Here is a 230,686-nt window from a genome sequence, read left to right as displayed (position 1 = left end):
GCTGCCGCGCCGGAAGGCGACGCATCGGCTGAAGCCAAGGCCTGAATCAGGCCCTAGACACCAGCATCACGCGGTTCCGGCACGGCTCCGGTGCCGCGTGATCCTTTCACGGGCGCTTCAACGGCGCCAGTTTTGCGTTCGGCGGGTTCCGCCCGTTCGGCGCATTCAAGAACAAGAGGCAGATATGAGCATCTCCGCTGCTATGGTGAAGGAACTGCGCGAAAAGAGCGGCGCAGGCATGATGGATTGCAAGAAGGCGCTGGCCGAGACCAATGGCGACATGGAAGCCGCCATCGACTGGCTGCGCGCCAAGGGTATCTCCAAGGCCGACAAGAAGGCCGGCCGTACCGCTGCCGAAGGTCTGATCGGCATTGCCGGTGACGGCAATGAGGCGGTCGTCGTCGAGGTCAATTCCGAAACCGACTTCGTTGCCCGCAACGATGCCTTTCAGGATCTCGTGCGCCAGATCGCGCAGACCGCCCTGTCCACCGATGGATCCGTCGATGCCGTTGCCGGCACCACCGTATCCTCGACCGGCAAATCCGTGCAGGACACCGTCAAGGATGCCGTCGGACACATCGGCGAGAACCTGACGTTCCGCCGCTCGAGCAAGCTGTCGGTCGATGCCGGTGTTGTTGCCAGCTATGTGCACAATGCGGTCAGCGACAATCTCGGTAAGCTCGGCGTCCTGGTGGCGCTGAAGTCGGGTGGCGACAAAGAGGCCCTGAAGACCATTGGCCGTCAGGTGGCCATGCATGTCGCTGCGACCAATCCGCTGGCGCTGACCTCCGATGATGTCGATTCCACCGTTGCCGAGCGCGAGCGCGCCGTCTTCGTCGAACAGGCCCGCGAGAGCGGCAAGCCGGAAAACATCATCGAAAAGATGGTCGAAGGCCGGATGCGCAAGTTCTACGAGGAAGTCGTCCTTCTCTCGCAGGCCTTTGTCATCAATCCCGACCAGACGGTCGGCGAGGCCATCAAGGCGGCCGAGGCCGAAGTCGGCGCGCCGGTCGAAATCACTGGTTTCGTGCGTCTCCAGCTCGGCGAGGGCGTCGAGAAGGAAGAGAGCGATTTCGCGGCCGAAGTGGCGGCAGCCGCCAAGGGCTGAGTGCTGTCATTACGACCGGATTTTTCAAGGGGCATCGCGTGACAACGCGGTGCCCTTCGTGTATCCGGGCTCAAACAATACGGAAAATTTGGCAATGAGCGAAGCAACTCCCCTCTACAAGCGCGTTTTGTTGAAAGCGTCGGGGGAGGCATTGATGGGCGAGCAAGGCTTCGGCATCGATGTCACTGTCGCCGACCGCATCGCATCCGACATTGCCGAAGCCCGCGCCCTGGGGGTCGAGGTCGGCGTCGTTGTCGGCGGCGGCAACATCTTTCGCGGCGTCGCCGTGGCCTCGAGGGGCGGTGACCGCGTCTCCGGCGACCACATGGGCATGCTCGGCACCGTCATCAACGCCCTGGCGCTGGCCACATCGCTGCGCAAGATCGGGCTGGACTGCGAGGTCCTCTCCGCAATCTCCATGCCGGAGATCTGCCAGAGCTTCTCCCAGCGCCTTGCCCTGCATCATCTCGGACGCGGCAAGGTGGTGATCTTTGCCGGCGGCACAGGCAATCCGTTTTTCACCACCGATTCGGCAGCCGCGCTGCGCGCCGCCGAGATCGGCGCCGAAGCAATCCTGAAGGGCACGCAGGTCGATGGCATCTATTCCGCCGATCCGAAGAAGGACCCGCACGCAACACGCTATGAGACCCTGACGCATGACGAGGTGCTGCAAAAGGGGCTTGCGGTGATGGATGTCGCCGCCGTAGCCTTGGCGCGCGAAAACTCCATCCCGATCATCGTGTTCTCGATCCATGAGCAGGGCGCTTTCGCCAGGATCGTGACCGGCGGCGGCCGCGCGACGATCGTCAACGACAGGTAACGGCCGGGCGGTCAGCCACGATCCGCTTTGGCAGCATTCGCAAGGCTCGCGTGTCGCCGTGCGAAGCGGGCACGAAAACCGGCAGGAAGCCGGCACGAAAGAAGGAAAGAAACGATGACTGACGCGGTTGATTTCAAGGAGCTGCAGCGCCGTATGGATGGCGCCATCACCGCCTTCAAGGGGGATCTTGCCTCGTTGCGCACCGGACGTGCGTCGGCCAACATCCTCGACGCGGTGCTGGTCGAGGCCTATGGGTCCAAGGTGCCGATCAACCAGGTCGCCAATGTCTCGGTGCCCGAGCCGCGCATGATTGCCGTCAGCGTCTGGGACAAGCAGACGGTCGGCGCTGTCGATCGCGGCATTCGCGAGGCCAATCTCGGCCTCAACCCGATCATCGACGGTCAGAATCTGCGCATTCCGCTGCCTGAACTCAACGAGGAACGCCGGCGCGAACTGGTCAAGGTGGCGCACACCTATGCCGAGAACGCCAAGGTCGCCGTGCGTCACGTGCGCCGGGACGGCATGGAAGGCTTGAAAAAGGCCGAAAAGGATGGCGACATCAGCCAGGATGACAGCCGCCGCGATTCCGAACGCGTGCAGAAGCTGACCGATGGGGTGATTTCCGAGATCGACCGCTTGCTCGCCGACAAGGAAAAGGAAATCATGCACGTCTGATCCGCTGATTCCTTGGATCGCCGGTGTGCAAGTGGGAGGCGCAAACGCATGCAGGGTCTCGACCCCTCGAAGTTGCCCCGTCATGTCGCGGTCATCATGGATGGCAACGGCCGATGGGCCAAGGCGCGCGGCCTGCCGCGCACGGCCGGCCACAAGGTCGGGGTCGATCGGGTCCGCGAACTTGTCCGCTCCGCCAGCGAGCTGAAGATCGACTATCTGACGCTGTTTGCGTTTTCCTCCGAGAACTGGAGCCGCCCGCAGGAAGAGATTTCCGACCTGATGGGCCTTCTCAAGCTGTTCATCCGCAAGGATCTCGACGAGCTGGCACGCTCCAATGTGCGCATCCGCGTCATCGGCAGCCGCGATTCCCTGCAGGACGATATTTGCGCCCTGTTGCGCGAGGCAGAGGACCGCACCGCCGCCAACAGCGGCGCCACGCTGATCATCGCTTTCAACTATGGCGGCCGCGACGAGATCGTCCGCGCCATGCGCAAACTGGCCTGCGCCGTGCGCGATAAAGCGCTGCAGCCCGATCAGATCGACGAGACGCGCCTGGCCGAACTGCTCGACACCGCAGCCATTCCCGATCCGGATCTGGTGATCCGCACAAGCGGCGAACAGCGGCTGTCCAACTTTCTACTCTGGCAGGCGGCCTATGCCGAACTGGTCTTCGTTGACAGCCTGTGGCCGGATTTCGACAGGGCCGCCTTTCATCAGGCCTTGAATGAATATGCCAGCCGCGAGCGCCGATTCGGAGCCGTTGCGGCGCCCGGCCTGGCCGTCGGCTCATGATCAGATCCGAACTTGGCCTGCGCGTGATCTCGGCGATCGTGCTGGCAGTGCCCGTCCTCGCGCTCACCTGGGCAGGCGATCTCTGGTTTCGCGCCCTGGCGGCCCTGCTGGCGCTGCTCATCTACTATGAATTCGCGGCCATCGCAGCCCTGCGCCATCGCCAGCTGGTCGGCTGGGCGCTTGGCTGGGGCGCCACGGCCCTGGCGGCGGCCCTGCTTGCATGGGGCGCATTTTTCCAGGCCTTCGGCGCCGTCGCGCTCGCCGCCGCAATTGCTCTCGGGATCGCGCTCGTCAAGCGGCAGGCCCCCTGGACAGCCACGGCCATCTTCTATGCCGGCCTGTTCGCGCTCGCCCTGGCCGCCCTGCGCGGCAGCGGCGCCGCCGGCCTCATCGTGCTTGTGTTCATCCTCGCAATCGTCTGGGCCACCGACATTCTCGCCTATTTCTGCGGCCGGGCGCTCGGCGGGCCGAAGCTGGCGCCGGCGATCTCGCCGGGCAAGACCTGGTCCGGCGCGCTGTGCGGGGCCCTGGCCGGGGTGATCGCCGGCAGTGCCATCGCCCTGGCTCTGGGAATAAGCTTCACCGTGACGCTGCCGCTGGTGGCGCTGATCCTGTCGATCGCCTCGCAGATCGGCGATCTGTTCGAAAGCTGGGTCAAGCGTCGTTTCGGCGCCAAGGATTCCAGCCGCCTGATTCCCGGTCATGGCGGCGTCATGGACCGCGTCGACGGCCTTGTCTTTGCCGTTTTCGCCGCGTTTATTCTGACCATGCTGATGCCGTCGGCGGAACAGGGGGCCGGCGGCGGCGAGTTTGCCGCAAGGTTGCTCGGGCAGTAGAACGACCGGCGCTTCGGTGCCGCACCATGATTCAAAGGCCGCTTTGAGCGCGGCGGGACGGGACCACAATGGAATACCTGGCTTCATTCTGGGGGCTGCTGACCGGCTATCTTCTGCCGTTTCTCATCGTCCTGACGCTTGTCGTCTTTGTGCATGAAATGGGCCACTATCTGGTCGGACGCTGGTCGGGCATCCGCGTTCTCACCTTCTCGGTCGGTTTCGGTCCCGAACTGCTCGGCTTCAACGATCGCCACGGCACCCGCTGGAAGCTCTCGGCCATTCCCCTTGGCGGCTATGTCAAGTTTTTCGGCGACGAGAATGCCGCCAGCGTGCCGGACCACGCGGCGGTGAATTCCATGTCGGACGCCGAGCGCGCCGGCGCCTTTCCCGCCGCAGCGCTGTGGCGCCGCGCCGCCACGGTCGCCGCCGGTCCGATTGCCAACTTCATTCTCGCCATTGCCATTTTCGCGGTGTTTTTCGCGGTCAACGGCCGGATGATCGCCGACCCCGTCGTCGCCGACGTTACCGCGGGCAGCGCCGCCGAGACCGCCGGCGTGCAGCCGGGAGACCGCATCGTGGCGCTCGACGGCACGGCAGTCCGCACCTTCGAGGATGTGCGCCGTTATGTTTCGCCGCGTCCCGAAGTCCCGATCCTGATGACGGTCGACCGCGACGGCGAGACGTTCGATCTGGCGCTCACCCCGGCCCGCACCGCCATCACCGATGGCTTCGGCAACACGATGGAGGTCGGCCAGATCGGCGTCGTGACCGACCAGGCCGCGGGCAGCTTCCGCGTCGAGCATTATTCCCCGGTGGCGGCGGTCGGGCAGGGGGCTCTCGAGAGCTGGTTCATCGTCGAGCGCACATTCTCCTACATCGGCAACATCATCGTCGGACGTGAAAAGGCCGACCAGCTTGGCGGACCGATTCGCGTCGCGCAGGTTTCGGGGCAGATGGCGACCCTCGGATGGGCGGCGCTGATCCAGCTCGCGGCCGTGCTGAGTGTGTCGATCGGGCTTCTCAACCTCATGCCGGTGCCCATGCTCGATGGTGGACATCTCGTCTTTTATGGCATAGAGGCGGTGCTGGGACGACCACTTGGAGAGGCCGCCACGGAGTGGGCCTACCGGTTCGGACTGATGGCCGTTCTGTCGCTGATGCTGTTCGCGACATGGAACGACGTGACAATGCTGATTGGGTGAGCTTCGGGGCGTGCTTGACTGATTATTAACGATAAACTGACCGATCCGTGGCCAAACAGCCACGCCGGCGAGCGAAGTAAACGGAAATTAACCACCACACTTGTTTGTGGGACAAAAGCGGGTACAACGGCTCTTGAGGGGACTCAAGCCACGTGAAGCTGCTTGGGGACATCGGGTAAAAAGGTAAGTGGATTAATGAAGGCCGGTTCAAATCTCTTGAACGCTGTGTCGGCGTTTGCATTGTCAGCAGGACTGGTGACGGCAGGCGCAGGGGCGGCAACGCTTTCGGCGGTTGCCGTGGCCCAGGCTGCGGTTGTCAACTCCATTCAGGTGCGCGGCAACGAGCGTGTTGAAGCGTCCACCGTGCGCAACAACATCACGATCAAGCCCGGACAATCCTTCAACAACAATGACATCGACGAATCGGTCAAGCGCTTGTTTGCCACCGGTCTGTTCTCCGATGTCCGCATCAGTGTTGCCGGCGGCGCGCTTCTGGTCACCGTCTCGGAAAACCAGATCGTCAACCAGGTCGTCTTCAACGGCAATCGCAAGCTCAAGGATGCCCAGCTTCGCTCGGTCGTCCAGATCCAGCCGCTCGGCGCCTACAATGACGAGATCCTGCAGGCCGACATTGCGGCGATCGAGGACGCTTACGATGCCATCGGGCGCAGCGATGCGACCGTGTCGACGCGTCTGGTCCCCGTCGATGGCGGCCGCATCAACATCGCCTTCGAGATCAATGAAGGCGATCGCACCAAGATTTCCTCGATCAATTTCGTCGGCAACCAGGCCTATGGCGATGGCCGTCTGGCCGACGTGATCAGCACCAAGCGGTCCAACTTCCTGTCCTTCCTGTCGCGCAAGGACGTCTATGACGACGACAAGCTGCGCGCCGACGAGGAATTGCTGCGCCGCTTCTACTACAATCACGGCTATGCCGATTTCCGCGTCATCTCCTCCTTTGCCGAGCTCGACGAACTCAGCAACGAATATGTGGTCACCATCACCGTTGAGGAAGGCGAGCGCTACACCTTCGGCGAGATCAATGTCGAGAGCACGGTTGCCGGTCTCGACGGCGCGCAGTTGCAGCGTCTCGTCAAGACGCGCAGTGGCAATGTCTACAGCGCCGAAGATGTCGAGGACACCATCCTTGCCATTTCCGACCGCGTGGCCGGGCAGGGCTATCCCTTCGCGCAGGTCACCCCGCGCGGTGATCGCGATTTCGCCTCGCGCACCATCTCGGTGACCTATCTCGTCGACGAGGGCACGCGCGCCTATATCGAGCGCATCGAGATCATGGGCAACACGCGCACGCGTGACTATGTCATCCGCCGCGAATTCGACCTGTCGGAAGGCGATGCCTTCAACCAGGTGCTCGTGCGCCGCGCCAAGAAGCGTCTGGAAGCACTCGGTTTCTTTGAATCGGTCGACATCTCCACCCGTCCGGGGTCCGAGCCCGATCGCGTTGTCCTGATCGTCAATGTCAAGGACCAGGCGACCGGCGAATTCGGCATCGGTGGCGGCTATTCCAACACTGACGGCTTTTCCGCCACGCTCGACATTTCCGAGAAGAACTTTCTCGGTCGCGGCCAGTTCATCCGCGGTTCGATCGGCAAGGGCGAAGACACCCAGACCTACTCGTTCTCGTTCACCGAGCCCTACTTCCTTGGCTATCGCCTGGCGGCCGGCTTCGATGTCTACAAGAATGAAGACTCCAGCTACGATGGGTTTGACACGGTCAGCCAGGGCATCAACCTGCGGATCTCCGCACCATTGACGGACGATCTGCGCGCCTCGCTGTCCTACAAGTTCAACAGCACCGACTACTCCGACGTCGATGTCTCTTCGATCGAATCCAATCCCTATGCGAACGAAGTCAACATGGGCGGCCGCAACACCTCGGCGCTGGCCTATTCGCTGGTCTACAACACGCTTGACGACCAGCAGCTGCCACGCGAAGGCATGGTGGCCCGGTTCTCGCAGGAATTTGCCGGCCTCGGTGGAGACGCGGATTACCTGCAGACCACGGCCAAGGCGACCTATTTCCACATGCTCAGCGACCAGTCCGACATCATCGGTTCGGTGTCGGTCGGTGCCGGCCATGTCATGGCCACCTCGGGCGATCTGAGCGTCTTCGACCATTTCTTCCTTGGTCAGGACGTCATTCGCGGCTTCGACTCGCGTGGCTTTGGTCCGCGCCTGCAGAACGCTGACATGAGCTACGCCGATACCGCCGGCGGCACCACCTACTTCAACGGTAGCCTGGAAGCCTCGGCGCCCTTGCCGCTGCTGTCGCGTGATCTCGGCCTGCGCTTCAACGTCTTCGCGGATGCCGGCACGCTGTTCGGCAATGACATTGCCAGTGCGTCGCTCAACTGTGCTACGGGCGCTGCAGCCTCCTGCACCACCCAGACCGTGGTTGGCGATGACATGGAATGGCGTGCTTCCGTCGGTCTCGGCATCACCTGGGCATCGCCCTTCGGCCCGCTGCGCGTCTATTACGCCGAGCCGGTTGTCAAGGAAGCCTACGACGAGACGAAGAAGTTCGGCTTCGGCGCCTCGACGCGCTTTTAAATCCAGAGCGCGCGCCGTTCCGGCCTGATCCGGGCAGGGGCGCGCGTTCTGTCTCAATTCGAATTGGTCCGGCAATGACCACCGATCCCGCTTTTTCTGATTCAGACGGTTTGACCGTTGCTGATGTCGCGACCCTGTGCGGCGCGGCACTATCAGACCCGGCAATGGCGTCGACGCGCCTTGTGCGCATCGCGCCTCTGTCGCGCGCCGGCGCCGGCGAGATCACCTTCATCAAGGCGCGCCGCGCCCGCAACCAGCTTAAGCAGTCATCCGCATCCGCCGTGTTGTGCTCGGCGGAGCTTGCCGAATTCGTACCGCAAGGCGTCGCGGCCCTGATCGTCGACAATCCCGAGCAGGCTTTCGCCCAGGTCGCGGCCCGCTTGCACCCGGAGGCCATGCGCCCGCAGCCGATCGAGGCCGGTGCCGGCATTTCCCCGGGCGCCAGCATCGCCGCCAGCGTACGCCTCGAGGCCGATGTGACCGTCGAAACCGGCGCGGTGGTCGGTGACGGCGTGGAGATCGGCAAAGGCACGCTGGTGTCCGCCAATGCCGTGATCGGGGCCGGCAGCAAGATCGGACGCAACTGCGTCATCGGACCGAACGTCACCCTCGTGCATGCTTTGCTCGGAAACGGCGTCATCGTGCATGCCGGCGCGCGCATCGGCCAGGACGGCTTCGGCTACACCGCCGGGCCGGCCGGGCTCTTGAAGATCCCGCAGATCGGCCGTGTCATCCTGCAGGACAATGTCGAGATCGGCGCCAACACCTGCATCGATCGCGGCGCCATGGACGACACGGTGATCGGCGAGGGGACGAAGATCGATAATCTCTGCCAGATCGCCCACAATGTGCGTATCGGCCGCCATTGCGCTTTCGCCGGCATGGTCGGCATTGCCGGCAGCGTCACCATCGGCAGCGGGGTGATGATCGGCGGCGGAACCGGCATCAACGGTCATGTCTCGATCGGCGACGGGGTGGTGCTGGCCGGGTTCTCCGGTGTGCACGGCGACATACCGGCGGGAGCGCAATGGGGCGGAATTCCGGCGCGCCCGTTGCGCGGCGCGATTCGCGATGGTCTTGACGCGATCAACCGGGCGAAACACCTTGAGAGCGGCAGGGCCACAGAAAAGGGACGGCGGGGACCATGAGCGAATCGACGCAGACCACACTCGAGACCATGGAAATCATGGCGATCATGCAGCATTTGCCGCATCGCTATCCCTTCCTGCTGGTCGATCGAATTACCGACATCAATGGCGATGACAGCGCCGTCGGCATCAAGAATGTGACCATCAACGAGCCGCATTTTCCTGGCCATTTCCCCAATCGGCCGATCATGCCGGGTGTGCTGATCATTGAGGGAATGGCGCAGACCGCCGGCGCCATCTGCGCCCGGCAACTGGGCGAGGGCTCCGCCAGCGTGTTCTTCATGACGATCGACAATGCACGCTTCCGCAAACCCGTGGTTCCCGGCAACCGGCTTGAATATCACGTCCAGAAAACCAAGCGGCGCGGTGCCATCTGGAAATTCCACTGCGATGCGATCGTCGACGGCAACAAGGTTGCCGAGGCGGACATCGGCGCCATGATCGCCGAGCCGGAGACAAACGAGCAATGAGCATATCGACGAGCGCGCAGATCCATTCGACAGCGGTTGTTGAGGACGGCGCCACCATTGGCGATGAGGTCCGCATCGGCCCCTTCTGCCTGATCGGCGCGCAGGCAACGATCGGCGCCGGCAGTGAATTGATGAGCCACGTCGTCGTTTCCGGCCGGACGACCCTCGGTGCGCGCACCCGCGTCTTCCCGCAGGCCGTCCTTGGCGGCGAGCCGCAGAATGTGCGCTACGCCGGCGAAGACACGCAACTGGTGATCGGCGATGACTGCGTCATCCGCGAGGGCGTCACGATGCACCGCGGCATGCCTGATCATGGCGGCCTGACCAGCGTCGGCAGCAACGGGCTCTTTCTCGCCTACAGCCATGTCGCGCATGACTGCCGCGTCGGCGACAATGTCATCATGTCGAACAATGTCATGTTGGGCGGCCATGTCGTTGTCGGCGATCACGTCATCATCGGCGGCGGCGCCGGTATCCATCAGTTCGTCCGCGTCGGGCATCATGCCTTCATCGGCGGGGTGGTCGGCGTCACCAATGACGTCATTCCGTTCGGCATGTGCACCGGCTGGCCGGCGGCGCTGAGCGGAATGAACATTGTCGGCATGAAACGCGCCGGCTTGAGCAAGGCGCAGTTGCACGAGGTGCGGGCCGCCTACAAGGCGATCTTCGAGGCCGGTGCGCCGATCCGCGAAAACGTCGAGAAATTGAAAGCCGCCGGCATCAACAATACGATCGTTCGTCACATTGTCGACTTCATCGATGCCGATCGGGAACGCGCTCTGACCTCGCCCCAGCGTCACCAGCGGACCTGAGCAGATGGCGGCGAAGACACGTTTCGCCATCATCGCCGGCGGCGGTCGCCTGCCCGAACATGTCGCCCAGTCGGTTCGGCAGGCCGGCGAAGAACCGTTCATCCTCGCCTTGCAGGATGAAGCCGACCAGGACTGGACCGGCTTTGCGCATCACTATGCGCCGCTCGCCGATTTTCGCCGCATCGCCCGCCTGTTGCGCGCCAACAACGTGGCCCGTGTGGTGCTGTCCGGCAGCATTCAGCGGCGGCCTGAATGGTACCAGGCGCGTCCGACTCTGCGCTCGCTGAAATGGCTGCCCGTCGCCTTCCGCTCCATCATCCGGGGGGGCGACGACATGGCCCTGCGCATGGCGATTAGCCTCCTCGAGAATGAGGGATTTTCGGTCGTCGGCGCGCATGATATCGCGCCGGATCTGCTCGCCGATCTCGGTCCGCTCGGCACGTGCAAGCCCGCCGCCGCCGATTGGCGGGACATCGAACAGGGGCGCCGCGCCGCGCTGCATCTCGGCGCGCTCGACGTCGGGCAGGGGGCGGTGGCGGTCTCCGGCCGGGTCATCGCGCTTGAAGGGCTGGAAGGCACGGATGAAATGCTTGATCGCGTCGCCGGGCTGCGCGCCAAGGGCCGATTGCCGCGCCGCGCCGGCGGTGTCCTTGTCAAGACGTGCAAACCGGCCCAGGAGCGCCGCGCCGATCTGCCATCGATCGGTCCGCGCACGGTGGAGAGGGCCGAGCGGGCCGGGCTCTCGGGCATTGCCGTGGAAGCCGGCTGCTCGCTGGTGCTCGATCGCGATCAGCTCATCGAAGCGGCCGATGCCGCCGGCCTCTTCGTCTTCGGCCTTGCCCCCGGCGCACCGGCGGAAGATGCGCCGACGGAGGTGTCAGAATGACGGCGCCGCGCATTGCGATCATCGCCGGAGAAGCATCCGGTGATACGCTCGCCGCCGGGCTGGTCAACGCCCTGAACGCGCGGCTCGACACCCCGGCTGAACTGGTTGGCGTCGGAGGACCGCAACTGGTCGATGCCGGGCTGAGTTCCCTGTTCGACTACACCGAATTGTCGCTGATGGGCTTTTCCGAGGTGATTGCCAAATTGCCGCGTCTTCTGGCCCGCATCCGCCAGACGGCGCAGGCCATCATTGCCGCGCGGCCCGACTGCCTGATCATTGTCGACAGTCCGGACTTCACCCATCGCGTCGCCCGCCGCGTCAAGGCGCAATGCCCCGATCTGCCGGTCATCAACTATGTCTGTCCGACTGTCTGGGCGTGGAAGCCCGAGCGTGCCGCCAGGATGCGCTCCTATATCGACCACGTCCTGTCGGTGTTGCCCTTCGAGCCGGAGGTCGTTGCACGCCTTGGCGGCCCGCCGCTGACCTATGTCGGCCATCGCCTGACCAGCGTGCCCGGATTGACCGCGGCGCACGAAGCGCAACAGAAGCGCCGCGCAGCCTTGCAGGAGGGGACCGGCCCCCGCGGCATGCCGGCCTCCGGCGACAAGGAGGCCGCGCCCCTGACCTGCCTTTTGCTGCCGGGCTCGCGCCGCGGCGAAATCACCCGGCTTGCCGCCGACATCGGGCAGTCCGCCGCCATTCTTGCCGAGCGCCAGTCATCGGTGCGCTTTCTTCTTCCCGTGGCGACCGGCCGCGAGGAACTGTTGCGCACGGCCATGGCCGGCTGGACGGTCCCGGTCGAACTGGTCGAGGGAGAGGCGGCGAAATGGCAGGCCTTCGGCGAGGCTGATGTCGCAATCGCGGCTTCCGGCACCGTGCTTCTGGAACTTGCTCTGGCCGGCGTGCCGGCGGTCTCGCTGTACCGGGTCGATTCCCTGTCGCAGCATTTCACGCATCTCATCAAGACCTGGTCGGCCGCCTTGCCCAACCTGATTGCCGACCGGGTCGTCATCCATGAATTTTTCCAGCAGATGATCCGGCCCGAACGCATTGCCCGCATGGCGGAACAGCTCGCCCGCGACGGCCTGACACGCCGCGCCGCGCTCGCAGATCTCGATCTGGTTCACCGGCGCATGCAGGTGCCACGACAGCCAGAGGACAGGGCCGCCGACATCGTTCTGGAGCTGCTGCGCCGCGGTAGCGCCGCATAGCGAGGGTCCCCTTGAAGGGTGGCATTGGCGCCTGCCGGCTGTCTTCCCGAGCTTAGCGGCCAGGCGTATCCTTGAGGCCTTTCTTGAACCGCTCCGCCGCCCGCATGGCCTCTTTCATGAGCGTGTCGAAATCATCTGGCGGGTCGCCGCTCTCCAGCATCCCCTTGAAAGTCGCATAGGCATCAGTCCTGCTGTCATAGGCCCGCAAGGTCTTCTCGTCGTTCACCCATGCAAGCACAATGACCTTTGCGTCGCTGTTGAACCTGTAGAACAGCCGATACTGTTCGAAGAATTTTGCCCGGAACCAGTGCTTCCGGTGATCGCCGAGGGACGCGCCCTGCCGGAATGCTGCGGCGCCCGGATCAGCCGGTATCGTCCCGGTTAGCAGCTTGTAGATTGCCGCCAGCCGTTTCGTGCAGTTTTTCCTGTGCCAGTCTCGGGGGGCGCGCAGCTTGCGCTCTTCGACCTCCTTGATCAGCGCTTCGAGCTGCTCGAGAATAATCGGGTGCGCATAGATCGACCATCCATTGACGACGAGCGGCGCTTCCGCGGCCCCGCCAGTCATTCGTTCTCGGGCGACAGCGGCTCATCGAGATTGACGTCAACATCTGAGACCATTGCCTCAAGTCGGTCATGCAGGGCGCCGTCAAACGCCCGGAGGCGTTCCGGATGCGCCATTATATCCGCTTCGACGAAATCGAGGAATGCGCCGAGCGCGGGATCTTCCTCTTCGGCTCGAACGGCCTCGATATAGACCCGGCCGCTCGCCTCTGTGCAGTAGCGAATCTTATCGCCCTTGCCCAGTTGCAGCTGCTTGCGCACGCCGCTCGGCACGGTCGTCTGATAGCGATCGGTGAGTTTTGAGACATTATCAGCGAGCGGAGCCATGGCGAGTCCCGAAAAGATTGGGCGTATGCAACACCGGCAAAGGTAATGCATCTGCATTGTCATTGCAAACCGAGCGAGACGATCCGCTGCCGGGGCACAGGGGGCCAACCTTCCGACGCAAAAGGCCGAAACCCCGCATAGCTGACCACCACAACTTGCGGAGACCCAACGAAAAAGGCGCCCGAAGGCGCCTTGATTGCTCATGTCAGTCATCGCGCCAGAGAGCGGCGATCATCGCCGGTCAGCGCCAATCAGCGCCGGTCAGCGCCGGTCAGCGCTTGTCCATCGGCACATAGTCGCGCTGCGGCGAGCCGGTATAAAGCTGCCGCGGCCGGCCGATCTTCTGGTTCGGGTCCTCGATCATCTCGCTCCACTGGGCGATCCAGCCGACAGTCCGAGCCAGCGCGAACAGCACCGTGAACATTGTCGTCGGGAACCCAAGCGCCTTCAGCGTGATCCCCGAGTAGAAATCGATGTTCGGATACAGCTTCTTCTCGATGAAATAGTCGTCGGTCAGCGCGATACGCTCAAGCTCCATCGCCACGTCGAGCAGCGGATCATCCTTGATCCCCAGTTCGCCGAGCACCTCATGCGTGGTCTTCTGCATGATCTTGGCGCGCGGATCGTAGTTCTTGTAGACGCGATGCCCGAAGCCCATCAGGCGGAACGGATCATCCTTGTCCTTGGCACGGGCGACGAATTCCGGAATGCGCTCGACCGAGCCGATTTCCGACAGCATGTTCAGCGCCGCTTCGTTGGCGCCGCCATGCGCCGGCCCCCAGAGGCAGGCGATACCGGCGGCAATGCAGGCAAACGGATTGGCCCCCGACGAGCCGGCGAGACGCACCGTCGACGTCGATGCATTCTGCTCGTGGTCGGCATGCAGGATGAAGATCCGATCCATGGCACGCGACAGCACCGGGTTGGGCTCATACTCCTCGCACGGCACGGCAAAGCACATATGCAGGAAGTTCGAAGCGTAATCGAGATCGTTCTTCGGATACACGAAGGGCTGGCCGATATGGTACTTGTAGGCCATCGCCGCCAGGGTCGGCATCTTCGCCACCATGCGCATCGACGCCACCATCCGCTGATGCGGATCGGTGATGTCGGTTGAATCGTGGTAAAAGGCCGACAGGGCGCCAACGCAGCCGCACATCACGGCCATCGGATGCGCGTCGCGGCGGAAGCCGGTGAAGAACCGCGACATCTGCTCGTGCACCATCGTGTGGCGGGTCACACGGTAATCGAAATCCTGCTTCTGCGTCGCCGTCGGCAGTTCGCCGTAAAGCAACAGGTAGCAAACCTCGAGAAAATCGCCCTGTTCGGCCAGTTGATCGATGGGATAGCCGCGATGCAACAGGACGCCTTCGTCGCCATCGATGAAGGTGATCTTCGATTCGCATGACGCTGTCGAGGTAAAGCCCGGATCATAGGTGAACGTGCCGGTCTTCTTGTACAAAGCGCCGATATCGACAACATCCGGGCCGAGCGTGCCGCTGCGGACTGAAAGATCGACGTCCTGCGCCCCCATTGTGAGTTTCGCGGTACTATCGGCCATGGCTTCTCCCTCCGGCTTGTCCGCACCGGCAGGAACTGCGCGGCGCGTCGGGTCAATTTCGTACCGGTTAGCTATATGATTTCCTTGCCTGTGCCAAGTTACGCCACGGGCAAATTGTGCAATGCGTCATTCTCAGCGCAGAGCAAGGCACCGCACGCGGCATGCGCACCGTCCCGCGGACGCATATCCGGCTCGGCCGCACCGGGCTTTCAGGGAACCGGCATCCGGCATTCATTCCGGCGCGACCGCGCCAGGGCGGATTGTACTCGGTTGAAATGCTGCGCTATGCTCCATTTGCGGTAGCAATGACGGCTGACGACAGTCAGCGATGCGCCTTGCGTATCGCGGCAGGGCTGCGGGTGAACGGGGAGGGTGGGGATGCGCACAGATCGCCTTGCCGCCCTGCGCGAAAGCTGCAATCGGGCGATCGAGCGGGAACGCCGCCACGGCCTGTCCTTCCTGTTGGCGCCCGTCGCCCTCGGCCTTGGCGCAACAACCTATGCGCTGTTGCCGCGTGAGCCGCTTGTCTGGCCGCTGCTGCTGGCCTTCGCCGCGTCGGGGATGGGCGCCGCAGCCTTGCACCGGCGCGGGCAGGCGGCTGCGGTCCTATTGATGCTGATGGCACTGGCGCTGGCCGGGATCCTTGCGGGTCGCCTCGAGGCGCAGCGCCTGCCGCCGCTTCTTGACGGGCGTGTCGTCACCACCCTCACCGGGCGCATTCTGTCGCGCGATATCGATGCAAAGGGCAGGGTGCGTTACCTGATCGCCGTCGCCACCACCCGCGAGCCGACCTTGAAGCGGCCGCCGCGCCGGGTTCGCGTGCTGGCGCGCGAGGGGCCGCCACCTCTGCCGATCGGCTCAAACATTGCCGGGCGCGCCATGCTCTCGCCGCCCTCCGGGCCGGCCTATCCCGGCAGCTATGATTTCGCCCACGCGGCTTTCAGCCGCCAGATCGCCGCCTATGGCTTCTTTTTTGGGCCGCCGCGTGCCCTCGCGGACGCGCCCGGTGACAATGCCAGCCTGTCGATGATCTTGCGCGCAAAGCTCAGCCTCGACCGCATCCGCGACAAGATTTCGGCGCGGGTCCGCCAGGTGGCGCCGGGCGATGGCGGCGCCCTGATCGCTGCCCTGTCCGTATCGGACCGGCGCGGGATTTCCGAGCGCACGGTGGATCAGCTCCGCGCCACCGGACTTGCGCATATTCTGGCCATTTCCGGCCTGCATATGGCACTCGCTGCCGGCACGGTTTTTGCCGCATTCCGCAAGCTGTTCAGTTTCTGGCCCCGCCTGGTGGAGACACGGCCGGTCAAGAAATATGCGGCTGCCGCGGCGATGCTGGTTGCCACCGGCTATCTGCTGATCTCCGGCGCCGGCATTGCCACCCAGCGCGCCTGGATCATGATGATCGTGATGTTCGGCGCCATCCTGTTCGACCGGCCCGCTTTGACCATGCGCAATGTCGCCATCGCCGCGGCCCTGATCCTCCTGATCTCGCCCTCGGCGGTGGTATCACCCGGCTTCCAGATGTCCTTTGCCGCCACCGGGGCGCTGATCGCCGCCTATGATATCTGGGTCCGCCGTCCCGGCTCCATGCGGTCGCCATCCCCGCGGGCAAGCGGGCTGGCCAGCCAGGCTGCGCACGGCCGCCTGCTGGCTGCCGCTGGCCGCGCCCTGAACGCTGTTGCGCGGCTCCTCGGCGGCCTCGCCATGACATCGCTGGTTGCCGGCCTGGCCACCGGCGCTTTCGCGGCCTGGCATTTTCACCGCATTGCCGTATTCGGCCTTTTGGCCAATGTCGCGGCGATGCCGATTGTCACCTTATGGGTGATGCCGGCCGGCCTGCTCTCGCTGCTCGCCATGCCTTTCGGACTTGATCACTGGCCGCTGCGTCTGACCGCACAGGGCCTTTCCCTGGTCATCGCCATCGCTGCCACCCTTGCCGAATGGGGCGGCGACCGCTCCACCGGGCGATTGCCGCTGCTCGCCATGGCGCTGCTCGTTGCCGGACTGATCGCGCTGATCGTGCTGCGCACGCGTTTGCGCGCCGGCGGCGTGGGTCTCATCCTGATTGGCGTCATTCTGATGTTGCCGCCCTTTCGCCCGCCGCGGCCCGATCTTCTTGTCAGCGAAGACGCGCGCCTCGTTGCAATGCTGAGCGAGAACGGCATCGCCGCCAACGCCGATCGCCCGAACAGCTTTCTGTTCGAGCAATGGACCGCCGCTTATCCGCATGCCGCATTGGTGCCACCGCAGATGCAAGCCGCGCCAGCGCCGCCGACAGGGCCACCAACTGTGCTCCCGCCCGAGCCGATAACTGCGTTCGGGGCGGGCACCATGTTTGCGCAGGAACTGGCAAGGCAGGCCGCGGCGCAACAGGCATTGGCCGAAAGCCAGTTGCTGCATCTGATCGCCGCCAGCCGCAAGGCACCGTCGCAATTCCTGTGCAGCACGCGCGCCATGTGCGCGGCGCGGTTTCGCGAGCGCACGATTGTCGTTATCGCCCGTCCGGACACGATCGGCCTCGCCTGCGATCATGCTGATCTCGTCATCCTTGCCGCCGCCATCCGGATGCAGCACTGCCGTTCCGGCGCCGAGCTAATCACCGGACGCATGCTGCGGCGCAGCGGGGCACTGGCCATCTCTTTGCCGCTCGATGCCGCTGCGCAGCCGGTTGCCGGCGCCGGAATGAAGGCCCAAGCGCCGGCGCGGTCGAGCAAGGACAGCGGCGCACCGCAAACCGGTCCGCCATCGCCGATAACCGTGCGTTCCGCGGTGAAAGGGATCATTCGGCCCTGGACCGTGCAGCGCTATTACGACTGGCGGCGCGATGCATTCCTGTTTCCGGACGCTGCCGCCGCGCGTGCCCGTATCGACGCGGCCGACCGCAGCCGGACCTGGCAACTGCGGCCCGATACCTCGTCAGACATCGTAAGCCGCTCTGATCGGCCATGAGTCGCCACAAGCTGCGCCAAACCGTCGTGATCGCCGCGGAGGACAGCTGCCTAGTGGTAGCGGCGAATGAGGCCGACCAGCTTGCCCTGCACCTTGACGCGGTCCGGGCCGAATATCCGGGTTTCATATTCCGGATTGGCCGCTTCCAGGGCGATCGATGCGCCCTTGCGCCGAAACCGTTTCAGCGTCGCTTCCTCGTCATCGACCAGCGCCACGATGATGTCGCCGGGATTGGCGGTCGAACCATTGCGGATGATCACCGTGTCACCGTCGAAGATCCCGGCATCGACCATGGAATCGCCCTTGACCTCGAGCGCGTAATGATCGCCCGCACCGAGCATTTCCATCGGCACGGCAATGTCGTGTGTGTTGTTCTGGATCGCCGAAATCGGCACGCCGGCCGCGATCCGGCCCATCATCGGCACATGCGCGGCCTGATGATCATTGTCGGCGGCCGGCGGGTCGCGGCGCACCGGTTCCACTGCCTTGCCCCGGCTGCCCTCGATGACGCTCGGCGAAAAGCCACGCCTCGGCTGCAGGGCCGACTGATAGCTGTCGGGCAGCTTGATCACTTCCAGCGCCCGCGCCCGGTTGGGCAGGCGGCGAATGAAACCGCGTTCCTCAAGTGCCGTGATCAAGCGGTGAATCCCCGATTTGGACGCCAGATCCAGCGCATCCTTCATCTCGTCGAAGGAGGGGGGAATACCGGACTCCTTCATCCGCTCATTGATGAAGAGCAACAATTCCTGCTGTTTGCGGGTCAACATCGGGCCGCCATCCTCGCGCTTGCCGTATGAAACAAAACCGGAACAACTTTTACATGTTCCTTATGTGTTCTGCAAGTCCCGAAAGTGGCGTCGTGTGCGCAGCGGCCTGCGGCTAGCCGAGTAGCAGGACGTCGACCTGCGCCCCGGCGGGCGCCTCAGGGGCATGCGGGGGCCGGATGATCAGGCAGTCGGCCTCGGCGAAAACGCGCATCAGCGACGAATCCTGCTCGGCGAGCGGAACCGCGGTGAGCGTTCCGTCGGCTGCCGTCTCAAGCCGTCCACGCATGTAATCCTGACGCTCAGAATTGGCCTTCAAACCTTTGGAAAGACGCGCTTTTCGAATGCGGTTGGGCGAATTGCGTCCGGCCAGGATAGCCACCAGAGGCTCGAGAAAAAGATAGCCGCAGACCATGCTCGATGCCGGGTTGCCCGGCAGGCCGAGAATGCGCAATCCGTCAAGCCGCCCGGACATCAGCGGCTTGCCCGGCCGCATCGCAATCTTCCAGAAATCCAGCGCCATGCCGCGCGCCAGCATCGCCTTTTGCACCAGATCATGATCGCCGACAGAGGCGCCGCCGATCGTCACCAGCACGTCGGCGTCGTGGCCCAGCGCCGAATCAATTGCCGAATCGAGCGCCGCCATGCTGTCTCCGGCGATACCGAGATCGAGCACCTCGCCGCCCGCCGCCTGCACCAGCGCCGCAATACCAAAACTGTTCGAGGCAATGATCTGTCCGGGCTGCAGCGGCTCTCCGGGCAGGCGCAACTCGTCACCGGTCGCCAGGATCGCCACTTTCGGCCGGGCCCGCACTGATAAATGCGGGTGGTTCATGGCCGCCGCTAGCATGATCGCCGCCGGGTCAAGCAACCGCCCGGCCGGCAGTCCGGCATGGCCGTCGCGAAAATCGATCCCGGCAGGCCGCACATTCTGGCCACGCCTTGCGGCCGTTTCGATGCGCACCCGCTTGTCGCCGTCGGCGCTGTCGATCGCCGCGCACTCTTCCTGGATGACCACGCTGTCAGCGCCGTCGGGAAGCGGGGCACCGGTAAAGATGCGCACCGCCTCGCCGGCCTTGACCGTCCCCTCGAACCCATGCCCGGCGGCGGCAACGCCTGTCACAGCCAGGGTGGCGCCGGGCGCCTCGGCATCAGCGGACCGCACCGCATAGCCATCCATCGCCGAGGCTGAAAACGGCGGCTGCGTCCTCAGCGCCGGCAGGTCTTCGGCCAGCACACGCCCGGCCGCAGCGTTGAGCGGCACGCGCTCGCTGCGCGCAAGCGGCGCGGCATCGCCTGTCACGCGCCTGAGGGCTTCGGCTACCGGGATCAGCGCCATGCTGTCATCCTTCCTGTGCGGGGGGCGCATCGAGCGTGAAATCACCCGACTGACCGCCCGATTTCGCAATCACCTGCATACCGCCGATCTGCATGCGCCGATCCACCGCCTTGGCCATGTCGTAGATCGTCAGGCATGCCACGGACACCGCCGTCAGGGCTTCCATCTCGACGCCGGTGCGTCCGGTCAGCCGTGCCGTCGCCGTCACGGTGAGGCCGGGCAGGGCCGGATCAGGCACGATATCGACGGCGATCTTGCTCAGCGCCAGAGGGTGGCAGAGCGGGATGAGCTGCGCCGTCTGCTTTGCCGCCATGATGCCGGCCAGCCGCGCCGTGCCGAGAACATCGCCCTTCTTCATGTCGCCGGCGCGGATCAGCTCGAGGGTTTCGCGCGCCATCCGCACATGCCCGACCGCCGTGGCAACCCGCAGCGTTTCCGCCTTGCCGCCGACATCGACCATCTCCGCCGAGCCGTCCTCGGCCAGGTGGGTGAGGTGGTCTGCCGGGCGCCCGGCATCGCTCTCTGCGCCGCCGGGCATCGCTACAGAACCGCCGAGGGCAGGGCGTCCTGGCCGAGCAGCGCCCGCGTCGCCGCGGCCACATCCGCCTGCCGCATCAGGCTCTCGCCGACCAGATAGGTGGAAATGCCGCTGGCTTTCAGCCGCGCGCAATCGGCGGGTGTAGAAATTCCGCTCTCGCCGACCAGCAGATGCCCCTCAGGCACCAGCGGCGCCAGACGCTCGCTGGTTTCCAGCGACGTTTCGAAAGTCCGCAAATCGCGATTGTTGATGCCGATCAGCCGGCTTTCCAGCTTCAGGGCCCGCTCAAGCTCTGCCTCGTCATGCACTTCGACCAGAACATCGAGACCGAGCGTCATGGCCGTCTGCTCGAGGCTGCGCGCATCGCGGTCGGACACCGCCGCCATGATGATCAGGATGGCGTCGGCGCCCCATGCACGCGCCTCGTGTACCTGGTAGGGATCGAACATGAAATCCTTGCGCAGCACGGGCAGGGACACCGCATCGCGCGCCGCGCCGAGATATTCCGGCGCCCCCTGGAAGGAGGGCTTGTCGGTCAGCACCGACAGGCACGCCGCGCCGCCCTCCTCATAGGCACGCGCCAGCGCCGGCGGATTGAAATCCGGCCGGATAAGGCCCTTCGAGGGGCTTGCCTTCTTGATCTCCGCGATCAGTCCGGGCTCACCCGCCGATCGTTTGGCCGCCAGCGCCGCGAGAAAACCGCGCGGCGGTTCAGTCTCGGCACTCAGCGCGGTCAGCTCGCTGAGCGGCCGGGCCGACTTGGCGGCGGCGATCTCGTCGCGCTTGTAGGCTTCGATCCGCTCGAGAATATCGCTCATTGCTTAGTCCTCCTTGGCCGGCGCATGCGCTTGCGAGCAGGCCACCAGCCGCTCCAGCCTGTCCAGCGCCGCACCGCTGTCGAGTGCCTTTGCAGCCAGTTCGACGCCATCCTGCAGCGTTTCGGCGCGTCCGGCCACCATCAGCGCTCCGGCGGCATTCAATACGGCGATGTCGCGATAGGCCCCGCGCGTTCCTTCCAGCACGGCCCGCAGCGCCTTGGCGTTATGCGCGCCGTTGCCCCCCTTGAGCTGCGCCAGATCGACCCTTTGCAGCCCGGCCGCTTCCGGGGTGATGTCGAAGGAGCGCACCTGTCCGTCCTCGAGAGCGCAGACCCGGGTCGCACCGGTGGTGGTCATCTCGTCGAGACCGTCCCCGTGCACCACCCACACCCGCTCCGAGCCGAGATCCCGCATCACATGCGCCAGCGGCTCGAGCCATTGCGGCGCAAAGACCCCGAGCAGTTGCCGGGTCACGCCGGCGGGATTGGACAGCGGGCCGAGCAGGTTGAAGATCGTGCGCGTTCCCAGTTCCACGCGCGAGGGTCCCACGAAACGCATCGCCGAATGGTGCGCCGGCGCGAACATGAAACCGAGCCCGGCCTCACGGATACAGGCGGCGATTCCGGCCGGCTTCAATTCGATATTGATCCCGAGCGCCGCCAGTGAATCCGCCGCGCCGGACTTCGAGGACAGGGCGCGGTTGCCGTGCTTTGCCACCGGCACGCCGCACCCGGCGACGATGAACGCCGCGCAGGTGGATACATTGTAGGTGCCGGATCCATCGCCGCCGGTGCCGACAATGTCGATGGCGTCGTCCGGCGCCTCCACCGGGATCATCTTCTCGCGCATCACCCGCACCGCGCCGGCAATTTCGCTTTCGGCCTCGCCGCGCACCCTCAGCGCCATCAGAAACCCGCCGATCTGCGAAGGCGTCGCCTCGCCGGACATCATGGCGGCGAAAGCGCCACGCGCCTCCTCGGCACTCAGCGCCGCGCCATCGGCAACCTTGGCGATGAAACTTTTCATGTCGGCCATTCCAACTCCTGTCTGCGCTCGCGCCAGAGGCCTGTCTCGCGGCGGTGCCGGGCCAATATTCCGATCAGTAGGAAATGGCGCGTTCGGCGAGCGTGCGGTTGACCTCGACTCCGTAGCGCGTGCGCAGATCGGCAACCAGCTGATCGAGAATATCATCGGCAATGCGGCTTGAGAAATTGCTGCGCTCGGCTTCGCTCAGCGCCTCGGCGCTGGCATCCGATGCATCATTGACCGCCGTCACCTGGAAGATGATGCGGTTTGCACCCGAGGCATCGCTCGCCACGCCCGCATGCCCGGCCGGACCGCCAAATGCCGCCTGCACCGCGGCTTCGCCGAATACCGGCCCCTGGCCGTCACGCTGCAGCGCATATTTCTGCTCGACCGCCAGGCCCAGCTCGCCGGCAATCTCCTCGAGGCTGTCGCCCTCCTTCAGCCGCTCAGCCAGCTCCGTTGCCCGGGCGCCGAGCGCTTCAGCCATCTGTTCGGACTTCCAGTCGGCAATTACCGTCTCGCGCACCTCGTCCAAAGGCCGCTGCCGCTCCTCGGTGACCGCCTCGACCTGGTACCAGACGAAACCGTCCGAGCCGATCGCCAGTGGCGGCAATTCCACGCCGACCTCGGCCTCGAACGCGCCCTGCAGCAGATCGCGCGACACCGGCAGGTCACTGCGCACGGTGCCGTCGGGATCCCGTCCGGTCCGGTCGATGGCCTCCACCGTCACCAGATCGAGCCGCTGGGATGTCGCCGCCTCGCCGAGCGACGAGCCGCCCGCCAGGGCATCCTCGATCGAATCATGCACGTTGAGCACCTGGTCATAGGCTTCCGCCAGGGCCATCTGCCGGCGCAGTTCCGCCTCCATCTCTTCGAACGACTTGACGCTCGCCGGGTTGATCGCGGCAACCCGCAGGATCACCGGACCGAAGGGGCCATCGACCACGCCGGTTGTCCCGCCCGCTGCCGATACGGCGAAGGCAGCCTCGCCAATCGCATCGGATGGCGCATCTTCCTGGCTGAAGCTGCCAATGCGAAGATCGGAAGGCGAGCGGCCCTGTTCCTCGGCGCTCGTATCGAAACTGGCGCCCGATGCGAGACGTTCCGCAGCACTCTCGGCCGCTTCCCGGTCGCTGAACACCAGCTGATCGACGGTGCGCGTCTCGGCGGTCGTGTAGCGGTCCTTGTTGGCCTCGTAATCGGCGCGCACGGCGTCTTCGGCGATCGCCTCCGGATCGGTGATGTCTTCCGGCTCAAGCTTGAGATAGGTGATCTTGCGATACTCGGGCGCCACATAACGGCTTTTCTGCGCGTCGTAGAATGCAGAAATCTCCGCGTTGGTGGGCTCTGCCACCGGATCGAGGGCGTCCGGGGTGAGAAGGATATAGGCCACATCGCGGCTTTCCGCCTGGTACTGGGCGAGGGCCGTCAACAGCGCGTCCGGCGCGTCAAGTCCATCGGCGACCGCCTCGACGATCTGCGAACGCACCGCCACCTTGCTGCGGCTGGCTATGTAATCGGCCTCGCTCATGCCGACCGAGCTGAGAATGCGGGCAAAATTGTTGCGGTCGAAGCGGCCGTTGAAATCGTGGAAGGTCGGATCGTCGGCCACAAGGCGGGCCAGCCGCTCATCCGACAGTCCGAGATTCATCTTGCGCGCCTCTTCGTCAAGCGCCGCGCCGGCGATCACCGCGCCGAAGGTGCGCTCGGGCACCCCGAAGGCGCGCGCCTGCTCGCTGGTGAGCTGCGTGTTCAGCTGCCGCCCGAGCGTCGCCATCTGCCGGTTATACGCCAGCCGGTATTCGTTCGGCGTCACGATCGTCTCACCGACGGACACCACCGCACTGCCGGTGCCGGAGAACATGGAGCCGCTGATTCCCCAGGCGCCGAAGGCGGCGACCAGCAAAACGAGGAGGAGTTTGGCAACCCAGCCGCGGGCGCCCTTTCGAAGTGTGTTCAGCATGTAAGCTCCGGCCTGTGGCACCGCGATGGGAGACGCGGGCATTTGCAACTGAGACCCTTTAGACGATCGCCTGCGCTTTTTGAAGGCCCCGCCGGTCGCCAACGCACCTGATCGGGTGAGCGGCCATCGCTGACAGCCGGGGACGGAGGAGGGCGCGGCCGGTCTTCGTCGTTGGCAAGCGGCGAGCGCTTTGCTATTGCCCACCCCAGCGCCCGGGAAGAACCGCCGGAAAAAGCAGAGGACAGCTGAATGACGCCGAATATTCGACCGCTCGTCGCGGGCAACTGGAAGATGAACGGGCTGCGCGACAGTCTCGCCGAAATCAAGGCGATCTGCGAGGGTGTCGAAGAGCCGCATTTCGAGCGCATCGATACGCTGATCTGCCCGCCGGCCACCCTGGTCTACGTTGCCACCGCACTGGCGGAAAACTGCGCTCTGCATATCGGCGGCCAGGACTGCCATTCTCAGGAGAGCGGCGCTTTCACCGGCGATGTCTCGGCGGCAATGCTCGCCGATTGCCTGGCCAGCTACTGCATCGTCGGCCATTCCGAGCGCCGGACGCTGCATGGTGAAGACGACCTGACGGTCCGCGCCAAGGCCGAGGCGGCCATTGCCGCCGGGCTGACAGCCATCATCTGCATCGGAGAAACCGAAGACGAGCGCCGCGCCGGCAAGACGCTCGACGTGCTGCGATCGCAACTCAGCGGCTCGGTGCCGGAAACGGCGACGGCGGCCAATACGGTCATTGCCTATGAACCGGTGTGGGCCATCGGCACCGGCCTGACGCCGACAACCGAGGACATCGCCGCCGCGCATGCCTTCATGCGCCAGGCCCTGACGATGCGCCTTGCCGATGAGGCGCAAGCCATGCGGCTTCTGTATGGCGGCTCTGTCAAGCCGGGCAATGCCGGCGAGCTGATGGCGATCGAGAACGTCGATGGCGCCCTTGTTGGCGGCGCCAGCTTGAAAGCCGAGGATTTTCTCGCCATCTGTGAGGCTTACCGCGCTCTGCTCGGCTGAAAAGCCGAATGTGCTGATGGTGCAGCTTCAAGCCGCAGCTCGCATGCTCTTGCAGGACGCGTGGCACTTGGAAAACCGCTGCGCCTCGTGTAAAGAGCGGCAAAATTCGCTGAAGGAACGCCCCGTGTCGGGCGCTCCCTGATCAGGAAGACCCCATGCAAACCGTTTTGATCGTCATCCACCTCATGATCGTGCTCGCCCTCGTCGGCGTTGTGCTCATCCAGCGCTCGGAGGGTGGAGGCCTCGGCATCGGCGGCGGCTCCGGCTTCATGTCGGCGCGCGGCGCGGCCAATGCACTCACGCGCACCACAGCCATTCTGGCGGCCGCCTTCTTCGCCACCTCGCTGGCGCTCGGCATTCTCGCCCGTTACGGTCCGTCCTCGACCGACATTCTCGATCGCATTCCGACCGAAACGCAGGGCACCGGCGGCGGTATTCTCGATCAGCTCGGCGGCGGCAGTGACCCGGATGCGGCCCCGGCGAATAACGCGGCCGTGCCGTCCGGAAACGTTCCCAATGCGGAAGTGCCGACAGATGTGCCAACGGATGCACCGGCTAATACCGGCGAATCGCCGCCCGCCGCCACCCTGGCACCGGCTGACAGCCAGAATGATCCCGCCGGCGTTCCGACCGGTCAGTAGGGCGGCACGGTCCCAAGGACCATCTGAAGATATCATTCGCCCCGCGTGGCTACGGGTTTCGCGGGGCTTTTCATTGCTTGAAGCGCTGACGGGGTCTGTTTCATCGCGCAGCGCTATCCACCATAAATTTGCCATCTCTCGCTTTTGGGGGTGGCGGAATCACTCAGCTCGGACTATCGGTTTTCTCCCATGGCGCGATACGTATTCATCACAGGCGGCGTGGTCTCCTCGCTCGGCAAAGGCATAGCATCCGCAGCGCTCGGCGCGCTGCTGCAGGCGCGCGGCTATCGCGTCCGGCTGCGCAAGCTCGATCCCTATCTGAACGTTGATCCGGGCACGATGAGCCCGACCCAGCACGGCGAAGTGTTCGTCACCGATGACGGCGCGGAAACCGACCTTGATCTGGGCCATTACGAACGCTTCACCGGCCGCTCCGCCAGCCAGTCGGACAACATCACCACCGGCCGCATCTACAAGAACATCATCGACAAGGAACGTCGCGGCGACTATCTCGGCGCCACGGTGCAGGTGATCCCGCATGTCACCAACGAGATCAAGAACTTCGTTCTCGATGGCAATGAGGATTTCGATTTCGTCCTGTGCGAGATCGGCGGCACTGTCGGTGACATCGAGGCGATGCCCTTCGTTGAGGCGATCCGCCAGCTCGGCAACGATCTGCCGCGCGGCAATGCTGTCTATGTGCATCTGACATTGATGCCGTTCATCGCCGCTGCCGGCGAACTCAAGACCAAGCCGACCCAGCATTCGGTGAAGGAATTGCAGGCGCTCGGCATTGCGCCGGACATTCTTCTGGTGCGCGCTGACCGCGAGATTCCCGCCGAAGAGCGCCGCAAGCTGTCACTGTTCTGCAATGTGCGGCCGACCGCCGTCATTCAGGCGCTTGATGTCAGCTCGATCTACGACGTGCCCAGCGCCTATCATCGCGAGGGGCTCGATACAGAGGTTCTCGCCGCCTTCGGCATCGATCCGGCGCCGCATCCGCGCATGAGCGCCTGGGAGGAAGTCTCGGGACGCATCCACAATCCCGAGGGCGAGGTGACCATCGCCATTGTCGGCAAGTATACCGGCCTCAAGGATGCCTATAAATCGCTGATCGAAGCCTTGCACCATGGCGGCATCGCCAATCGCGTCAAGGTGCGCCTGGAATGGATCGAATCCGAGGTTTTCGAAGCCAAGGATCCGGCCCCCTGGCTGGAAAAGGTCAATGGCATCCTGGTGCCGGGCGGTTTTGGCGAACGCGGCGCCGAGGGCAAGATCCATGCCGCGCAATTCGCCCGCGAACGCAAGGTGCCGTATCTCGGCATCTGTTTCGGCATGCAGATGGCGGTCATCGAAGCGGCCCGCAATCTTGTCGGCATCAAACAGGCTTCATCGAGCGAATTCGGGGCCACCAGCGAACCGGTTGTCGGCATCATGACCGAGTGGCTGAAGGGCAACCAGCTCGAAAAGCGGGCCGCCAACGGCGATCTTGGCGGCACCATGCGGCTTGGCGCCTATCCGGCGCGCCTGGCCGATGACAGCCTGATCGCAAAGGTCTACGGCAACACCGATATCTCCGAGCGTCACCGGCACCGCTTCGAGGTCAATATCGACTATCGCGAGCGGCTCGAGGCGGCGGGCATGAAGTTCGCCGGCATGTCGCCCGACGGCCTGCTGCCCGAGACGGTCGAATATCCCGACCATCCCTGGTTCATCGGTGTCCAGTACCATCCGGAGCTGAAATCGCGCCCGCTCGACCCGCATCCGCTGTTTGCCGGCTTCATCGGCGCTGCGCTGGAACAGTCGCGCCTCGTCTGATCGTCGACATGCAGAATTGACCAGATGGTCAAATGCCATCGCCCGTGGCGCGATGTCAGTGTCGGTCGCGGCAGTCGGTTCAGCGCATCAGGAGGATCGGCACGAGGCAGGAGCGGATCATCTCGGTCGTCGTCGAGCCGATGATCAGGCTGCGGATGCGCGAATGGCCGTAGGCGCCCATCACCACGAGATCCGTCGATTCCGCGCCGACATGCTCGCCAAGCACCTTTTCCGGCTGCCCGGCCAGCACCGCTGTCGCCACCGAATGCCCGCCGGCGCCGAGAGTTTCAGCCGCGCGCGCCATGCCCCTGCGGATTTCGTCGGTCTCGTGGCCGACGAACACCAGCCGGATATCAAGCCCGGCAAACAGCGGCGAGCGTGCCACATGGTCCACCGCCTTGGCGCTCGACGAGCCGCCATCCCAGGCAATCAGCACCTTGGCAATCGGCTTGAAGGCACGCGAGGCGACAAGCACCGGCTTGTGGCTGGCACGCACGATGCGTTCGAGGTTGGAGCCCAGATGCAGCGACGCAAAATCCGCTCCTTCGCCGCGTTTGCCGATCACCAGAAGGTCGGCCTCCGGCTCGCGCCGCGCCAGGATATCGATGAGGTCGCCGTGAAACAGGCGCGTCTCCACCGCCTCCACGCCGGCTGCCGTCACCACGGCGCGCGCATCCTCGAGAATGGCCCGGCCGCGCTCCTGCAACAGCTTGCCGCGCTCGGCGTCGAGCGCTGTCAGTTTCTCGAGAAGGGTGGTGCGGGCACCAAGGGCGATGGCGCCCGACAGATCGTCGCTGCCGCTGGCCTCGCGGCGGCCGAGCACGTGCAGGATCTCGACGCTCGCCTCAAGCCGGCCGGCGGCCCACGCACTCAGTCCGCATACGCTCTTCGAGTAGCTCGAGCCATCGACGAGCGAGATGATCTTTGTCTTGGTCATGCGAATTCCCCTAATGCGACAGCAACTGGTCCATGGCGCCCGGCTTGTCATGCAGTGCAAGCCGGTCGACGATGGTTTCCGATGCGGCGTTGAGACCGACAATATCGACCTCCGCCCCCTCGCGGCGGAATTTCAGCACCGCCATGTCCAGCGCCTGAACACTGGAGATGTCCCAGATATGCGCTCGGCTCACGTCGATTGTCACGCGCTCCAGCACCTCGCGGAAATCGAAGGCGCGCATGAAGTCTTCCGACGAGGCGAAGAACAGCTGACCCTCGACAAAATAGGTGCGCGACCGCCCGTCTTCCGACAGCTCCGTGCGCACGGAGAAGATCTGCGCGATCTTCCAGGCAAAGAAGATGCCGGACAGCAGCACGCCGACCAGAACCCCGATCGCCAGATTGTGCGTGAACACCACGAACACCACCGTCGCCAGCATGACCACCGAGGAACTGCGCGGATGCGATCGCAGATTGAGGATCGATGACCAGGAGAAGGTGCCGATCGACACCATGATCATGATGGCCACCAGCGCCGCCATCGGAATGCGCGACACCCAGTCGCCGAGCACGACGACGAAAAACAGCAGCATCACCCCGGCCACGAAGGTCGACAGCCGGCCACGCCCGCCCGATTTCACATTGATGATCGACTGGCCGATCATCGCGCAGCCGGCCATGCCGCCGATGAACCCCGTCACCGTGTTGGCCACGCCCTGGCCGATGCATTCCTGGTTGCGGTTGGAGTCGGTGTCGGTGAGATCATCGACGATGGTCTGCGTCATCAGCGATTCCAGCAGCCCGACGGCCGCCACGCCGACCGAATAGGGCAGGATGATCATCAGCGTCTCGAAGGTCAGCGGGATGTCGGGCAGAAGGAACACCGGCAGCGTGTCGGGCAGATCGCCCATGTCGCCGACCGTGCGGATGTCGAGACCAAGCGCCAGGCTGAGCGCCGTCAGCACGACGATGGTCACCAGCGGTGAGGGGATCGCCTTGGTCACGTAGGGAAACAGGTAGATGATCGCCAGGCCGCCCGCCACCATCACATAGGTCAGTGGCGGCACATCGATCAGTTCCGGCAATTGCGCCATGAAGATCAGGATCGCCAGCGCATTGACGAAACCGGTCATCACCGAGCGCGACACGAAACGCATCACATAGCCGAGCTTGAGGAAGCCGGCGACGATCTGGATCAGCCCGGCTAGCACGGTGGCCGCCAGGAGATATTCTAGGCCATGGTCGCGCACCAGCGTCACCATCAGCACCGCCGTTGCCGCGGTCGCCGCCGAAATCATCCCCGGCCGGCCGCCGACAATCGCGGTGATCACGGCGATCGAGAAGGAGGCGTACAGGCCGACCTTCGGATCGACACCGGCGATGATCGAAAAGGCGATGGCTTCGGGAATCAGGGCCAGGGCGACGACCAGGCCGGAAAGAATGTCCGGCCGGATATTGTGAAACCATTGGTGCTTGTAGGTGCTGAGGGAAATCATGGGCTCTCGGAAGCCGCGGCGGAGATCGGTCCGGTGCGGCCCTTCTGGCGGTTGCAGCCGGAGCATCGGCGGTGCCGGCCTCCGGTTGAGGAAAATGAAATGAATGCAGCCGCCACGCGCGGCGCGCCCGGCCCGCATAGACCGCCCGGCCGCAAATGCCAAGCCTGAGCGGCAAGAAAGGCGCAAACAAGACCGGGAGGCCGCTACGGGAGGACAGCGCAAAACGGCGCGTCGGCGCCTACAAAGACGGCGTATAAATGACTGGAACTAGCGCTGCCGTGCGGCGTAGCGGATCAGTTGCACCATGCGCTCATTGCGCACTTTGGCTGAATCCTCGCCCATCACCACGCCGACGACGCGCCGGCCATTGCTGCGTGCCGAGGTCGCAAGGTTGAAGCCCGAGGCGCGCGTATAGCCGGTCTTGATGCCATCAACGCCGGACATCATGTCGAGCACCTTGTTGTGGCCGCGGATCGTCTTGCCGTTGTGCTCGAAGCTGCGCAGGGAAAAATACGGGTAATAGTGCGGATAGCGGCTCTTCAAGGCCAGCGCCAGGCGCGCCATGTCGGACGCCGTGGTGGTCTGCTCGGAATCAGGAAGACCGGAGGCATTCTTGAACCGGGTGCGTGACATTCCCAGCGCCCGGGCCTGACGGGTCATCAGCGCCGCAAAGTGCTCTTCCGAACCCCCGCCAAGATACTCGGCGACCGCGGTCGCCACATCATTGGCCGATTTGACGACGAGGGCGCGGATCGCCGTATCGACGCTGATCGTCGAACCGGCTTTCAGATATAGTTTCGATGCCGGTTGCCGCGCCGCATTCTCCGAGACGGGGATCTGCGAATCGCGGCGCAGGCGACCCGAATCGATGGCCTGAAACAGCAGATAGAGCGTCATCATCTTGGTCAGGGAGGCCGGATAGCGCGTTTCATTGGCGCGCACCGAATACAGGGTCTTGCTGGTGCGCTCGTCAATGACGATCGCCGCAAACCGTTCGGGAACCGGCGCTGAATAGGGCACGCTGTCGAGTGCACCGGTGCTCGAACAGGCGCCGACGGCAAAGCTGAGAACGACGACCCACAACGCCAACGCGGTGCGCGTCACACTTCGTCCCGCACTGTGAATCATGCCGCATTTCCCTGTTGATTTACTGGTGCATGGCATAGCTCCGGTCCCGTGCGAACGCAAGGGTGCCGGCCCATCGTGTTGGCTGCCGGCACGGCATGCGCCGTCCAGGTTGCCTAGCGGCAAACGGACCTGCTAAGGGAGCGCACCCTGAGGAGACCTTGATGGACACGCCTACCGCCTCCCGCCAGCGCACCGCGCGCCGACTTGACCATCTCGTCCTGCCGGTCGCCGATCTTGCCACCACCCGGAAGCGCCATACCGCGCTTGGCTTTCAGGTGGCGCCGGATGCGCGCCATCCCTTCGGCACTGAAAACGCCTGCATCTTTTTCGGCGATGGCTCCTATCTCGAGCCACTCGCCATTGCCAGCCGCGAGGAGTGCGAGGCGGCCGCCATCGCCGGCAATGTCTTTGTCGCCCGGGACCAGGCCTTCCGCTTTCGCCAGGGCGCAGAAGGACTGTCAGCGCTCGTCGTTTCCAGCAGCGACGCCGGCGCCGACCACGCGCGCTTTGCCGCAAACGGCCAGTCGGGCGGCGAGATCCTGACCTTCACCCGGCCGCTCGAGCGGGCCGATGGCAGCACCAGCCATCCGCGCTTCGAGCTGGCGTTTGCGGCCGATCTGCGCGCTCCGGATTTTTTCGGCGTCGCCGTCGAGCGCCACGCCATGCCGCCGGCTGCTGACAATTCGTTCGCCAGACACGCCAACGGCGTCACCGGCATTTCCGAACTGGTGCTGTCGGAACCCAACCCCACCGATTTCCAGTATTTTCTCCAGGAGTTGGCCGACAATCGTGAAGTCGATGCCCATTCCTTCGGCATCGAAATCGCGCTGCAGGCGGCTGTCATCAACGTCATGACCCCGGAGGGCCTTGAGAACTGGTTCGGCACGCGGCGCTGCGCCCACGGACGTGGCCTGCGCGGCCGGGCCGTGGTGTTTCGCGTTGCCGATCTCAACGCCACCCGCAGCGCTTTGGCAAATGAGGATATTCCGGTCCGCGAGCATGCCGGCCGCCTGATCGTCGATGCCGCGGAAGGGCAGGGGGTCCTCTACGCCTTCGAGGAAAGCCGATGACCGCACAACAATTCGACAGGCCCAATGCCACGGTTGCCGCCGGTGGCGTCCGCTTCGCCAATGATGGCCGCCTGTGCCTGATCGCCGGCCCCTGCCAGATGCAAAGCCGCGTCCACGCCTTCGAAGTGGCTGGCCGGCTCAAGGAGATCTGCGCGGACCTCGACATCGGCCTGGTCTACAAATCCTCCTTTGACAAGGCCAACCGCACTTCGCTGCAAGCCACCCGCGGCCTTGGTCTCGCGCAAAGCCTTGAGATCTTTTCAGACCTGAAGGCTGAATTCGGCCTGCCGGTCCTGACCGATGTGCATACCGAGGCGCAATGCGCCGAGGTCGCGCCAGTGGTCGATATTCTGCAGATCCCGGCTTTCCTGTGCCGCCAGACCGATCTGCTGGTTGCCGCGGCGCGCACCGGGCGGGTGATCAATGTCAAGAAGGGCCAGTTCCTGGCGCCGTGGGACATGCAGAACGTGCTCGCCAAGATCCTCGGCAGCGGCAATGCCGATGTCCTTCTCACCGAACGCGGCGCCTCGTTCGGCTACAACACGCTGGTTTCCGATTTTCGCAGTCTGCCGATCATGGCGGCCATGGGTGCGCCGGTCATTTTTGATGCCACGCATTCGGTGCAGCAACCGGGCGGCCAGGGCGGCTCCAGCGGGGGGCAGCGGCAATTTGTCGAAACCCTGGCGCGCGCCGCTGTCGCCGTCGGCGTCGCCGGTGTGTTCATCGAGACGCATGAGGATCCCGACAACGCGCCATCCGACGGCCCGAACATGGTGCCGCTCGACCAGATGCCGCGGTTGCTCGAAACCCTGCTCGCCTTCGACGCAATTGCCAAACAGCGCTGACCGCAAGAGCCAGGCCGCAACACCAATGAAAAACGGCCGCCGGATCGCTCCGGCGGCCGTCTCATTGGTCAAAGTCTGAGCGGGATCAGAATTCCTCCCAGCCCTCGCTGGCTGCTGACATCGTCGGGCCGGTCCCGGTCGCCACGGCATTATCTGCCGCCGAGGCCGAATTGGCCGGACGCGGCGGGGTGACCGTGCGTCCGCTGTCAGCCGAGCCGCTGTCCGCCGTCTCGCGCGTCGAGAAAGCCGAGGCCACCTTCTGGCTCAGTTCTCGTGCCGGCGAACTTGCCGGCCGGCTGCTGCGCGATGCCGCTTCCGGTCGTGCCGCGGACTTGGCCGCACCCTGATCGGCGGCCCGGTCGGCCTTGTGAACCGGAGCCGGGCGCGCTGCAGCTCCGCTATCGCGCCGGGCCTGGTCCGGCTGAGCGGCTGCCGCCGTACCCATCCCGCCCCTGATCTGGAAGCGGTTGACGAGACCCTCGAGCTTGACCGTCTCCGAGCTCAGCGACTGGGTCGCCGCATTGGTCTCCTCGACCATCGCCGCGTTCTGCTGGGTGACGCGGTCCATCTGGTTGACCGAAGCGTTGATCTCGCCGAGTGCGTTCGACTGTTCGTGGCTGGCCGTGACGATCGACTGGATATGCTCGTTGATCTTGCCAACCTGCGCTTCGATCTCGCTCAGCGCTGTCCCGGTCTTGTTGACCAGCGCCACACCGCCGCTCACCTGGCTGGTCGACGTCTCGATCAGCGCCTTGATCTCCTTGGCTGCCGTCGCTGAACGTTGTGCCAGTTCGCGCACTTCCTGAGCCACGACCGCAAAGCCCTTGCCGGCTTCGCCGGCGCGCGCCGCTTCAACACCGGCGTTCAGGGCCAACAGGTTGGTCTGGAAGGCGATGTCGTCGATCACCGAAATGATCTGCGAGATCTGCTGCGAGGAGGCCTCGATCTTCTCCATGGCGGTGATCGCGTCACGCATCACCTGGCCCGACTGCTCGGCGCCGGACTTGGCCGTGCCGACCTCGGCCGATGCCTCTTCGGCCCGCGCGCTTGCCGACTTGACCGTCGAGGTGATCTCGTCGAGCGCCGCTGCGGTCTCCTCGAGCGCGGCCGCCTGCTGCTCGGTGCGGCGCGACAGGTCGTCGGTCGCCATGCCGATCTCGGAGGCCGTCTGGCGCACCTCGTTCGTTGCCGTGGAAATCCCCTTCAGGGTGACGGCCAGTCCTTCGATGGAGGCATTGAACTCGGCGCGCAACTTTTCGTATTCCGCCGCAAACGGTTCCTCGATGGTGCAGGTCAGGTCGCCCGATGACAGGCGCTCCAGGCCCTCGGTCAGTTGCTCGATGACCCGGCTGCGCTCTGCCTCGGCGCGTGCCTTGGCCTGCGCCGCTTCCGATTGCTGGGCATTCTTTTCTTCTTCCTCGGCGCGCCGCCGGCTTTCCTCGCGGGCCAGTGCCTCGTTGCGGAAATACGCCACGGACTTGGCCATATCGCCGATTTCGTCGGTACGATCCGCGTATGGCACTTCCTGGCTGTAATCGTCCTTGGCGAGAATGCCCATATAGTCGCGCATGCCGGTCAGCGGCACGATCGCCCGCTTGCGGAACACCCACAGCCCGCCAGCAAACAGCACCACGCTGAACAAGGCAGCAGCCATGCTGATCAGCGACCAGACAAATCCGCTGGTGCGGGCCGACTGCTCGGCGCCTTCCAGATAGGTCGAGGCATTGGCCACCAGTTGGTTGACGGCCGCGTCATGCGTATGAAAGGCCGTGTACAGCCGGCTGATCGCCGCGCTGGTCGCTGCGTTGTCGCCGGCTGCAATGGCCGGCAGAAACTGGTTGAGCATCACCGACCAGTACTGGTCGCCATATTCGAGAACGTCGCCCTGAAGTTCGGCCAGCAGCGCCGAATCGAGGTTCGAGGCCGCCCAGTAGGCTTTGCGCTCCTGATATTCGGCATCAAGTTCACCGATGCGCGCGACATTTTTCGTCCGCGCCGCCGGCGTGACCATGCTCTCATTGGCGAGAAGGTAGGATTCGACTACATAAAGCGGCGGCGGCAGGATGTCGGCGATCAGGTCTTTGCCGTTGACGATCTGCTGATAGGCCGGTCCGTTGACCTTCAACGCCTCGTAAGTGAATTTCATCACGCCGAATGCGACGGCGAGGCCGACCATGACGACGGCTCCGAAATAGATCAGGCTGCGATTGATGCTGGTTTTCATAACGTCTGTCCCCACTATCCGGACCTCTCGTCCGGTCGACATGGCGGCGGATCCTGTCAAGGATGAATGCCGCCGGAAGTTGTGCTGGTCCGATCCCGGTCCGGCCGGTGCGGAGAGCCCTGACGTCATGCCACTGGCAAGCATTGCGCTTACTTGATGCCCCCATCGAAAATTTTGATGCTGTGTCGTTAATTTCAGATTAAAACAGACTTGCAATCCGCCGACTAAGTCGAAAACAATACTTATTCGTCTGCAGTAATATTCTCGCTGTCCAGTTGCTTGCCGATGCGCGCCCAGTCTCGTGCACCGCGTGGATGGTGTATCGGTCCGATGCGCACCGTGATCATTCTGCCGCGGAACCGCGGCCGGTATCCTGCCTCAGGCTCAGATTGATTTTTCAGGCCGGTAGGGTATGACCCGGGAACCATTTCAGATCCGATCACCTGGCCGGTGCAAATAGTTCGGCCACAGCCGGTTTTACAGGAGCCCCGCATGACCGCAATCATTGACATTCACGGCCGCGAAATTCTCGACAGCCGCGGCAATCCGACTGTCGAGGTGGACGTTCATCTGGAAGATGGCGCATTCGGCCGTGCCGCCGTGCCGTCCGGTGCTTCGACAGGCGCCCACGAGGCGGTGGAGCTGCGCGACGGCGGCGACCGCTATCTCGGCAAGGGGGTGACAAAGGCCGTGGACGCTGTCAACGGCGCGATACGCGACGCGCTCAGCGGTCACGATGCCGAAGCCCAGGTGGCGCTCGATGCGGCGCTGATCGGTCTCGACGGCACACCCAACAAGGCCAGTCTCGGCGCCAATGCCATCCTCGGTGTTTCCCTGGCCGTAGCGCGCGCCGCCGCGCAGTCGACCGGCCTGCCGCTGTTTCGCTATGTCGGCGGCGCCAATGCGCGGCTGCTGCCCGTGCCGATGATGAACATCATCAATGGCGGCGCCCATGCCGACAATCCGATCGATTTCCAGGAATTCATGATCATGCCGGTCGGCGCCGACACGTTCTCCGATGCCGTGCGCATGGGTGCCGAGGTTTTCCATACCTTGAAAAAGCAGCTCTCCGCTGCCGGCCATGGCACCAATGTCGGAGACGAGGGCGGCTTCGCACCCAATCTGGAAAGCGCGCCCGCGGCGCTCGATTTCATCATGCAGTCGATCGAAAAGGCCGGCTACAAGCCCGGCGAGGACATCCATATCGCGCTCGACTGCGCTGCCACCGAGTTCTACAAGAATGGCAAATACGAGCTGGAAGGCGAGGGGCGCTCCCTCGAAGCCGGCGCCATGGCTGACTATCTCACCGAGCTTGTCGGCAAATATCCGATCATCTCGATCGAAGATGGCATGGGCGAAGACGACTGGGATGGATGGAAGGCGCTGACCGAGAAGGTCGGGGACCGTTGCCAGCTCGTCGGCGACGACCTGTTCGTCACCAATTCGGCCCGTCTGCGCGACGGCATTCGCATGGGTGTTGCCAATTCGATCCTCGTCAAGGTCAACCAGATCGGCACCCTCTCCGAAACCCTCGATGCTGTCGAGACGGCCCACAAGGCGCGCTATACGGCGGTGATGTCGCACCGCTCGGGCGAGACGGAGGATTCGACCATCGCCGATCTGGCGGTGGCCACCAATTGCGGACAGATCAAGACCGGCTCCCTGTCGCGCTCCGATCGCATCGCCAAATACAATCAGCTTCTCCGCATCGAGGAACTGCTCGGCGATCAGGCCATCTTCGCCGGCCGTGACGTCCTGCCGGGGTGATCGGCGTCACCTGACACTCGACCCAAAGGGCGGCGCCATCGGCGTCGCCCTTTGCTATTGTGTAACCGGGCCGGCGCCCTTTGCTTTCGGCTTAAAGACAATGCCGATGGCCGCCGTCAAAACGCAGCGATGATGCTAACCGCTTCTTAAGCATGATCTGCGAGCTTGTTGCGATCCACTCTTCAAGCGCAGCCGGACATGCAGACCAGATTCAGAAAAAAGAAAACCTTTGCCCGCCTGGTTGTCCCGGCACTGGCGCTCGGCTGTTTCTCCTATTTCGGGTTTCATGCTTGGCATGGGACCTTCGGTCTGCAATCCTCGTCGCACCTCGAAGAGCGCCGGGTCGAGCTGACGGCCCGTCTCGATCAGCTCAGGGAATATCGCGGAACGCTTGAGCGCCGCGTCGCCCTGATGAGCGATGGTTCGATGGAGGCCGACATGCTCGACGAACGCGCCCGCTACATGCTCAACGTGGCGCGCGCCGACGAGGTTGTCTACTTCGTCGATCACCAAGATTAACTCAAATCAAGTTAACTTGTCTTTTGTTCTCTTTTTTCAGCTGTTTAGTCAGCATAGGAGCTATGCGTTTCTGACCTTGCTGGCGAGACGGCCTTCGCCTATGGTTTTCCGGCTATCAGTCGGGAGGACAATATGGCGCCGCGCAAGACATCCGCTTCTTCCACACGCAAGCCCGCGACGCGCAAGCAAGCGTCCGGCTCGAAGGCGGGGCCCAAGTCGGGGTCCAAGTCGGGTCTCGAGGGCGGCATCACCGAATTTTCCAAAGAGCAGGAACTGGATGCCTATCGCGAGATGCTGCTGATCCGGCGTTTCGAGGAAAAGGCCGGCCAGCTCTACGGCATGGGCTTCATCGGCGGATTCTGCCACCTTTATATCGGCCAGGAAGCTGTCGTTGTCGGCATGCAGATGGCGCTGAAGGAGGGCGACGAGGTGATCACGGGCTACCGTGATCACGGCCACATGCTGGCCACCGGCATGGAAGCGCGTGGCGTCATGGCTGAGCTGACCGGCCGCCGCAATGGCTATTCGCGCGGCAAGGGCGGCTCGATGCACATGTTCTCCAAGGAGAAGCATTTCTATGGCGGACACGGCATCGTCGGCGCCCAGGTCTCGCTCGGAACCGGCCTGGCCTTCGCCAACCGCTATCGCGGCAATGACAATGTCTGCCTGACCTATTTCGGCGACGGCGCCGCAAACCAGGGCCAGGTCTACGAAAGCTTCAACATGGCGGCGCTGTGGAAGCTGCCGGTCGTCTACATCATCGAGAACAACCGCTATGCCATGGGCACCTCGACGGCGCGTGCCTCGGCGCAGTCGAATTTCTCGCTGCGCGGCAACTCCTTTGGCATTCCCGGCTACCAGGTGGACGGCATGGATGTTCGCGCCGTGCATGCCGCCGGTCAGGAAGCGGTCGCCCATTGCCGCTCCGGCGAGGGCCCGATCATTCTCGAAATGATGACCTATCGCTATCGCGGCCATTCCATGTCCGATCCGGCGAAATACCGCAGCAAGGACGAGGTGCAGAAGATGCGCTCCGAGCACGACCCGATCGAACAGGTCAAGGCGCGCATTCTCGATCAGAAATTCGCCAGCGAGGACGAACTCAAGCAGACCGACAAGAAGGTGCGCGAGATCGTCGCCGACTCCGCTGACTTTGCCCAGTCCGACCGGGAGCCCGACGCTTCCGAGCTCTACACCGACATCTTGCTCTGAAGGGAGGGGAGACCATGCCGATTGATATCCTGATGCCCGCGCTGTCCCCCACCATGGAGGAAGGCACGCTGTCGAAATGGCTGAAAGAGGAGGGTGACAGTGTCGCCGCGGGCGACGTCATCGCCGAAATCGAGACCGACAAGGCGACCATGGAGGTCGAAGCGGTCGAAGAGGGCCGGATCGCCAAGCACGTCGTGGCCGCCGGCACCGAGAACGTCAAGGTCAATGCGGTGATCGCCATTCTCGCCGAGGAAGGCGAGGATCTCGAAAAGGCCGCGCAAAAGGGTGGTTCCGGCGACTCCGCACCGCAGCCGGAAGAGGCGAAAAGCCAAGCCCCAGCCTCTGACAAGGGCGAAGAGGACACCGGCAAGGACGAGAAGGCCAAGACACCGGCCGCGCCGGTGATCGCCGAGACAGCGGAAGATCCGGATATCCCCGACGGCACCGAGATGGTCCCGACCACGGTGCGCGAGGCTTTGCGCGACGCGATGGCCGAGGAAATGCGCGCCAATGACGATGTCTTCGTCATGGGCGAGGAAGTCGCGGAATATCAGGGGGCCTACAAGGTCACACAGGGGCTGCTCGACGAATTCGGGGCCCGCCGCGTGGTCGATACGCCGATCACCGAGCATGGATTTGCCGGCGTCGGCGTCGGCGCTGCGATGGCCGGTCTGCGACCGATCGTCGAATTCATGACGTTCAACTTCGCCATGCAGGCGATCGACCAGATCATCAATTCCGCGGCCAAGACCCTCTACATGTCCGGCGGGCAGATGGGCGCACCGATCGTCTTCCGCGGTCCCAACGGCGCGGCGGCGCGCGTCGCGGCCCAGCACTCCCAGTGCTATGCCGCCTGGTACGGGCAGATCCCCGGCCTGAAAGTGGTGATGCCCTACACCGCCGCTGATGCCAAGGGCCTGCTCAAGGCCGCGATCCGCGATCCCAACCCGGTGATCTTTCTCGAAAACGAGATCCTTTACGGGCAGACCTTCGATGTGCCGAAACTCGATGATTTCGTCCTGCCGATCGGCAAGGCGCGCATCCACAAGTCCGGCAGCGACGCGACGCTGGTCTCCTTCGGTATCGGCATGACCTACGCGACTAAGGCCGCCGAGGCGCTGGCCGGTGAAGGCATCGACGTCGAACTGATCGATCTGCGCACCATCCGGCCGATGGATCTGCCGACGGTCATCGAGAGCGTCCGGAAGACCGGCCGGCTGGTCACCGTCGAGGAAGGCTATCCGCAATCCTCGGTCGGCACGGAAATCGCGACCCGCGTCATGCAGCAGGCCTTCGATTATCTCGATGCGCCGGTGATCACCATCGCCGGCAAGGATGTGCCCATGCCCTACGCGGCCAATCTTGAAAAACTGGCCTTGCCGAGCGTCGATGAAGTCGTCGAGGCTGTCAAAACCGTCTGCTACAAGGTCTGAGGGAGGGTCTGAAGATGCCCATCAACATCACCATGCCCGCCCTGTCGCCCACCATGGAGGAGGGCAACCTCGCCAAATGGCTGGTCAAGGAGGGGGACACCATTGCCCCGGGCGATATCATCGCCGAGATCGAAACCGACAAGGCCACCATGGAAGTCGAGGCCGTCGATGAAGGCACGGTCGCCAAGATCCTCGTCGATGCCGGCACCGAGGGCGTCAAGGTCAATGCCGTGATCGCCGTGCTGGCGGGCGAGGGCGAAGATCCCGCCGAAGCGGCCAAATCCGCCGGATCCGCAAAGCCGGAGGCGGACAAGGCACCGCAAGCCGCTGCACCGGCCTCGAACGGCGCGGCAAGCGACGCGCCAAAGTCTGAAACCCAGGCTGAAACCCCAACTGAGACGAAGGCCCCGAAAGAGGCAGACAAGCCGATCGCCGACAAGGCGGTTTCCGCCGCGCAAGCGCCGCAGCAGAAGGCGGCGTCCTCGGGCGATCGCATTTTCTCCTCGCCGCTCGCCCGCCGCATGGCCGGCGAAGCCAACATCGAACTGGCCGACATCGAAGGTTCGGGCCCACGCGGTCGCATCGTCAAGCGCGATGTCGAGGCGGCAATGACTGGCGGCGCCAGCAAGGCCCCGCAGGCGGCTGCGGCCAAGGCGGAGGCATCGCGTCCCGCGCCGATGTCCGACGATGCGGTGCTCAAGCTGTTTCCCGAGGGCTCCTACGAGCTCGTCAAGCACGACGGCATGCGCAAGACCATCGCCAAGCGGCTGGTCGAGGCCAAGCAGACCATCCCGCACTTCTACGTCTCGGTCGATTGTCAGCTCGACGCGCTGCTCGCTTTGCGCAGCCAGATCAACGCCGCCGCGCCGACACGGGACGACCGTCCGGTCTACAAGGTCTCGGTCAACGATCTCGTCATCAAGGCCTGGGCCCTGGCTCTGCGCGATGTCCCGGAGGCCAATGTCTCCTGGACCGAGGACAATATGGTGCGCCACAAGCACGCCGATATCGGCGTCGCCGTCTCCATTCCCGGCGGCCTGATCACCCCGATCATCCGCGCCGCCGAGACCAAGTCGGTTTCTGCGATATCGGCGGAGATGCGCGATCTCGGTAAGCGCGCCAAGGACCGCAAGCTCAAGCCCGAAGAGTACCAGGGCGGTACCTCGGCGGTGTCGAACATGGGCATGATGGGCGTCAAGGAATTCTCGGCGGTCGTCAATCCGCCGCATGCGACCATCCTGGCGATCGGCGCCGGCGAGCCGCGGCCGATAGTCAGGGACGGCGAACTGGCCGTCGCCACGGTGATGACCGTGACACTCTCGACCGATCACCGCAGCGTCGATGGGGCCCTTGGGGCCGAGGTGCTCGGCGCGTTCAAGACCTATATCGAAAACCCGATGGGCATGCTGGTCTGAGCGGACTGGCGGGAGGCGAGATGGCAGCGTGTGGACAAATGGGCCCCGGCAGCAGTGTCATCGCGAGGCTGCCCCGGTGAAGTCGATCCTGGTCTATGGCGATTCGCTGACCTGGGGCTATGATCCCGCCGGGCCGGGCCGGCATGCGTTTCACATCCGCTGGCCGAGCGTGCTCGAGGCCACGCTCGGCGCCGGGGTCCGGGTCATCGCCGAGGGCCTGAACGGCCGCACCACGGCCTATGACGACCACACCGCCGACTGTGACCGCAACGGCGCCCGCCTGCTGCCGACCCTGCTGCACAGCCACGCGCCGCTCGATCTGGTCATATTGATGCTCGGCACCAATGATCTCAAGGCGCATATGGCCGGTACGGCGATTGCCGCCCAGCAGGGAATGCGCCGGCTGGTGCAGCTGATCCAGCACCACGCCTGGCAGTTCGATCACGACACCCCGCCGGTGCTGATCGTCGCGCCGCCGCGCATTGTCGAGACCGCCGATCCGGATTTTTCCGCTGCCTATGCCGGCGCGGTCAGCCAGTCGGCGATGCTTGCGTCGCTCTACGCCGATCTCGCTGATGAGGTCGGCGCCGGATTTTTCGATGCCGGCTCGGTGGCGCAAAGCAGTGCCGCCGACGGCATTCACCTCGATGCTGACAACACCATCGCCATAGGGCGCGGATTGGCGCCAATGGCACAACTGATGATTGGCGGCTGAACAAGCCGCGCGTTTTGCACGTCCGATTGGACCGTGCGCGTCTGACAGGAAAGGATCGTGCCACATGGCTGACACGGCTTACGACATCATCATCATCGGCTCGGGACCGGGCGGATACATCGCCGCCATCCGCGCCGCCCAGCTCGGCATGAAGACGGCCATCGTCGAGCGCGAACACCTGGCGGGGATCTGTTCCAACTGGGGCTGCATTCCCACCAAGGCGCTGCTGCGCTCGGCGGAAATCTTTCACTACGCCCAGCATCCGGGTGACTATGGCGTTGCCATTGACGGCAAGGTGAGCGCCGACATCGAAGCCATCGTCAAGCGCTCGCGCGGCATCGCCCAGCGCATGAACAACGGTGTCGGCTTCCTGATGAAGAAGAACAAGGTCGACATCATCTGGGGCGAGGCCGAGATCCGCAAGGCCGGCGAAATCGTGGTCACCGAAACCAAGAAGAAGCCGGTCGAGCCGCAGGTTCCGAAACCGAAGAACACGCTCGGGCCGGGCACCTACAAGGCCAAGCATATCGTCATCGCCACCGGTGCGCGGCCGCGCGCTCTGCCGGGCCTTGAACCGGACGGCAAGCTGATCTGGACCTATTTTGAAGCGATGAAGCCGGAAAAGCTGCCGAAATCGGTGCTGGTCATGGGGTCCGGCGCCATCGGCATCGAATTTGCCTCCTTCTACCGCTCGCTCGGTGTCGACGTCACCGTCGTCGAGGTGATGAAGACGGTGATGCCGGTCGAGGACGCCGAGATATCTGCCCTTGCGAAAAAGCAATTCGAGAAACAGGGGATGAAGATCCATCTCGAAGCCAAGGTCACCAAGGTCGACAAGCAGGCGGATGCGATCACCGCTCATGTCGAGATGAAGGACGGCAAGGTGGAAAAGATCACCGCCGACCGCATGATCTCCGCCGTCGGCGTGCAGGCCAATGTCGAGAAGATCGGTCTCGAGGCCGCGGGTGTGAAGACGGAGCGCGGTTTCATCGCCATTGATGGCTACGGCCGCACCAATGTCGATGGCATCTACGCGATCGGCGATGTCGCCGGCCCGCCGATGCTGGCCCACAAGGCCGAGCATGAAGCCGTCATCTGTGTCGAAAAGATCGCCGGCCAGAAGAACGTGCATCCGATGGACAAGGCCAAGATCCCCGGCTGCACCTATTGCCATCCGCAGGTCGCCTCGGTCGGCCTCACCGAGGCGAAAGCCAAGGAAGCCGGGCGCGATATCCGTGTCGGACGGTTTCCCTTCGTCGGCAACGGCAAGGCGATCGCCATGGGCGAGGATCAGGGGCTGGTCAAGACGATCTTTGACAAGAAGACCGGCGAACTGCTTGGCGCTCACATGGTCGGCGCCGAGGTCACCGAGCTGATCCAGGGCTTCGTGGTTGCCATGAACCTTGAGACCACCGAGGAAGAATTGATGCATGCGGTCTTCCCGCATCCGACAATTTCTGAGACGATGAAGGAAAGTGTCCTTGATGCCTATGATCGGGCCTTGAATGTTTGAGGCGGAACCAGGGCACGCGGGCCGCGTTCAATGTACAGCGTACTTTTCCAACCACGGAGGCGACATTGGATCTCAACGGAATGGGCCTGTTAGGGGCCATCATCATCGGCGGTCTGGCGGGCTGGCTCGCCGAGAAATTCATGAAGAGCGATATGGGGCTCTTGATGAACATCATTCTCGGCATCGTCGGCGCCGTAGTCCTGAATTTTCTCTTGAGCCTGGTCGGGATCGGCACCGGCACCGGCTGGCTGGTCTATCTGATCGTCGGCTTCATCGGCGCCTCTCTGCTCATCGCAATCGCGCGGATGGTTCGGCGCTAGAGGCGCAGCCACGCAAAATCACAAACTTCAGTCAGGCCACCTAGCTAACACGGGTGGCCTGACAAATCCTGTCGGGCCGCCTATATAGGGCGCACACGACCCGTTCGCACGCGCATGTCCGATTCCTGGCACTCAGGCAAATCGGCTTCACGCGCTGTTCACCGGGGGAAGGCAGGAACAGGCATGGTCACCATTCTCGACACGATCAACGACAAGCCCGCGGGTGGCGGCGAAAAGCGCGTCCGCCATCCCGAGAAGCAGCACCGACCCGATACCGAGATCAAGCGCAAGCCGGAATGGATCCGCGTCCGCGCCCCGACATCGCGCGGCTATCTCGAAACGCGCCAGATCGTCAAAGAGCACAATCTGGTCACCGTCTGCGAAGAGGCTGGCTGTCCGAATATCGGTGAGTGCTGGGACAAGAAGCACGCCACCTTCATGATCATGGGCGAGATCTGCACGCGCGCATGCGCCTTTTGCAATGTCATAACCGGGCGCCCCAACGCGCTCGATCCTGAAGAGCCGGGCAATGTCGGACGCGCGGTGCGCGAGATGGGCCTCAACCACGTGGTGATCACCTCCGTCGACCGTGACGATCTCGACGACGGTGGCGCCCAGCATTTCGTCGAGGTGATCGAGGCGATCCGCACCATGGCCCCCGGCACCACCATCGAGATCCTGACACCGGATTTCCTGCGCAAGCCCGGTGCTCTCGAAAAGGTCGTCGCCGCACGGCCCGACGTCTTCAACCACAATCTCGAGACGGTGCCGTCAAATTATCTCACCGTCCGTCCGGGCGCCCGCTATTTCCATTCGATTCGCCTGTTGCAGCGCGTCAAGGAACTCGACCCGACCATCTTCACCAAATCCGGCATCATGGTCGGTCTGGGCGAGAAGAGAAACGAGGTCTTGCAACTGATGGACGACCTGCGATCGGCGGATGTCGATTTCCTGACCATCGGCCAGTATCTGCAGCCGACCCGCAAGCACCATGCGGTGATCGATTTCGTCACGCCTGACGCATTCAAGAGCTACGAAACCACCGCCTATTCCAAGGGCTTCCTGATGGTTTCCGCCAGCCCGTTGACCCGCTCTTCGCACCATGCCGGCGAGGATTTCGCGCGGCTGCGTGCGGCCCGCGAAGCCAAAGCAGCCCAGCAAACCGCCTGAGACCATGCCGCAATTTGAAACACGAAGAGCGGTCGCCCATACGCCGCGCCAGATGTTCGATCTCGTCGCCGATGTCGAGCGCTATCCGGAGTTCCTGCCGCTCTGCGAGGACCTGACGGTGCGCAACCGGCGCGAAAGGGACGGCAAGACCCTGCTCGTTGCCGACATGACGGTCGGCTACAAGGCCATTCGCGAGACGTTCACCAGCCAGGTGCTGCTCAAGCCCGACGAGCTCGAGATCGAGGTCAAGTATATCGACGGGCCTTTTCGCTATCTCGACAACCGCTGGACATTCCGGCCGGCCTCCGTCGGTGCCGGGCCCGCCAGTGGGGCGCCCGTCGCGTCCGGTTCCGAGCCGGGCCAGGCGCCGCAGCCTGGCGCGGCGCAGCCGACCGGCACCGAGATATGCTTTTACATCGAATACGAGTTCAGAAACCGCCTGCTTGGCGGCTTGATGGGCACGATGTTCGACCGCGGTTTCCGCATGTTCTCCTCGGCCTTTGAAAAGCGCGCCGATCAGGTCTACGGCACCGGCGCTGTCTCCAATTCGACCTCCACCCCGGCCTCCACCTAGGCCCGGGTCAGCCCGACGAGGGTTCGCGCAGCGCCTCGCGCAAGGCTTCCAGCGCCGCATGCACGCTGGCAAAGGTATTCAGATCGCGGCTCCAGTCTTCCGGCCATTGCAGCTTCATCGCGGTCGGAGTGCTGCCGGCGCGCGCTATGCCGAGATACACAAGCCCGACCGGTTTTTCCGCAGATCCTCCGTTCGGCCCGGCAATGCCCGTCGCAGCGACCGCGAAATCCGCCTGCGCGGCGGCAAGCGCCCCGGCAGCCATCTCCCGCGCTGTCTGCGGCGATACGGCTCCATACCGCTCGAGGGTGGCTGGCTTGACGCCAAGCATCGTCGACTTCGCCGCATTCGAATAGGTGACATAGCCGCAATTGAACATCGATGAGGCACCGGGGATCGATGTGATCATGCCGGAAATCATGCCGCCGGTGCACGATTCGGCGGTCGTGGCGAATACGCCGGCGGCGGTGAATTCTTCGACCAGGGCCTCGGCGGCGCTGCGACAGTCATCAAGGATCGATGTCGTTTCCGGGCTGAGCTTCATGTTAGCACTCCATAGGACACATTCGCTGTCGCGATCGCCGCTATACCTTCTTCGCGACCGATAAAGCCCATCTTCTCGTTGGTCGTGGCTTTGACCGAGCAGCGATCGACCGAGATCCCGAGAATATCCGCAAGCCGGCTTCGCATCGCGTCCCGGTGCGGTCCGATCTTCGGCGCCTCGGCGATCAGCGAGACATCAACGTTCAAGATCGTGCCGCCGTTCCGCGCCACGATCTCTCCCGCCTTCTGCAGAAAGACGAAAGAGGCCGCGCCCTTCCATTGCGGATCGGAAGGCGGAAAATGCGTCCCGATGTCACCGGCGCCGCAGGTGGCCAGCAAGGCGTCGGTCAGCGCATGCAGCGCCACATCGGCATCCGAATGCCCGTCGAGTCGCCGGTTATGCGGAATGTTCACGCCGCACAGCGTGACATGGTCCCCGGCCACCAGCCGGTGCACGTCGTAGCCGTTGCCGCTGCGAATGTCCGGGCAGGGCGCGCTGACGCGGCGTTCGGCCATGGCAAGATCCTCCGACGTGGTCAGTTTGATGTTCCCGGTCGCGCCGCCGACCATTGTCACCGCGATTCCGGCCCATTCAGCCAGGGCGCAGTCATCGGTAAAATGATCTTTCTCTTCGGCCACCGCGGCCCGATGTGCAGCCAGAATCCGGGTAAAGTCAAAACCCTGCGGCGTCTGTGCCGCAAACAGTCCGTCGCGCGCCACGGTTTCGACCACCGTGCCACTGGCATTGCCGCGCTTCAGCGTATCGCTGACCGCAACGACAGGCAGCGCTGCCGCCGCGCCATCTTCGAGCGCCGTGACGACATTGTCGAGGATCGTGTCGCTGACGAAGGGGCGCGCCGCATCATGAATGAGGACGGCGCGCGGTGGGGTGGCGGCAAATGCCGACAGGGCCTCGAGGCCACGCCGGCAGGAGATCTGACGGCTGGCGCCGCCGTGCACATGCCGGATCGGGATCGGGCTGTCCACCTGTCGCACCGCATCGGCAAACAGCTCTTCGTCATCGGGATGAATGACCACAAGAATCCCGGAGATCGCCGGGTGCCGGGCGAAAACCGCGAGCGTGCGGCTGATGACGGGCCGGCCACCAAGCCGGCGGTATTGCTTCGGTTTTCCGTCCTCGCAGGCGGCGCGGCTGCTCCGACCGGCCGCCGCGATCACCGCCCAGGTTCCGCGCTCAGCGCCGAAATCAGCCGCTCGTAGGTCACCTGGCGTCATGCACACTCATCCTTTGATGTCTTCGGCGATGGTCACTCGCATCGGGTCAGCCGAGGACCGGCGACCGAAAAAAACCTTCTGTGCCGGACAACAAGACACTTGGCAAGCCGCGTTCAGATGGCTAAAAAATATGCAACGAATAAAACTGCACATATGGTACGCATATCAATGCCGATCGATGCCGAAATGAAAACAGCCGCCCGCCCCGCCGAACAGGCCGTGGCGGCGACCGTGACGAATCTGGCATCTGAGCTGAATATCGCCGGCGTGCCACTGCGCAACCGGGTATTTCTCGCGCCGATGTCGGGGGTTACCGATCTGCCGTTCCGCCGGCTCGCCGCATCCTTCGGCGCCGGCATGGTGGTCACCGAAATGGTTGCCAGCCAGGAGCTCGTGACACACAGCCGCGAATCCTGGGCGCGTCTGCGCGGTGCCGGCCTGTCGCCGCATGTGGTGCAACTCGCCGGCCGCGAGGCGCACTGGATGGCGGAAGCAGCGCGCATTGCCGAAGGCGAGGGGGCGGCGATCATCGACATAAACATGGGCTGCCCGGCCAAGAAGGTCACTGGCGGCTACTCCGGTTCGGCGCTGATGCGCGAGCCTACCCGCGCCCTCTCGATGATCGAGGCGACGGTCGCGGCGGTGTCGGTTCCGGTCACCCTCAAGATGCGGCTGGGCTGGGACGAGAACAGCCTCAATGCCGCCGATCTGGCGCGCGCCGCCGAACAGGCCGGCATCCAGATGATCAGCGTGCACGGGCGCACGCGCTGCCAGTTCTACAAGGGCCGGGCCGACTGGCCGGCCATCGCCCGCGTTCGCGGCGCCGTCTCCGTGCCGTTCGTGGCCAATGGCGACATTCGCACGGCGGAAGATGCGCGCCAGTGCCTGGCGATCACCGGTGCCGACGCAGTGATGATCGGTCGCGGCGCCCAGGGGCAGCCCTGGCTGTGCGGCGAGATCGCCGGCTCCGGGTGTCAGCCGGCCACCCCGGCGGCGCGCGCATCGATCGCGGTCAATCACTATGCCATGATGCTCGAGCATTACGGCATCGATGTCGGCCTGCGTCACGCCCGCAAGCATCTTGGCTGGTATCTCGACGCCTGGGCGCCGGCAACGCCGAGGTCACAGCGCCTGGCGATCATGACCGGCGAGAGCGCGACAACGGTCGAGCGGCTTTTGTGCCAGGCCCTGTCGCACCCTGCGGAAGGCGCCGCTGACCGGGCCGACGCCGCATGACCGCTTCCGCCGCTGATCCGGCCGGACGCAACACCGCCGCGGAAATCCTCAATGCGATCCAGCATCCGGTCATCCGTGTTGATGCCGACGGCCGAACGGTCTTCGCCAACTGGCAGGCAGAAGCCTTTTTCGGGGCCAGCGCCACTCATCTGGCGCGCACCACCATTGATACGCTGGTGCCGTTCGGCAGCCCCTTGCTGGCCCTGATCGATCAGGTGCGCCGGCGCCGCGCACCGATCAATGAATACCGCGTCGACCTCAGTTCTCCCCGCCTTGGCGGCGACAAGCTGGTCGATCTCTACGCCGCACCGCTCGCCGGTGCCACGGAGGATGATGTCGTCATCGTGCTGCAGGCGCGGTCGATGGCCGACAAGATCGACCGTCAGCTGACCCACCGTGGCGCCGCCCGCTCGGTTACCGGCCTGGCATCGATGCTGGCGCATGAAATCAAGAATCCCCTGTCGGGCATCCGTGGCGCCGCGCAATTGCTCGAAGGCTCCGTCGGCGCCGAGGACCGCGCTCTGGCGCGCCTGATCCGCGATGAGACCGACCGGATCGTCTCGCTTGTCGACCGCATGGAGATGTTCTCCGATGAGAGGCCGATCGACCGCGAGCCGGTCAATATTCACTCGGTCCTCGACCACGTCAAATCGGTGGCGCAAGCCGGGTTCGCGCGCCATATCCGCTTTACCGAACGCTACGATCCGTCGCTGCCGCCGGTCTATGCCAACCGCGATCATCTCGTGCAGGTGTTCCTCAATCTGGTCAAGAACGCCGCCGAGGCGGTTGGCAACCAGCGCGATGGCGCCATCGTGCTGACCACCGCCTATCGGCCGGGGATCAAACTATCGGTCCCGGGCAGTTCCGGGCGCGTCTCCCTGCCGCTCGAGTTTTGTGTTCAGGACAATGGGCCGGGCGTGCCGCGTGATCTGCTGCCGCTGCTGTTTGACCCGTTCATCACCACGAAGACCAACGGCACCGGCCTCGGCCTTGCCCTGGTGGCGAAGATCATCGGCGGCCACGGCGGCATCGTCGAGTGTGACAGCCAGGAGGCGAAAACGACATTTCGCGTCCTGATGCCGGCCTCGCGCGTGGCGGCCGGGACAGCCGATGCGGCGGAAGATGAGACGAAGGAAGCGACGCGATGAGCCAGGCAACCATACTTGTGGCCGACGATGATGCGGCGATCCGCACGGTTCTCAATCAGGCCCTGTCGCGCGCCGGCTACCAGGTGCGCATCACGTCCAATGCCGCAACGCTGTGGCGCTGGGTGGCCGCAGGAGAGGGCGATCTGGTCATCACCGACGTCGTCATGCCCGATGGCAATGCCTTTGATCTTCTGCCGCGCTTTCGCAAGTCCCGGCCCGATCTGCCGATCCTGGTGATGAGTGCCCAGAACACCTTCATGACCGCCGTCAAGGCGTCGGAAGGGGGCGCCTATGACTATCTGCCGAAGCCTTTTGACCTGACGGAGATGATCGGCATCGTCGGCCGGGCGCTGGCTGAACCGAAAAAGCAGACGCTCGCCGGTGCCGACGAGAATGCCGAAGGCATGCCCCTGGTTGGCCGTTCTGCGGCCATGCAGGAGATCTACCGCCTGCTGGCCCGCCTGATGCAGACGGATCTGACCCTGATGATCACCGGCGAATCGGGCACCGGCAAGGAACTGGTCGCGCGCGCCCTGCACGACTACGGTAAACGCCGCAACGGACCTTTCGTCGCCATCAACATGGCGGCGATCCCGCGTGACCTGATCGAATCCGAACTGTTCGGCCACGAGAAGGGCGCTTTCACCGGCGCCCAGAGCCGCTCCAAGGGCCGCTTCGAACAGGCCGAGGGCGGCACCCTGTTTCTCGATGAAATCGGCGACATGCCGATGGATGCGCAAACCCGGTTGCTGCGCGTCCTGCAGCAGGGCGAATACACCACCGTCGGCGGCCGCACGCCGATCAGCACCGATGTGCGCATAGTCGCGGCCACCAACAAGGATCTGAAAAGCCTGATAAATCAAGGGCTTTTTCGAGAAGATCTCTATTATCGCTTGAATGTCGTGCCGATGCGGTTGCCCGCCCTGCGCGATCGCGCCGCCGACATTCCCGACCTTGTCCGCCATTTCATCCGCCAGGCAGCCGAGGAAGGACTGGAAGCCAAGCGCTTTGACACCGCGGCGCTGGAGTTGATGCGTTCCTTCCCCTGGCCCGGCAATGTCCGCGAACTGGAAAACGTCGTTCGCCGGATCATGGCGCTCTACCCCCAGGACGTCATCACCGCCGAGATCGTCGAGAACGAACTGCGCGCCGAAACCGCCGAGCCGGATGACGCGCCAACAACGATCTCCAGCCGCCCGAGCATCGGCCAGGCGGTCGAAGACAATCTGCGCCGCACCTTCGCGGAGGCGGGCGAGACGCTTCCCGCCTCCGGTCTCTACCACCGCGTCATCGGTGAGGTTGAACAGCCCCTGATTCTCGCCGCGCTGACGGCGACGCGCGGCAACCAGATCCGCGCCGCCGAGCTATTGGGGCTGAACCGCAATACGCTGCGCAAGAAAATTCGCGATCTGGATATCGCCGTCTACCGCAGTCCCCGCCCGCAGTAACACCCCGTCGCGCCGGATCCGCCGGCCATCGCGGCCTGCAGCGCCGGGCCGTTCCCGTGCACAAGCGGTAAAAGTGCCGAAGGTCAGCTTGACTTCGCGGCGCCCGGAGTTGCATTTTCGCCACAATCTGTTGCTCTACGGCAACGATTGCGGGGGCGCAATTTGATCGGCGAATTGGAGATACGGGCGGCCCATGGCCATGCCAACGCAATCCACCCAGGATGACGAGCTGACAAACCCGGTGCTGCAACGGCATCGCGAGAACACGCTGACGCTGCCCGGCATGGCGCTCGTCGGCTGCGCTTTTCTCAGTGCCCTGGCTTCCTTTGCCATCCTTCTCGGCCTGACACCGATCGAGCCGGTTGATTCGGTCGTTCTCACGGCGCTCATCGTCAATCTGCTGTTCGTCGTCAGCATGCTCGTCCTGGTGTTTCTCGAAATCCGCACCCTGGTACGCGCCCGCAAGCGCCGCAAGGCGGCGGCGCGGCTGCATATTCGCGTCGTGGCGCTGTTCTCCATCGTCGCCATCGTGCCGGCGATCCTGATCGCCATCGTCGCCACCATCACCCTCGATGTCGGGCTCGATCGCTGGTTTTCCCTGCGCACCAAGTCGATCGTCAATTCATCGCTCTCGGTGGCCGAGGCCTATGTTCTGGAAAATGCCCGCTTTTTGCAGGGCCAGACCGTATCCATGGCCAATGATCTCGACAATGCCCGCTCGCTCTACAGCCTGGATCGCACCGGCTTCGCCAACTTCATGACCCGCCAGGCGATCGGGCGCGGCCTGCTCGGCGCATTTCTCGTGCGCGCCGATGGCAGCGTCATTCTGCAGGCCGACAAACGCACCGAACGTCCGTTGCCGGCCATTCCGCCGGACGCCCTGCGCGACGCCGTCAATGGCAAACCGGCCCTGATCCCGCCCGGCATCACCAATCTGGTCGGTGCGGTGATGCCGTTGCAGCAGATCGACGATGCCTATCTCTACACCGTGCGCGCCGTCGATCCCAAGGTGATGCGATCGATGCGCCAGATGCAAGAAGCGACCGAGGAGTATCAGACGCTGGAAAAGGGCAGGGCGCCGCTGCAACTCGCCTTTGCCATCCTTTACCTTGGCTTCGCGCTGATCGTTCTGATTGCCGCGATCTGGACGGCAATTGCCGTCGCCGACCGCCTGGTGCGCCCGATCCGCGTCCTGATCAATGCATCCGACATGGTGGCCTCCGGCAATCTCGATGTCGTCGTTCCGGTGCGCACGTCCGATGGCGACGTCGGTTCACTGGCCAAGACCTTCAACAACATGATCGTGCAGATCCGCACCCAGCGCGACGAAATCCTGCGCGCCAAGGATCAGATCGACGACCGGCGCCGCTTTACCGAGGCGGTGCTGTCAGGCGTCTCGGCCGGTGTCATCGGGGTCGACCACGACGCCCGCATCACCATCGCCAACCGTTCGGCGGCCAAGCTGCTGTCTGATTCCGAAGGCGATATCGTCGGCCAGCCCTTTGGCGAACTGGCTCCCGAATTCGCCGATATCGTGGCAAGGGCCGCCCTGTTGCCCGGCCGCGAGACGCGCACCCAGCTGGTCCTCAGGCGCAGCGGCAAGGAACGCACGCTCGACGTCAAGGTGACCCGCGAAGAAAGCCACGACGGCCAGGAATCCTTTGTCATCACCATCGATGACATCACCGATCTCCTGATTGCACAAAGATCGACGGCCTGGGCCGATGTCGCCCGCCGCATTGCCCACGAGATCAAGAATCCGCTGACCCCGATCCAGCTGTCGGCCGAGCGTATTCGCCGCCGCTATGGCAAGCGCATTCCCGATGAGGACCGCGCCGTCTTCGATCAATGCACCGACACGATCATTCGCCAGGTCGAGGACATCGGCCGCATGGTCGATGAATTTTCGTCATTCGCGCGCATGCCGAAACCGTCCAAGACCAGGGCCAGCCTGCGCGAAATCCTGCGTGAGACCGTCTTCCTGCGGGAAGTCAGCCGCCAGGACATCACATTCGAGAAAGACTGGCCCGACGAGGCGATGGAGGGCATGTTCGACGCCCGCATGCTGTCCCAGGCCTTCGGCAATCTGCTCAAGAATGCCACGGAAGCGATCGATGCCGTCGCCCCGGACGAAACGCGCGATGGCAAGACCATCCTCATCCGGGCGCGCCCCGCAAATGCCGAGGATGGCGCCGGCAGTGCCGAGGAGGGAGCTTATGTCGTCGATATCATCGATAATGGTCGCGGCTTGCCCACCGACAATCGACACCGCCTTCTCGAGCCCTACATGACTATGCGCGACAAGGGCACCGGTCTTGGCCTGGCGATCGTCAAGAAGATCGTCGAGGATCACGGCGGCACACTGCAGCTGCGCGACGCGCCCGCCGAATTCGATCAGGGAAAAGGCGCCATGATTTCCGTTTGGCTGCCGGTTCGCGCCGCGGCGGCCACGGACCAGGACGACGGCGAAACGCAGGCCGATGGTGTCACGCACAAGCACGCCGCTACAACAGCCAACCACGCGACGGAGACGGATAATGGCCTCTGACATTCTTGTAGTTGACGATGAAGCGGACATCCGCGACCTCGTTTGCGGCATTCTGGATGACGAGGGACATGAAGCCCGGTCGGCGCACGATGCCGACAGTGCGCTTGCAGCCATTTCCGACCGTGTGCCGCGGCTTGTCCTGCTCGACATCTGGTTGCAGGGCAGCCGCCTTGACGGCCTGGCGCTGCTTGATGAAATCAAGGCCCGCTACCCCGAATTGCCGGTGGTGATGATCTCCGGTCACGGCAACATCGAGACGGCCGTTTCGGCCATCCGCCGCGGCGCCTATGACTTCATCGAGAAACCCTTCAAGGCCGACCGACTGGTCCTCGTCGCCGAGCGCGCGCTGGAAACCTCGAAACTGAAAAAGGAAGTCTCCGATCTCAAGAAACGGTCCGGCGACCCGGTCGAATTGATCGGCACATCCGTCGCCATCTCGCAGCTCAAGCAGATGATCGAGAAGGTGGCCCCGACCAATTCGCGCATCATGATCATGGGACCGTCAGGCAGTGGCAAGGAACTGGTCGCCCGCCTGATTCACGAGAGCTCACAGCGCGCCAATGGCCCGTTCGTCGTGCTCAACGCCGCCGCCATCACGCCTGACCGCATGGAAATGGCGCTGTTCGGCACCGAGAGCACCTCGAGTCACGAGCGACGCATCGGCGTTCTCGAGGAGGCGCATGGCGGTATTCTCTATATCGACGAAATCGCCGACATGCCGCGCGGCACCCAGAACAAGATCTTGCGCGTGCTTGTCGACCAGCAGTTCGAAAGGGTGGGCGGCACCAAGCGCGTCAAGGTCGATGTCCGCATCATCTCCTCGACCGCCGTCAATCTCGAGCAGATGATCGCCGATGGCGAGTTCCGGCAGGACCTGTATCACCGCCTGGCGGTGGTCCCGATCCGCGTGCCCTCGCTGATGGAACGGCGCGAGGACATTCCCTTCCTGGTCGACACCTTCATGCGCCAGATCTCCGAGCAGGCCGGCATCCGCAACCGCAAGATCGGCGACGATGCGATGGCGGTGATCCAGGCCCACAGCTGGCCGGGCAACATCCGGCAGCTGCGCAACTATATGGAAAGATTGATGATTCTGGCACGCAACGAGGGTCCGGAAACGACGATCAACGCCGACATGTTGCCCGATGATGTCTCCGACTTGCTGCCCAAGACCGGTTCCGGCAATGCCGAGCACATCATGACCCTGCCGCTGCGCGAGGCGCGCGAGATGTTCGAGCGCGACTATCTGATTGCCCAGATCAACCGCTTCGGCGGCAATATATCGCGCACCGCCGAATATGTCGGCATGGAACGGTCGGCACTGCATCGCAAATTGAAGTCGCTTGGCGTATAAGACGCGCGCAACTTCACTGGGGGCACGTCATGAAGGTGATCATCTGCGGGGCCGGGCGGGTTGGCTACGGCATTGCCGAACGTCTGGCGGCGGAGGAAAACGATGTGTCGGTCATCGACACATCGGCTGACCTGATCCAGGGCATCCGCGATACGCTCGATGTGCGTGGCTATGTCGGCCATGGCGCGCATCCGGACATGCTGGCCAAGGCCGGCGCCGCGCAGGCCGACATGATCATCGCCGTCACGCTGTACGATGAAGTCAACATGGTCGCCTGCCAGGTGGCGCATTCGCTGTTCAACGTGCCGACAAAGATCGCCCGTATCCGCGCCCAAAGCTATCTCGAGCCCCATTGGGCCGACCTGTTCTCGCGCGATCACATGCCGATCGACGTCATCATTTCGCCGGAGGTCGAGGTCGGGCAGGTGATCCTGCGGCGCATCGCTCTTCCGGGTGCCAATGACGCCGTGCGCTTCGCCGATGATGCCATCGTCATGGTCGCCATCGAATGCCTCGAGGACTGTCCTGTCGTCAACACGCCCCTCGACCAGCTCAGTGAGCTGTTTCCCGATCTCAACGCGACCGTTGTCGGGGTCTGGCGCCATGAAAAGCTGTTCGTGCCGCATTCATCCGACCAGCTTGAAACCGGCGACCTCGCCTATGTCGTCTGTCAGCGCGACACCGTGCGGCGGACCCTCAGCCTGTTCGGCCATGAGGAGCAGGAGGCGGCCCGCATCGTCATCGCCGGCGGCGGCAATATCGGCTTCTATGTCGCCCGCGCCATCGAGGAGCGGCAAACCAAGGCCCGCCTGAAGATCATCGAGAACGACCGCAGCCGCGCTGTTGCCATCGCCGACACCCTCAGCCGCACCGTGGTCATCAACGGCTCCTCGCTCGACCAGGAGATCCTCATCGAGGCGGATGTCCCGGATGCCGATTTGCTGGTGGCGCTGACCAATGACGACCAGGCCAATATTCTCACATCCGTGATGGCCAAGCGCCTTGGCTGCAAGGCGAACATGGCGCTGATCAACAATCCGACCTATCACGGGTTCACGCGCACGCTCGGCATCGACGCGCATATCAACCCGCGTGAAGTCACCATTTCCCGCATTCTCCAGCATGTGCGTCGCGGCCGCATTCGCGCCGTCTACAGTGTGCAGAAGGGCGCCGCCGAGATCATCGAAGCCGAAGCGATGGAAACGTCGCCATTGGTCGGCAAGCCGTTGCGCGAACTTGACCTGCCGGATGGCGTGCGTCTGGGCGCCGTCTACCGCGACAAGAAGGTGATCCGGCCGGACGGCGACACCCGCATCAAGGCCAAGGACCGCGTTGTCATGTTTGCCACGCTCGATGCGGTCAAATATGTCGAGCAGATGTTCCGCGTCAGCCTGGAATTCTTCTGATAGCGCTTGGACGGAGCGATGCTGCCTGGCTCGTCGGCCGTGAAATCGGGGGTGCGACTCTTGCGCTCGAAAACACCTATTTACAAAGCCAGCAAGGAATGATCTTCTTCCAGCGCATGCAGGCCGGGGCAAAACGGCGCCGGCTGTTTTTGCGCGCGGTGCTTTAGGAGCCATTTGCTCCGGATCCGCGTGCGCTGAATGTACCGGCGGCGGGAAGGCGGGTCAGCCAGACCCTGCGGTTCAGGCGGCGCGGGTCGATGGCAATCTCCCGTCCCGGCGGGCAAGAAGAATCACGGAAAGAAAATTCGCAAATGGCTGAGCGCTCTCAGAACCTGCAAGACCTCTTCCTCAACACGGTCCGCAAACAGAAGATCTCGCTGACGATCTTTCTGATCAACGGCGTCAAGCTGACCGGGGTGGTCACCTCATTCGACAATTTTTGCGTCCTGTTGCGCCGCGACGGTCACTCCCAGCTTGTCTACAAGCACGCCATCTCGACCATAATGCCGAGCCAGCCCGTCCAGATGTTCGAGACTGAAGAAGGCGCGGGTGGCGATTGAGCAAATTGCTGCGGGTGCTGCGCGCTGACCTCAGATCCCGCATAGCCCTGGCTTTGCTGGTGACTCCGTGAGCGGAAAATCGAAGGATGACCGCGCCGGCATTGACCGGACGCCGCAGGAGACGCGCGCCGTCGTCCTGGTGCCGGTTCTCAAGCAGCGCCATGGCAACAGTGATGAGAGCGCCTCGCCGACGGCGCGTTCCGACCAGAACCGGCTTGACGAGGCGACCGGACTGGCCGCCGCCATCGATCTTGTCATCGCCGAAGCGTTGGTGGTGCCCGTCTCGACGCCGCGCCCCGGCACCCTGTTCGGCAGCGGCAAGATCGATGAGATCGATGCCCTGATCCATGCCGGCGAGGCCAGCCTGGTGATCGTCGATCATCCGCTGACGCCGGTGCAGCAGCGCAATCTGGAAAGCCACTGGAAGGTCAAGGTGATCGACCGCACCGGTCTGATCCTCGAGATCTTCGGGCGCCGTGCCTCAACGCGTGAGGGCGTGCTGCAGGTCGATCTGGCGCATCTCAACTACCAGAAGGGGCGGCTGGTGCGGTCCTGGACCCACCTTGAACGCCAGCGTGGCGGCGGCGGCTTCATGGGCGGCCCCGGTGAAACCCAGATCGAGGCCGACCGGCGCATGCTGCAGGAGAAGATCCTCAAGCTGGAGCGCGAGCTCGAACAGGTGCGCCGCACCCGGCTTTTGCATCGCTCGAAACGCAAGAAGGTGCCGCACCCCATCGTGGCGCTGGTCGGCTATACCAATGCCGGCAAGTCGACCCTGTTCAATCGCCTGACCGGGTCCGGCGTTCTGGCCGAGGACATGCTGTTTGCCACCCTTGATCCGACCCTACGCCGCATCCGTCTGCCGCATGGCGGCACGGTGATCCTGTCCGATACCGTTGGTTTCATATCCGATCTGCCTACCCATCTGGTTGCCGCCTTTCGTGCCACGCTGGAGGAGGTGGTCGAGGCCGACCTGATCCTGCATGTGCGGGACATGTCCGATCCCGATCGCGCCGCCCAGGCCGCCGATGTCGAGGATATTCTTCAAAGCCTTGGCCTGGGTGAGGGCGATGGCGATGGCGAAGGCGATGGCCGCCGGCTGATCGAGATCTGGAACAAGATCGATCGCCTGTCCCCTGAAGCCGCCGATGATCTCACCCGCCGCGCGCAGGCCACCGAGGATGCGATAGCCGTGTCGGCTCTGACCGGGGAGGGCACCGACCGGCTGCTCGAACGGATCGAAACGGAGATTTCCGGCGCATTGCAGCCGCGGTCGGTGACGGTTTCGCCCGAACGCATGTCGGATCTGCCCTGGCTCTACGAGCACAGCCGCGTGCTTGAACGCACCGACCGTGAAGACGGCGCCGTCGACCTCGAAATCGAGATTACGCTGGCCGCCTCCGCCGAGCTCGACCGCCGGCTCGGGCTTTATCGCGCCGCGTCCGACGATGAGGATGGCGATGAGGACTGACGCGCGGCGCCTCTACTCGGCTTTCGCCGCGCGCGCCTGACGCTCGACCCGCTTGGCATCCTGCCAGTAGGCCTCCATCTCGGCGAGTGTTGCGGCCTCAAGCGTCCTGCCTTCACGGCCCAGCTGCGCCTCGATATGCGCAAAGCGCCGCCGGAATTTGCTGTTGGTGCCGCGCAGCGCCATTTCCGCATCGGTTTTCAGGTGCCGGCCGAGATTGGCAAGCGCAAACATCACATCGCCCAGCTCCTCGGCAGCCGCGTCATGGGCTCCCTCGGCGATGGCACTGCGCAATTCGGCGATTTCCTCCTCGATCTTGTCGAGCACCGGACCGGCCGCGCCCCAGTCGAATCCGACCCGGCTGGCGCTGTCCTGCAATTTCACCGCCTCCATCAGAGCCGGCAGGCTGCGCGGCACGCTGTCGAGGTGCTCCGCAGGGTCCTCGGATGGCAGATCGCGCTCGGCGCGCCGGCGCGCCCGCTCGGCCTTTTCCGCGGCCTTGATGTCCGCCCACTGGGTCTTCACCAATTCCGGGCTGTCGGCGTCGGATACGGCAAACACATGCGGATGCCGGCGAATCATCTTGGCGGTGATCGCCGAAACCACGTCGCCAAACGCAAAATGGCCGGCTTCCTCCGCCATGCGGGCGTGAAACACCACCTGCAGCAGCAGATCGCCCAGTTCGTCACACAGATCGTCGTAATCGGCCCGCTCGATCGCGTCGGCGACCTCATAGGCCTCCTCGATCGTGTAGGGCTTGATGCTTTCGAAATCCTGCTTGACGTCCCAGGGACAGCCGTCCTCGGGATCACGCAGAAGCTGCATGATTTCGACCAGCCGGGAAATGTCGCGCGATGGGGTCATGGCGCCAGCCTATCGCAGCGGGCGGAAGGAATCTCTAGCCGGGTGCGGCCTGTCCACAGCCGGAGCGACGACCCGGGGTCAGTACACGCCTTCGGTGTCGATGTGGATCGTCGTGCCGCAATGTTTGCAATGCACGGCATCGGCATCATGCAGCTGCAAGCCGCAGGTCTCGCACTCCTCACGCACCTTGGTCGGCCGGAACAGCACCTGCGCCAGCCGCAGGAACAACGTCACGCCGACGATCATCACCCCGACCGACAACAGTCGCCCGGTGGTTCCCGTCAGCGTGATATCGCCAAACCCGGTGGTGGTCAGCGTGGTGACGGTGAAATAGAGCGCATCCGCATAGTTGCGGATGTCCGGGTTGACGTTGAATTGCAACGCATAGATCAGCCCGGTGGTGACAAACAGGAACACCATCATGTTGATCAGGGCGAGGATCACCTCCTCGTTGCTGCGGAAATAGAACAGGTCTTTGCGCAGCCGGACGAGCAGCTGATAGCTGTGCAGGAGGCGCAAGGTGCGCAGAATGCGCAGAAAGCCGAAACCCTCTCCGGCGATCGGCGCCAGGAACGACGCCATGGCGATCAGATCGGCCCATGTCGCCGGTCGGAACAAAAGGCGCATGTTGCGCTCGACATAGAGCCGCGCCAGGAAATCCACCAGGATCAGAAGGCCGACGACGAAATCGATGCGTTCGATGATTGTATGGCTCGGCAGGAAGGAGGTGACGATGACGTAGAGGATGGTGGCCAGATCGAATGCCAGGAGAGCATAGCGAAAACGATGCGCGGCGGCGGAATGGCCTTCGTAGAGATGCTGCAGTTTTGCCAACACGCTTTGTCAAACTCCTTCCGCCCCGTCCCGCAACAGCCGCGCCGGGCTATCGGCATCGGGCGACAAGCCCCGCCTGGATTCGCCTATAGATATCGGGCGGAACAGCCCGTCTGGCAACACGCAGGCCGATAGCTTGCACAGGCAAGGCCTGCGGTGCCCCATTGCCGAGCCGGCGGACGTGCCGGAAATGTGAACGTCAATGCATACATGACGCCTTGCCAAAGCGCCTGTTTCGGCTGAACACTGGCCGACCACAGCCATTCGGAGGATAAACAAATGATCCGCTCTCTTGCAGCCGCCGCGTTTTTCGCTGTCGTCGCTTTCGCGCTTGCGCCCGCCCTGGCCGCCGAATCCGCGCACAAGCTGGCGATCCATGTCGACGAGTCTGACCCTGCCATCATGAACATGGCGCTGAACAATGCAGCCAATGTCCGCGCCTATTACGATGAGAAGGGCGAGGACGTCACCATAGAGATCGTCGCCTATGGGCCCGGTCTGAAAATGTACACCGCCGACAGTCCGGTTGCCGACCGCATCTCGGCCATGTCGCTGGAAGACGAGAATCTGTCCTTTTCCGCCTGCGGAAACACGCTTGCCGGCATGGAGAAAAAGAAGGGCGGCAAGGTCGCGCTTCTCGATGAGGCCACCATCGTGCCCTCCGGCGTTGTCCGCCTGATGGAACTGCAGGAAGACGGCTACAGCTACGTCCGGCCATGAGATAAAAGCCGCCACAAACAGCCCGCGACGCACTTGAATCCGCATACCGCCTCGCGTATTGACTTGCATGTAAGTATGCAAATGATGGCGGAGATTCTATGAACAGGCAGTGGCAGTTGGCAAGTCGCCCCGCAGCAGAACCGCGCACCGCGGATTTTCGGCTGCGGGAGCTGGCGATCCCCGAGGGTCCCCGGCGCGGTGAGGTCCTGCTGCGGAACCGCTACCTTTCGCTGGACCCCTATATGCGCTGGCGGATGAACGATGCCAAATCCTATGCGCCGCCGGTCGGCCTCGGAGAGGTTATGGTGGGCGCCACCATCTCGGAGGTGGTGGCCTCGGAGGCGGAAGGCCTGGCGCCGGGCGATCTGGTTGTCGCCGGTGGGGGCTGGCAGGATTATGCGCTGCAGCCGGCTGCTGCTGTGCGCCGGATCGACAGCGATGGAGTCGAGCCGATTGCCTATCTCGGGGCGCTCGGAAGTCCTGGTTTTACAGCCTATGCCGGGCTGATGAAGATCGCCCAGCCGCAACCCGGCGAGACCGTGGTTGTCGGCGCCGCAACCGGGCCGGTCGGCTCGATGGTCGGGCAATTGGCGCGCAGCGCTGGTTGCTCCACGGTGGCGATCGCGGGTGGCGCCGAGAAATGCGGTCTGGCGCGCTCGCATTTCGGCTTCGATGCAGCCGTCGACCATCGCGATGCGAATTTCAAGGATCGGCTCGCAGCGGCCTGTCCAAAGGGCATCGATGTCTATTTCGAGAATATCGGAGGCCCGGTTCTCGACGCCGTCATCCCGCTTCTCAACGATTTTGCCCGGGTGCCCGTATGCGGTGTCATTTCGCAGTATAACGGCGCCGCAGGCATGCCAGCCACGACGCCGCTCGACACGCTGATGCGCAACGCCCTGGTCAAACGACTGACGCTGCGCGGGTTCATCGTCACCGACTTTGCTGAGTACCGAGATGAATTCATTGCAAAAGTAGCCCCGCTGGTGACCTCGGGGGCGATCGCTCGGTTGGAAGATGTGGTTGACGGGCTGGAGCGTGCGCCTGAGGCATTTGTTGGAATGTTGCGCGGCGCCAATCGCGGCAAGCTGATTGTGCGCATCGACTGATGCACAGCGCACGTTGATAACATCCGAATTTTCTAGGTCGGATATGCAACCTCGCCGAGTTGCAAGGTGCGGGTCGCCATCATGAAATCCACGGCGGAGACAATCTGCGAATCGAGCATGTCCCGCCCGGGGACGGTGCGACAGCCACAGGCCTTGGCCAGGTGCAAAAGGCGCGTCTCTTCGGGGTCCATGATCGCGTCCAAGACCGCCACGTGGGCTGGGATCCGGTCAACCTCGATCGGCATGCGATCGGCATCGAGCATGCCCACCGGTGAGGCGTTGATCAGAACATCGATCTCGTCCAGTTGCGGCATCCCGTCGGGCAGGACAAGAGCGGGAAAGGCGCCTGTCAGACGCGCGCGCAAACGGTTCCGCCGGCCATTGTCCGGTTCTTTCACATGCAGCGAAGCGGGCTGAGTGCGGGCGAGGGCGGCGGCTATCGCTGCGCCGGCTCCACCCGCTCCGAGCAGCAGGATCCGTTGTCCGGTCAGGCCTATGCCGTGCTTTTGCAGAGCCTGGACGCAACCGGTGCCGTCAAACATTTCTCCCACCCAGCAATTGTCGCTGGTGCGCGCCAGGATCGAGACACTCCCTGAGAACTTTCCTAGGGGACCAATGCCATCGAGATGCCGCGGAACCGCCGTCTTGTGCGGCACGGTCACCACCAATCCATCGAGATTGGCCAGCTTGAGAAGCGGCGGAAACACGGAATCGAAATCCTCAGGCAGCACATGCAGGGGCAGCAGAATGGCATTGATACCCCGCCGGCGCAGTTCGAAAGTAACTGTCTGCGGTGAGCGGACCTGGCGGATCGGATGCCCGACAATTCCAAACAGCCGCGTATAGCCATCGACGAAATCGACAGATCCGGCGCGGCCGGGCAGGGGCGAGGTTATGCTCATTCTTCTGGCTCCAGCATTTTTCCCGGATTCATCAGGTTGTGCGGATCGATTGCTGCCTTGATGCTGCGCATCAGTGACAGCGCTGCGCGCCCGTGTTCCCGCTCGAGATAACGGCGTTTCTCCTGACCGATTCCGTGTTCCCCGCTACAGGTTCCGCCCATGGTGATGGCGCGTTCGGCCAGCCGGGCGACAAACCCGCGTACGGTCTCGATCTCATCCGGATTGTCCATATCTACCAGCGGCTGCACGTGAAAATTGCCGTCGCCGACGTGCCCGACCACCGGCGCGACCAGGCCGAGATCAGCGATCTCGGACTTGGTGGCTTCCACACAATCTGCCAGGCGTGAGATCGGAACGCACACATCGGTCGGGATGGGCCGGGCCCCGGGCCGAAGGGCGAGGCAGGCCCAGTAGGCCTCGTGACGCGCTTTCCACAGGCGGCTCCGTTCCTCCGGCTTTTCCGACCAGATGAACGGACCGCCACCAAACGCCTCGGCCAGTTCGCCAAAACGCTGCGATTGTTCGGCAACGCTCGCCGCGGTGCCGTGAAACTCGAGAAGAAGCAGGGGTGTTTCCGCCAGATCAAGTCCGGAATGGGCATTGACCGCATGCACCGTCAGTTCATCGAGAAATTCTATCCGCGCCACGGGGATGGCGCTCTGGATCGTCGCGATCACGGCATCGCAGGCGGACCGCACGTCCGGAAAGGGGCAGATGCCACCGACGATGGCTTCCGGAATCGGTGCCAGCCGCAGAACCATCTCGGTGATGATGCCAAGTGTGCCTTCCGAGCCGACAAACACCCGGGTCAGGTCATAGCCTGCCGAAGACTTACGGGCGCGGCTGCCGGTGCTCACGGTCTCGCCGCTGGGCAGAACCACCGTCATGGCCAGCACATTGTCCTTCATGGTGCCGTATCGCACCGCGTTCGTCCCTGAGGCGCGCGTTGCGGCCATGCCGCCCAGGGACGCATCCGCCCCGGGATCAATGGGAAAGAACAGGCCGGTGTCGCGCAAATGTTCGTTCAATGCCAACCGGGTCACGCCCGGCTGGATCGTGCAATCCATATCCTCGGCATTCACCGACAGAATCGAGTGCATCCGCGACAGGTCGATCGAAAGACCGCCATACGGCGCGTTGACATGGCCCTCGAACGACGTGCCTGCACCGAAGGGGATGACCGGGATGCGGTGGTGTGCACAGATGCGCATTATAGCCGCCACCTCGTCTGTGGTCTCGACAAACGCCACCGCGTCGGGAGGTTGCGAGGCCATCCAGGTCAGCTGGCTGGCGTGTTGCAAGCGCACCGCTTCCGCGCGCGACAGGCGATCTCCAACCAGTTCGCCAATCGTCGACAATGCCGCTCCAAGGCAGGCACCGCTGTCAGCCCTGCCGCCCTGTTTTAGTCCGGACATCCTCTCCTCCCCCTTCTTTCTCACGGCGCCCTGCGCCGCATATCCGTGTGGCCGGTTCGCATTCTCCGGCAAAAAGCCATAATTGCTTGTATCGCATATTGACCTACATGCAAGTCAGCCTTAGGACTCTCCGCGGAGTGAGGGAGGACGGCCAATGCAGGACACGGATTTTCATGTTTCGGTGGGCGACAGCGTCAGCTTTGCCAAAACGATAAGCGAGAGCGACGTCTATCTGTTCGCCGGCATCACCGGTGATCTTTCGGATGTCCACTGCAATGCGCAATACATGTCCAGTTCCGCCTTTGGCGAGCGCATCGCCCACGGGGTCCTGACCGTTGGGCTGATGTCAACGGCCTCGACGCTGATGTATGGGCCGCATGTCGCAAAATACGCAGGCTATACTCCGGTTTCACAGGGCTACGACAAGATCCGTTTCATGGGTCCGGTATTTTTCGGCGACACGGTGACGATCACCTACACCGTCTCGGAACTGCAGGGCGAGCGCCAGCGCGCGCTCGCGGAGGTGACCGCTGCCAACCAGCGGGGCCACGTGGTTGCCAAGGCAACGCACGTCATGCGCTGGGTGACGGTCGCGGGAGAAAAGCAGTGAGCGTCGGTGGCGGCGATCAGCCCTCCCGGCGTGCACTGGTGACCGGCGGGCGCCGTGGCATCGGAAGAGCCATTGCCTTCGCGCTTGTCGAGCACGGTTTTGACGTCGTCATCAACGACCTTGAGCGCGACAATGCCGTCGAAGAGACGCTTGCGGGCATTGTCGCCCGCGGTGGTCGCTCGGCCTTCGTAAAGGGCAACGTCGCCGCCGTCGAAGATCATGAGAAATTGGTGGACGCCGCATGGAGCGCTTTCGGGCCGCTCACCTGCCTCGTCAATAATGCGGGCGTGCAGACGACGCATCGTGGCGACATGCTGGATGTCCCGGTCGATGCCTTCGATCGGCTGATTTCGACAAACCTGCGCGGGTCCTTTTTTCTCACCCAGGCCATCGCCAGGCGAATGCTCGCCGAGCCCGGCGGCGATGCAAAACATCCCGATCGCAGCATTATCTTTATCTCCTCGGGCAATGCGGTGGTGGCGACCCCAGCGCAGGCAGATTATTGCATTTCCAAATCGGGCATTGCGATGATGTCGACACTCTACGCCCTGCGTCTGGCTGAACACGGCATCGCGGTTCATGAGGTGCGCCCCGGCATCATTCACACCGACATGACCGCTGATGTCCGCGAGAAATACGAAAATTGGGTGCAGTCGGGGGGCTTTCCGCAGCGCCGCTGGGGGCAGCCGGAGGACATCGGCAAGACGGTCGGCGTCCTCGCAGCCGGGTTGTTGCCCTACAGCACCGGCGACGCCTTCCACGTCGATGGCGGCATCCACATCCGCCGAACCTGACGGGACCGGATCGTTAACGACGCGCATCCCATCACACCAATGAAATGGACTGCCAGCATGTATGGATTGGAAGGAAAACGCGCCATCGTCACCGGGGCCGCGCATGGGATCGGACGGGCGGTCTCTGAACGTCTCATTCGAGAGGGGTGCTCGGTTGCTTTGTGGGATATCGACGGCGGCGGCGTCCGGGAGACGACAGGATCGCTGTCCCGGGAGGGCGGGCAGGCGGCCGCCTATGAGGTCGACGTATCCGACCGCGAGGCTGTGGCCGCGGCCCACGCCGAGGTCATGGCAAAGTGGGGCGCGGCGCCGGATATTCTTGTCAACAATGCCGGCATAGGGCAGGTGGCCTCCATCCTCGACGCGGAGCCGCAGGATTTCGACCGCACACTCTCCGTCAATATTGGCGGCACCTATAATTGCTGCCATGTTTCGGTTCCGGCCATGCGCGATGCCGGCGGCGGACTGATCGTCAACATCGCCTCCTGGTTCGGCAAGTCCGGGCGGCCGATGTCTCTGGCCTATTGCGCATCAAAATTCGCAATCATCGGCATGACGCAGTCCATGGCGCTTGATCTGGCGACCAGCAACATTCGCGTCAATGCTGTTTGTCCCGGTACCATCACGGACACGCGGATGCGCGAAATGGCGGATGCGGAAGCCTCGCGCAAGGGGCTGCCTGCATCGACGGAAAGGCAACATCTGATTCCCCTGGGCCGGCTCGGAAAGCCGCGCGATATCGCCAATGCAGTGGCCTATCTCGTCTCAGACGAGGCCGATTACATGACCGGACAATCCATCAACGTCACCGGCGGTCTGTGGATGAATTGATTCAACCAGAATGGATGCGGACAGCCGCTTGACAGGTTTAAAGTGAAAAGGCTTACTGACATGCAAGTATGCTACGCCATTGGCGGGCGCCCGCGGGGAGACGGGCATTGGGGAGGACAGCTTGTTTGAATTCATCGAGTATCTCACGCGGGGCGCGCTCGTCGGCGTGACCTACGGCTTGCTGGCCTTTCCGGTCAGCCTGCTTTTTTCAACCACCGGTTCGGTCGATGTGGCGCTCGGCGCTTATGCAGTGCTCGCCGCAGCCGTGCTCTACGTCATCGGTGGGCCGCTCGGCGTCATCGTTGCCATCGGCGTGGCGGTGTTCGCGTCGATTTTGGTCGGGCTGATATCGCTGCGTCTCAATCGTCCGGGCCATATTGATCATATCATTGCCGTCCTCGGCACATTCGGACTGGCGACCTTCATCGAATCCTTCATCCTGACGGTTTTCGGCACCAACCCGATGATCCGTCAGCCCTTCTCCACCTTCTGGGACATCGGCGGCATTCGGGTCAGCCCGCAGATGGGCATCAACGTCGTTGTCTGCCTGGCGATCCTGTCGGCCTTGTTCATCGTGTTGCAGAAGACGCCCTTTGGCCGGGCAATGCGTGCCAGCGCGGTCAATCCGGTGGGTGCGGCGCTGAACGGTATCCCTGTCAAGCAGATCTGGTTTGCCACCTACGTTCTGGGCGGCTTTCTTGCTGGCGTGGCGGGCGTCTTGATCCTCTACACCACGGGTGCCGATTACTCGACCGCCTTCAACCTCACCATCTGGGGCTTCGGTGCGGCGATCATTTTCGGGATGCACGGGCCCTTGCGCGGCTTCGCAGGGGGGCTGGTCATCGGCATCGTTCAGGCCTTGAGTGCCGGCTACCTGCCGGGCGGCTGGGCCACCGCCATCCCCTTCATCTTCATCTTTGTCATTCTGTCGCTGGGGCGCATGAACCAGATCGCAGCAACGGGAGGGCGGGTCTGATGCGCAGCAATACCCTGTCTCGCTTTATACCGGCGCTGATTGTGGTTATCACCATCGCGCTGATCACCCCGGTCATTGCCGCCAGCCCCTTCTGGCTGGACAATTCCGTGCTGGTGGCCATTTTCTCGCTTCTGGCGCTGTCGGTCGGCATGGCCTATGGGCAGGCGGGCATCCTGTCCATCGCGCCAGCTGCTTTCGGAGCGATCGGGGCCTATGCCACGGCGATCGTGACGGCCCGCTACGGGATGTCACCGCTGCTTGGTCTGGTGCTCGCACTGCTGCTGCCAACGCTTTTGGCCTACCCGATGGCGCGGGCAATCACCCGTCTGTCGCCCCTGCCATTGTCGATCGCCACGATCCTTCTTTCCATCGTCCTGGAAATGGCGATCCGCGAGGGCGGCGATTTTACCGGCGGCTATATCGGCATCTCCGGCATTCCGACCCTCTGGTTCGCTGACAGTCTCTTTTCCATGCACATCCTGTCCTGGGCGCTGGTGGCTGGCGTTATCATCCTTTACGCCAACCTCACCGTCTCCGCGACGGGCCGTGCGGTGAAGACGGCCAAGCATGACCCACTGCGTGCCACCGCCGATGGCATCAATGTGCCGGCCCTGCTGGCGGTCTATTTTGCGCTCTCCTCGTCGGTGGCCGGTCTGGCCGGATGGCTCTATGCCCACCACCTGACTTACATGGGGCCGGATTCGCTGACCATGCATGTCTCGATCCGCATCGTTCTCATGGCCGTCATTGGCGGCGCTTCAACGATGCTCGGCCCCGTCTTGGGTGCCGCGTTTCTCACTTTGATCACCCTTTATCTGCCGGCCGCTGAAACGCAGGGCATGATTTTCGGTGCGGTTCTCATCCTCGTATTGCTGGTCGCGCCGAACGGTGCCCTTGGCACCAATTGGGCAAAACTGTTTTCCAAAGGCAGGGGCCGGACAGCGGCGAAGACAGCGAACGGCAAGAACGTTACGGGAGGTGCAACATGACCGTCCGCGCCGAAAATGTAACCGTGCGCTTCGGCGGCGTGACCGCGGTCGACAATGTCTCCCTGACCATGGAACGCGGTCAGATCGTGTCCATCGTCGGACCGAATGGGTCGGGCAAGAGCACGATGTTTAATGCTATCACCGGCATGGTGCGCACCGCCGCAGGCAGCATCCAGTTGGACGGAGCACGTATCGATTCCCGGCCGCCGCACCGGCGCATCGCACTTGGTCTGGCGCGCACCTTCCAGACGCCGCGTTTTGATCCGCAGATCACCGTGGAAGAGGCGGTGATGTGTGGCTTCTATCCACGCAAGGCCTGCTCCCTGTTCGCCTCCATGGTACGAACACCTGCGGCAAGTGCCGAGGAGAAAACGTTTCGCGAGCGCTGCGGTTCCATTCTCAGCGACTTGCGCCTTGCGCCATTTCGCGATCTGCAAATGAGTGAACTGCCGATGGGGCGGGTGCGACTCGTCGAGGTCGCCCGTGCCGTTGCCAATGATCCGAAATACATTCTGCTCGATGAGCCGGCCGCGGGCCTGGCACGCGATGAACAGAAAATGCTCGCCTACGAGGTGCGGCGTCTCGCCGATCAGGGCGTCGGCGTTCTGCTGGTGGAGCACAATTTCAACCTCATCCGTGAACTGGCGGAGCATGTGGTCGTGCTGAAGGAAGGCAGGATGTTGCTCGAAGGCACTCCTGCCGAGATCGCCAGCGACCGCGCCTTCATCGACACCTATCTCGGGAGGGCCGGCCAATGACGCGTGCAACGGAGACCACTGTTCAGAGCATTTCAGCCGCGGCGCCGGACACGGCGAAAGACCCTGTCATTGCATGCGCAGGCATCACCGCGCGCTACAACCGCATCTCCGTGGTCCATGGTGTCGATCTTGAGGTGCGGGCCGGCGAACTTCTCGCCGTGCTTGGCCCCAATGGCGCCGGCAAAAGTTCGATGCTCGGGGCGATCGCTGGCATCGTCAGTGGTGGCGGTGAAGTCAGGATCGGCGGCACGGATATCGGCCGGATGAGCGCCAATGCTCGGGCGGCGCGTGGTCTGTCCTTCGTGCCCGAACAACGCGGAAACATTTTTCCGGCCATGTCGGTGCGCGAGAATATTGATGTCGGACTTCGGCTGCTGGATCCGGGCGAGCGTGAGGCTCAGCGCGATTTCATTCTCGATATGTTTCCCATCCTGAAGGTTCGCGACAAGGCGCATGCCGGGGTGTTGTCGGGCGGGGAACAGCAGATGCTGGCCATCGGCTTGGCGTTGGGGCGCAATCCGGCGGTGCTGGTCCTTGATGAGCCGAGCCAGGGGCTGGCACCGGCGGTCTTCGATATCCTTGAAAACGCTTTCAATGCCTTGAAGGCGCGTGGGCTGGCGCTGTTGCTGGCCGAGCAGAACGTGCCTTTCGCCAGTCGGATCGCCGACCGCTACATCATCCTGTCGCAGGGAGAAGTCATGCGCCGGGGTGGAAAGGATGATCTCAAGAATCCGGAGGAGCTCGCGGACGTCTTTATGGGCGGCGCGGACAATTAGCACGAAGGTGCTGCAATCAAAAAGGGAGTAGCAGATGAAGAAGTTTCTCAAGACCACCGCCGCGGGTGTACTTGCCGCCGGAATGATGACCGGTGCGGGCCAGGCGCAGGAGGAAACGCTGAAAGTAGGCGGAATCTTTTCCGTTTCCGGACCGGCAGCACCGTTCGGCGTGCCGGAGCGGGATATCGTCAAGATCCTTGCCGATAATCTGAATTCAGAAGGGGGCATCGACGGCAAGAAGATTGAGATCATCTTCTGCGACGACCAGACCAACCCGACCGAATCGGCGCGATGCGCGACAAAGCTGATCCGCCAGGATGGCGTCATCGCCATCATCGGCTCGACGATTGGGACCGGCACACTGGCGCTGATGCCTGTCGCCGCGCGTGCTGAAGTGCCGGTGCTTGCGCCGGTTGGCACCATCAGCGTGACCGACAAGGAACATGCCTTCTGGCCGTGGGTCTTCCGTATTGCGCCAACCGACAAGGTGATCCTGTCGGGCATCATGGAGCGCGGTGTGTTTTCGCCGGGTCACAAGAAATTTGCCGTGATGTATCAGGAAGATGCCTATGGCGAGGCCGGCATGGAATATGCCACCAAGCTTTCCGAGGAACAGGATATTGAGGTCGTCGCAGCCTTGTCGGCTCCTCTTTCCGCGATCGACCTGACCGCGCAGGCCACCAAGATCCGCAATGCTGATCCGGACGTGATCCTCCTGCAGACCTCTGCACCGGCGCTCGGCGCCGCCTTTGTTCGCGCGGCCAAGCAGGTGGGCATTGAGGCGCCGATCATCGGCTCCGGATCGCTCAACCAGCAACCCTTCATCAACGCCGCAGGAGATGCCGGCGAGGGTGTCCAGGTGGTGTCGATGGGTAACTGGAACGATCCGTCCGACAAGCAGAAAGCGCTTGGCGATGTGATGCAGGCCGCCGGGATGGAGCCGCAGGGCTATGGCGAACTTCTCAGCTCCACCGGCTTCATGGCACTCGCCGAGGCCATTCGCCGCGTTGATGGCGAGGTCACCGGCGCCAAGATCCGCGACGCGCTGGAAACGATCTGCGACTTCGACGGAACCTATATCGATGGCAAGCTGTGTTACTCGCCCGAGCAGCACGAAGGCGTGTTCGAAGACTCGTTGATTACGGTCGAGATCCGTGATGGCGCCTTCGTCACCATCAACTAGGACAGGCGAGGGGGGCGGCGCGGTGCCGTCCCTCACACCGCTATGATGACGTCGGATCGCGATCTTGCAACTGCCTTGGGGGTAAACGACTGGACGCTTGACCGCGCCCTCAAGAGGCGATGTGCCCTGACGCCGGACAAGCCGTTTATCCTCTTCGAGGATGCGCCGGCCCTGAGCTTTTCCGCCTTTTCCGACCTGTCACGCGGCTACGCGGCAACGCTTCACAGATGTGGGGTCCGATCAGGGCAAAGGATTGCTCTGCTGGCAGGAAATTCCATTGAGCACATTGCCGTCTGGTTTGCCGCCAACCTTCTTGGCGCCGCCGATGCGCCGATCAACCCGAATTTCTCTGGTCGTCTGCTGGCGCAGGCGCTGATCCGGGCCGATACCGAAATTGTCATTGCCGATGCCGCCTTGCTGCCTGCTCTTGCGCAAGCTTGCCGCGACGGAGCGCAACTGCGGCAGATCCTGACAATTGGCGATGCGGATGTCTGGCAGGACGCTCTGGGCAGCGTAAACGCGGCCATCTCTTGCCGCTCGCTTCGGCCCGGCCCGATCGAAGAGGCGCCAGCACCAGTCTCCAAGCCCGGTGACGTGGCCTCAATTCTCTTCACCTCCGGCACCACCGGACCACCGAAAGGCGTCATGGTCACCCAGGCCCAGGGCCATCTTACGGCCCGCCAGACAATCAACGGACTGCGCGTCGTCGCCGACGACGTGTTTTTCTGCGCGCATCCGCTTTTTCATATGTCGCCGCGTTTCTGCGTCATCTATGCGGCGCTGCTGAGTGGCGCGAGGGTGTGTTTTGACCGCAGGTTTTCGGCGTCAGGGTGGATCGATCGCATTCGTGCTACCGGCGCAACGGTCACGATCGGCCATGGCCCGCTGCTTGAGATGATTTATGCCGAACCGGAACGCGCAAATGATGCCGAGACACGGCTGACACGCATTGGTACCGCGCCGTTCCCCAAGCACATCGCCCTCGATTTCGAGCGTCGCTTCGGTGTGAAAGGGATCGAGACCTGGGGGATGACGGAGATCAACATTCCCTTCTGGCACCCCTATGACGAGCCACTGAAACTTGGTTCCTGCGGCAGGTTGAGCGATGACCGGTACGAGTTCGCGATCCTCGACCCGGAGACCGACAGGCCCGTCCCGGATGGGGCGATCGGCGAGTTTGCGGTCCGCACGAAGCTGCCGGGAATCATCAGCCCCGGCTATCTCGGAGACCCTGAGGCCACGGCTCAAACATGGCGAAGCGGATGGTTTCACTCGGGCGACAGCGGCTACCTCGATGCCGACGGCTGGTTGTTTTTCGTCGACCGCCTCGGCGACCGCATCCGCCGCCGTGCTGAGAACATCTCGTCCTACGACATCGAGTTCGCCGCAAACCTTTTCCCTGCCGTTCAGGAGAGTGCCGCCATTGGCGTACCCTCCGGTTTTGCCTCAGATGAGGACATTATGCTGTGCGTGCTTGTGCGCCCGGATCAGGCCTGTGCGCCGATCGACCTGCTCGCTCATCTGGCGAGAGAACTGCCCCATGCGATGGTGCCGCGCTACATCGAGATTCTCGATGAAATGCCGCGCACACCCACCCAGAAAATCCGCAAGGCGGTTCTGCGCCAGCAGGGCGTCAGCGAGCGCACCTGGGACCGAAAGGCTGCCGGCATCGATCTTCGAGACTTCATCGAAATGCTGGAGCGCGACCAGATGCGCTGATGAGGAGCGCGCATCCGCCTCAGGAGTTGCCATAGGCCTTTTCGATTGTGGTCAAAGTCGATTCCCACAGATCGGCAAGCCGCTGGAAGGTACCGTGATCGCGCGTCACGGATCCGGCGTAGTGAATGATGTTCACCAGCATAACCACCACTTGATCCTCGGGCGTGTCAGGGCGCAATTCGCCTGACTGAATGGCGGCCCGGACTCCGACCCGCACGAGGGTCTCGAATTCACGGCTGACATCCCTCAGCTTGGCCCGCATTTTCGGTGTGATGGCATCGCTGTCAGACCGCAGACGGATCATCAGGCTCCAGGGTTCACCCTCGTCGCCGCCGGTATTGTAGGTCTTGTAACGCGCGTGCGTCGCTCTGACCACGGCTTCCACCTTTTGCCGCAATGTCGTGCGGGAATCGGTCAGGATGTCGCGGTAACCATCGAGGGTGCGGTTTGCATAGTCCTCCAGCACTTCCTCGACGAGACCGTCCTTGCTGCCGAAGTGATAGTGCAGATTGGCGCGGGTCGTATTGAGAAGCTCGGAGATCTGCCGGAAACTCAACCCCCGGTAGCCATGCTTGATAAGAAGCTCTTCGGCAACGCTCTTGATCCGGTCACGCATGGGGACACCTGCCACTTTCAAGCATTCGCAATGCCTTCGCTGAGTTTGTCTCTTATATTCAGCTTCTGCGCGAATGCGCAAGAAATGCCGCCAATGCTGGCCGCGCTGGTCCGGTCCCGCGAGTCACGAATGTGCCGCGTCCCGCTCACGACGCCAGACGCATGGCACCTTCATTTTCGATGCCGGCGGCCTGCAGGGCGGTTTGTATGCGGTTGATTTCGCTTTGCGAAAGCTTCTGCAGCGGAGGCCGGACAGCAGCGGATGGCAGCCGCCCAAGCAGGACCTGGGCCTCCTTCATGCGGTTGTGCATGTCGACGCCGGGGGGACCGTAGAAAGCATGAGTGGTGGGGTAGATCCGCTCGGCGACTTTTCTTGCCTGCGCCAGCTCATCGGCCTTCACCGCCTCGTAAAGGGCCACGTGCAGATCGGCAATCGTCGAGCCCGCGCCGGAGAGCAGGCCGTTGCACCCGGAGACCAGTGAGGGCAAAATCCAGGCGCTGTGCGTCGACAGCACATGGAACGGCCGCGTGTTGCTCTGCAATTCCCGGATCGTCATCTCGTGACGGACGGGATCGCCGCAGCCGTCTTTCATGGCGCGCACGCTCGGCACTTCCTCAATCAACCGCGCCAGCACATCATGCGAATAGGATAACGGCGTTGTGCTCGGGAACTGGAAGATGATCAGCGGCAGATCGGTGGCATCGGCGATGCGCTTGTAGTGATCAAGGATCATCTCCGGTCGCGAACCGAGAATGAAAACATTGGAGGGGAAGACCAGCAATGCTGAAGCGCCTTTGTCCTCAGACATGCGCGCAATCCGGACGGCCTCGCCGGCGCTGTCGGCATAAACGCCGTTGACCAGCGGCATTCTGTCGCCAATTTCAGCGGCTGCCACATCAAGCAGCATTTCCTGTTCTTCGAATGTACAGGACGAGACCTCGGAGGCGTGGCCATTCACGGTGATGGCGGCAACACCGCGCACCGCCGCGACGTCGCGAAGATGCTTGCGATAGCTCGCCTCGTCGATGCTCAGGTCATCATGGAGGGGAAGCAGGCAGGCCGGGATGACACCCGAGCAGTCAAAGTTTTTGCTGGCCATCGTCATGTCCTTTCGAAAATTCACACGCTTTGAAGCGCCGTGATCTGGGCTATCGCGGCGCCATCCCGGGCCTCGCGCGCCTTGAGATAAAGCGGTGAATCGTAGAACTTCTGCACCGTCTCGACGGAATCGAACTCCACGACCACATACCGCACCGGAGCAGTTTCGCCCTCCAGGACGACCGGTTCGGCGCCGCGCACCAGATAGCGTCCGCCATGCGCTTCGATCGCCGCTTTGGCGAGCGGCTTGTAGGTTTCGTATTTTTCCGGATCCGTCACCTGAACCCGCGCGACAACTATGGCACTCATCTGCGTCATTCCTCCTCGACACGCTGTCGGCGCGGCATTCGCAACGCCCAAAAACTTATTGACCTGCAAGTCAGTATAAGTCAAGGTCCGACCGCGGAGGAACGATAATGAGTAAGCAGAAATGTCAGGTGGAGATCAGGGATGGCGTGGCGGTCATGACCCTGAACAATCCTCCGATGAATGTGGTGACCCTGGATATGACGCGGGAGATGAACGCGGCTGTCAAAAGGCTCGCTGACGATCCGCAGGTTGGTGCGCTGGTGCTGACCGGCGCCGGCGACCGGGCGTTCTGCGCCGGATCCGATATCAAGGAATTCCCGGGCCTCGTCTCTGAAAGAGCGATCGTGACGAAAAAGCTCGGCTATGAAAACGAAACCTATGGCCTCGTGGCCAATTTCCCCAAGCCGACCGTGGCAGCCATCGAGCGTCTGGCGCTTGGAGGCGGCCTTGAACTGGCGGCCGGCTGCGATCTGATCGTCGTTTCGGAAGATGCCCGAGTCGGCCTTCCGGAAATTTTGCTCGGCGGCTTTCCGGGCAGTGGCGGCACCGTTCGTGTGACCCGCCGCATAGGTCTTTCCCGCGCTAATGAAATGATGCTGCTGGGCGACATGATCGACGCCGAGACAGCGTTGAATTGGGGGCTGGCGAACCGGATTGCGCCGAGAGGCAGGGCGCTCGAAACGGCAACGGACCTCGCCCGCCGCCTGGCGCAGGGGCCAGCTCAGGCCACTTACGCCTGCAAGATGGCACTGCGCTACGCCTGCGACCTTGTTGAAGCCGAGGCGATTCGCCGGACGCTCGATCTCAGCGAGGGATTGTCGCGCACCGCAGATTTCTCCGAGGGCGTCGCGGCCTTCATAAGCAAGAGACAGGCCGCTTTCGGCGAGCCGCTCGATGTCACCGCGTTCGAACCCGCCGACTGAGACCAACATTCGCAGACTGAACCGAACCGATCCGTCCCGCACGGGGACGCTGGAGGCTACAATTGATCGATTTTTCTCTCCCCCAGGAAACCCAGATGCTGCTCGAAACCCTGCGGCGCTTTATCAGGGAGGAACTGCAACCCCACGAGGCCGAGGTTGAGGAAAAGCAGTATGTGCGCCCGGAACTGGCGCGCGAATTACGCACCAAGGCGAAGGAGTTGGGCCTGTTTGCCATGGGACTGCCGGAAGAAGTCGGCGGCGGCGGTCTGAGCACCGTTGACATGTGTCTGTGCGAAGAGGAATTCGGCTTCACCAAGGATGCACTTGTCCGGCGCGCCTTCGGCGCCATTCCGACGTCATTGCTCAATTGCGTCGGCGAACAACGGGACAAGTATCTGTTGCCCACCGTAGCCGGCGAGATCAACGTCGCGCTCGGCATGACAGAGCCGAATGCCGGTTCGGATGCTGCCGGAATCAAAACGGCGGCGCGGCGTGATGGCGACGATTTCGTCATCAATGGCTCGAAGCATTTCATCAGCGATGCCGATCTTGCCGATGCCTTCATCGTCACTGCCGTCACTGACCCGTCGAAGGGCGCCAAGGGGATCAGCGCCTTTCTGATCGACCGGGACACGCCCGGTTTCACCATCGGCCGGATCCAGTACATGATGGGGCTGCGCGCCACAAATCACTGCGAGCTGGTTTTTGAAGATGCGCGATTGCCGCAATCGCAGATGCTCGGGCCGGAAGGATCGGGTCTGTTTCAGGCCTTGTCGACCATCAACCAGGTGCGTCTCGGCATGGTTGGCGGCCGGGCGGTTGGGATGGCGCGCAAACTCATGCAGCTGTCCATCGACTACGCCAATGAGCGCAAGCAGTTCGGCCAGAAGATTGGCGATTTCCAGATGGTGCAGGCCATGCTTGCCGACATGGCGACGGAAATTTTTGCGGCGCGCATGATGGTCCTCAATGCGGCCTGGGAGACAGACCAGGGCATGGATCCGCGCGCGAAAGTCTCGATGGTGAAGTACTACGCCTCGGAGATGCTCGGACGCGTCGCCGACAAGGCCGTGCAGATTTATGGCGGCATGGGCTATTGCCGCGAAATGCCGCTGGAGCAGCTTTATCGCGACGCCCGCGTCTATCGCATCTTCGACGGCGCCTCCGACATTCATCGTGCGGTCATCGCCCGCAGCCTTCTCAAAAACGGCGAGATGTCGCTCTGAGCACCCATTTTCCGAGCGTCGCCTTTGGACGCCGACCCTACACCGAAACAGACACGATAACAGAGACATAGCAACCATGCTTGATAAGATGAAGGTTCTCGGATTTACGCATTTCGTCCAGGGACCGGCGGCCTCGCAATATCTCGCCGACATGGGCGCTGATGTCGTCAAGGTGGAGCCGCTGACCGGGGCCTTCGAACGCAGCTACGGAGCCGATTCCGTGTTTGTCGGCGGTCTCAGCGCCACCTTCATGGCGGTGAACCGCAACAAGCGTTCGATTGCCGTGGACCTGAAGAGCGACAAGGGCCGCGAGGTCATCCATTCGCTTATCCGCCAGAGTGACGTGATCATCGAGAACTACCGGATCGGGGTGCTCGAACGACTCGGATTCGGCTATGACGAGGTCCGTCAGATCAAACCGGACATCATCTATGCCTCGGCGTCCGGCTGGGGGGCTTCCGGTCCGATGGCCAAGGCTCCGGGTCAGGATCTGCTTGTCCAGGCGCGCTGCGGTTTGGTCGCCGCCACCGGCAACCTCGAGACCGCACCGACGGTTCCGGGCGTGCCGATCGTCGATCAGCACGGCGCCGCCTTGCTGGCGATGGCGATCAGTGCCGCCTACGCCAGAAAGCTGCAGACGGGCGAGGGGACGCGCATCGAATCCAACCTGTTCAGCGCCGGCCTTGACCTGCAAGCGGAATCGATGGCAGCCTATTATTCCGGCAATCGGAATGCCGAGCGCCTCCGTCGAGATCCTCGCCTCGCATCCTGGTTTCTGCCGGCGCCCTACGGGGTCTTCGAGCTCAAGGATTGTCATGCGGTCATCAGCCTGGGCGGCGACATCGACCGGTTTGCCGACGCCATCGGGCACCCGGAACTCGTGGCTCTCGCAGGCGACCGCATGGCAAATCGCGATGCTTTCATGGCCTGTCTCGGCACCGAACTCGCCGGCTGGACATATCAGCGCCTCGATCAGGCGCTGGCGCCGCACGGATTGTGGTATGAGCGCGTTCAGGATTACGACGCCATTCGCAAAGATCCGCAGGCCCGGGAAAACGAGTGCTTCGAGGACATTTCCGTCAACGGCGAACCGGCCACCCTCGTTACCCACCCGGTGCGCTACGATGGAAAGACGCCGAAACTGCGCAGCATGCCGGCCACGCTCGGCGCCGACACCAGAGCCGTGTTGGCCGAGGCGGGCTGGAACGACGAAGAAGTTGATGCACTGCTCGCCGCCGGCGTCATTTATGATGGACAGAACGGGCATCAGCCTGAACGGAGTTGAACCATGAACATTGCGCTGCGCGACGTATCGCTGTCGGACCGCTACACACAGGATGCGGGCACGCTGTTCCTCAGCGGCACACAAGCCTTGGTACGGCTGCTGATCACCCAGCGCGAACGCGACCGCAAGGCCGGCCTCAACACCTCCGGTTTCGTCTCCGGTTATCGTGGCTCCCCCCTTGGCGGCCTCGACATGGAACTCTGGAAATCGCGTGATCTGCTGAAAGAGCGCTCCATCATCTTTCAGCCCGGCATGAACGAGGATCTCGCCGCCACGTCGATCTGGGGCACCCAGCAGATCGACAGCCTTCCGGGCAAGACCGTCGATGGTGTCTTTTCCATGTGGTACGGCAAGGGCCCGGGCGTTGATCGCTCGGGAGATGCCTTCAAGCACGGCAACTATGCCGGCACCACCGAGCACGGCGGCGTGCTTGTCGTGTTTGGCGACGACCATCCGGGCAAATCCTCGACCATAGCGCATCAGAGTGAACAGGCGCTGTCCGCCCACATGATCCCGGTGCTCTACCCGGCAAATGTCCAGGAAGTGCTGGAATACGGGCTGTATGGGTGGGCGTTGTCGCGCCATACCGGCCTGTGGGTTGGCATGAAGACCGTCAACGAGACGCTCGAGACCGCAGCCACGATCGACGTCGATGCCAATGCTCCGGATCTGGTGCCGCCAAACCAGAGCGAGGCATCCGCCGATATTCGTCCACAGGCCGATTACGGGCCCCAGCGCGACGAGAGTGTCGTGATGCGTCTGCGTCTGCCGCGGGTGCATGAATTTGCCCGCGCCAACCGCATCGACCGGCGCACCCTTGGCCAGCCCGGCGCCCGGCTCGGCGTCGTCGCCACCGGCAAGGCTTATTCCGATCTCCTTGACGCGCTCGATCTGCTCGGTCTTGATGAGGCGCGTGCCGCAGCCCTTGGTCTGTCCGTCTACAAGGTCGGAATGATCTGGCCTGTCGAGCCGACCGGGCTGAAATCCTTTGCCCAGGACTGTGAGGAACTGTTCTTTGTCGAGGAGAAGCGGGCCTTCGTCGAGGATCAGGCGGCCCGGCTGTTGTTCAATGAGCCCAGTCGGCCGCGCATCACCGGCAAGTTCGACCCGGACGAGGCGCCGCTGCTCCCCGCCGATGTGCAGCTCGATCCGCGCACCATCGCCCGCGCTTTGGCGAGCCGCCTGCAGGCCCTCGGCCTGGCGGACGAGGCGCTTGAGGAACGGGTTGCGAAGATCACGGCTGCTGAACTGGCCGTCCCGGCCGCCGATCAGCCGCGCCGCATTCCCTATTTCTGCTCCGGCTGTCCGCACAATACCTCGACCAGGGTTCCAGATGGTTCCGTGGCGTTGTCAGGGATCGGCTGCCATGCCATGGCCATGTGGATGGATCGCGACACGCTCAAGCCGGTGCAGATGGGCGCCGAGGGCGCCAACTGGATAGGCCTGTCGCATTTCACCGGCACCGAACATGTCTTTCAGAACATCGGTGACGGCACCTATTCGCATTCCGGACTTCTGGCCATCCGTGCCGCCGTTCTCGCCGGCGTCAACATCACCTACAAGATCCTGGCCAATGATGCGGTCGCCATGACCGGCGGCCAACCCGTCGAGGGCGAGCTTGTCAGCGACGATATCGTCCGCCAGGTGCTTGCCGAAAATGTCGAGCGCGTCGTCGTCGTCACCGACGATCTCGGCCGCACCGAAATCTCTGTCGCCGGCGTCGATATCGTTGATCGCCGCGAACTGCCGCGCATCCAGGGCGAACTGGCACGCACCAGGGGCGTCACCGTCATCGTCTATGAGCAGGTCTGCGCCGCTGAAAAGCGCCGGCGCCGCAAGCGCAAGACGATGCCTGACCCGACAACGCGCGTCTTCATCAACGAGGATGTCTGCGAAGGCTGCGGCGATTGCTCGGTCCAGTCCAACTGCGTCAGCATCCTGCCGCAAGAAACCGCGTTCGGGCGCAAGCGCAAGATCGACCAGTCATCCTGCAACAAGGACTATTCCTGTGTTGAGGGATTCTGCCCGTCCTTCGTCACGGTCGAGGGCGGCAAGCCGCGCAAGGGGGGAGGCGCCATTGACCGCGACCGGTTGAAGGGTCTGCCGGAAGTTGATCTGCCGCCGCCGGCAGTGTGCAATGTGCTGATTACCGGCGTTGGCGGCACAGGCGTCGTCACGGTCGGCAGCGTCCTCGCGATGGCCGCCAATCTGATCGGCATGGGCGCCAGCTGCTACAGCATGACCGGGATGGCGCAAAAGGGCGGCGCCGTGTACAGCCATCTCCGCCTGACCGCTTCCCCCGATGACCTCGGCGGTTCGCAGGTCAATTCGGCCAGCGCCGATCTGCTGCTCGGCTGTGATCTCGTCACCGCTGCCAGCGCCGATGGTCTGAAGACCTGCGATGCGGGACGCACCCGCGCCCTGCTGTCCGACAATCCAATGCCGACCGCGGCATTTCAGGGTGACCGCGATTATCGCATCGACGCCGAGGCGCTGACCGCCAGGGTCGGGTCCGCTGTCGCCGAGATGCGCGCCATTGATGCCGACGCGATCGCCGAGCGTTTGCTGGGCGACCGCATCGCAGCCAACATGTTCATGGTCGGCTATGCCTACCAGATGGGCTGGTTGCCCCTGCCGCTTGCCGCCATCCGCAAGGCCATTGAACTCAACGGTGCCGCCGTCGAGTTCAATCTTGACGCGCTGGATCTCGGACGTCTGGCGGTGATCGACCCTGAGGCGGTCGCGCCGCAAAAGACCGCACCCGTCACGCTGGATCGGCTCGACGATCTCGTTGCGCACCGCGTTGCCCATCTTCGCCGCTATCAGGGCAGGCGCTGGGCGCAGCGTTACGAGGCAACGGTGCGCCGGGTCCACGCCGCCGAAGAAAAGGCGCTGGGCGCCGGCACCGATGAGCTCGCCAAGGCGGTGGCCTTCAATCTTGCCAAGCTGATGTCCTACAAGGATGAATACGAAGTGGCGCGCCTTTATGCCGATACCGCCTGGAAAGCCAGGCTCGACGAGGCCATCGACGGCTATGATCGCATGTCGCTCTGGCTGGCGCCGCCTTTTTTGAGCCAGACCGATCCGGCAACCGGACGGCCGCGCAAGAAGAAATTCGGCCCGTGGATCTTCACCGCAATGCGCGGTCTCAGCCATCTGCGTTTCCTGCGCGGCACCCCGCTCGATCCGTTCGGCCGAACCCCGGAGCGTCGGCAGGAACGGCAGCTGATCGCCCAGTACCAGGCCGATCTCGACCCCCTTCTTGCGGATCTCGGCCCGGCCAACCATGAAGCGGCCGTCGAACTGGCACGCCTTCCCGAGGCGATACGCGGATTTGGCCCGGTCAAGGAAGAAGCGATCGCGCTGGCCGCCAGCCGCCGCGCCGCCTTGCTGGACCGCCTGCACGCCTCGGGGCCAGCGCAGCACCCCAAGGCGGCGGCCTGATCGGCCCGCGCCTTGGGATGACGGGAGAGTCTGGCATGACGAGAAATCCGGAAGGATGAAAGGGATTTGATGGACGCAGCTGTAACCCCCGGGACGCCATCCAGCCGGTTGTTCAGCCCGCTGGCGCTGCGCGGCGTGACGCTGAAAAACCGCATCGTCATTTCACCGATGCAGCAATATGCCTCCGATGATGGCGGTGAACCGGCGGCATGGCATTTCGAACACCTCGTGCGCCTGGCACAGGGCGGCGCCGGACTGGTTTTCACCGAAGTCGCCGCCATCGACCCGATCGGCCGCAACACCCATTTCGACCTCGGCTTGTGGTCGGACACGCAGACGGCCAGTTGGGCGCGGCTGGCCCGAAAGATCGCCGCGGCGGGAAGCGTGCCCGGCATCCAGATCGGCCATTGCGGCCGCAAGGCTTCCGTACAGGCCCCATGGGATGGCTTTGGCCCCCTTGGCCCCGAGGACGCTGCGAATGGCGAACCGCCCTGGAATGTCGTCGGCCCATCGCCGATTGCCGCCAATCCCGGCTGGCCGGTACCGGCTGAATTGACCATCGCGCAGATCGGCGACCTGGTGACGGCTTACGGTGACGCCGCACGACGGGCCGCCGAAGCGGGCTTTCAGGCGATCGACATCCACGCCGCGCATGGCTATCTCATCCACTCCTTTCTCTCGCCGATCAGCAATCACCGCCAGGACGCCTATGGCGGCGACCGTGCCAATCGCATGCGCTTCGCCCTCGAGGTAACGCGCGCCGTGCGCGCCAACTGGCCCGATCATTTGCCGATCTTCGTGCGCATTTCCGCGATCGATGGCATGCCGGAAGGGTGGGACATCGATGATTCCATCGCTCTGGCGCGCGAACTTTCATTGGCCGGCGTCGATGTCATTGACTGCTCGTCGGGCGGCCTGACATCGCGCTCGACGACCGCCGCCATTCAGCGTCCGCAAGGCTACCAGGTGCCTCTTTCAGCAAAAGTGAGGGCCGGGGCAGGGCTCACGACCATGGCCGTCGGGCTGATCCGCCAGCCCGCCTATGCCGAATCCGTGCTGCAAGACGGCGATGCCGACCTGATCGCCATCGGGCGCGAAAGTCTGCACAATCCGTTCTGGCCCCTGCACGCCGCCGTCGAACTGCTCGGCGAAGCGGGCTATGCCCATTGGCCGCCACGCTACGGCTGGTGGCTTGAGCGCCGTCTCGGGCAACTCTCCCCCGAGAATGCGCCGCGGCACCGCTGAACGGAGCGCGCGCGGCGAACAGCGCTGTCAGATCTTTGCGAGATATTTCTCGACACGCCGCTGAAACGCCGCGCGGGTCTCCGCGGTCGATTGATCCATGGAATAATGGGCGAGATACAATGACTTGCAGCGTCGCGCGCACAGGGCCCGCACGCCGCGCAGCAGCATGCGCCGTCCCGGATGCCCCATCAGGTTCGACCAGGTGCGCGTCGCGCCGCAGGTGGTGATGACGCCGATAAAGCGGATTTGCGTCAACAAGGGCCGGATCGGCCGGTCACCGGGACTGAGCTGATAGGCGACATTCGGCGTCAGGACGCGATCCAGCCATCCCTTCAACATCGCCGGCGGGCCGTACCACCATGTCGGATACACGAACAGCAGGCCCTCGGCCTGGCGCACGCGCTCGGCCTGAGCGGGCAGGGGATGCGTGTCGAGCGTCGTCGCGTTGTAGTGCAGTTCCTCCTCGCTTTGCATCACCGGGTCGAATTTTTCGTCATACAGATCGAGCAGATCGACCTCGTGCCCGGTGATCTTCAGGGTCCGGATCGCCGCTTCGCGCAATGCTGCGCAGTAGCTTTCCGCAACGGGGTGGCAATAGACAAGCAATATCCGCATGATGCCTCCGGAATTGGCGCTGCCGCTGCTGCGAACTCCTGCGCAGCCAGCCGATTGCGATGAAAATAGGGCGGATCGGACGGACGGGGAATGCCGCTTCTGGCACAGGCGGCACTTGACCACGTCGCCATTGCAACGGAAGACAGGGCATCAACGGATGGCAAACAGGAGTGCCGGATGTATCGCAAGATCTGGTGGGGCGATTTCGCCGCGACCGAATTTGACACCATCGATGCCAACGGCACGATCGCGGTGGTCCCGGTCGCGGCCATCGAGCAGCACGGCCCGCATCTGCCGCTGTCCACCGACACGGCGATCATGGAAGGCATGCTTGCCACCCTGATACCGCAGATCCCGCAGGATCTCGACATTCGCATCCTGCCGATCCAGGCGGTCGGCAAATCCAACGAGCATCTCTATGCCCCGGGCACCCTGACCATACCGGCAACCACCCTGATCGATCACTGGCTGGAACTCGGCCATTCGATCGCCCGCGCCGGCATCCGCAAGCTGGTCTTCGTCACCTCGCATGGCGGCAATGAGGAAATCATGGCGATCGTCACGCGCGAATTGCGGGTCCGGGCCCGCATGATGGCCGTCAAGTCGAGCTGGTCGCGCTTCGGCCTGCCGGACGGGCTGTTCAGTGACACCGAACGCCGCTACGGCATTCACGGCGGTGATGTCGAGACGTCCCTGATGCTGCATTTCCGGCCCGAGCTCGTCGCGATGGACAAGGCGGAAAACTTCGTCTCGGCGGTGAGCCGCGCCGAAGAGCAGTTCGACATGCTCAAACATACCGGACCCTTCGGTTTTGCCTGGAGTGCGGTGGATCTCAACCCCTCCGGGACCGTAGGCGAGGCAGCCGAGGCCACTGCTGAAAAGGGCGCGCATACGGCAAAACTGCAGACGGACGGTTTTCTCGCCCTTCTCCAGGAAGTGGCACGAGCGCGACTGGATGACTGGATCGCCTGAACCTATTCCAGATCGAGACCGGCGATCCGGTCGACGACATCGGCGGGCAGCCGGGTGACAAATTTGATTTCCAGCGTATGCAAGCCCTGCGATTCCACTTTGGCCGGAATGCGCGCTTTGATGCCCGGCACGAAAAGATAGGTATCGACGAGCTTGGCCGGCATGTTGTCAACCGCAAGCAGGCAGGCATCCTCGCTGATATTGACCAGCCGCGCCGCCAGCTGCACGCGCGCTTCCTGGCCCTTCTGGCGCAGATGCAGCACCACCGGGCAACAGGCATCCCTGCGATAGGAGGGCGCGGGCGCCAGGCCGCCGAGCTGGGTCAGACGGTAGCTTTTCTTCGGTTTGCTTTTCAGCAGCGAGAGGTTCTTCATTTCCATATGCCCCGTTTGTCCGAATTTTCCGCTTCGAAGCTTAAGAAAAGCTGAAAACGATCCGGCGAATTGCATTCCCCTAAGGAATCCACATCTTCAGGTAGTAATAGGGGCATCAGGTTACAAAACCGTTGCTCTGCGCTAATCTGTGCGCCGTCGGGATTCTCCTCGGTGATGCCCGTCAGGGCTTGTTCGGTTTGGCAGCGTCGTCGGTGACGGACTTTCCCTCCTTGATCCTTCGGCAAGTCTGTCCATCTCTGCGCTTAACATCTTCAATGACAACGTCCGGTCTGGAAATTGATCGGACCGGACACGGCACGCTTCCCACCGCCGACAAGGCTCTCACCCAAGGAAAGAAGGCGCTCATTCACGATCATCTCGACCATGCCTCAAATGAGACAGTCAGACTGCTTCCACGCGTGCGGCGACGGTCAATCGATGTGTTCAGGGAAATCGCGAAGAAAATGTGATGCCGACCGTTCTCACCCATAACATCCTCGTCACGCCCGGCCTTCAAGGACCGCATGACGGCACCGACCCGCAGGGCACGTTCGCGCTCGACCAACGCCAAGTGCATGCCGTCGTCATCGACGACACGCATGCCGCCCGGCACGGCCGGAGCTGAGGCGCGTGGAAGGTCTCCTCGAACTGTCTGGCCTGTTCGCGCTCTCTTTCCTGGCGGCCACGATACTTCCGGCTCAATCGGAGATCGGATTGGTGGGGCTTCAGCTCGCCGGATATCCCATCGTCCTGCTGGTCGCCTTCGCGAGCGTCGGCAATACGCTCGGCGCGGTTGTCAACTGGGGGCTCGGACGCGGTGTCGACCGGTTCCAGAACCACCGCTGGTTTCCGGTCTCCGCGGCTCATCTGGATCGCGCGTCGGCCTGGTATCGCAAATGGGGGCGATGGAGCCTGCTGCTTTCGTGGATGCCTTTCGGCGGTGACGCGCTCACGGTAGCGGCCGGGGTCCTTCGCGAGCCGTTCTGGAGTTTTCTCCTGCTGGTCGCCTTCGCCAAGACGGCACGGTACGTGGTCCTCGCCACGGCGACGGTGAAGCTCACCACATGATGTGGCTGTTCCAGGACTGACGGAACCTTTTGACACCGCGCCAAACCGGCGCGCCATCGCAACCGCAAGCAACCACCGGGTGTCGCGTGTCGGCTTGCCGTGCGAGAGGCTCGTGCGACCAGCAAGTCGCACGAAAGTCGCACCTTCCGCATCCGCTCTGGGAGCAAAAGGCCAAGCGACCGACGTGGCATGGAAAAATGGTGAGCGCGCAGGGGTTCGAACCCTGGACCTACTGATTAAAAGTCAGTTGCTCTACCAGCTGAGCTACGCGCTCCCGAACCGGCGCGCCTGTGAGCGCCTCCCGGGTGGCGCGGAACATAGGCACGGCCCGTCCGCTGGTCAACACAAAATCCGTGCTTTTGCGCGGCATTCCCCGGCCCATTCCCCCGGGCCATTCCCCCGGTCATTCACGGTGCCAAGCACCGGCACCGCCGCAGCGTGCCGCATGGGCATTGGGCGCCTCGGCCAAATTGTCGCAAGCCGCGCCGGAAATTGTGATTGGTCAACGCCAATCGTCGCCGGTACAAGCCGCGGCGAGTGATAGGCATCAGGAACCGGCGCGGCCCAGGCTCGAAAGCCGGCCGGAACAAACGCGACAGGGGCACAGGACCACGTGACGATTGCCGATATTCCGCTGCTGACGGCGATCCTTGCCGGCGCCCTGTCGTTTCTCTCGCCCTGCGTGTTGCCGCTCGTGCCGCCCTATCTGTGCTATATGGCCGGCGTGTCCTTCGAGGATCTGCACCGCGCCAACCAGCCCGGCGGCGCAGCGGCCACTGCGGCCACTGCGGCCGACGCCGCGGTTGCCCGGCGCGTGCAATGGCAGGTGCTGCGCGCCGCATTCATCTTCACGCTCGGCTTTGCGACGGTGTTTGTGGCGCTTGGCGCCGGCGCCTCCTCCATCGGCGGAATTCTGCGCCAGAACATCGATCTGTTCGCCCGGCTCGGCGGCATCCTGATCATCATCATGGGCCTGCATTTCATGGGTGTTTTCCGCATCGGTCTGCTGGCCCGCGAAGCCCGCTTCGCCGGCAGCGGTCAGCCGGCCACCCTGACGGGCGCCTATGTGATGGGGCTGGCCTTCGCCTTCGGCTGGACACCCTGCATCGGCCCGGTGCTCGGCGCCATCCTCGGCGTTGCCGCCTCGCGCGATACCGTCGGCTCCGGCGCCGCGCTGCTGGCGCTCTATTCCCTTGGCCTGGCGGTGCCGTTCTGGATCGCGGCGGGCTTTTCCGGCGCCTTCATGCGCTTCCTGCAGCGCTTCCGCCGGCACCTGGGCACGGTCGAGAAGATCACCGGCGCGCTGCTGGTGCTCACCGGCATCCTGTTTCTGACCGGCGGCATGGCGCGAATGGCCTACTGGCTGCTGGAAACCTTCCCGACGCTCGGCGCCATCGGCTGATTGTCCGGCCCTGCGCGAAGACCTAGACCGCCGATCCCGCCGCCTGGCGGCGCGTATAGGGCCGGCGGAAGGTTGCCAGCACCAGCCCGGCCAGCACGGTGGCAATGCCGATGGCGTGATAGCGCTCGAACGTTTCGCCGAGCAGGAACACCGCCAGAGCCACGCCATAGGGCGGCATCAGATACATGAAGACGCCGGCGGTCGCAGCTCCGAGCCGTGCAATGCCGTATTGAAATCCTGAAAAGGACAGCAGCGAGGCGAACAGGATGATGCCGCCAATGCCGCTCCAGGCGGTTGCCGTCACCGGCATGCGCGCGCCGGTCAAAAATTCCCACAAGGCGAAGGGCGCCAGCAAAATGATGCCGGCGATGGCGTTCAGGCCGAACTGCGCCAGCGTCCCGAGCGACGGTCCGGCGCCCGGGTCCGAGCGGCGGCGCAGCAACACCGAATAGGCCGCCCAGGATATGGCGGCGCCGAACAGCAACAGGTCGCCGCGATTGAAATCGAGCGCCAAGAGAACGTTGACATCGCCGCGCAGGACAATGATCGCCACGCCGGAAAAGCCGATCAGGATGCCCAAAAACTCGCGCCAGCTGATCGGACGGCCATAAAACAGCCGCTCGATCAAGAGGATGATCAGGGGCGAGGTGGTGTAGATCAGCGTGCCGTTGGTCGCCGTCGTCGTTTGCAGCGCCAGATAGACGATGGCGCCGCAGATCCACATGCCGAGAAAACCGAGAAGCAGCCAGTGGCCGGTATGCGCGCGCAGATAGGCGCGCGCCGGCTTGCGCGCCGCATAGACCCACGGCGCCAGAAAAAGCGCCGCGCCGGTCCAGCGCAAAAAGGCCAGCGTGAACGGTGCCACTTCCGGAATGGCCAGCCGCCCGAAGATCAGGTTCGAGGAGAAGAACAGCGGTGTGATCAGCATCACCAGGAACGGCAGGGTGAGGCTGGCATCGCCGCTCTCGCCCGAACCCGGACTCTGGCCCGCACTCTGACCAGGACTCTGGCCCGCACCCTGGCTCGCGCCAGGGCCTGCAGATACGCCGCGGCGGGTAGATTGGCTGGTGGACTTGGACATGGAGCCCCGCTATGTGCGCTGCGGACGAGGGTGGTGGCAGATGCTATACCGGGAATCACCTGTCGGCGGAATGATCAGAAACGGAGATTTTCAGATGCAGCGCAAAAGTCTGGCGGTGGTGTTGGCCGCCGGGGATGCCACACGCATGAAGTCGTCCTTGACGAAGGTTCTGCACCCGGTCGGGCACCGGCCGATCATCGCTCATGTCACGGCCGCCGCCGCCGCCGCCGGCGTCGACCGGATCGCTCTCGTCGTTGGGCGCGATGGCGACAGGGTGCGCGATTCCGCCGCCGCCTCCGGCATCCCGGTCGTCGCCGTCGAGCAGACCGAGCGCAAGGGCACCGGCCATGCCGTGCTGATGGCGCGCCAGGCGATCGAGGCCGAACGCTTCGATGACGTGATCGTCCTTTACGGCGATACGCCGCTGATCAACCCGGACAGCCTGCATGCCGCCATGGCGGCGCGCGCCGCCGGTGCCGATATGGTGGTTCTCGGGTTCGAGGCGGAGGATCCCACCGGCTACGGACGGATGATCACCGACGGCGACGAATTGCTGGCGATCGTCGAGGATCGCGAGGCCAGTGACGCCGAGCGCGCGCTAAAATTCTGCAATGGCGGCATCATCACCATGGATGGACAAAGCGCCGTGTCGCTGCTCGAGGCGATCGGCAACGACAACGCCAAGGGCGAATATTACCTCACCGATATTGTCGCCATCTGCCGCCAGCGCGGCGGCCGCGTCGTGGCCCTCAAGGCGCCCGAAGCGGATCTGATGGGCTGCAACACCCGTGTCGAGCTCGCCGAGATTGAGGCCGAGTGGCAGCGCCGCCGCCGCCATGAGATCATGCTCTCGGGCGTGACCATGCTCGATCCGTCCAGCGTTTATCTCGCCCATGATACAAAGATTGCGCCGGATGTGATCATCGAGCCGCATGTCTGGTTCGGCCCCGGCGTGACGGTCGCATCGGGCGCCCGCATTCACGCCTTTTCCCACATCGAGGGCACCGAGATCGGCAACAATGCCAGTATCGGACCGTTTGCGCGCCTGCGTCCGGGGGCGCGGCTGGCCGAAGGCGCCAAGGTCGGTAATTTCTGCGAGGTCAAGAAGGCCGACATCGGGGCGGGCGCCAAGGTCAACCACCTCACCTATATCGGAGATGCGACGATCGGCGCCGGGGCCAATATCGGCGCCGGCACGATCACCTGCAATTATGACGGGGTCAACAAGCATCGCACCATTGTCGGCGCCGGTGCCTTCATCGGCTCCAACACCTCGCTGGTGGCGCCGGTGGAGATCGGCGAGGGCGCCTATATCGGCTCGGGGACGGTGGTGACGAAGAATGTCGAAGCCGATGCACTGGCTCTGGCGCGCACACCGCAGAGGAACCTGCCGGACAAGGCCGCCACGCTCAGGGCCCGGGCCGAGGCCGTTAAGCAACAGCGCAAGTCGTCGAGTTAGGCCGCTGCGGGTTAAGAACGGTCATGATAAGTGACACGCCGGAAAAGGTGCCTTTGCTATAGCAGCATAGGCGGGGCTATAGCAGCATAGGCGGGGCTATAGCGGCACTTGCGGTACGGGCGGGCCGAAAGCGGCCAACGCTTTACGGGAGACGATGGAATGTGTGGAATTGTCGGGATCATCTCAAGCGCCGACGTCGCGCCGCGACTGATCGATGCCTTGAAACGCCTCGAATACCGCGGCTATGATTCAGCCGGCGTCGCAACCCTGCGCGACGGCCACATCGAGCGCCGCCGCGCTGAGGGGAAACTCGGCAATCTCGAGCGGCGCCTAGAAGGCGATCCGCTGCCCGGACAGATCGGCATCGCCCATACCCGCTGGGCCACGCATGGCGCCCCGACAGAAAACAATGCCCATCCGCATACGGCCGGCGATGTCGCCGTCGTCCACAACGGCATCATCGAGAATTTCGCCACTCTGCGCGAGGAGCTTGAGGCGGCTGGCGCGCAGTTTCAGACCGAGACCGACACCGAAGTTGTCGCTCAGCTGGTCTCGCGCTACCTCGCCGATGGCATGGCGCCGCGCGAGGCGGCCCGCGCCGCCCTGGCCCGCCTGGAAGGCGCCTATGCGCTCGCCCTCCTGTTTGCCGGCGATGAAGAGATGATCATCGGCGCCCGGCACGGTCCGCCGCTCGCCGTCGGGCATGGCAATGGCGAGATGTTCCTGGGCTCTGACTCCATTGCATTGGCGCCCTTCACCGATGAGATCACCTATCTCGAGGATGGAGACTGGACGGTGGTCACCCGCTCCGGCGCCGAATTCTATGATGGCGAGGGCCAGCCGGTGACGCGCAGCCGCAAGATCAGCCGCGGCGCCGCCTATGTGGTCGACAAGGGCAACCACCGCCATTTCATGGAAAAGGAAATCTACGAGCAGCCGGAGGTCGTCACGCACACTCTGGCCCATTACATCGATTTCGCGAAGGGCGAGATCAGGGACGGGGCCGACAAGCTTGATTTCGCCGCCCTCGACCGGCTCGCCATTTCCGCTTGCGGCACGGCCTATTACGCCGGGCTGATCGGCAAATACTGGTTCGAGCGCTATGCCCGCCTGCCGGTCGAGATCGATGTCGCTTCCGAGTTCCGCTATCGCGAAATGCCGCTCACCGGCAAGATGGCGGCGCTGTTTGTCTCGCAGTCCGGCGAGACCGCCGACACGCTTGCTTCGCTGCGCTATTGCAAGGGCGAGGGGGTCGCGATCGGCGCCATCGTCAATGTCGCGGAATCGACCATCGCCCGCGAAGCCGATGCGGTCTTTCCTACGCTGGCCGGTCCGGAGATCGGCGTCGCATCGACCAAGGCCTTTACGTGCCAGCTGGCCGTTCTTGCCTCACTGGCGCTCGCGGCGGCCAAGGCGCGCGGCACGCTCACGCGCGCTCAGGAGAGCGAGATGGTCCAGGCTCTGGTCGAGGGCCGGCGCATCTTCGGCGAGGTTCTGCGCTCGGTCCAGCCGCGCATCGAGCGGTTGTCGCGTGAATTGAGCCAGTACAAGGACGTGCTCTATCTCGGGCGTGGAACCAATTACCCGCTGGCCCTCGAAGGGGCGCTCAAGCTCAAGGAAATCAGTTACATCCACGCCGAAGGGTATGCCGCCGGCGAACTCAAGCACGGGCCGATTGCCCTGATCGACGAGGCGATGCCGGTGATTGTCATCGCGCCGCATGACAAGCTGTTCGAGAAGACGGCCTCGAACATGCAGGAAGTGGCAGCGCGCGGCGGACGCATCATTCTGATCACCGACGAGAAGGGCGCCCGCGCCGTCTCGCTCAAGACCATGGAAACGATCATCCTTCCGCAGGTCGCCGATATCGTCACGCCGATCCTGTATGCGCTGCCGGTGCAGCTCATCGCCTATCACACCGCCGTTTTCATGGGCACCGACGTCGATCAGCCGCGCAATCTCGCCAAATCGGTCACGGTCGAATAAATCGCTGCCAAAGCGGGCCGCTTGCTGAGCCGCAGCCCTTGTCGAACCGCCGGGCACCCCTCATATTGACAGGCGTGCGGCGGCGTCTCTCGCAGCCCGGGTCCTGACAGGCATATGACATGAGCGATAGCTTGAAAAAAACGAGCGCTGGAATGCGCTTGCGACGCTATTTCCTGACGGGACTGATCGTGGTCGCGCCGCTGGCAATCACCGCCTGGCTGACCTGGACATTCGTGCTCTGGGTCGATGGCTGGGTCAAACCCTATCTGCCCAAGGCCTATAATCCCGATTCCTATCTGCCCTTCGGTGTGCCCGGCTACGGTCTCCTCGTTGCCCTGGTGGCGCTGACGATCGTCGGGTTCCTCACCGCCAGCCTCGTCGGGCGCACGGTGCTCGGCTTTGGCGAAAGCCTGCTCAACCGCATGCCGCTGGTCCGCGTCGTCTATCGCGGTCTCAAGCAGATTTTCGAGACGGTACTGGCCGAGCAGAACAATTCCTTCAAGCGGGCGGCGCTGATCGAGTATCCGCGCAAGGGCCTCTGGTCGATCGTCTTCGTCGCCACCGAGACCAGGGGCGAGGTCGACGCGCGCATGCCGCAGCAGGAGACCATTTCGGTCTTCTTGCCGACGACGCCGAACCCGACCTCCGGATTTCTGCTGTTCGTGCCGCGCAGCGACGTCATCTTTCTCGACATGTCCGTCGAGGAGGCCGCCAAGATGGTGATCTCCGCCGGTCTCGTCGCCCCGGAGTATCCGAAGAAAATGCCGGCGGAAACACCAGGGGCCCCTGCCGCTCCGGCGCTGGCCAAAGATACCCCGCCGCGAAACGACCTAACCGGCACGTAAGAAGCGAATCGCCTCGTCGCGGCGCATCAGGTAAAGCAGCATGCGCAGGGCCGGGCCGCGTGGACCGGAGAGATCGGGATCGGCGGCAATGACATTGCGTGCGTCCGAGCGCGCCACTTCAAGCAGATCCGCATGAGCCGCCAGATTGGCAAGGCGAAATCCAGGAAGACCGGATTGCTGCGTGCCAAGCAGATCGCCTTCGCCGCGCAACCGCAGATCCTCCTCGGCGATGCGAAACCCGTCCTCGCTGTCACGCAGCACCGCCAGCCGCGCATGCGCCGTCTCGCTCAGCGGGCCGTGGTAAAGCAGGATGCAGCTTGACGCTTCCGTGCCGCGCCCGACGCGGCCGCGCAACTGATGGATCTGCGCCAGTCCGAACCGTTCGGCGTGCTCGATGACCATGATCGTCGCATCCGGCACATCGACCCCCACCTCGATCACGGTGGTCGCCACCAGCAGCCGCGTGTCACCGCGCTTGAAGCGCTCCATGGCGCGGTCCTTGTCCTCGCCGGACATCCGTCCATGCACGACATCAAGCCGCGCCGCATGCCCCGGGCCGAGGGCTTTTTTCAGGCCTTCAAACCGGCTCTCGGCGCTCATCAGATCGCTCTTGTCGCTGTCCTCGACAAGCGGACAGATCCAGTAGATTTTCCTGTCGCCATCAAGCGCGGCGCGCAAGCGCTCGACCACATCGCCGAGGCGTTCATCGGGCACGGTCACCGTGGTGATCGGCTTGCGTCCGGCGGGTTTCTCCGTCAATTGCGAGACGTCCATGTCGCCGAAAGCGGCGAGCACCAGCGTGCGCGGAATGGGCGTCGCGGTCATCACCAGCATGTGCGGCGCCTGGCCCTTGGCTGTCAGGCGCAGGCGCTGATGCACGCCGAAACGGTGCTGCTCGTCGACCACCGCATAGGTGAGGCGGTGAAAGACGACCGTGTCCTGAAAGAGTGCGTGCGTGCCGACAATGATCTGCGCTTCGCCCGAGGCGATGCGCTCCAGCGTGGCCGTGCGTTCACGGCCCTTGCTGCGCCCGGTCAGAAGATCAACCCGGATCCCGGCTGCGGCCGCAAGATCCTTCAGTGTCGCATGATGCTGCCGCGCCAGGATCTCGGTTGGCGCCATCAGCACCGCCTGGCCGCCGGCCTCGACGGCATCGGCCATGGTCAACAGCGCGACGATCGTCTTGCCGGAGCCGACATCGCCCTGCAACAGCCGGATCATGCGCGCATCGAGCCGCATGTCGGCCAGCACCTGATCGATCGCCTCGGTCTGGCTGCCGGTCAGGCCATAGGGCAGGGCACCGCGGATCTTCTCGCGCAACAGCCCCTTGGCGGCGATCGCCTGTCCCGGCAATTTGCGCAGCCGCCCCCGCACCAGGGACAGCGAGATCTGCCCGGCCAGCAATTCGTCATAGGCCAGGCGGCGCCGCGACGCGTCCTGCGGCTCGAAATCACCCGGCTCTTCGGGATGATGCAGCCGCATCACCGCGTCACCGAAGCGGGGCAGGGCCGCCTTCGCAATGAATTGCGGATCGGCCCATTCCGGCAGCACCGGCAATTGCGTCAGCGCCGCGTCGATGGCCTTGCGCAGCATTTTCGCCGACAGGCCGGCGGTCAGCGGATAGACCGGTTCGACCAGTGGCAGTTCGTCCTTGTCATCGGCCCCGACAATGTGGTCCGGATGCACCATCGACGGGCGGCCGTTGTACCAGTCCACCTTGCCGGAGACGAACACTGTCTCGCCGACCGGCAGCAGCTTCTCGAGCCATTTCTGCTGCGCCTTGAAGAACACCAGCGAGATCTCGCCGGTCTCGTCATGGGCATGCACCCGGTAGGGCACATTGCCCCGGCCGCGCGGCGCCGGCTGATGACGGTCGATCGTCAGGGACAGGGTCACGATTGTCCCCTCCGGCGCATGCGCCACGCCGGGATTGTGGCTGCGGTCGATCAGCGTGTAGGGCGCAAGCAGCAGGAGATCGATGACACGGGTGTCTTCTGGGCCGTCGCGGCCGGTCACCCGCGCCAGGGCTTCAGCCAGTTTCGGACCGATGCCGGACAGGGTATCGACGGGGCGGAACAGGGAATCGAGTTGGTGTGGGCGCATGCGCCACCATGATGCGGAAAATGCGCCGATGGCAAGGTTTGCGAGGCTGACAAGACCCGCACCTTCGGCTATGCACACGGGCGCAACCCGAAAAGGATGACGATGACCGGTACCACCCGAAGCAGTGCTGATCTGGATCCGCGCCGCCGCCGCCTCCTGGTGCGCGCCTGGCGCCGCGGAATCCGTGAAATGGACCTGATGCTCGGCGGCTTTGCCGATGCCGAGATCGACGCGCTGAGCGAGGCGGATCTGGCCGCCTTTGAAGCCCTGCTCATCGAGGATGATGCCGACATTCTCAACTGGATCACCGGCGAGAAAGCGTGCCCCGCCGATTTCGACACCGCCCTGTTCCGGCGCATCGCGGCCTATCGTCCATCCTTTGACGGCAAAGGCAATCACATCGCGGCGCGGGCCAAAGACCAATGATCGATGTCGTTCCTGTCAAACGGGTTCGCGCCGCCGCCGGACCGGTCACGCTTGCCGCCGTGCCGCCCGGCATGGACGCCTTTGTGCTCGCCGCCCTGGCGCGTCAGGGGCCGCCGCTCGCCTATCTGATTTCCGACGGCCAACGCCTCGCCGAGCTGGAGCAGAATCTGGCCTTCATCGCGCCGGATATCCCGGTGCTGACTTTGCCGGGCTGGGATTGCCTGCCCTATGACCGCGTCTCGCCCGGCGCCGAGGTCTCGGCCCGCCGCCTCGACGCTCTTGCCTCGCTGGCCGCCCTGTCGGAACAGCCGCACGGCGCCATCGTGCTGGTCACGGTCAATGCGGCGCTGCAGCGCGTGCCGCCGCAGGAGGCCATCCGCGCCCTTGGGTTTTCCGCGCGCGCCGGCGCAATTTTGAAGATGGAAGATCTGGCGGCGCGCTTCGAGCGGCTCGGATTCGAGCGCATCGCCACCGTCCGCGAAGTCGGCGAATACGCCGTTCGCGGCGGCATTCTCGATGCCTGGCTCCCCGGTGACGAGGAGCCGGTGCGGCTTGATTTCTTCGGCGACACCTTGGAAACGATCCGGCATTTCGACCCGGTGTCGCAGCGGTCCAGCGGCTCGGTCAGGGAACTGACGCTGAACGCCATGAGCGAAGTCTCGCTCGACCCGGACACGATCAGCCGTTTTCGCGCCAATTATTTGCGTCACTTCGGTGCCGCCACGCGCGATGATGCCCTGTATGTGGCGATCTCGGAAGGTCGCCGCTTTGCCGGCATGGAGCACTGGCTGCCGCTGTTTTACGACGAAATGGCCACCGTCTTTGACTATCTTGCCGGCTTTCAGCTCGTTACCGATCATGTCGTGGTCGAGGCCGCCGGCGAGCGTCACGCCCAGATCATCGATCACTATGAGGCGCGCGCCGAGCAGTTGCAAAGCCACAAGCCCGGCACGATGCAGACGGCACCTTACAAGCCGGTGCCGCCATCCGAGCTCTATCTCGATCAGGAGGCGCTCGCCGCCGCGCTCGATCAGGCCGGTGCCGTTCGCCTGTCGCCGTTCAGCGAGCCGGAAACCGGGGCGCGCCAAGTTTTCGAACTCGATGCCCGCGTCGGACCGCGCTGGGCCAGCGAAGTGGAAAGCCGCCAGGACGAAGGGCGCGTCAATCTGTTCGACAAGGCCGTCGCCCATATTGCCGACAAGCGCGCCGCCGGCGCCAGGGTGCTGATCACCGCCTGGAGCGAAGGTTCGCTCGACCGCCTGCTGCAGGTGCTTGAGGAACATGGCCTCGAGCGGGTCAAGACCATTGCCCGTCTCGATGAATTGTCGCGGCTCAAGCCGGGTCAGGCGGCCGCCGCGGTGCTGGCTCTCGAGGGCGGTTTCGAGGCTGGCGAAACCGTGGTCATCGGCGAGCAGGACATTCTCGGCGACCGTCTGGTGCGCCGCTCCCGGCGCAAGAAACGCGGCGCCGATTTCATCACCGAGGTCGCCGGCCTCGATGAAGGCGCGCTCGTCGTGCATGTCGAGCATGGCATCGGCCGTTTCGTCGGTCTGAAGACGATCGAGGTGGCCGGTGCGCCGCATGCCTGTCTCGAACTGCATTACGCCGGCAATGCCAAGCTGTTCCTGCCCGTCGAGAACATCGAACTGCTGTCGCGCTACGGCTCCGAGAGCGAAGGCGTCCAGCTCGACAAGCTCGGCGGTGTCGCCTGGCAGTCGCGCAAGGCGAAACTGAAAAAGCGCCTGCTCGATATGGCTGGCGGCCTGATCCGCCTGGCCGCCGAGCGGCACATGCGCACCGCGCCGGCCCTGATGGCGCCGGAAGGACTTTATGACGAGTTCGCGGCGCGCTTTCCCTATGACGAGACGGACGACCAGATGGCCGCCATCGACGCGGTGCGCGAAGATCTCGCAGCCGGTCAGCCGATGGACCGCCTGATTTGCGGCGATGTCGGCTTTGGCAAGACCGAAGTGGCGTTGCGCGCCGCCTTCATCGCCGCGATGAACGGGGTTCAGGTCGCCGTCGTCGTGCCGACGACGCTGCTCGCGCGCCAGCATTTCAAGACCTTCAGCGATCGTTTGCGCGGCTATCCGGTGCGCATTGTTCAGGCCTCGCGCCTGGTGGGCGCCAAGGAATTGGCGCTGACCAAGCAGGAAGTGGCCAGCGGCAAGGCCGATATCGTCATCGGCACCCACGCGCTGCTCGGCGCCAGCATCAGTTTCGCCAATCTCGGTCTCCTGATCATCGATGAGGAGCAGCATTTCGGCGTCAAGCACAAGGAGCGGCTGAAGGAACTGAAATCGGACGTGCACGTCCTGACCCTGTCCGCCACACCGATACCGCGCACATTGCAGCTGGCAATGACCGGCGTGCGCGAATTGTCGCTGATCACCACGCCGCCGGTCGACCGCATGGCGGTGCGCACCTTCATCTCGCCCTTCGATCCGCTCACCGTGCGCGAGACGCTGCTGCGCGAACATTATCGCGGCGGCCAGAGTTTCTATGTCTGCCCGCGCGTCAGCGACCTGTCGGAAGTCGCCGCCTGGCTGCGCTCGGATGTGCCGGAACTGAAGGTCGCCATCGCCCACGGCCAGATGCCGCCTGGCGAACTCGACGACATCATGAACGCCTTCTATGACGGCCAGTATGACGTGCTGTTGTCGACGACCATCGTTGAATCCGGCCTCGATGTGCCGACAGCCAACACGCTCATCGTGCACCGCGCCGACATGTTCGGCCTCGCCCAGCTCTACCAGATCCGCGGCCGCGTCGGCCGGTCGAAGGCGCGCGCCTTCGCGCTCCTGACCTTGCCGGTCAACCGTGTGCTGACGACCACCGCCGACCGCCGCCTGAAGGTCCTGCAATCGCTCGACACGCTCGGGGCCGGCTTCCAGCTGGCAAGCCACGATCTCGACATTCGCGGCGCCGGCAACCTTCTCGGCGAAGAGCAGTCCGGCCATATCAAGGAAGTCGGTTTCGAACTCTACCAGCACATGCTCGAAGAAGCGGTGGCCGAGATCAAGGGCGGTGATGAACTGGCCGATACGGGATGGTCGCCGCAAATTTCCGTCGGCACGCCGGTGATGATCCCGGAAGATTATGTGCCCGATCTGCATCTCCGGCTGGGCCTGTATCGCCGCCTCGGCGAAATCACCGATATTGCCGACATCGACGCTTTCGGAGCCGAGCTGATCGACCGCTTCGGGCCGATGCCGATCGAAGTCGAACATCTGCTGAAGATCGTCTTCATCAAGTCACTGTGCCGCAAGGCCAATGTCGAGAAGCTCGATGCCGGTCCCAAGGGTGTCGTCGTGCAATTCCGCGACGGACAGTTCCCCAATCCGTCCGGCCTGGTGCAATACATCTCCGGACAGGGCAGCCTGGCCAAAATTCGCGCCGACCAGAGCGTTTTTCTCTCACGAGACCTGCCGACCGGCGAAAAGCGCCTGGCCGGCGCTGCCGTGGTCATGAGCCGTTTTGCCGAAATTGCCCAAGCCGCCTGATCAGGCACATCGACCGGAAACCTTGGTCGGACACCGCCCGACGGCACGTTGCGGCGAAAGGATGGCGCTCGCTATTGCGGGGTGCCGGAGGCCGGTTCAGGCGCGGCGGCGGCGCGACGCAGCGCCTCGACCAGCTGTTCAGCCGGCTGCGCGCCGACCAGCGCGTATTTGCCCGCGACGATGAAACACGGCACACCCTCGATCCCGAGTTGCCGCGCCACATCGATCTCGCCTTCGACCTTGTCGCGGTCGGCCCCGTCGGCGAGTAGTTTCCTGACGATTTCCGGGTCGAGCCCGCCTTCGCTCGCCGCTTCGATGAGCGTTGCATCCTCGCCGATATTGCGCCCTTCCTCGAAATAGTAGCGGAACAGGATCGCCACCATGCGGGCCTGCGCCGCCGGCCCCTGCGATCCGGCCCAGCGGATCAGCCGATGCGCGTCGATCGTGTTCGGCGCCACCGCGATGGCCTCGAAGTCGAAGGCAATGTCCTCCTCCGCCCCGGCATTGCGCACGGCCTGATAGGCCTGGGTGGCGCGCGCCGCGCCGCCGAACTTGTCCTCGAGGTAGCGCTTGCGGTCCTTGCCCTCCTTCGGCAGGCTCGGATCGAGCTGATAGGGGCGCCAATGCACCTCGACTTCCAGTTCGCCGTCAAGGCGCTCGAGCGCCGTCTCAAGACGCTTCTTGCCGATATAGCACCACGGACACATCACGTCGGATATGACATCGACCGTCAGCGGCGCGGCCGCCTGGCCCGGGGCAGGGGTATCGGTAGAGCTCATCAAAATGTCCTTCCTTGCAATGGATTAGCGCCCGAGGCCGTGGCGACGTCTATTTCACTGACGTGTCCCACCACGCCGGGAAATAGGTGCCGTAGAGCGGCGTCATGCCACCGGGACCGGTCACCCGCTGCCAATGCGCCAGATAGCCTTCGCTCAGATGATAGGTCGGTACGACGTAGTAACCTGACAGCAGCACGCGATCGTAAGCCCGCACGGCGGCCTGGAAATCCTCCAGTTCGCGGGCGTTGAGCAGCGCATCGATCATCGCGTCGACGGCCGGATCGGCAACGCCCGCATAGTTGAACGAACCGGGTACGTCCCTGGCGGCCGAACCCCAGCGCCCGAGCTGTTCGAATCCCGGCGACAATGAGGAGGGATAGGATTTGATGATCACGTCATAATCGAATTCCTGCGAGCGCTGCTGATACTGCGCGTCATCAACCGTCCGGATTTCAACCTCGATGCCGAGCGGCGCCAGCGAGCGCTGATAGGCGATCGCCATTTTCTCCTGACCTTCGTTCTGGGTCATGATCTCGAAGGCGAGCGGCTGTCCGGACGGATCGAGCATCTTGCCCTCGCTGATGCGGTAGCCGGCCTCGACCAGCAATTCATAGGCGGCACGCTGGATGCGCCGGTCGCGCCCCGAAGCATCGCTGACCGGCAGCCGGAACGACCCGTCGAGCAGCGAAGGCTCGACCGCGTCCAGGAACGGGGCAAGCAACGCCTTTTCCGCCGCGCTGGCGGCGCGCTTGTAGCTCGACAGCATCGAGCCCTGCCAGAAACTCTCGGTCCGGGTGTAGACATTCTCGTAGAAATTCTTGTTCACCCATTCGAAATCAAACAGCATCGTCAATGCCTTGCGCACATTGCGGTCGGCGAAGGGGGGACGGCGCAGGTTGAACACGAACCCGTACATGCCCGAAGGCGTCTGCTTGTTGTAGGTCTTCTTGACGACGGCGCCCGACTTGGCCGCCGGAAAATCATAACCGCGGATCCAGTTGGTCGCCGAGCCGTCCGGATAGACGTCGAACACGCCCTTCTTGAAGGCCTCGAACTGCGTCGTTGCCGACAGGAAATATTCGATGACGATCTGGTCGAAATTGTCCTGGCCGCGCTTCACCGGCAGGTCCTTGGCCCAATACTCGTTGTTGCGCTCGAAGGTGATCCGCTCGCCCGGTTCCACCGCCGCGACCCGGTAGGGGCCACTTCCGATCGGTGGGTCCAGGCTGGACTGGTCGAAGCTGTCCACATCGGTCGCATGTTTCGGGAGGATCGGCGTCATCGACAGGATCAGCGGAAACTCGCGATTCGACTTGTCATTGAAGGTGAAGCGCACGCTGTCGACATCGATGATCTCCATCTTCTCGACCCGGTCGAGGCGCGTCGAGAAGGGCGGGCGGCCCTTGTCGCGCAGTAGCTCGAAGGTGAACACAACGTCTTCGGGCGTCACCGGCTTGCCGTCGGACCAGCGCGCCTTGGGATTGAGATTGTACTGGATGAAGGTCCGGTCCTCGTCCATCTCGACGGTTTCCGCCAGCAGACCGTACAGCGTGAAGGGTTCGCCCGCCGAGCGCATCATCAGCGGCTCATAGACAAGATTTCCGAACTCGGTATCGATGATGCCGCGCGCCGTGGTGCGCATGCTTTTCAAGATGAAAGGGTTCAGGCTGTCAAACGTGCCAACCACGCCATAGGTGATCTTGCCGCCCTTCGGCGCGCGCGGATTGGTGAACAGCAGATGCGTGAAATCGGCAGGCAGGGCCGGCTTTCCATGCATGGCGATCGCGTGGACCGGCTCGCTGCGGGCCGGCTCGCTCCCGCCGATCATCACGCCGGCGAGGACGGCACCGATCATTGTGGCAATCCGCATGCCCCTCGCGCCAATCGATCTCATCGCCATCACATCTCCCTGGGTCTGTCGAATCTCCTGCGCGACACTAGCACGGCGATTGTGGCGGCTTCCAGAATGCGCCCGCCTTAACGTCCGGCGTCGTCGAGCTGCTCAATGTCGCGTTCTGACAGTTCGATCTGAACGGCCCCCTGAACCTCTTCCAGCTGATCGAGGCTGCGGGCGCTGACGATCGGCGCCGTCACGCCGTCCTTGGCCATCAGCCAGGCCAGGGCCACTTGCGCCGGCGCCGCACGGTGGTCGGCGGCGATGGCGCGCAGCGCCGTCATCACGCGGCTGCCGCGGGCATCGAAATACTCTGCCACCCGGCCTTCGCGCGCCGCTCCGGCGACGTCTTCGCGCGAGCGGTACTTGCCGCTCAGAAAGCCCGATGCCAGCGAGAAATAGCTCACCACATCCAGCTTATGCGCTCTCACGGTGGCGGCGAGGGCACCTTCGAAATCATCCCGGTCGAGCAGATTGTATTCCGGCTGGATGATCTCGTAGGCCGGCAGATCATTGGTTTTTGCAGTTGCCAGCGCCGCCTCGATGCGGTCCGGCGAATAGTTGGAAGCGCCGATCGAGCGGACCTTGCCCGCTTTCTGCAACGTGCCGAAGGCCTCCAGTGTCTCTTCCAGCCGGACCGCCGGATCATCCTCATGTGCGAAATAGACATCGACGAAATCGGTTCTCAGCCGGCGCAGCGAATCCTCGATCGCGGTTTCGATATTGGCCGCCGACAAGCCGCGCCGATCCGCCTTCTTGGCCACCTTCGTCATCAGGATGACCTTGTTCCGGGACTTGCGTGCGGCCAGCCATTCGCCGAGAATCGCCTCGGATTCACCGCCCGAATTGCCTGTCGCCCAGGCGGAGTAGACATCGGCCGTATCGATCGTTGCAAAGCCGCGATCAAGCAGGCGGTCGAGAAGATCGAACGAGGTCTGCTTGTCCGCGGTCCAGCCGAAGACGTTGCCGCCAAATACCAGCGGCGCCGTTTGCAGTCCGTGATTTCCGAGTTTTCGCAATTGCATGCCAGGCACCTCCGTGGATTGTTGCGGCTGAATCTGTTCGCCATGCATGGTTCGTCAACGGCCGATCGGAATTTTGCGGCGCCCAAGCCTCCACCACCGCCCAACCGGCGCAAAACTCGCCGCGCGATAGGCGCCAAGTTCACCGCGCGATAGGCGTCAAGTTTTTGCAGGCCGGGACGGGGCGAGGGGTGGCTTTCGCGCTCCCATCGCGATAACACGGAGCGGGCACCGGCCTTCCTCTCGCCGTATTTGGCGAACAGAAGCGCCGCAGGATGAAAATGGCGAGGAACCGCGCCTGCCGACTTTGTGGCGCAGCGCAGGTCACCGATCGCCGGGGCGTTTGCAGGAGAATCTGATTCCCATGACACTGACTTCGAAATCCATTGCAAAGCTTGCAATTGCCGCCAGCTTTGCTGCCGCGACCTTCGCAGCGCTGCCCGCCAGCGCTCAGCAGCAGGCGGCGCCCCGCCAGGGGTGGTACAAGGTCTGCACCAAGCAGGAAGACAATGATGTCTGCATTGTGCAGAACATCATCTCGGCCCCGTCCGGTCAGCTACTGACGGCGGTGGGTCTGATCGAGGTGTCCGGCAAGGTCAATCGCAAGGTGATGCAGGTCTCCGTTCCTTCGGCGCGGATGATCCAGCCCGGCATCAATCTGCAGGTGGATGGCGGCAGCGCGCAGCGGATCGAATATTCGGTGTGCATGCCTGACAAATGCGTCGCCGAGGTGCTGCTCACCGACCAGATGATTTCCTCGTTCAAGCGCGGTGGCGAAATGGTTTTGACCTCGGTCAACTTCCAGCGCACCCCGAACCCGATCAAGATCACGCTCGAAGGCTTTACCCAGGCCTATGACGGCGAGCCGATCAAGCAGTCGGAATTGCAGGAGCGGCAACGCTTGCTGCAGGAGGAAATGTCGAAAAAGGCCGAGGCCGCCCGCAAGAAGCTCGAGGAAGCGCAGAACGCCGCCAAGCAGCAGCAGTAGCAGCTTTCACGCTTCAAAGATGAAAAGAGCCCGGAAGCCATTGGTTTCCGGGCTTTTTTCATGATCGATGCACGCTCGGCCGATGCGGCGCGGTGGCTGCGAAGAACGGCGGCTCAGTGGCTGACCTGCATGATCAGTGGCTGACAAGTTCGAGCGGCGGATAAACCCCGTTGCTCGGCGCGCCGAAGAACTCCCGCAATTGCGGGTGCCGCAGCGGGACTCCGCTGGTATCCTCGACCAGATTCTGCTCGGAGACATAAGCGACATATTCGCTCTCGTCATTTTCAGCGAGCAGATGATAAAAGGCCTGGTCTTTGCGCGGCCGCACCTGTTCGGGAATGGCATTGTACCACTCCTCGGTATTGGCAAACACCGGATCCACGTCGAATATGACGCCGCGAAACGGAAAGATGCGGTGTCGTACGACCTGACCGATCGCAAATTTGGCGGTTCTGGCTGTTATCTTGCTCTTTTCCATGCTGCAAAGATGGGCATTTCCGCCGGAAAAATCAACCTTCCGGCCCCCGCGCCGCTTGACGCTTCGCACCTGTCTCTCTAGCCACAAAGAGGCGGCACGTATGCGCAAATGCAGCAGCCCGTTGCGGCTGCAGGGGCCTGACAGGGCAGGGGCGGTCGGCGGCGAAGGGACACCCGGATGGCTGAAATCGCAGGCTTGGTTCTTCCGTTTTTCGGGCTCATCCTTCTCGGCTACGTGACCGCCCGCATCACCCGCCAGCCGGCGGCGGCCATGGGCTGGCTCAACACCTTCATCATCTACCTCGCGCTGCCGGCGCTGTTCTTCAAGCTTCTCGCGCAGACGCCCGTCGAACAGCTGGCGCGCTGGGATTTCGTTCTCACCTCGATGCTGGCGACCTATGTGATGTTCGCCATCGTCTTCGCGCTGGCCATACTTTTCCGCCGCGCCCTCATTCCCGACGCCACCGTCCAGGGACTTGCCGCCGCCTATGGCAATCTCGGTTACATGGGCCCCGGCATCGCCATCCTTGCCTTCGGCGAAAAGGCGGCGGTCCCGGTGGCGTTGATCTTCTGCTTCGAGAACATCATGCATTTCATCATCGCCCCGATGATGATGGCGCTTGCCGGCGACGACGACCGGCCCGCCGGGCGCCTGGCGCTCGACGTGCTCGCCAAAATCGCCTTTCATCCGTTCATCCTCGCCACCATGGCCGGCATCGCCGCAGCGGCGATCCAGTTCACCCCGCCGGTGCCGATCGAACGCCTGATCGACTATCTCGCCCAGGCAGCGGCGCCCTGCGCCCTGTTCGCCATGGGCGTGACACTGGCTCTCAGGCCGCTGCGCCGGGTGCCGGCGGAACTCGGATACATCGTTCCGATCAAGCTCGTCCTGCATCCGGTCCTGATGTATCTGGCCATGAGCTGGGTCGGAAACTTCGAGCCGATCTGGATCTTTACCGCAGTGCTTCTCGCCGCGCTGCCGACCGCCACCAACGTCTTCGTCATCGCCCAGCAATACGGCGTCTGGATCGAGCGTGCCTCGGCAACGGTGCTGGTGACGACAGTCGCCTCGGTGGTCACCGTGTCCACCCTGTTGTGGCTGATCACCTCAGGAACGCTGCCGGCCGACCTTTTCCCGTAGCGACTGGCGCAGCCATCGCCCCAGCGGCGGCCGCTGCCGGCGCGGTGTCAGCCCCTCGCGCATGGCGAGAATCTTCAAGGGCTGCAGCGCGCTCAACGCCGCCAGGCCGCCGGCGCGGAGCATCTGCACCGGCAGAAAATCGTTCAGCAGTGTCCGGTTGAGCAGGTCGACGCCGAATGTCCGGCTGCGCACATCGATCCGCCGTGCCCGGTCGTAAGACAGCGCCGCGGCAGGCGCTTCAGCCGGACCGCCGGCGTCGGCCAGGCGCTCGATCGCCTGCTCGATGTCGCGCAGGCCGAGATTGAGACCCTGCGCGCCGATCGGCGGAAAGGCATGACCACTCTCGCCGATCAGGAAGGTGCGCCCCCTGGCGAAATTCTCGGCGATCAGGCCCGCCATCGGGAAGGACTGCATGCCTTCTTCCACTTCCACCGCACCGAGCAGCGATGCCATCAGCGTTTCGACCCGCAAATTCAGCGCATCCGCCGGCAGCGCCATGACGGCATCGACATCATCGGGTCGCATCGTCCACACGAGGCTCGACCGGTTGCCAGGCAGCGGCACCTGGGTGAAGGGACCGGTGTCCCGGTGAAATTCTGTCGAGATGTTGTGATGCGGTAGGCGATGCTGGAAATTGAGAACGATCGCGGACTGGGGATAGCTCCAGTTGCGGGTGGCAATGCCGGCGGCCTGGCGGGCGACCGAGTTGCGACCGTCAGCCGCCAGCACGGCATCGGCGCGCACCTGGCTGCCATCGCTCAGCGTCAGGGTCACGCCGTCCTCATCCGTCTGCGCCCCAGCCAGCACATGCGGAATGCGCACGATCGCATCGCAGCCCGCAACGCGGTCGGTCGCAGCCCCGAGCAGCGCGGCGTTCGGAATGTTGTAGCCGAACGTCTCCAGATCGATCTCAGAGGCGCGGAAGGTCACCGGCGGCGCGCGAAACAGGCGCGTTGTGCCATCGATGATGCGCATCGTGCTCAACGCCGCAGCTTCCGGGGCCACGGTTTCCCAGAGCCCGTATTTGCGCAACATCGCAACCGATCCGGACAGCAACGCCGTCGTGCGCCGGTCACTTGCAGCCGCCGGAGCGAGAAAGGCGGTGCGCCATCCCTGCCGCGCCGCGGCAAGGGCGGCAAGGCTGCCCGCCAGACCGCCGCCAACCACCGCGACATCGAAATTCTCCGGCGTCTCCATGTCAGTGCCTCCGCTCATTCGCCTCGCTTGTGAAAGCCACCCGGCACATTGACGACACCTCGGCGCATTTCCACGGCATTGTTTCAGGATCTACCGCGCCGACCACGCTTTTTCCATGGCTGCGGCACGGCGAAGACCCTTTTTACCCTGCAAGCCGACCGGTCAACGCCGACGAGAGCAGCATGTTAGCGGTGGACGCCTGACCTCAATCTGCTACTTGAAGCGGGGGCAAGAAGCATCGGGCGAGGGGAAAGATCGCCTTTCTCGCTGTGCGCGCCACGCCATGCCAGTTCAGGGATCAGCAGTTTGAAGATACCGTTTTTCAAGTACCGGCGCGTTCCTTACGCCGAAATTCGGGCCTTTTCCGTGCACATCCTGACGGCCAGCGGCGCCTATCTTGCATTTCTGGCCGTGGTCGCCGCCGGTGAACAGCGCTTCATCGACATGTGGTGGTGGCTCGGCCTGGCATTGGCCGTTGACGGCGCCGATGGCCCGATCGCCCGCAAGCTGAAGGTCACTGAGGTGCTGCCGAACTGGTCCGGCGTGATGCTCGACAACGTCATCGACTACGTCACCTATGTCCTGGTGCCAGCCTACGCGCTGTACCAGAGCGGCCTGATCGGCGAACCCTATTCCTTCGTCGCTGCCGGATTGATCGTCGTCTCCAGCGCCATCTACTACGCCGATATGGGCATGAAGACCGACGAGAATTTCTTCTCCGGCTTCCCGGTGGTCTGGAACATGCTGGTCTTCAGCTTCTTTGTCATCGAGCCATCGGAAGTCACGGCCTTTGTCATCGTGCTGTTCGCGGTCTTCGCAACCTTCCTGCCGATCAATTTCCTGCATCCGGTGCGGGTGAAGCGCCTGCGGCCGCTTAATCTCGCCGTCTTCGCCATCTGGTGCATCCTCGGCGGTGCCGCACTTCTTCTGCATTTCCGCTCGCCGCTCTGGCTGCAGTGGGGCGTGACGCTGTCGGGCCTGTATCTTCTTGTCATCGGCGCCATACTCCAGCTGCTGCCGTGGCTCGGTAAAAAATAAACGGATCAAGGAGCATTCAATGAGCAAGGCAATCGTCGTCTCCCGCACCGGCGGACCGGAAGTGCTGGAATGGAAGGACCATCCGGTCGGCGATCCCGGTCCGGGCGAGGTGCGGGTGCGTCACCACGCGGTCGGCCTGAATTTCATCGATGTGTATTTCCGCACCGGGCTCTATCCCGCGCCCGCCGGCCTGCCATTTGTTCCCGGCAATGAGGGCGCTGGCACCATTGTTGCCGTCGGCGAAGGTGTCACGCTGTTCAAGGAAGGCGACCGCGTTGCCTATGCCGCCGGCCTTGGTGCCTATGCCGAGGAGCGGCTGATGCCGGCCGACAGGCTCGTCAGAATTCCCGAAGCAATCGGCTTCGAAGCGGCGGCCGGCGCAATGCTGCAGGGCATGACGGCCGAATATCTCGTCCGCCACACCTTTGCCGTCAAGCAAGGCGACACGGTGCTTGTGCATGCCGCTGCCGGCGGCGTGGGTTCGCTTGCCGGACCCTGGGCCAAAGCGCTCGGCGCCCGTGTCATCGGGACGGTCGGCTCACAGGCGAAGGCCGAGCGCGCCCGAAAGCTCGGCTATGATGAAGTGATCAACTACCAGGACGAGGATTTCGTCGCCCGCGTGAAAGACATCACCGATGGCCGCGGCGTCGATGTCGTTTATGACAGTGTCGGCAAGGATACGTTTCCCGGCTCGCTCGACTGTCTGCGCCCGCGCGGCCTGTGGGTCTCGTTCGGACAATCCTCGGGCCCGATCGAGCCGCTCAACATCGCGCTGCTCAGCCAGAAGGGGTCGCTCTATCTGACCCGCCCGACACTGTTCAACTACATCGCGACCCGCAAGGAACTGGAGGACAGCGCGGCGGCTGTATTCGATGCGATCGAGCAGAAGATTATCCGTCTCGACATCAACCAGCGCTACGATCTGCAGGATGCTGCAACAGCTCACAAAGACCTCGAAGATCGTAAAACAACGGGTACAACTGTACTGCTCCCTTGAATTTCTGTTGAAATTGGTGGAGCTTGTCTCCTTAAGCCCATGGGCTGGCCTGCAACGTATTCCGGGGGGGCAATGTGCAGGATCGGGGTAATGACGCGCTTTTGCTGGAAACTCGCGGCCTGACCAAGGTCTTTGGCGAGTTGAAAGCCTGCAACGAGGTCGATCTGAAGATCGCGCCTGGCGAGATCCATGCCTTGCTGGGCGAAAATGGTGCCGGCAAGTCGACCCTGGTCAAGATGCTGTTCGGCGTTCTTGATCCGACCGAAGGCGGCATTTACTGGAAGGGCGAGCCGGTGCGCATCGGCAGCCCGGGCGAGGCCCGGCGCCACGGCATCGGCATGGTGTTCCAGCATTTTTCCCTGTTTGAGGCGCTGACGGCGTCCGAAAACATTGCTCTCGTCTTCGACGAAAAGACGCCGATCTCGCAGATTGCCGAGCGTGCCCGTGCCGTTTCAGTCGAATACGGCCTGCCGCTTGATCCGCACGCCATGGTCGGCGATCTTTCGGTTGGCGAGCGTCAGCGCATCGAGATCATTCGCTGCCTGCTGCAGAAACCGGATCTGATCATCCTCGATGAGCCGACCTCGGTTCTCACGCCGCAGGAAGCCAACCGCATGTTCGACACGCTCGAACGTCTCAAGGCGGAAGGCACTTCGATCCTTTACATTTCGCACCGCCTCGACGAGGTGAAGCGTCTGTGCGACACCGCCACCGTGCTGCGCCACGGCAAGGTCGTGGCCCATTGCGACCCGCGCCAGGAAACCGCCACCACCCTCGCCAATCTGATGGTCGGCTCGGATGTCGAGGCCGTCAAGCGGCAGGCATCGGCTGCAACGCCCGGACCGCCCCTGATCGAGATCTCCAATCTTGAGCGCCCGCCGGCAACGCCGTTCTCCATTCCCCTGCGCGGTATCGATCTCACAGTGCGCGGCGGCGAACTTCTTGGCATCGCCGGCGTCGCCGGCAACGGCCAGGGTGAGTTCTTCGAGGCCGTCTCGGGGGAGTGGCGGCAGGAGCGCGCCGATACCATTCGCCTCAACGGCCGCAATTGCGGGCACAAGAACATCTCCGACCGCCGCATGGTGGGCGCCGCCTTCGTGCCGGAAGAGCGCCTCGGGCATGGTGCCGCGCCGGCGCTGCCGCTGTCCGACAATCTGTTGTTGTCACGCCATACCACCGACCGCCGCGCCATGGTCGGTCCGCTCGGTTTCGTGCGCATGGGCGCCGTCAAGGAGGCGACCCAGCGCATCATTCGCGAGATGGATGTACGCAAGAGCGGCGAGGATCCGGAGGCGGCGGCATTATCCGGCGGCAATCTGCAAAAATTCCTGATCGGCCGCGAACTCGACCGCGAGCCGATGGTTCTGGTCGTCGATCAGCCCACCTGGGGGGTCGATGCGGGCGCTGCCGCGCGTATCCGCAAGGCGCTGATCGACCTGGCGCGCGCCGGCTCCGCCGTTCTCGTCATCAGTCAGGACCTTGATGAATTGTTCGAGATTTCCGATGCCATCGCGGTAATGCATGACGGTCGACTGTCATCGCCATTGCCGATCGCCGAGGCCAGCTTCGAGAAGATCGGCCTGTTGATGGGCGGCGCCGAACCCGGGCACCAGGCCCACGCCCACGCCGAAGCGCACGCCAATACAGAGGGCTCCCATGAGCCGGGAGCACCGATCTGATGCGCCTCGAACTGATCAAACGGCCGCAGAAGTCGGCCCTGTACTCGGCGATTTCGCCGCTGCTCGCCCTGGTGCTGACCTTGCTGGCCGGCTTCCTGATTTTCTCATTGCTCGGCAAGCCGCCTGTCGCGGCGCTGCACGCCTATTTCATCGAACCGCTGAGCGAGGCCTGGCAATTGCACGAACTGGCGATCAAGGCGGCACCCCTGATCATGATCGCCGTCGGCCTGTCGGTGTGCTACCGCTCGAACAACTGGAATATCGGTGCTGAGGGCCAGTTTATCATCGGCGGCATAACCGGATCGCTGGTGCCGATCCTGTTTCCTCAGTTCCAGACCCTGTTCACCCTGCCGGTGATGCTGCTCCTCGGATTTATCGGCGGTGCCGCCATGGGCGCCATCCCGGCGTTGTTGAAAACCCGTTTCAACACCAACGAGATTCTCACCAGCCTGATGCTGGTCTATGTCGCGCAGCTGTTTCTCGACTGGCTGGCCCGCGGCCGCTTTCGCGATCCGGGCGGCAACAATTTTCCCGGCTCGATCCGTTTTCCCGAATCGGCGCGGCTCGGCGAAATCTTTCCCTCGCATGGCAGCGCGCACTGGGGCATCGTCCTGGCCATCCTCAGCGCCATCATCGTCTGGTTCATGATGCGCTTTCTGATGAAGGGCTTCGAGGTGAAGGTGCTTGGCGGCAGCCCGCGGGCCGGACGCTTCGGCGGCTTTTCCTCCACGAAGATGGTGTTCTTTGCCTTTCTGCTGTCGGGCGGCCTCGCCGGGCTGGCGGGCATCGCCGAGGTGGCTGGCGCCATCGGTCAGTTGCGCGAGACGATCTCGCCCGGCTACGGCTTTGCTGCCATCATCGTCGCCTTTCTCGGCCGGCTCAATCCGCTCGGCGCCATTGCCGCCGGCTTTGTCCTGGCGCTGACCTATCTCGGCGGCGAGGCGGCGCAGATGTCGCTTGGCGTCTCCGAAAAGGTGGCGCGGGTGTTCCAGGGCCTGTTGCTGTTCTTCGTGCTCGGTTGCGACACGCTGATCCACTACCGCATCAAGTTCATCTTTGGCGAAGCGGGCAAGCCGGCAACGGCGAAAGGGTAGGGCACCATGGACGTCAACATGCTCCAGAACATCCTTTTGACGATTGCCACGGCATCGACGCCGCTGCTGCTCGCGGCCATCGGCGAACTGGTGGTCGAGCGCTCGGGCGTTCTCAATCTCGGCGTCGAGGGCATGATGGTCATCGGCGCCGTTTGCGGTTTTGCCGGGGCCTTCATCACCGGCTCGCCATGGATCGGCGCGCTGGCCGGCATTCTCGCCGGTGTGCTGCTGTCGCTGCTGTTCGGATTCCTCGCCCTGTCTCTTGCCACCAATCAGGTCGCCACCGGCCTGTCCCTGACGCTTCTCGGCATTGGTCTTTCCGGCATGATCGGCGAGGATTTCGTCGGCCGCGCCGGCATCCGCCTGCCGCGTCTGGACCTGCCGGTGCTGAGCGATCTGCCGCTGGTCGGCAAGCTGCTGTTCGGACAGGACCCGCTGTTCTATGTCTCGATCGCGCTCACCGCGGCGGTGATGTGGTTCCTGTTCAAGACGCGCACCGGCCTGACATTGCGCTCCATCGGCGACAACCACAAATCGGCGCATGCGCTCGGCATCAACGTGCTTCTCTACCGCTATCTGGCCGTCATGTTCGGCGGCGCCTGCGCCGGTCTGGCGGGCGCGCATCTGTCGCTGGTCTACACACCGCAATGGGTCGAGAACATGACCGCAGGGCGCGGCTGGATTGCCCTGGCGCTGGTCGTCTTCGCCTCCTGGCGGCCATGGCGCGTCATTGGCGGCGCCTATCTGTTCGGCGCCGTGACCATCGGCCAGATCCATGCCCAGGCGCTCGGCATTCCGATCCCCTCGCAATTGATGTCGGCGCTGCCCTACCTGGCGACCATCGTCGTTCTGGTCTTGATTTCGCGCGACAGACGGTTGACGGTGATCAACACACCGGCGTCGCTCGCCCAGCCCTTTGTGCCGGACCGCTAGTCAAAGCTGTCCGCGCAGGATAATCAAAAAGAACCCCGCCGGCCCAAACCGGAAGACCAACAGAGAGGTGAACCATGAGAAAGACCCTTTTAGCACTGGCCGCAGGCATCGCGCTTGCCGCCACCAGCGGCGGTGCCGCGTTCGCGCAGGACAAGTTCAAGGCCTGTTTCGTTTACATCGGCCCGGTCACCGATGGCGGCTGGACGCAGGCGCACGATGAAGCCCGGCAATATGTCGAGGAACAGCTCGGCGACGAAATCGAGACCGCTTATCTCGAGAACGTCCCGGAAGGACCTGATTCCGAGCGGGCGATCACCCGCATGGCGAGATCTGGCTGCAACATCGTGTTCACGACCTCGTTCGGTTACATGGACCCGACCATTGCGGTCGCCGAGAAACATCCCGATGTGATGTTCGAACACGCCACCGGCTACAAGACCGCCGACAACGTCACCAACTACAATGCGCGCTTTTACGAAGGCCGCTACATTATCGGCCAGATCGCCGGCAATATCTCGGAGACCGGCACGGCTGGCTACATTGCCTCCTTCCCGATTCCGGAAGTGGTGATGGGCATCAATGCCTTTCTGCAGGGAGCCCGCTCGGTCGATCCGGATTTCAAGCTGAAGGTCGTCTGGGTCAACAGCTGGCATGATGCCGGCAAGGAAGCCGATGCCGCCAAGGCCCTGGTCGACCAGGGTGTCGACATCCTCACGCAGCATACCGATTCCGCGGCACCGATGCAGGTGGCCGAGGAACGTGGCATCCATGCCTTCGGTCAGGCCTTCGATCAGTCGGAAGCCGGTCCGACGGCTCAGAAGACGGCTATTCTCGACACCTGGGGTCCGTATTACGTCAAGCGGATCAAGATGGCGATGGACGGCACCTGGAAGGGCGGCGAATCCACCTGGGACGGCCTCAAGGATGGCATTCTGACCATGGCGCCCTATCGCAACATGCCCGATGACGTCAAAGCGATGGCCGAGGAAACCGAAGCCAAGATCAAGTCCGGTGAACTGCATCCTTTCACCGGCCCGATCAACAAGCAGGACGGCACCGAGTGGCTTGCCGAGGGCGAAACCGCTGAAGACGGCACGCTGCTCGGCATGGACTTTTATGTCGAAGGCGTTGACGACACGCTGCCGAACTAAGCGCTCACGACAGCCTCAAAATGCAAAGGGCGGCTGAAAGGCCGCCCTTTTTCGTTGCGAGTGCCACGTCATCCCGCAGCCACGATTGCCTGAGGGCGCCTAGACCAGCCCCTCGCTCTTCAGCGTCTGCCAGGTGTCATCCAGTGTCTTGCGCGCCGCCTTGGCCAGAAGGCCCGCTTCCTCTTCCGACAGGGTCAGCGGCGGCGAGATGATCAGACTGTCCCGCACCGCCCGCATCACCAGCCCGTTCTTGAAGGAATGGTCGCGGGCAATCGTCCCGACCCGGCCGACATTTGCAAAGCGCTTCGCAAGATCGCTCTTGTCCGGAACCAGCTCAAGGGCGCCGAACAATCCGGCCATGCGCGCCTCGCCAACCAGCTCGTGCTCTCCAAGCGCGTGCCAGAACTTCTGCAACACCGGGCCGATGTCGTCGCGCACCCGCTCGACCAGCTTTTCCTTCTTGACGATTTCCAGATTGGCAATCGCCGCCGCGCAGGCCGCCGGATGTCCCGAATAGGTATAGCCGTGATAGAATTCGCCGGCGGCGCTGTTGTGGAAGGCCTCGGCCACCCGGTCTGACATCACGACGCCGCCGAGCGGCAGATAGCCGGAGGTCAGCCCCTTGGCGATCGGCATGAAATCGGGAGTGGTGCCGTAATAGTCGGCCCCGAACCATTCGCCGACGCGCCCGAAGCCGCAGATCACCTCGTCGGAAATGAACAGAATGTCGCGCTTGTCGAGAATCTTCTTCACCTCCGGCCAGTAGGTGTCCGGTGGCACGATGACGCCGCCGGCGCCCTGGATCGGCTCCGCGATGAAGGCGGCGATCTTGTCTTCACCCAGTTCCTCGATCGCCCGATCGAGCTCTTGCGCCGCCCAGACACCGAAATCGGCTTCGCTCATGCCCGATTGCATGCCCTCGCCAAACCAGTAGGGCTGCTCGATGTGATGGATGCCGGGGATCGGCAGATCGCCCTGGCCATGCATTCCGCCCATACCGCCGAGCGATGCGCCCGCCACCGTCGAACCGTGATAGGCGTTCTTGCGCGAAATGATCACCTTCTTGTCCGGCTTGCCCATGATGTCCCAGTAACTGCGCACCATGCGCAGCACCGTGTCGTTGGAATCCGAACCCGACGAGCCGTAAAACACCATGTTCATGTGCGCCGGTGTCACCTCGGCGAGCATCTTCGACAGTTCGATGACCGGCAGATGCGAGGTCTTGAAAAACGTATTGTAATAGGACAATTCGCTCATCTGTGCCCGTACGGCCTCGACGATCTCCGAGCGCCCGTGCCCGACATTGACGCACCACAGCCCGGCCATGCCATCGAGAATGCGGTTGCCATCCGTGTCCCACAGCCACACGCCATCGGCGCGCGAGATCACCTTGCGGTCATCAATCCCGAATGTGCCGTGATCGGTGAAGGGATGCAGATGATGGGCGTGATCGGCCGCTTTCAGGTCGTGGGAAGACAAGTTGATGCGCATTTCGAACCATCCTGAACGATTTTGCCGGTATAGCGTGATCCGGGATTTGAAGATTGCGCGAATGTGTGCACAGAATTGAGCGCTCCACAAGAAGCGCGTAAAATCATATTTCAAGCCGGAGCCGGCCCGGTGCCGGTCACAGTTCAGAGTTGCATCATGACAAAAGACAGCCCCCTCCCGGCCGACGCAACGCGCTCGTCGCCAGCCGGCCCGCACGCCGACAAAGCCGCCGCCACGCCACAAGCCGGAACATCCGCCAATGCCGAGGCCGAGCAGTTTCTCATCGACAATCCCGATCTCGAATCGGTCGATTTCCTGATTGCCGACATCAATGGCGTCCTGCGCGGCAAATGGGGGCCGGCCGAGGCGATCAGCAAGGTTTGCGAGCCGGGCATCAATCTGCCGCTGTCGATCTTCGGACTGGACATCTGGGGCCGCGAGGTCGAGGCAACCGGCATCCATATCGAGACCGGCGATCTTGACGGCTATTGCCGCGCCGTGCCCGGGCGCATCGCCCGCGCGCCCTGGTCGAGCCGTCCGGCGGCCCAGGTCCTGTTGTCAATGTACACCGAGGATGGCGATCCCTACGAGATCGACCCGCGCAACGCCTTGCAGAGCGTCGTCAACCGCTTCTCGGCCAAGGGCCTGACCCCCGTCGTCGCCTTCGAGCTCGAATTCTACCTTGTCGATCCGGCCGCCTTCCGCAGCTCCGGGCGCATGGGCAAGGACGAGGGGCCGGGGCCAGACAAGCAGCACATGTATTCGCTGTCGGAACTGCGCGGCCAGAGCGATCTGTTCGCCGAGATCCGCAGCGCCGCATTGCAGCAGGGCTTGCCGATCGACACCATCATCAAGGAGGCGGCGCCCGGCCAGTTCGAGGTCAACCTCAAGCATCGCGCCGATCCGATGGCCGCCGCCGACGATACGGTCCTGTTGCGCCGGGCCATCGCCGAATGCGCCGAAAAGCACGGGCTGAAAGCAACCTTCATGGCCAAGCCGTTCCTCGAATGGCCGGGCAACGGCATGCATGTCCACGTCTCGGTGCTGGACTCCAATGGCGAGAACATCTTTGCGGGCAGCGAGGGGGACCAGCGCCTGCAGCATGCCGCCGCCGGCCTTCTCTCCACGCTGAAGGACACCTTGCTTCTCTATATCCCGAGCTTTAACGGCTATCGACGCCTGCAGGCCGGCTCCTATGCGCCGACGCGCATTGCCTGGGGGCGCAACAACCGCTCCGTCGTCGTGCGCGTGCCAGCCTCCGATGACAGGGCACGCCGTCTCGAACACCGCATGTCCGGCGCTGATTCCAACCCCTATTTCGTCCTCGCAGGGGTTCTCGGCGGTATCCTCGAAGGCCTGGAGACAGGCACGATGCCGCCGCCGCCGGTCGAGGGCAACGCCTACAGCGTGGCGCTGCCGCAGCTCTCCGACGACATGGACGACGCGATCGAGGACTTCGAACGCTCCGACTTCATCCGGCGCCTGTTCGGCACCGATCTGCGGCGTATATTCGCCGCCATCAAGCGCGAGGAACTGGCCGCTTTCGACAACGAGATCACGCCGCTCGAGCGCTCGACCTACCTCTGACAGCAACCGCATATTGGCTTGCCGCGGCCGGTCGGGTAAAACGGGATCGAAAGACCCGGTGGCTGCGATCCGATCCGCCCAATCGCGTCGCCGGCGGCGCAAATTGCCGCAGCTTTGCGGAATTTCGCCTTTCGGGTTGACCAGACAGCGTTCCTTGCGCATTCTGTTTGGGACATATAGGGTTTTTGCTATGGATTTCGACGCGTTTTTCGAGGCAGGTCTGCAGGGGCTGCGGGAGGCCGGCAACTATCGCGTGTTTGCCGATCTGGAACGCCATCACGGCGCCTTTCCGGCTGCCACGCGTTATCGCGAAGACGGGTCCAGCCAGGAGGTGACTGTCTGGTGCTCCAACGATTATCTCGGCATGGGGCAGTCGCAGGTCGTCACCGCCGCCATGAAAGAGGCGATCGATCGCTGCGGCGCCGGCGCCGGCGGCACGCGCAATATTTCGGGCACCAACCATTATCATGTGCTGCTGGAGCAGGAGCTCGCCGATCTGCATGGCAAGGAATCGGCGCTGATCTTCACTTCCGGCTATGTCTCGAACTGGGCGGCGCTTGGCACCCTGCTGGCACGCATTCCCGGCATTATCGTCTATTCCGACGCCCTCAACCACGCCTCGATGATCGAGGGCATCCGGCACTCGCGCTGCATCAAGCGGGTCTTCCGTCACAATGATCCCGAACATCTGCGCGAACTGATGGCCGCCGACGACCCGGCCGCCCCGAAACTGGTGGCTTTCGAGAGTGTCTATTCGATGGACGGCGACATCGCGCCGATCAGCGCCCTGTGTGACGTCGCCGAGGAATTCGGCGCCATGACCTATCTCGATGAAGTGCACGCCGTCGGCATGTATGGCGCCCGCGGTGGCGGCATTGCCGAACGCGAGGGCCTGATGCATCGGCTGACGGTTATTGAGGGAACGCTCGGCAAGGCGTTTGGCGTCATGGGCGGCTACATCACCGGCAGCAAGGCGCTGTGTGATTTCGTCCGCTCCTTTGCCTCTGGCTTCATCTTCACGACGGCGCTGCCGCCGGCGCTCGCCGCCGGTGCCACCGCATCGATTCGCCATCTCAAGCAGAGCCAACTTGAACGGCGCCGCCACAAGGATGCGGTTGCCAAGGTGCGCGCCGCGCTCGACCGTCAGGGCATCCCGCATATGGACAATCCCAGCCACATCGTGCCGGTGATGGTGGGCAACGCCTCGAAATGCAAATGGATTTCCGACGTCCTGATGGATCAGTACGGCATCTATGTGCAGCCGATCAATTACCCGACCGTGCCGGTCAAGACCGAACGCTTGCGGATCACCCCGACGCCGCTGCATAGCGACGGCGACATTGACCGGCTGGCCGGCGCCTTGAGCGATCTGTGGAGCCAGTGCGCTCTGGCGCGCGCTGTCGCCTAGGACATCGTTACGATTGCATCCTGATGCGGCTGGCTGCGCCTGAGCGGGTGGCGCTGCATCCGCGCGCTGTTGCAGAAACCCAGAGGTCCCAGGGGTCCCCGGGGGTTCCAGAGGTCATTGACCCTGCCATCTGCCGCTGCAATTATATGCAATTCTTGCCATATGGAGGATGCGATGGCCGATATCCGCTTCACCCGACGGGATATGCTGTCCCGCAGCCTTCACACGGCCCTATTTGCCGGCGCCGCTCTCGGCCTCTCGCCGATTGTCGCGCGGCAGGTGTTTGCCGCTGGCGATGCCGAACTGACCGTTCTCAGCGACGGCAACCTCGTCCTGCCGCTTGATTTTTCCTATCCGGACATCTCTCAGGAGGATCTCGCTGACGTCTTCGGTGGCGCAGCCTCCGTGCCGGAGCAGCTGACGCCCGATTGCAATGTCACGCTGTATCGACAGGGCGACCGGCTCGTGCTTTTCGATGTCGGCGCCGGACCGAATTTCATGCCGAGTGCCGGCCGCCTCGCCGAAGCACTCGATGCCGCCGGCATCGATCCCGCCGAGGTCACCGATGTGATCTTCACGCATGCCCATCCGGACCATCTCTGGGGGTTGGTCGATGATTTCGACGAGGTGGTCTTTCCGGAGGCGCAATTCCACATCGACGCCAATGAACATGCCTTCTGGACCGACCCGCAGACGCTCACCGACATGCCGGAAGCGCGCAAGAGCTTCGCTGTCGGCGCTGCATCGCGCCTGGCCCGCATCGAAGACCGCATCGCCTTGTTCAAACCGGGCCAGGAGGTGGTCCAGGGCGTCGAGGCCGTTGCCACCTACGGCCACACGCCGGGCCACAGCAGTTTTCTTGTGCATGGCGGGGCAGAGCCCGTCCTCATCGTCGGCGACGCGCTGACGCATGCCTCCATTTCGTTCGCCCATCCCGGCTGGCCGACCGGCGCCGACCAGGATGCGGCGACCGCCGCCGCAACGCGCGCGGTGCTGCTTGACCGCCTGGCGGGCGAGAAGGCGCGGATCATCGGCTATCACCTGCCGCATCCGGGTGAGGGCAGGGTGGAATCCACCGGCACCGCCTACCGCTTTGTTGCAGACTGATTGACCCGCGTGGGTCAGGCGCGGCTTGAAAGCGCCGCCTTGAGAAAGCCGAAGGGTGAGCCTTCCAGCAGCACACCGAGGCCGATGCGCGCGCCAAGCACCATGGCCGCCACCGCCATCGGCGCCGAGGCGGCCAGCACTGAAACGGCGCTGACCCCTTGTCCGATGGTGCAGCCAAGCGCGAACACGCCACCGCTGCCCATCAGGAAGGCGCCCAAAAGGTGCCGGCTCAGTTCGCGCGCGTCATCGCAGGCTTCCCAGCGCATGTCATCGGCGCGCCAGGCGGCAAAGGCGGCGCCGATAAACACGCCGGCCACCAGCCCGACGCCATAGTCGGGAATTTCGCCGGTCACCGCGATCAGTTGCAGGATCGCGTCTCCGACCGGCATCACGAATGAGCCGGCCTCGACCTGCACCGGACGCATCAATTGCGTCTGCAGCCCGCTGGTGATCAGCCAGCCGAGCGCGATCGCCAACCCGATGACCGAGCCGGCAATCAGCTTGCCGCGGTCGGCGCGAAACTGCCGGTCGCGCAGCAGCTGCAGGATGGTCACGCCGCCCAGTGTCAGCCCCAGCGGCACCGAAAGATCGACACCGGATAGCGCATTGAACGGCGCCGCCAGCGATTGTCCGCCGGTCCCGGGAAAGGCGATCGACAGCGGATCAAGAAACCATTGGCGAAAATGTCCGGTGACGCCGCGCTGCGCCGCAAGTGCCGCCAGTCCGATGCCGGTCAGCACCACCAGGGCCCGCAGATTGCCGCCGCCAAGCCGCACCAAGGCCCCGAAGCCGCAGGTGCCGACCAGCGCCATGCCGAAACCGAACAGCAGGCCTCCCAACAGCGCCCCGGCAACCGGCAGCGGTTCGGTCAGGTAGAAGCTGTCGCTCGTTTCGGCCAGGCCCAGCGCCACGAAGAGCTGCGTGCACAACAGCGCCGTCGCCGCCGCCAGGATCCACGACCGCAATCCGTTGGAATCGCCCGCGAACCAGTGCCGCTCCAGCGCCGACATCGTGCAGAAATGGAAGCGGCGCGCTACATAGCCGACGATCACGCCGACCGCGACACCGGCAAACGGCAGCAGCCAGCCGCCGCCGACAAGTCTCAGCAGAAAATCCATGGCGTCTCCTCCCCGAAACGGCATGCAGTGTATCTGTCCGCCCGGCGCGAGACGCGCGGACTATGTCTTCGCGTCCTCCGGCCGCACCGAGCGGCAAAACAGATCGTACAGTGTCGCCACCACGGACGTCACCTCGCGATTGACGATCGTGTAGAAGATCTGCCGGCCTTCGCGGCGCGTCTCCACCAGCCCGTCCATGCGCAGCCGCGCCAATTGCTGTGATACGGCCGCCTGCGGCATCGACAACAGGGCTTCCATCTCCGAGACCGACTTTTCGCCCTCCGAAAGAATGCAGAGAATGAGAAGCCGCGTCTCGTGGCTGAGCGCTTTCAAAAGGTCGCTGGCCTTGCGCGCCTGCGTGACCAGAAGCGCAAAATCCTCCGCGCTCATTTCCGGCGAGAGTTTCGGCAACTCAATTTCGGTCTTGTCGCTCATCATCTCTTTCATCATACGGGTGAACCCAGCGGTTTGGCGGGCATTGTAACGAGCCTGTGCGAAAAGCAAACGCTGTTTGCGCGAGAAGTGCCTGTCAGTCTGCGCTCGAGGCGGGCGCGGTTTAAGGAGACTCAGGCAGACGGGCGAGCATGGTGTCGAGCAGGTGCCAGAAGAATTCGTCACCCGGATAGCCGCGGATCCGGTCAATTTCCGTGCCATCCTCCACCAGGACAAAGGTCGGCGTGAAGCGCTCGACCGGAATGTCGGCCAGATCCGCCGGGATCGGCTCATGGATATCGACGCGGCGCAACGGCGCCCGTTCTCCCGCTTCGGTTTTCGCGTAAGCGGGTGCAATCTCCGCGTTGAATTTCGCACACCAGACGCAGCCGGCCTGCTCATACATCACCAGTTCGGCAGCCCGCACGCCCGGTGCAAGGACGAGGGCAAGGACGAGGGCAAGCGCGAGGGCAGGGGCGAGCGCAAGGGCATACAGGCTCGCGGAACAGACAAGGCGCCGCGCGTAGAGGATTCGGGCTCGTAGAGCACGCGAATATGAGGTGACAGACAGCAACATGGCGCTTTCCAAAAGACTCGCATGCTATATATATCATGCTTTGAATATTTCAACGCTTGGCCGCGCGCCCCGAGGACCCGCGTCTGGCGTTGAGCGAGCGCCCGCAAGCGGCTTGCTGCAGAAGGAATGGATCAGTGCTCGATATCGGCGTCGGAGCGGCATTTCTGGCGGGGCTTCTCAGCTTCTTCTCTCCCTGTGTCCTTCCCATTGTGCCGCCCTATCTGGCATGGCTGGCCGGGATGAGTTTCCAGCAGCTCAGCGATGACGAGATCGCCCCTGACGCGCAGCGCCGCATCGTTGTCGCGGCCTTCTTTTTCGTCCTCGGATTCGCCACGGTCTTCATCGCCCTTGGTGCCACGGCAAGCGTTGTCGGCCAGAGCCTTGCGCGCCACTTCGACACCCTGGCAATCATCGCCGGCGCCATCATCCTGGTGATGGGGCTGCACTTCCTGGGTGTTCTTCGAATCGGCTTTCTCTACCGCGAGGCCCGTGTCAACGTGGCGAAAAAACCTGCCGGCGCGCTCGGATCCTATATCGTCGGCCTGGCATTCGCCTTCGGCTGGACGCCGTGCGTCGGACCGATCCTGGCGGCCATCCTGTTCGTCGCAGCCGGGCGCGAGACCGCACTCGAAGGCGCCGGCCTGCTCGCCGTCTATGCCGCCGGTATTGGAATTCCATTCCTCCTTGCCGGGATATTCGCAAGCAGATTCATCCGTTTTGCGGCGCGTTTTCGCAAGCATATGCGCATCATCGAAATTGCCGTCGGGCTATTGCTGGTGGTCACCGGCATCCTGTTCATGACCGGACAGATGGCCCGCATTGCGCAATGGCTGATCGACACCTTTCCCGCTTTCGCCACCATCGGCTAGACAGGAGATCCCCATGTTCAGACCATATTCGCTTTCCGCCCTGGTGCTGGTACTCGGTCTTTTCGCGCCAGCGATCCCCGCCATCGCCGCGCCGCTTGGCGAGGACGGCCTGCACAAGACGCCATGGTTCGCCATGACCTTTCGCGATGTCGCCGAGGACATCGAGGCCGCGCGAGCCGAAGGCAAGCGGCTGGCCATGGTGTTCGAGCAGCGTGGCTGCATCTACTGCGCCGCCATGCATGAGAAATTGCTCGCCGATCCCGAGGTCGCCGACTACATCAAGGAGAATTTCGTCGTCGTCCAGTACAACATGTTCGGCGATGAGGAGGTCACCGATCTCGACGGCGATGTCCTGACTGAAAAGACCGCGGCGCGCAAATGGGGCTATGTCTTCACGCCGACGATCGTCTTTCTCCCGGAAACGCCGCCAGGGGAGGGCACCGTCGCCGAAGCCGCCGTCGCCACCATGCCGGGCGCCTTCGGCAAATGGACCTTCCTCAACATGTTCCGCTGGGTGCGCGACAAGGGCTACGAGAGCGATGAGCATTTCCAGAAATACCACGCCCGCATCATCAACGAGTTGCGCGCCGAAGGCCGCCTCGATGCGGAATGAACCAAAGTCAGCCATCGCGCGTTGCAGCAATCACGAGATCAATCCATGCCGATTAAATATTCAAAAAATTGCATTGATTGTCTCCCGGCAGCGCGCTAGGTTGACCTATGGGAACCGGTCGGCAGAGTGTCTGCAAACCGGATTATGAGGAGGAAAGTCCACGATGGCACGGTGGAAGTCCACACATTTTGCAATGGCGATGCTGCCGCTTCTGGCCGCACCGCTGATCCTGTCCCCCGCTCTGACTGCGACGCCCGCCTTCGCCGCGGAAGTGCCGCCTGACGATGTCGAGTTCGCCGATGAGGGTGTCATGTCCTCGCTGACCGGCAAGCCTGGCGATCCGTCCGTTGGCGCGGAAGTGTTCGCCAGCCGCAAACAGGGCAATTGCCTTGCTTGTCACGCCAATGGCGACCTTGCCGAACTGCCTTTCCACGGCAATGTCGGCCCGCCGCTGGACGGGGTGGCCGACCGCTATGAGGAGCCGTTCCTGCGCGCCATTGTTGCCGACGCCAAGCAAATTTTCACCGAAGAGACGGTCATGCCCGGGTTCTACACGCTGAAGGTGGGACACGATGTCGCCGAACAGTTCAAGGGCAAGACCATTCTCAGCGCCCAGGAGGTCGAGGACGTGGTAGCCTACCTCACCACCCTCAAGGAAGAATAGGCCTTCAAGAATAGGCCCTCAGGAATAGGCCCTCAAGAGTAGGCCCTCAAGAGTAGGCATTGAACGCCGCAGGAGACTGATCAGATGCAGATGACAAGACGACAGATGCTCGCCTATTCCGCCGCCACGGCCGGAATGGCAGCCGTCGGTTTTTCCATCGGCCCTGCCATGGCAGCGGTCGAGGAGACCGAGAAGGCGATTGCGGAATTTGCCGGTGGCGCGACGCCGGAAACCGGCCGCATCACGCTGACCGCCCCGGAAATCGCCGAGAACGGTAATACTGTGCCGATCTCCGTTGAGGTCGACAGCGCCATGAGCGGCGACGATCTCGTCGAATCGGTGACGATCCTCGCCGAGGGCAACCCCAATCCGGAGGTCTGTACCTTTCACTTCACCGAAATGAGCGGCTCCGCGGCCGCCACCACCCGCATGCGTCTGGCGCAGACCCAGAACGTCATCGCCCTGGCGAAGATGAAGGACGGGTCGGTGTTCATGGACAAGAAGCTGGTCAAGGTGACCATCGGCGGCTGCGGCGGCTGAGCGAGACAACAGGGTAAGAACCAATGGCAAGCAAACCGCGTATCAAACTGCCGAAATCGGCTGCGGCCGGCGAGGTCATCACCATCAAGACCTTGATCAGCCACACAATGGAATCCGGGCAGCGCAAGGATAAGGAAGGCAATCCGATCCCGCGTCAGATCATCAACACCTTCACGTGCGAATTCGAGGGCGCCAAGGTGTTCGAGTGTGAGCTCGATCCGGCCATTTCCGCCAATCCCTATTTCGAGTTCAATGCCAAGGTCGAAGAGAGCGGCACGTTCAAATTCACCTGGGTGGATGATGACGGCTCGGTCTATGAGACCGAGCAGGACATCACCGTCAGCTGACGTGGCTGCCGGCAGGCCGGCGAAGCGTTTCGGAGGAGGAAGAAAATTGACCATCAGGATGAAAAACCGCGGTGCGCTAATCGCCACCGCCGCCTGTGTCGCGATGGCGGTCATGGCGGGTGCCGTGCAGGCCGAGCCGGTGGACGACTCGCTGACCATCGACGGGGAGCCGATCACCGTTCGTGCGTCGGCGCCGGAGGGGCTGCCATTCGATGAGAATTTGTCCGGCTGGCTGTACCGCTCGGCAGAAACACGGCAACTGGAGACCGACACCTTCGAAAATCCCGGCATGCTCGCGGTCGAGCGCGGCGAGGAAATCTGGAACACCGTTGACGGCACCGCCGGCAAATCCTGCGCCAGCTGCCACAATGATGCCGCCGAAACCATGAAGGGCGTCGGCGCCAGCTATCCGAAATGGGATGCCGATTCCGCCCGCCCGATCAATGTCGAGCTGCAGATCAACAAGTGCCGCGAAGAGAACATGGGCGCCGAAGCCTACAAGTTCGATGCGCCGGAGCAGAAAGAACTGACCGCCTTCATCAAGCATCAGTCGCTCGGTATGCCGGTCAAGCTTGATCTTGACCAGGGAGACCTGCAGGAATGGTGGGAGCGCGGCAAGGATCTGTATTACCTCCGCACCGGCCAGCTCAATCTCGCCTGTGCCTCCTGCCACGAGAAAAACAACGGCAATTTCATTCGCGCCGACCATCTCAGCCAGGGGCAGGTCAACGGATTTCCGACCTACCGCCTGAAGACCGGCCTGACATCCGTGCACAACCGGTTCAAGGGCTGCATTCGCGACACCCGCGCCGTCATACCGACACCCTTTTCCGACGATCTGATGGCGCTCGAGACCTATGTCACCTGGCGTGGCACCAACCTTGCGGTGGAAACGCCGGCGGTGCGCCAGTAACCGACGACGGCCGGGCGTGCTCCGTTCGCCCGGTTCGTCAAAGCGCGTAAAAGCATAGTAGATGAGACGAAGGCCCATGCGCTTTTGCGCGTGCGTGCACCTTGTTGCCTGGAGACCGGGATGATCAATCGGCGCGAATTTCTCATGGCGGGCGTTGCAGTGACGGCCATCGCCGGCGGGGCAGGGACCTGGACCCGGGCCGCCGCGCAACAAGGTCTCAGCGAAGACCAGCTTCTCGATATGGACGGCAAGGGCAAGCTGACGCTGCTGCACATCACCGACATCCATGCGCAGCTCAAACCGGTCTATTTCCGCGAACCGTCGGTCAATATCGGCGTCGGCCCGGTGGCCGGCAAACCGCCGCATGTCACCGGTCAGGATTTTCTCGCCCTTTATGACATCGAGCCGGGCACCCCGGCAGCCTATGCGCTGACCTCGGAGGATTTTGTCTCCCTGGCGCGCAGCTATGGGCGCATGGGCGGCATCGATCGCGTCGCCACTGTGATCAGGCGTATCCGTGACGAGCGCGGCTCGGACAATGTGCTGCTTCTCGACGGCGGCGATACCTGGCAAGGATCCTACACGGCCCAAGAGACCCAGGCCGCCGACATGGTCACGGTGATGAACGCTCTGCAGCCCGACGCGATGACGGGCCACTGGGAATTCACCTATGGCGCAGAGCGTGTCAGCGAACTGATCGAAAATCTGCCTTTCGCCTTTCTCGGCTCCAACATCTACGATGCCGAATGGGATGAGCCGGCCTTTGAGGCCTGGAAAATGTATGAGCGCGGCGGCGCCAGGGTGGCCGTCATCGGCCAGGCCTTTCCCTACACACCGATCGCCAACCCGCGCTGGATGTTCTCCAACTGGTCCTTCGGCATTCGCGAAGAGGACATCGCCAAACATGTTTCGGATGCCCGCGCGGCAGGCGCCGAGGTTGTCGTCCTGCTCTCGCACAACGGTTTCGACGTCGATCGCAAGCTCGCCGGCCGGGTCGAGGGGATTGATGTCATTCTCACCGGCCACACCCATGATGCGCTGCCCGAGCCGGTGGTCGTCGGCTCCACCCTCGTCATCGCTTCCGGTTCGAACGGCAAGTTTCTCTCGCGCGTCGACCTCGAAGTCGCCGACGGAGCCGTCAAGGGCTACGCGCACCGGCTGATCCCGATCTTTTCCGATGTCATTGCCAGGGATCCGGACATGGCGGCGCTTATCGATCAGGTGCGCGCGCCCTATGAAGAGGAACTGGCGCGCGAACTCGGCCGCACCGAATCGCTGCTGTACCGGCGCGGCAACTTCAACGGCACATATGACGATCTGTTCTGTCAGGCGCTATTGACCGAGCGCGATGCCGAGATCTCGCTTTCGCCGGGATTCCGCTGGGGCACCAGCCTGTTGCCGGGTGATGCCATCACCGTTGAATCGCTGCACAATGCCTGTGCCATGACCTATCCCGAGGCCTACCGCTCGATGATGAGCGGCACGCTGATCAAGGAAATTCTCGAGGATGTCGCCGACAACCTGTTCAATGTCGATCCCTATTACCAGCAGGGGGGCGACATGGTGCGGGTCGGCGGCATGGGCTACACGATCGACATTCACAAACCCTTCGGTTCGCGCATTTCCGACATGACGCTGCTTGCTACAGGCGCGGCGGTCGAGCCGGCGCGCGACTATGCGGTTGCCGGATGGGCGTCGGTCAATGAGGGCACCGAGGGCCCGCCGATCTGGGATGTCGTCGAGAGCTATCTGGCGCGGAACCCGGTGGTCACGTTGCAGGAAAACAATTCGGTCGAGGTGCGCGCTTGACAGACGAGCGTGAGCGCGCGCGGGCAGCCTTTTCCGGGAGTAGATCATGACGCGAAAATCAGGCCATACGGCAAATTGGGCGCCCTCGCGCCGCGCTTTCCTGACCGGCGCCGCCGGTGCCGCGCTGACCACCAGTGCCGCCACGGCTCTGCCGGGCGCCGCGCGTGCCGCCGGCGATCCGGCAATCACCGAGATCAAGGATTGGAACCGCTACCTCGGCGAGGGTGTCGATGCCGCGCCCTACGGTGCCCCGTCACCGTTCGAAGCGCATGTCGTGCGCCGCGATGTGCCCTGGCTGACCGCCGACCCGGTGTCCTCGGTCAATTTCACACCCTTGCACGAACTCGACGGCATCATCACGCCGAACGGGCTGTGCTTTGAACGCCACCATGCCGGCGTCGCAACGATCGATCCCGCCGAACACCGCCTGATGATCAACGGCCTCGTCGACACGCCGCTGGTCTTCACCATGCAGGACCTGCAGCGCTTTCCGCGCGAGAACCGGCTCTACTTCCTCGAATGTGCCGCCAATACCGGCATGGAATGGCGCGGCGCCCAGCTCAATGGCTGCCAGTTCACCCATGGCATGGTGCATTGCGTCGTCTATACGGGCGTGCCGCTGAAACTGCTGCTCGATGAAGCCGGCCTGAAGGCATCCGGCACCTGGCTGCTGGCGGAAGGCGCCGATGCGGCGGCGATGACCCGATCCATCCCGCTGGAAAAGGCGCTCGATGACTGCCTTGTGGCCTTCAAGATGAATGGCGAGGCCTTGCGCCCCGAGCAGGGCTACCCGCTGCGCCTGGTCGTGCCCGGTTGGGAAGGCAATATGTGGGTCAAGTGGTTGCGCCGTCTCGAGATCGGCGACGCGCCCTATGCCCAGCGCGAGGAAACCTCGAAATACACCGATCTGCTCGATGACGGCACGGCCCGCCGCCACACCTTCGTGATGGACGTCAAGTCGGTGATCACCAGCCCCAGTCCGCAGGCGCCGGTCACGCACGGCAAGGGACCGCTGGTCATCACCGGTCTTGCATGGTCGGGCAACGGCCGCATCAGTCGCGTCGATGTCAGCCTTGATGGCGGGCGCAACTGGCAGACGGCGCGGCTGGATGGCCCCAGCCTGTCCAAGGCCCTGCATCGCTTCTATCTCGATATCGACTGGGACGGCTCTGAACTTTTGCTGCAGTCGCGCGCCATCGATGAGGCCGGTTATGTGCAGCCAAGCAAGGATGCGCTGCGCGCCGCGCGCGGCGTCAACTCGATCTATCACAACAACGGCATCCAGACCTGGCAGGTCCGCGCAGACGGAGTGGTTGAAAATGTTGAAGTTTCCTAAGGATCTCGCAATCGCTGCAACGTTCGCCGCGGCGGCCATCCTTGGTCAGCCGATTGGCCAGGCCGTCGCCGCCGATCCGGAAGCCGGCGCCAAGGTCTACAACAAGTGCAAGGCCTGTCATGCGGTTGGCGAAGGCGCCAAGAACCGCGTCGGCCCGCACTTGAACGGGGTCTTCGGCCGTACCGCCGGCAGTCTCGAAGATTACAAATATTCCAAGGCGATGCGCGAGGCCGGCGAGGAAGGCCTGGTCTGGGATGATGCGACGCTCGGCGAATATCTCGCCGGCCCACGCGCCATAATCAAGGGCACCAAGATGGCCTTTGCCGGGCTGAAGAAGGAAGAGGATGTGGCCAATCTCCTTGCCTGGCTGCGCCGCGAGTCTGGGGGTGCCGACGCCGCTGCTGACGAAGAACCGCAGGCCGAAGAGGCCGAGCCGGCCGCCGCGCCCGAACAGCCGGATGCTAAGCCGCAGGCAGAGGACTCGCAGGCTGCAAGTGAAGCCTACACGCCGCCAGCCGACGCTGCCCCGCATGGCACATACAATCTCGGCCGCCGGGCGACAGAGGAAGAGGTGGCGGCCTGGAATATCGACATTCGCCCCGACGGCAAGGGCCTGCCGCCCGGCCGCGGAACAGTCAGCGCCGGCGAGACCATCTACACCGAGCAATGCGCCTCATGCCACGGCGTCTTCGGGGAGGGCGCCGGCCGCTGGCCGGTTCTCGCCGGCGGCTTCGGCACGCTTGATGACCAACGCCCGGTCAAGACCGTCGGCTCCTACTGGCCCTATCTGTCAACGGTCTATGACTATGTCCGTCGGGCCATGCCGTTTGGGGATGCGCGCTCTCTGAGCGACGATGATGTCTATGCCGTGACCGCGTTCCTGCTTTATCTCAACGACGTGGTCACCGATGAGGATTTCGAACTGTCGCACGAGAACTTCACGCAGTACCGCTTGCCGAACGAGCCCAATTTCAAGGCCGATGACCGGGCGTCGGAAGCGCATTACGCCGACAGGAGCGAGCCGTGCATGACCGAGTGCAAACCCGGGCCGGTGACCGTCGAAATGCGTGCGGCCGTGCTCGACGTCACGCCCGATGCCGAAAACGGCGAGCAGATGGGGTCGGGCGCCGTCGACTGACCATGGCCTCAGGCCAGCGGAATCGCGTTGGTGTCCTTGGAGCGCTGATAGCTCTGTGACAATTCATCATAGGTTTGCCGGATCCGCGCCGCTCTCTGCTGCAGCGCCGCCCGCTCGGGTTCGGGGCATTGCTCAACCAGATCCATGACGGCGGTCGCCTGCCAGAAGGCATTCTGGCGGTTGTAGCCGCCGGGCTCAAGCCCGTACAATTCCTTCATGATCTTGAGATCGTGCGGGATCGAAAACGCGTCGCGCGAATCTTCATGGCTGAAGAAGTAATAGTAGTTGTCAAAACCCGTCCAGGTGATCGCCGACATGCACATGGTGCAGGGTTCATGCGTCGTCAGGAAAATCAGATCGCTTGTCGGCAGGCCCGCAAGATCCGGATGCTCGTAGAAGCGCTTGAGAAGATGCACCTCGCCGTGCCACAGCGGATTGTCCATCTCATTGTTGGTTTCCGCCAGCACCAGCGACAGGTCATCCTTGCGTAACAGCGCCGCCCCGAACACCTTGTTGCCGTCTGCGACCCCCGTTCGCGTCTTCGGGATGATGTCCTCCTCGATCGTCTCGAGAAGGCGGGCGGCAAGCTCGGGTGTTGCGGCAGCACTCATGGCGGCAGTCCTTCTGGTGCGGCGCGCCAACCCGCCGATTAATCCCGGATCGCGCGCTCATTTGCAGCCAGCCTATCGGCATCGGGCAAAGCCGTAAATCCATCTCAACCTGCAATGGCAAAGCCCGCCGCGTGCGCTGCATCCGGTTTCCTATGCTCAAGAGACTGCGGGAATGAGGAAACAATGTCGCCGGCACCGGTTCGCCGCACATCATTGTTTCTTCTCGTTTCATCAGTGCGAAGCGACAATTGCCGAACATTGCAGAAGGATGCGTGAAATGTCGCGGCACGATGAAAAGACTGGAAAGGAAAGCGTTCGCCCCTCGGCAGACCGGCTGACAGCCTTCCCGGCTTTCATGCGCGTCGAAGGGCGCAAAGTGGCAATCTTCGGAGACGGCGCCGAGGCCGCCGCCAAGGCCCGCCTCGTGGCCAACACCTCCGCCGCCATCATCCTGTTTGCCCCGCATCCGGGCAGCGAGCTGCAGGCTGTGCTCGCCGGCCCCGGCATCGCGCATGTCGCCAGACCCTTTGCCCCCGACCAGCTTGACGGAGCGGCGCTGGTATTCGCCGCCACCGGGGATGCAGCGCAGGACCGCGAGATCGTAGCGGCAGCGCGCGCCCGCAACATTCCGGCCAATGCGGTCGATCAGCCTGATCACTGCGATTTCTTCACCCCGGCGCTGGTCAACCGGGCGCCCGTCGCCATAGCCATCGGCACGGAAGGGGCGGGGCCGGTGCTCGCCCAGATGATCCGGGCCCGCATCGACCAGCTGTTCGCCCCCTCGCTCGGGCCCTTGGCCCGGCTTGCCGCCAGTCTGCGCCACCGCGTTGAGGGCACCCTTCCGCGCGGCACGGTTCGCCGGCAGTTCTGGCAGCGGTTCTTTGAAGGTCCGGTCGCCGCCGCCATGGCTGCCGGTGATCAGCAAACCGCACGCCGCGTCGCCGAGCGTCTGCTCGCCGCGCCTGCCGATGGCTCTGCCAATGCGTCTGGCCATGTGGCGCTCGTCGGCGCCGGGCCGGGGGCCGAGGATCTGTTGACCCTGCGCGCCCAGCGGCTGTTGATGCAGGCCGACGTCATCCTGCACGATGCCCTCGTTCCCGAGGCGGTCGTCGCCATGGGCCGGCGCGATGCGGAGCGCATCCCGGTCGGCAAACGCAAGGGATGTCACTCGAAAAAGCAGCATGAAATCAACGAGCTGACGGTTGATCTTGCCCGTCAGGGCAAGCGCGTCGTGCGTCTCAAATCGGGCGATCCGATGATTTATGGCCGCGCCGCCGAGGAAATCGAGGCGCTGCGCGACGCCGGCATCGGCTATGAGATCGTGCCGGGCATCACATCCGCCTTTGCCGCCGCCGCCGACATGGCCCTGCCGCTCACCCTGCGCGGTGTCGCATCCTCGCTCGTCTTTACCACCGGCCATGATCTGACCGGCGACACGCTGCCCGACTGGGCCAATCTCGCCGTCTCGGGAGCGACGATCGCCGTCTATATGGGCCGCAGCGTCGCCGCCAGCGTCGCAACGCGCCTCAACCAGGCCGGGCTTGGTGCCGACACCACGGTCGCGGTCATCGAAAACGCCAGCCGTCCCGGGCGGCGGCTTTATCACGGCACGCTCAATGACCTGCCGCTGATCGAGCATGCCGCCTTTCTCGATGGCCCGGTCATGGTGATCATTGGCGATGCCGTCGCGGCTGCCGATCTTAGCCGATCCACCCCGTTGCGGCGCCTGTTGGTGCCCGCCACCACAGCTGCCTGAGGAGACAAAGATGACCGCCAAGATCCTGAGCGCCAATCGCCTTATCGATGGAGTGTCCGTCTGGTTCAGCGCCAATGGCGAATGGGTCGAGACCATCCAGGACGGCTTCATCGCCCGCCATGACGAGGCCATCGCCGCTCTCGAAGCGGCTGGCCGCGCCGCTCAGGCCGACAACCGCGTCGTCGATGCCAACCTGATCGATGTCGAGGAAACCGCCACCGGCATCCGCGCCCTGCGTCTGCGCGAGCGCATCCGGGTCGATGGCCCGACAATCGATTATCGCCCGCATCCGCATGCCGGCGCCGCCCACCAAGCTGCCTGAGGTTTTCCATGTACCGTTACGATGAATTTGACCACGAGTTCGTGGCCGGCCGGGTCGCCCAGTTTCGCGACCAGGTCAGTCGCCGCCTCAAGGGCGACATCAGCGAGGACGCCTTCAAGCCGCTGCGGCTGATGAACGGCGTGTATCTGCAGCTGCATGCCTACATGCTGCGCGTCGCCATCCCCTACGGCACCCTGTCATCGCGCCAGATGCGCATGCTGGCTCATATCGCCCGCCGATATGACCGCGGCTATGGCCATTTCACCACCCGGCAGAACATTCAGTACAACTGGCCGAAGCTCGGCGAGATCCCCGATATTCTCGAGGAACTGGCATCGGTGGAAATGCATGCCATCCAGACATCGGGCAATTGCATCCGCAATGTCACCGCCGATCACTTCGCCGGCGCCAGCGCCGACGAGGTCGCCGATCCGCGCCCCTATGCCGAGATCCTCAGGCAATGGTCGTCGCTGCATCCGGAGTTCTCCTTCCTGCCGCGCAAGTTCAAGATCGCCGTCACCGCCGCCGAGCATGACCGTGCCGCCATCCAGGTGCACGACATCGGCCTGCAGCTGAAGAAGAACGAGAAGGGCGAATTGGGTTTCGCCGTCTGGATCGGAGGAGGGCAGGGTCGTACCCCGATGATCGCCAAGAAGATCAAGGACTTCCTGCCAGAAGCTGATCTTCTGTCTTACGTCACGGCCATCGTTCGCGTCTACAATCTGCACGGCCGCCGCGACAACAAGTTCAAGGCGCGCATCAAGATCCTCGTGCACGAAACCGGCACCGAGGAACTGACCGCGCAGATCGACGCGGAATGGGCGCAATTGCGCGGCGGCGAACTGACTTTGCCGGCCGAAGACATCGCATCCATTCAGGCCTATTTCGCGCCGCCGCCACTTACCGACCGTCCCGAGGGCTGGGCGCAACTGGCGGCGTGGAAGCGGACGGACGCCGACTTTTCCGCATGGGTCGCGCAGAATGTTGCCCCGCACCGGCATCCCGATTACGGCATGGTGACCATTTCGCTCAAGCCGATCGGCGGCATTCCCGGCGACGCCTCTGCCGAGCAGATGGAGGTAATCGCCGATCTTGCCGAAGAGCTTGGCTTCGATGAAATCCGCGTCACCCATGAGCAGAACCTTGTTCTGCCGCACGTGGCGCTGGCCGATCTCGAACCGCTCTATCGCGCTCTCGCCGCCAATGGCCTCGCCACCGCCAATGCCGGGCTGATCACCGATATCATTGCCTGCCCCGGGCTTGATTACTGCGCCCTGGCCAATGCCCGTTCGATCCCGGTCGCGCAGGAAATTTCTGAGCGCTTCGGCGATGCGGCGCGGCAGCGCGAGATCGGTGACCTGAAGATCAAGATTTCCGGCTGCATCAATGCCTGTGGTCATCACCATGTCGGCCACATCGGCATTCTCGGCGTCGAGAAGAAGGGCGCTGAGCTCTACCAGATCACGCTTGGCGGCTCGGCCGACGAGAACACCTCGATCGGCGAAATTATCGGCCGCGGCTTCGAGCCGGAGCGCATCACCGATGCGGTCGAGACCATCGTCGAGACCTACCTGGCGGGTCGCAGCAACGACAAGGAAGACTTTCTCGCCTATTACCGCCGCGTCGGCAGCGCTCCTTTCAAGGACGCGCTCTATGGCGAAAAGTCGCAAGCAGCCTGAGGACAAGAGATGGCCCTGATCTGGAACGAAACCGGTGTTGTTGAAAACGACCGCTTCGCAAGCGGCGAGGAGACGCCCTTCATCGACCTTGACGCGGCCCTGACCGCGGCAGAGGAGGGCGCCAACAGCCTCGCCGTGCTAGTCGCGCCGGGCGATGACGTCTCGCGCCTGGCACCGGTGCTCGATCGCGTCGCGCTGGTGGCGCTTGATTTTCCCGCCTTCAGCGATGGCAGGGGATTTTCGCATGCCACGCTGTTGCGCGACCGTCTCGGCTACGAAGGCGAGATCCGCGCGGTCGGCGATGTTCAGCTCGACCAGGTGCCGTTCATGCTGCGCGTCGGCATCACCAGCGTCGAGACCCGCCACGAACCCACCGCCCGCCGACTGACGGAAATGCGTCTGCCGGGCGTCGGCCTGCACTATCAGCCGAGCGCGCGCCGCAGCCAACGCCCCTCTGAGACGAGCTATTCCTGGCGCCGCCGCACAGCGGATGCCGGTTGAGGAGACCCGCATGCATATTTTTGTCACCGACCGCGAGGGCGCGCGCCACCGCCTTGAAGCTCTTGAAGGCTTTCGGGTCATGGAGATCATTCGCGACTGGGGTCTGGATATCAAGGCGGAATGCGGCGGGGCCTGCGCCTGCGCCACCTGCCATGTCTATGTCGATGATCAATGGCATGGCCGGCTTGCGCCGCTGGCCGAGGAGGAGGAAGACATGCTCGACAGCGCCTTTGATGTCGAGACCAATTCTCGCCTGTCCTGCCAGATCCTGATGAGCGAAGAGCTCAACGGTCTCGAGCTGCGCCTGGCGCCCGGCACCGGCAAGGAAGACCGCGAGGCGGCGTGACACACGCTTTATAAGCGCCGCAGACGGACGGCGCCGCTTGCCTGCCGCCCGCACTCCTGTCACCTTCGCGCCATGATCGACAAGCTCGAATTCTTCCTCGTCCTGGCACGCGAGCGGCATTTCGGCCGCGCCGCCGAGGCCCTCGGCATCACGCAGCCAACCCTGTCGGCGGCGCTCCGGCAACTCGAGGACCAACTGGGTGTCAGCCTTGTCGAACGCGGGTCGCGCTATCGCGGCCTGACCCCGGAAGGCCAGCGCGTGCTTGAATGGGCCCGCCGCATCGTCAGCGACGCGCACACCATGCGCGCCGAGATGCGCGCCGCCCATCATGGTCTCTCCGGCCTTGCGCGCCTTGCCATCATTCCGACCGCGTCGGCCATGATTTCCGAGATCACCACGGCGCTGGCCGCCGCGCATCCGGATCTGCGCCTGTCGGTGACCACCTGCACGTCCGCCGAGATCATCGCGCGCATCGAGAATTTCGAGATCGACGCCGGCGTCACCTATCTCGACCGCCATCCGGAAGGGCGGATCGTCACCGTGCCGCTCTACGCCGAGCGCTATCAGCTGATTACTGCGCGGCAGCGCCCGTTGGCGGCGCGTCAGTCGGTCAGCTGGGCGGAGGTGGCCCGTGAGCCGCTGTGCCTGCTGACGCCCGACATGCAGAACCGCCGCATCATCGATCAGCATCTCGCCGAAGCCGGGCAGCCCGATGAGCCGACCCTGCAGTCCAATTCGATGATCGTTCTGCTCAAGCATGTGGCGACCGGCGCCTGGTCCTCCGTCATGCCGATCAACCTGGCCGAAACCCTGGGGGCCGGCGAGGCGATCCGTGCCGTGCCGATCGTCGAGCCGGATGCCGCCCATCGCGTCGGCATGGTGGCGCTTGAACGCGAACCGCACCCGCCGATCGTTTCGGCATTGCTGCATCAGGCGCGGGTCTTCGCCGAAAAACATCATTCTTGATAGAAGTTATCTATCGAGCGACGCCCTCGACCCGCTTGATCCTCGTCCAAATTCCTCGCACAACGGGCCAGGGACAGGGAGGAAGACGTGGCCGCAGCAGACGAGATCCAGAGCGCGCAACAGGCAACGGCGCGCGCCATTGCCGGGGCGCACAGCCACCGCGAAGGGGCGCTGCTGCCCATCCTGCACGCCGTGCAAGAGGAGTTTGGCTGCATCCCGCCGCAAACAATTCCGGCGATCGCCGATGTGCTTAACCTGTCGCGCGCCGAGGTGCATGGCGTCGTCTCTTTCTATCACGATTTTCGCGACACCCCGGCCGGCCGCCATGTCGTCAAGCTGTGCCGGGCCGAAGCCTGCCAGGCGATGGGCGGTGCCGCGCTCGCCGAGCAGCTGCTTGAGGATCTCGACACCGGCTGGAGCGGAACCACCGCCGATGGCCGGCTGACGATCGAGCCGGTCTATTGCCTCGGCCTGTGCGCCTGCGCCCCGGCGGCGATGATCGACGAGAAACCGCATGGCCGGCTTGATGCGGCGCGCCTGACAACCCTTCTCAGCGAGCTGGCACCATGAGTATCACCCTCTATGTCCCGCGCGATTCGGCGGCACTGGCCGTCGGCGCCGATCAGGTGGCCGAACGCATCCGCGCCGAAGCGTCCGCGCGTGGCGTTGAGATCAGCATCATCCGCAATGGCTCGCGCGGCATGATCTGGCTGGAACCGCTCGTCGAGGTGGAAACCGACGAGGGCCGTCTGGCTTACGGCCCCGTGACAGCGGATCAAGTGCCAAGCCTGTTCGACGCGGGTTTTCTCACTGGTGGCGATCACCCTCTGGCGCACGGGCCGACCGAGGACATTGCCTTTTTCAAGCGCCAGACGCGCCTGACATTTGCGCGCTGCGGCCTGACCGATCCCTTGTCGCTGGCCGCCTATCGCGCCCATGGCGGTCTCGTCGGCCTCGAGCGCGCCCTGACGATGACGCCGGAGGCGATTCTCGAGACGGTGACCCAGTCGGGGCTGCGAGGACGCGGCGGCGCCGGCTTTCCCACCGGCATCAAGTGGCGCACCGTCTACGAGGCGCAAGGCCCGCGCAAATACATCGTCTGCAATGCCGACGAGGGCGATTCAGGCACCTTCTCCGACCGCATGATCATGGAGGGCGACCCCTTCCTGCTGCTTGAAGGCATGATCCTCGCCGGCATCGCCGTTGGGGCCGAGAAGGGCTATATCTATCTGCGCTCCGAATATCCGCACGCCATCGACACGATGAACCGTGCGATAAGAATACTTAAAGATAATAATATCTTGGGAGATGATCTTCTCAACGCACATAAGGCTTTTGATGTTGAGGTGAGGGTGGGCGCCGGCGCCTATGTCTGCGGCGAGGAAACTGCATTGCTCGACAGTCTCGAGGGCAAGCGCGGCGTTGTCCGCGCCAAGCCGCCGCTGCCCGCGCATCGCGGCCTGTTCGGCTGTCCGACGGTCATCAACAATGTCATCTCGCTCGCCAGCGTTCCCATCATCTTGGCGCAAGGCGCCGATTTCTATCGCGATTTCGGCATGGGCCGGTCGCGCGGCACGATCCCGATCCAGCTCGCCGGCAATGTCCGTCATGGCGGCCTTTTCGAGGCCGGCTTTGGCATGACGCTTGGCGAGATCATCGAGGAGATCGGCGGCGGCACGGCGAGCGGCCGGCCGGTCAAGGCGGTGCAGGTCGGCGGTCCGCTCGGCGCCTATTTCCCGCCCGCGCTGTTCGATACGCCGTTCGACTACGAGGCCTTTGCCGCCCGTGACGGACTGATCGGCCATGCCGGCATTGTCGTGTTTGACGACAGCGTCGACATGCTGGCGCAGGCGCGTTTCGCCTTCGAATTCTGCGCCATCGAGAGCTGCGGCAAGTGCACGCCATGCCGCATCGGCGCAGTGCGTGGTGTCGAACTGGCCGACAAGGCGCAAAGCGACATTGCCGCCAGCGGCGATCCGGCACCGCACTATGCTATAATGCGCGATCTCTGCGAGACGATGAAGTTCGGCTCGCTCTGCGCCCTGGGCGGCTTCACACCCTATCCGGTGCTCAGCGCCCTCAATCATTTCCCCGAGGATTTTTCCGGGGAACCACGCAGACAAGCGGCGGAGTAGGCCATGACCGTGATCAAGGAAACCGACTTCGGCACCCCGGCGGTTCATGCCGCCACCACCGTGCGGCTGACCATAGACGGGCGCCAGATCGATGTCCCGGCCGGCACCTCGCTGATGCGGGCAGCCGCCGAGGCCGGCATCGAGGTGCCCAAACTCTGTGCCACCGACATGATCGACGCCTTCGGCTCCTGCCGTCTCTGCCTGGTCGAGGTCGATGGCCGTCGCGGCACACCCGCCTCCTGCACCACCCCGGCGGAAGAGGGGATGGTCGTGCGCACGCAGACCGATCGCCTGAAGGGTCTGCGCCGCGGCGTCATGGAACTCTACATTTCCGATCACCCGCTCGACTGCCTGACCTGCGCTGCCAATGGCGATTGCGAATTGCAGGACATGGCCGGCGCCGTCGGCCTGCGCGAGGTGCGTTACGGCTATGACGGCAGCAATCACGTCACACCGCGCGACACCTCGGGAGAGACCAATCCGCTCTACCGGCCGCAGGATCAGAGCAATCCCTATTTCACCTATGACCCGTCCAAATGCATCGTCTGCTCGCGCTGCGTGCGTGCCTGCGAGGAGGTTCAGGGCACCTTTGCGCTGACCATCGAGGGCAGGGGCTTCGGCTCGCGCGTCGCCGCCGGCATGAACGAGGATTTCCTCTCCTCCGAATGCGTCTCCTGCGGCGCCTGCGTGCAGGCCTGCCCGACCGCCACCCTGCAGGAAAACTCGGTGATCGACATCGGTCTGCCGGAACATTCAAAGGTGACGACCTGCGCCTATTGCGGCGTCGGCTGTTCCTTCAAGGCGGAAATGCGCGGCGAGGAAGTGGTGCGCATGGTGCCCTGGAAGGACGGCAAGGCCAATCGCGGTCATTCCTGCGTCAAGGGCCGCTTTGCCTGGGGCTACGCCACCCATCGCGACCGCATCCTCAATCCGATGATCCGCGAGAAGATCACCGATCCCTGGCGTGAGGTCAGTTGGGAGGAGGCTTTTGCCCACACGGCGCGGGAATTGCGCCGCATCCAGCATCAATATGGCCGCGAGGCGATCGGCGGCATCACCTCATCGCGCTGCACCAATGAGGAAACCTATCTGGTGCAGAAACTGGTGCGCGCCGGCTTCCGCAACAACAATGTCGACACCTGCGCCCGCGTCTGCCATTCGCCGACCGGCTACGGGCTTGGCCAGGCGTTCGGCACCTCCGCCGGAACTCAGGATTTCGACAGCGTCGAGGACACCGACGTGATGATCGTCATCGGCGCCAATCCGACCGATGGTCACCCGGTGTTCGCCTCGCGCATGAAAAAGCGCCTGCGCCAGGGCGCGCGGCTGATCGTCATAGATCCGCGCCGCATCGATCTGGTGCGCACACCGCATGTCGAGGCCGCCCATCATCTGCCCCTCAAACCGGGCACCAACGTCGCCGTGCTGACCGCGATGGCGCATGTCATCGTCACCGAGGGCTTGTGCGACGAGCGTTTCATCCGCGAGCGCTGTGACTGGTCGGAATTCGAGGACTGGGCAGCATTTGTCGCCGAGGAGCGCCACGGACCGGAAGCCACCGCGGCCTATACCGGTGTCGATGCCGAAGCCCTGCGCCAGGCCGCGCGGCTGTTTGCCACCGGCGGCAACGGCGCCATCTACTACGGTCTCGGCGTCACCGAACACAGTCAGGGATCGACCGCCGTGATGGCGCTCGCCAATCTGGCGATGGCCACCGGCAACATTGGCCGGCGCGGCGTCGGCGTCAATCCGCTGCGCGGCCAGAACAATGTCCAGGGCTCCTGCGACATGGGTTCCTTCCCGCATGAACTGCCTGGCTACCGGCATATTTCCGGCGACGAAACCCGGCAGATTTTTGAAAAACTCTGGGGGGTGGAGCTCGATTCCGAGCCCGGCCTGCGCATTCCCAACATGCTCGATGCCGCGGTTCACGGCAATTTCCGCGGGCTTTACGTGCAGGGCGAGGACATCCTGCAATCTGATCCCGATACCAAGCATGTCGCCGCCGGACTGGCAGCGATGGAATGCGTCATCGTCCATGATCTGTTTCTCAACGAGACCGCCAACTACGCGCATGTCTTCCTGCCGGGCTCGACCTTCCTGGAAAAGGACGGCACCTTCACCAATGCCGAGCGCCGCATCAACCGGGTGCGCAAGGTGATGAGCCCGAAAAATGGCTATGCCGACTGGGAGGTCACGCTGAAACTGGCCGAAGCGCTGGGCCTTGACTGGAGCTATCGCCATCCCTCCGAGATCATGGACGAGATTGCCGCGACGACACCGAGCTTTGCCGGCGTCAATTACGCCATGCTCGATCAGAAGGGCTCGGTGCAATGGCCGTGCAATGCGAGCGTACCGGACGGTACGCCGATCATGCATATTGACGGTTTCGTGCGCGGCCGCGGCAAGTTCATCCGCACCGAATATGTCGCCACCGACGAGAAGACCGGGCCGCGTTTTCCCTTGCTGCTCACCACCGGCCGCATCCTGTCGCAATACAATGTCGGCGCCCAGACCCGGCGCACCGCCAACTCGACCTGGCACGCCGAGGATCGCCTCGAGGTCCATCCGCATGACGCCGAGCAGCGCGGCATCCGCGACGGCGAACTGGTGAAGCTCGCGAGCCGCTCCGGCGCCACGGCGTTGCGCGCCAGGATCACCGACCGTGTCGCCACCGGGGTCGTCTACACGACCTTCCATCATCCCGACACCCAGGCCAATGTCATCACCACCGACTACACGGACTGGGCGACCAACTGCCCGGAATACAAGGTCACCGCCGTGCAGGTCTCGCCGGCCAACGGGCCGACCGACTGGCAGCAGAGCTACAGCGCCCAGGCCGAGGCTGCGCGCCGCATTGCCGAGCCCGAAGTCGAGCCGGCGGAGTAGGGCGCTTGCCAGCCGCCTCCAAAAGCCAGGACATCAGTTCAGCGGATGCCGCCCGGCCACTGCCGTACCGGCGCGTTCGCCACGGCTCTGTGCTGCCCGAAGCGCGCCGCGACCTGCCGGATGAGTGCGCCGTGGCGCTCTCCTTCAACGGCACGACCCAGGCGGTGATGATGGCCACGCCGCAGGATCTCGCCGAGTTTGGCGTCGGCTTCGCGCTCAGCGAGGGCATTGCCCTTGCGCGTGCCGACATCGAGAGCATCGAGGTCGTCCAACTCGCAAATGGGTTCGATGTGCAGATGCGCCTCGCCGAACCGCGGCATCAGGCTCTGACTTCGCGCCGCCGCACCGCGCTGGGTCCGGTTGGCTGCGGCCTTTGCGGCATTGAATCGATCGCCGACGCGCTGCCGGCCCTGCCGCCGCTTGCAACGGCGAACTGGCAGCTGCCGGCGGATGACATTGCAGGAGCAATTGCCGCACTGGGGCAGGGACAGGCTTTGCGCCAGCAGGTTGGCGCCGTGCATGGCGCCGGCTTCTGGCAGCCGGGAAGAGGCCTGCGTTCAATCCGTGAGGATGTCGGACGCCACAATGCGCTCGACAAGCTGATCGGCGCCGTCGGCGCCACCGGAGAGGATCTTGCCAGCGGCGCAATCGTCATCACCAGCCGCGTCTCGGTCGACCTCGTGCAAAAGAGCGTACGCGCCGGTACGCCGATGCTGATCGCCGTGTCGACACCGACAGCCCTGGCAGTCGACGTCGCGTCTGCCGCCGGCCTGACGCTGATCGCTCTGGCGCGCCAAGACAGTTTTGAGATCTACAGCCGGCCGGACCGCGTCGCCACGAGCGCTGTCGCGCACGCCGTCAGCGACCCCCAGAGAAGCGATACCGCAGGACCGACGCCATGATGCGCCCCGATAAGCTGGTCTACATGGCCAACCAGATCGCTGGTTTCTTCAAGAGCCAGCCAGTCGAGACGGCAGCCGCCGGCGTCGCCGAACACATCAACAAGTTCTGGGAACCACGCATGCGTGCGCAGCTCGCTGAACTGACGGACGCACACGCTGCTCAGTTGCAGCCGCTGGTGCGCGAGGCCATGCCGCTGATCCGGCGGCCAACCGAGACACACGGTGCAGACGTACCATCGTCCGGATCACCGTCCAGTCCATCACTGTGAGCCGCGCCGCGAGATGCCGCGTCGCAGGACCGCATTGACCGCATAATCCTCAGGGCCTGACCGGCGGCGCGTGCCGAGTGAACACCGGTCCGGTGGAAGACAAAGCCGCGCCGAGAAAATGCATTGCCGGGTAGAGTGAGGGCAACTTCCGGGCCGAGGCAAGGCAGAGGCGTTCTGAGGGAAGTGCCAAGGACAACGCGCGCGCAGACCTGTCATCGGCAAAACCACCCCCGAACAGACTGGGTACAAAGATCGCATAAGATAGATTATGGAACTAATGGAGCCATGCCGACATGTATGGATGGCTGTCCGGACGACTCGGCGTTGCCCCAACATCGCCGAGCAAACCGTCTCACATTGGCGAGGAAGTCTGCTGCAATATCAGAGAGCTGCAGAAATATCCTGACCCACGTTCTCAACCAGACCGGCTCACGCCACCTTGAGGATTTGCGCGCCGGTCGCCCCGGCCAGCGCCTGCGGCTCGACACGAAACACGCTGTCCGGCCGGCCAGCCGCCGCCCAGACCTGATCATAGGACAGCAGCGTTTCATCCATGTAGATCGGCAGCGCCTGCAGGTGACCGATCGGCGCCACACCGCCAATCGCAAAACCCGTCTCATCGCGCACCCGCCGGCCGTCACACCGCTCGAGATCGAGGCCATGCGCGGACTTGATCTGTGCCAGATCGGCATTGTGTGCGCCCGAGACGAGAAGCAGCACAAGCTCTTTGCTCGCCGCATTCTGGAAGATCAGCGATTTGACAATCTGCGCCGGCGTACAACCGCAGGCCGCCGCTGCTTCTTCGGCGGTGCGCGTCGACTGCGCCATGCGCCGCAACTGGATCGACAGCCCAAGCGTTTGGGCGCTGGCGGCAACTCGCGCGATCGATGACCCGGCCGGCAACGTCGCCGGATCGAGATCCTGTCCGTTATTCTCGTTTACGGCATTCTCGTTCGTGGTGCTCACAATTCCACCTCATAGTCGAGTGTCAGCCCGTCATAGCCCGGCTGCACATGCTCCGGCGTTTCCTCGAGAACCGTCTGGTAGTCAAGCGGTGTGTGCATATGCGTCAGCACCGCATTCCGCGCCCCGAGCTTGTCCACCCACCACAGGGCCTGGTCGATCGACAGATGGCTCGGGTGTTCACGGTATTGCAGCGCATCGATGATGATCATGTCGAGATCGGCGAGGCGTGCAACTGTCGCCCGGGGAAAATCGCTGACATCACAGCAATAGGCCACATCGCCGAAACGGAACCCCAGCGAGATGATATCGCCATGCTTCTGCACCAGCGGCTGCGCGGTAAGCGGCCCGCCTTCTCCGTCGATGACGATCGGTTTGTCCGGGTCGGCAATCAGCCGCGCCTCGATGATCGGCGGATAGGCGCTGCCCACCGGGGTCTCGAGACAATAGCCGAACGAGGCGCGCAGGTGGCGCAAGGTCGCTGCCTCGGCGTAGATCGGGATCTGCCGCCGCTGCGTCAGGGCAAAACCGCGCAGATCGTCGATGCCGTGGATGTGATCCGCATGCGCATGCGTGTAAAGCACCGCATCGACAGCCTGCACCCTGGCATCGATCATCTGTTCGCGGAAATCCGGGCCGGTGTCGATCACCACCGTGGTCACACCGCCATCCGGACCGATCTGGCGCACCAGGAGAGCCGCCCGCCGGCGCCGGTTCTTCGGGTTGTCCGGGTCGCATTTGCCCCAGTCGCCATTGATGCGCGGCACACCCGGCGAGGACGAACATCCAAGGATGGTGAATTGCCGCCGAACCTTCATGCTGGACGTGTCATCCGGGAAAACAGGCGATAGGCATTGGCCGTGGTCAGATCGCGGATCGACGCCTCGTCGAGATCCAGCGCCTCGCCGAGAATGCGCGCCGTGTGCGCCACATAGGCGGGTTCATTGCGCTTGCCGCGAAACGGCGGCGGCGCCAGATACGGCGCATCGGTTTCCACCAGCAGCCGGTCACGCGGCACCGACCTTGCGATAGCGCGCAACTCCTCGGACTTCTTGAAGGCGACAATGCCTGAAAATGACACATAGCCGCCGAGCGCGACACCGGCATCGGCCAGCGCCTGGCCCGAGGAGAAACAGTGCAGGACGAAGGGAAAGGCCCCCTGCTCCGTTTCCGCCTGCAAGATGGCGATCATATCGTCATCGGCGTCGCGCGCATGGATCACCAGCGGCAGGCCGGTCTGCCGGCTGGCCGCGATGTTGCGGCGAAACACCTCAGCCTGAACATCGCGCGGCGCGTGGTCATAGTGATAGTCGAGCCCCGCTTCGCCGATCGCCACGCATTTGTCATAGGCGGCCAGCGCGACGATTTCGGCGGTGGTGACATCGGCCTCCTCGGCTGCATTGTGCGGATGCGTGCCGACCGAGCAGAAGACCGGCTCATGGGCCTCGCTCAAGGCCTTGATCTGCGCGAATTTCCGCACCCGGGTCGAGATTGTGATCATGCGCGCCAGGCCGGCCTCAGCCGCCCGCGCCAGGATGGCCTCGCGTTCGGCGGCGAAATCCTCGAAATCGAGATGGCAATGGCTGTCGATGATCGGATGCGCCTGCGCTTGCACGGCTCAGCCCTCCGCTGCGGGCTCGATGTAGCGTGGAAACACGCCGGATGGCTTGGGCAATTCGGTGCCCGGGACCAGCGCCTCGCGCACCGAGGAAAACTGCCGCGCCTCCGGCTTGACGGCGACGAGATCGAGCAGTTTGCCGGCGCTGTCGGGCATGAAGGGCTGGATCAGGATGGCCAGCGTGCGGATCACTTCAGCGGTGACATACAGCACCGTGCGCATGCGCTCCGGGTCCGATTTCTTCAGCGCCCAGGGCTCCTGCGCCGCAAAATAGCGGTTGGCCTCGGCGACCACCTGCCAGATCGCGGCCAGCGCCTTGTGGATCTGGCAGGCATCCATCGCCGCCGCCACGGTGATATAAAGCCCGTATGCGGCATCAAGGATCGCCTGATCCTCGCTGGTCGGTGCGCCCTGTTCCGGCACCCGGCCATCGCAGTTCTTGCCGATCATCGACAGCGAACGCTGCGCCAGATTGCCCAGATCATTGGCGAGATCCGCATTGATCCGGTTGACGATCGCCTCGTGGCTGTAATTGCCGTCCTGGCCGAACGGCACTTCGCGCAACAGGAAATAGCGCAGCTGGTCGAGGCCGTACTCTTCGACCATGGCGAACGGATCGACGACATTGCCCTCCGATTTCGACATCTTCAGGCCGCGGTTGAACAGAAAGCCGTGCGCGAAAACATGCTTTGGCAGCTCCAGTCCTGCCGACATCAGAAACGCCGGCCAGTACACGGTGTGAAAGCGGATGATGTCCTTGCCGATGATATGAAAATCCGCCGGCCAGCGCTGCCAGTTTTCCGCCGTCTCATCGGGAAAGCCAAGGCCGGTCAGATAGTTGGTCAGCGCATCGACCCAGACATACATCACGTGTCCATCATTGCCGGGCACCTTGATGCCCCAGTCGAAAGTGGTACGCGAGACGGACAGGTCCTTCAGGCCGGACTTGACGAAGGCCATGATCTCATTGCGTTTTTCGGTTGGACCGATGAAATCCGGATACGCTTCGTAATGCGCCATCAGCCGCTCGGTGAAGGCCGAAAGCCGGAAGAAATAGCTTTCTTCCTCGACCCACTCGACCGGCGTGCCCTGCGGGCCGTACCGCACCCCGTCGCGAAGCTCGCTTTCCTCTTCCTGGTAGTAGGCTTCATCGCGCACCGAATACCAGCCGGAATAGCTGTCGAGATAAATATCGCCATTCGCTTCCATCCGCCGCCAGATCTCCTGGCTGGCGCGATGATGGCGCTCTTCGCTGGTGCGGATGAAGGCATCATTGGAGGCATTCAGCAGATGCGTCATCTTTTCAAACTCGGCGGCATTGCGCGCCGCCAGTTCCGTCACCTCGATGCCCTCCTTGCGCGCCGTCTGCAACATCTTCTGCCCGTGCTCGTCGGTCCCGGTGAGAAAGAACACGTCGAGACCGTCAAGCCGCTTGAAGCGCGCCAGCGCATCGGTGGCGATCAACTCATAGGCATGACCGATATGCGGCCGGCCATTCGGATAGGAGATGGCGGTGGTGATGTAGAAACGCTCGGAACTCATAGGGGCCTCAATGCGGATGTCCGGCACGGCAGGGAAATGCGTGTCCGTCACGCGCCGTCATAGGCGAAAATTCCACGCGATGCCATGGGGGAGCGTGCGGGATATCAGTCGAAAATCACCGAGAAAAGCGTCACCACCGTTTGAAACCGGTCAAGATTGTAGGTCTCGGCGCGGTCAAAATGTTCGGACACGGCGCTAACGCGTTCGGCCTGCGCTGCCGCTTCCGCCGCCTTGCCCTCGGCAGCCAGCCGGCGTGCCCGCTGCTGCAGATGGCTGATGACGTGATCAATGAAGAAGTGATAGGCGATCTCGCGATCCTTGGCGGACAGCGTTTGCGCCAGCTTGTGGATCGTCGCCCGATCATCAATGGCGCCGCTTTGCATGATCCCATCAAACAGGGTGGCGATATCGACGCCGCCATAATTGGCCATCACCAAAGCCCGCGCCACGCTGCCCTCGGTGGCGTCATAGCCGCTCTCAAGGTCAAAGCGCACCTTCAGATGCATCATCGCACTGGCGAGGTCATCTCTGTTCAACGGCTGCAGCGCGAGGCGCATGCAGCGCGAGCGGATGGTCGGCAACAGTCGGCCAGGAACATGCGAGAGCACCAGAAACAGCGCGTGGCGCGGCGGCTCCTCGAGCATTTTCAACAAGGCATTGGCCGCGTTGCGGTTCAGATCATCGGCTGTATCGATCACCGCGATGCGCCAATTGTCGGATCCGGCGGTCTGCTGGAAGAAGCGGCCGAGCCGCCGCACCTCATCGACCGTAATGACGCTTTTCAGTTTTCCGGTCTTTTCATCCTGCGGCCGGCGCAGATGCATGAGATTATGTGAGGCGCCGGCGGCGAGCTGATGCGAGACGGGACTGTCGGGATGCGGGTCGCCAATATCCTCCGGCGCTTGCGCGGGATCCGGGTGGCTGATGATGTGATTGGCCAGCCGGAACGCCAGGGTCGCCTTGCCAATGCCCTCGGGCCCTTCAAGCAGCAGCGCATGGTGTAGCCGGCCCATGCGATAGGCATCGGCCAGAAAGCGTTCGGCGGCACTGTGGCCGTATAATACGGTGTTGCTTTCGGGCGCGATTGCCCCTTCCAGGAGATCCGGCCGCTCCGTCATGCTCAATGGCTCCGGGCGCTGCGCGAGCCGTCATCACCGGTCTGCAGAACGCGATCGACCTCCTCGAGGATCGCCAGCGCCACGGCGTCTTCGCCGAGTGTCCCGTCGATCAGCTTGCAGCGCTGCGGCTCCTTCTGCGCCAGTTCGCGAAACGCTTCGCGCCGCTTCTGATGCATCGATGCCTCTTCCTTCTCGAAACGATCGGGATGCGCCGCCCCGCCCCGCTTTCTGGCGCGTGCAAGGCCGATCTCCGTCGGCACATCGAGGATCAGAGTCAGGTCCGGTGTGACACCATTGACCGCGATGCGTTCAAGATTGGCGAGAAATTGCGGCTCCAGATTGCTCGCAACGCCCTGATACACACGCGTTGAATCCAGAAACCGGTCGCACAGCACGACGGTGCCTTCCTCAAGCGCCGGACGGATGACTTCCTCGACATGGTCGCTGCGCGCCGCCGCAAACAGCATCGCTTCCATGCGCACGCCGAATTCCTCGGCCTGGCTGCTCAACAGCACGTGCCGCACGGCTTCGGCACCCGGTGAGCCGCCCGGCTCGCGGGTGACCAGCACATCATGGCCGCGGCGCCGCAAGACGCTGGCGAGACGGTCGATCTGCGTTGACTTGCCTGCCCCCTCGCCGCCCTCGAATGTGATGAAACAGCCCCTGTCCTGGCTCAATCCGTACCCTTTCTGCTGACCCGACAGCACTCAGTTCCAGAATTGAACCAGTTCGAGCAGCGCGTCCAGTGCCTGGGTATGGATCGGACCTTTTCCGACCGATTGTCCGGCATAAAGCGGCTCGCGACGTGACAGCGTGTCGCCGATATAGATTTCCAGCTCGCCGATCTCATCGCCTTCGACGACCGGCGCCTTCAGCGGCCACTTGTAGCGAACCCGCGCTTTCAGCCGATCGGGATTGGTGATCGGCAGGAAGATATCGACCGCCCCCCTCGCCTTCAGCGGAACGGTGCTTTCACCGCCATACACGCCGGCCTCAGCCACCACTTCGCCTTCAGCGAACATCGGGCGCCGCTTGAAGGCGCGCACCCCCCATTCGAGGATCTTGCGCGCTTCCTCGCGCCGCGCATTCTCGCTCTCAAGTCCGCTCATGGCGAGGAACAAGCGCCGTCCGTCGCGGTCGATCGAGGCGACGATGGCGTATCCGGACGCTTCGGTAAAACCGGTCTTCAAGCCGTCGACACCGATATCGTAGCTGAGAAGCGGGTTGCGATTGCGCTGGCGGATGCCGTTCCAGGTGAATTCCGGCTCGGCGAAATAGGTATAGTAATCCGGATAGGTGACATAGATATGCCGGGCCAGCAGCGCCATGTCGCGCATTGTCACCTGCGCGTCCGGATGCGGCAAACCGGTGGAGTTGCCAAAGCTGGAGTTGTCCATGCCGATGGCGCGGGCCCGCTCGGTCATCTGATAGGCAAAATTCTCCTCCGATCCGGCCATGCCCTCGGCAATGACGATGCTGCCATCATTGGCCGACTGGACAATCACGCCGCGGATCAGATCCTCAAGCCCGATCGCGGAATGAATTTCCGCGAACATCGTCGAACCGCCGGACACCGCGCCGCCGGTGCGCCAGGCATTCTCGGAGACCGAAAACTGGTCATCGAGCGACAATTGCCCATTCTTCAAGGCATTGAAGGCCAATTCGAGCGACATCAGTTTCGCCAACGACGCCGGCGGCACCGGCGTGTCTTCGTTCTTGGCAAACAGGACGGTGCCGGTTTCCGCTTCGATCAGATAGGCTTCGGTGGCGCGCGTTTCGAAAAGCTGCGCTGCGGCCGGGGCGCTGAAGAACAGAAAAATGCTAACAAAAACAAGCCCGAAGGCCTGAACACCGTTCAGTCGCAATGGGTGGTCCCCCTTCAAATGCTGCCGCATCGCCTACGCAGACATTCATAAAGGACTGAAATGAGATTTAAAACCGGTTTCGCAGCGAAACCTCTCACCTGCCGGTCAGGACCCAGTCGAACGGATTCTTGTGGCGAACGACGCGATCTCCGCGATAGGCGAGCCCGATATCGTGAAAATCACCGGCTTCGATGCGTGCCATCGGAGCAATTGCATCCGGGCGCTGCTCGAAGGTCGGGCCGGTCTCGGGCAGCGAGAAGGCGGCGGGCTGCACATCCATCGGCGGAACCAGCGCATTGACCGTGCCGCGATCCATCGAGGCCGCCCGGCCGACGCGATCACCGCGGTGCGCCGGCTTGGCCTGCGCCATGCCGGCAAAGATGCCCTTGCCGCGCAGAGCGGCCAATTGCGGGCGTGGCAGGCCCCAGCGCGCCGATTGTGGCGGTGGCGCCCGACGCGTCGCAGTGGCCCGCGCCGGTTCATCCTGTTCGGCCATCGCCAGAAGGACAGAGCTGTTGTCAGCACCCGTATCGCCGTCGAGCCCGTCCTTGGAACCGCGATAGGAGGCCATCAGATACGGCATGTCATCGCCCTCGACCGGGGCCGGACCGACATATTCGACCCGCACATCCGCAACGCCTTCCCTTTTCATGTCGAGAAGTTCGGCGGCGCGGCGCGAGACATCGATGATCCGGCCATGCGAGAACGGCCCGCGATCATTGACCCGGACCACCACCGAATGGCCGTTTTTCTTGTTCGTCACCCGCGCGTAGCTGGGCAGCGGAAAGGTCTTGTGAGCGGCGGAAAGATGGTACTGGTCGTACACTTCGCCGTTGGCGGTCAGCCGGCCATGAAAATTCGGCCCGTACCAGGAGGCGCGTCCGGCCTTGTTGTAATCGGGATCTTCCTTCGGCGTGTACCATTTGCCACGCACCTTGTAGGGCTTGCCGACAATCGCCCGACCGCCGCCCTTGGGCACCACCTTGCTTGTCGTCACGCGCGGGCTGGCTTCGACACCGTATTCAGCCACCGAAAATTTCGTGGCGGCGGAGATCTCTGCCGAGGCCGTCGCTGTCTCGCTGTCCGAGGTGGACTGGCAACCGCCATTCACCACCGTCAGGGACAGCAAACCGGCCGCGAAGATCAATCGACCGGTTCCGGCCTTCAGCATGTCTGCTTGAATCAATGTTTCGTCCCACTTCCCCGACCGGCTGAAGATCGCAGCGATTGCCCATCGCATGCCGGTGCCGGTCATTCCGTCTATAATAGCGGAAATCGAAATGGGACATCAAGATGGCAGAAATGCGGTCACCCGCCGCAGAGGCCGGTTTCGGCGCTGCCGGCCGCTCTAACCCTCGATGCGCGCCTTGCCGGATTTGCCATCGTCACGATGCCAGCGGACGGTGTTGCCGCCGGTCTTCTCGATGCTGAAACAGGTGGTGCGCCCGTCATACCAGGTCGGCCATTGCTGGCACAGATTGCCACCCTTGACCCACCAGCGTCCGGTTTCCTTCGGCGCCATGAATTTGCCGAGGCCAAGACCCGAGCCGTCGCACTGACCGCGCCGGAACTCTGATAATACAGGGGAAATTCCCCTCCGAAGGGGGTCTGCAGATAGACCTTCTTGCCTGCCACAAGCTGTTTGAGCGCCGCGCCGCTGAGCGCTTCGGCCTGCGCGGCTCCAGCCCACACACATACCGCGGCAACCCCGAACAGCTGCAAGGCGCGAGACAGACGAAAACTTTGCTGTGGATCCGAACTCAACGCCATCGACACTTCTCCAATCTGGCGGTGGACCGCCTGGCCGCGCCCCATGCGCCGCCCGTCAACGACTACGCCGTAACAGGCAGAAAGGTTTCATCGCCGCCTGAAATTTGCGGTCGGAAACGCATTTTTCGTGCGGCCGGATGATTCGCGCCGTCCTTCCGCATCCCAAGCCCCCGCAAGGGCTGCGTCCTTGCTCCGCGCCTTGGCGCTTGCGATAGCTCGAGGCGGAATAACGGGCGCCGGCGCACGATTCGCGGACCGGCGGCAGCAGCGGAGCAGATCGGCAATGGCGATGAAATGGGCAATCGGACTGATGACCGGGACGGTTCTCGATGGCAATATCGATATTGCCATGCTGCAGACCGATGGCGCGCGCATCGCCGCTTTCGGCCCATGGCAATTGGCGCCCTACCCCGACACGCTGCGTGCCGATCTGCAGGCCACGCTCGCCGCCGCGCGCGACTGGCGCTTTCAAGGTCCCGAACCGGCACTGTTTGCCTCCACCGAACGGGCGTTGAGCGAAGCGCAGTCCGAAGCCGTGGCGCATTTTCTCGATCAGCACGGCTTCAGCGCCGGTGACATTGCCGCGATCGGTTTTCATGGCCAGACGGTTCTGCACCAGCGCCCGGGCGGTGACGGCAAACGCGGCCAGACCAGGCAACTCGGTGACGGCGCCCTGATGGCCGAGCGGCTCGGCATCGAGGTGGTCTATGATTTCCGCTCCGCCGACATGGCCGCCGGCGGCCAGGGGGCGCCTCTGTCGCCCATCTATCACAAGGCGATGCTCGAGCGCATCGGCGCCGACACCGGCACCGCCATTCTCAATCTCGGCGGCGTTGCCAATCTCACCTGGCACGATGGAGAACGCCTGATCGCCTTCGACACCGGGCCGGCCAACGCACCGGTGAATGACTGGATTGGGGCCCATACCGGCGCCGAGATGGACCGCGACGGCAAGATTGCAACCAGCGGCAGCGTCGATGCAGACCGCCTCGCGCAATTGCTCGACCATCCCTATCTCAGCGCCGGATATCCGAAATCACTCGACCGTTTCGATTTCCCCTCGTCGATGGCCGATGGCCTGTCGCTTGCCGATGGCGCCGCCACCCTGACCGCCTTTTCGGCGGCCGCGGTCGCCCGCGGGCTCGATCTGCTGCCGCAGCGCTTAACGCGGCTGGTCGTGTGTGGCGGCGGCCGGCGCAACCCGCAACTGATGGCCGAACTGGCGGCCCGCACCGGCGTCAACGTCGTGCCGGCGGAAACGGTCGGCCTGCGCGGCGATGCCGTCGAGGCCGAGTGCTTCGCCTTTCTCGCCATGCGCACACGTGCCGGCCTGCCGATCAGTTTTCCCTTGACCACCGGCGTCCCCGCCCCGCTCGCCGGCGGCCGCATCGCGCTGCCGCCCCGGCTTGTTGCGCCCTGATCGTCGCCTGACTGGCGCTGGTGGGTGGTGGTGGGTGGTGGTGGGTGCTGGTGGTTGCCGGAGGCAATTGCCGCCCTAGCTGCCGGTCTTGACGGCGTCGCAACCCCGCAACTGCGTCTGAGCCGCCAGAATCGAACGCGCCGGTCGGACGCCGGAGCAGGCCGTCAGGATCACTGGACGCATTGAACTTGAAAAAGATCGGGACCCGAATTCATGTTCGCGCTTGAACAGAAACTTGTCGCACTCTTCATGCTCGCCTTCGGCTGGCTGGACGCCATTCCCTCATGGGCCGCCAGCCTGTTGTCGATCTCCGTGCTCCTCTTCGCCGGCGCTGTTCTCGCCCGCCTGATCAACAATCTTCTCACCCGTCTCACGCGCGACGGGACCCTGCTGCAACGCTCGCTGGTGGCACGCAACCAGCGTCCGATCCGCCTGGCGATCTTTGCCGCCGCCCTGGCCCTCGGCGCCGGCGTCGCCGAACTGACAGACCGCCAACTCGGCATGCTCCGGCACGTGCTGGTCCTGCTGCTGATCGTTCTGATCGCCTGGATCGCCCATATCGTGCTGCACATCTGGCTGACCCTGTATCAGCGCCGCTTTTCGCTCGACGCCTCGGACAATCTGCTGGCCCGCAAACACATCACCCAGACCCGCATCCTGCAGCGCGTCGCCAATGTCCTGATTGTCATGATCGCCGTGGCCTGGGCCTTGATGACCTTCGAACCGGTGCGGCAATACGGCGTCAGCCTGCTCGCTTCCGCCGGAGCCGCCGGGCTGGTGGTCGGTCTGGCACTGCAGCCGGTGCTCAAAAACATCTTTGCCGGCATTCAGCTGGCCATCACCCAGCCGATCCGGATCGATGATGCTTTGCTCATTGAAGGCGAATGGGGCAAGGTCGAGGAGATCACCGCCACCTATGTCGTCCTGAAGATCTGGGACTGGCGCCGCCTGATCCTGCCGCTGAGCTATTTCATCGAAAATCCGTTCCAGAACTGGACACGCGAGACCGCATCGCTGATCGGCGCCGTCAGCTTTTTCGCTGATTTCACCATTCCCGTCGCCGCGATTCGCCAAGAGGCCGAACGCATCGCCCGCGCCTCGCCGCTGTGGGATGGCGAGGTTTTCGTGGTCCAGGTCGTCGATTTCCGCGAGACCGTGATGGAACTGCGCATTCTCGTCTCGGCCGCCGATTCCGGCGCGGCTTTCGACCTGCGCTGCGAGATGCGCGAGAAACTGGTCGATTTCATCCAGGCCGAGTATCCCGAGAGCCTGCCGCGCCTGCGCGCCACGCTCGACGCGCCGTCCGGCCCCGATATCGGCGTCTCAACCTCCCCTGCCCGCGCCGCAACGCCAGGCGGACAGAACCCACAGGCAACGGGCGGCACATGAACCGGCGCTGATCGGTTGACGGCAGGCACCCGGCGCAGCTAAATGCTCCGCGCCCGCCCGGCATCGCTTTTCACATCCGGGCCGCGGCACGCGGAGAGGTGGCCGAGCGGTTTAAGGCACCGGTCTTGAAAACCGGCGTGCGGGAGACCGTACCGTGGGTTCGAATCCCACCCTCTCCGCCATGCCTTTCAGTAAATTGCCGTTGCGATTTAACAGATCTCGTTTATCCCCTCGCCCTCCCCAACTTTCTCCCTCACCGGGAGCCGAGGAGAAATGCAGCAGGCCCGCTGGAACTAGTGGAACTCGAGGCCCACGCTGGGGGCGGCAGGTCTCCCGGCTGCGAGGCAGACATACTTCGACTGCCAACAGGTCGGCCACTTGTCTCGGATACCGGCTTGCGGTTTCCATGACAACGGGCCACGGGCCATAGGCCGCGGGCATCTCCCGGTCGATCCCGGGTCAGTGCATTGCCAATGAACCGATGGCTTGCAAGAAATTGCCCGTGCCTTTGAGAAGCGGAGTTGGGACGATGACGACGACACCCGAGCGGATGGCTGGTGTTCTTCTGACCGGACACGGCGGGATTGACCGGTTGGAGTACCTCACCGATCTGCCTGTACCAGGGCCCGGCCGGGGTGAGGTTCTGGTTCGGGTGACTGCGACCGCCAAGAACAACACCGATCGCAAGGTGCGCGAAGGACTCTATCCCACGGACCGCGACGAGGATGTAACCTCATTTCAGCTTGGCGACGCACCCACCTTGACATTTCCCAGAATACAGGGCGCCGATATCGTTGGCCGCGTCGCGGCCACTGGCCCCGGCGTGGATCCGGCACGGATCGGGGAACGTGGTCTGCTCGACTTCAATATCTATGCCGACGAGCGACCGGATCTGAACCTGACTCCGGACTACTTCGGGCATGGGCGCGATGGCGGTTTCGCCGAATACGTCGCCGTCCGTCCGAGCAATTCCACAGGGTTGCAAACCCCGAAATTGCCGATGCGAAACTTGCAACCCTCGGCATGTGCTCCTACCAGACGGCCTTCCGGATGCTTAACGCCGCCAATGTCGGCCCCGGCGAACATGTTCTGGTGACCGGCGCCAGTGGCGGGGTCGGTACGGCGCTTATCCAGCTCTGTCGATTGCTTGGCGCCGTGCCGCATGCGGTATCGAGCCCGGGCAAGATGGAGGCGCTCACCGCGCTTGGCGCAGAAACGGTTATTGACCGAACCGACGTCACGGACTGGCCCGCCGCTGTCGCCGAAGCCACCGGCGGAAGGGCCATAGATGCGGTGATGGATCTGGTGGGCGGTCCCCTCACCAATCCTCTTATCGACGTGATGACACAACGCATGTCAGCGCGGCGAAGTTATCCGCGTCTCTCCATCGCAGGCGCAAGTGCGGGGAATGTGACTAAGATCCTCTGGACGAAGATCTATCTCAATCAGGTGCAGATCTTCGGCGTCTCGCACGGCACGCGCGCCGAGGCGCAACGCCTCGTCGGTTGGATCCGTGATGGCGCGCTGCAGCCTGTTCTTCACCGGGCGTTCCGTCTCTCCGACATCCATAGAGCCGAGCGCTACTTCATGAACCGGGATCTGGACTTCGTCGGCAAGATCGTTCTCGTGCCCGATGCGCAATGGGAGCAGCATGGCGCCCGTTTCGCCGCTCCGGAAGCGTTGTCGTGAAAATCACCCGGATTACCGTCAGAGAGGCCGACCGCCTCCGCTATGCCGGAGTTGCCTGAGCTCGGAAAGCTGCCTTTAACATCTACTTGGGCCTGTCGGTCAGAAGATCCCTGACCCCCACCAAAGCCCCCTGCATTCTCATAGGGAACGGTTGGACCCTTGCGCAATTTCCTTCTACAGGTATTGAGCTGAAATAGGCTGGCGTTAGGATCGGGGGCTTACGAAAATTCAGGGGATAATGGCTTGACCCAAGCGTCGCCGCAACAGCGCGCCATTCTCGAAGCGGCGCTGGATAGCATCATCGCGGCCGATCACGAAGGCCGCGTGATCGAGTGGAATTCGGCTGCAGAGCGGACCTTTGGCTATTCTAAAGCGAAAGCATTGGGCCGGGATCTGGCGGAACTGATCATCCCTCCTGAACTGAGAGAAGCGCACCGAGCTGGTATGCGGCATTTTCTGGCGACCGGCGAAGGTCCGGTTCTCGGAAAACGCATTGAAGTGGAAGCGATCGATTTCGAAAACCGGCGTTTTCCTGTGGAGCTCGCGATCGAAACGATCAACGTGGCGGGCAACCCGCGCTTCGTCGCATACATCCGCGACCTGACTGAACGGAAGGCAGCTGAGGCGGCGCTGGTTGATAGCGAGCAGCGCCTTAGTGCTACTTATCAGCACGCATTTGTAGGGATATCGGAAGTTGATCTGACCGGGCGCTTCCTGAGGGTGAACAACGAGCTCTGCCGCATCACCGGGTACACATCCGAGGAACTTTTCTGCCGCACGTTTTTCGATATCACCCACCCGGATGACCGTGCTGCCGATCTCGCGAAGTTTCGGCAACAGGTGGACGGCAACCTGGGAAGCTACACGCTGGAAAAGCGCTATATTCGAAAGGACGGCGAAGAGATCTGTATCGAGCTGTCAGGATCCATGGTTCGCGATGCTGAGAACCGGCCTCTCTATGCCGTCCGTGTGGTCCGCGATATTACCGAACGGATAAGGGCGGAACGCCAGCAGGCGCTGCTCGTCAATGAACTCAATCATAGGGTGAAGAACACGCTCGGCATGGTGCAATCCATCGTCTCCCAGACGTTGCGAGCCTACCGTGACCCTGCACAAGCAAGTAAGGAAATCAGCCAGAGGCTGGCGGCGCTTTCACGTGCCCATGACGTGCTTACGCGTGCCCGTTGGGAAAGCGCAAGCTTGACTGAAGTCGTCGACGAGGCGCTAGAGCCCTATGCCGACTTCCGCGAGCGGTTCATTCTCTCGGGGCCGAGCGTTCTGATTCCGCCCCCTGTCTGCCTTTCCTTTGCGATGGCGATGCAAGAATTGGTGACAAATGCCATGAAATATGGAGCCCTCTCGGCTCCTGAAGGCAAAATCGCGATCACATGGAACCTGGAGGACAACAGGTCGCGCCTGCGCTTCGAGTGGCGGGAAGTGGGAGGCCCGCCGGTATCCCCGCCGACCCGACGGGGCTTTGGAACTCGCTTGCTGCAAGCTGGAATTGCCAGCGAAACTCAGGGATCCATTGCCCTCACATTCGCACCAGGCGGGTTGGAATATCAGTTCGAGGTGCCTCTCGACGCATGAGACGAAACCTTTCGGGCGTTTCTGGCTGACGCGGTCATGGAAGATTGCCCGGCCTCCACGGAAACGATTGCGGGCATTGATCGAGGCCTTGGGCTTGGGAAGAACGCGTTAGCATTGAAGTTCGGCTGGCTGTTCCTCTACAATCTCCGCATAGTGTGGCTACGCGTGGTCTCGTTAGCTCTGCTGGCAATCTTGACCGAAGTCGTCGCCCAGTCCGTGCCCCAATCATCCTCTCCGCCTGGATGGTCAAGTTGGGAGCCGACGCAGTCAACCAAGTCCTGAATATCCTCGCAACCTCGCAACCTCGATGCTGACGATGACAATATTTCACTGATAATCGCTAGTTCTGCGTTCTCCGCAGCCGCGGGCACGGCAATGCCGCGCAACTGGCTTTCATGATGTGCGCGCATGCTGTTTAATCAAACCAACTGGACGCTAATCGTGGCCGGTTCCGTGCTGCTCCAGCGGGTGAGAAAAAACGGATGAAGAATAAAGAAGACCGAATACTAGCCATCGGCTTGGATGCTTTCGATATAGGGCTTGCCGAGAGGCTGATTGGCGAAGCGCGTTTGCCAAATCTAAGCAAGCTCATCGAGCAATCCGCGTTCTTCCGTCTGCATCATGAGGAGCGAGCCAAATACACGGGGCTTGGGTGGGAGCACTTCAGCACCGGCAAAGGTCCCGACGCCCAGCAGCGCTGGTCCGCGATCTCCTTTGATCCCGCTAATTATTCGGTCCACCAGCCCCAGTCGCCAAACCCGCCTTTCATCGCAAATTCCGCTACGCCGACGGTCGTGTTCGATCTTCCTTATTTCGATCTTGAAGCGGTGCCGAATACTGGCGGCCTCACAAGCTGGGGCGCTCATGACCCGGGAACCGAAGCGTATGCACGCCCGACTGGCCTCCGGGAGGAGGTAGAGGCGCGTTTTGGCAAGTACCCTGCACCCGAATGGATCTATGGCTTTAGTTGGCCCTCCGTGCAAAAAACAGAAGCGGCAGGCAAGGCACTGCGTGATGCCGTAAATCTGCGAAGTGATATCACCCGCTGGCTACTCACGGAGAAGCTGCCCGACTGGAAGCTAGCAATCGCAGTGTTTTCCGAAACACATTCCGCCGTTGAGCAGTTCTGGCATGGCGTCGACCCTGGCCATCCTCTGAGTGGATTGCCATCCGCGGGTCCGGCACGTACCGCTCTCATGGATGTTTATGAAGCAATTGACGCATTCATCGGGACGATAAACGAGACATTCCCCGACACGACATTGATTGTGTTTTCCATGCATGGAATGGGCGCGAACACGTCCGATGTGCCTGCCATGTTCCTGCTGCCAGAATTGTTATACCGCCGTTCATTCCGCCGCGCTTATGCGAAGGACGAAAACTGGCCGTCCCATCTACCGGGTGGCATGCCGGTTTTCGGCATGGATGAGAGCTGGGACAAGGCGATGCGTAAAATCGTTCCCTGGCCGGGTGCAACGGGCTCAGTTGTCGCCAGGCTGCAACGGTTATTCGAGAAGAGTTCCCCGTCAGGCCGCCAGGCGGCCGGAAACATTGGATGGATGCCGGCGGCGCGTTATGCGCCCTTCTGGCCTTCGATGCGGGCATTCGCGTTGCCGGCATATTACGACGCATGGGTGCGCATTAACCTCTCCGGACGGGAACGAAACGGTCTCGTCTCGTCAGATGAATACGAGACGGAACGTAAGGATATCCGTGATACTCTGCTCCAATGCCGCGACCCGCTCAGCGGCAGCGATGCTATCGAGAAGGTCGTATTTTCTGATAAGGAACCATATCAGATAGGTCCAACCGAGGCCGATATTTACGTCACCTTCGCGCCCAACGTTACGGGATTGACGCATCCCGAACTGGGTACGATTGGACCTGTTCCATTTCGCAGGACCGGCGGCCATACAGGCGATTGGGGTGTTCTCTTGGCTAAGGGCGCTGACATCCGGCCTGGTGACCGCGGTCAAGCGAATTCATTCGATGTCGCACCGACAATCCTGAATTTGCTCGGCGAAGCCGTAAGCCCGGATCTGAGCGGAGAGTCGTTGATATCGCGCATTCATCAAACCGCACCTGCAGGGCCTTGACCTCAACCTGCCACGACTACACCGGTCCAGTATTGGAAGATACTCGTCCAGTCTCTCGAGGCAAAAGATGACTTGGCGTATATTTGTCCTATCGTTGGATGATGCAAAGGCGCGCCGGAACGCGATCGCCTCTCAGCTCGGATTGCTCAATCTCGACTTTGAGATCGTTTCGGCCATTGACGGACGGAATGGGCTTCCTGAACAATATGAAGCACTGGTCGATCGCGATATGACACGCGTAAATCTCGGCCGCGATATGGCGGGAGCTGAATATGCCTGCGCAATTTCACATCACCAATTGTACAAGCGCATAGAAAATGAAGGGCTTCCCGGGGCTATCATCTTGGAGGACGATGCGATTCTGTCCCCCCTCTTCGCCGAGTTTTTGACCCAAGGCGCGTACGCAATGGCTGATCTGATCGTTCTCGACCACTGGTTCTGCAGGATTTGGCGGTTTTCGCAAAAGCGACTGACAGAGAATATTTGCGCGGGTAGGCTTTCCCTCGTGCCTTGTCTGACCACCGGCTATTCTATCTCAGCATCTGGTGCCAGGTACCTGATCAAGCATTCGTTGCCGATCAGCCGCCCCGCCGATTGGCCGTGTGACATTACCAAACTCAACGCCCGCGCGACAATTCCACGGATCGTGGACCACCCCCCTCACACCCCCGAAACATCTTCGACGGAAAACCATCGCCGAGCGGTCGTTTTGCAGGGCCTGAACACCGTTGGCGACATCACCGAAAGAAAAAAGGAAGGCCGTTTTAGACGATGGCTCATCAAGCGCGCATCCAAGAAATTGTCATAGGAGCATCTTGCAGCGATTGTGCAATGCTGCTTTTTCGCGTGCGCGCGTGCCACAAACAATCAGGGTAACTGGCGGTAGCCGCTCGGATCATCGCTTGAGGACCTGGTGTCCGATGATGATTTCGAATGCCATTACTCACCGAGCTAACCGTTTCCGGGGACAAATCGATGGAGAACAGGAACTGTCGCGGGGTAGCGGAAGTCATTGACTGCAATTCGATGCCACTCGTCATGCAGGTCATTACGTGCCGCAAGTCGCCGGAAAGAAGAAGATTGTCGGCTACCGCGCAGCTCGAGACGCTGGGCCTCGAAATGGTTACGGAGGTTGTCGATGGCTTGGTTGACGACGATCCGGTCATTGATCAGCTTTATGACGAAGTCGCCAACCGCTGGCGCGCGAAGCGCCCACTTTCACGCAGTGAGATCAGCGCCTATGGCAGCCACAGGCTTGCCTGGCAGCGCCTGCTTGCAAATGGACATGGCGCGGCGTTCGTGGTCGAGGACGATTTCGGCCTGAAGGATCCAGAAAAGGTCACTGCCGCCCTAAGCAATTGGCAGGCACTACTTGGCGAAGGCCGAGATATCGTCAAATTATTCGATTACGAGAAACGAACGAAAAACCGCGTGGCAGCTAATCGTCGTGTTGGTGAACTTGAGCTGGTAAAATGGCGTTCGCCGACTGCCGGCATGGTAGCCTACATGGTTTCACGACAGGGTGCCGAGAAGCTGCTGGCACGCTCAAAGGTATTTCGCCAGATCGACGAGGACATTAAGTATTTTTGGGAACTCGGGCTCAATGTGTGGTCGTTGCCGGGAAATCCGGTGATAGAAATTAGCGATCAACTGGGCGGCAGCCTGATCGAAAGCGACCGCAAACGGTTGAAGAACCGTCGGCTTACACGCAGCATCTGGGGCAATCTCCTAACCCTCGACCGGAAAGTAAGGACCCGGTGGCATTTAGCGCGGGAACGGAAGGCGCATCGATGAAGCAACCTTCCGAGGGTGGAATCCGACAAAAACTGACCGCCGGAGACTGACCGGGTGACCCCTCGAAAAACGGAAGGCTCGGCTTGAGCCGCTACCTGAATGGCAATCCGCTAGGTGGCAGCGAGAACTCGGTCCATGCCCTCCCCGCTCTTTTGCGAAGCAAAATTGTACGGCAAACGAAGTCATCGTCGAGCTTGCGGGACCGCGCCTCGGTGACCTCAGCGAAAACATCAGCGCACTCCACCTCGCACGTATTGCGTCCTCTCAGTCTGGCATTCTTTGCACCGCGGTTCATTGCAAGGTCCTCTCGGTTTCTTCGGCCATTTTCGAGCGCCTTCCCGGCTTCACGGAGCCAGCCTTCGGGCGACCTTTCGGCTTGCGAAGCCGACGGCACCAACCCTCAGATAAAACACTTGAACTGTTGAGAGGTCTTGCCTCGCGCAAACAATGAGCGCAGCGGCCGGCAGCCCTTTCTCGACCCTTGGCAAAAATTCCGCATTTCCCGAGGCGAGTCCCTGCTGCTTTTTCGCGAAAGTCACTGGGGCGATTCATCCCCAATCTGGTGCAAGCCAAAGCTCCACCCCATCCTGCAGGGACGGAGGGCGATGGAAAATTGTCATTGAGCGCAAGATATATACATGTATGATTAACCATTAATGTAAGTCATCGACGAGGGGGGCCGTGGTGAGCTTGGGGGGACGACGTGCCGCATCCGAAGGGTTTAACCAACGCCGTCATTGACGCGGGCGAAGAAGTCCTTGACGCGGGTGAAGAAGTCATTGACGCGGGGGAAGAAGTCATTGACGCGGGGGAACGGCTCATTGACGCGAGTGGCCGGACAATCCCGTTCCACAAACGGCTTGCCCCCTCTTGCCGGTATTTCAAGCGCGCCTTCGCGGCGCTCGTCGCCACCCTCCTCTACCTCTTGCCATTCCAGGATGTTCCGGCAGCTCGGGCCGCCAATTCGGGCTGCAGCGTCAGCGGTTCGGTCGCCAACTGCCCCGATGTGCCTGCGGACGGTATCCGCTACGGGTCCGGGGTCAAGACCATCAACATCACCGATTTTGCCGGCGATTCGACCAATGTGCAGTGGGGTGTCATCGGCATCCATCTGTATGAAAACGGCGCCAACGGCTCATCGGCGACCAGCACCAGCTTCACCAACCAGGTCCATCTCGACCTTGTTCCCGACGACGACAACACGCCCGATACCTGGGTGGTGGCAAACAGCGCCGGTCAGCCTGTGCTGTCGGGTGGGTATCACATCATCGTCACCGGGACCAATTCGTTCTCCATCAACGGCACGCCCTACAACGGCACGCAACTGGCGCAGCACCTCGCCTCCACTTCGTCGAGTTCGGGCGGCACCGTTTCCGGCAGCCTGACGGTCAACAACCCCTCCCCCTTCCCCGGCTCCACCGGCGCAATCACCACAATCGACGCCGTGGGCATTCTCGTCAGGTCGAACGGCGGCAACGGAGGCAGCGGCGGTTGCTCGTCCGTGCTGGTGTATACCTGGTGCGACGATGGTGACAGGGGCGGACATGCGGGCTCGGTGGTGGTCAACTCCAACGGCGCCATCACGGTCAATTCCCAGAGCCGGTACGGTGTCGCAGCCATCAGTAAGGGCGGGCGCGGCGGCAATGGCGGCGGCTCCTTCGGCGTTTTTGCCTCCGATGCGGGCGCTGGCGGCAATGGCGGCCGTGGCGGACAGGTCCAGGTCATTCTCGGAACGCAGTCGGATATCAGGACTTCGGGAAAATATGGCCACGGGGTCTATGCCATCAGCCATGGCGGGATCGGTGGCGGCGGCGGTGAGCCCTATGGCGCCTATGCCGGTGGCGACGAAGGTGGGCGCGGCGGCAATGGCGGCAATGTGCGGGTCGAGAACCATGGGTCGATCAGCACCACCGGCCAGGCCGCCTATGGCGTCAACGCCTCCAGCGTCGGCGGTGCTGCCGGCGACGGCAGTGATGCCTTCGGCATCGGCGCGGATGGCGGCGAAGGTGGTGGCGCTTCGCTCGGCGGAACCGTCACGGTCGTCAATTCCGGAAGCGTGACAACCACCAATTCCGGATCGACCGGCATCTTCGTCCAGTCGGTCGGCGGCGGCGGGGGCGACGGCGGCAGCAGCGGCGGCGTGTTCGCAGTCGGCGGCAATGGTGCATCAGGCGGCAATGGCGGTGTCGTGACGGTGTTCAACAGCGGCTCGGTCTCCACCGGTGGCGCGGTCGGCGGCGCTGGCGACGACGCTGTCGGGGTCTTCCTGCAGAGTGTGGGCGGCGGCGGCGGCAATGGCGGCGGCGCAACGGCAGTCGGCGCCGGTGTCTCGCTGGCCATCGGCGGCAATGGCGCCATAGGTGGCGCAGGCTCCACCGTCACCTATAATCCGCTTGATGGCGCACCCGACGCCAATGGTCTTGACGCCGCGACGATCAGCACGACCGGCGACCGGTCGCACGGCATCCAGGCGCAGTCGGTCGGTGGCGGCGGCGGCAATGGCGGCTATGCCTATTCCGGCACCGCGCCGGTGGGCGGGATCTCGGCCAGCATCGCGCTCGGCGGCAAGGGCGGACCCGGCGGCGCCAGCGGTGCGGTCACCGTCAATGAGAAGGGCGTCATCACCACGGCCGGCGATCAGTCGATCGGGCTTTTTGCCCAGTCGGTTGGCGGGGGCGGCGGCAATGGTGGCGGCAGCGTCGGCGTGGCGGCCGGCGGCGGCTACAACCTGTCCCTGGCAATCGGCGGCAAGGGCGGCGCGGGCGGCGCCAGCAACACGGTCAATGTCGATTCGGTCGGCCGCATTGCAACCCAGGGCAAGCTCTCGCACGGCATCATGGCGCAAAGTGTTGGCGGTGGCGGCGGCAATGGCGGGTTCAGCGTCGCTGCGTCGCTCGGCGGCTTTTCCGGCTCGGTGGCACTCGGCGGGGCGGCCGGGGTGGGCGGCGCCGGCAAGTCGGTCACGGTCAATGCGGCAGCCGGTGACGTCACCGATGCCGGGATCAGCACCGAAGGTCAGGGTGCGATCGGGATCTTCGCTCAGTCGGTCGGCGGCGGCGGCGGCAACGGCGGCGTGGCCGGAACGGTTTCGGCCGGCAGCGGTGCCGTCGGTGTGTCGCTCGGCGGAGCCGGCGGTGGCGGGGCGACTGGGGGTACGGTCGGTGTCACCAATCGCAACACGATCACGACGCGCGGCGATACAGCCTCGGGCATCTTTGCGCAAAGCGTCGGTGGCGGCGGCGGCAATGGCGGCGCCGCGCTCTCCGGTACCGGCGGTGTCGTCGGCATCTCGGTGGCGGTCGGCGGTTCCGGCGGTGGCGGCAGCAATGGCGGCGTGGTCACGGTCGACAATTTCGGCGCGATCACCACCGGCTACCAGACGGTCACCCAGGTTGGCGGCGAGGATGTCACCGAGCATTTCGGCAGCCGGGCCTACGGGATCTTCGCTCAGTCGGTCGGCGGCGGTGGCGGCAATGGCGGCTTCGCGATCGCTGGCGCGGTCGGCGTTTCCATTCCCGATGTGCCCGCCGGAGCCTTCGCGATTTCGGTTGGCGGCGCCGGCGGCGGCGCCAGCAACGGCAACACCGTCACCGTCAACAATCATGGCGACATTGAAACCTTCGGCCTCGGATCACACGCCATCTTTGCCCAGTCGGTCGGCGGCGGCGGCGGCAATGGCGGCTTTGCCGGCAGCGTGGCGATGACGGTGGGCAGTGGTGCGGCGGTCGGCATCGGCGTCGGTGGCCGCGGCAGTGGCGGCGGCAATGGCGGCGTGGTCACCGTGAATGCCGATGATGCGCTGAAATCGATCATCACCCATGCTGACGGCGCCAATGGCATCCATGCCCAGTCGGTCGGCGGTGGCGGCGGCGACGGCGGTTTCGCCATGTCCGGCGCGTTCGGCTTCAGCGCCGAGAAATCGGTCAATGTCGCGGTGGCGATCGGCGGCGCCGGGGGCGCCGGTGGCACCGGCAACGAGGTCAATGTCACGACACGCCAGGCGATCACCACCTACGGACACACGGCCCACGGGGTCATGGCCCAGTCGGTCGGCGGTGGCGGCGGCAATGGCGGCATGGCGGTCTCGGGGACGCTGGCCTTCTCGGAATCGGCCGGTCAAGTCGGCGTCTCGGTCGGCGGAGCTGGCGGTAGCGGCAGCATCGCGAACACCGTCCGGGTCGACAATTTCGGTGCGATCACCACCTGGGGCTCGGATTCCATCGGCATTCTCGGGCAGAGCATCGGCGGTTCCGGTGGCAATGGCGGTCTTTCGATCGCCGCGCAGATGACCGGAACATCAAAACTCGGCGCCACCATTGGCGTGGCGATCGGTGGCGGCGCCGGCAACGGAAATTACGGCGGCGAGGTCCACGTCTCGAACCGGGCGCTGTCTTCAATTCTCACCAACGGCATGGGCTCGCACGGCATCAAGGCCCAGAGCATCGGTGGCGGTGGCGGCAATGGCGGCATGGCGGTCACGGCGCAGCTCGGGGTCTCCAGCGGCAGCGCCGACCAGGCCTCGAAAACCCTCAATGTCGGCGCCAGCGTCGGCGGCAGCGGCGGTACCGGCGGCTACGGCAATCTGGTTCACGTCATCAACAACGGAACGGTGACAGTGAAGGGACTGGCCGCCACCGGCATATTCGCCCAGTCGGTCGGCGGCGGCGGCGGTGATGGTGGCGGTGCGGTCAGCGCCATCGGCATGCTCACCGATTCCACCAATGCCTCCTCGCGCTCGCTCGTCGCCACCGTGGCGATCGGCGGCAGCGGCGGCAGCGGCAATCACGGCGGCGCGGTGACGGTCGACAACAATGGCGCGATCGTGACCGAAGGCGCCAGCGGCTACGGCGTCTACGCCCAGAGCGTCGGCGGCGGCGGCGGCATTGGCGGCCGCGCCAATACCATGCAGATGGTCCTGTCAAAACCGCTGGTGGATGGCGAGGACAAGACCACCAACAAGAACAATATGAGCCTGTCTGTCAGCGTCGGCGGCGATGGCGGCTCCGGCAGCGACGGCGGTGATGTCACGATCAACAACCACGGCACCATTGAAACGCACGGCGAACTGGCCGACGGCATCAATGCGCAGAGCATCGGCGCCGGCGGCGGCCACGGCGGCAACGGGGCCATGGGCCCGGCCGGGCTGTTCCCCCTGCCCGGTGGCACCCTGGTGGTTCAGAAAGTGCTCGAGAAGGGGTTCGGACTGGAATCATCCGTACCGATCTACAAAAATGTTCAGATCGCTGTCGGAGGATCGAGCGGAGCAACCGGCGATGGCGGCATTGTCGAGGTCAACAACGACAAGAACATCACCACGCACGGGTCCAATTCGAACGCCATCTTTGCCCAGTCGGTTGGCGGCGGTGGCGGTGTCGGCGGCAAGGCCATCGTCGGCGCCACCGGACTGCTGGGCCTCGGCGGCGAAGGCAGCGGCGGCGGTGACGGCAAGCGGGTCACGGTCAACCAGAGCGGCGGCGCGACCATCGAAACCTTCGGGGTCTCATCCTACGGCATCTCGGCCCAATCGGTCGGCGGCGGTGGCGGCATTGCCGGCAATGTCGATCGGATGTTCGCCAGCGAAATGAAGGTCGGACCTCTCGATCTGCCGAGCCTGAATGCCGGCGTCGGTCTCGCTTTCGGACGTGGTGCGGGCGGTGGCGGCGATGGCGGACAGGTCGATGTCGACGTTGACGGAATCATCAAGACCCACGGCAACAGCGCTGCTGCGATCTTCGCGCAGAGCGTCGGTGGCGGCGGCGGCATGCTGGGCGAACTGGGCAACGAGATCGGCGGCGTCAGCATTCTGAGCTTTCAGATCGGCAGCAAGGGCGATGTCGGCAATGCCGGCCAGGTGGATGTGGACCTGACGGGAACCATCATGACGGCTGGAAACAGTGCCACCGGCATTTTTGCCCAGAGCGCAGCGGGCGCGGCAGGCGGCGGCCATGCGGGCACCGCCGGCAATGTCAACATTGCCATCGACGGGTCCGTGCTGACCGGGCAGTTGCTCGTTCCTGACGAGGACGGCACGACGGATGCGCCGCTGCGCGGTCTCGGCTCGGCGGCGATCTTCGCGCAAAGTGTGGCCGGCTCCAACACGGGCAACGGCAATGTCACCGTCACCATTTCGGGATCGGAATCGATGATCATGGGGGGACGCAGCCAGCGGCTCAACTCCACCGACGGCTATGTCGGGGTGGGTGTCTGGGTCATGGACGGCAAGACCAACACGATCACCAATCACGGTACGATCTCGACCATCGATGGTGTGGATAATGGCTACGCGATTCTGGCCCAGGGCAGCGATGCGACCCACACCGGTGGTGACGAAAACGTGCAGAATTTCGGCACGGTGACCGGCTCGTTCGATCTTGGTGCCGGCAGCAACAGCTTTGTCAACAATGTCGGCGGTGTATTCAATGCCGGACGCTTTGCAAGTGTCGGGGGTGGAAACACGCTCAGCAATGCCGGCCTGCTCAACCCCGGCGGATCCCGCCGCGTGATGACCAGCACGGTCACCGGTGGCTTCACCCAGACGGCCACCGGCACCTACGGCGTCGATATGGATCTCGCGCTGACCACGCTGACACCGGCCGTGCCCTACGCCCCCAATGAGGCTGATGCTCTGCTCGGGGATTCGCTGATGACCTTCGATGGCGGCGTCGACCTGACGCTGCTCAACATCGGCAATGCCCTGCCCGGCGAGCACAAGGCCTTGCTGGCGCGCTCATCGACCAGCGTCAGTGCCGGCGGGCTGACGTTGACGGCGCCGGCCAGCGCCGTGGCCACTTACGCACTCGACACCAGCGTGGCGACGGATCTGTCGCTGGACTATGCCATCGACTTCTCGCCGGACGGCATGAACGCAAATCAGAGCGCGATCGGCGAATACATCAACCAGGTCCAGCTCGCAGGCGGCGCGGTGACCCTGGAGCCGGTCGTCGAAGCGCTGTTCAACCTGCCAGACCTCGAGACCTACTCGACCACGCTCAACCAGTTGACGCCCGAACCCTATGCCGTCAATCAGATCGCAGCGATCACCGGATCCATGCAGTTCCAGGATTCGCTGATGAGCTGCCGCGTCTACGGCGGCACCGACCGCTTCAACGCCGAGGGTGAATGCGCATGGGCCTCGGGCTTCGGGGGAAAGGCCGAGCGTGACGCCACCGCCGGAAACCTCGCCTATGAGAGCAGTTGGGCGAGCCTTTCCATGGGCGCCCAGACGGCGCTCAACGAAACCTTCCGGGTCGGTCTCGGCTTGTCCTATGCCAGTTCCCATTTCGATGTCGGCGAGAATGCCGGCGGCAGCGGTGAGCATTGGCAGCTCGGCGGTGTCATCAAGGCGGTGCGCGATGGCACCACCGTGGCAGCGTCGCTGACTGCGGGAACAAGCCGCTTCGCAATGGGTCGCCTCGTCGCCCTGCCCGCCGGACCGAGCTACGCGCTCAGTGGCGAACAGCAGGTGGATTACGTTGCCGGCCATGCCCGCATCTCCCACACGATCGCCAGCGGCAACAGCTATATCCGGCCCTATGGCGACATCGGTCTGACCCACGTCCGCAGCCACGGCTTTTCGGAAACCGGCGGCCCGATCGCGCTTGATGTCAATGGCGGCCATGACACCTTCGCCACCGTCGAGGCGGCCGTCGAGGTCGGGACCGAGGTCCAGGCTTCCGGGCAGATGGTCATCCGGCCCTTCGCCTCCGTCGGCGTCCTTGCCTTTCCGGCGGGAACCGCGCCCCGCGTCTCCGCCACGTTCCGCGACGCCCCCGCAGCAGCGGCTCCCTTTACCACCGAAGGCGAGATCGACTCGGTGTTCGCCGACGCACGGCTCGGCATGGACCTTGTGGCCGACAGCGGCGTCTCGCTGCGGGCCGTCGGCGAGTTCCAACTTGGCGAAAACACCCGGAGCTATGGTGGCAACTTCAAACTTGGGCTGCCATTCTGACGGCAGGCTGCACTCCTCTTGAAAGCGACCCTCCCCATGCGATACTTCCTGGCCCGTTCCTGCGCGCGACCGATCGCCCTTCTCCTGTTTCTCACCGCCGCACCGGTGGCCGCCCAGCAATCCGAGACGCAACCGGCCCCGGGCTGGGCCGTCCAGTGCAGCAGCCCTTCGCGTGCGAAGGAGCCGCAATGCGCGATGGAACAGAAGATCGTGCTGGAAGGAAGCGGGCAGTTCCTGGCGCGCATGGTGATCACCCAGCACGGCGCGGGACAGAACCCGGTGATGCTGCTGCACGTTCCCCTGGGGATGTCGATCCCGGCGGGCCTGACCTTGCGGGTCGATGGAATGGATGAACCGGTTCAGCTCGAATATCAGACCTGTGATGCGGGTGGATGCTATGCCGGACAACCGGTGCCTGCCCCCTTGCTCGCCGCGCTGATCAAGGGGATGGAAGCCACTCTGAAATTCGAGAGTTCCGCGCGCCAGCCGATCGAATTGAAATTCTCCCTTTCGGGTTTCACGGAGGCCTATGAGGCCATTCGCTGATGCCAGCCGGCTTGCCATGCGGTCAAATCATGCCGGCGCAGCTGCAGCTGTCGCCTTGACGCTGCGGTTCCCTCGCAAGGCGCGTTAATCCGATCTCACGCCCCCAGGGCCGCACGCCCAAGGCCGCTCGCCCCTAGACCAGCAGTACCCACAATGCGGCGAGGACCAGCACGGCGGCAAGCACGATCAGCGCCGTGCCGAAGCGCGGGCCGTGTTTCGGCTCGGCGGATACTGCGGTCGCGCCCACACCAGCCGTCTCGCGACCGGTCTCCTGCTCCAGCCGATCGCGCGCCACCGCCGCCTGGTCGGTTCGCACGCCTCCGGCTTCCGCGTCGGCGCCAAGCGGGGCCGCCGCCGGATCGATCGCCGCCACCTTCTCGCCGGTCTGACCGGAATCGATGTCGCCGCGCAGTCGCTCCTCTTCCGAGGCCGTGTGCCCAGTATCCCTTGCCATGTCGAAAAATCCTCCGTGTCGCGATGCAGCTCAAACGCGCGGGCAACCCCTTCGGTTGCGGCGGACATGCCACCCGCCACCACACCCGGTATTCGCGCCGTCGACTGATCTGAGATGAGTGCAAATCGCGAAGTGGAATAAGGCCTCCATGGGCACCACCGCCACGTCGAGGAGCTTGCCCAGCTCGCCCGGGAGCACTCGGCCAAGGTTCCGAGCGAGCGCGACACGGCCTGTCACGCAACGTCTGTGATGACAAACGCGCCTTCCACCCCTAGCCTGGCGGCATGTCGAACGGGCCCTGGACCGATGAAGAAAATGACCTGATCGTCGCGGATTACTTCGCGATGCTTGCTGATGACATCGCCGGGCGCCGCTACAGCAAGGCCGAGCATCGACGGGCGATTCTACCGCTGTTGAACGGCCGGTCGGAGGGATCTGTCGAGTTCAAACACCAGAACATCAGCGCCGTTCTCAAGGGGCTCGGCGAGGCGTGGATTCCGGGCTACAAGCCCGCCTTCAATTTCCAGATGACGCTGGTGGATGCGGTGGCGCGATGGCTTTTTTTCAACCCCCTCTGGTTCGAACGCCATTCTGCCGAACTTGCGCCGCCTGGCTTGTCCGAGTCCGCACCGATTTGGGTCGGGCCACCGCCCACCCTGTTAAACAAGCCACCGCCGAAGGACCTGGAGCAGATGTTGCACATTGCCTCCAAGTACGATGTCGCTGCGAGAGACGAGCGCAACCGTATCCTCGGCCGAGCTGGAGAAGAGCGAGTCCTGACGCACGAACGTGCAGCGCTCAGATCAGCGGGTCGCGACGACCTGGCGCGAGAGGTGCGGTGGGTGTCCGAAGAGGATGGCGATGGGGCCGGCTACGACATCGCCAGCTTCGCACCGGACGGCCGTTCGCGGCTGATCGAGGTCAAGACGACAAACGGTTGGGAGCGCACTCCCTTCCACATCAGCCGCAACGAACTGGCCGTGGCCGAGGAGCGGCGCTCGGAATGGTGTCTATTTCGGCTCTGGAATTTCGCGCGTGAACCAAAGGCGTTCGAGCTGCACCCGCCGCTGGACGCGCATGTTTCGCTGACCGCGACGTCCTTTCAGGCCGCCTTTCATTAAGCCTCGTCTGTCCGCATCGTTGGGCGACGGGCGATCAATCGCCCGTGCAGGCTCATGGAGGCGGAGGAGCTGTTCTTGATTCGCATCCACTAAAATTGCTAGGATATTGTCGAGGGGCCGGATCGCGTTGCGTTGGAGATCACGGTGGGAATTCGAAGCTTGTTGATTGCCGGGCCGCTTGTGCTCGCCGCAGCTCCTGTCCTTGCACAGGACCCTCAGTCTCTCATGCCCGAAACCGGTACGCCCGCCCCGCAGGTGGCCAGCACCGGCGAATACACCGCAAACTGGGGCCTCGCGGCGATCGGCGCCGACAAGGCACTTGCAAGAGGTTACACCGGCGCCGGCGTACGGATCGGAGTCGTCGACAGTTCGATCCAGCTCTCCCATCCCGAATTCCTGGGACGAGCGGACAGCTTCCAGTTCGACGATATCGACGACGGTAATCACGGCACGCATGTGGGCGGCATCATCGGCGCGAATGCGGACGGCGTCGGCATGCAGGGTGTGGCGCCAGGAGCATTGCTGTCTTCCATCAGAATATTCGAATCCAGCGGCCCCTTCATAAGCAGCATGCAGGTCGCGGATGGCTATGACGCCGCCCTCGCCGACGGCATCCGGCTGTTCAACAATTCCTGGGGGATAAGATTGGATGTCACGTCCGTCGACGCGGCCACGGCGGAGAGCTATGTATCGACGACGATCTTGGATGCTTCCCGCCGCGCCGTTGCGGCGGACGCCATAATCGTACGCACCACAGGAAACGGAGCCTTCGATAATGCCGAACTCTTCGGCGGACTCCCCTACCATTTCCCGGAGCTGCAATCGAACTGGATCGCCGTCGCCAACGTCACGCCGACGCTCGAGCTGCGGGCGTCTTCGAGCGCCTGCGGAGTTGCGGCCGCGTGGTGCCTGGCAGCGCCGGGCACGGACATCTATTCGACCATCACGGCAAGCAGCTACGGCAACATGACCGGAACCTCGATGGCCGCGCCGCACGTGACCGGCGCCCTCGCCATTGCGCGTGAGATGTTTCCCGATGCGGCCGGTTCAGAGCTGGCGCAGCTGGTGTTCCAGACCGCGACCGACCTTGGCGCACCGGGGCTCGACCCCGTCTTCGGCTGGGGCCTGCTCAATCTCGGCAACATCGCCGAGACCAGGGACGCGCAGACCGCATCTGTCTTCGCCAGCGCCGCATGGTCGCGCTTCGCCGCGCTGCGCCACGTCGCCGCGGCAATCCCCAATGCGGGCCTGGGGCCGCCGCCGCTGCCTGGAACCGGCGGTCTTTCCACCGCCTACTGGCCGCTGGCGCGCTCCGACAATCCGCTCCTCGCCGGGCCTGCGCAACCAGGCCCGCAGCGGGGCCTGTGGGCCAGCGCCGCCTATGGCCGCGCCAACCTGTCAGCCGAAAGCGACCAACCCGGCGCCGACGCCGACACCGGTGCGGCCCTCCTCGGCATCGACCTCGTGGCATCCGACCGCGAGCGTCTCGGCATCGCCGCCGGCTATTCCCATACGCGGCTGACGAGCGATCCGCGCGGCGACAGCGCCGGGGCTGACGGCTACCACGTCCTGGTCTACGGAGAGTGGCAACGGCAGGGCTGGTTCGCGAGCGCGCTCGGGCAACTCGCCTATTTCGATCAGACTATCGAACGCACCAACATTTCCGGCGCCGGCGGAACCTCGGCCTGGCCTGTCGGCACCAGCAATCCCGCCGGCTGGGCGGGCGAGCTTGCCGGCCGCTTCGGCCACACGATTCACTCCAGCGGCTACGAGATCGCGCCCTATCTGGCGGCTGCCGTGCGCTGGCAGGAAACCGGGGATTTTTCGGAATCCGGAGCCGGGATCTTTGCCCTGGACCTGGCGCAGCAGAGCATCCAGCAGTTCGAGATCGGTCCCGGCATCCGTCTCCAGACGCCGACCACGATAATCGGCGACCACCTCGCCCGGGCCACGCTCGATGTCGGCTATGCCTGGCTCACCGGTGATCGGGATCACCCTGTCGCCGCCGGCCTGCTTGGCTCCGAATTCGAGGGCCGCACGGCGGAACTGGGCGAGCACATGCTGCGGATCGGCACTGATCTCGAAATCGCCGGCAGCGACACGGCCACCACGGCGGTGCTGTCCTATGATGGCCTGCTCCAGGAGAACGCGTCCTCGCACACGATTTCGCTTGGCTTCCGGCGGACGTTCTGAAGCCACGGAATGACATTCCGTGGCTTGTTGACGCTGGTGCTCAGGCCGCTTCTTCCTTGACGTCCGGTTCAGCGACAAGTGCGGTCAGGACCTTGTCCAGGGCGGCAACGTCCTCCGCCCGTGCAAGCACTCCGTTTTCGGCGTCCCAGGCCTCGGACCATATGCCAACCCCCAGCACACCGCGCAGATCAGCGCCAAAGAACGGCGCGATTTGCTCCTGGCCGCTCAGCACCCCGGCACCGGCCCGCGGACCGGGCGTTGCGGCCAGAAACACCACCGGCTTGCCTTGCCAGACCTTCATGTCGATCCGGCTCATCCAGTCGAAGATGTTCTTCCAGGCGGAGGTGACCGTGCCGTTATGCTCGGCGAAGGAGACCAGCACCGCATCCGCCGCGCCGATCGCGTCGAAGAATGCTCGCGCCTGAGCCGGAATGCCGCTCTCGGTCTCGCGATCGATCGAGTAGACAGGCATATCGAAATCGTTGAGGTCCAGAATTTCGATCTCGGCACCCGGCTGGATGTCGGACTGCAATTGCGCGGCAGCGTGGGCCACCAGGGTACGGTTGATGGAATTGCGGCTGTTGCTGGCCGCGAAGGCAAGGATCTTCATTTGTGTGTCCTCTGGTTCAAATAGGGTCAGTTAAAGGAAAGAAGGCCTGTTGAAGGCTGGACCGGAGGGCCGACAGTGCGTCCCCAATTGGGTCCCATACCGGCAACGCCTGAGCGTTCGGCGATCAGGCGCGGCCCAGATAGGCCGGGATCTGGGCGCGGTGGATGTACAGGATACCGGCACAGATGAGGCCAAGGATGATGGCGGGGACGGCGGACGGGCCAAGGATGAACCAATGCGCCAGTACGGCGCCGACCATCGTGGCGCCAAGCAGGCCAGCCCCGACGACCTGGCGGCCCGGCAGCCAAAGCAGCACGGCTCCGGCCAGTTCAACGATCGCGGTGACATACCGGAACCACTGGCCCAAACCGATCTGCTCATAGGTTGCCACCATCATGTCGACGCCAGCCAGCTTGGCTAAAGCGGCAGCGACGAAGGCGAGTGTCAAAAGGGCGCGCAGGCCGATGGAAATGTAGGTCATGACGTTTGCTCTCGGTGTTCCTGTTGGGGCCTTCTCCCACCAATCGGCAACGCGCACCAGACGATAAATTGCGCAGGATATGCGCGTTGATGCGACATTATGGATGTGGTAGCCCTTGGCCATGCAGTATTGGACAGAACTACGCACCGCCCTCATGCTCGCCCGCCACGGCACCGTCAGCGGGGCGGCGGAGGCACTCGGCGTGCATCGCGCCACCGTCAATCGCCACATCGACACCCTGGAGGCGGAGTTTCAGACACGGCTCTTTCAGCGGCACGCGCGCGGATACACATTGACCGAGAGCGGGCAGGAAATGCTGGATGTCGCTGGTCGCGCCGACGAAATGTTTGCCGATCTGGCCGGCCGCAACCGCGGCCGGTCTGCGACCCTGTCCGGCAATCTCATCGTCACTTCGTTGTCCGGCATCGCCCCGCTTGTGGCGCCGGCACTGCGTGAATTTCATCTGGCCTATCCGCAGATCAAGCTCGAATTCGCGGCCAGCGCCGATCTCGCCCGCCTGGAGCATGGCGAGGCGCATGTGGCTTTTCGCGCCGGGCCAAAGCCCGACACACCCGACTACGTTGTCACCCTGTTCAGGAGTATTCGCTTCGGCCTCTACGCCAGCAGCGAATACATCAGGCGGCGTGGGCAACCCGTCCTGGACGAACTGCGGCAGCACAGCTACGTCGGTTCCCTCGACCAACCGTCTCGCCTGCCCTTTGCCGGCTGGGCAGCGGCGCATGTCGGTGCCGAGAATATCACTTTGAAAACGACCGACCAATATGTTGTCCAGACCGCCGTCACCAATGGTATTGGCGTGGGTTTTATTGCCGAGTACGCTGCGGCTGACGATCCGAACCTCGTGGAGGTCTCCGCTCCATCGCAAGACTGGTCAGTCCCGATCTGGATCGTGACCCATGTCGACCTGCACCGGACGGAAAAGGTGCAACAATTTCTCAAATTCACGAAGCTCGCCGGGCCACAGACGGCGGCCAGTTGAGGTCAGCGAATCGTCTCCGGCATCCGCGACGCCGAACACTGGATTCCGGCAGGAAAACTGTCTGACCTTGTGAAAAAACGAATGGCCCGCGAAAAGCTGATAACGGCCTTGAAATCGCAAAAAACATACGTGAATTCAGTAATATAGACCGATCATAGTTCTGCGCTCTTCGCCATTCTCTCGTTTTTCTTTCCGACCCGGCGTCCCGCTCCCTCCCCGCTCTTGTCAGCGCCCGCCGGCAGCCCGCACCATTGCTGGGTTTGCGCCTCAACCGTGAGCCGATCACGCGCCGCATTCGACCCGGGCTTGCAATCGCCGGCTTAAACCAAAGGCTTATTGCCACCACTCGGACGAGGGTGCAGGCTTGCCGAAGGTCGCGTATGGCCGATCCGGCTTTCGCACCGACACGCTATTCCAGGGAGGAACGTGATGAGTTTCCGAAATCCGAGCCGCCGCAAGGTTCTCAAGATCGGCGCGGCCGCCGGCGTGACGACGCTGGCTACGCCCTATTTCTTTTCAAGGGGCGCATTCGCTCAGAGCATGGACTACCGCAACGCACCCCAGGGCGACTCCGTCACCCTCGGTTTCAACGTGCCGCAGACCGGCGCCTATGCCGACGAGGGAGCGGACGAACTGCGCGCCTACCAGCTCGCGGTCGAGCATCTGAACGGCGAAGGTGATGGCGGCATGCTCAACACCTTTTCCTCCAAGGCGCTCGAGGGCAACGGCGTCAACGGCAAGAAGGTGGCCTTCGTCACCGGCGACACGCAGACCAAGTCCGACGCCGCCCGCGCATCCGCCAAGCGGATGATCGAGAACGACGGCGCCCTGATGATCACCGGCGGCTCGTCGTCGGGCGTGGCGATCGCCGTGCAGGGTCTTTGCCAGGAGGCGGGCGTCATCTTCATGGCCGGTCTCACCCACTCCAACGACACCACCGGCAAGGACAAGCGCGCCAACGGCTTCCGCCACTTCTTCAATACGGAAATGACCGGAGCGGCGCTCGCGCCGGTGCTGAAGAACGCCTACGGCACCGACCGCAAGGCCTACCACCTCACCGCCGATTACACCTGGGGCTGGTCGCAGGAAGGCTCGATCAAGAAATACTCCGAAGAACTCGGCTGGGAGACCGTCGATGCCGTGCGCACGCCGCTTGGCGCTGGCGACTTCTCGCAGTATCTGACGCCGGTCCTGAATTCGGGCGCCGACGTGCTCATCCTCAACCACTACGGCAAGGACATGGTCAACTCGCTGACCCAGGCCGTGCAGTTCGGCCTGCGCGACAAGCAGGTCAACGGCAAGGACTTTGCCATCGTCGTGCCGCTCTATTCGCGCCTGATGGCCCAGGGCGCCGGCGAAGCCGTCAAGGGCATCTTCGGGTCGACGAACTGGCACTGGTCGCTGCAGGACGAGGGCTCCAAGGCTTTCGTCAAGTCGTTCGGCGAGAAATACGGCTTCCCGCCGTCGCAGGCCGCCCATACCTGCTACTGCCAGACCCTGCTTTACGCCGATGCCGCCCAGCGTGCCGGCACCTTCCGCCCCTCCGAGGTCGGAAAGGCTCTGGAAGGCTTCGACTTCGACGGGCTCGGCAACGGACCGGTGCTGTATCGCGCCGCCGACCACCAGTGCTTCAAGGACGTTCTGGTCGTGAAGGGCAAGGAGAACCCGGACTCGCAGTTCGACCTTCTCGAAGTGGTCGAGGTCACGCCGCGAGACCAGGTCGAATATCCGCCGGAACTGCTCGGCGGCGAGCTCGGCCCTTACAATGACGGCGTCTAGACGGCCGTGATCGTAACTCTTTCCGACCGCCATTTGGCGGTCGGACCCCCCTCGCATACAGCGGTCAATAGACAGAGATCGCCTGGTAATTAAGCATGGACGCCATATTTCTCCAGATACTCAACGGGCTGGACAAGGGCGGCGCCTACGCGCTGATCGCGCTTGGGCTCACCCTGATCTTCGGCACGCTCGGGGTCGTCAATTTCGCGCATGGTGCGCTTTTCATGCTGGGTGCATTCTGCGCCGTAACGCTCAATCGCCTGCTCAACACCTCGTTCGACAGAGTAAACGAAGCCAAGGTCGATTTCCTCGGCAAGCCGCTCGTCGAGAAGGTCCCCTATCTCGAACAGTGGTTCGGGCCCGAGGTTTCCGGTTTCCTGCTCGACTGGTCGGTGCCGATCTCGCTCCTGCTCGCGGTTTTCGTCATGGCCTTGATCGGCGTGGCGATGGAGCGCGGCCTGATCAAGCATTTCTACAACCGTCCGCATGCCGATCAGATCCTGGTGACATTCGGCCTCGCCATCGTCCTGCAGGAGATCATCCGGCATTTTTTCGGTGCCAATCCGATCCCGCAACCCGCGCCCGACATCGTTGCCGGTGCGGCGAATGTCGGCGGATTGCTCGGCCTTGGTGACAACGTCTACTACCCCTGGTGGCGGCTGATCTACTTCCTCTTTTCGGCGCTTGTCATCGGCGGCGTCTTCGCCTTTCTGCAATTCACCACATTCGGCATGGTGGTTCGAGCCGGCATGCATGACCGTGAGACGGTTGGCCTCCTGGGCATCAACATCCAGCGTCGTTTCACCATTGTCTTCGGACTCGCCGCCGTGGTCGCCGGTGTCGCTGGCGCCATGTACACGCCAATCCTGCCGCCCGACTATCACATGGGCATGGATTTTCTCGTCCTGTCCTTCGTCGTCGTCGTGGTCGGCGGCATGGGCTCGCTGACCGGGGCTGTGCTGGCCGGGTTCCTGCTCGGCATCCTGCAGAGCTTCGCCTCGATGACCGAGGTCAAGTCGATCCTGCCGGGCATCGATCAGATCATCATTTACCTGGTTGCGGTGATCGTGCTGCTGATCCGTCCGCGCGGCCTGATGGGCCGCCCCGGCGTGGCGGAGGATTGAGTGATGATTGCAACCTTCTCCCGCTCCGACTGGCTGCTCCTGATCGCCTTCATCGTGATCGTGCTCACGCTGCCATGGACGATGCAGCCGATCGGCGCCGCCTATCCCGATCTTTTGCAGAAATTCGCGATCTACGGCATCTTCGCGATCGGCTTCAACATCCTGTTCGGTCTCACCGGATATCTCTCCTTCGGTCATGCCGCCTTCCTGGGCGTCGGCTCCTACGCCGCCCTCTGGTCGTTCAAGCTGCTGACCATGAACGTGCTGCCGGCGCTCGCCCTGTCGATCGCCGTCGCGGGCGTCTTTGCCTTCCTGATCGGCTACGTGTCGCTGCGCCGGTCCGGCATCTATTTCGCCATCCTCACCCTCGCCTTCGCACAGATGAGCTACAACCTCGCCTATTCGGTGCTGACGCCGATCACCAATGGCGAGACCGGTCTGCAGGTCAGAGCCATCCGTGACAGCGCCGCCACCTCGCTGCGCGACGGCGATGTCCGCGTCATCGACCAGTTCCTCGGCATACCGGAAATCGGAGTGCCGATCTCCAACCTGTTCGGCATGAAGATGAGCGGTTATTCGGGCTTCTATTTCTGCGCTGCCTTGCTGATCCTCGGGTTTTTCCTTGCCCTGTGCATCTCGCGCTCGAACTTCGGCATGGTGCTGAAAGCGATCAAATCCAATCGCAACCGTCTCGAATACACCGGGGTCAACACCCGCCCCTACCTGATCGCGGCCTTCGTCATCTCCGGCATGTATGCCGGGCTTGCCGGCTCGCTCCTGTCGATCACCGATCCGATCGCCGGTGCGGAACGCATGCAGTGGACGGCATCCGGCGAGGTGGTTCTGATGACCATTCTCGGTGGCGCGGGCACGCTTGTCGGGCCGGTGCTCGGTGCAGGCGTCATCAAATACGCCGAGCAGAAGGTGTCGTCCTGGAACGAGGGCATCCTGCATAATGCCGTCGCATTGCTGCCCGAACCCTTGCAGGATCTCCTGGTGTGGTTCTTCTCCTTCTTCGTCGGCGAAGGCTGGCACCTCACCCTCGGCCTGATGTTCATGATCATCGTGATCTTCCTGCCGGGGGGGCTGATGGAAGGTTTCCGCCGGCTGCGCCGCGCCTTTTCCGGTGGCAGGTCGGCTGATTCCGCAAAAACCGCAACCACATCGACGGTACAGGAGAAAAGCTGAGAATGGCCGTGGCTGATATTCCAACTGGCGAGACGAGCGAACGCGAATTCGCAAGTGGCGTCCCGGACAAGGTGTTGCACATCGACGACGTGCACAAGAGCTTCGCCGGCCTGCACGCCCTGTCGAACGTCGATCTCGATGTGCGCCACGGCGAAACCCACGCGATCATCGGCCCCAACGGGGCCGGCAAGTCGACGCTCCTCAATGTCTGCGTCGGCCGGCTCCCCCCCGATCGTGGCGCCGTCATTTTCGATGGGCACGTCCTGACGGGAAAAACGCCGCACGAGATCAACCAGCTCGGTGTGGCTCGCGTGTTCCAGACACCGGAAGTCTTCCTCGATCTTTCCGTCCTGCAGAACGTCATGGTGCCGGCTCTGTCAAAACGTGATGGCCCCTTCAAGCTCAATCCCTTTGCCGCCTTTGCCGGCGAGACGGAAATCCGCGACGAGGCGGAGGCAGTCATCGCCAGCGTCGGTCTCGCCGACCACATGCGCGACACCGCCTCCAGCCTGTCGCGCGGCGACAAGCGGCGCCTGGAACTCGCCATGTGCCTGATCCAGCATCCCAAGCTGCTGCTGCTCGACGAGCCGACCGCCGGCATGGCCCGCCATGACACCAACGCCACCATCGACCTTCTGAAACGGATCAAGGAAGGCGGCATGACCAAGGTCATCATCGAGCATGACATGCATGTCGTCTTCTCGCTTGCCGATCGCATTACCGTCTTGGCGGGCGGCCGCATCATCGCCCAGGGCCGGCCCGAGGAGATCAAGAACAACCCGAAGGTGAAGGAAGCCTATCTCGGGGAAGAGCAGGTATGAGCATGCCCCCTGTTGAGACACGAAACGTTCCGGCTGTCAGCTCCGATCCGCAATCGATGTATTTTGCGGTGCGCAACCTGAAGGCCTATTACGGCGACAGCTACATCGTTCAGGATATTTCCTTCGATATCAATGAGGGCGAAATCCTCGCTTTGCTCGGCCGCAACGGGGCCGGCAAGACCTCGACCCTGCGGACCATCGCACGCGCCGGTTCTCCGGCCCTGCGCGAAGGGGAAATCTGGCTGAAGGGTGATGCCGTCCACGCCATGCAATCCTTCCAGGCAGCGCGCCACGGCATCCAGCTGGTTCCGGAAGACCGGCGCATCATCCCCGGAATGACCGTTGAGGAAAATCTTGACCTCGCCTGCATCTCGGGTGAGCTCGGATGGCCCTATGAGCGCATTTACGAGCTGTTCCCGCGGCTCAAGGAGCGCCGCCGGCAGGAGGGCACCACCCTTTCGGGCGGCGAGCAGCAGATGCTCGCCATCGCCCGCGCCCTGGCCCGCGACCTCAAGCTGCTGCTTCTCGACGAACCCTATGAGGGGCTTGCACCGGTGGTCCGCCAGGATATCGAAAAGGCCTTGATCGAAGTGCGCAGCGCCGGCATCACCACCATCATCGTCGAGCAGAACGTCTTCGCGGCGCTGAAAATCGCCGATCGCGCCATCATCCTCGATTCCGGCGAGCAGGTGTTCAGCGGCTCAGCCGAAGATGTGCTGCAAAACGAGAGCCTGCGCCACGACTATCTGGCGATCTGAGGCGTTCACTCCGACGGCTCCGATTGGTTTTTGACCCTGCGCGGCAGCGCGCGAGGTCACGCTCGATGGCTCAGGCAACCACCACATTGCCGCGCTTGCGTCCGGTTTCCACGTGCCAATGCGCCTCAATGAGCTCGGACAGGGGATAAACGCGGTCGATGACGGGCGAGAGCTGGCCCTTCTCGACCATCTCGATGAGCGTGCCGAGCATCGGCCGCAGCACCTCCGGCTTCAGCATCCCCGTGGCCGAAAAACGCGCCTTGCGCGGGCCCGCGATCGCGGTACGCCCCATCGCCCCCAGAAGGCCGAGCCCCAGCACCGGGCAGACATAGCGGCCGCTATCGGTCAGGCTGCCTCTGGCCTTGGCAAAGGACGAAACGCCGAGCGTGTCGTAGATCACGTCATAGCGCTCGGCTTCAGCGGTGAAATCCTGCGCGCTGTAGTCAATCACCCTGCTGGCCCCGAGCGCCGTCACCATCTCAGCGTTGCGCGCGCTGCAGGTGCCGGTGACATCGGCCCCCGTCGCCGCGGCGATCTGCACCCCCGCACTGCCGAGGCTGCCCGATGCGCCGAGGATAAGCACCTTCTCTCCCGCACGCAGCCCGGCCACCTCGCGCAGAAAGTTCAGCGAGGTCAGCGGCCCGTCGCACATTACCGCAGCCTCCTCATGCGACAGGCTTGCGGGCTTTGGCATCAGAACGCCGGATTCGCCGAGGCAGATATGGCTGGCATTGGCGCCAAAACTCATCCCCGTCTCGCCGAAAACCGCCTCGCCTTTGGCAAACCGCGTCACCCCTGCCCCGACCTCGATGACTTCGCCCGAAAGGCAGGTGCCGGCAAGATCGTTGCGCGGACGGCGCAGGCCGAGAAACAGCCGCGCAAAGCGCGGCGTGCCCGCACGCATCATGCTGTCGGCGCGCGTTGCGCCAGAGGCACGGATGCGGATCAGAACCTCGCCGGGTCCGGCGCTCGGAAGCGGACGGCTGACCGGGGCGAGTACGGCCGGGGAGCCATAATGCTGGACGCTCCAGGCTGAGAGGGTTGCGGTCATCGGTTCAGCCTTTCCTGTGGCTCCTGTCAGACCTGTGCCAGGTCGCCGCGTTCGCTGGTCAGTCCAATGCGCGCCGCAAGGTCCGTGCGGGTCTCCCAAACCGGCATCTGCCGGTAGAACGGCGCGCTCAGATCGCCGGGGAGCATCACCTTGCCATCCGTTCCGGCCGCAACCGCCGATCTCAGATTTGCGCGGTGCTGATGAATTCGTTCCAGCGTCCGCGACCGGATGTCGTCCGGCGCCACCTTGCGGCGCATCATCTCGCCGACAGCGTCGCGGATCGCTTCGGGCGACTCCTCGGCGGTGATCCAGTAGTCCGGATCGCTGAACACGTCGCGCCCACCCCTGTTCGGCGTCGAAACGACAGGCAGCCCGGCCAGGAGATATTCCACGCTGGCATACATTCCGCCCTCCTCGGCTGACAGGCACAGGCCGACGCGGCTTTGCGACAGCACAGAATTGACCCTTGCCGCCGGGATCATCTGGATGTTGCCGTCGACAACCTCGTTGATGAAAGTGTGGTGCGGCAGGCTGGCCCGCAGCTCCGCCAGATATGCCATTGCCTTATCGTACTCGGCCTTGCGATAGAAGATGTGCGCGCAGCTTGCGATCAGTGCCGAAAGGCGGTGCCGCTTCCAGGGCACCATCGCGCCATTATAGACGGCATCATATGACGTGACCGATCCCGGCAGCGGGCGGAAGGTCTCTTCGTCGACGAACAGATTGCTGCTGCACAGCACGGCATCGACGCCCTCTGCCGCGAACGCGGCCCGTTCTTCTTCCTCGTTGCACATGAGTATGATGCGATGATTTGGCCGTCTGCGCCGGTAAACCGCGACCGCCGTCGCCAGCATGCGCACGGTCCGCGGCTCGCGCATTGTCCAACTGAACCAGACGAGAAACAAGACGGGTCGGTCCGCCAGGCGCCGGCCGAAGTGATGGGCAGCGCCCAAAGGCGCATAGGGCGCGTGCGCCGTGTAGATCACTGGATATTCGCCGTTGTCCAGCCGGCGCGCTGCCAGAGGCCGATCCCTGTTCCGGTGTGCGATGTCGACCGCGTAGCGTCCGTCAGCGTAAACATATGTGCGAAAGCGCTTCTTCAATGTCCGCATAGCGGTTCGAGCACGCTTTTTTGGAGCTGTATCGCCTTTCATCGCACAGTCAGACGGCTATCCGGCCGCCGCGACGGCCTTGGCCGGCAGATAGCCGAAGCGGGCCATCTGCTGCCCGTGATCACGCACAATGCGCCGGACCTGATTGCGCCGGAGCACCTCTTTCCACTCATCCACCTGCCCCTTGCGGAAGAATTTGTCGGCCGTCTTCGGCTTCATCTGGAAGCCGGTTTCTTCCTCCTGCTTCTGCATGCGTTCAAACGATGAGAGTTCGATTGCCTCGGCAAGTTGCGCAGGCGTCGGGTTCATCAGGAGGTGGCGTGCCAGCGCGCCAAATGTCTTTTCCGGGTAGCGCTTCATGTCCTCGTAGCGCATGACGAAGATCGCCGGGTTCGGCTTGCGCGTCCAGCTCAGAACGTTCTCGCTCCACGAGCCGTAGATTTCGTGGATCGTTTCCTCGGTCATCGGGGTTTCCAGCCCCGCCTTGCCCATTCGCTCGATGGCGACATCGATCGTGGTCCCGAGATGGTGCGCAAACGAGATGGCCACGTCCAGCGGATTGCGCAGGATGTAGACCGCACCGGATGTCACCTTGGTGTTGATCGCCGGATAGCCGCGGTCCAGCACCAGCGCATTGTGGGTCTTGACCAGGCTGATGCCCGGCAACTCGTCGGCGATCGCCTCCTGCACCCTGGGCCGCGCCGCTGCCACCGCCTCGCGCCCGGCCTCCTTCGGCGGCTTGCCGATGATTTCCTCGTAGCGGCGTGCGGAAATATCCCAGATCGACCGCTCATTGACGGCATTGATGTCTCGGCTGGATGGATCCTCGCCGGTCATGATGGCAATGAGATTGAACAGGAACGAGCGCGTCCAGGTGTTGCCGGACTTGGGATAGGACGCCAGCCAGATGATCCCGGCCTGCGTGTGATCCTGCTGTGTCATGGCGTTCCCCCTGACCGGACATCCTCCGGACGTTGACAGGACTTTGACAGATGACCGGCGCCGCGCGAGGTCTCGAACGGCCTGACCCCCACCATTTGAGGTAGATTTACGCGCGGTCGTCTCGCAGGTCAAACTGCGCTGCAGGCCGCAGGCCGGTCGCAATTCTCAGCAGAGCGCAGACTGGCCGGCATCTCTCCCGCCGGTTGCGCCTGTGGTGTTTCTGCAACGGCCATCGCAAAGAACTTGCCCCAGCGTCAGATGCCGGGACCGACAGGTTGCAAGCTTTCGAGAGGCATCTGCCGGCATTTCGCCGTTCGGTTGTATCTGTGCTGATTCTGCAACGGTCGGCGGAAAAGATCTTCCGCAGCGTCAAGTACGACGACAAACACCTTGCTTGTCTTACCTTTGAATTTAATAGTCATTTTTGAGGGGCACACGGAAATTTTCCAATTTTTTGGAGTGACCCATGCGCCCTGTGAAAACCCGCCTTCTTTCCACCATCTCCGGTCTGGCGCTTGCCGCCGTCGTATCCGGTCCGGCGCTGGCCGCCGACGCTGTCGACTACGTCGCGGCACCAACCGGGATCGAGGTGGCACCGTCCGCGACTTCCGCCTGGGTGTCGCTGGAAGGCCGCTACAACATCCACGCCAACGGCCCATTTGATGGCAACGGCCTCCTCGGATACTACTTCGCTGATCTCGACCCGAGCCCCGACGATGGTTGGGGAGGCTCCATCGAACTTGGTGTCAAGCCGGCCGGGATGGATTATGATTTCGTCGGCCGCTTCACCTACATGCAGTCGGAAGGCAACAGCAGCTATTTTTATTCCTATGGTCCGTACTACGGCGACTTCGAAGCCGAGGTTGACCAGAAGCTGATGCTCGCCGACTTCGAGGTCGGACGTGAACTCGGCGTGGGCACAAGGGTCCATGCCGGCCTGCGCTTTGCGCATTACGACGGATCGTTGCGGGCGGGTGGTGATTATTACAATCCGGCCTATTATGGCGGTGGCTTCGCGGCTGGCAACGCCAGCTTCACCGGTATCGGCCCGCGCATCGGCATCGAGCACCGCTTCGGCCTGACCGATTCCCTGTCGCTTGACCTTGCCGCCGCAGGCGCTGCCATTTACGGCAAGCGAGAGGCGGATATTTTCGCCTACAACTATTCGTCAACGTCCGGACCGGGAGTCTTTGCTGCCGCCACCTCGGAGAACGAATGGGTGCTCAACGCCGAGGCATCGGCCGGCCTGACCTATTCCTTCAATCCATCCTCGTCGATAACCGCCGGCTACCGGATCGACTATTTCAGCGACATCGCCACCGATTTCCTCACCGGCCAGGCCGCGGACCACTACACACACGGCCCATTCCTGAAAGCGACATTCAGGTTTGGCGGTTAGCGATCACCGCTGAGCTCGAACCCAGATTGAAAGGCCCCGCTCCGGCGGGGCCTTTTTTGTCTCAGCAAGGCATCTGTCCGGCTTTCCCCGATCGGTTGTGTCTGTGATGATTCTGCAACGGCCATTGGGAAACGCATACACCGATTTCCTATGCAAGTTAAAAATATCTTGCGATATCACCCGTGGAATTTAATAGTTATATTCAAGGGGCCCACGGAAGTTTCCAATTTTTGGAGGGACCCATGCGCCCTGTCAGAACCCGCCTTCTTTCCACCATCTCCGGCCTGGCCCTTGCCGCCGTCGCATCCAGTCCGGCGCTGGCCGCCGATGCTGTCGACTATGTCGCGGCACCAACCGGAATCGAACTGGCCCCGCCCGCGACCTCCGCCTGGGTGTCGCTGGAGGGACGCTACAACATCCATCCCGACAGTCTGTTCGATGACGACGGCCTCATTGGCCTTTTCCTCGACGACTTTGACCCGAGCCCCGACGATGGCTGGGGCGGTTCGATCGAGCTCGGCGTCAAACCGGCGGGAATGGAATATGATTTCGTCGGCCGCTTCACCTACATGCAGTCGGATGGCCGCAGCAGCTTTTATTATGCCGCCTTCCCGTTTTACGCCGGCCTTGAAGCCGAGATCGACCAGAAACTGATGCTCGCCGACTTCGAAGTCGGGCGCGAGCTCGGCGTTGGCACAAGGATCCACGCCGGCCTGCGCTTCGCCCATTACGATGCATCATTGCAGGGCGATGGTTTCGTGGCTTTTCCCGGCACCTATGCCTTTGGCTTCGTGACCGGCGACGCCACCTTCACAGGGATCGGCCCACGCATCGGCATAGAGCACCGCTTCGGCCTGACCGATGCCCTGTCGCTTGACCTCGCCGCCGCGGGCGCTGCGATTTACGGCAAGCGCGAGGTGGAGCTTTTTGGCTACGGCTATGCCACTGGCTACGGCTCGGCAAGCTTCGCCGACGCCGCCTCGGAGAACGAATGGGTGCTCAACGGCGAGGCATCGGCCGGCCTGACCTATTCCTTCAGTCCAGCCGCGTCGGTAACCGCCGGCTACCGGATCGACTATTTCAGCGACATTGCCACCGATTTTCTCACCGGCGAGGCCGCGGACCACTACACGCACGGTCCCTTTGTGAAAGCGACGTTCAGGTTTGGCGGTTAGCGATCACCGCTCAGCTCGAAGCCAGATTGAAAGGCCCTGCCACGGCGGGGCCTTTTCTCGTTCGTCGCTGGATTGTTTGCCAGTACCGCGGCTTGCTGCCAAGATGCTTGCGAGACGGAGACAATGCGATGAGTTACTCCCCCACCCCCGACCCGGCGCTTGGTGACCGCGACACCATCAACGCCATCGAGACCCTGATCGTGCCGCGCGCCGTCGATCTTGGCGAAATGGAAGTGCGGCGCGCCCTGCCTTCGACCAAGCGGCAGATGGTCGGCCCGTTCATATTCTTCGACCAGATGGGACCGGCGGAGTTCCTCACGGATCAGGGCATCGACGTGCGCCCGCATCCGCATATCAATCTCGCCACCCTGACCTATCTCTTCGAAGGCGAGATCCTGCATCGCGATTCACTTGGAACCGAACAGGCCATCCGTCCGGGGGCCGTGAACTGGATGAAGGCGGGCAAGGGCATCGTGCATTCGGAACGCACCTCCGACCAAAAACGAAAGGACGGCCAGAGGCTGTTCGGCCTGCAGACCTGGCTGGCGTTGCCCGAAACACAGGAAGAAACCGATCCGGATTTCATCCATTACGGCGCTGACGAATTGCCGGTCTTTGACAGTGACGGGATCACCGCCCGCCTTATTGCCGGCGAGGCCTTCGGCAAGGCGTCGAAGCTCAAGACCGCCAGCGGCGCGCTTTATGGCGATATCAGCCTGCAGGCTGGCCGGCAGGTGCCGATCGACGCGACCTACGAGGAACGCGCGCTCTACACGATTGCCGGAGAAATCGAGATCGCTGGCGACAGTTTTCCGCCCGGCCAGCTTCTGATTTTGCGTCCCGGAGATGCGATCACCGTGAAAGCGACAAGCGCCGCGCGCTTCATGCTGTTCGGGGGCGAGCCGATGGGCGGCCCGCGTTACATCTGGTGGAACTTCGTGTCCTCCCGCCCCGAGCGCATCGAGCAGGCCAAGGAGGAATGGAGGCGCGGCCGTTTCGATACGGTACCGGGCGATGAGGCGGATTTCATTCCGCTGCCCGAGGGACCAGGCAAGCCGCGCCGCGCGCTTGGCGGTGTGTATTATCCTTGACCAAAACGGACCTTGGATGGCCGCCAGGCGCCAAAGTGTCGCATGCTGGCTTGCGCCCTTGATAAGCTGCACTCCGAAACCGATATCAAGGTCATGACCACGTTCAGTCTTCATAGAAGGTTCCTGCCTAAGGCAGGACGTACACTGAACCGCCGGTGACCCCGGGCGGAGCCAGGCCATCGTGCCTGTTCGCGTCCCGGGGCTTTTTCAATCTCAAACGGATATTCCCGAATGACAATCGCGCCCGCGCGACCGGCTTTCGCTGATCCCGCGAAAGGGTCGACGCTGGCCTGCGAACGTCTTGGTTCAACCTTCTATTTCGGAGCGAGTCATGTTCCCCCCTAGTACCAAGCTGAACACGCCAAGTCCTTCTCCTCTTTCTGCACCCCGCCAGCACGCGCGAAGCCAGCGTAGCTCGGGTCTGCGCCAAATGGCGCGGACCCTGTTCCGCAGATGGCAGCGCCGCCGGATGATAACCGCGCTGCAAGAGCTGGATGATCATCTCCTGCGCGACATCGGCATTGAGCGCCACGATATTCCCCGGCTTGTCGCCAGCTTCAGCGATCGCGAATTGGGGATGCGTCCGGTCGCAGCCGATGTCGAACGTGAGCACCAGCCGCAGGACGAATCAGCTGTGCAATCCGGTTTTAGCGTGTAGCGCGTACGGCGCCGCCGTCCCGGCGGCGGCGCGTCCCCGCAACTGGAAAGGCCGCATATGGAAAGGCCACGACTACAAAGGAACGAGCGGATGATGATCTCCAGGAATCACGTGCAACAGACTATGCCCGGCACGAACGACCTCAGCCGGTGCGTGTCGGCGGGCGGCACCCGCGATACCTACACGGAATGCCTGGCACGCTGGGAGGATGATGGCGGCCGACCGGCACCTCCTAAGCCTCTGCCACAATTGTCTGTTAGCCGGCCAAACCGCGTAGAGTGGTTCTAGACCCGGCCTGCCGCAGTCCGTCAATCTCTAGCACAAAAGCATAGCCTCCTCCGGTCCCCCTTGCGTAGAGGCACCGGAGGAGGCGAATCATGAACCGCGGATTGTCACGGCGGTCCTACTGGGACTGGCGTTTCGTGTCGGCTTTCCGCATCTGCGCCGGTTCATTCTGGCTGGTCCGCACGCCTGTGCAGTTCTGGTTGACCCAGGTCAGCGTGTGCCCCGCCGGATCTTCCGGGCAGTCAACCTGCACCACCTTTCCGGCAAACTGCACATTGTAGATCTTCGCCGACGCAGGTGTCGAAAGCATCGTCACCCCGACCAGTGCGAAGGCGATGCGGGAATATCTGGACTGCATGATCATAATCCTCCTCCTTGATCTGGTCAGGTTATGCAATCTCTGATGAATGGCCGATGAACGGCGCCGCCGCGCAAAACCTTTGCGCCGGGGCCTTGTTGCGATTGCAAACCGACCCACTTTATCCGATAGAATCCAGTTAGATTTTCCAGTGGCCGGCCGGGTAGGTGAATGACTGAGAATACAGAAGGCTCCTTGACGACGCGCTTCGCATCGATCGTCGAACATTGCGAAGATGCCATCATCAGCCTTGCGCTCGACGGCACGGTCACCAGTTGGAACCAGGGTGCGACCAAGCTTTTCGGCTACGATGCCGAGACGATGGTCGGCGTATCGATCACCAAGATCATCCCTGAGGAACGGCATGCGGAAGAGGATGCGATTCTCTCCAACATTCGCCAGGGACAGAACGTCAGCCATTTCGAAACCAAGCGTCTTGCGAAAGATGGCAGGGCCCTCGACATTTCTCTCACCGTTTCGCCGATCAAGGACGAAAACGGAACCATTGTCGGCGCCTCGAAGATCGCCCGCGATATTTCCGCGCGCAAGGGATATGAGGCTGCGCGTCAGAAACTGATCGAGTGCGCACGCCTTGTCGGCCGCCCCTTTCTGGATGCGGTGGTTGAAGCGCTGGCGGAGGCGTTGCAGGTGCGCTGGGTGCTGCTGTGCGATCTGCATCCGCAGAATCCCAAGCGCGCACGCGTCATTTCGGCATGGAGCGATGGCCGCGCACAGGAGTATTTCGAATACGATCTGCAAGGGACCCCGTGCGCCAACGTGCTCGGGGACGATATCTGTTTCTATCCGCGCGATGTTGCCGATCTTTTTCCCGACGACCCGCTTCTTGGCGAGATGGGGGCCGAAAGCTATCTCGGTGTGCCGCTTCGCAGTGCGGATGGTGGCAATCTCGGGCTTCTCGCGGTGCTGAATGACAAGCCGATCAACGAAGAACTCCTGCCCCGAGAGACACTGGAATTGTTTGCCGGCCGGGCGGCAGCGGAAATGCAGCGCCTCGTCACGGCTTCGACCAATGAGCGGCTGGGCCGGATCGTCGAGGACGCTGCGAACGAGACCTATGTTTTCGATACGGAAACGCTCAAATTCATCCTGGTCAACCGGGGTGCGCGCGAAAATCTCGGCTACGCGATGGAAGAAATGCGCGCGCTCACGCCGCTCGACATCAAGCCGTTGATGACGGCAGAGTCCTTCGAGCGTCTTCTTTGGCCGCTGCGCACGGGCGAAAAATCCGTCCAGCAATTCGAAACCGTGCATCGCCGCAAGGACGGCAGCGAGTACAATGTCCTCGTATCGATCCAGCTGCTGCAGGATGACGATCGTCCCGTGTTTTTTGCCGCCACCGAAGACACGACGGCCCGCGACGTGGCCGTCCGCGCGCTCAAGGAGGTCTCCCAGCGCCTCGATACCATTTTGGACAACACCACGATGTCCGTGTTCCTGATGGATGACCGGCAGGAATGCGTTTACATGAACCCGGCCGCCGAACGCCTGACCGGCTATGCCTTCGAAGAGACGCGTGGCCGGCCGCTTCACGACGTCATCCACCACACCTATCCCGACGGGCGCCCCTTCCCGCTGCATGAATGTGCCATCGACCGGGCGTTTCCGGAGGAAAACCAGGTTCAGGGCGAAGAAACCTTCATTCACAAGGATGGCACATTCTACCCCGTTGCCTTCACCGCCAGCCCCATCCGGGACGACACCGGAAAGGCCGTCGGCACGGTCATCGAGGTGCGCGAGATCACGGAGGAGATTAAGGCGCGCGAAGCCATGACGAATTTCAACGCGGCCCTCAAGATGCGCGTCGAGGAGGCCGTCGCGGAGCGGTCGGTGATCGAGGAGCAGCTGCGTCAGTCTCAGAAACTGGAAGCACTCGGCAAGCTGACAGGAGGCGTCGCGCATGATTTCAACAACCTGCTGCAGGTCATCAGCGGCAATCTTCAGTTGCTCATGCGCGATGTGGCAGACCACCCGCGCGCCCAGCAGCGGGTGCAAAATGCCATGGCCGGGGTCGACCGGGGCGCGCGACTTGCCTCGCATCTCCTCGCATTCGGACGCAAGCAGCCGCTGACCCCCAAGCCGGTCAATCTCGGCGGACTGGTCTCGGGCATGGACGATTTGCTGCAGCGGGCCCTCGGCGAGGGCATCGAAGTGGTCACGGAGATCGCCGAAAACCTGTGGAACTCGCTGGCAGATGAATCCCAGGTCGAGAATGCCTTGCTCAATCTCGCGATCAATGCCCGCGATGCCATGCAAGGGCACGGCAAGTTGACCATCAAGGTCAGCAACGCATATCTCGATAAGCGCTATGCCCGTCAGCACTCCGATGTAAAGCCCGGTGAGTATGTCAAGATCGAGATGAGCGACACCGGATGCGGCATTTCCTCCGACATTCTCGACCAGGTCTTCGAGCCGTTTTTCACCACCAAGCCGCCCGGTGAAGGGTCCGGACTTGGGCTCAGCATGGTCTATGGACTGACCAAACAGTCTGGTGGCCATATCAGCCTCGACAGCGAGGTTGGTCAGGGTGCCACGTTCTGCATCTATCTCCCCCGGACCACCCAGGCGGAGGAAGTGAAGACGCCCGCATCGACAGGACCGGTATGCGGTGGCGCCGAAACGATCCTGGTGGTCGAAGACGATGAAGAAGTGCGCGCCACGGTCGTCGAGATGCTCTCGGAACTCGGCTATAGGGTGCTGCATGCCAGAGACGCCGCCAGTGGGCTGGCGATCGTGGAAAGCGGCGCGCCGATCGACCTGTTGTTCACCGATTTCGTGATGCCGGGACCCCTGCGCAGCCAGGAGCTGGCGCGGCGTGCACAGGATCGCATTCCCGGTCTGGCCGTGCTGTTCACGTCTGGCTACATGGAAGGTGCCATCGCCGAGAACGGGCGCGATGATGCCGAAATAGATCTCCTGCGCAAACCCTATACGCGTGACGAGTTGGCACAGCGGCTGCGCGCGCATCTTGACCGGAAGCAAAGCACGCCTCAGGCCACCCTCGCGGCTTCGCCCACGCCTCTGAATGGCGCCGGGCTGAAGATCCTGCTGGTCGAGGACGAACCGCTCATCCGCATGACCGGCTCGGACATGCTGGCCGATCTTGGCCACACGGTCTTCGAAGCCGGGACCGCGCCGGAAGCGCTGCGCACGCTCGATAGCGAGAAGATCGATGTCCTGATCACCGATCTCGGCCTGCCGGGAATGTCCGGCGCATGCCTCGTCTCGAAGGTTCGCGATCGCTGGCCGTCAATGCGCATCGTTATCGCCTCGGGCTATGGCGGACCCGATGAATATGGCGGCGAGGACCTGGGGTCCGATGTCGCCTGGCTGGCCAAACCCTATCAGAGCGAAGATTTCAGACGCGTTCTCGAACCAGAGAATGCGCAATGAAGGCAGCTGATGTCCGCTGCCCGCCCGGCCGGATCGCACGCGCCTGGCCGGCGCCGACAGGCACGCGCTTTTCGCCGCCCTGCCGATGACCGCGCCGGCAACACTGAAGCGGCTGTTCGCCGACGACGAGATGGCCCAGGTCTGCCGCGACCTGCCCGATTCGGCGTGCCGGGAACAGCCGCGAAATCACCGGTTGCAGGTCCTCTCCCTCAGTCTCACCAAGCTCGGCGAGGGACTGGCCGACACCAAGCTCGTCCTCGCCTGGCTGCTTGATGCCATCGGCGCGCCGACCTGGGCCATCGGCCTCCTGGTGCCGATACGCGAATCGCTCGCCTTGTTGCCGCAATTGCTGCTCTCGGCGCATATCCGGCTGATGCGCATCCGCAAGACGGCCTATATCGCCGGCTGCATCGTGCAGGGCTGCGCCATCGCGGCTTTCGGCCTTGTCGCCCTCACCCTCTCCGGTGCGACCGCCGGGCTCGCGGCGATTGGCCTGATCGCCGTTTTCGCCCTTGGCCGCAGCGTGTGCTCGATCAGCCACAAGGACGTTCTTGCCAAGACGGTCGACAAGGGGCGTCGCGGTTCGGTCAGCGGGATTGCCGGAACGGTCGCCGCCGCCGGCGTGTTGCTGCTGGCGCTCGGATATGCGTCCGGCCTGGTTCCGCTCACGGTCCCGGTGGTGGCCATGATCGTCATTCTCGGCGCCTCGCTCTGGCTTCTTGCCGCATTGGTCTTTGCGAAAATCGAGGAATATCCCGGCGCCACGGAGGGAGGCATCAATGGCCTCTCCGCAGTATTTGCGCAGTTGCGCTTTCTGCGCCGTGATGCGCAGTTGCGCCGCTTCATTCTCGCCCGCAGCCTGCTGCTCTCGACCGCACTCGCGCCACCTTTCTATATCGCCCTGAGCGGTGACAGCCAGCCCGGTGGTCTCGGCACCCTCGGGCCGTTCATGATGGCGGCGGCCGCGGCGAGCCTGGCGAGTTCCTATGTCTGGGGCCGCTTTGCCGACCGCTCGAGCCGGCGGGTCCTGATGATGGCGGCTGGCTTGGCGGCCATTGCCAATGCCCTCGCCGCCGTCGCGGCGCTGACACCGCAGGGGGGCGTTTTCGCGGTGCTGCCGTTGCCGGTTCTTCTCTTCGTGGTCCTGATTGCGCATCAGGGGGTGCGACTGGGCCGCTCGGTGCACATTGTCGACATGGCTGATCTCGACAGCCGGGCCACCTACACCGCACTGAGCAACTCGGTGGTGGGACTGGTACTCCTTGCCGGGGGCAGTTTCGGTTTCCTGGCCCAGTGGTTCGGCATCGGCACGGTGCTGGTGATTTTCGCTCTGATGGCCGCGATGGCCGTTTGGGTCGCCAGCCGTCTCGACGAGGTGCAGAGCGCCGATTAGCGAGAAAGGCGACGGCGCGACCGCGCCACTTTCGCTCTTGCTGGCACCAGCAATGCGCCGGGAAAAACATTGGCAAGGCCCCTGGAAGGCATCGGGGGGAAGCTCACCGAGCTTCCCCCGTCAACCACCCCGCCCCTCACCACGCCGTCAACGGCGCGGCCTGATCACTGGCGAGGGCGCGGATTGCCTCGCCAGCGATATTGTGCGGCAGCCGGATGGTCGAAAACCATCGCGCCGCAGTGATTTCACCAGCCCTTGCCACGGGCAGCGCGCCCGCCATCAGCCTGGCGCAATAGACAACGCTGACCGGGTTGTTCCCGCGCGCATCCGCCGGACCTTCCGACAAAAGCAGCACCGAAACGGGCCATATCAGCACGCCAAGCTCATCATGCAGACAGCGCACCACCGCCTTCGTACAGCTTTCCCCCGCATGCACGCGCCCGCCAGGCAGGCGCCACGCGCAACCTGCCGCGCCACTCTCGCGCACCAGAAGCACACATCCGTTCGCATCGGAGACAAGAGCCCGGCTTGTCAGATCGACCTGCTGCGGCGAAACGCTGCCGATGCCGGTTACCGGGTGCAGAGGCGCAACGCGCTTATGGCTGAATGACGTGTCCAAAAGGCAACTCCGATGTCCAAAAGGGCAAGATTGATCACATGCGCTAGGTCTCGACGGTCACCCCCGCTCCTTCGCTGCACGCGCGCCGCACCACCGCCCCTGCAACCGCTAGGTCCTGCAGCGCCACGCCGGTCCCATCAAACAGCGTGATCTGCGCGGCATCGCTCCGCCCCGCATGGTCGGCATTGATCACCGCGCCGAGCGGCACAAGCCAATCTTCGCTGATCAGCCCCTGCTGGATCGCGTGCTGACTTTCTCCGATCGCCACGGCCTGGCTCACTTCATCGGTGAACACCGCCGCTGCGGCCAGCAATTCCGCCGCCACCTCCTGTTTCCCCCTCGTGTCGGTGCCCATGCACGCAATGTGTGTTCCCGGCTTGACGTCGGCCTTTTTCAGAAGCGGTGCGAAACTCGAGGTGATGGTGATGATGACATCTGCCGCCGCCCCCAGGGCGTCGAGCTCGACCGCCTCGAATGGCAGATCGATTTCAGCGGCAGCTTCGGCCAGCCGCGAGAGCATCTCGGGATGCGGGTTCCAGGCGACGAGCTTCTTGAAACGCCGCTGGCGGACCGCCGCACGCAGCTGAAAGGGCGATTGGAAACCGGCGCCAATCATTCCCAGCACCTCGGCATCCTCGCGCGCCAGATATCTGATCGACACCGCCGAGGCGGCCGCCGTACGCAACGCCGTGAGATAATTGCCCGCGACCAGGGCGATGAGCTGACCGCTGTCGGGGTCAAACAGACACACCGTCGACTGATGATTGGTCAGGTTGCGCTTTTCATTGTCCGGCCAGTAACCACCGACTTTCACACCGAGTGTCAGCCCCGCCTTGTCAAAACCGGATTTGAAACCGAACAGGGCGCCGGCGTGACCCAGATCCTCGCGCACCACCGGAAAGTTCGTGGCCTCGCCGCGCGCCATGGCTGCAAACACCTCTTCGACGGCCGCGGCAGCCGCATCAATTCCCAGCAGACGGCGGCAGGTCTCTTCATTCAAGATCAGCATGGCGCGCCTCAATATGCCAGGCCGCGGGCGGTGACCGGCCAGAGACACTCGACCCTGCCGTTGCGGATCCCGACATACCAGTCATGGACATTGCATGTCGGATCGCAGTGACCCGGCACCAGCTTCAGTTTCTCGTTGAGTCTGAGAACATTGTCCGGATCGGCGATCACGCCGTGCTCATCCGAACATTTCACATAGGAAACGTCGTCGCGTCCAAAGATGGTCGGCAGACCGGAATCGACGCTCTGCGCCTTCAGCCCGGCATCGCAGATCGCCTTGTCGGTCTTGGTCTTGGACATCACCGAGGTCCAGATGAACAGGCTGTTCTCGAATTCGTGGATGAACGCTCCATCCGCATCGAGGACCCGCTGGTAATCGGCATCCATGAAGATGTAGGAGCCGCACTGCAACTCGTTGTAGACGCCGGACGTGCCCTCGAAATAATAGCTTCCGGTTCCGGCACCGCCGACGATGTCGCAGTCAAGTCCGGCCTCGTTCAGCATGCGGATGGTGACGCGCACCTGCTCGATGGCACTGTCGATCTTGGCTTTGCGCTCGTCGAAATTGTGCACATGCTGCGCAGCCCCCTGATAGGACTGCAATCCGCTGAACTTCAGGCCCGGGGCCTTATCGATCTTGCGCGCCAGTTCCAGCACCGGCTCGCCCCATTGCACGCCGCACCGGCCCGCGCCGCAGTCGATCTCGACAAGGCATTCGACCATCGTTCCGTGCGCGACGGCAGCTTTCGACAGATCATCGATATTGCCGCTGTCATCGACGCAGACCAGGATCCTCGCCCGGCCGGCCAGTTGCGCCAGCCGGTCGATCTTCTTTTCATCGACGACCTGATTGGACACCAGCACGTCGGAAATCCCGCCATCAACAATCGCTTCGGCTTCCGAAACCTTCTGGCAGCACACCCCGACCGCCCGGCCGAGCTGCATCTGGATGTGCGCGATGTCGGCTGATTTGTGCGTCTTCGCGTGCGCCCGGTGACGAACACCCATTTTCTCGGCCAGGGCCCGCATGCGTTTGATATTGCGCTCGAAGGTATCGAGATCGATGATCAAGGCCGGCGTGTGCACGTCCTCAAGCCGCATGCCGACCGCGGCAGGCACGTTCAATCCGACAATGGGCTCGATCGCTCCGCTGATTGCATTCATGTCCCGACACTCCGTTGGTTGTTGCACCCGGCAAGCCAGGGCAGCTTGTCCAGATCGACGTTTCCACCCGTCACGATGATGCCGACCTTCTGATCCGCGAAGGTCTCCCTGTGTTTCAGCACGGCCGCGAGCGCCACGGCGCTGGAAGCCTCGAGGACAATCTTCAGGCGCTGCCACGCCAGGCGCATGGCGGCGATGATCTCCTCCTCGGAGACCGTCAGAATGTCCTCGACATGCCGGGAGACGAAGTGCCAGGTGAGATCCTTCAGCGGCACCTTCAGACCGTCGGCGACCGTCTGCGGGGCATCATCGGCAATGATATGCCCGGCCTTCAGCGAGCGATGCGCATCATCGGCATTTTCAGGCTCTCCCGCATAGATCTTCACATGCGGCGCAAGCGTTGAAAGCGTCAGGCAGCACCCCGAGATCATGCCGCCGCCGCCGATCGGCGCGATCACCGCATCGAGCGCGCCGATCTCCTCGATCAGCTCCTTCGCACAGGTCGCCTGCCCGGCGATGACGCGGTGATCATTGTAGGGATGCACGAATTCAGCCCCCGTTTCCGCCACAACGCGGGCAAACACGGCTTCGCGCGACGATGTACTCGGTTCACATTCGACGATACGCCCGCCATAGCCCCGGACGGCGGCCTTCTTGGCGTCCGGCGCCGTGTGGGGCATCACCACGGTCACCGGGATGCCGCGCCGTCCGGCGGCATAGGACAGCGACAAGGCGTGATTGCCCGAGGAATGCGTCGCAACCCCGGCTTTCGCGTCATTGTCGCTCAGCCCGAATACCGCGTTGCAGGCGCCGCGCACCTTGAAGGCGCCGGCTTTCTGCAGGTTTTCGCATTTGAAGAACAGTTTCGCGCCGGACAGCGAGTCAAGATAGCTGCTCGTCAGGATCGGGGTGTGATGGATATACGGACCAATACGCGCATGCGCGGCGCGCACATCGTCGAAATTCGGGATGATCATGCCATGCCCCCCTTCACGCTGCCGCAGTCACGCTGGAGCCGGCGGACCCCGCCGTTGCCCTGTAGTAATCCTGTGCGGCCGCGACACCCGACCCCATTTCGACCGGCAGCCGCAGATCCGCCATGACCATTTCGGCGGCCGCAAGCCCCGAGAGCATCATCACATCGGTCAGCGACCCGAGGTGCCCGATGCGGAAGACCTTGCCGGCCACCTCGCCAAGACCGACACCGAACGCCACGCCATAGGTGCGCGCCGCATGCGTGACGATCCGCGTCGCGTCGAAGCCGGCCGGAACGACAATGGCGCTGACCGTGTCGGAATACAGCGACGGATGCCTGGCGCACAGCGACAGCCCCCAGGCTGCGACGGCCTTGCGCACGCCTTCGGCAATTCGAGCGTGACGCGCGAAGACGTTCTCAAGCCCTTCGCGTTCCAGCATCTCGATCGAGACGCTGAGTCCGCGGATGAGATTGACCGGAGGCGTGTAGGGAAAGCCGCCATTCGCATTGCTCTTCAGCATGTCGCGAATGTCGAAAAAGCACCGGGCGCCGCGCGCGGTCTGCAGGGCCGCTTCCGCCTTGGCGCTCAGGGCGATGATGGCCAGCCCCGCCGGCAGCATGAAGCCTTTCTGCGAACCGGCGATCGCCGCATCGACGCCCCACTCGTCCATCCGGAAATCCATCGAGGCGATCGACGACACGCCATCGACAAACAGCATGGCCGGGTGACCCGCCGCGTCGATCGCCCGCCGCACGGCCGCGATATCGGTGCGCACGCCGGTCGCCGTCTCATTATGGCAGACCAGGACGGCACGAATCTGATGCTCCCGGTCCGCCGCCAGCGCCTGCTCCATGTCCTGCACCGCGGCGCCCTCGCCCCAAGCAGCCTCGATGACCTCAACTTGAAGGCCATGCCGCCGGCACAGGTCGATCCAGCGATGCGAGAACATCCCGTAACGCGAGGCCAGAACCCGGTCTCCGGGTGACAGCAGATTGGTGACCGTGGCCTCCCAGGCGCCGGTCCCGGTGGCGGGAAACACCGCGATCTGCGCATCTTCGGATTTCAGGACCCGGCGCAGGCCAGCCGCGAGAGGCTGGAACATCTCCGCAAACAGCGCTGAGCGATGATCGATCGACGGAAAGTCGATGGCGCGCCGCAGCTCCTCGGGAATGTTCGTCGGACCCGGAATGAAGATTGGATTTTGCGTGGACATGGGAAAGCTGCCGATCCTGATGGTGCCGTCTTCCCCACCACCCTAGGAGCCCGCGCAGAAATCCGCAATTTTTTTGAAATACTTTTTCATTTTCTAATACGTCGCGTCCATCTGACTGTTTTCACTTCAAATAATCGAATGTAAAATAATGAAAAACTTTTTCGTTGCTGTTTCGCGCCAACCGTTTTAAAGCTGGGTAAGACAGATCGAGGCACGGACAATGGCAGAAAGCGGCCGCGCGCGCGGCAGACCACGCTCCTTTCACGGCGCATCGGAAAGCACGCTGATCCAGTCTCTCGATCGCGGCATCGAGGTGCTCAAGGTTGTCTCGCGCGGCAACGGCATGTCGCTGACCGAAATCGCCGAAGCGTCAGGACATCCTGCCTCCACGACCTACAGAATGCTCACCACCCTGCAGAAGCACGGTGTCGTCGAATTCGCCGAAAGCGGCCAGCTCTGGTACATCGGTCTTGCGGCCTTTCGCATCGGCAGCACGTTTCTCGGCCGCACGAGCATTGTCGAGCAAAGCCGCCCGATCATGCAGGAGATGATGACGACATCCGGCGAAACGGCGAACCTGGCAATCGTTGACCGAAATGATGTGATCTTCGTCAGCCAGGTGGAAACGCATGAACCGATCAGGGCCTTTTTCCGGCCGGGCACGCGTGGTCCGATCCACGCCTCCGGCATCGGCAAGGCCATGATGGCCTATTTTGCCGCCGACCGCGTCGCCGCAATCCTGCGCGCCAAATTGCAGCGCTTCACGCCGAACACGCTGACGGACGGACGGGACGTCATCGCGGAATTGCAGCGTACGCGCGCCCGCGGCTGGGCCATCGACGATGAGGAGCGTACGCTCGGCATGCGCTGCGTCGCGGCTCCGGTGTTCAACCAATTCGGCGAGGCCGTTGCGGGGATCTCGCTGTCCGGCCCATCCGTGCGTGTCAGCCGTGGTCGCGACGAGGCGCACGGGACGCTGGTGCGGGCCGCCGCTGATGAAGTCACCAACGCCATTGGCGGCCAGTTTCCGCAACCGGCCGGATCTTGAACGAGGGGAAGACGTACAATGCCACCCGAATATTTCGTGCCGCGCGGCGGACATCCGCCCCAGGACCAGCTTCTCACCGACCGGGCCGTGTTCACCGAGGCCTATGCCGTCATCCCGAAGGGTACGATGCGAGACATTGTCACCAGTTCGCTGCCCTTCTGGCACCAGACCCGGCTGTGGGTGCTCTCCCGCCCGCTCAGCGGATTCGCCGAAACATTCTCGCAATATATCATGGAGGTCGCGCCCGGCGGCGGTTCCGACCGACCCGACACCGATCCCGGCGCCGAGGCGGTCCTCTTCGTGGTCGAAGGCACCGCGACCCTGACCGCCAACGGCGCAGCCAGCGAGTTGCAGCCGGGCGGCTACGCCTATCTGCCGCCGCACACCGAATGGACGCTGCACAATACCGGCACCGAGCCCCTCGTCTTTCACTGGATCCGCAAGCTCTATGAAGCCGTCGACGGGCTTGCCACCCCCGATGTGCTGATCGCCAATGAGCGGGACATCGCGCCCATACCGATGCCGGGCACGGAAGGCAAATGGGCCACGACGCGCTTTGTCGATCCGGGCGATCTGCGCCACGACATGCACGTCAACATCGTCACGCTGGAGCCGGGAGCCGTGATCCCGTTTGCCGAGACGCATGTGATGGAGCACGGCCTCTACGTCCTCGAAGGCAAGGCGGTTTACCGCCTCAATCAGGACTGGGTCGAGGTCGAGGCCGGCGACTATATGTGGCTGCGGGCCTTTTGCCCGCAGGCCTGCTACGCCGGCGGTCCCGGACGCTTCCGCTATCTGCTCTACAAGGACGTCAACCGGCACATGAACCTACGCCGGGCCTGACTGGCGCCCCTGACCGCCGATCATCACCTTGAATGGAACGCATCCGGCCACCACGGATTGACCGGTAAAGGAGGATGTCATGGCGAAATTCTCAACCGGCGATCACGTCAGCTGGAACTCCGAAGCCGGCCGCGTCAGCGGCAAGATCATCAAGGTGCATCAAAGCGACTTCGACTATAAGGGTCACAAGCGGCGCGCATCCAAAGACGACCCGCAATACGAGATCGAGAGCGACAAGAGCGATCACGTCGCCGCGCACAAGGAAGACGCTCTCACCAGGATCAAGTGATGCCTGCGCATTTCGCCACCGTCGGCCACTCCAACCGCAGCCTCGAGCAGTTTCTCACCATTCTGCGCGAAGCGCGCATCGACATGGTGGTGGATGTGCGCTCCTTCCCGCGCTCACGCTCAAATCCCGCCTTCAACATCGATCAGCTTCCCGAAGACCTTGAGCACGTCCAGATCGCCTATCGGCACCTGCCGGCCCTGGGCGGCCGCCGGCCGAAGCAGCCGGCCGTCGACAGCCATCTCAATGATCTTTGGCGGGTGCAAAGCTTTCACAATTATGCCGATTATGCCCTGAGCGACGAATTCCAGGCCGCTTTCGACGAGCTGCTTGAACTCGGTCGCGACCGGCGCGTCGCCATGATGTGTTCCGAAGCGGTATGGTGGCGCTGTCACCGGCGCATCATCACCGATTACCTGATCGCCAACGGCCATGCGGTCGATCACCTGATGGGCAACGGCCGCATCGAGCCCGCCCGGATGACGAAGGGCGCCCGGCCAACGCCGGAACACTCCGTGGTCTATCCCGCGCCGCCATCCTGATGCGTCCTGAGCCTAGCTGCCACCCGATATCGTCACGTTGAACAATGCGCGCAGATTATCGCGGTCAAGCGGCCTCGGATTGCCGCCGCAGGACGGATCCTCCAGCGCCATATCGATCAGCGCGTCGATCTGCCGTGCATCGACACCGATCTCGCCAAGCGTGCGCGGGATGGCAAAACGGTCATTGAAATCCTGCACGAAGGAGCGAAACCCGTCGAAACCGCCGGAAATGCCGAGATAGCCGGCCGCCCGGTCGAAGCGGTCGCGAATTTCCGAGGCGTTGAAATCAAGCACTGCCGGCATGCAGATGGCATTGGTGGTGCCATGATGCGTGTTGAACATCGCGCCGATCGGATGGCTCATGGCATGAATGGCCCCGAGCCCCTTCTGAAACGCCGTCGCTCCCATCAGCGCCGCCGACATCATGTGCCCGCGCGCTTCCAGATCGGCCCCGTCGTGATAGACCCGCGGCAGGTTGTCGATCACCAGCCGCATCCCTTCAAGCGCGATGCCCTGGCTCATCGGGTGATAATGCGGGCTGGAAAAGGCTTCAACGCAATGCGCAAAGGCATCAAGCCCCGTGCCGGCGGTAATCGATTGCGGCATGCCGACCGTCAGTTCCGGATCACAGATTACCACCGAGGGCAGCACCTTGGGATGAAAGATGATCGTCTTGCGGTGGGTCTCGGAATTGGTGATGACGCTGGCGCGCCCCACTTCCGACCCTGTCCCGGCAGTGGTCGGCACCGCAACGATCGGCGCGATGGCCGCAGCATCGGCGCGCTGCCACCAGTCGCCGATATCCTCGAAATCCCAGATCGGCCGCGTCTGCCCGGCCATGAAGGCGACCATCTTGCCGAGATCAAGCGCCGAGCCGCCGCCGAACGCGATTACACCGTCGTGCCCGCCCGCTTTGTAGGCTGCGAGCCCCGCCGCAAGGTTTCGCTCGTCCGGATTGGGATCGACGCCGCCGAACAGCGCCCGCCCCAGTCCTGCACTCTCAAGGTGATCGAGGGCCTGCTGCGTGATCGGCAGGCCGGTCAGTCCCTTGTCCGTCACCAGCAAAGGCCGCCGCATCCCGGCCTGCGCACAGGCCGCCGGCAATTCGGCCAGCCGTCCGGCGCCAAACTTGATGGAAGTGGGATAGGACCAATTGCCTGAAAGGACCACGGGAACACCTTTTCGTGACGTGAAAGACGAGAAAAGCAACAAAGATCGAGCGGCGTCGGCGCGCGGCGAAAACCGTTACGCGCGTTCAAAACCGCGCGCAAGTTCCCAGTCGGTCACGGCGCGATCAAACGCTTCGAGTTCGACCTCCGCGGCGCGGCAATAATGGTCGATCACCGCCTCGCCCATCGCGGCACGCAGCATGGACGAGCCATGCAGGCTGTCACGGGCCGCGCGCAGGCTGCCCGGAATGGTCGCCGATTCGCCGCGGTAGGAATCACCGCTCGCGGGCGCTTCGAGCTCCAGCTTCTCCTCGATGCCGGCGATACCCGCCGCCAGCAACGCGGCCAGGGCCAGATAGGGATTGAGATCGGAACCGCCGATGCGGCACTCCATGCGCACCGCTTTCGATCCAGCGCCGCACAGGCGGAATCCGGCGGTGCGGTTGTCCACCGACCAGACGATGCGCGTCGGGGCAAAAGTGCCTTTCAGGAACCTTTTGTAGGAATTGACGTAGGGCGCCAGGAAATAGGTGCAGTCCGGCGCGTATTTCAAAAGGCCCGCCGTGTAGCTCTTCATCACCGGGCTCATCGACAGGGGATCGGCCGGATCGAAAAAGGCGTTCTCGCCATCCTTCCACAAGGACTGATGCACATGGCTTGACGAGCCGACGCGGTCGGGGTGCCATTTCGGCAGAAACGAGGCCGCATGCCCGTGCGCATCGGCAATTTCCTTGACTGCATGCTTGGCGATCGTGTGGTGATCGGCGGTGGCCAGCGCCTCGGCATAGCGGATGTTGAGCTCCTGCTGCCCGGCTTCCGCCTCGCCCTTGGAGTTTTCCACCGGGATGCCCGCCTGAACCAGGCCATTGCGCACCGGCCGCATCACATGCTCTTCCCGCGTTGTCTGCAGGATGTGATAGTCCTCATTGTAGCCACTGATCGGCACAAGCTCGCGGAACCTCCCTTCGCGGATCTCCGCAAAGCTCCTCTCGAACAGGAAAAATTCCAGTTCGGTCGCCATCTTGGCCTCGAAGCCGAGTTCGGCGAGGCGGGCGATCTGACGCTGCAGCATCTGCCGTGGCGCATGTTCGATCCTGTGCTCGCCATGGTGGTCGAGCATATCGCACAGCACCATGGCCGTGCCCTCGAGCCATGGCACGCGCCTGAACGTGGCAAGATCCGGCTTCATCATATAGTCGCCGTATCCGCGCTCCCACGAGGTTGCGGCATAGCCGTCCGGCGTCGCCATCTCCAGGTCGGTGGCAAGCAGATAATTGCAGCAATGCGCTTCCTTGTGCGCACTTTCGATGAAGTGCTGCGCCACGTAGCGCTTGCCCATCAGGCGGCCCTGCATGTCGACGATGCACACCAGGACCGTGTCGATCTCGCCGCTCTCGACCTGCGCGCGGAGCGTGTCGAAGCTCAAATTCTGTGCCATGCATCGGACCTTCTGAACGTGACGAAGCAAGCCAGGCCGAGCCCGGCAGCCCCTGACGAGTGAACCGGGCGGCCAGTGCCGCCCGGGTCACGATTATCAGCTGTAGCGGTAGGGCACGCCAGCCTTTTCCATCACGGTCTGATACTTCTTGAAGATCTCGACCACCTTGGCAGCACGCTCGTTGCGCGACGCCAGTTCATCCCAGAACGAGGCGCTGTCGGCAACCACGCCTTCCCATTCCTCGGCGGGAATGGTGGTCAGTTCCAGCTTGTCGCCATTGACGCGCAGATCCGCCTCGCCGCCCCAGTACCAGACCTGCCGGTAGTAGTGCGACTGGTCCATGCTCATGCGGAACAGCTCCTGCAGATGCGGCGGCACCTTTTTCCAGCTCTCGCTGTTGGCGAAATAGCTTCCGCACCAGGCGCCGGTGACGTTGTTGAGCAGCGCGTATTTGCAGATATCGGCCCAGCCCACCTCGTAGGCTTCGGTGAAACCGCACCAGGCGACGCCGTCGAGCTCGCCGGTCTGCAGCGCGACCTCGACATCCTCCCACGGCACGGTGACCGGGATCAGCCCGTAGCGCGACAGGAAGCGGCCGGCGGTCGGAACGCCGAACACGCGCAGGCCGGCCATGTCCTTGACCGAACGGATCGGGCGCTCCGTGGTGAAGATGTGCAGCGGATCCCAGGCTCCGGCGCCCAGCCACTCGACATTTTCGATCTCGTCATAGGCAGCCTGCCAGATCTCGTTCAGCCCGTAGCGCTGAAACAGCACCGGCAGATCCAGGCTGTAGCGCGTCGAGAACGGAAAATAGCCGCCGAAATCGGCAACATCGGCGGGCGACGCCATTGTTGCATCATCCGACTGCACCGCATCCAGGGTGCCGTTCTGCAGCGAGCGGAACAGTTCGTTGGTCGGCACCAGCTGATCGGCGTAATAGAGTTCGATCTCCATCTCGCCATTCGCGGCCTTGTTGAAGGCCTCGATCTGCGGCTTGATGACGTGCGCGCCAAGCGGCGGGCCGGAATAGGTCTGCATGCGCCATTTGATCGGCGCCTGCGCCTTGACGATGCTGGGCGTAGCCAGTGCCGCCGCGCCCCCAAGGCCCGCGGTGGTGATAAACTTGCGTCTCGTTGTCATCACTTCTCTCCTCTGTTGATCTTGGTTTTGACGTCGTCAGCGTCCGTAGACGTAGTTCGGGAGCCACATGGCAAGGTCGGGCAACAGCATGACCAGGATCAGCGCCAGCATCATCACCAGGACAAAGGGCGTGATCGAGGAATAGATGTCTTTCAGCGTGATCTCGGGCGGCGCCATGGCGCGCATGAGAAACAGATTATAGCCAAACGGCGGGGTCATGTAGGCGATCTGCGTGGTGATGGTGTACAAAACGCCGTACCAGATCAGATCAAAGCCCAGCACCTTGACCAGCGGCACGTAAAGCGGCGCCACGATGACCAGCATCGCCGTGTCATCGAGAAAGGTCCCCATCAGGATGAAGGACAGCTGCATCAGGATCAGGATGACCCACGGATTGAGACCGAGCTGATCGGTGAACAGACCCTCGATGGCGCGCACCGCGCCAAGTCCGTCAAACACCGCGCCGAAACTCAGGGCCGCCAGCACGATCCACAGGAACATGCAGGAAATGCCGAGCGTCTGCTTCAGCGAGGCTTCGAAAACCGACCAGGTCATCCGCCGCTTGATGACTGCGGCGAGAAAGGCCGCCATGGCGCCGATGGCGGAGCTTTCCACCAGCGAGGTCCAGCCATTGAGAAACGGCACCATCATCGAGGCGAAAATGCCCACCGGCAGCAAACCCGCCAGCAGCAGACGGTACTTCTCTGCCTTGGGTATCTGCTCCAGCTCGGCCGCTTCGATCGCCGGTCCGAGCTTCGGCTGCACCTTGCAGCGGATATAGATGTAGAGAACGAACAGCACCGCCATCATCAGGCCCGGCACCACCCCGGCCAGCCACAATTGCCCCACCGGCTGGCGGGCGATCATCGCGTAGAGCACAAGAACCACCGATGGCGGCACGAGAATCCCGAGACTCGACCCGGCCTGGATCACCCCGGTGACCATGCGCTTGTCATAATTGCGCTTGAGCAGCTCCGGCAGGGCGATGGTCGCACCGATCGCCATCCCCGCCACGCTCAGCCCGTTCATCGCCGAGATCAGCACCATCAGACCGATCGTGCCGATGGCAAGGCCGCCTTTGACCGGGCCCATCCAGACATGGAACATGCGGTAAAGGTCATCGGCAATGCGGCTTTCGCTGAGCACGAAACCCATGAAGATGAACATGGGCAGGGTCAGCATCGGATACCATTTCATCAGCTTCATCACCGATGAGAACGGGATTTCCGATCCGCCCGGCCCCCACAGCAACAAGGCTGCGATCGTGGCAATTCCGCCGATGGCGCCGAACACGCGCTGGCCGGTCATCAGCATCGCCATCATCGAGGCGAACATCAAAAGGGCGATCATCTCATAGGACATCAGATTTCAACCTCGCGCATTTTGGCGATATCCTTGAGAAGTTCGGAAACGGCCTGCAGCAGCATCAGGAAGATGCCGAAGCACATGACCGACTTGATCGGCCACATCAGCGGCCGCCACAGGCTCGGGCTGCGTTCCTGATAGTCGATGGCGTACATCGTCGAACTGATGCCGCCGTAAAGCAGGACGCCGAGATACAGGATGAGGAGCAGAACGGTGAAGCTGTCGAATGTCGCCTTCTTGCGCAGGCTCCAGTTCGAGTAGAACAGGTCCATGCGCACATTCGAGCCCATCTGCATCGCATAGGGCCCGCCGACGAGGTAATAGGCGACGAGGGCGAACTGCGCCACTTCAAGCGTCCAGAAGGCCGGCACGACGAAAATCGCCTTCGACAGTGACGACCACAAGAGGATCGCCACCATGACAAAGAATCCATACATCATCGCCCGCCCGGCATAATAATTGAAGCGGTCGACGTAACGGACATAGGCGCGGAAGAATGGGGGCATCGATGCTCGCTCCGACAATCAGTGTAAGCGCACATGCGCTGCCGCTAAAGCTGCGGTGAATTCTGGATCAGCCGGTTGATTTAGGTAAAGATTTTTAACCTGAGTCAAGTCGCACACCCGATGCGTGGCCCGTTGGCGAAGCTTCGAACCGTCGGCGACGATTGAAATGTTCTCGCTGCATTCGATCATCGCCCGCGCCACCTGCGCCTCCTCAAAGGAGACGTCATACGCCCCCGACGCATCGAGCGCGCTGACGGTCAGCACCACGTGGTCGACCCGGTAGCCGGCCACCTCGGCACAGGTTTTCGCGCCGATCGTCTGATCGTTGCCGGCCCGGAACATCCCGCCCAGCAGCAGCGCGCGCGACCCGTTCTCCGCATGCGCGATGACCTGCGCGATGCGGGTGGAATTGGTAATCACGGTCAGATCGCGGATGCGCGCCAGAGCCTCGGCGCAGATCAGCGTGGTCGTGCCGGTATCGATCATCACCGAATCTCCAGGCTGCACCGCGCGCGCCAGCTTTTCCGCGATCTCCCGCTTGGCACGCGTGTTTTCCGCCAGCCGCTCATCAAACAACCCCTCCCCGCGGCCGGCACGGCGCACCGCGCCGCCATGCACCTTGCGCACAAGGCCGCGCTCGGCCAGCGCATTGAGATCGCGCCGAACCGTCTCCGGCGAGGCGCCATATTTTTCCGCGATTTCCTCGACAGCCGCCCGCCCCCGCTTTTCGATCAGCTCGAAAATCGATGCCTGCCGTACCGACGGCCGCATTGGCCTTGCCTTGACGGATATGCTGCGCCTTTCCCCCATGCAGACAGCCTATCTCTCAAGACTGATATGTCCAGTTGAAAAATGATCATTCGGCCACAATTTCAAAATTATTCAGTATTTTCATTCTATTGCAGGATACAATGACTGACAAACAATCGCCTTAATGGTCAATTTGCGCTGCGCATCGCTTGATGTTGCCGTCTGGCGGCGGCATATTGCGGCACCAAGAGACGTTCCGCCGGAGCGCCCATTCGCCGCGAGCCCGATCGATGACGCCACCTGCCAATCCCGTCTCCTGTGACGTTGCCATCATCGGCGCCGGGATCGTCGGCTGCGCCATTGCGCGACAGCTGACGCTGGACGGTCTGCGCGTCGTCGTCCTCGAAAAGGCCCTCGATGTGCTCGACGGTGCATCCAAGGGCAACAGCGCCATACTGCACACCGGGTTCGATGCGCCGCCGGGCTCGCTCGAGCAGCGCTGCATGGCCGCCGGGTACCGCGACTATTTCGATGTCGCAGCCGAACTGGGGCTTCCGATCCTGCGCTCGGGCGCCATGGTTCTCGCCTGGACCGAAGAGCAGCTTGCGGCCCTGCCCGATCTGATCGCCAAGGCGCATGACAACGGTGTGACCGACGTCACGCCGCTGACCCGGAAACAGATCGTGAGCCGCGAACCGAACCTGTCCGATGCGGTTCTCGGCGGTTTTGAAATTCCCGGCGAATATCTGATCGACCCCTGGGCCACAGCTCATGCCTATCTGCTGCAGGCCCTCAGCAATGGCGCCCGCCTGATGCGCGGCACCGAGGTTCTGAGCGGCCGTTTCGACCAAAGCTGGCTGCTGGAGACAAGCCAGGGTGAGATCAAGGCCGGTCACGTCGTCAATTGCGCCGGCCTGTACGGCGACATCGTCGATCAACGCCTGCTCGGCCACAAGAGCTTCGCCATCCGGCCGCGCAAGGGCCAGTTCATCGTCTTCGACAAGGCGGCATCAGATCTGGTGTCCGCGACCATTCTCCCGGTGCCCACCGAAACCACCAAGGGCGTCGTCATCTGCCGCACCATCTTCGGCAATGTGCTCGTCGGTCCCACCGCCGAGGAGCAGGACAGCCGCACCGATGCCGCCACCGATCGCCAGACCCTGCTTGCCCTGAAGTCCAAGGGCGTTGCCATGCTGCCCGGCCTTGAGCGCTGCGAAATCACCGCCGCCTATGCCGGGCTGCGACCTGCCAGCGAACACAAGGACTATCAGATCCGGCACCACGACAAGCAGGCTTGCGTCACCGTCGGCGCCATCCGTTCGACGGGACTGAGCGCCGCGCTCGGCATCGCCCGGCATGTCGCGACGCTTCTGGGCATTGCCTCCCGGCCGCTCGACGCACCGCGAACCATCAGGGCCGACCGTCTGTCGGATTACCACCGCCGTGACTGGCAGGAGCCGGACCATGGCGGCATCGTCTGCCATTGCGAGTTGGTCACCCGCCGCGAGATCGAACAGGTTCTTGACGGACCGATGCCGCCGGCGACATTGCAGGGCCTGAAACGGCGCACGCGCGTGACAATGGGCCGTTGCCAGGGATTCTACTGCACCGCCGAGCTCGCGGAAATCACCGAAGAACGGCTGCAGCGGACGATCGGATGCGATCATGAGCGATGAAAGCTGCGCCGTCGCCGTGGTCGGCGGCGGAACCGCCGGACTGTCTCTGGCCCGCGAATTGATGCGCCGCGAGGTCGGACCGGTTGTGGTTCTCGAACGCGAGGCCGAGGCCGGCGGCATTCCGCGCCATTGCGGCCATTATCCTTTTGGGCTGCGCGAATATAATCGCCTCTTGAAAGGGCCGGACTATGCGCGCCGCAACCGTGACGCGGCCGCCCGTGCCGGCGCCGAAATCCGCACAAGCACCACCGTTACCGGGCTTCTCCCCGGCGGAAGGCTGGAAGTGTCGGGCCCGTCCGGGCCGGCAGTGCTCGCCGCAAAACGCGTCGTCCTGTGCACCGGCGTGCGCGAATCGACCCGTGCGCAGCGCCTGATCGGTGGCGACCGGCCGCTCGGTGTCGTCTCGACCGGCGCGCTGCAGGGCGCGGTGTATCTCAAAGGCATCCGCCCGTTCCACCGGCCGGTCATCTTCGGCTCCGAACTCGTCTCCTTTTCAGCCCTTCAGACCTGCGCGCATCTCGGGATCACGCCGCTCGCCATGGTCGAGGAGGAACCACGCATCTTCGCGCGCCGCCTGTTCCAGCCCTATCTCTGGCTCAAGCGCCTGCCGCTTTACACCGGCATCTCGCAGCCGCGCATCAAGGGCGCGGGCCGCGTCGAGGTCCTGAACTTCATCGATCGCCATGGCGCGAACCGGACGATCGAGACCGACGGCATCATCATCTCGGGCCGGTTCCGGCCTGAAGCCGCCCTTCTCCACCGCAGCCATATCGAGGTCGATCCCGGCACCGGCGGTCCGGTCGTCGACCAGTTCGGCCGCTGTTCCGACCCGGCCTATTTCAGTGCCGGCAACCTGGTGCGCCCAGCCGAGACCTCCGGCTGGTGCTGGTTCGAAGGCGTGGCGGTGGCAGAGCATGTCGCCGAAGATCTTGCCGCCGCTGGGAAGGCGCGGACGGTGCCCCTGTTTACGCGCGAGCCGCGCATCCGTTTCATTGCACCGCAAAGATTGCGGCTGGTTCATGCGGACAGCTCGGATTCCGTCATCTACATTGGTCTTGAAACCAGCATCGATGCCACCCTCAGCGCCCGCTGCGCCGATCGGGTCCTGTGGTCGGCACCATTGCGCGGTCGCCCGAGACGGCGGCTGACGGTCCCGCTTGAACCGATCCTGAAGGCCGCGCCGGACGGGCCGGTCGAACTGACACTGCAAGACTGAGGGCCTATGACCATCGCCGGCATTGATCAGGGAACCACCAGCACCCGCGCGCTGGTGACCGAAGCGGACGGAAGCGTCACCGTCACGCACAGTGTTGCCCATCGCCAGCACTATCCCCGCCCGGGCTGGGTCGAACACGATCCAGAAGAGCTGCTCACCAATATCCGCAGCTGCGCCGACAGCGTCCCCGGCGCGCGGTTCATCGGTCTCGACAATCAGGGCGAAAGTTGCCTCGCCTGGGATGCGATCACCAAGGAGCCGCTGTCGCCGGTGCTCGTCTGGCAGGATAACAGAAGCCTCGACATGCTCGAGCGGCTCAAGGCCGACGGCGTCGAGAGCGAGGTGCTGGCCCGCGCCGGCCTGCCGCTCGATCCCTATTTCTCGGCAGGCAAGCTCGCCTGGATTGTCGAGAACCTTTCACAGGCGGGCGCGGCTCTGGCGCAGGGGCGCTTGCGCCTTGGAACCACCGATGCCTTCTTTCTCGACCGCCTGACCGGCCGCTGCGTCACCGATGTGACGACAGCCAGCCGCACCAGCCTGATGAATCTGCGCACCCTCGACTGGGACCCGATGCTGTGCGAACTGTTCAATATCCCGCGCCACTGCCTGCCAGCAATCGTCCCGACAACCGGGGATTTCGGTGGCATGACGACGTCCAGCGGCTCGGTTGCACTGACCGCAAGCGTCGTTGATCAGCAGGCCTCGCTGTACGGTTTCGGATGCCGCCACAAGGGCGAGGTGAAGATCACTTTCGGTACCGGTGCTTTCGCCCTGATGGTCACCGGCGATGAGATCATCAACCGGCGCGAGCTCGGTCTGCTGCCCACTGTTGCCTGGCAGAAAGCCGGCGAAGCGCCGACCTATGCGCTCGATGGCGGCATCTTTACCGCCAGCGCCGCGCTGAACTGGGCCCGGGACCTGGGCCTGTTTCGCGATTTCGCGCAGCTCAACGCCATCGCCGGCCCTTCCGCCGTCGAACAGGGCCTGGTCTTCGTTCCGGCCCTGGCCGGCCTTGGCTCGCCGCACTGGCAACCGCGCGCCCGCGGCGTGTGGTCAGGCCTGTCGCTTGATCACGGGCCGTTGCTGCTGGTGCAATCGATCCTCGAGGGGGTCGCCTACAGGGCCGCCGAGGTCCTGGCCGCGATGGAAGAATGTGTTGGTCGCTGCGAGACCGTGCGCATCGATGGCGGCATGAGCGGCAACCCGTATTTTGCCCAGTTTCTCGCCGATGTCGCCGCCCGCACGATCCATCCCGCGCATATGAGCGAGGTCACCGGCCTTGGCACGATGGCCCTTGCCGCGCACGGGGCCGGTGAGGAATTCACTATTGAACCGGCTTGCGGCGAGGTCACCCCGCAACGGGACCTCTCGGCGGCACTCCCGCGCTTTCGCCGGGCGATCGACGCTGCCCTGGCGGCCTGCTAGCGCGCCGCCTCAGCAAGTGCAGCCGCGCTTTCCGCACCGCTCATGTCGAAGGTCGTGCATTCGGTGGCGATTGCCGCAACGATGCCTGCAAGGCTTTCGGTCTGCTGGCGGCGGTGCACCGCCCAGTAGGCCACCGCCGGCAGCGGCGGCTCGGTGCGCAGCCGGCAGAGACGGCCGCTGGCGATTTCCTGTGCATATAGATCCGGCGGCAGCGTGCTGATGCCAAGGCCGCGCATGGTCAGGGCAGCGATCGAGTTGAGATTGTTGCTCAGGGCGCGCCGCTGCATCTGCGCGCCGGCATCGGCAAACCACTTCTCCACCGTGCCGAACAGGTTGGAGTGCTGCGACAGCAGAAGGATCGGCCATTCGACGAGCTCGCCCGGATGCAGGAGCCGGTCCGGCACATTCAGCTCCGGACTGGCCATCCAGGAAAAAGGCATGGTGCCGAGCAATCTCGTATGCACATGCGGGTGCTCTTTCAGCTTCGGCACAAGTGCCGCATCGAGCAGTCCCTGGTCCAACTTGCTCCACAGATCTTCGGTCAGATCGATATCGAGTTCCAGGGTCACGCCGGGATAAAGCTGGCCGAGCCGGTCGATCAGCGCCGGCAACCAGGTCAGCGCCACCAGTTCCGCCACACCCAGCCGCACGGTGCCGCGCAGATGTGTCGGATTGCCGACCTGATGCAGGATACGTTGCCGCACCGCCAGCATCTCTTCCGCATGCGGCAACAGGCTGTGCCCGAGGTCGCTGAGCCGCGCACGCCGACCGACCCGCTCGAACAGGGCAACGCCCAGCTCGGCTTCCAGTTCGTGAATGCGCTGCGAGACCGATGGCTGCGTCAGGCCGAGCCGCTCTGCCGCGGCGGCAAAACTGCCAAGATTGGCGATCCAGTAAAAGGCTTCGAGCTGCTGCAACTTCATCGTACATAGATAAAACCTATCAATGGAGATCGTCAATAACGATTTGTATCAATGATATGATCGCCTTAGGCTGCACCTCGAACCTGCCTTCGGGCAGGAGGAATTGGGGGGAGCCAGTTCATGAGTGAGACAGCAGGACAGCTGCGCCTGACAGGCGATCGTATGACCCGGGCGGCGATCGAGCGCGCAGCCGGCACTGCGAGCTATGACGGCCTTATCGCGCATTTCTCGCTTAACGTTCCGCCGCGCTACAACATGGCAGCCGACACGGTCCTGCGCCACTCAGCCGGCCCGCTGAACGACGCAACGGCGCTTCTGTGCGAGGAGGACGACGGCACCGTCCGCGACCTGACCTACGCCCAACTCGATGACGCTTCTGCCCGGGTCGCCGCCCTTCTGCACGGGCACGGCATCGGCAAGGGCGATGTGATTGCCTGCTATCTCGGTCAGGGGCTCGAGGCCGCGCTGACCTATCTGGCCGGCTTGCGTCTCGGCGCCATCATCGCGCCCCTCTCCCAGCTTTACGGCCCCGAAACGGTGGATCACGCCCTCAATGATTCCGGCGCCAGGCTGCTTGTCGCCGATGCCGCACTGTGGGCCCGCATCGCCGAGCGTCGCCCGAACTTCAAGCAACTGAACACCGTGATCATAGCCGGCGCCACCGCCGCCGCCGAAGCCGCCGAAGCCGGCACGGTCGCCTTCGATCAGTGGCGCGACCTGCCGCCGCAGAGCGGCTGTGCCGATACTGCCGCCGAAGACCCGGCGCTGCTGCTTTACACCTCCGGCTCGACCGGCCTGCCGAAAGGCATCCTGCACGCCCATCGCATTTTGCGCGGCTATCTGGCCTCGGTCTCGCTGTTTTATGAATTGCAGATGTGCGAGCCGCGGCAGGTGCTCTGGACCGCCTCCGACTGGTCATGGGTCGCCGGCATTTTCAACGTCATGCTGACCGGCTGGTTTTTCGGCCATACGGTCGTTGCCAGCCGCGCCCGCTTTGACGAAAAAGAAGCGTTCGCACTAATGCAACGATTTGGTGTAACCCATTGCTTTTTAACGCCGACAGCGCTTAAAAGAATGGCTGGCCTTCGCGCACCCAAAGCCGACTTTCCGGATCTTGAACTCCGCGCCATCGGCACCGGCGGCGAGCCGCTGCCCGGCGCCGTTCTCGACTGGGCCGATCGAACCCTGAACGTCCCGATCAACGAATTTTACGGGCTGACCGAGGTCAATCACCTGATCGGCAATTGCCGCGCCCTCTACCCGATCAAGCCGGGCTCGATGGGCCGCGCCTATCCCGGCCACACCATGGCTGTCATCGATGAGAACGGCGAGATGTTGCCGGACGGCGAGGAAGGCGAGATCGTCGCCCGCTCTGACGATCCGACCCTGTTTCTCGGTTATTGGAATCAACCACAGCGCACCAGCGCCATGCGCATCGGCAACTGGGTGCGCACCGGCGATTTCGGCTGCCGCGATGCGGACGGCTATTTCTGGTATCGCGGCCGCAACGATGATCTGATCAAGAGCGCCGGTTACCGCATCGGGCCCGCCGAGATCGAGGACGCCCTGGTCCGTCACGACGCGGTCGCCGAGGCGGCGGTGGTCGGCAGCCCGGACCCCGATCGCGGCCAGGTGGTCAAGGCCTTCATTCGCCCGGCCAGGGGGCACAGCCCAAACGACGCTTTGGCCAAAGAGCTGCAGCAGCATGTCAAAAAGACACTTGCTTTCTACAAGTACCCGCGCGAGATCGAGTTCGTGACGGACTTCAAGCAGACCAGCACGGGCAAGATCGATCGAAAATTTCTGCGCAAACGCGAAGCAGAGAGGAAGGGCGGCCAGTCCGCCCGATAAACGGAGGAGGAAGATATGGCATTTTTGAACAACGGACTGAAGGCCACCGGTCTCGGCCTGGCTCTGGCGACGGGGCTGGCCTTTTCGGCGCAGGCCGTGACCTTGAACATGAACCACCAGTGGCCGGCCACCACGGTTGGCTCCAAGGTCGATCAGTGGTTCGCCGACGAGGTCGAAAAGCGCACCGACGGTGAAGTGAAGATCAAGATCTTCTGGTCGGAAGGCCTCGCCAAGGCCGGTGAAGCCCTTGAGCTTCTGCAAAGTGGCGGTCTCGACATGGCGGCCATGTCGCCGGGATACTTCCCCGCACAGCTGCCGCTGCACGTCGCGCCCAATTCGATCCCGATGAAGATGGAGTCGGTGGAACAGGCGAGCACGCTGATGAAGCGTCTGATGGAGGAGGTTCCCGCCTACGCCGAGGAAGCCGAAGCCAACGGCATCAAGGCGCTGTTCTTTCATCACCTCAACCCCTATCTGCTCGTCTCGCGCGAACCCATCACTTCGGTGGATCAGATGGACGGCAAGAAGATGCGCACCTGGGGCAACGACATGCCGCGCATGGTCGAAGCGGTCGATGGCACGCCGGTCACGATGATGCTGCCGGAAATCTATGAAGGCCTGAGCCGTGGCGTCGTCGACACCGCGCCCTTCGCGGTCGATCTTGTCGTCAACTACAAGATTTACGAGGTCGCCAAACACATCAGCGAGATCACCTTGTGGGAAGGCCCGAGCTGGGGCGTCTGGATTTCCTCCGCCGCCTGGGAAAAGCTGACCCCGGAACAGCGCACGATCGTGGAGGAAGTTTCGGCCGAAGCCGTTAAACGCGACCGCGAGGCCGTGATCGCCGCTGCCGATGAGGCACGCGCCACACTGAAGGAGAACGGCGTCACCTTCCACGAATTCCCCCAGGCGGAAAAGGACAAGTGGCGCAACGCGTTGCCGGACTTCTTTGCCGACTGGATTGCCCGCATGGATGAAGCCGGAAAGGGCGACGCCGCCCGCCAGGCCGTTGCCATCTGGAAGGAAGTCATCGGCGAAAGCTGATCCTCTCAGCCTGATCCGCGACCACCGGCCCCTGGGCCGGTGGCGTCTTTCCGAACGCCTTTACACGAAGGTTTTTCATGCCCCGATTCCTCTCCACATGCCGCACGCAGCTCGGCCGGCTCAACCGGATCTTCGCCATGCTGTCCGGCCTGGCCCTGTTGCTGATGATGCTTCTCGGGGCGTTTGACGTCATCGGCTCGAGCATGCTGAACGCGCCTTTGCCGGGTGCCTTCGAGGCGACGGAAACCCTGATGGTGATTGCCGTCTTTCTGGCCCTCGGTCTGTCGCAGCAACGCCGCGCGCATATCAGCGTCGAGGTGCTGGTCGGGTTGATGCCGACGATATTGCAGCGTTTCTCGGCCATCTTCTCGGCCCTTCTGTGCGCCCTGTTCTTCGGTCTCGTCGCCTGGTTCGGCTGGACGATTGCCATCAAGAGCACCCTGGCCGGCGAATTCTCATCCGGCCTGATCAATTTCCCTGTCTGGCCCGCCAAGATCGCTCTGGCGCTCGGGGCCAGCCTGATGACCCTCCAATGCCTCTTCGACGTGGTCGCGGTCTTTGCCGGCGAAGATGAGACCCCGCCAGCACCGGCGCCCGAACAGGAGATCGGATGATGGACGCCCTGACCATCGGATACACCTGTGTCGGTCTGCTGTTTCTCTTTCTCGCGCTCGGCGTGCCGGTCGGCGTCGCCATGGGCATTCTCGGCGTCGGCGGCATGTATTTCGGCTTTGGCGAGAACTTCGCCTTCGGCCAGTTGCGCACCCTCCCCTTTGCGGTGGTCAGCAACTATGCCTTCGCCGTGCTTCCGCTCTTCGTGCTGATGGGCGTGCTTGCCGAAGCGGCCGGCATCACCGCTCAGCTCTTTTACGCCGCCGATCTGTGGTTGCGGCGCTTGCGCGGCGGACTGTATCAGGCGGTGATCGTCGGATCGGCGCTGTTTGCCGCGATTTCCGGCTCGACCATCGTCAACGCCGTCGTCTTCACCCGCATCGCCTTTCCCGAAATGCTGCGCTACGGCTACTCGCGCAGCCTGTCGATCGGCTCGATCGCCGCTGCCGGCAGCTTCGCGGCGATGATTCCGCCCTCGATCACCATGGTGATCTACGCCATCATCACCGAACAGTCGGTCGGCAAGCTGCTGATTGCCGGCTTCCTGCCGGGCATTTTGACCGCTGCGATCTATCTTGGCGGCGTCTGGGTCATGGTCACGCTGCGCCCGTCACTTGCCCCGATGATCACCGATCTGCCGAGCCGGCGCGAAAAATTCCGCGCCCTGCGCGGTGTCACGCCGGTGGCCGCATTGATGATCATCGTTCTCGGCGGGCTTTATTTCGGCTTCTTCCCGCCCTCCGCGGCGGGTGCCGTCGGCGCTGGCGGTGCCTTTGTCATCGCCCTTTCGCGCCGCTACCGCGACCGACTCGGCTGGCTCGGCGAAGCCTTGCGCGACGCGGCTTCGATCAGCTCGATCATCTTCATCATTCTCATCGGCGGCCTGGTCTTCTCGCGCATGCTGGTGGTTTCGGGCGTCATTGACGGCTTTGTCGATCTGGTCAACACCTTCGCCGGCTCACCGGTCCTGTTCATGATCTTCGTATCGATCATGTATCTCGTGCTCGGCTGTTTTCTCGACACCACCTCAATGCTGGTCGTCACCCTGCCCTTCGTCTTCCCGGCCGTCGTCACGCTCGGCATCGATCCCATCTGGTTCGGCATCGTGCTCGTCAAGCTGATCGAGATATCGGTGATCACGCCGCCGGTCGGCATCAATCTGTTCGCCGTGCTTGGGGCCGTATCCGGCCAGGCGAAGTTTTCGCATGTGGTCAAGGGGGTGCTGCCCTTCCTCGGGCTTGAACTGATCGTTCTGGCCCTGCTCATCCTCTTCCCCGCCATCGCCACCTGGCTGCCGGGCCAGATGGTGGCGGGGTGAGCGCGGAGCACTGACCATGACCGTCAATCCGATCATTCTCGGCGGCGATGTCGTGCCGTTCCGCCGCTACCGTGATGGCAGCGGTTTGCGCGACTGGATCGCCGCCGCCGCCGCCGGCGCGCTTGCCAACGCGGGTCTGGAAAGCCGCGACATCGATGCCGTGATCGTCGCCTCGGAAACGGATTTTCTCTCCCTGCAGCTGGTGCCCGGCCCTCTTGTTCTTGATGAGCTCGGCATCACCGGCGTGCCGGTCATGCGTGTCGAGAGCGGCGGTGCCAGTGGTGGCAATGCCCTGCGTGCCGGCGTGATGCATATCCTGTCGGGATTGGCACGCCGGGTTCTGGTGATCGGCTTCGAGCACGCCGCCGGCCATCTGGCGGGCGATGATGTGCGCCTGCTCTACGGTCTCTCCTTTGACGCCGACCTTGAAGGCTGGGCCGGCGCCACGGCGACCATGCTTTACGCCCTGTCGATCCAGGATCACATGCACCGCCACGGCACCACCGCCGCGCAGATGGCGGCCGTCTCGGTCAAGAATCACGGCAATGCGCAGCACAACAAATGGGCCCACAAGCCGATGCGGCTGACCATTGACGATGTCCTTGCCTCGCCCATGGTCTCCACTCCCTACCGCCGCCTCGATTGCAGCCTGATCAGTGACGGTGCTGCCGCCCTGGTCTTGGCCCACCCCGATGCCGCGCCCGGCCATGCCGCAAGGCGCTGCAGCCGCATCGTCGCGAGCGCCTGCGCCACCGATCACATCCGTCTCGGTGACCGACCCGAGCCGGGTCACTTCACCGGCAAGACCCGCGCCATGCAAGCCGCATGCGCGCAAGCCGGCATCGACCAGATCGCCGCGGCGTTCGACGTCGCCGAAGTCTATGATTCCTATACCGGCGCCGAGTTGCAGGCGATCGAGGCGCTGGGCCTCTGCCCGCCTGGCGAGGCGGCAGCACGCTGCATGGATGGCGAATTTGACGCCGACGGCCGCTTGCCGGTCAATCTGTCCGGCGGTCTGCTTGGCCAGGGCGGGGCACCGGGCGCCGTCGGGCTGGCACAGGCCATCACCATCGCGCGCCTGCTCGAAGGCCGCTATTGGAGCGCATTGCAGCGAGACCGCGCTTTCCGCCGCGGCCTGGTTGATTGTCATGCCGGCGTCGGCACCGTCAATGTCGTCCATATTCTCGAAGGCGCGCCGGCATGAGTTCGCACCCGGACAATCCCCAAGCTGGCGATGACCCGCTTGTCGCCCGTCTGCAGCTGAACCTCGACTACACCCACGGCTTCGGCAGGTTGTCGCCGTTTTTCAAGGCCCTCGCCGGGGGCCGGGCCCTGGCCAGCCGCTGCCCGGCCTGCGGCGATGTGCGCTTTCCGCCGCGCCGGCTGTGCCTGCATGACGGCGCCCCGACCGAGACTCATGACCTCGCCGGCACCGGCACGATCATGCGCGTCACCTTTACCTCGACGCCGATCCCGCCCGGCACCACTGCCGCTGACGAGGCTTTTGCCGAGATTGCCATGCACGGCGCAGACAATCGTGTGCTGGCGCGGCTTGCCGGATCCCCTGACCGGTTTTGTCCCGGCACCAGCGTCGTCCTGCATCCGCCCGCCGGAGAGCGCGTGCATCCGATCCAGGCCCTTGTCTTTGAACCGAACGAAGGAACCGACAATGTCGAATGATTGCGCCTATTTCGCCGACGTGGCCGCCGCCTCGAACCTGGCGTGGAACGCGGAGCAGTCGCGCTATGTGATCGACATTCCCGAAAACGCCAATATCGCCGCCGACACCGTCGGGCGGCACGCGCGCGGCGACAGGGCCGGCAAGACAGCCCTGATCTATGAACATGACGACGGCCGTCTCGAGCACTTTACCTTCGCCGAGATCGATGATCAGGCAAGCCGCCTCGCGGTCGCGCTGCGCGGCCTCGGCGTTCAGTCCGGCGATCCGGTGGCCGTGCATGTCGGCCAGCGCCCGGAGACGGCGATTGCCCATATGGCGATCTACAAGCTCGGCGCCGTCGTGCTGACCTTGTCGCAGATGTACGGTCCCGACACGCTCGACCACGTCCTCAACCACTCCGGTGCGCGCGTCATCATCGCCGAAAGCAGCGTCTGGAAGCGCGTTGGCGTCGATCCGCACGCCACCGGAAAGATCGAGCATTTCATCGCTGTCGATGCCCCCGCACCGGGCATGCTCGCCTATGCCGACTGCCTCGCCGCCGAGGCCTGCGATTTCAAGCCGGTCGAAACCAGGGCCGACGATCCGGCGCTGCTCATGTACACCTCAGGCTCCACCGGCCTGCCCAAGGGCCTGTTGCACAGCCACCGGGTGCTGCACGCCTATATGCCGACCGTCGCCATGTTTTATGATCTCGAGCTTGACCGGCCCGACGCCATCTTCTGGAGCCCGGCGGACTGGGCCTGGGTCGGCGGTCTGCTTGATCTGGTGCTGCCGGCCTGGATGGCGGGCCAGACGGTGGTCGCCAGCCAGCATCGGTTCGACGCCGAATGGGCATTTGAATTCATGGCACGGCACGGCGTCACCCACAGCTTCATGACCCCGACCGCGCTCAAGCGCCTTGCAGAAGTCGAGAATGCCGGCACGCGCTATGACCTGGCGCTCCGGGTGGTGTGCACCGGCGGCGAAAGCCTGCCGAGCGAGATCGTGCGCTGGGCCGAAAACAGCCTCGGCATCGTCTGCAACGAATTCTACGGCCTGACGGAATTCAACCATCTCGTTGGCAATTGCCGGGCGCTCTATCCGATCCGCCCCGGCTCGATGGGACGGGTCTATCCGGGCCGCATCGTCGCGATCATCGATGAAGAGGGCAAGCCGGTAGCGGACGGCGAAGTCGGCGAGATCGCCGCGCGCCAGGATGACCGCACGCTGTTTCTCGGCTATTGGGGCGACCTCGGCATCCCCGAACGCCTGCGAGCCGGCGAATGGCTACGCACCGGCGACCTCGCGCGCCGCGATGCGGACGGCTATTTCTGGTACCAGGGCCGCAATGATGATCTGATCAAGAGCGCCGGATACCGCATCGGACCGGCAGAGATCGAGGACACGCTGCTACGCCACGCGGGCGTGGCGGAAGCCGCCGTCGTCGGCAAGCCGGATCCCGACCGCGGTGCCATCGTCGTCGCCTTCGTCCGTCTGGCGGAGGGCAGCGCGGCAAGTCGGGACCTGACGCGCGAATTGCAGGATTTCGTCAAGCAGCAGCTGGCGTTCTACAAATATCCGCGCGAAATCCACTATGTCGACGAATTTCCCCTGACCAGTTCCTCGAAGATCCGCCGCGGCGAGTTGCGCCGCATGGCCGAGGCAAACGCGTAGCAATGTCCGAGCGCCCCGACTGGGCCATTATCGGGCTGTCCATGCTGCAGGTCTGCGCCCTGGGCACCCTGTATGCATGGAGCGTGCTGATCGCACCGGTGCAATCGGAATACGGCGTCAGCAGAACCGCCACGGGTCTGGTGTTCTCGCTGAGCATTACCATCTTCACGCTCGCCGTGACGGCCGCGCCGCGGCTTTTCTCCGCCCGCCGGACGATCATCGCCGGCGCCCTTTCGACCCTCATCGGCGCCATCGGCCTGTTTGCCGCCGCAGCGGCGCCGACTTTCATTGTTTTCACCCTGAGTTATGCCGGTATCTTCGCCCTTGCCAGTGGCCTCGGTTACGCTTCCGGCCTGCAGATCGCCGTTGCCGCCGGCGGCGCGCGCAGCGGCCTTGCGACCGGCATGGTGATCACCGCCTTCGCCCTCGGCGCTGTCCTTTTCGGGCCTCTGATCAGTTATATCAGCGCCGTTGAGGGCCTGGCCTTTGCCCTGTCGACACAGGCGGCGATCCTCGCAGTGATCGCCATTCTCAGCCTTGCAATGCAGCGCGGCCGCCCCTCCTTCCAGCGGCGCTTTCCGGCCATTGCGCGAAAATCGCCCCACGCCGATGCGCGGGCTGTGCAGCGCGGCCTGGTCTGGATCCTCTGGATGGGCTTTGCATTCGGGGCTGCCGGCGGACTGATGGTCCTTGGTCACGCGGCCGGCATGGTCGCCGCGCAGGGCGGCAATCTTGCCCTTGCCGGCCTGGCGGTCAGCCTCGTCGCCGCCGGCAATGCAACCGGTCGGCTGAGCGCCGGCCCGCTGGCCGATTGGGTCGGAGCCCGCCTCGTGCTTGTCCTGTCCGCCCTGCTTCTCGCCCTTGCGACGGGCACCATGGCCGCAGTGCCCGGCGCCCTGCCCGCAGCCGTTGCCCTCGCCCTTGCCGGCCTCGCCTACGGCTTGATGGCCACAGGCTATCCGGTCGCCGTTAATCACCTGTTCGGGCCCGAACTGTTTGGCCGGATCTATGGGCGGGTGATCACCGCCTGGGGCCTTGCCGGACTGGTGGCGCCGCTCGCCGCAGGCTGGCTGTATGATCTGACCGGCGATTACCGCTTGCCGCTGTTGCTCGCCTGTCTGGCCGCCGTCGTCTCCGCGGCGATCGCCTTTGCCCTCGGTCGACGCAGCACGACGCCCTGACTGCAAAACACGGGAACAGTTCCCTCGCCATCTCAGATCACGATAATGCCGGCCTGATGCTCGATCGCCCGAAGCACGGAATAGATCGTCGTCTGCGACGTCTTCGCATTGCCCGAAGACGGACGGTTGGCGATCTGCACGCTGACAGTCGCCAGTTCGGATTCAATGGTGAATTCATGCAGGTTGCCCGGGGCGGACGGATCGGCGACCAGCTCCACTGATGTCGCCGTAAAACCCGCACCGGCCAGCGCCAGCGTAGCGGCGACATTGGCATTCTTCGGAAACTGCGTTGCCGCCGCCCGCGCATCGCCGGAAAACACCGTCGTCGGCGCGCTCAGTGCCGCAAGATCGCACTGCGCAGCCGCTGGCGTTCCGGCCCAGGCCGCCGGCGGCTTGGTGCCGCGATAGCGCACCGTCACATCGCCGCCGATCTGCAGCGCCTTGAGAATGTCGATACCCCCGACAGCGCCCGCCGGCAGGATCAGCCGGGCGCCGCCATCGGTCGCAGCGGCGCGCAGCTCCTCGTACAACACCGGGTCTGCCAGGGCGCCGATCGACACCACGATCACATCGACACCGGCCCGCAACACGGCTGGCACGCTGTCGCGGACGGCATTTTGCCCGGCACACTCAACGATGAGATCCGGCCCGGCGGCGAGCAGCGCGTCGCACCTCTCGACGATCGAAATATCCGCAAACTGCCGGCGCGCCGCCTCGGGAAACGCGGCATCGATGGCCGCCGTCTGGCCCTCTGAAATCAGCAGCGTCAGTCGCTCCACCTCAGGCGCGCAGGCGCCGCACAGACCATCGACGATGCCGCGCGCAATATTTCCAAATCCGATCAACCCAAGATGCACAAATCTCTCCGCTTGCACCGCACTGGCCGGCGCCCCTGCCTATTCCAGGTGTCTCCAGTCAAAGTCTTCTTCCGGCTCGTAATATCCTCGCCCGAGCACCCCGTCATAAGTTCGGCGAAGCCAACCCGTTGGGTGGATTGATATATCGGAGAGTGAGGAAATGAAAATCGGATCCATCTCCAGCAACGACTGACCGGGCAGCCACGCATAGGTTCTGCCGTCGACCCTTGAAGGGCTGCAGACCACATACCCGCCAAGCCCCTTGATATGCCCCGCCTTGCGTCGATCGACATACATGCTCGAACAGCGCGTTGGACGCGCACAGGTCAGATAGACATGAAAACCGCTGCGCGAGCGGGCCACCGGTGTGCTCTTGGCAAGTGATGAATAGCGCTGACACCATCGACGGTACGCCGACGGCGAATCGAAATCGAGAACGATCAGGCCGCGATAGCCGGTGACGATTCCGATATTGCCGCTTGCATCCGCGAACCATTGTTCGCTCTCATCCGCGCTCGGCGGGCGCAGCGCCAGATGGAATGCCACACTTTGATAGGCCACATCCTTCAACCGCTTGCGCGCCGTGACGACGTGATAGGGCGGCAGCTGCATCGCGCCGAAGGACATGTGTTTGCTGGCCGCGCAGAGCGGGATCGCAATGACGCCCTTTTGGCGCAACGCGCTGGCATAGGCCGCCCGTTCAGGAACCGCGTGTGGCGTCTCAGTCATGACTTCGCCGGAGCCCGCGCTGCGCCGCGGATCATTGCGAAACCGCCGCGGGCGCATCGGATGCTGCGGGGGCGCCGCGGTCCAGGCCCTCCACGAACTCACCGCGGTTCAGCCGCTCCATGAAATCGCGATGATCAAAGCCACCTTCGACTTCCGGTCGCATGACAAATCCCCAATATCCGGGGGGAATCTCGTGGTTTATGACCATCGTCTCCACCTCCCGGCGCGCCCGCGCCTTGCCGCGCAGAAGGCTTGAAAGCAGCTGCCGGAAGAGATGCGACCGCGAGGTGAAGTTGAGCCGCACCAGATCGAGATCGATATCGAAGACCATGCGCTTGAACCGCGCTCCGCACACGGCCCGGCAGATCGCGGCGGCGACCGCCTCGCACTGCGCATTGGTCACGCCGGTGATCTCCTCGAGCGGTGTCAGATGCGGTGCGGTCTCGCCGATCCAGAGATAGTCTGCATCCGTGGTCGGATGCACGCCATAGGCGGCGAACTGCGTTCCCATACCGAGAATATCGATCTTCGGCAGACGTATCGAGAGGATCGGCTCGATGGCACGATAGATCAGCATGATGCGGGGGGACCGCCCGACCCGGACCAGTTGCGTGACCCCGCAGATGTCCTCGACGATCGAGCGCAGAACCGCGATCGTCGCCTCGTTGTCGACATCGAGGTCGAAGGCCATCGTGTGCCGGCCGCAGGCAATCCCGACGCCACGGTCGGGATATGCCGCAGCGAGGTCGCGCACGTCGTTTTCTGAGGTCCGTTCCCAGCACGCGCTGCGCCAGGTTTCCACCAGCTGCGGCTTCTTCAGGCGTGGCTGAAGCGGAATGACGCTGTACCCGTTTGCCCAAATTTGCGGCGCGAAGTCCGCGAAATGACGCCTTTCGCCAATGATGTTCTGCATCACCTGGCCACCAGCCGCGCGATCGGGGCGGAACAGCAGCCGGGATACGGGGAATAAATATTATTCATCTCTAATATCAAGCATTTCGCACCGGATTTAGCAACTGGTGCAACAAGTTGAGAGCCGCCTCGGACGGCTCATTCGCCTCCGGAACCGGTCACGGAGCGCAAAGTCCGTTCGGCGATTTCCAGATCGCCAGGCTGCAGCTCCGGGACGGGCTCTGCGGTCTCCGTCCGGCAGAAGCGGGTGATGAAGGGAAAATGATCCGAACCGAATGGGTCAAGCCGTGCCATCTCGAGAACGGAGAACGCCTGGCTGGAAAAGATCTGGTCGAGCGGCCAGCGCATCCATCGCGACAACGCGTCATAGGTTGCGAAATAGCCCTGGCCATGGCGTGGATCGTGCAGCCTGGCAATACGCCGCATGCGTGCGGTCGTCGTCTCCCATGGGGTCGCATTGAGATCGCCGGCGAGAATGTAGGGTTGCGTCGCATCGCGCAGTGCCAGAGCAGCCGCATAAAGCTGGGCGTCACGGCCAAGGGAGGACTGGAACGGATGCGGCGGTCGCGGATGCACGCCGAGAAACCGCAGCGGCGTGCCGTCGCGCATGCGCATGGTGACATCGACCGAAGGCGTATCCTGCCCGGCAAGATGACGCACATCACGCGAGTCAAAGGGCAAGCGGGAAAACAGGTGAATGCCGAAATAACTGCCGGTGATGCGCGCCGCGGTATGCGGCAGGATATCGCTGAGCCCTGCCAGTTGCGCATCCCACCATTCGTCGGTTTCCATGGCGAGGAACAGGTCCGGCTCCTGGCTGCGCACCATGTCGATCAGGGCCGCCGCATTGCGGTTGCCGAGCTTGACATTGGCCACCATCACCGTGACGGCATGCTCGGGCGCGCAGGTGACATTGCGCGCCTTGCTCAGGGGCCCGTACGGCCACAGCGTCACCGCATGGCCGATGATGGCAACCGCCGCCGCCAGCACGAGGCCGATGAGAATAGGCTTGTGCCGGCGCAACACTACGAGTGCCGCCACCGCCAGCACCACCAGCGCCACCATGATGTAAAGGCGCGGAAAATCAGCCATCCGCACCCACCAGATGTCGGTTCGAAGCAGCGGCAGCGCGCTGACCGCAATGAGCACGATGATCGCCAGGACAAGCAACCATGCCGCCGAAATGCGAAGCCAGCCTCGGTCCTTCGCACCGGCATCGCTCATCCGCTTGCCTCCACATCGCCCTGACGCTGCAGGCGCAGCATCAGCACCCAGCAGATCATCGCCCAGGCGGACCCGACCGTCCATCCGGCCAGCACATCGGTCGGCCAGTGAACGCCGAGATACACGCGGCTGACACCGATCAACAGGACGATCACCACGGCGGTCGCCAGCAGGTAGATGCGCGTGCGCCAATCGGGCCGCAGACGCGCCACCATCGCCGCCAGCGTAAGATAGACGATGGCCGCCATCATCGAATGGCCGCTCGGAAAACTTGCCGTCGCGACATATGATCCGTGCGGAACCAGATCGGGGCGGGCCCGGTCAAACCCCATCTTGATCAGGGTCGAAATCATCAACCCGCCGGATACTGCGATGCCGACCGCAACCGCACCGCGAAACTTGCGGTCAAGCAGCAGATACCCGATCGCCGACAGCGTGATAATGGTCAGGACGCCGATGCCGCCGAGGCCGGTGAAATCCCGCATCATTTCCTCGAGCCAGTGCGGGCCGAGCGGATCGGTAGGATCGCCCGGTGTGCGCAGCGCCAGCAAGATGGTTTCGTCGAGCGATTGTGTGCTGCCCTCGGCCACCTCATCGGTCAGTTCCACGAACGCCCATAGTGCGCCGGCGGGCAGCAGCAGCGCGACGATAACAGGCCATTCCCGCGCGCCAAATCGTGCCAATCGCTTGCTGATCATTGCCTCGCCTTCGCCCGGACCGCCCACGCGGTGATTGCTGCGCTCAAGGGCTGCGCCGAGCCCTGAAAAGCCAACGCCACAAGGCGCGCGTGGTTCCGGCGATCGGAGAAGGCTTAGAAAAGACTAAGGAGCACGGACACAATGCTGATCAGAAGCACGATCAGGCTCGGCACGATCACCGCCGCGCCGGCGCCAAACGCCAGAGCGGCAATCCAGTCAAACGGCCTGTCGCTTTCACCTGTCATGACTGTGTCCCCTCCTTGCGCTGTGTGGATTACCCGTTTTTGTGGCAATGATTACCCTGTCCGCCCGGTCGCCGTTGCTGACGTTCTCCCCTTGCGCCGACGGCTTGTCGCGCGGCGGCGCGGTGATCGGCTGATCGCTGGCGCCAGCAAGCAGCACCCGCTCGGCAGCGCCGTCGAGATCGTCATATTGTCCATCGCGCAGCGACCAGAGGAAGGCCATCAGACCGATAAGGCCCATGCCCAGCGCGATCGGCAGGAGCCAGACAAGGTAACTCATGTGGCCTCCACCCCGGGTTTCGCCCCGGCAAGATCCGCGATGGATCGCACGCCAGGCGCCGGCGGCCGGATCCGCATTGCGTTGAGAACCACCAGGATCGACGAGGCGGACATCGCGATCGCCGCCAGAAGCGGCGTGACATGGCCAAGCACCGCAAGCGGCAGGACGCCGACATTGTAAAGGATGGCAAAGGCAAAGTTCTGCTTGACCAGGCGATCGGCCCGGCGGGCAATGGCGATGGCTTGCGGCACCGCTGCCAGCGTGTTGCGCATGAAGACCAGATCGGCCGCGTTGCGCCCGACATCGGCGGCGCTCGACGGGGCCATCGACACATCGGCGGCAGCAAGCGCCGGCGCGTCATTGAGGCCATCCCCCACCATCAGCACCGAATGACCGTTTGCCCGCAGCGCCTCAAGATGGCGGACCTTGTCGCCCGGCAGCATGCGGTGTCGCGCCGACGCAATGCCGAGCGAGGCCGCGACCGCGGCGACGCTCTCTTGGTGATCGCCCGACATCACTTCGCTCGCAATGCCCATGGACCTCAGAACGCGAACCGCCTCGACGGCACCGGACCGCAACGCATCGCTGATTTCGAAACCGCCGACCGGACGCCCGTCGCGCGACAGCCATGTCAAGGCATCGGCGCCCCCCTCTGGCCCCGTACTATCGGCTTCATCACCAGCCCCAGGGCAAGACTGCACCCAGTCCCTGCGACCGAGCCTGTACCAGGATCCTCCGATCCGGCCCTCGATCCCGCAGCCGGCGACCTCGCGAAAATCCTTGACCGGACCGTCCTTGCCTTTGGCCGGTGCGAACGCGGCCACTGCCCGCGCCACAGGATGCCTCGACTGCGTGGCCAGCCGCCCGGCAATGGCAAGATCCTCTGCTGAAAGACCGCGATTGAACAACCGCGGCATGCCATCGGTCAGCGTCCCGGTCTTGTCGAAGGCGACCGTGTCGATCCTCGCCAGCCGCTCCAGTGCGCTGCCATCCTTCAGGCTGACGCCGAGATCGAACAGCCGGCGCGCCGCGATGACCTGCACCATCGGCACCGCCAGCCCGAGCGCGCAGGGGCAGGTGATGATCAGCACCGAAATCGCCACCGTCAGCGAGTGGTGCCAGTCGCCGCTGATCCCCAGCCATCCCAGACCGGCTGCAAGCGCCAGCAGATGAATCACCGGCGAATACAGCGCGGCGGCCCGATCGGCGATGCGGCGGTAGCCTGTGCGCCCCTCTTCGGCAGCCGCCATCATGCGCACCATGTCGGCCAGAAACGAGTTGCCTGCTGCCCTCTCGACCCGCAGGGTCAGGGCGCCGTCAACCAGCATGGCGCCCGACAATACGCTCGCCCCTGGCGCCACGGGCACCGGCGCCGCTTCGCCGCTGACCAGCGACAGATCAACGAGCCCCTCGCCGGAAACAACGGTACCATCGACCGGGACCCGGTCGCCCGGAAGCACCGCAAGCGTATCGCCCGCAGCAACCCGTCCCACGTCGCGGTAGACGCGGTCGCCATTCTCTTCGATCACCGTCGCGCCGCGGGGCATCATCTTGGCAAGGCCCGCCACCGCATTGCGCGCCTTGCCGCGCATGGCGTGATCAAGTGTCCGCCCGGCCAAGAGGAAGAAGATCAGCGTCGTTATCGCATCAAAATAGGCATGCGGGCCGCCCGCCAAAGTGTCGTGGATCGACAGAGCGAGCGCCATCAGAATGCCGACCGAAATCGGCAGATCCATGCTCGCGGAACGCGATTTCAGCCCATGCCAGGCACCGAGAAAGAAAATCCGCCCGGAATAGGCAACCGCCGGCAGTGCCAGCAGGGCGGAAATCAGATGAAAGGTGCCACGCGTTGCTGCATCGGCGCCCGACCACACCGAGACCGAAAACAGCATGATGTTCATCGCCGCGAAGCCGGCCACAGCCGTCGCCCGCAACAGCCGCGTCATTTCCGGATCGCGTCCGTCATCGTCAGCGGCTGCCACCGTCGCCTCATAGCCGCGCGCCCGCAGCGCCTCGATCATCGGCGGCACATCGCTGCCGCGCCATTTTACCGCCACGCGCCGTGCCGTCAGATTGACCCGCGCCGCAATGACCCCGTCCAGCCCCGCAAGCGCGCCCTCGACGGAGGCGATACACGCCGCACAGCGCATCTGCGGCACGGACAGATCGGTCTGCCAGGTGCCGCCGCCGAGATCGCGGCTCGACAGCGCGATTTCCTCGGCCGGCAGCCGTTGCGCCGGCGCCAGCAGCAGGCCGTTATCGACACCGGCCGCGCAGCAACTCATCTCATCCCTCCTGCGCGCGCCCGGCAATGGCGCGGTACCCGTGCCACGTCGCATGTCCGAGCAGCGGGAAAATGACGATCATCGCCAGAAGGCCGGTCGCCACGCAAACGGCGAACAGAACGATCACCATCAGGCCCCAGGCGACCATCGGCAAAAAATTGTTCCACACCAGCTTCATGCTGGTCGCCATCGCCGTCAGGGCATCGATGCGCTGCTCCAGCATCATCGGCATGGAAAAGACGCTGATCGCGAACGCAAAGGCGGCAAACAATCCGCCCACCGCCGTACCGACGATCAGCATCAGCCACCCTTCCGGCGTCGTCAGCAGCAGCGCGAACAATTGTGCGAGACCCGGAAACGCCGTGACGCCGAAGAACAGCGCATAAAGGAGCACCGCCGCGCGCATCCACAACAACAGAACGAGGGTCAGCAAGAGACCGGCAAAGAACACCTGGGCGCCGGCCTGCGGGCGAAACGTCAGCCGCCCTGCCGCAGCCTCGTCGCCACTCTCCAGTGCCCGGCTCTTCTGGTAGAGACCAAGCGCCAAAAACGGCGCGATGATCATGAAACCGGCCAGCGCCGGAAACAGGATATAGTCGCGCCCGAAGGCAAACAGCGTCCACAGAAAGGCGACGGACAGGACATAGACGCCGAACCCGTAGGCGAGACTCGTCGCCGGTCGCCGCCACAGATCGCGCCAGCCGGCGGCCAGCCAGCCAAGTCCCGCCATCACAGGCAGGT

The 230,686-nt window shown here is 63.4% G+C and carries 203 protein-coding genes, 2 tRNA genes and 1 pseudogene (2 of these 206 only partly in view); 132 read left to right on the top strand and 74 right to left on the bottom strand.

What is annotated here, in order from left to right:
- The 13 genes from rpsB to lpxB form a co-directional block, all read left to right on the top strand.
- Nucleotides 1–45, top strand: the end of a protein-coding gene (gene rpsB, locus KY465_RS14555; protein WP_219202574.1) for a 30S ribosomal protein S2. The gene continues 801 nt to the left of window position 1, outside the view; the window shows 45 of its 846 coding nt (coding positions 802–846); its start codon lies off the left edge, out of view; the stop codon is at nt 43–45.
- Nucleotides 46–184: 139 nt separating this feature from the next.
- Nucleotides 185–1,108 (top strand): translation elongation factor Ts, encoded by a 924-nt coding sequence (tsf, locus tag KY465_RS14550; protein ID WP_219202572.1) that lies wholly within the window; start codon nt 185–187, stop codon nt 1,106–1,108.
- A gap of 94 nt (nt 1,109–1,202) precedes the next feature.
- Nucleotides 1,203–1,928, top strand: coding sequence for a UMP kinase (gene pyrH, locus KY465_RS14545; RefSeq protein ID WP_219202570.1), 726 nt, complete (start codon nt 1,203–1,205; stop codon nt 1,926–1,928).
- A 114-nt stretch (nt 1,929–2,042) separates the two neighbouring features.
- Nucleotides 2,043–2,603 (top strand): ribosome recycling factor, encoded by a 561-nt coding sequence (frr, locus tag KY465_RS14540; protein WP_219202568.1) that lies wholly within the window; start codon nt 2,043–2,045, stop codon nt 2,601–2,603.
- Between the two features lie 48 nt (nt 2,604–2,651).
- Nucleotides 2,652–3,395, top strand: a complete 744-nt coding sequence (locus KY465_RS14535; RefSeq protein WP_219202566.1) for an isoprenyl transferase — start codon at nt 2,652–2,654, stop codon at nt 3,393–3,395.
- Nucleotides 3,392–4,231 (top strand): phosphatidate cytidylyltransferase, encoded by an 840-nt coding sequence (locus tag KY465_RS14530; RefSeq protein WP_255561682.1) that lies wholly within the window; start codon nt 3,392–3,394, stop codon nt 4,229–4,231. The genes KY465_RS14535 and KY465_RS14530 overlap by 4 nt, the downstream gene beginning before the upstream one ends.
- Nucleotides 4,232–4,299: 68 nt before the next feature.
- Nucleotides 4,300–5,433, top strand: a complete 1,134-nt coding sequence (gene rseP / locus KY465_RS14525) for an RIP metalloprotease RseP (protein ID WP_219202564.1) — start codon at nt 4,300–4,302, stop codon at nt 5,431–5,433.
- A gap of 195 nt (nt 5,434–5,628) precedes the next feature.
- Nucleotides 5,629–8,007: an outer membrane protein assembly factor BamA gene (gene bamA, locus KY465_RS14520; RefSeq protein ID WP_219202562.1), complete on the top strand. Its 2,379-nt coding sequence runs from the start codon at nt 5,629–5,631 to the stop codon at nt 8,005–8,007.
- Between the two features lie 74 nt (nt 8,008–8,081).
- Nucleotides 8,082–9,155, top strand: coding sequence for a UDP-3-O-(3-hydroxymyristoyl)glucosamine N-acyltransferase (gene lpxD, locus KY465_RS14515; protein ID WP_219202560.1), 1,074 nt, complete (start codon nt 8,082–8,084; stop codon nt 9,153–9,155).
- Complete coding sequence (fabZ, locus tag KY465_RS14510; protein WP_219202559.1) at nt 9,152–9,625, top strand: 3-hydroxyacyl-ACP dehydratase FabZ; 474 nt, start codon at nt 9,152–9,154, stop codon at nt 9,623–9,625. Before lpxD ends, fabZ begins: the two co-directional genes overlap by 4 nt.
- Nucleotides 9,622–10,437 carry an acyl-ACP--UDP-N-acetylglucosamine O-acyltransferase gene (lpxA, locus tag KY465_RS14505; protein ID WP_219202557.1) on the top strand — a complete coding sequence of 272 codons (816 nt, stop codon included), beginning with the start codon at nt 9,622–9,624 and terminating at the stop codon, nt 10,435–10,437. Before fabZ ends, lpxA begins: the two co-directional genes overlap by 4 nt.
- 4 nt (nt 10,438–10,441) lie before the next feature.
- On the top strand, nt 10,442–11,323 hold the full coding sequence (locus KY465_RS14500) for an LpxI family protein (protein ID WP_219202556.1): 882 nt from the start codon (nt 10,442–10,444) through the stop codon (nt 11,321–11,323).
- Entirely contained in the window at nt 11,320–12,534 is a 1,215-nt protein-coding gene (gene lpxB / locus KY465_RS14495; RefSeq protein WP_219202554.1) for a lipid-A-disaccharide synthase, read from the top strand. The genes KY465_RS14500 and lpxB overlap by 4 nt, the downstream gene beginning before the upstream one ends.
- Nucleotides 12,535–12,586: 52 nt before the next feature.
- Here the strand turns inward: lpxB and KY465_RS14490 are convergent, their stop codons facing one another.
- From KY465_RS14490 to gltA, 3 genes are all read right to left on the bottom strand, one after another.
- Nucleotides 12,587–13,099 (bottom strand): type II toxin-antitoxin system YhaV family toxin, encoded by a 513-nt coding sequence (locus KY465_RS14490; RefSeq protein ID WP_219202552.1) that lies wholly within the window; start codon nt 13,097–13,099, stop codon nt 12,587–12,589.
- On the bottom strand, nt 13,096–13,422 hold the full coding sequence (locus tag KY465_RS14485) for a type II toxin-antitoxin system PrlF family antitoxin (RefSeq protein WP_219202551.1): 327 nt from the start codon (nt 13,420–13,422) through the stop codon (nt 13,096–13,098). The genes KY465_RS14490 and KY465_RS14485 overlap by 4 nt, the downstream gene beginning before the upstream one ends.
- A 271-nt stretch (nt 13,423–13,693) precedes the next feature.
- Nucleotides 13,694–14,983, bottom strand: coding sequence for a citrate synthase (gene gltA / locus KY465_RS14480; protein ID WP_219202549.1), 1,290 nt, complete (start codon nt 14,981–14,983; stop codon nt 13,694–13,696).
- Nucleotides 14,984–15,361: 378 nt separating this feature from the next.
- Here gltA and KY465_RS14475 point away from each other — a divergent pair, with 378 nt between their 5' ends.
- Nucleotides 15,362–17,935 carry a ComEC/Rec2 family competence protein gene (locus KY465_RS14475; RefSeq protein ID WP_219202547.1) on the top strand — a complete coding sequence of 858 codons (2,574 nt, stop codon included), beginning with the start codon at nt 15,362–15,364 and terminating at the stop codon, nt 17,933–17,935.
- Nucleotides 17,936–17,985: 50 nt separating this feature from the next.
- Here KY465_RS14475 and lexA read toward each other — a convergent pair whose 3' ends face one another.
- The 6 genes from lexA to KY465_RS14445 all read right to left on the bottom strand — a co-directional run bounded on the left by lexA (nt 17,986) and on the right by KY465_RS14445 (nt 24,383).
- Nucleotides 17,986–18,702, bottom strand: coding sequence for a transcriptional repressor LexA (gene lexA / locus KY465_RS14470; RefSeq protein ID WP_219202545.1), 717 nt, complete (start codon nt 18,700–18,702; stop codon nt 17,986–17,988).
- Between the two features lie 112 nt (nt 18,703–18,814).
- The gene (locus tag KY465_RS14465) at nt 18,815–20,038 is read right to left on the bottom strand and encodes a molybdopterin molybdotransferase MoeA (protein ID WP_219202543.1); all 1,224 of its coding nucleotides are present in this window, start codon (nt 20,036–20,038) and stop codon (nt 18,815–18,817) included.
- A 4-nt stretch (nt 20,039–20,042) separates the two neighbouring features.
- A complete protein-coding gene (moaC, locus tag KY465_RS14460) occupies nt 20,043–20,576 on the bottom strand; it encodes a cyclic pyranopterin monophosphate synthase MoaC (RefSeq protein WP_219202541.1) in 534 nt (177 codons plus the stop codon).
- A gap of 2 nt (nt 20,577–20,578) precedes the next feature.
- Nucleotides 20,579–21,394: an indole-3-glycerol phosphate synthase TrpC gene (gene trpC / locus KY465_RS14455; protein WP_219202540.1), complete on the bottom strand. Its 816-nt coding sequence runs from the start codon at nt 21,392–21,394 to the stop codon at nt 20,579–20,581.
- A 3-nt stretch (nt 21,395–21,397) separates the two neighbouring features.
- On the bottom strand, nt 21,398–22,429 hold the full coding sequence (gene trpD / locus KY465_RS14450) for an anthranilate phosphoribosyltransferase (protein WP_219202538.1): 1,032 nt from the start codon (nt 22,427–22,429) through the stop codon (nt 21,398–21,400).
- A 64-nt stretch (nt 22,430–22,493) separates the two neighbouring features.
- A complete protein-coding gene (locus KY465_RS14445; protein ID WP_255561681.1) occupies nt 22,494–24,383 on the bottom strand; it encodes a SurA N-terminal domain-containing protein in 1,890 nt (629 codons plus the stop codon).
- A 249-nt stretch (nt 24,384–24,632) separates the two neighbouring features.
- Between KY465_RS14445 and tpiA the strand changes: the two genes are divergently transcribed.
- The 3 genes from tpiA (at nt 24,633) to pyrG (ending at nt 27,862) form a co-directional block, all read left to right on the top strand.
- Nucleotides 24,633–25,403, top strand: coding sequence for a triose-phosphate isomerase (tpiA, locus tag KY465_RS14440; protein ID WP_219202534.1), 771 nt, complete (start codon nt 24,633–24,635; stop codon nt 25,401–25,403).
- A 155-nt stretch (nt 25,404–25,558) separates the two neighbouring features.
- On the top strand, nt 25,559–26,044 hold the full coding sequence (gene secG, locus KY465_RS14435) for a preprotein translocase subunit SecG (RefSeq protein ID WP_219202532.1): 486 nt from the start codon (nt 25,559–25,561) through the stop codon (nt 26,042–26,044).
- Nucleotides 26,045–26,233: 189 nt separating this feature from the next.
- Nucleotides 26,234–27,862, top strand: coding sequence for a CTP synthase (gene pyrG, locus KY465_RS14430; RefSeq protein WP_219202530.1), 1,629 nt, complete (start codon nt 26,234–26,236; stop codon nt 27,860–27,862).
- Between the two features lie 79 nt (nt 27,863–27,941).
- Here pyrG and KY465_RS14425 read toward each other — a convergent pair whose 3' ends face one another.
- The 3 genes from KY465_RS14425 to KY465_RS14415 all read right to left on the bottom strand — a co-directional run bounded on the left by KY465_RS14425 (nt 27,942) and on the right by KY465_RS14415 (nt 31,422).
- Nucleotides 27,942–28,799, bottom strand: a complete 858-nt coding sequence (locus KY465_RS14425) for a universal stress protein (protein WP_219202528.1) — start codon at nt 28,797–28,799, stop codon at nt 27,942–27,944.
- Between the two features lie 10 nt (nt 28,800–28,809).
- A complete protein-coding gene (locus tag KY465_RS14420) occupies nt 28,810–30,294 on the bottom strand; it encodes a SulP family inorganic anion transporter (RefSeq protein WP_219202526.1) in 1,485 nt (494 codons plus the stop codon).
- A gap of 267 nt (nt 30,295–30,561) precedes the next feature.
- Entirely contained in the window at nt 30,562–31,422 is an 861-nt protein-coding gene (locus KY465_RS14415) for a D-alanyl-D-alanine carboxypeptidase family protein (RefSeq protein WP_219202524.1), read from the bottom strand.
- 161 nt (nt 31,423–31,583) lie between these two features.
- On the opposite strand from KY465_RS14415, the gene KY465_RS14410 reads away from it, so the two are divergent.
- Together KY465_RS14410 and kdsA are read left to right on the top strand one after the other, a co-directional pair.
- Nucleotides 31,584–32,492: a VOC family protein gene (locus KY465_RS14410; RefSeq protein ID WP_219202523.1), complete on the top strand. Its 909-nt coding sequence runs from the start codon at nt 31,584–31,586 to the stop codon at nt 32,490–32,492.
- Complete coding sequence (gene kdsA, locus KY465_RS14405) at nt 32,489–33,337, top strand: 3-deoxy-8-phosphooctulonate synthase (RefSeq protein ID WP_219202521.1); 849 nt, start codon at nt 32,489–32,491, stop codon at nt 33,335–33,337. Before KY465_RS14410 ends, kdsA begins: the two co-directional genes overlap by 4 nt.
- A gap of 85 nt (nt 33,338–33,422) precedes the next feature.
- On the opposite strand, the gene KY465_RS14400 is transcribed toward kdsA, so the two are convergent.
- The gene (locus KY465_RS14400) at nt 33,423–35,561 is read right to left on the bottom strand and encodes a methyl-accepting chemotaxis protein (protein ID WP_219202519.1); all 2,139 of its coding nucleotides are present in this window, start codon (nt 35,559–35,561) and stop codon (nt 33,423–33,425) included.
- Between the two features lie 492 nt (nt 35,562–36,053).
- Here KY465_RS14400 and eno point away from each other — a divergent pair, with 492 nt between their 5' ends.
- The 10 genes from eno (at nt 36,054) to KY465_RS14350 (ending at nt 46,199) form a co-directional block, all read left to right on the top strand.
- On the top strand, nt 36,054–37,328 hold the full coding sequence (gene eno / locus KY465_RS14395) for a phosphopyruvate hydratase (protein ID WP_219202517.1): 1,275 nt from the start codon (nt 36,054–36,056) through the stop codon (nt 37,326–37,328).
- A 198-nt stretch (nt 37,329–37,526) separates the two neighbouring features.
- Entirely contained in the window at nt 37,527–37,847 is a 321-nt protein-coding gene (locus tag KY465_RS14390) for an FtsB family cell division protein (RefSeq protein WP_219202515.1), read from the top strand.
- Nucleotides 37,848–37,979: 132 nt separating this feature from the next.
- A complete protein-coding gene (gene pdhA / locus KY465_RS14385; RefSeq protein ID WP_219202513.1) occupies nt 37,980–39,059 on the top strand; it encodes a pyruvate dehydrogenase (acetyl-transferring) E1 component subunit alpha in 1,080 nt (359 codons plus the stop codon).
- Between the two features lie 14 nt (nt 39,060–39,073).
- The gene (locus KY465_RS14380) at nt 39,074–40,492 is read left to right on the top strand and encodes a pyruvate dehydrogenase complex E1 component subunit beta (RefSeq protein WP_219202510.1); all 1,419 of its coding nucleotides are present in this window, start codon (nt 39,074–39,076) and stop codon (nt 40,490–40,492) included.
- A gap of 14 nt (nt 40,493–40,506) precedes the next feature.
- Entirely contained in the window at nt 40,507–41,907 is a 1,401-nt protein-coding gene (locus tag KY465_RS14375) for a pyruvate dehydrogenase complex dihydrolipoamide acetyltransferase (RefSeq protein ID WP_219202508.1), read from the top strand.
- Nucleotides 41,908–41,983: 76 nt separating this feature from the next.
- On the top strand, nt 41,984–42,622 hold the full coding sequence (locus KY465_RS14370) for an SGNH/GDSL hydrolase family protein (protein ID WP_219202506.1): 639 nt from the start codon (nt 41,984–41,986) through the stop codon (nt 42,620–42,622).
- Nucleotides 42,623–42,686: 64 nt separating this feature from the next.
- Nucleotides 42,687–44,135, top strand: a complete 1,449-nt coding sequence (lpdA, locus tag KY465_RS14365) for a dihydrolipoyl dehydrogenase (protein WP_219202504.1) — start codon at nt 42,687–42,689, stop codon at nt 44,133–44,135.
- A gap of 65 nt (nt 44,136–44,200) precedes the next feature.
- Entirely contained in the window at nt 44,201–44,455 is a 255-nt protein-coding gene (locus KY465_RS14360) for a GlsB/YeaQ/YmgE family stress response membrane protein (protein ID WP_219202502.1), read from the top strand.
- A gap of 183 nt (nt 44,456–44,638) precedes the next feature.
- A complete protein-coding gene (gene lipA, locus KY465_RS14355; RefSeq protein ID WP_219202501.1) occupies nt 44,639–45,625 on the top strand; it encodes a lipoyl synthase in 987 nt (328 codons plus the stop codon).
- A 4-nt stretch (nt 45,626–45,629) separates the two neighbouring features.
- The gene (locus KY465_RS14350) at nt 45,630–46,199 is read left to right on the top strand and encodes a type II toxin-antitoxin system RatA family toxin (RefSeq protein WP_219202499.1); all 570 of its coding nucleotides are present in this window, start codon (nt 45,630–45,632) and stop codon (nt 46,197–46,199) included.
- A gap of 7 nt (nt 46,200–46,206) precedes the next feature.
- Here KY465_RS14350 and KY465_RS14345 read toward each other — a convergent pair whose 3' ends face one another.
- Nucleotides 46,207–46,740: a CinA family protein gene (locus KY465_RS14345; protein ID WP_219202473.1), complete on the bottom strand. Its 534-nt coding sequence runs from the start codon at nt 46,738–46,740 to the stop codon at nt 46,207–46,209.
- Entirely contained in the window at nt 46,737–47,975 is a 1,239-nt protein-coding gene (locus tag KY465_RS14340; RefSeq protein WP_219202471.1) for a bifunctional 2-C-methyl-D-erythritol 4-phosphate cytidylyltransferase/2-C-methyl-D-erythritol 2,4-cyclodiphosphate synthase, read from the bottom strand. Before KY465_RS14340 ends, KY465_RS14345 begins: the two co-directional genes overlap by 4 nt.
- A 186-nt stretch (nt 47,976–48,161) precedes the next feature.
- On the opposite strand from KY465_RS14340, the gene dusB reads away from it, so the two are divergent.
- From dusB to hflX, 8 genes are all read left to right on the top strand, one after another.
- Complete coding sequence (gene dusB, locus KY465_RS14335; protein WP_219202806.1) at nt 48,162–49,211, top strand: tRNA dihydrouridine synthase DusB; 1,050 nt, start codon at nt 48,162–48,164, stop codon at nt 49,209–49,211.
- Nucleotides 49,208–50,359: a two-component system sensor histidine kinase NtrB gene (locus KY465_RS14330; RefSeq protein ID WP_219202470.1), complete on the top strand. Its 1,152-nt coding sequence runs from the start codon at nt 49,208–49,210 to the stop codon at nt 50,357–50,359. The genes dusB and KY465_RS14330 overlap by 4 nt, the downstream gene beginning before the upstream one ends.
- A complete protein-coding gene (gene ntrC / locus KY465_RS14325) occupies nt 50,356–51,807 on the top strand; it encodes a nitrogen regulation protein NR(I) (protein ID WP_219202469.1) in 1,452 nt (483 codons plus the stop codon). Before KY465_RS14330 ends, ntrC begins: the two co-directional genes overlap by 4 nt.
- 199 nt (nt 51,808–52,006) lie before the next feature.
- A complete protein-coding gene (locus KY465_RS14320; RefSeq protein WP_428983024.1) occupies nt 52,007–54,355 on the top strand; it encodes a sensor histidine kinase NtrY-like in 2,349 nt (782 codons plus the stop codon).
- Nucleotides 54,345–55,709, top strand: a complete 1,365-nt coding sequence (gene ntrX, locus KY465_RS14315; protein WP_219202464.1) for a nitrogen assimilation response regulator NtrX — start codon at nt 54,345–54,347, stop codon at nt 55,707–55,709. Before KY465_RS14320 ends, ntrX begins: the two co-directional genes overlap by 11 nt.
- A 29-nt stretch (nt 55,710–55,738) precedes the next feature.
- Complete coding sequence (trkA, locus tag KY465_RS14310; protein ID WP_219202462.1) at nt 55,739–57,115, top strand: Trk system potassium transporter TrkA; 1,377 nt, start codon at nt 55,739–55,741, stop codon at nt 57,113–57,115.
- 311 nt (nt 57,116–57,426) lie between these two features.
- Nucleotides 57,427–57,675: an RNA chaperone Hfq gene (gene hfq, locus KY465_RS14305; protein WP_219202460.1), complete on the top strand. Its 249-nt coding sequence runs from the start codon at nt 57,427–57,429 to the stop codon at nt 57,673–57,675.
- A gap of 67 nt (nt 57,676–57,742) precedes the next feature.
- Nucleotides 57,743–59,146, top strand: coding sequence for a GTPase HflX (gene hflX, locus KY465_RS14300; protein WP_219202458.1), 1,404 nt, complete (start codon nt 57,743–57,745; stop codon nt 59,144–59,146).
- Nucleotides 59,147–59,158: 12 nt separating this feature from the next.
- Here the strand turns inward: hflX and mazG are convergent, their stop codons facing one another.
- Both mazG and KY465_RS14290 read right to left on the bottom strand, forming a co-directional pair.
- Nucleotides 59,159–60,007 (bottom strand): nucleoside triphosphate pyrophosphohydrolase, encoded by an 849-nt coding sequence (gene mazG / locus KY465_RS14295; protein ID WP_219202456.1) that lies wholly within the window; start codon nt 60,005–60,007, stop codon nt 59,159–59,161.
- A gap of 78 nt (nt 60,008–60,085) precedes the next feature.
- A complete protein-coding gene (locus tag KY465_RS14290) occupies nt 60,086–60,844 on the bottom strand; it encodes an ion channel (RefSeq protein WP_346432645.1) in 759 nt (252 codons plus the stop codon).
- Between the two features lie 276 nt (nt 60,845–61,120).
- Between KY465_RS14290 and KY465_RS14285 the strand changes: the two genes are divergently transcribed.
- Nucleotides 61,121–61,561 (top strand): DsrE family protein, encoded by a 441-nt coding sequence (locus KY465_RS14285; RefSeq protein ID WP_219202454.1) that lies wholly within the window; start codon nt 61,121–61,123, stop codon nt 61,559–61,561.
- Between the two features lie 98 nt (nt 61,562–61,659).
- Nucleotides 61,660–62,670 carry an NADP-dependent oxidoreductase gene (locus KY465_RS14280; RefSeq protein ID WP_219202453.1) on the top strand — a complete coding sequence of 337 codons (1,011 nt, stop codon included), beginning with the start codon at nt 61,660–61,662 and terminating at the stop codon, nt 62,668–62,670.
- 32 nt (nt 62,671–62,702) lie between these two features.
- Here the strand turns inward: KY465_RS14280 and KY465_RS14275 are convergent, their stop codons facing one another.
- Complete coding sequence (locus KY465_RS14275) at nt 62,703–63,572, bottom strand: shikimate dehydrogenase family protein (protein WP_219202451.1); 870 nt, start codon at nt 63,570–63,572, stop codon at nt 62,703–62,705.
- Complete coding sequence (locus KY465_RS14270; protein ID WP_219202450.1) at nt 63,569–64,987, bottom strand: FAD-binding oxidoreductase; 1,419 nt, start codon at nt 64,985–64,987, stop codon at nt 63,569–63,571. Before KY465_RS14270 ends, KY465_RS14275 begins: the two co-directional genes overlap by 4 nt.
- Before the next feature lie 154 nt (nt 64,988–65,141).
- Here KY465_RS14270 and KY465_RS14265 point away from each other — a divergent pair, with 154 nt between their 5' ends.
- From KY465_RS14265 to KY465_RS14225, 9 genes are all read left to right on the top strand, one after another.
- The gene (locus KY465_RS14265) at nt 65,142–65,597 is read left to right on the top strand and encodes a MaoC family dehydratase (protein ID WP_219202447.1); all 456 of its coding nucleotides are present in this window, start codon (nt 65,142–65,144) and stop codon (nt 65,595–65,597) included.
- Nucleotides 65,594–66,391 carry a 3-ketoacyl-ACP reductase gene (locus KY465_RS14260; protein WP_219202445.1) on the top strand — a complete coding sequence of 266 codons (798 nt, stop codon included), beginning with the start codon at nt 65,594–65,596 and terminating at the stop codon, nt 66,389–66,391. Before KY465_RS14265 ends, KY465_RS14260 begins: the two co-directional genes overlap by 4 nt.
- Nucleotides 66,392–66,448: 57 nt before the next feature.
- The gene (locus KY465_RS14255; RefSeq protein WP_219202443.1) at nt 66,449–67,222 is read left to right on the top strand and encodes an SDR family NAD(P)-dependent oxidoreductase; all 774 of its coding nucleotides are present in this window, start codon (nt 66,449–66,451) and stop codon (nt 67,220–67,222) included.
- A gap of 121 nt (nt 67,223–67,343) precedes the next feature.
- The gene (locus KY465_RS14250) at nt 67,344–68,198 is read left to right on the top strand and encodes a branched-chain amino acid ABC transporter permease (protein WP_219202442.1); all 855 of its coding nucleotides are present in this window, start codon (nt 67,344–67,346) and stop codon (nt 68,196–68,198) included.
- Nucleotides 68,198–69,187, top strand: a complete 990-nt coding sequence (locus KY465_RS14245) for a branched-chain amino acid ABC transporter permease (RefSeq protein WP_219202440.1) — start codon at nt 68,198–68,200, stop codon at nt 69,185–69,187. The genes KY465_RS14250 and KY465_RS14245 overlap by 1 nt, the downstream gene beginning before the upstream one ends.
- The gene (locus KY465_RS14240; RefSeq protein ID WP_219202438.1) at nt 69,184–69,945 is read left to right on the top strand and encodes an ABC transporter ATP-binding protein; all 762 of its coding nucleotides are present in this window, start codon (nt 69,184–69,186) and stop codon (nt 69,943–69,945) included. The genes KY465_RS14245 and KY465_RS14240 overlap by 4 nt, the downstream gene beginning before the upstream one ends.
- Nucleotides 69,942–70,721, top strand: coding sequence for an ABC transporter ATP-binding protein (locus KY465_RS14235; RefSeq protein WP_219202436.1), 780 nt, complete (start codon nt 69,942–69,944; stop codon nt 70,719–70,721). Before KY465_RS14240 ends, KY465_RS14235 begins: the two co-directional genes overlap by 4 nt.
- A gap of 34 nt (nt 70,722–70,755) precedes the next feature.
- Entirely contained in the window at nt 70,756–71,904 is a 1,149-nt protein-coding gene (locus tag KY465_RS14230) for an ABC transporter substrate-binding protein (protein ID WP_219202434.1), read from the top strand.
- Nucleotides 71,905–71,979: 75 nt separating this feature from the next.
- Entirely contained in the window at nt 71,980–73,623 is a 1,644-nt protein-coding gene (locus KY465_RS14225; RefSeq protein ID WP_219202432.1) for an AMP-binding protein, read from the top strand.
- A 19-nt stretch (nt 73,624–73,642) separates the two neighbouring features.
- Here the strand turns inward: KY465_RS14225 and KY465_RS14220 are convergent, their stop codons facing one another.
- From KY465_RS14220 to KY465_RS14210, 3 genes are all read right to left on the bottom strand, one after another.
- The gene (locus KY465_RS14220; RefSeq protein WP_219202430.1) at nt 73,643–74,239 is read right to left on the bottom strand and encodes a TetR/AcrR family transcriptional regulator; all 597 of its coding nucleotides are present in this window, start codon (nt 74,237–74,239) and stop codon (nt 73,643–73,645) included.
- 145 nt (nt 74,240–74,384) lie between these two features.
- Nucleotides 74,385–75,338 (bottom strand): dihydrodipicolinate synthase family protein, encoded by a 954-nt coding sequence (locus KY465_RS14215; RefSeq protein WP_255561680.1) that lies wholly within the window; start codon nt 75,336–75,338, stop codon nt 74,385–74,387.
- A gap of 20 nt (nt 75,339–75,358) precedes the next feature.
- On the bottom strand, nt 75,359–75,646 hold the full coding sequence (locus tag KY465_RS14210) for a DUF1330 domain-containing protein (RefSeq protein WP_219202426.1): 288 nt from the start codon (nt 75,644–75,646) through the stop codon (nt 75,359–75,361).
- Between the two features lie 107 nt (nt 75,647–75,753).
- Between KY465_RS14210 and KY465_RS14205 the strand changes: the two genes are divergently transcribed.
- The 5 genes from KY465_RS14205 to KY465_RS14185 all read left to right on the top strand — a co-directional run bounded on the left by KY465_RS14205 (nt 75,754) and on the right by KY465_RS14185 (nt 83,769).
- Nucleotides 75,754–76,569: an enoyl-CoA hydratase/isomerase family protein gene (locus KY465_RS14205; protein WP_219202424.1), complete on the top strand. Its 816-nt coding sequence runs from the start codon at nt 75,754–75,756 to the stop codon at nt 76,567–76,569.
- A 95-nt stretch (nt 76,570–76,664) separates the two neighbouring features.
- Nucleotides 76,665–77,795, top strand: coding sequence for an acyl-CoA dehydrogenase family protein (locus KY465_RS14200; RefSeq protein WP_255561679.1), 1,131 nt, complete (start codon nt 76,665–76,667; stop codon nt 77,793–77,795).
- A 76-nt stretch (nt 77,796–77,871) separates the two neighbouring features.
- Nucleotides 77,872–79,080, top strand: a complete 1,209-nt coding sequence (locus KY465_RS14195; RefSeq protein WP_219202420.1) for a CaiB/BaiF CoA transferase family protein — start codon at nt 77,872–77,874, stop codon at nt 79,078–79,080.
- Between the two features lie 3 nt (nt 79,081–79,083).
- A complete protein-coding gene (locus KY465_RS14190; RefSeq protein ID WP_219202419.1) occupies nt 79,084–82,524 on the top strand; it encodes an indolepyruvate ferredoxin oxidoreductase family protein in 3,441 nt (1,146 codons plus the stop codon).
- 69 nt (nt 82,525–82,593) lie between these two features.
- A complete protein-coding gene (locus tag KY465_RS14185) occupies nt 82,594–83,769 on the top strand; it encodes an NADH:flavin oxidoreductase/NADH oxidase (protein WP_219202417.1) in 1,176 nt (391 codons plus the stop codon).
- Nucleotides 83,770–83,796: 27 nt separating this feature from the next.
- Here KY465_RS14185 and KY465_RS14180 read toward each other — a convergent pair whose 3' ends face one another.
- Nucleotides 83,797–84,384: an NAD(P)H-dependent oxidoreductase gene (locus KY465_RS14180; protein ID WP_219202415.1), complete on the bottom strand. Its 588-nt coding sequence runs from the start codon at nt 84,382–84,384 to the stop codon at nt 83,797–83,799.
- Nucleotides 84,385–84,561: 177 nt separating this feature from the next.
- On the opposite strand from KY465_RS14180, the gene KY465_RS14175 reads away from it, so the two are divergent.
- On the top strand, nt 84,562–85,356 hold the full coding sequence (locus tag KY465_RS14175; RefSeq protein ID WP_219202802.1) for a creatininase family protein: 795 nt from the start codon (nt 84,562–84,564) through the stop codon (nt 85,354–85,356).
- 2 nt (nt 85,357–85,358) lie between these two features.
- Here the strand turns inward: KY465_RS14175 and KY465_RS14170 are convergent, their stop codons facing one another.
- Complete coding sequence (locus KY465_RS14170; RefSeq protein ID WP_219202413.1) at nt 85,359–85,736, bottom strand: hypothetical protein; 378 nt, start codon at nt 85,734–85,736, stop codon at nt 85,359–85,361.
- A 463-nt stretch (nt 85,737–86,199) separates the two neighbouring features.
- Here KY465_RS14170 and KY465_RS14165 point away from each other — a divergent pair, with 463 nt between their 5' ends.
- Both KY465_RS14165 and KY465_RS14160 read left to right on the top strand, forming a co-directional pair.
- Nucleotides 86,200–86,355: a hypothetical protein gene (locus KY465_RS14165; RefSeq protein WP_219202411.1), complete on the top strand. Its 156-nt coding sequence runs from the start codon at nt 86,200–86,202 to the stop codon at nt 86,353–86,355.
- Nucleotides 86,356–86,360: 5 nt separating this feature from the next.
- Complete coding sequence (locus tag KY465_RS14160) at nt 86,361–86,798, top strand: YqaA family protein (RefSeq protein WP_219202409.1); 438 nt, start codon at nt 86,361–86,363, stop codon at nt 86,796–86,798.
- Nucleotides 86,799–86,996: 198 nt separating this feature from the next.
- Here KY465_RS14160 and KY465_RS14155 read toward each other — a convergent pair.
- A tRNA-Lys gene (locus KY465_RS14155) sits at nt 86,997–87,072 on the bottom strand.
- Nucleotides 87,073–87,411: 339 nt separating this feature from the next.
- On the opposite strand from KY465_RS14155, the gene KY465_RS14150 reads away from it, so the two are divergent.
- Nucleotides 87,412–88,200: a cytochrome c biogenesis CcdA family protein gene (locus tag KY465_RS14150; RefSeq protein ID WP_219202406.1), complete on the top strand. Its 789-nt coding sequence runs from the start codon at nt 87,412–87,414 to the stop codon at nt 88,198–88,200.
- Nucleotides 88,201–88,222: 22 nt separating this feature from the next.
- Here the strand turns inward: KY465_RS14150 and KY465_RS14145 are convergent, their stop codons facing one another.
- On the bottom strand, nt 88,223–89,281 hold the full coding sequence (locus KY465_RS14145) for a DMT family transporter (RefSeq protein WP_219202405.1): 1,059 nt from the start codon (nt 89,279–89,281) through the stop codon (nt 88,223–88,225).
- 94 nt (nt 89,282–89,375) lie between these two features.
- Between KY465_RS14145 and glmU the strand changes: the two genes are divergently transcribed.
- The 3 genes from glmU (at nt 89,376) to KY465_RS14130 (ending at nt 93,571) form a co-directional block, all read left to right on the top strand.
- Nucleotides 89,376–90,740 carry a bifunctional UDP-N-acetylglucosamine diphosphorylase/glucosamine-1-phosphate N-acetyltransferase GlmU gene (glmU, locus tag KY465_RS14140; protein WP_219202403.1) on the top strand — a complete coding sequence of 455 codons (1,365 nt, stop codon included), beginning with the start codon at nt 89,376–89,378 and terminating at the stop codon, nt 90,738–90,740.
- Between the two features lie 159 nt (nt 90,741–90,899).
- Nucleotides 90,900–92,726 carry a glutamine--fructose-6-phosphate transaminase (isomerizing) gene (gene glmS, locus KY465_RS14135; RefSeq protein WP_219202402.1) on the top strand — a complete coding sequence of 609 codons (1,827 nt, stop codon included), beginning with the start codon at nt 90,900–90,902 and terminating at the stop codon, nt 92,724–92,726.
- A 119-nt stretch (nt 92,727–92,845) separates the two neighbouring features.
- A complete protein-coding gene (locus tag KY465_RS14130; RefSeq protein ID WP_219202400.1) occupies nt 92,846–93,571 on the top strand; it encodes a DUF502 domain-containing protein in 726 nt (241 codons plus the stop codon).
- Here the strand turns inward: KY465_RS14130 and recG are convergent.
- A complete protein-coding gene (gene recG / locus KY465_RS14125) occupies nt 93,557–95,674 on the bottom strand; it encodes an ATP-dependent DNA helicase RecG (protein WP_219202399.1) in 2,118 nt (705 codons plus the stop codon). The two genes, KY465_RS14130 and recG, sit on opposite strands and share 15 nt — an antisense overlap.
- Nucleotides 95,675–95,776: 102 nt before the next feature.
- Between recG and KY465_RS14120 the strand changes: the two genes are divergently transcribed.
- Together KY465_RS14120 and mfd are read left to right on the top strand one after the other, a co-directional pair.
- Nucleotides 95,777–96,100 carry an FAD assembly factor SdhE gene (locus tag KY465_RS14120; RefSeq protein WP_219202397.1) on the top strand — a complete coding sequence of 108 codons (324 nt, stop codon included), beginning with the start codon at nt 95,777–95,779 and terminating at the stop codon, nt 96,098–96,100.
- Nucleotides 96,097–99,603 carry a transcription-repair coupling factor gene (gene mfd / locus KY465_RS14115; RefSeq protein WP_219202395.1) on the top strand — a complete coding sequence of 1,169 codons (3,507 nt, stop codon included), beginning with the start codon at nt 96,097–96,099 and terminating at the stop codon, nt 99,601–99,603. The genes KY465_RS14120 and mfd overlap by 4 nt, the downstream gene beginning before the upstream one ends.
- 71 nt (nt 99,604–99,674) lie before the next feature.
- Here the strand turns inward: mfd and KY465_RS14110 are convergent, their stop codons facing one another.
- The 3 genes from KY465_RS14110 to KY465_RS14100 form a co-directional block, all read right to left on the bottom strand.
- Nucleotides 99,675–100,382: a DsbA family oxidoreductase gene (locus KY465_RS14110; RefSeq protein ID WP_219202393.1), complete on the bottom strand. Its 708-nt coding sequence runs from the start codon at nt 100,380–100,382 to the stop codon at nt 99,675–99,677.
- A 49-nt stretch (nt 100,383–100,431) separates the two neighbouring features.
- The gene (locus KY465_RS14105) at nt 100,432–102,237 is read right to left on the bottom strand and encodes an extracellular solute-binding protein (RefSeq protein ID WP_255561730.1); all 1,806 of its coding nucleotides are present in this window, start codon (nt 102,235–102,237) and stop codon (nt 100,432–100,434) included.
- 122 nt (nt 102,238–102,359) lie between these two features.
- Nucleotides 102,360–103,301, bottom strand: a complete 942-nt coding sequence (locus tag KY465_RS14100; protein ID WP_219202392.1) for an aldo/keto reductase — start codon at nt 103,299–103,301, stop codon at nt 102,360–102,362.
- 361 nt (nt 103,302–103,662) lie between these two features.
- Here KY465_RS14100 and KY465_RS14095 point away from each other — a divergent pair, with 361 nt between their 5' ends.
- Entirely contained in the window at nt 103,663–104,286 is a 624-nt protein-coding gene (locus KY465_RS14095; RefSeq protein ID WP_219202390.1) for an invasion associated locus B family protein, read from the top strand.
- Nucleotides 104,287–104,419: 133 nt separating this feature from the next.
- On the opposite strand, the gene hspQ is transcribed toward KY465_RS14095, so the two are convergent.
- Nucleotides 104,420–104,764, bottom strand: coding sequence for a heat shock protein HspQ (gene hspQ, locus KY465_RS14090; RefSeq protein ID WP_219202389.1), 345 nt, complete (start codon nt 104,762–104,764; stop codon nt 104,420–104,422).
- 177 nt (nt 104,765–104,941) lie between these two features.
- Here hspQ and KY465_RS14085 point away from each other — a divergent pair, with 177 nt between their 5' ends.
- Nucleotides 104,942–105,904 (top strand): AEC family transporter, encoded by a 963-nt coding sequence (locus KY465_RS14085; protein ID WP_219202387.1) that lies wholly within the window; start codon nt 104,942–104,944, stop codon nt 105,902–105,904.
- On the opposite strand, the gene KY465_RS14080 is transcribed toward KY465_RS14085, so the two are convergent.
- Nucleotides 105,872–107,119, bottom strand: a complete 1,248-nt coding sequence (locus KY465_RS14080; RefSeq protein ID WP_255561678.1) for a UbiH/UbiF family hydroxylase — start codon at nt 107,117–107,119, stop codon at nt 105,872–105,874. The genes KY465_RS14085 and KY465_RS14080 overlap by 33 nt on opposite strands.
- 294 nt (nt 107,120–107,413) lie before the next feature.
- Here KY465_RS14080 and pcsA point away from each other — a divergent pair, with 294 nt between their 5' ends.
- The 6 genes from pcsA to KY465_RS14050 all read left to right on the top strand — a co-directional run bounded on the left by pcsA (nt 107,414) and on the right by KY465_RS14050 (nt 113,993).
- Complete coding sequence (gene pcsA / locus KY465_RS14075; RefSeq protein ID WP_219202796.1) at nt 107,414–108,139, top strand: phosphatidylcholine synthase; 726 nt, start codon at nt 107,414–107,416, stop codon at nt 108,137–108,139.
- Between the two features lie 19 nt (nt 108,140–108,158).
- The gene (locus KY465_RS14070) at nt 108,159–109,136 is read left to right on the top strand and encodes a quinone oxidoreductase family protein (RefSeq protein ID WP_219202385.1); all 978 of its coding nucleotides are present in this window, start codon (nt 108,159–108,161) and stop codon (nt 109,134–109,136) included.
- A gap of 74 nt (nt 109,137–109,210) precedes the next feature.
- Nucleotides 109,211–110,815, top strand: coding sequence for an ABC transporter ATP-binding protein (locus KY465_RS14065; protein ID WP_219202384.1), 1,605 nt, complete (start codon nt 109,211–109,213; stop codon nt 110,813–110,815).
- Entirely contained in the window at nt 110,815–111,909 is a 1,095-nt protein-coding gene (locus tag KY465_RS14060; protein WP_219202382.1) for an ABC transporter permease, read from the top strand. The genes KY465_RS14065 and KY465_RS14060 overlap by 1 nt, the downstream gene beginning before the upstream one ends.
- Nucleotides 111,910–111,927: 18 nt before the next feature.
- A complete protein-coding gene (locus tag KY465_RS14055; RefSeq protein WP_428983014.1) occupies nt 111,928–112,842 on the top strand; it encodes an ABC transporter permease in 915 nt (304 codons plus the stop codon).
- A gap of 74 nt (nt 112,843–112,916) precedes the next feature.
- Nucleotides 112,917–113,993: a BMP family ABC transporter substrate-binding protein gene (locus KY465_RS14050; protein ID WP_219202378.1), complete on the top strand. Its 1,077-nt coding sequence runs from the start codon at nt 112,917–112,919 to the stop codon at nt 113,991–113,993.
- A 99-nt stretch (nt 113,994–114,092) separates the two neighbouring features.
- On the opposite strand, the gene KY465_RS14045 is transcribed toward KY465_RS14050, so the two are convergent.
- Nucleotides 114,093–115,484 carry an aminotransferase gene (locus KY465_RS14045; protein WP_219202376.1) on the bottom strand — a complete coding sequence of 464 codons (1,392 nt, stop codon included), beginning with the start codon at nt 115,482–115,484 and terminating at the stop codon, nt 114,093–114,095.
- A 156-nt stretch (nt 115,485–115,640) separates the two neighbouring features.
- Here KY465_RS14045 and KY465_RS14040 point away from each other — a divergent pair, with 156 nt between their 5' ends.
- The 3 genes from KY465_RS14040 to KY465_RS14030 all read left to right on the top strand — a co-directional run bounded on the left by KY465_RS14040 (nt 115,641) and on the right by KY465_RS14030 (nt 119,586).
- Complete coding sequence (locus tag KY465_RS14040) at nt 115,641–117,071, top strand: glutamine synthetase family protein (protein ID WP_219202375.1); 1,431 nt, start codon at nt 115,641–115,643, stop codon at nt 117,069–117,071.
- Nucleotides 117,072–117,261: 190 nt separating this feature from the next.
- Nucleotides 117,262–118,479 carry a 5-aminolevulinate synthase gene (gene hemA, locus KY465_RS14035; protein ID WP_219202372.1) on the top strand — a complete coding sequence of 406 codons (1,218 nt, stop codon included), beginning with the start codon at nt 117,262–117,264 and terminating at the stop codon, nt 118,477–118,479.
- Between the two features lie 174 nt (nt 118,480–118,653).
- A complete protein-coding gene (locus tag KY465_RS14030; RefSeq protein ID WP_219202370.1) occupies nt 118,654–119,586 on the top strand; it encodes an MBL fold metallo-hydrolase in 933 nt (310 codons plus the stop codon).
- A 14-nt stretch (nt 119,587–119,600) separates the two neighbouring features.
- On the opposite strand, the gene KY465_RS14025 is transcribed toward KY465_RS14030, so the two are convergent.
- The 3 genes from KY465_RS14025 to KY465_RS18815 form a co-directional block, all read right to left on the bottom strand.
- Nucleotides 119,601–120,704: a YeeE/YedE family protein gene (locus tag KY465_RS14025; protein WP_219202369.1), complete on the bottom strand. Its 1,104-nt coding sequence runs from the start codon at nt 120,702–120,704 to the stop codon at nt 119,601–119,603.
- Nucleotides 120,705–120,764: 60 nt separating this feature from the next.
- On the bottom strand, nt 120,765–121,139 hold the full coding sequence (locus tag KY465_RS14020; RefSeq protein WP_255561676.1) for an ArsR/SmtB family transcription factor: 375 nt from the start codon (nt 121,137–121,139) through the stop codon (nt 120,765–120,767).
- 121 nt (nt 121,140–121,260) lie between these two features.
- The gene (locus tag KY465_RS18815) at nt 121,261–121,713 is read right to left on the bottom strand and encodes a thioredoxin fold domain-containing protein (RefSeq protein WP_346432643.1); all 453 of its coding nucleotides are present in this window, start codon (nt 121,711–121,713) and stop codon (nt 121,261–121,263) included.
- 134 nt (nt 121,714–121,847) lie between these two features.
- On the opposite strand from KY465_RS18815, the gene KY465_RS14010 reads away from it, so the two are divergent.
- The 9 genes from KY465_RS14010 (at nt 121,848) to KY465_RS13970 (ending at nt 129,942) form a co-directional block, all read left to right on the top strand.
- Complete coding sequence (locus KY465_RS14010; protein WP_219202368.1) at nt 121,848–122,582, top strand: cytochrome c biogenesis CcdA family protein; 735 nt, start codon at nt 121,848–121,850, stop codon at nt 122,580–122,582.
- Nucleotides 122,583–122,595: 13 nt separating this feature from the next.
- A complete protein-coding gene (locus tag KY465_RS14005; protein WP_219202366.1) occupies nt 122,596–123,195 on the top strand; it encodes a SoxW family protein in 600 nt (199 codons plus the stop codon).
- A 199-nt stretch (nt 123,196–123,394) separates the two neighbouring features.
- Nucleotides 123,395–123,859, top strand: coding sequence for a sulfur oxidation c-type cytochrome SoxX (gene soxX / locus KY465_RS14000; protein WP_428983023.1), 465 nt, complete (start codon nt 123,395–123,397; stop codon nt 123,857–123,859).
- 84 nt (nt 123,860–123,943) lie between these two features.
- A complete protein-coding gene (soxY, locus tag KY465_RS13995; RefSeq protein WP_219202364.1) occupies nt 123,944–124,399 on the top strand; it encodes a thiosulfate oxidation carrier protein SoxY in 456 nt (151 codons plus the stop codon).
- Between the two features lie 23 nt (nt 124,400–124,422).
- Complete coding sequence (gene soxZ, locus KY465_RS13990; protein WP_219202362.1) at nt 124,423–124,746, top strand: thiosulfate oxidation carrier complex protein SoxZ; 324 nt, start codon at nt 124,423–124,425, stop codon at nt 124,744–124,746.
- Nucleotides 124,747–124,849: 103 nt separating this feature from the next.
- The gene (gene soxA, locus KY465_RS13985) at nt 124,850–125,659 is read left to right on the top strand and encodes a sulfur oxidation c-type cytochrome SoxA (RefSeq protein WP_255561726.1); all 810 of its coding nucleotides are present in this window, start codon (nt 124,850–124,852) and stop codon (nt 125,657–125,659) included.
- A 120-nt stretch (nt 125,660–125,779) separates the two neighbouring features.
- Nucleotides 125,780–127,468 carry a thiosulfohydrolase SoxB gene (soxB, locus tag KY465_RS13980; RefSeq protein ID WP_219202359.1) on the top strand — a complete coding sequence of 563 codons (1,689 nt, stop codon included), beginning with the start codon at nt 125,780–125,782 and terminating at the stop codon, nt 127,466–127,468.
- A 46-nt stretch (nt 127,469–127,514) separates the two neighbouring features.
- A complete protein-coding gene (gene soxC / locus KY465_RS13975; RefSeq protein WP_219202358.1) occupies nt 127,515–128,804 on the top strand; it encodes a sulfite dehydrogenase in 1,290 nt (429 codons plus the stop codon).
- The gene (locus tag KY465_RS13970; protein WP_219202356.1) at nt 128,788–129,942 is read left to right on the top strand and encodes a c-type cytochrome; all 1,155 of its coding nucleotides are present in this window, start codon (nt 128,788–128,790) and stop codon (nt 129,940–129,942) included. The genes soxC and KY465_RS13970 overlap by 17 nt, the downstream gene beginning before the upstream one ends.
- A gap of 8 nt (nt 129,943–129,950) precedes the next feature.
- Here the strand turns inward: KY465_RS13970 and KY465_RS13965 are convergent, their stop codons facing one another.
- The gene (locus KY465_RS13965) at nt 129,951–130,553 is read right to left on the bottom strand and encodes a nucleoside deaminase (RefSeq protein ID WP_219202354.1); all 603 of its coding nucleotides are present in this window, start codon (nt 130,551–130,553) and stop codon (nt 129,951–129,953) included.
- A gap of 277 nt (nt 130,554–130,830) precedes the next feature.
- Here KY465_RS13965 and cysG point away from each other — a divergent pair, with 277 nt between their 5' ends.
- The 11 genes from cysG to KY465_RS13910 all read left to right on the top strand — a co-directional run bounded on the left by cysG (nt 130,831) and on the right by KY465_RS13910 (nt 142,318).
- The gene (gene cysG / locus KY465_RS13960; RefSeq protein ID WP_219202352.1) at nt 130,831–132,309 is read left to right on the top strand and encodes a siroheme synthase CysG; all 1,479 of its coding nucleotides are present in this window, start codon (nt 130,831–130,833) and stop codon (nt 132,307–132,309) included.
- 10 nt (nt 132,310–132,319) lie between these two features.
- Complete coding sequence (locus KY465_RS13955; protein WP_219202351.1) at nt 132,320–132,631, top strand: DUF2849 domain-containing protein; 312 nt, start codon at nt 132,320–132,322, stop codon at nt 132,629–132,631.
- Nucleotides 132,632–132,639: 8 nt separating this feature from the next.
- On the top strand, nt 132,640–134,310 hold the full coding sequence (locus tag KY465_RS13950) for a nitrite/sulfite reductase (protein WP_219202349.1): 1,671 nt from the start codon (nt 132,640–132,642) through the stop codon (nt 134,308–134,310).
- Between the two features lie 9 nt (nt 134,311–134,319).
- Nucleotides 134,320–134,811 (top strand): DUF934 domain-containing protein, encoded by a 492-nt coding sequence (locus tag KY465_RS13945; protein WP_219202347.1) that lies wholly within the window; start codon nt 134,320–134,322, stop codon nt 134,809–134,811.
- A 10-nt stretch (nt 134,812–134,821) separates the two neighbouring features.
- Entirely contained in the window at nt 134,822–135,157 is a 336-nt protein-coding gene (locus KY465_RS13940) for a 2Fe-2S iron-sulfur cluster-binding protein (protein WP_219202344.1), read from the top strand.
- A gap of 72 nt (nt 135,158–135,229) precedes the next feature.
- Nucleotides 135,230–136,123, top strand: coding sequence for a LysR family transcriptional regulator (locus KY465_RS13935; RefSeq protein ID WP_219202342.1), 894 nt, complete (start codon nt 135,230–135,232; stop codon nt 136,121–136,123).
- A gap of 105 nt (nt 136,124–136,228) precedes the next feature.
- Nucleotides 136,229–136,693 carry a formate dehydrogenase subunit gamma gene (locus KY465_RS13930; RefSeq protein WP_219202786.1) on the top strand — a complete coding sequence of 155 codons (465 nt, stop codon included), beginning with the start codon at nt 136,229–136,231 and terminating at the stop codon, nt 136,691–136,693.
- Nucleotides 136,690–138,258: a formate dehydrogenase beta subunit gene (locus KY465_RS13925; RefSeq protein WP_219202340.1), complete on the top strand. Its 1,569-nt coding sequence runs from the start codon at nt 136,690–136,692 to the stop codon at nt 138,256–138,258. The genes KY465_RS13930 and KY465_RS13925 overlap by 4 nt, the downstream gene beginning before the upstream one ends.
- A 3-nt stretch (nt 138,259–138,261) precedes the next feature.
- Nucleotides 138,262–141,147 (top strand): formate dehydrogenase subunit alpha, encoded by a 2,886-nt coding sequence (gene fdhF / locus KY465_RS13920; protein WP_219202339.1) that lies wholly within the window; start codon nt 138,262–138,264, stop codon nt 141,145–141,147.
- Nucleotides 141,148–141,152: 5 nt separating this feature from the next.
- Complete coding sequence (gene fdhD / locus KY465_RS13915) at nt 141,153–142,049, top strand: formate dehydrogenase accessory sulfurtransferase FdhD (RefSeq protein WP_255561674.1); 897 nt, start codon at nt 141,153–141,155, stop codon at nt 142,047–142,049.
- On the top strand, nt 142,046–142,318 hold the full coding sequence (locus tag KY465_RS13910) for a formate dehydrogenase subunit delta (RefSeq protein WP_428983010.1): 273 nt from the start codon (nt 142,046–142,048) through the stop codon (nt 142,316–142,318). The genes fdhD and KY465_RS13910 overlap by 4 nt, the downstream gene beginning before the upstream one ends.
- 429 nt (nt 142,319–142,747) lie before the next feature.
- Here KY465_RS13910 and KY465_RS13905 read toward each other — a convergent pair whose 3' ends face one another.
- From KY465_RS13905 to KY465_RS18720, 9 genes are all read right to left on the bottom strand, one after another.
- Entirely contained in the window at nt 142,748–143,221 is a 474-nt protein-coding gene (locus tag KY465_RS13905; RefSeq protein ID WP_255561725.1) for a YbaK/EbsC family protein, read from the bottom strand.
- Nucleotides 143,222–143,280: 59 nt separating this feature from the next.
- Nucleotides 143,281–144,099 (bottom strand): MBL fold metallo-hydrolase, encoded by an 819-nt coding sequence (locus tag KY465_RS13900; RefSeq protein ID WP_219202337.1) that lies wholly within the window; start codon nt 144,097–144,099, stop codon nt 143,281–143,283.
- Entirely contained in the window at nt 144,096–144,896 is an 801-nt protein-coding gene (locus KY465_RS13895; protein ID WP_346432642.1) for a TatD family hydrolase, read from the bottom strand. Before KY465_RS13895 ends, KY465_RS13900 begins: the two co-directional genes overlap by 4 nt.
- A 3-nt stretch (nt 144,897–144,899) precedes the next feature.
- Complete coding sequence (metG, locus tag KY465_RS13890) at nt 144,900–146,441, bottom strand: methionine--tRNA ligase (protein ID WP_219202335.1); 1,542 nt, start codon at nt 146,439–146,441, stop codon at nt 144,900–144,902.
- Between the two features lie 104 nt (nt 146,442–146,545).
- On the bottom strand, nt 146,546–147,559 hold the full coding sequence (locus KY465_RS13885) for a DNA polymerase III subunit delta' (protein ID WP_219202334.1): 1,014 nt from the start codon (nt 147,557–147,559) through the stop codon (nt 146,546–146,548).
- A 2-nt stretch (nt 147,560–147,561) separates the two neighbouring features.
- On the bottom strand, nt 147,562–148,236 hold the full coding sequence (tmk, locus tag KY465_RS13880) for a dTMP kinase (protein WP_219202333.1): 675 nt from the start codon (nt 148,234–148,236) through the stop codon (nt 147,562–147,564).
- 30 nt (nt 148,237–148,266) lie between these two features.
- The gene (locus KY465_RS13875; protein WP_428983008.1) at nt 148,267–149,424 is read right to left on the bottom strand and encodes a D-alanyl-D-alanine carboxypeptidase family protein; all 1,158 of its coding nucleotides are present in this window, start codon (nt 149,422–149,424) and stop codon (nt 148,267–148,269) included.
- A gap of 94 nt (nt 149,425–149,518) precedes the next feature.
- Nucleotides 149,519–150,595, bottom strand: a complete 1,077-nt coding sequence (locus KY465_RS13870; RefSeq protein ID WP_219202776.1) for a septal ring lytic transglycosylase RlpA family protein — start codon at nt 150,593–150,595, stop codon at nt 149,519–149,521.
- A gap of 177 nt (nt 150,596–150,772) precedes the next feature.
- On the bottom strand, nt 150,773–150,946 hold the full coding sequence (locus tag KY465_RS18720) for a hypothetical protein (protein WP_255561672.1): 174 nt from the start codon (nt 150,944–150,946) through the stop codon (nt 150,773–150,775).
- A 531-nt stretch (nt 150,947–151,477) separates the two neighbouring features.
- Between KY465_RS18720 and KY465_RS13860 the strand changes: the two genes are divergently transcribed.
- The 10 genes and pseudogenes from KY465_RS13860 (at nt 151,478) to KY465_RS13815 (ending at nt 169,666) form a co-directional block, all read left to right on the top strand.
- Nucleotides 151,478–152,614, top strand: a complete 1,137-nt coding sequence (locus KY465_RS13860) for an anhydro-N-acetylmuramic acid kinase (RefSeq protein WP_219202329.1) — start codon at nt 151,478–151,480, stop codon at nt 152,612–152,614.
- A 213-nt stretch (nt 152,615–152,827) separates the two neighbouring features.
- Entirely contained in the window at nt 152,828–154,003 is a 1,176-nt protein-coding gene (locus tag KY465_RS13855; protein ID WP_255561671.1) for a mechanosensitive ion channel family protein, read from the top strand.
- Nucleotides 154,004–154,095: 92 nt separating this feature from the next.
- Nucleotides 154,096–154,185 (top strand) — tRNA-Ser (locus tag KY465_RS13850).
- A 347-nt stretch (nt 154,186–154,532) separates the two neighbouring features.
- Nucleotides 154,533–155,692, top strand: a pseudogene (locus KY465_RS13845) (zinc-binding dehydrogenase).
- Between the two features lie 243 nt (nt 155,693–155,935).
- A complete protein-coding gene (locus KY465_RS13840; RefSeq protein WP_219202328.1) occupies nt 155,936–157,282 on the top strand; it encodes a PAS domain S-box protein in 1,347 nt (448 codons plus the stop codon).
- Between the two features lie 482 nt (nt 157,283–157,764).
- Nucleotides 157,765–159,378 (top strand): alkaline phosphatase family protein, encoded by a 1,614-nt coding sequence (locus tag KY465_RS13835; RefSeq protein WP_219202326.1) that lies wholly within the window; start codon nt 157,765–157,767, stop codon nt 159,376–159,378.
- 67 nt (nt 159,379–159,445) lie between these two features.
- Entirely contained in the window at nt 159,446–160,186 is a 741-nt protein-coding gene (locus KY465_RS13830) for a glycosyltransferase family 25 protein (protein ID WP_219202324.1), read from the top strand.
- A 125-nt stretch (nt 160,187–160,311) separates the two neighbouring features.
- The gene (locus KY465_RS13825) at nt 160,312–161,172 is read left to right on the top strand and encodes a glycosyltransferase family 25 protein (protein ID WP_219202322.1); all 861 of its coding nucleotides are present in this window, start codon (nt 160,312–160,314) and stop codon (nt 161,170–161,172) included.
- A 703-nt stretch (nt 161,173–161,875) separates the two neighbouring features.
- A complete protein-coding gene (locus tag KY465_RS13820) occupies nt 161,876–169,120 on the top strand; it encodes an autotransporter outer membrane beta-barrel domain-containing protein (protein WP_219202320.1) in 7,245 nt (2,414 codons plus the stop codon).
- A 36-nt stretch (nt 169,121–169,156) separates the two neighbouring features.
- Entirely contained in the window at nt 169,157–169,666 is a 510-nt protein-coding gene (locus tag KY465_RS13815) for an invasion associated locus B family protein (protein ID WP_219202318.1), read from the top strand.
- Nucleotides 169,667–169,799: 133 nt separating this feature from the next.
- Here KY465_RS13815 and KY465_RS13810 read toward each other — a convergent pair whose 3' ends face one another.
- On the bottom strand, nt 169,800–170,120 hold the full coding sequence (locus KY465_RS13810) for a hypothetical protein (RefSeq protein WP_219202317.1): 321 nt from the start codon (nt 170,118–170,120) through the stop codon (nt 169,800–169,802).
- Between the two features lie 284 nt (nt 170,121–170,404).
- Here KY465_RS13810 and KY465_RS13805 point away from each other — a divergent pair, with 284 nt between their 5' ends.
- Nucleotides 170,405–171,241: a protein NO VEIN domain-containing protein gene (locus KY465_RS13805; protein WP_219202314.1), complete on the top strand. Its 837-nt coding sequence runs from the start codon at nt 170,405–170,407 to the stop codon at nt 171,239–171,241.
- Between the two features lie 225 nt (nt 171,242–171,466).
- On the top strand, nt 171,467–173,434 hold the full coding sequence (locus KY465_RS13800) for a S8 family peptidase (protein WP_219202312.1): 1,968 nt from the start codon (nt 171,467–171,469) through the stop codon (nt 173,432–173,434).
- 40 nt (nt 173,435–173,474) lie between these two features.
- On the opposite strand, the gene KY465_RS13795 is transcribed toward KY465_RS13800, so the two are convergent.
- Together KY465_RS13795 and KY465_RS13790 are read right to left on the bottom strand one after the other, a co-directional pair.
- On the bottom strand, nt 173,475–174,044 hold the full coding sequence (locus KY465_RS13795; RefSeq protein WP_219202310.1) for an NADPH-dependent FMN reductase: 570 nt from the start codon (nt 174,042–174,044) through the stop codon (nt 173,475–173,477).
- A gap of 124 nt (nt 174,045–174,168) precedes the next feature.
- Nucleotides 174,169–174,525 (bottom strand): DoxX family protein, encoded by a 357-nt coding sequence (locus tag KY465_RS13790; protein ID WP_219202308.1) that lies wholly within the window; start codon nt 174,523–174,525, stop codon nt 174,169–174,171.
- Nucleotides 174,526–174,646: 121 nt separating this feature from the next.
- Here KY465_RS13790 and KY465_RS13785 point away from each other — a divergent pair, with 121 nt between their 5' ends.
- From KY465_RS13785 to KY465_RS13760, 6 genes are all read left to right on the top strand, one after another.
- Nucleotides 174,647–175,525: a LysR family transcriptional regulator gene (locus KY465_RS13785; RefSeq protein WP_219202307.1), complete on the top strand. Its 879-nt coding sequence runs from the start codon at nt 174,647–174,649 to the stop codon at nt 175,523–175,525.
- Nucleotides 175,526–175,954: 429 nt separating this feature from the next.
- Complete coding sequence (locus KY465_RS13780; RefSeq protein WP_219202306.1) at nt 175,955–177,304, top strand: substrate-binding protein; 1,350 nt, start codon at nt 175,955–175,957, stop codon at nt 177,302–177,304.
- A gap of 95 nt (nt 177,305–177,399) precedes the next feature.
- A complete protein-coding gene (locus KY465_RS13775) occupies nt 177,400–178,428 on the top strand; it encodes a branched-chain amino acid ABC transporter permease (RefSeq protein WP_219202304.1) in 1,029 nt (342 codons plus the stop codon).
- A gap of 3 nt (nt 178,429–178,431) precedes the next feature.
- A complete protein-coding gene (locus KY465_RS13770; RefSeq protein ID WP_219202303.1) occupies nt 178,432–179,616 on the top strand; it encodes a branched-chain amino acid ABC transporter permease in 1,185 nt (394 codons plus the stop codon).
- Nucleotides 179,617–179,618: 2 nt separating this feature from the next.
- Nucleotides 179,619–180,437, top strand: coding sequence for an ABC transporter ATP-binding protein (locus KY465_RS13765; protein ID WP_219202301.1), 819 nt, complete (start codon nt 179,619–179,621; stop codon nt 180,435–180,437).
- Nucleotides 180,438–180,439: 2 nt separating this feature from the next.
- Entirely contained in the window at nt 180,440–181,195 is a 756-nt protein-coding gene (locus KY465_RS13760; protein ID WP_428983022.1) for an ABC transporter ATP-binding protein, read from the top strand.
- Between the two features lie 70 nt (nt 181,196–181,265).
- On the opposite strand, the gene KY465_RS13755 is transcribed toward KY465_RS13760, so the two are convergent.
- The 3 genes from KY465_RS13755 to KY465_RS13745 all read right to left on the bottom strand — a co-directional run bounded on the left by KY465_RS13755 (nt 181,266) and on the right by KY465_RS13745 (nt 184,300).
- Nucleotides 181,266–182,246, bottom strand: a complete 981-nt coding sequence (locus tag KY465_RS13755; protein WP_219202296.1) for an NAD(P)-dependent alcohol dehydrogenase — start codon at nt 182,244–182,246, stop codon at nt 181,266–181,268.
- A 26-nt stretch (nt 182,247–182,272) separates the two neighbouring features.
- Nucleotides 182,273–183,232: a glycosyltransferase gene (locus KY465_RS13750; RefSeq protein WP_219202295.1), complete on the bottom strand. Its 960-nt coding sequence runs from the start codon at nt 183,230–183,232 to the stop codon at nt 182,273–182,275.
- 183 nt (nt 183,233–183,415) lie between these two features.
- Complete coding sequence (locus tag KY465_RS13745; protein ID WP_219202293.1) at nt 183,416–184,300, bottom strand: sulfotransferase domain-containing protein; 885 nt, start codon at nt 184,298–184,300, stop codon at nt 183,416–183,418.
- Nucleotides 184,301–184,766: 466 nt separating this feature from the next.
- Between KY465_RS13745 and KY465_RS13740 the strand changes: the two genes are divergently transcribed.
- The 4 genes from KY465_RS13740 (at nt 184,767) to KY465_RS13725 (ending at nt 188,623) form a co-directional block, all read left to right on the top strand.
- Nucleotides 184,767–185,699, top strand: coding sequence for an Lpg1974 family pore-forming outer membrane protein (locus KY465_RS13740; RefSeq protein ID WP_219202291.1), 933 nt, complete (start codon nt 184,767–184,769; stop codon nt 185,697–185,699).
- 242 nt (nt 185,700–185,941) lie between these two features.
- Nucleotides 185,942–186,874, top strand: a complete 933-nt coding sequence (locus KY465_RS13735) for an Lpg1974 family pore-forming outer membrane protein (protein WP_219202290.1) — start codon at nt 185,942–185,944, stop codon at nt 186,872–186,874.
- A gap of 128 nt (nt 186,875–187,002) precedes the next feature.
- The gene (locus tag KY465_RS13730) at nt 187,003–187,965 is read left to right on the top strand and encodes a pirin family protein (RefSeq protein ID WP_219202288.1); all 963 of its coding nucleotides are present in this window, start codon (nt 187,003–187,005) and stop codon (nt 187,963–187,965) included.
- A 430-nt stretch (nt 187,966–188,395) separates the two neighbouring features.
- Nucleotides 188,396–188,623 (top strand): DUF1127 domain-containing protein, encoded by a 228-nt coding sequence (locus KY465_RS13725; RefSeq protein ID WP_219202286.1) that lies wholly within the window; start codon nt 188,396–188,398, stop codon nt 188,621–188,623.
- Between the two features lie 403 nt (nt 188,624–189,026).
- Here KY465_RS13725 and KY465_RS13720 read toward each other — a convergent pair whose 3' ends face one another.
- The gene (locus KY465_RS13720) at nt 189,027–189,266 is read right to left on the bottom strand and encodes a hypothetical protein (protein ID WP_219202284.1); all 240 of its coding nucleotides are present in this window, start codon (nt 189,264–189,266) and stop codon (nt 189,027–189,029) included.
- Between the two features lie 171 nt (nt 189,267–189,437).
- Between KY465_RS13720 and KY465_RS13715 the strand changes: the two genes are divergently transcribed.
- Nucleotides 189,438–192,677, top strand: coding sequence for a PAS domain S-box protein (locus KY465_RS13715; protein WP_219202282.1), 3,240 nt, complete (start codon nt 189,438–189,440; stop codon nt 192,675–192,677).
- A gap of 85 nt (nt 192,678–192,762) precedes the next feature.
- Nucleotides 192,763–194,070, top strand: coding sequence for an MFS transporter permease (locus KY465_RS13710; protein ID WP_219202281.1), 1,308 nt, complete (start codon nt 192,763–192,765; stop codon nt 194,068–194,070).
- A 136-nt stretch (nt 194,071–194,206) separates the two neighbouring features.
- Here the strand turns inward: KY465_RS13710 and KY465_RS13705 are convergent, their stop codons facing one another.
- The 5 genes from KY465_RS13705 to bhcA are packed head-to-tail and all read right to left on the bottom strand — an operon-like array spanning nt 194,207 to nt 199,051.
- Nucleotides 194,207–194,689: an NUDIX hydrolase gene (locus KY465_RS13705; RefSeq protein WP_219202279.1), complete on the bottom strand. Its 483-nt coding sequence runs from the start codon at nt 194,687–194,689 to the stop codon at nt 194,207–194,209.
- 43 nt (nt 194,690–194,732) lie between these two features.
- Nucleotides 194,733–195,698, bottom strand: a complete 966-nt coding sequence (gene bhcD, locus KY465_RS13700) for an iminosuccinate reductase BhcD (RefSeq protein WP_219202276.1) — start codon at nt 195,696–195,698, stop codon at nt 194,733–194,735.
- 8 nt (nt 195,699–195,706) lie between these two features.
- On the bottom strand, nt 195,707–196,861 hold the full coding sequence (locus KY465_RS13695; RefSeq protein WP_219202275.1) for a DSD1 family PLP-dependent enzyme: 1,155 nt from the start codon (nt 196,859–196,861) through the stop codon (nt 195,707–195,709).
- The gene (gene bhcB, locus KY465_RS13690; RefSeq protein ID WP_219202273.1) at nt 196,858–197,838 is read right to left on the bottom strand and encodes a beta-hydroxyaspartate dehydratase BhcB; all 981 of its coding nucleotides are present in this window, start codon (nt 197,836–197,838) and stop codon (nt 196,858–196,860) included. Before bhcB ends, KY465_RS13695 begins: the two co-directional genes overlap by 4 nt.
- A 13-nt stretch (nt 197,839–197,851) precedes the next feature.
- A complete protein-coding gene (gene bhcA, locus KY465_RS13685) occupies nt 197,852–199,051 on the bottom strand; it encodes an L-aspartate--glyoxylate aminotransferase BhcA (protein ID WP_219202272.1) in 1,200 nt (399 codons plus the stop codon).
- 220 nt (nt 199,052–199,271) lie between these two features.
- Between bhcA and bhcR the strand changes: the two genes are divergently transcribed.
- From bhcR to KY465_RS13665, 4 genes are all read left to right on the top strand, one after another.
- Nucleotides 199,272–200,099 (top strand): HTH-type transcriptional regulator BhcR, encoded by an 828-nt coding sequence (bhcR, locus tag KY465_RS13680; protein WP_219202270.1) that lies wholly within the window; start codon nt 199,272–199,274, stop codon nt 200,097–200,099.
- An 18-nt stretch (nt 200,100–200,117) separates the two neighbouring features.
- Complete coding sequence (locus tag KY465_RS13675; RefSeq protein WP_219202268.1) at nt 200,118–200,942, top strand: bifunctional allantoicase/(S)-ureidoglycine aminohydrolase; 825 nt, start codon at nt 200,118–200,120, stop codon at nt 200,940–200,942.
- Nucleotides 200,943–201,021: 79 nt separating this feature from the next.
- Nucleotides 201,022–201,231: a hypervirulence associated TUDOR domain-containing protein gene (locus KY465_RS13670; RefSeq protein WP_219202267.1), complete on the top strand. Its 210-nt coding sequence runs from the start codon at nt 201,022–201,024 to the stop codon at nt 201,229–201,231.
- Nucleotides 201,231–201,770 carry a DUF488 domain-containing protein gene (locus KY465_RS13665; RefSeq protein ID WP_219202266.1) on the top strand — a complete coding sequence of 180 codons (540 nt, stop codon included), beginning with the start codon at nt 201,231–201,233 and terminating at the stop codon, nt 201,768–201,770. The genes KY465_RS13670 and KY465_RS13665 overlap by 1 nt, the downstream gene beginning before the upstream one ends.
- A 12-nt stretch (nt 201,771–201,782) precedes the next feature.
- On the opposite strand, the gene KY465_RS13660 is transcribed toward KY465_RS13665, so the two are convergent.
- From KY465_RS13660 to KY465_RS13635, 6 genes are all read right to left on the bottom strand, one after another.
- Nucleotides 201,783–202,940 carry an iron-containing alcohol dehydrogenase gene (locus KY465_RS13660; RefSeq protein WP_219202265.1) on the bottom strand — a complete coding sequence of 386 codons (1,158 nt, stop codon included), beginning with the start codon at nt 202,938–202,940 and terminating at the stop codon, nt 201,783–201,785.
- Nucleotides 202,941–203,015: 75 nt separating this feature from the next.
- On the bottom strand, nt 203,016–204,377 hold the full coding sequence (locus KY465_RS13655; protein WP_219202262.1) for a glutamine synthetase family protein: 1,362 nt from the start codon (nt 204,375–204,377) through the stop codon (nt 203,016–203,018).
- Between the two features lie 96 nt (nt 204,378–204,473).
- Complete coding sequence (dctP, locus tag KY465_RS13650) at nt 204,474–205,517, bottom strand: TRAP transporter substrate-binding protein DctP (protein WP_219202261.1); 1,044 nt, start codon at nt 205,515–205,517, stop codon at nt 204,474–204,476.
- Nucleotides 205,518–205,553: 36 nt separating this feature from the next.
- A complete protein-coding gene (locus tag KY465_RS13645; protein WP_219202258.1) occupies nt 205,554–206,879 on the bottom strand; it encodes a TRAP transporter large permease in 1,326 nt (441 codons plus the stop codon).
- Nucleotides 206,879–207,388, bottom strand: coding sequence for a TRAP transporter small permease subunit (locus tag KY465_RS13640; protein WP_219202256.1), 510 nt, complete (start codon nt 207,386–207,388; stop codon nt 206,879–206,881). Before KY465_RS13640 ends, KY465_RS13645 begins: the two co-directional genes overlap by 1 nt.
- An 18-nt stretch (nt 207,389–207,406) precedes the next feature.
- Nucleotides 207,407–208,159 (bottom strand): DeoR/GlpR family DNA-binding transcription regulator, encoded by a 753-nt coding sequence (locus KY465_RS13635; protein ID WP_219202254.1) that lies wholly within the window; start codon nt 208,157–208,159, stop codon nt 207,407–207,409.
- 269 nt (nt 208,160–208,428) lie between these two features.
- Here KY465_RS13635 and KY465_RS13630 point away from each other — a divergent pair, with 269 nt between their 5' ends.
- Genes KY465_RS13630 through KY465_RS13620 form a run of 3 tightly spaced genes read left to right on the top strand, consistent with a single transcriptional unit; the run spans nt 208,429 to nt 212,455 of the window.
- Nucleotides 208,429–209,814 (top strand): NAD(P)/FAD-dependent oxidoreductase, encoded by a 1,386-nt coding sequence (locus KY465_RS13630; RefSeq protein WP_219202252.1) that lies wholly within the window; start codon nt 208,429–208,431, stop codon nt 209,812–209,814.
- Nucleotides 209,804–211,030, top strand: a complete 1,227-nt coding sequence (locus tag KY465_RS13625) for an FAD-dependent oxidoreductase (protein ID WP_219202250.1) — start codon at nt 209,804–209,806, stop codon at nt 211,028–211,030. The genes KY465_RS13630 and KY465_RS13625 overlap by 11 nt, the downstream gene beginning before the upstream one ends.
- Before the next feature lie 6 nt (nt 211,031–211,036).
- Complete coding sequence (locus KY465_RS13620; RefSeq protein WP_219202248.1) at nt 211,037–212,455, top strand: FGGY family carbohydrate kinase; 1,419 nt, start codon at nt 211,037–211,039, stop codon at nt 212,453–212,455.
- Here the strand turns inward: KY465_RS13620 and KY465_RS13615 are convergent.
- Nucleotides 212,452–213,378: a LysR family transcriptional regulator gene (locus KY465_RS13615; RefSeq protein WP_219202246.1), complete on the bottom strand. Its 927-nt coding sequence runs from the start codon at nt 213,376–213,378 to the stop codon at nt 212,452–212,454. The genes KY465_RS13620 and KY465_RS13615 overlap by 4 nt on opposite strands.
- A gap of 120 nt (nt 213,379–213,498) precedes the next feature.
- Between KY465_RS13615 and KY465_RS13610 the strand changes: the two genes are divergently transcribed.
- The 8 genes from KY465_RS13610 (at nt 213,499) to KY465_RS13575 (ending at nt 222,718) form a co-directional block, all read left to right on the top strand.
- Nucleotides 213,499–215,229 carry an acetate--CoA ligase gene (locus KY465_RS13610; RefSeq protein ID WP_219202244.1) on the top strand — a complete coding sequence of 577 codons (1,731 nt, stop codon included), beginning with the start codon at nt 213,499–213,501 and terminating at the stop codon, nt 215,227–215,229.
- 15 nt (nt 215,230–215,244) lie between these two features.
- A complete protein-coding gene (locus KY465_RS13605; RefSeq protein ID WP_219202243.1) occupies nt 215,245–216,273 on the top strand; it encodes a TRAP transporter substrate-binding protein in 1,029 nt (342 codons plus the stop codon).
- 77 nt (nt 216,274–216,350) lie between these two features.
- Entirely contained in the window at nt 216,351–216,887 is a 537-nt protein-coding gene (locus KY465_RS13600; RefSeq protein ID WP_219202241.1) for a TRAP transporter small permease, read from the top strand.
- On the top strand, nt 216,884–218,203 hold the full coding sequence (locus KY465_RS13595) for a TRAP transporter large permease (RefSeq protein WP_219202239.1): 1,320 nt from the start codon (nt 216,884–216,886) through the stop codon (nt 218,201–218,203). The genes KY465_RS13600 and KY465_RS13595 overlap by 4 nt, the downstream gene beginning before the upstream one ends.
- Nucleotides 218,204–218,219: 16 nt before the next feature.
- Complete coding sequence (locus tag KY465_RS13590) at nt 218,220–219,407, top strand: thiolase family protein (protein WP_219202237.1); 1,188 nt, start codon at nt 218,220–218,222, stop codon at nt 219,405–219,407.
- Nucleotides 219,404–219,883, top strand: coding sequence for a Zn-ribbon domain-containing OB-fold protein (locus tag KY465_RS13585; RefSeq protein ID WP_219202235.1), 480 nt, complete (start codon nt 219,404–219,406; stop codon nt 219,881–219,883). The genes KY465_RS13590 and KY465_RS13585 overlap by 4 nt, the downstream gene beginning before the upstream one ends.
- The gene (locus tag KY465_RS13580; RefSeq protein ID WP_219202233.1) at nt 219,873–221,537 is read left to right on the top strand and encodes an acetate--CoA ligase; all 1,665 of its coding nucleotides are present in this window, start codon (nt 219,873–219,875) and stop codon (nt 221,535–221,537) included. The genes KY465_RS13585 and KY465_RS13580 overlap by 11 nt, the downstream gene beginning before the upstream one ends.
- A gap of 2 nt (nt 221,538–221,539) precedes the next feature.
- Nucleotides 221,540–222,718: an MFS transporter gene (locus tag KY465_RS13575; RefSeq protein WP_219202231.1), complete on the top strand. Its 1,179-nt coding sequence runs from the start codon at nt 221,540–221,542 to the stop codon at nt 222,716–222,718.
- A 32-nt stretch (nt 222,719–222,750) separates the two neighbouring features.
- Here the strand turns inward: KY465_RS13575 and KY465_RS13570 are convergent, their stop codons facing one another.
- The 9 genes from KY465_RS13570 to KY465_RS13535 form a co-directional block, all read right to left on the bottom strand.
- Nucleotides 222,751–223,575: an aspartate dehydrogenase gene (locus KY465_RS13570; RefSeq protein WP_219202229.1), complete on the bottom strand. Its 825-nt coding sequence runs from the start codon at nt 223,573–223,575 to the stop codon at nt 222,751–222,753.
- A 39-nt stretch (nt 223,576–223,614) separates the two neighbouring features.
- Nucleotides 223,615–224,304: a bifunctional DNA primase/polymerase gene (locus KY465_RS13565; protein ID WP_219202227.1), complete on the bottom strand. Its 690-nt coding sequence runs from the start codon at nt 224,302–224,304 to the stop codon at nt 223,615–223,617.
- A 31-nt stretch (nt 224,305–224,335) separates the two neighbouring features.
- Complete coding sequence (locus KY465_RS13560; RefSeq protein WP_219202225.1) at nt 224,336–225,217, bottom strand: bifunctional DNA primase/polymerase; 882 nt, start codon at nt 225,215–225,217, stop codon at nt 224,336–224,338.
- 137 nt (nt 225,218–225,354) lie between these two features.
- The gene (locus KY465_RS13555) at nt 225,355–226,440 is read right to left on the bottom strand and encodes an endonuclease/exonuclease/phosphatase family protein (RefSeq protein WP_219202223.1); all 1,086 of its coding nucleotides are present in this window, start codon (nt 226,438–226,440) and stop codon (nt 225,355–225,357) included.
- A complete protein-coding gene (locus KY465_RS13550) occupies nt 226,437–227,138 on the bottom strand; it encodes a phosphatase PAP2 family protein (RefSeq protein ID WP_219202221.1) in 702 nt (233 codons plus the stop codon). Before KY465_RS13550 ends, KY465_RS13555 begins: the two co-directional genes overlap by 4 nt.
- Before the next feature lie 113 nt (nt 227,139–227,251).
- A complete protein-coding gene (locus tag KY465_RS18715; protein WP_255561666.1) occupies nt 227,252–227,383 on the bottom strand; it encodes a hypothetical protein in 132 nt (43 codons plus the stop codon).
- A complete protein-coding gene (gene ccoS / locus KY465_RS13545; RefSeq protein WP_219202219.1) occupies nt 227,373–227,660 on the bottom strand; it encodes a cbb3-type cytochrome oxidase assembly protein CcoS in 288 nt (95 codons plus the stop codon). The genes KY465_RS18715 and ccoS overlap by 11 nt, the downstream gene beginning before the upstream one ends.
- A complete protein-coding gene (locus KY465_RS13540) occupies nt 227,657–229,945 on the bottom strand; it encodes a heavy metal translocating P-type ATPase (RefSeq protein WP_219202217.1) in 2,289 nt (762 codons plus the stop codon). Before KY465_RS13540 ends, ccoS begins: the two co-directional genes overlap by 4 nt.
- 1 nt (nt 229,946) lies before the next feature.
- Nucleotides 229,947–230,686, bottom strand: the 3' portion of a protein-coding gene (locus KY465_RS13535; protein WP_219202215.1) for a DUF2189 domain-containing protein. It continues 82 nt past the right edge of the window; the window shows 740 of its 822 coding nt (coding positions 83–822); the start codon falls outside the window, past its right edge — the gene reads right to left on this strand; the stop codon is at nt 229,947–229,949.

It is taken from the genome of Neohoeflea coraliihabitans (assembly GCF_019334345.1).
Lineage (GTDB): Bacteria > Pseudomonadota > Alphaproteobacteria > Rhizobiales > Rhizobiaceae > Pseudohoeflea > Pseudohoeflea coraliihabitans.
This window is presented reverse-complemented; position numbering and strand designations above follow the sequence as displayed.

What these genes read in the sequence shown, in the direction of transcription:
- tsf (WP_219202572.1), top strand. Translation starts at nt 185, where the DNA reads ATGAGCATCTCCGCTGCTATGGTGAAGGAACTGCGCGAAAAGAGCGGC.
- pyrH (WP_219202570.1), top strand. Translation starts at nt 1,203, where the DNA reads ATGAGCGAAGCAACTCCCCTCTACAAGCGCGTTTTGTTGAAAGCGTCG.
- frr (WP_219202568.1), top strand. Translation starts at nt 2,043, where the DNA reads ATGACTGACGCGGTTGATTTCAAGGAGCTGCAGCGCCGTATGGATGGC.
- KY465_RS14535 (WP_219202566.1), top strand. Translation starts at nt 2,652, where the DNA reads ATGCAGGGTCTCGACCCCTCGAAGTTGCCCCGTCATGTCGCGGTCATC.
- KY465_RS14530 (WP_255561682.1), top strand. Translation starts at nt 3,392, where the DNA reads ATGATCAGATCCGAACTTGGCCTGCGCGTGATCTCGGCGATCGTGCTG.
- rseP (WP_219202564.1), top strand. Translation starts at nt 4,300, where the DNA reads ATGGAATACCTGGCTTCATTCTGGGGGCTGCTGACCGGCTATCTTCTG.
- bamA (WP_219202562.1), top strand. Translation starts at nt 5,629, where the DNA reads ATGAAGGCCGGTTCAAATCTCTTGAACGCTGTGTCGGCGTTTGCATTG.
- lpxD (WP_219202560.1), top strand. Translation starts at nt 8,082, where the DNA reads ATGACCACCGATCCCGCTTTTTCTGATTCAGACGGTTTGACCGTTGCT.
- fabZ (WP_219202559.1), top strand. Translation starts at nt 9,152, where the DNA reads ATGAGCGAATCGACGCAGACCACACTCGAGACCATGGAAATCATGGCG.
- lpxA (WP_219202557.1), top strand. Translation starts at nt 9,622, where the DNA reads ATGAGCATATCGACGAGCGCGCAGATCCATTCGACAGCGGTTGTTGAG.
- KY465_RS14500 (WP_219202556.1), top strand. Translation starts at nt 10,442, where the DNA reads ATGGCGGCGAAGACACGTTTCGCCATCATCGCCGGCGGCGGTCGCCTG.
- lpxB (WP_219202554.1), top strand. Translation starts at nt 11,320, where the DNA reads ATGACGGCGCCGCGCATTGCGATCATCGCCGGAGAAGCATCCGGTGAT.
- KY465_RS14490 (WP_219202552.1), bottom strand. Translation starts at nt 13,099, where the DNA reads ATGACTGGCGGGGCCGCGGAAGCGCCGCTCGTCGTCAATGGATGGTCG.
- KY465_RS14485 (WP_219202551.1), bottom strand. Translation starts at nt 13,422, where the DNA reads ATGGCTCCGCTCGCTGATAATGTCTCAAAACTCACCGATCGCTATCAG.
- gltA (WP_219202549.1), bottom strand. Translation starts at nt 14,983, where the DNA reads ATGGCCGATAGTACCGCGAAACTCACAATGGGGGCGCAGGACGTCGAT.
- KY465_RS14475 (WP_219202547.1), top strand. Translation starts at nt 15,362, where the DNA reads ATGCGCACAGATCGCCTTGCCGCCCTGCGCGAAAGCTGCAATCGGGCG.
- lexA (WP_219202545.1), bottom strand. Translation starts at nt 18,702, where the DNA reads ATGTTGACCCGCAAACAGCAGGAATTGTTGCTCTTCATCAATGAGCGG.
- KY465_RS14465 (WP_219202543.1), bottom strand. Translation starts at nt 20,038, where the DNA reads ATGGCGCTGATCCCGGTAGCCGAAGCCCTCAGGCGCGTGACAGGCGAT.
- moaC (WP_219202541.1), bottom strand. Translation starts at nt 20,576, where the DNA reads ATGCCCGGCGGCGCAGAGAGCGATGCCGGGCGCCCGGCAGACCACCTC.
- trpC (WP_219202540.1), bottom strand. Translation starts at nt 21,394, where the DNA reads ATGAGCGATATTCTCGAGCGGATCGAAGCCTACAAGCGCGACGAGATC.
- trpD (WP_219202538.1), bottom strand. Translation starts at nt 22,429, where the DNA reads ATGGCCGACATGAAAAGTTTCATCGCCAAGGTTGCCGATGGCGCGGCG.
- KY465_RS14445 (WP_255561681.1), bottom strand. Translation starts at nt 24,383, where the DNA reads ATGCTGAACACACTTCGAAAGGGCGCCCGCGGCTGGGTTGCCAAACTC.
- tpiA (WP_219202534.1), top strand. Translation starts at nt 24,633, where the DNA reads ATGACGCCGAATATTCGACCGCTCGTCGCGGGCAACTGGAAGATGAAC.
- secG (WP_219202532.1), top strand. Translation starts at nt 25,559, where the DNA reads ATGCAAACCGTTTTGATCGTCATCCACCTCATGATCGTGCTCGCCCTC.
- pyrG (WP_219202530.1), top strand. Translation starts at nt 26,234, where the DNA reads ATGGCGCGATACGTATTCATCACAGGCGGCGTGGTCTCCTCGCTCGGC.
- KY465_RS14425 (WP_219202528.1), bottom strand. Translation starts at nt 28,799, where the DNA reads ATGACCAAGACAAAGATCATCTCGCTCGTCGATGGCTCGAGCTACTCG.
- KY465_RS14420 (WP_219202526.1), bottom strand. Translation starts at nt 30,294, where the DNA reads ATGATTTCCCTCAGCACCTACAAGCACCAATGGTTTCACAATATCCGG.
- KY465_RS14415 (WP_219202524.1), bottom strand. Translation starts at nt 31,422, where the DNA reads ATGATTCACAGTGCGGGACGAAGTGTGACGCGCACCGCGTTGGCGTTG.
- KY465_RS14410 (WP_219202523.1), top strand. Translation starts at nt 31,584, where the DNA reads ATGGACACGCCTACCGCCTCCCGCCAGCGCACCGCGCGCCGACTTGAC.
- kdsA (WP_219202521.1), top strand. Translation starts at nt 32,489, where the DNA reads ATGACCGCACAACAATTCGACAGGCCCAATGCCACGGTTGCCGCCGGT.
- KY465_RS14400 (WP_219202519.1), bottom strand. Translation starts at nt 35,561, where the DNA reads ATGAAAACCAGCATCAATCGCAGCCTGATCTATTTCGGAGCCGTCGTC.
- eno (WP_219202517.1), top strand. Translation starts at nt 36,054, where the DNA reads ATGACCGCAATCATTGACATTCACGGCCGCGAAATTCTCGACAGCCGC.
- KY465_RS14390 (WP_219202515.1), top strand. Translation starts at nt 37,527, where the DNA reads ATGCAGACCAGATTCAGAAAAAAGAAAACCTTTGCCCGCCTGGTTGTC.
- pdhA (WP_219202513.1), top strand. Translation starts at nt 37,980, where the DNA reads ATGGCGCCGCGCAAGACATCCGCTTCTTCCACACGCAAGCCCGCGACG.
- KY465_RS14380 (WP_219202510.1), top strand. Translation starts at nt 39,074, where the DNA reads ATGCCGATTGATATCCTGATGCCCGCGCTGTCCCCCACCATGGAGGAA.
- KY465_RS14375 (WP_219202508.1), top strand. Translation starts at nt 40,507, where the DNA reads ATGCCCATCAACATCACCATGCCCGCCCTGTCGCCCACCATGGAGGAG.
- lpdA (WP_219202504.1), top strand. Translation starts at nt 42,687, where the DNA reads ATGGCTGACACGGCTTACGACATCATCATCATCGGCTCGGGACCGGGC.
- lipA (WP_219202501.1), top strand. Translation starts at nt 44,639, where the DNA reads ATGGTCACCATTCTCGACACGATCAACGACAAGCCCGCGGGTGGCGGC.
- KY465_RS14350 (WP_219202499.1), top strand. Translation starts at nt 45,630, where the DNA reads ATGCCGCAATTTGAAACACGAAGAGCGGTCGCCCATACGCCGCGCCAG.
- KY465_RS14345 (WP_219202473.1), bottom strand. Translation starts at nt 46,740, where the DNA reads ATGAAGCTCAGCCCGGAAACGACATCGATCCTTGATGACTGTCGCAGC.
- KY465_RS14340 (WP_219202471.1), bottom strand. Translation starts at nt 47,975, where the DNA reads ATGACGCCAGGTGACCTACGAGCGGCTGATTTCGGCGCTGAGCGCGGA.
- dusB (WP_219202806.1), top strand. Translation starts at nt 48,162, where the DNA reads ATGAAAACAGCCGCCCGCCCCGCCGAACAGGCCGTGGCGGCGACCGTG.
- KY465_RS14330 (WP_219202470.1), top strand. Translation starts at nt 49,208, where the DNA reads ATGACCGCTTCCGCCGCTGATCCGGCCGGACGCAACACCGCCGCGGAA.
- ntrC (WP_219202469.1), top strand. Translation starts at nt 50,356, where the DNA reads ATGAGCCAGGCAACCATACTTGTGGCCGACGATGATGCGGCGATCCGC.
- KY465_RS14320 (WP_428983024.1), top strand. Translation starts at nt 52,007, where the DNA reads ATGCCAACGCAATCCACCCAGGATGACGAGCTGACAAACCCGGTGCTG.
- ntrX (WP_219202464.1), top strand. Translation starts at nt 54,345, where the DNA reads ATGGCCTCTGACATTCTTGTAGTTGACGATGAAGCGGACATCCGCGAC.
- trkA (WP_219202462.1), top strand. Translation starts at nt 55,739, where the DNA reads ATGAAGGTGATCATCTGCGGGGCCGGGCGGGTTGGCTACGGCATTGCC.
- hfq (WP_219202460.1), top strand. Translation starts at nt 57,427, where the DNA reads ATGGCTGAGCGCTCTCAGAACCTGCAAGACCTCTTCCTCAACACGGTC.
- mazG (WP_219202456.1), bottom strand. Translation starts at nt 60,007, where the DNA reads ATGACCCCATCGCGCGACATTTCCCGGCTGGTCGAAATCATGCAGCTT.
- KY465_RS14285 (WP_219202454.1), top strand. Translation starts at nt 61,121, where the DNA reads ATGATCCGCTCTCTTGCAGCCGCCGCGTTTTTCGCTGTCGTCGCTTTC.
- KY465_RS14280 (WP_219202453.1), top strand. Translation starts at nt 61,660, where the DNA reads ATGAACAGGCAGTGGCAGTTGGCAAGTCGCCCCGCAGCAGAACCGCGC.
- KY465_RS14275 (WP_219202451.1), bottom strand. Translation starts at nt 63,572, where the DNA reads ATGAGCATAACCTCGCCCCTGCCCGGCCGCGCCGGATCTGTCGATTTC.
- KY465_RS14270 (WP_219202450.1), bottom strand. Translation starts at nt 64,987, where the DNA reads ATGTCCGGACTAAAACAGGGCGGCAGGGCTGACAGCGGTGCCTGCCTT.
- KY465_RS14265 (WP_219202447.1), top strand. Translation starts at nt 65,142, where the DNA reads ATGCAGGACACGGATTTTCATGTTTCGGTGGGCGACAGCGTCAGCTTT.
- KY465_RS14255 (WP_219202443.1), top strand. Translation starts at nt 66,449, where the DNA reads ATGTATGGATTGGAAGGAAAACGCGCCATCGTCACCGGGGCCGCGCAT.
- KY465_RS14245 (WP_219202440.1), top strand. Translation starts at nt 68,198, where the DNA reads ATGCGCAGCAATACCCTGTCTCGCTTTATACCGGCGCTGATTGTGGTT.
- KY465_RS14240 (WP_219202438.1), top strand. Translation starts at nt 69,184, where the DNA reads ATGACCGTCCGCGCCGAAAATGTAACCGTGCGCTTCGGCGGCGTGACC.
- KY465_RS14235 (WP_219202436.1), top strand. Translation starts at nt 69,942, where the DNA reads ATGACGCGTGCAACGGAGACCACTGTTCAGAGCATTTCAGCCGCGGCG.
- KY465_RS14230 (WP_219202434.1), top strand. Translation starts at nt 70,756, where the DNA reads ATGAAGAAGTTTCTCAAGACCACCGCCGCGGGTGTACTTGCCGCCGGA.
- KY465_RS14220 (WP_219202430.1), bottom strand. Translation starts at nt 74,239, where the DNA reads ATGCGTGACCGGATCAAGAGCGTTGCCGAAGAGCTTCTTATCAAGCAT.
- KY465_RS14215 (WP_255561680.1), bottom strand. Translation starts at nt 75,338, where the DNA reads ATGGCCAGCAAAAACTTTGACTGCTCGGGTGTCATCCCGGCCTGCCTG.
- KY465_RS14210 (WP_219202426.1), bottom strand. Translation starts at nt 75,646, where the DNA reads ATGAGTGCCATAGTTGTCGCGCGGGTTCAGGTGACGGATCCGGAAAAA.
- KY465_RS14205 (WP_219202424.1), top strand. Translation starts at nt 75,754, where the DNA reads ATGAGTAAGCAGAAATGTCAGGTGGAGATCAGGGATGGCGTGGCGGTC.
- KY465_RS14200 (WP_255561679.1), top strand. Translation starts at nt 76,665, where the DNA reads ATGCTGCTCGAAACCCTGCGGCGCTTTATCAGGGAGGAACTGCAACCC.
- KY465_RS14195 (WP_219202420.1), top strand. Translation starts at nt 77,872, where the DNA reads ATGCTTGATAAGATGAAGGTTCTCGGATTTACGCATTTCGTCCAGGGA.
- KY465_RS14190 (WP_219202419.1), top strand. Translation starts at nt 79,084, where the DNA reads ATGAACATTGCGCTGCGCGACGTATCGCTGTCGGACCGCTACACACAG.
- KY465_RS14185 (WP_219202417.1), top strand. Translation starts at nt 82,594, where the DNA reads ATGGACGCAGCTGTAACCCCCGGGACGCCATCCAGCCGGTTGTTCAGC.
- KY465_RS14180 (WP_219202415.1), bottom strand. Translation starts at nt 84,384, where the DNA reads ATGCGGATATTGCTTGTCTATTGCCACCCCGTTGCGGAAAGCTACTGC.
- KY465_RS14175 (WP_219202802.1), top strand. Translation starts at nt 84,562, where the DNA reads ATGTATCGCAAGATCTGGTGGGGCGATTTCGCCGCGACCGAATTTGAC.
- KY465_RS14170 (WP_219202413.1), bottom strand. Translation starts at nt 85,736, where the DNA reads ATGGAAATGAAGAACCTCTCGCTGCTGAAAAGCAAACCGAAGAAAAGC.
- KY465_RS14165 (WP_219202411.1), top strand. Translation starts at nt 86,200, where the DNA reads ATGCCGACCGTTCTCACCCATAACATCCTCGTCACGCCCGGCCTTCAA.
- KY465_RS14145 (WP_219202405.1), bottom strand. Translation starts at nt 89,281, where the DNA reads ATGTCCAAGTCCACCAGCCAATCTACCCGCCGCGGCGTATCTGCAGGC.
- glmU (WP_219202403.1), top strand. Translation starts at nt 89,376, where the DNA reads ATGCAGCGCAAAAGTCTGGCGGTGGTGTTGGCCGCCGGGGATGCCACA.
- glmS (WP_219202402.1), top strand. Translation starts at nt 90,900, where the DNA reads ATGTGTGGAATTGTCGGGATCATCTCAAGCGCCGACGTCGCGCCGCGA.
- KY465_RS14130 (WP_219202400.1), top strand. Translation starts at nt 92,846, where the DNA reads ATGAGCGATAGCTTGAAAAAAACGAGCGCTGGAATGCGCTTGCGACGC.
- recG (WP_219202399.1), bottom strand. Translation starts at nt 95,674, where the DNA reads ATGCGCCCACACCAACTCGATTCCCTGTTCCGCCCCGTCGATACCCTG.
- KY465_RS14120 (WP_219202397.1), top strand. Translation starts at nt 95,777, where the DNA reads ATGACCGGTACCACCCGAAGCAGTGCTGATCTGGATCCGCGCCGCCGC.
- mfd (WP_219202395.1), top strand. Translation starts at nt 96,097, where the DNA reads ATGATCGATGTCGTTCCTGTCAAACGGGTTCGCGCCGCCGCCGGACCG.
- KY465_RS14110 (WP_219202393.1), bottom strand. Translation starts at nt 100,382, where the DNA reads ATGAGCTCTACCGATACCCCTGCCCCGGGCCAGGCGGCCGCGCCGCTG.
- KY465_RS14105 (WP_255561730.1), bottom strand. Translation starts at nt 102,237, where the DNA reads ATGATCGGTGCCGTCCTCGCCGGCGTGATGATCGGCGGGAGCGAGCCG.
- KY465_RS14100 (WP_219202392.1), bottom strand. Translation starts at nt 103,301, where the DNA reads ATGCAATTGCGAAAACTCGGAAATCACGGACTGCAAACGGCGCCGCTG.
- KY465_RS14095 (WP_219202390.1), top strand. Translation starts at nt 103,663, where the DNA reads ATGACACTGACTTCGAAATCCATTGCAAAGCTTGCAATTGCCGCCAGC.
- hspQ (WP_219202389.1), bottom strand. Translation starts at nt 104,764, where the DNA reads ATGGAAAAGAGCAAGATAACAGCCAGAACCGCCAAATTTGCGATCGGT.
- KY465_RS14085 (WP_219202387.1), top strand. Translation starts at nt 104,942, where the DNA reads ATGGCTGAAATCGCAGGCTTGGTTCTTCCGTTTTTCGGGCTCATCCTT.
- KY465_RS14080 (WP_255561678.1), bottom strand. Translation starts at nt 107,119, where the DNA reads ATGAGCGGAGGCACTGACATGGAGACGCCGGAGAATTTCGATGTCGCG.
- KY465_RS14070 (WP_219202385.1), top strand. Translation starts at nt 108,159, where the DNA reads ATGAGCAAGGCAATCGTCGTCTCCCGCACCGGCGGACCGGAAGTGCTG.
- KY465_RS14060 (WP_219202382.1), top strand. Translation starts at nt 110,815, where the DNA reads ATGCGCCTCGAACTGATCAAACGGCCGCAGAAGTCGGCCCTGTACTCG.
- KY465_RS14055 (WP_428983014.1), top strand. Translation starts at nt 111,928, where the DNA reads ATGCTCCAGAACATCCTTTTGACGATTGCCACGGCATCGACGCCGCTG.
- KY465_RS14050 (WP_219202378.1), top strand. Translation starts at nt 112,917, where the DNA reads ATGAGAAAGACCCTTTTAGCACTGGCCGCAGGCATCGCGCTTGCCGCC.
- KY465_RS14045 (WP_219202376.1), bottom strand. Translation starts at nt 115,484, where the DNA reads ATGCGCATCAACTTGTCTTCCCACGACCTGAAAGCGGCCGATCACGCC.
- KY465_RS14040 (WP_219202375.1), top strand. Translation starts at nt 115,641, where the DNA reads ATGACAAAAGACAGCCCCCTCCCGGCCGACGCAACGCGCTCGTCGCCA.
- hemA (WP_219202372.1), top strand. Translation starts at nt 117,262, where the DNA reads ATGGATTTCGACGCGTTTTTCGAGGCAGGTCTGCAGGGGCTGCGGGAG.
- KY465_RS14030 (WP_219202370.1), top strand. Translation starts at nt 118,654, where the DNA reads ATGGCCGATATCCGCTTCACCCGACGGGATATGCTGTCCCGCAGCCTT.
- KY465_RS14025 (WP_219202369.1), bottom strand. Translation starts at nt 120,704, where the DNA reads ATGGATTTTCTGCTGAGACTTGTCGGCGGCGGCTGGCTGCTGCCGTTT.
- KY465_RS14020 (WP_255561676.1), bottom strand. Translation starts at nt 121,139, where the DNA reads ATGAGCGACAAGACCGAAATTGAGTTGCCGAAACTCTCGCCGGAAATG.
- KY465_RS18815 (WP_346432643.1), bottom strand. Translation starts at nt 121,713, where the DNA reads ATGTTGCTGTCTGTCACCTCATATTCGCGTGCTCTACGAGCCCGAATC.
- KY465_RS14005 (WP_219202366.1), top strand. Translation starts at nt 122,596, where the DNA reads ATGTTCAGACCATATTCGCTTTCCGCCCTGGTGCTGGTACTCGGTCTT.
- soxX (WP_428983023.1), top strand. Translation starts at nt 123,395, where the DNA reads ATGCTGCCGCTTCTGGCCGCACCGCTGATCCTGTCCCCCGCTCTGACT.
- soxY (WP_219202364.1), top strand. Translation starts at nt 123,944, where the DNA reads ATGCAGATGACAAGACGACAGATGCTCGCCTATTCCGCCGCCACGGCC.
- soxZ (WP_219202362.1), top strand. Translation starts at nt 124,423, where the DNA reads ATGGCAAGCAAACCGCGTATCAAACTGCCGAAATCGGCTGCGGCCGGC.
- soxA (WP_255561726.1), top strand. Translation starts at nt 124,850, where the DNA reads ATGGCGGTCATGGCGGGTGCCGTGCAGGCCGAGCCGGTGGACGACTCG.
- soxB (WP_219202359.1), top strand. Translation starts at nt 125,780, where the DNA reads ATGATCAATCGGCGCGAATTTCTCATGGCGGGCGTTGCAGTGACGGCC.
- soxC (WP_219202358.1), top strand. Translation starts at nt 127,515, where the DNA reads ATGACGCGAAAATCAGGCCATACGGCAAATTGGGCGCCCTCGCGCCGC.
- KY465_RS13970 (WP_219202356.1), top strand. Translation starts at nt 128,788, where the DNA reads ATGTTGAAGTTTCCTAAGGATCTCGCAATCGCTGCAACGTTCGCCGCG.
- KY465_RS13965 (WP_219202354.1), bottom strand. Translation starts at nt 130,553, where the DNA reads ATGAGTGCTGCCGCAACACCCGAGCTTGCCGCCCGCCTTCTCGAGACG.
- cysG (WP_219202352.1), top strand. Translation starts at nt 130,831, where the DNA reads ATGTCGCGGCACGATGAAAAGACTGGAAAGGAAAGCGTTCGCCCCTCG.
- KY465_RS13955 (WP_219202351.1), top strand. Translation starts at nt 132,320, where the DNA reads ATGACCGCCAAGATCCTGAGCGCCAATCGCCTTATCGATGGAGTGTCC.
- KY465_RS13950 (WP_219202349.1), top strand. Translation starts at nt 132,640, where the DNA reads ATGTACCGTTACGATGAATTTGACCACGAGTTCGTGGCCGGCCGGGTC.
- KY465_RS13945 (WP_219202347.1), top strand. Translation starts at nt 134,320, where the DNA reads ATGGCCCTGATCTGGAACGAAACCGGTGTTGTTGAAAACGACCGCTTC.
- KY465_RS13940 (WP_219202344.1), top strand. Translation starts at nt 134,822, where the DNA reads ATGCATATTTTTGTCACCGACCGCGAGGGCGCGCGCCACCGCCTTGAA.
- KY465_RS13935 (WP_219202342.1), top strand. Translation starts at nt 135,230, where the DNA reads ATGATCGACAAGCTCGAATTCTTCCTCGTCCTGGCACGCGAGCGGCAT.
- KY465_RS13925 (WP_219202340.1), top strand. Translation starts at nt 136,690, where the DNA reads ATGAGTATCACCCTCTATGTCCCGCGCGATTCGGCGGCACTGGCCGTC.
- fdhF (WP_219202339.1), top strand. Translation starts at nt 138,262, where the DNA reads ATGACCGTGATCAAGGAAACCGACTTCGGCACCCCGGCGGTTCATGCC.
- KY465_RS13910 (WP_428983010.1), top strand. Translation starts at nt 142,046, where the DNA reads ATGATGCGCCCCGATAAGCTGGTCTACATGGCCAACCAGATCGCTGGT.
- KY465_RS13900 (WP_219202337.1), bottom strand. Translation starts at nt 144,099, where the DNA reads ATGAAGGTTCGGCGGCAATTCACCATCCTTGGATGTTCGTCCTCGCCG.
- metG (WP_219202335.1), bottom strand. Translation starts at nt 146,441, where the DNA reads ATGAGTTCCGAGCGTTTCTACATCACCACCGCCATCTCCTATCCGAAT.
- KY465_RS13885 (WP_219202334.1), bottom strand. Translation starts at nt 147,559, where the DNA reads ATGACGGAGCGGCCGGATCTCCTGGAAGGGGCAATCGCGCCCGAAAGC.
- KY465_RS13870 (WP_219202776.1), bottom strand. Translation starts at nt 150,595, where the DNA reads ATGCTGAAGGCCGGAACCGGTCGATTGATCTTCGCGGCCGGTTTGCTG.
- KY465_RS18720 (WP_255561672.1), bottom strand. Translation starts at nt 150,946, where the DNA reads ATGGCGCCGAAGGAAACCGGACGCTGGTGGGTCAAGGGTGGCAATCTG.
- KY465_RS13860 (WP_219202329.1), top strand. Translation starts at nt 151,478, where the DNA reads ATGGCGATGAAATGGGCAATCGGACTGATGACCGGGACGGTTCTCGAT.
- KY465_RS13855 (WP_255561671.1), top strand. Translation starts at nt 152,828, where the DNA reads ATGTTCGCGCTTGAACAGAAACTTGTCGCACTCTTCATGCTCGCCTTC.
- KY465_RS13835 (WP_219202326.1), top strand. Translation starts at nt 157,765, where the DNA reads ATGAAGAATAAAGAAGACCGAATACTAGCCATCGGCTTGGATGCTTTC.
- KY465_RS13830 (WP_219202324.1), top strand. Translation starts at nt 159,446, where the DNA reads ATGACTTGGCGTATATTTGTCCTATCGTTGGATGATGCAAAGGCGCGC.
- KY465_RS13825 (WP_219202322.1), top strand. Translation starts at nt 160,312, where the DNA reads ATGCCATTACTCACCGAGCTAACCGTTTCCGGGGACAAATCGATGGAG.
- KY465_RS13815 (WP_219202318.1), top strand. Translation starts at nt 169,157, where the DNA reads ATGCGATACTTCCTGGCCCGTTCCTGCGCGCGACCGATCGCCCTTCTC.
- KY465_RS13810 (WP_219202317.1), bottom strand. Translation starts at nt 170,120, where the DNA reads ATGGCAAGGGATACTGGGCACACGGCCTCGGAAGAGGAGCGACTGCGC.
- KY465_RS13805 (WP_219202314.1), top strand. Translation starts at nt 170,405, where the DNA reads ATGTCGAACGGGCCCTGGACCGATGAAGAAAATGACCTGATCGTCGCG.
- KY465_RS13800 (WP_219202312.1), top strand. Translation starts at nt 171,467, where the DNA reads ATGCCCGAAACCGGTACGCCCGCCCCGCAGGTGGCCAGCACCGGCGAA.
- KY465_RS13795 (WP_219202310.1), bottom strand. Translation starts at nt 174,044, where the DNA reads ATGAAGATCCTTGCCTTCGCGGCCAGCAACAGCCGCAATTCCATCAAC.
- KY465_RS13790 (WP_219202308.1), bottom strand. Translation starts at nt 174,525, where the DNA reads ATGACCTACATTTCCATCGGCCTGCGCGCCCTTTTGACACTCGCCTTC.
- KY465_RS13785 (WP_219202307.1), top strand. Translation starts at nt 174,647, where the DNA reads ATGCAGTATTGGACAGAACTACGCACCGCCCTCATGCTCGCCCGCCAC.
- KY465_RS13780 (WP_219202306.1), top strand. Translation starts at nt 175,955, where the DNA reads ATGAGTTTCCGAAATCCGAGCCGCCGCAAGGTTCTCAAGATCGGCGCG.
- KY465_RS13775 (WP_219202304.1), top strand. Translation starts at nt 177,400, where the DNA reads ATGGACGCCATATTTCTCCAGATACTCAACGGGCTGGACAAGGGCGGC.
- KY465_RS13770 (WP_219202303.1), top strand. Translation starts at nt 178,432, where the DNA reads ATGATTGCAACCTTCTCCCGCTCCGACTGGCTGCTCCTGATCGCCTTC.
- KY465_RS13765 (WP_219202301.1), top strand. Translation starts at nt 179,619, where the DNA reads ATGGCCGTGGCTGATATTCCAACTGGCGAGACGAGCGAACGCGAATTC.
- KY465_RS13760 (WP_428983022.1), top strand. Translation starts at nt 180,440, where the DNA reads ATGCCCCCTGTTGAGACACGAAACGTTCCGGCTGTCAGCTCCGATCCG.
- KY465_RS13755 (WP_219202296.1), bottom strand. Translation starts at nt 182,246, where the DNA reads ATGACCGCAACCCTCTCAGCCTGGAGCGTCCAGCATTATGGCTCCCCG.
- KY465_RS13745 (WP_219202293.1), bottom strand. Translation starts at nt 184,300, where the DNA reads ATGACACAGCAGGATCACACGCAGGCCGGGATCATCTGGCTGGCGTCC.
- KY465_RS13740 (WP_219202291.1), top strand. Translation starts at nt 184,767, where the DNA reads ATGCGCCCTGTGAAAACCCGCCTTCTTTCCACCATCTCCGGTCTGGCG.
- KY465_RS13735 (WP_219202290.1), top strand. Translation starts at nt 185,942, where the DNA reads ATGCGCCCTGTCAGAACCCGCCTTCTTTCCACCATCTCCGGCCTGGCC.
- KY465_RS13730 (WP_219202288.1), top strand. Translation starts at nt 187,003, where the DNA reads ATGAGTTACTCCCCCACCCCCGACCCGGCGCTTGGTGACCGCGACACC.
- KY465_RS13725 (WP_219202286.1), top strand. Translation starts at nt 188,396, where the DNA reads ATGGCGCGGACCCTGTTCCGCAGATGGCAGCGCCGCCGGATGATAACC.
- KY465_RS13720 (WP_219202284.1), bottom strand. Translation starts at nt 189,266, where the DNA reads ATGCAGTCCAGATATTCCCGCATCGCCTTCGCACTGGTCGGGGTGACG.
- KY465_RS13715 (WP_219202282.1), top strand. Translation starts at nt 189,438, where the DNA reads ATGACTGAGAATACAGAAGGCTCCTTGACGACGCGCTTCGCATCGATC.
- KY465_RS13710 (WP_219202281.1), top strand. Translation starts at nt 192,763, where the DNA reads ATGACCGCGCCGGCAACACTGAAGCGGCTGTTCGCCGACGACGAGATG.
- bhcD (WP_219202276.1), bottom strand. Translation starts at nt 195,698, where the DNA reads ATGCTGATCTTGAATGAAGAGACCTGCCGCCGTCTGCTGGGAATTGAT.
- KY465_RS13695 (WP_219202275.1), bottom strand. Translation starts at nt 196,861, where the DNA reads ATGAATGCAATCAGCGGAGCGATCGAGCCCATTGTCGGATTGAACGTG.
- bhcB (WP_219202273.1), bottom strand. Translation starts at nt 197,838, where the DNA reads ATGATCATCCCGAATTTCGACGATGTGCGCGCCGCGCATGCGCGTATT.
- bhcA (WP_219202272.1), bottom strand. Translation starts at nt 199,051, where the DNA reads ATGTCCACGCAAAATCCAATCTTCATTCCGGGTCCGACGAACATTCCC.
- bhcR (WP_219202270.1), top strand. Translation starts at nt 199,272, where the DNA reads ATGGCAGAAAGCGGCCGCGCGCGCGGCAGACCACGCTCCTTTCACGGC.
- KY465_RS13675 (WP_219202268.1), top strand. Translation starts at nt 200,118, where the DNA reads ATGCCACCCGAATATTTCGTGCCGCGCGGCGGACATCCGCCCCAGGAC.
- KY465_RS13670 (WP_219202267.1), top strand. Translation starts at nt 201,022, where the DNA reads ATGGCGAAATTCTCAACCGGCGATCACGTCAGCTGGAACTCCGAAGCC.
- KY465_RS13665 (WP_219202266.1), top strand. Translation starts at nt 201,231, where the DNA reads ATGCCTGCGCATTTCGCCACCGTCGGCCACTCCAACCGCAGCCTCGAG.
- KY465_RS13655 (WP_219202262.1), bottom strand. Translation starts at nt 204,377, where the DNA reads ATGGCACAGAATTTGAGCTTCGACACGCTCCGCGCGCAGGTCGAGAGC.
- dctP (WP_219202261.1), bottom strand. Translation starts at nt 205,517, where the DNA reads ATGACAACGAGACGCAAGTTTATCACCACCGCGGGCCTTGGGGGCGCG.
- KY465_RS13645 (WP_219202258.1), bottom strand. Translation starts at nt 206,879, where the DNA reads ATGTCCTATGAGATGATCGCCCTTTTGATGTTCGCCTCGATGATGGCG.
- KY465_RS13640 (WP_219202256.1), bottom strand. Translation starts at nt 207,388, where the DNA reads ATGCCCCCATTCTTCCGCGCCTATGTCCGTTACGTCGACCGCTTCAAT.
- KY465_RS13635 (WP_219202254.1), bottom strand. Translation starts at nt 208,159, where the DNA reads ATGCGGCCGTCGGTACGGCAGGCATCGATTTTCGAGCTGATCGAAAAG.
- KY465_RS13630 (WP_219202252.1), top strand. Translation starts at nt 208,429, where the DNA reads ATGACGCCACCTGCCAATCCCGTCTCCTGTGACGTTGCCATCATCGGC.
- KY465_RS13625 (WP_219202250.1), top strand. Translation starts at nt 209,804, where the DNA reads ATGAGCGATGAAAGCTGCGCCGTCGCCGTGGTCGGCGGCGGAACCGCC.
- KY465_RS13620 (WP_219202248.1), top strand. Translation starts at nt 211,037, where the DNA reads ATGACCATCGCCGGCATTGATCAGGGAACCACCAGCACCCGCGCGCTG.
- KY465_RS13615 (WP_219202246.1), bottom strand. Translation starts at nt 213,378, where the DNA reads ATGAAGTTGCAGCAGCTCGAAGCCTTTTACTGGATCGCCAATCTTGGC.
- KY465_RS13610 (WP_219202244.1), top strand. Translation starts at nt 213,499, where the DNA reads ATGAGTGAGACAGCAGGACAGCTGCGCCTGACAGGCGATCGTATGACC.
- KY465_RS13605 (WP_219202243.1), top strand. Translation starts at nt 215,245, where the DNA reads ATGGCATTTTTGAACAACGGACTGAAGGCCACCGGTCTCGGCCTGGCT.
- KY465_RS13600 (WP_219202241.1), top strand. Translation starts at nt 216,351, where the DNA reads ATGCCCCGATTCCTCTCCACATGCCGCACGCAGCTCGGCCGGCTCAAC.
- KY465_RS13595 (WP_219202239.1), top strand. Translation starts at nt 216,884, where the DNA reads ATGATGGACGCCCTGACCATCGGATACACCTGTGTCGGTCTGCTGTTT.
- KY465_RS13590 (WP_219202237.1), top strand. Translation starts at nt 218,220, where the DNA reads ATGACCGTCAATCCGATCATTCTCGGCGGCGATGTCGTGCCGTTCCGC.
- KY465_RS13585 (WP_219202235.1), top strand. Translation starts at nt 219,404, where the DNA reads ATGAGTTCGCACCCGGACAATCCCCAAGCTGGCGATGACCCGCTTGTC.
- KY465_RS13580 (WP_219202233.1), top strand. Translation starts at nt 219,873, where the DNA reads ATGTCGAATGATTGCGCCTATTTCGCCGACGTGGCCGCCGCCTCGAAC.
- KY465_RS13575 (WP_219202231.1), top strand. Translation starts at nt 221,540, where the DNA reads ATGTCCGAGCGCCCCGACTGGGCCATTATCGGGCTGTCCATGCTGCAG.
- KY465_RS13565 (WP_219202227.1), bottom strand. Translation starts at nt 224,304, where the DNA reads ATGACTGAGACGCCACACGCGGTTCCTGAACGGGCGGCCTATGCCAGC.
- KY465_RS13560 (WP_219202225.1), bottom strand. Translation starts at nt 225,217, where the DNA reads ATGCAGAACATCATTGGCGAAAGGCGTCATTTCGCGGACTTCGCGCCG.
- KY465_RS13555 (WP_219202223.1), bottom strand. Translation starts at nt 226,440, where the DNA reads ATGAGCGATGCCGGTGCGAAGGACCGAGGCTGGCTTCGCATTTCGGCG.
- KY465_RS13550 (WP_219202221.1), bottom strand. Translation starts at nt 227,138, where the DNA reads ATGATCAGCAAGCGATTGGCACGATTTGGCGCGCGGGAATGGCCTGTT.
- KY465_RS18715 (WP_255561666.1), bottom strand. Translation starts at nt 227,383, where the DNA reads ATGACAGGTGAAAGCGACAGGCCGTTTGACTGGATTGCCGCTCTGGCG.
- ccoS (WP_219202219.1), bottom strand. Translation starts at nt 227,660, where the DNA reads ATGAGTTACCTTGTCTGGCTCCTGCCGATCGCGCTGGGCATGGGCCTT.
- KY465_RS13540 (WP_219202217.1), bottom strand. Translation starts at nt 229,945, where the DNA reads ATGAGTTGCTGCGCGGCCGGTGTCGATAACGGCCTGCTGCTGGCGCCG.